The sequence below is a fragment of the Streptomyces sp. NPDC001606 genome, assembly GCF_053596835.1.
On sequence record NZ_JBSFHC010000002.1, the window covers coordinates 455,645 to 683,329 of the forward strand.

Genomic DNA, 227,685 nt, shown 5'->3' on the forward strand with positions numbered 1-227,685 from the left:
CGGAGACCGGTTTCACCAAGGCGGAGCTGGTGCACTACTACGCGACCACCGCCGACGTGCTGCTGCCGCATCTGCGGGACCGCGCCGTGTCCTTCCTGCGGTATCCGGACGGCCCGGACGGGCAGCTGTTCTTCACCAAGAACGTGCCGCCCGGTACGCCCGAGTGGGTCACCACCGCCGAGGTGCCGCGGTCCTCGGCGGACAGCCCGGCCCGGATGGTGGTGATCCAGGATCTGGCCAGTCTGGTCTGGGCGGCGAACCTGGTCACCGAGTTCCACACCCATCAGTGGCGGGTGCAGACCCCGCAGGAGGCCGACCGGCTGGTCTTCGACCTCGACCCGGGCGCGCCCGCGACCGTCGTGCACTGCTGCGAGGTCGCCCTGTGGCTGCGCGAGCGGCTCGCGGCGGACGGGATCGAGGCGTACCCGAAGACGGCCGGGTCGAAGGGGCTGCATCTGCTGGCCGCCGTGCGGGGCTCGTCCTCGGAGCGGGCCAGCGAGTACGCCAAGGCGCTCGCGGTGGAGGCCGAGCGGGCGATGCCGCGGCTGGTGGTGCACCGGATGACCAAGAGCCTGCGGCCGGGGAAGGTGTTCGTGGACTGGAGCCAGAACGCGGCCCGCAAGACCACGGCCACGCCGTACACCCTGCGCGCCCGCCGGGCCCCGCTGGTGTCGGCGCCGGTGACCTGGCAGGAGGTCGCCGAGTGCCGCAGCCCGGGCCGGCTGGAGTTCCGGGCGGAGGACATCGCCCCGCGCCTTCAGGATCTGGGCGATCTGATGTCACCGCTGGCGGAGGGGGCGAACGCGGCCGCCCTGCCCGCCCGGGACGGATAGCAGCCCGGGCACCCGTCACACAGGGCCCCGCCTACACCCTCCCCCACGTCCTGCGGTCCCGCGCCATCGCGTGCAGTGCCTCCACGTCCCCCGGCTTCAGCACCCCGCCGGTCCGCGCCAGCCCCGTCAGCTCCTCGTCGCGGAGGATGCGCACGCCCCTCGGCCGGGCGGTGACCGTGACCTCGGTGGGGCCCACCAGGGCCAGCAGCGGGTGGACCTCGGCGGTCAGGGCGTACGCGGCGCGGTCGGCGTCGGCGCGCAGCCGGCGCAGCAGCGGCTCGGGCTCGCGGCGGCCCAGGGTGACCATGAGGTCGGCGATCAGGACCCGGCTTCTGCGGGCGTACAGGGCGTGTACGGCGTACAGGCCGCCGGGGCCGATGACCAGGTGGTGGATGCGGTCGCCGCCGGGCAGCGGTATCGAGTGCACGGTGTGCCAGCCCGCGCCTTCCAGCCCGTCCAGCGTCTCGCCGACGGTCTGCTCGGCCAGCAGCGCGCGCCGGCGCGGGTCGGGGCGGAGCCTGCGGGCGGGACCGCCATGACCCGGGCCGTGACCGAGACCGTGGCCCAGGCCATGAGCCCGGCCGCGGCCGTGGCCGGATTCGCGGTCGAGGGCGACCAGCAGGGCCTCACCGGGGCGGTTGGGGGCGAGGTCGTCGTCCGGGTGCAGGGTCAGCCGGGCGAGTTCCGCGGGGGTGGGGACCGGGGGCGGGCCGACGGTCACCGGGCCGGTCAGGAACGGCTTCAGTGCCTCGAGCACGTCCTGATGGCCGTCCTCGCCGGGCAGAAGCACGCTGACCCGGCCGGTCTCACGGTCGTACCAGGCGACGCTGGATCCGTCCGGGCGGCAGACGTACAGCCGTTCCCGGCCGTGCCGAAAGGCCGGCACCACGCGCAGTCCGCTCATGCGCCATCACCCCTCGACCATGGGAACAGGCAGGGTGGTCCGGGGGCAAGACCGGTTGGGCCGACTGCGGTTGCCGTGGAGGCCGGCCGGCCGTGTCCCGTCCGGCGGGCCGCACAACGCGCTGTTCGTGGCGCACCCGCGCGTCGGGCCGGCCACCGTACGGCTGCTGGAGGATCCGGCCGAGTAGCCTCTCTCCCAGCACCACCCCGGGTGAACAAAACGGACTTTACGCCTTTACGACTTAGGGTGTGGTGGATTACGACCGCCCCGTCGCCCTCAGGAGCACCGTGTCTGCCCGACGCCCTTTGCGCACCGCCCGTACCGCGGTCGCCGTCGCGCTGCTCTCGGCGACGGCGGCGGCCTGCGGCGACAGCGGCGGGCTCCAGGCCGCCGGTCCGACCCAGACGGCCAACAGCCCCGCCAAGCTCTGGCCCGACCTGCGGCCGGCGTCCAGCCCCGCTTTTCCGTACTCCGTGGCGACCCGGGAGACCGTCAAGGGTGTGACCGTGCCCGGTGACGACATCCGCAGGGTCGATCCGGTGGACGTGGTGGACGCCGAGGTGAAGGCCCATCCGGACGACTACGGGTCGAAGGGGGCGTACCACGCGACGGTGGACCGGCTGAAGGAGTGCCGGCCGGGCGGGCGGCGGGCGCGCTGTCCGCTGCTGCCGGCGTACTACCGGGACCTGACCGGCGACGGCCGGCCCGACATGACGCTCGGCTTCCGGCTGTACCCGACGAACCAGACGGCCGTACGGGTCTACACGGTCGAGAAGCACCGGCTGGTGCAGGTCCTGGCCGACAACGACGCGATCATCGGCGTGGAGCTGGCCGGGCGCGCGCTGATCGAGCGCTCGCCGGCCGACATCTCCGGGTACGAGTACCGCACCACCTGGGTGTGGGACCCGGAGCAGCGCGCGATGGTGTTCTCCCGCGACGAGTATCTGCACACCGGGGACGGCCGCCGCACCCGGAAGCCCTCGCCGAGCCCGGTGCCGTCCGTCTCGCCGTCGGCGGGCGCGTGATGAGGGTCGCGCTGCCCCAGTGGGCCGGGACGCTCGCCGTGAAGGCGGCGCTGTTCATCACGGTGATGTGCTGTGCGCTGGCCGCGCTGCTGGGCGTCCTGGTGCATGTCTCGGTGACCAACCAGACCGTGGGCCAGGCCCGGAAGCTGGCGCTGTCCCGGCTGGCCGACGCGACCCAGGCGTACGAGGCCGGGGACACGCTGCTGCCGGGCGCCGGGGTGGACCCGGAGGGGCTGCCCGCGCCGCTGCGGACGCTGGCGGCGGCCGGTGAGCGCGGCACGATGGTCTCCGCGCACCTGGGCCGGCCCACCATGTGGGCGGCGGGGCCGGTGGCCGGGCACCGGGCGCTCGCCGTGGAGGTCGACTACTCCCAGCAGGCCCGTACGATCGCCGGCCTCGACACCTCGATCCTGTGGTCCTCGGGGCTCGCCATCGGGGCGACCGTGCTGGTCGGGGTGTTCGCGGTGAGCCGGGTGACCCGCCGGCTGCACGGTACCGCCCGGGTGGCCCGGCGGATCAGCGCGGGCGATCTGGACGCGCGGGTGAACGACCCGCGGACCAAGGACGCGAGCCGTCCGCCGGACGAGGTGGCCGCCGTCGCGGCCGCCCTGGACACCATGGCCTCCTCGCTCCAGAGCAAGCTGCTGAGCGAGCAGCGGTTCACCGCGGACGTCGCCCATGAGCTGCGCACCCCGCTGACCGGGCTGCACGCGGCGGCGGAGCTGCTGCCGCCGGGCCGGCCGACGGAGCTGGTGCGGGACCGGGTGGCGGCGCTGCGCACGCTCACCGAGGACCTGCTGGAGATCTCCCGGCTGGACACCGGCCGGGAGAGGCTGGAGGTGGACACCGAGGAGCTGGGGGCGCTGGCGCAGCGGGTGGTCCGCGCCTCGGGCACCCGTACGGAGGTGCGGATCCTCCGGGACGCGCGGGTGGAGACCGACCGGCGGCGGCTGGAGCGGGTGCTGGGGAACCTGGTGGCCAACGCGCACAAGCACGGGGCCGCGCCGGTGGTGCTGACGGTGGACGGGCCGGTGGTGACCGTGCGGGATCACGGGGGCGGCTATCCGGAGTACCTCGTCGCGCACGGGCCGCAGCGGTTCCGTACGGAGGGCGGTGCCACCGGGCACGGGCTGGGGCTGACCATCGCGCTGGGGCAGGCTGAGGTGCTGGGGGCGAGGCTGTCGTTCGCCAACGCGGTGGACGGCGGGGCGGTCGCCACCCTGCGGCTGCCCGACTCCCCGCACCCTTAAGGACCGATGTCCCCGCGCCCCTGAGCCGCCGATGTGCCCGCGCCCCTGAGGGACCGATGCCCGCAGGGCCCGATGTGCCCGGGCCCCTAAGGGACTAATGCGCAGGGCACCCGCAGGCGGCCGATCCTAATGTGGCGGTTAGTCAGGATTCGTCCGCCTCTCGGAGGTGCCCCCATGTCCCTGCGTTCCGTCCTCTCCCGTGGGCTCGCCATAGTCACCGCCGCCGGAACCCTGGCCTGTACCGTCGCGGCCGTGCCCGCCCTCGCGGACGAGGACGACGGCGGCGGGAGGGACCCGCGCTTCTCCCAGGGTGTCGTCACCGCCGAGGAGGGCATGTGGCTGCGGGACCGGCCGGACCGGGGCAGCCGGCGGGTGCGGTTCGTCGACGAGGGCGAGCGGGTGTCGGTCTTCTGCGAGACGCGCGGGCGGCCCGTGCACGGCAACCCGGTGTGGTACCTGCTGACGGACGGCACCTGGGCCTGGGGCACGGCGCGGTACATCGACATCATCGGGCCCCTGCCACGCCGGTGCTGACGCGCCGACGGACACTGCCGGGGGACAACACCCGCCAGACCTCCCCTTTGGGTAGGTTCCGGGCATGACGAACGCCGGAACCACCCTGGCGGCGGCCCAGGCTCCCGCACCCGCCGTACGCCTCCCCCGGCGCCGTGGCATGGAACTCGCCCTGATCGTGCTGGCGGTCCTGCTGTCGGTGTCCGGCTACTGCGCGGTGGGCCTGGCCAGGACCGGTACGGTGCCGCCGGGCGCCGTCGGCTACGGGGCCGGGCTCGGGGTGCTCGCCCTGTTCGCGCATCTCGCCGTCCGGATCCGGGCGCCGTACGCCGACCCGCTGCTGCTGCCGATCGCGGTGCTGCTCAACGGCCTCGGCCTGGTCCTCATCTACCGGCTGGACCTGGAGACGCCGAGCGACCGGGCGGCCCCCGCCCAACTGGTGTGGTCCACGCTGGGAGTCGGCCTGTTCATCCTGGTCGTACTGATGCTGCGCGACCACCGGATGCTCCAGCGGTACGCATACGTGTGCGTGGTCGCCGCGCTGGCGCTGCTCGCGCTGCCGATCCTCTTCCCGGCGGTCAACGGGGCCCGGATCTGGATCCATATCGCCGGGTTCTCCATCCAGCCGGGCGAGTTCGCGAAGGTGCTGCTCGCGGTGTTCTTCGCCGCCTACCTGGCCGCCAACCGCAACGCGCTCGCGTACACCGGCCGCCGGGTGTGGCGGGTGCAGTTCCCGACCGGGCGGGTGCTCGGGCCGATCCTGACGATCTGGCTGATGAGCGTCGGCGTGCTGGTCCTGGAGCGCGACCTCGGCACCTCGCTGCTGTTCTTCGGGCTGTTCGTGGTGCTGCTGTACGTCGCCACCGGGCGCACCGGCTGGATCGCGGTCGGGCTGCTGCTCGCCGTGCTGGGCGCGGTGGCCGTGGGGCGGCTGGAGCCGCATGTGAACCAGCGGATCGAGGACTGGCTGCACCCGTTCGCCACCATCGAGGCGGGGCAGGGGCCGAACCAGCTGTCCCAGTCGCTGTTCGCGTTCGCCGCCGGCGGGGTCCTGGGCACCGGGCTCGGGCTCGGGCACTCGATCCTCATCGGGTTCGCCACCAAGTCGGACTTCATCCTGGCGACGGCCGGGGAGGAGCTGGGCCTCACCGGCCTGGCCGCGATCATCCTGCTCTACGCGCTGCTGGTGGAGCGCGGCTACCGGGCGGGCCTCGCGCTGCGCGAGCCGTTCGGGCGGCTGCTCGCGGTCGGGCTCGCCTCGATCCTGGCGCTCCAGGTGTTCGTGATCGCGGGCGGGGTGACCGGGCTGATCCCGCTCACCGGCATGGCGATGCCGTTCCTCGCCCAGGGCGGCTCCTCGGTGGTGACCAACTGGGCGATCGTGGCGCTGCTGATCCGGGTGAGCCATTCGGCGCGCAGCCAGTACGACGGGCGGGAGGCGCGGTGACCGAGTACGGCGGCCTCGGCGAGGGCGGCCGGCCGATGGGCCGGTACATCCGGCACGCCTGCGCGTTCTGCGCGCTGCTGCTCGCGGCCCTGCTGGTCAACGCGGCCCGGGTGCAGGTCGTCCAGTCCGGCGCCTACGACGACAATCCGGCCAACCGGCGGACCACGATCGCCCGTTACGGCCAGCCGCGCGGGAACATCCTGGTCGACGGCGAGCCGGTCACCGGGTCGGTGGACACCGGCGAGCAGCTGCGCTACGAACGCACCTACCGCGACGGCCCGCTGTACGCACCGGTGACCGGCTTCGCCTCGCAGATGTACGGCACCACATTCCTGGAGCACGCGGCGGACGGGGTGCTGTCGGGCACCGATCCGGTGCTGTCGCCGCTGCCGCTGTGGCGGGACGCGACCCGGCGGCCGAACCCCGGCGGCGACGTGGTGACGACGCTGGACGGGGCGGCCCAGGAGGCGGCGTACCGGGGGCTGGCCGGGCGCAAGGGCGCGGTGGCCGCCATCGAGCCGGCCACCGGCCGCATCCTGGCGCTGGTGACGAGCCCGTCGTACGACCCGGCGCTGCTGTCCGGCAACGGCGAGGCGGTGGCGTCGGCGTGGGCGCGGCTCAACCACGACCCGGAGAAGCCGATGCTCAACCGGGCGGTACGGCAGACCTATCCGCCGGGGTCGACGTTCAAGGTGGTCACCGCGGCCGCGGCGCTGGACTCGGGGGTGGTCACCGACCTGGACGCGCCCACCGACTCCCCCGACCCCTACCGGCTGCCCGGCACCACCACCCGGCTGACCAACGAGGGCGACGGCTGTGCGGACGCCTCGCTGCGGATGGCGTTCGAGTGGTCCTGCAACACGGTGTTCGCCAAGCTCGGCGTGGACGTGGGCGTGCGGGACATGGCGGAGACGGCGCGGGCGTTCGGCTTCAACGACCCCGCGCTGCGCATCCCGTTCGGCGTCTCGCCCAGCACCTTCGACACCCGTGTCGACCGGGCGCAGCTGGCGCTGTCCTCGATCGGGCAGTACAACACCCGGGCCACACCGCTCCAGATGGCGATGGTGGCGGCGGCCGTCGCCGACGGCGGCCGGTTGCGCCGGCCGTACCTGATCGAGCGGACCACCCGCCGGGGCGGTGAGACGGTGGCCGGGAGCGGGGCGCATCCGGCGCGGCAGGTGATGCGGCCGGACACGGCGGCCCGGCTGAAGGAGCTGATGACCGACGTGGTCGAGGAGGGCACCGGCACCCGGGCGGGCATCCCGGGCGCCCTGGTCGGCGGCAAGACCGGCACCGCCCAGCACGGGGTGGGCAACTCCGGTGTGCCGTACGCCTGGTTCGTGTCCTGGGCGCAGTCGGAGGATGCCCTGGAGCCGGAGGTGGCGGTCGCGGTGGTGGTGGAGGACGCGTCGGCGGACCGGGGCGAGATCAGCGGGGGCGGGGACGCGGCGCCGATCGCCCGGGACGTGATGCGGGCGGTCCTCGCCCGGTGAGCGCCTGCCCGAGAGCCCTTCTTCCGAAAGGCTCTCGGGCGGGCGCCCGGAGGTCAGCCGAGCGGCCGGAGCATCTCGGAGCGGACCGTGACGGTGTGCCGTGCGGCGGCGGCGAGATCGACGTCCGCGGCGTGGGTCGTCGCCATGTCGACCTCGGCCACCACGGCCGCGGTGTTGCCGTCCGCCCAGGCACAGACCGGGTAGGTGAGGGTCGCCAGGGCGCCCTTCTGGGTCAGCACCTCACAGCTGATGGGGGTGGCCGCGCCGGGCGGGGTGACGTCCTTCGGCGGCTGGTCCAGGGTCACGCCGTCGGCCTGGGTGGCGCCCTTGAGCATGCGGCTGCGGACGTCGTCCTGGTTCTTGAACCGGCCGTACATGGACGAGACGAGCAGCATGCCCTTGGTGTCGTCGCCGCCCGGGCTGTAGCGGCCGGTGACGGCGTGGATGTCCTTGGCGTCCCAGGCGCCGTCGGCCTCCTCCTCCACCTTCTTGCCCTCGGTGCCGGACAGGTCCTGGGCGAGGGTGTATTTGCCGTCGAGGAGGGTGTGCGGAAGCACCAGCTTGTTCTTCGCCTCGGGGAAGCCGCCCTCGGCCGCCGTCCCGAGCAGTATCAGCCCCACCACACCGGCGGTGACGACACCGCCCACGATCCCGAGCACCAGCCCGACCCGCCGCTTCTTCGGCGGCGGCCCCATGGGCGGCACGCCCCAGCCGGGGTACTGCTGCTGGGGCGGGTAGGGCTGACCCGGATACGGCGGCTGTTGCGGGTAGGGCTGTGCCTGGGGGTAGGGCTGTGCCTGGGGGTAGGGCTGTGCCTGGGGGTACGGGGAGCCGTACGGCCCGGCGGGGCCCTGCGGGGGCTGGGAGCCGTAGGGGTAGGGCTGTTGGGGCTGCTGAGGGCCGTACGGGGAAGGGTGCGACGGCGGAGGCATGGACACGCCAGCACGCTACTGCACGGGGCGGACGGCCCCTCGGCCGCCTCAGCCCTCGTCCGCTCCGGCCTCGATCGCCCCCGTCACCTCGGCCACCCGCTCCTGCTCCTCGGCCGCGAAGCGTTCCGCGTCCAGCCGGTCGGCCAGCTCCTCGTCCTGGGCCATCAGCAGGTCCAGGCTGGAGTCGCCCAGTTCCAGGACGCCCATGTCGACGTAGGCCTGCTGGAGCCGCTTGCCCCACAGGCCGATGTCCTTGACGCAGGGCACGATGCGGCTGAACAGCAGCTTGCGGAAGAGCTGGAGGTACTCGGAGCGCTCGCTCAGCGCCTCGGCCTCCGCCCTGGGTATGCCGAAGTTCTCCAGCACCTCCACCCCGCGCAGCCGGTCCCGCATCAGATAGCAGCCCTCGATGACGAACTCCTCGCGCTCGCGCAGCTCGGCGTCGGTGAGCTGCTGGTAGTAGTCGCGCAGCGCCATCCGCCCGAAGGCCACGTGCCGGGCCTCGTCCTGCATGACGTAGGTGAGGATCTGCTTGGGCAGCGGCTTCTTGGTGGTGTCCCGGATCATGCCGAAGGCGGCGAGGGCGAGGCCCTCGATGAGGACCTGCATACCGAGGTAGGGCATGTCCCAGCGGCTGTCCCGCAGGGTGTCGCCGAGCAGCGACTGGAGGTTGTCGTTGATCGGGTAGACCAGCCCGATCTTCTCGTGCAGGAACCGGCTGTATATCTCGGCGTGCCGGGCCTCGTCCATGGTCTGGGTCGCGGAGTAGAACTTGGCGTCCATGTCGGGCACCGACTCCACGATCCGGGCGGCGCAGATCATCGCGCCCTGCTCGCCGTGCAGGAACTGGCTGAACTGCCAGGAGGCGTAGTGCCGGCGCAGCTCGCCCCTGTCCTTCGCGTTGAGTTTGTCCCAGTACGGCGTCCCGTACAGCGACATCGCCTGCTCGGGCGTGCCGAGCGCGTCGTGCGGGTCGACCTCCAGGTCCCAGTCGATACGGGTCTGCCCGTCCCACTGCTTGTCCTTGCCCTTCTGGTACAGGGCGAGCAGTCGGTCACGGCCGTCGTCGTACTCCCAGCTGAAGCGGGCCGCGCCGGTCGCGGGCACCTGCCAGGGAGAGTCACCGGGCTCGTTGGCGTAGAGGTCATGGGTCGGCATACCTCGCAGGCTCACACGTAGACGCCGAGTCAACAAGTCCGGTGCAGGGGATTGACGGCCTTGCTGACAGGCAGTCTCATAAGAGGCGGACGACGTACCCCCGGGTAACGAGGTGAGGGAGCCATGACGACCCTGACGGAAGCGGACGCGCTGGACGGCCTGCGCGACGCGCTCGGCCTGCTCAAGGACCGGGAGCAGGTGGCCGAGCGACTGCTCGTCTCCTCCGCCAAGCACTCCTTCGACCCGGACAGGGAGCTGGACTGGGAGGCGCCCTTCGAGGAGGGCAAGTGGTTCTGGCCGCCGGAGCTGGTGTCGCTGTACGACACGCCCCTGTGGAAGCGGATGAGCGAGGAGCAGCGCATCCTGCTCTCCCAGCACGAGGCGGCCGCGCTGGCCTCGCTCGGCATCTGGTTCGAGATCATCCTCATGCAGCTGCTCGTCCGGCACATCTACGACAAGGCGGCGACGAGCGCGCACGTCCGCTACGCGCTCACCGAGATCGAGGACGAGTGCCGGCACTCGAAGATGTTCGCGCGGCTGATCTCGCACGGAGGCACCCCCTGGTACCCGGTCAGCAGGGCCCACCAGAACCTCGGCCGCGTCTTCAAGACCATCTCCACCACCCCCGGCTCCTTCACCGCGACGCTGCTCGGCGAGGAGGTGCTGGACTGGATGCAGCGGCTGACCTTCCCCGACGAGCGGGTCCAGCCGCTGATCCGGGGCGTCACCCGCATCCACGTCGTCGAGGAGGCCCGGCACGTCCGGTACGCCCGCGAGGAGCTGCGCCGCCAGATGCTGACCGCGCCGAGGTGGTCGCAGGAGTTCACCCGGGTCACCTCGGGCGAGTTCGCCCGGGTGTTCTCCGTGGCGTTCGTGAACCCGGACGTCTACACGAACGTGGGACTGGACAAGCGGGAGGCGATGGCCCAGGTGAAGGCGAGCGCCCACCGCCGCGAGATCATGCAGACCGGCGCGAAGCGACTGACCGACTTCCTGGACGACATCGGCGTCCTGCGCGGAGTGGGCCGCCGCCTGTGGAGGTCATCGGGGCTGCTGGCATAAGCGCCCCGAAGGGGCGCGGGGCTCTGTCCGATATGCGGCTCCGCCGCGACGGGGGTGCCCCCTGTTCGAGCGAAGCCGAGAACTCGGGGGAGCGACCAGCCCCAACGCACCCGCAGACAAAAACGGCCGAAGCAGCGCAGCGATTAGGCTGCTGAGCATGACCCCGGCCACCCCCGCCTACCGCCGCCTCACCGTCGAAGCCCGGCGCAGCCAACTGCTCGCCTCGGCCCTCGCCCTCTTCGCGCACCGCGCCCCCGAGGACGTGTCGCTGGACGACGTGGCGGAGGCGGCCGGGGTCTCGCGCCCGCTGGTGTACCGGTACTTCCCCGGCGGCAAGCAGCAGCTGTACGAGGCCGCGCTCCGCTCCGCCGCCGAGGAACTCCAGCACTGCTTCGACGAACCCCGCGAGGGCCCGCTGCTGGCCCGGCTGTCCCGCGCCCTGGACCGCTACCTGGCCTTCGTCGACGAGCACGACGCCGGCTTCAGCGCGCTGCTCCAGGGCGGCAGCGTGGTGGAGACCTCGCGGACCACGGCCATCGTGGACGGTGTGCGCCGGGCGGCGGCGGAGCACATCTTCCGCCATCTCGGCGTCACCGCCCCCGGCCCCCGGCTGCGGATGACCGTACGGACCTGGATCACCGCCGTGGAGGCGGCCTCGCTGATCTGGCTGGACGAGGAGAAGCAGCCCCCGGTGCAGGAGCTGCGCGACTGGCTGGTGGAGCAGTTCACCGCCATGCTCGCGGTCACCGCCGGCCGGGACGAGCAGACGGCCGGCCTCGTCGGCGCGCTCGCCGCGGAAGGCTGACACTGGAGCCGTGAAGAGCCAGGACACCCCCTTCGAGGGCGGCCCGATGGACGGGCGCGTGCTGCCCGTGCTGGTCGGCCCGACCGGGCACCCCCCGAAGACGTACCGCATCCCCGTCCCCGACCCGGCGGGCGGCCCGCCCGCCGTGTACGTCTACCGCAGGGTGCCGCGTGGGTACAGCAAGCGGCTGGGGCTGATCCAGGGGTGGAAGTACGCGTACGACCCCGAGGACAGGTCGGGCGGAAGGCTCCGGTGGCCCTGGTCGAAGCCGGAGGGCCCCGAGGGGCGGCCGAACGGGTGACAGGGTTGCGCCGTCCGCGCAGGCTCGGCGCGCGCCCCGCACCGATTCATCCGATAATCGCGGTGCCATGGGAGGCGAACAGCCCGCTCGCCGGGATTCCCTCCCCGCACCCGAGGTGATGTCGTGTCAGGAAGGCTTGTGCGCCTGGCCTGTACGGCCGCGGTGGCGGCCCAGGCCGCCCTCGCCCCCGCGGCGCCGGCCGCGGCCGTACCGGAACCGGAACCCCGACAGCCGTCCGTCTCCCGGCTCCTGACGGATCTTCAGCAGCTCTACCAGCAGGCCGAGCAGGCCACCGAGACCTACAACGGGACCACGGAGAAGCTGGCGGCGCAGCGCGCCGAGGTGTCCCGGCTGGACGGTGAACTGGCCCGCGCCCGGCTCGCCCTGCGGGACAGCCAGGGGGACGCCGGGCGGCTGGCACGTCAGCAGTACCAGTCCGGCGACGGCCTTGGACCGTACGTCCGCCTGCTGCTCGCCCCGGACCCGCAGCACGCGCTGGACGAGGGCCATGTCATCGGCGAACTGGCGCGGGAACGGGCGCGGACGGTGGCCCGGCTGGCCGGGACGGAGAAGCGGCAGGACGTCCTGGCCCGGGCGGCCCGCAAGGCGCTGGACGCCCAGCTCTCGCTCGCCGACCGGCAGCGCAAGCAGCGCGACGAGGTCCGGGGCAGGCTGGCCGACGTGGAACGCATGCTGGCCTCGCTCACCCCGGACCAGCTGGCCGCGGTCGCCCGGCTGGAGCAGCAGGGGGTCACCGAGGCACAGCAGCGGCTGACCACCGCGGGCGCCCTGCCGGCCGACCGCCCCGCCTTCGCGGAGGGCGGCCGCGCGGTCCGCTACGCCATGGACCAGCTGGGCAAGCCCTACGAGTGGGGCGCCGAGGGCCCCGGGGCCTACGACTGCTCGGGCCTGACCTCCGAGGCGTGGTCGCACGCGGGCACCCCGATCCCCCGCACCAGTCAGGAGCAGTGGCAGCGGCTGCGCAGGGTCCCCTTGCGCGAACTGCGCCCGGGTGACCTGGTGGTGTACTTCCCGCAGGCCACCCATGTGGCGCTGTACGTCGGAGGCGGGAAAGTCGTCCAGGCTCCCCGGCCCGGCGCCAGGGTGCAGGTGTCCCCGCTGGCGTCGTACCCGGTCCTGGGAGCCGTGCGTCCGGACGGCGGTCAGGCCACCGACGCCAGGTAGGCGGCCGTCTTCTCCGGGTCGGAGAAGCAAGCCGACGGCCCCGCAAGGCATCTACCAGCGGTTTCCACCGAACTGGTCAGCTTTACGGGGCCGTGGGCCGTCTGTGGGCCGTCAAACAGGACGTTGGGCCTTGGCGTAGACCGTCGCGATCGCCGTCCGGGTTCGTTCCTGGCTGCTCGGCATGAGGTGCGCGTAGATCCGTAGCGTCAATGCGGCGTTGCTGTGCCCGAGGTACTCGCTGACCGCCTTGATGCTCTCCCCGCCGTCAAGGCGGCTCGCTCCGCTCCCCGCGCGCGGCCCGGGCGCTGACCGGGCCTGCGCTCCTGTCTCCGCCCCGCTCCAGCCCGGCCAGTGCCCGTGCCGCGCTCTTGGAGATCAGCCGACCAGCCAAAGAACGTCCGTGTCATGGCTGGGGTGGCCGGCAACAACCCGTCAACTGACCTGGCAAGCCGTCGCGAAGAATCGACGCTAATCGATCATTTGTCACCGCGAATTCAAACCTCCATGATACTCGGCTGTCCGGGTTTAGCACCCAGAGCTAGTCTGAATGGGTGAATCACCAGGTAGGCCTGGACACGCGCACCCAAGACGGCACAGCATGAAAAAGAGTGCCTTCGATTCGTGCACAGGGCTCCAAAATTAGCGCGGCTGGGGATAGCAATGACCGCCATCGTGGCCGCCCTCATAGGGGGCGCAATAGCCTTCCTCTCCTCCTATCTGACGATGTGGAGGACGCAACGACATCAAGAGCGCTTGCAGGGTGCACAATTTGCGAATGATCGCTTCATGTCCATATTGCCCCTACGCCAGCAAGCACTCCAAAAACTGTGGTCAACCCTGGCGCGGGTTAGCGCCGGAGAGAGCCTAAGTGAGACGGAACGAGAATCGTCTCTTGGTCAGACTGTTTGGCTTCCGCGAGACCTGCGCATTGCATGCATTAATTGCCTAGCAGCTTCCCCGAACACCGACGTTCGAACAGTTCAGCGCCAGCTCGCAGAGTACGTAGAAAGAATCGAGGAGGGGTTGAAATGACCGCCAACATGGAAGAACTGGAAGCCGCCCTCTCTGGATATGAGGAAGCGCGAAAGAGCCGAGTAGCGGCAAGCGTAGAAGAGGCCCTGCCTAGCCACATTCGAGGCATCAAGACAACGAGTGTAGTAATCAACATGGATCCCTCCATGCTCCCTCTAAGTCAGGTGGAACCAGAGATTTTCCTTAGGCAGGTAGAAGACAAATTCAAGCTAGGCCTCAAGCCACCCCAGGTTCTCTCAAACCTGCAAGAAGAGTTCGCCGAGGCGGGGAGTCTCCCTAAAGAGAAGGTGCTAGCCATAGCCCTCCGCGAGGAGGCGGTCTCCCTGGAAGCCGGCCGTGTTCCAGTGGGACAAAATGTCATCGTGCCAATCGAGATGGTAAAGATAAACGACGAAAACATATCCGCTCTCGTGAGTGGGCACACAGAAGTGGCCGAATACGTCACTGCCGAGATCTTTGAAATGATGTGGTTTGCCGCAGGCGCTCCAAAAAGGTGGGAAAGCCCGGAGGTCCAAGAAAGCATACAGTTGAAATCTTATGGCACGGTCACGAGGGTTGACCTCGGCTGCTCCCTGAATTCTCTTCTGGCACCCCAGACCCTTCACTATTTGGAGCAAAATCTCGCCACAGGAGGAAGATTTGCTGGCGAAATGATGTCCAAATCAGCCGCTGACAATTTCACGGCTTCGCCAGACATAGTATCCACTTTCGCAGTGGATGAGATTGACATGAAAGTCAATCTCTTCAATACAAGGACCGGAAGGTCCGAAACGGCAAACGTAAAGTTGAGTGTGATGTCGAGGGATGACTTGAACCGAGGTCTCTGTGATGTGCTCACCCAACTTCCCATTGATAAGCACTCTGAACTAGTACGGGGTCTTGCTCAAGCCGTCACGGCATAGTGAGCAGGGCGTCGCAGTGGCTCTGCGGCCTCTGTCGAAACCTGGCCATCGGGTAAGTCAGGAGCTTTTTCCGCTAGGACGGACATGCACCCTTCGCGTTCGCGCCGGATGGTGCGATAACTCACCGGGAACCTGTGAACCAGGGAACGAAACCAAGGCCCTGAGCGGCCAAGCTTCCCGAGCTAGAAGTTTTGAGGAGGCGGTTGTACCCACCCGTCTGGCCGGCGCAGTTCTCTGGTCGACGTCACTGGCAGCGTGGTGGAGGCCGGTGGGGGTCCAGCGAACACACGCGCGCCTGGTCCGTCGACGCACCCGCCGTCGTGGCTGACTGTCGTCGGCTGAGGTTCGTGCCACAACCATGCCAGATGCAGAGGTCAGCCACGGTCAACACCGCCGCCCTGTGGTCGAGTAGCCGCTCACTTGCCCAGTCAGCAAATCCGCAGCTCAGGCGCGAGATTGCTCACCCTCTCTCCTAAAGCGGTGCTGACAGCGCCAGGCCTCCCAGGCTCGACATCTATCGGCCGCTCGACCAAGCCCAGGCTGATGTCACAGGTGGCTGGCATGCTACGAGCAGTAGACAGAGGGGGGCCCATGTCCGTACCGAGTAAGTGGAAAATTGCGCAGCATTGGAACGAAAGCCCGAGAAGAGAAGATTTCGCACCTCACCTGTTGCTTGATGAGCCGTGTTGCTTCGCTTGCGGGTGGTTCTCAGAGCGATGGAAGCGGGCCACTGCCCAAGCCTCATGGCAGCGCGCCAACCTCGAACGAGCTCACATCATCCCCAGCAGCCTCGGGGGATCAGACGACGCGAGCAACCTGCTCCTACTCTGTAAGCCTTGCCATCAAGAATCTCCAGACTGGGTGGACCCAGCCCAGATGGCTCGCTGGATCGCGACCAGAGAAGAGCGCCCCAGCCGGGAACTTGAGACCTTCTTGGCTTGGTTTGCCGCAGCCGAGAAAGCTCCGGAGTTCAAGGACGCCCTAGCCTCTGTCGTCGCGGAGGAGGGGGCAGCTGAGCGAGTGTCGGAGCTCCTTCAGGACCTCCTCGACCGAGCAGGAACACACTTCGGCGTTGGATTCAGCCAAGGCACACGTGTCGCCGTGCTTCAGGCCGCTGCCGATGAGATCAACAGGCGTGCTCAGCAGGCAGGCTGGGAGGCTGATAAATCTCGGTCGGTTGACATCCAAGACTGACATCAACGCCTGCGTACAGCAGCGGTCGTGCGCGATCTCGCTCAGCCACAGCGTCCCGGCAGTCTTACGGTCGAGCTGAGCCTTGATCGAACTCCTAATGCGGCGCTCACGCACGAACACCCTCCCGGGCCGTCCTCGGGTCGTGATGAGCGCCCGGACGGGCATGGACACGCCAGGCATGCCCCTTGTGTGCCCGAAGCGGCGAGCGCTGACGGGGACCAGCGGGGATTAGGGGGCGAAGCGCTGGCAAGCCACAGATCAGCAACTGCCCGGCTCAGCAGCGATCCTCATACGCGATCTTCCAAACTAGAGACGGCCCCCGGTGCAGCCGGGGCCGTCTGTGGGCCGTGCAAGGGTGGCCGACGTCGACCAACAACGACAGACGACGACGGCCGGAGCCCAGGTCAGAGGGCCGTCAGGCTCCGGCGACCGAGGCCAGGTAGGCGGCCGTCTTCTCGGGGTCGGAGAAGCAAGCCGACAGCCCCGCAAGGCTTCTACCAGCGGTGTACACCGACTGGTCAGCCCTCACGGGGCCGTGGGCCGTCTGTGGGCCGTCAGACGGAACGTTGGGCCTTGGCATAGACCGTCTCGATTGCCGTCCGGGTTCGCTCCTGGCTGCTCGGCATGAGGTGCGCGTAGATCCGTAGCGTCAGTGCAGCGTTGCTGTGCCCGAGGTACTCGCTGACCGCCTTGATGCTCTCCCCGCCGTCAAGCCCCGGCTTCGCTCCGCTCCGCCGGGCGCGCTCCCGGCTCCGCCCCGGGCGACGCTCCTGCCTCCGGCCCGCTCCGGCCGCGCTGCGCCGACGCACGCCCACTGGTGGATAGGGCCGGTGGCCGTGAGCCGAGCAGCCGCCGAACGCCAGCCACGGTCAGAACAGTGCCTCCGGCGGGGGATCGGCCGGCACCGGAATGGAGGGGGCGCCGTTCCCGACTGCGGGCCCGTTGTGGCGGATGCTGGGAACTCCCATCCCGCACACCATCGACCCAGGCAGAGCCGAGCAGACGCGGCCGCTCCACGGTGTGTGGGTCGACGGCGTACGGATGGGAGCTTGGGTGAGAGCAGGAGCGTATTCCGGCCAACCTTCGAAACATCCAGCCACGGAGCAAGGCGCTACTAAGGCCCCGCCAACACCCCACCAATGCCCCACCAGGGCAGCACTTCACACCAAGCGCTTCGTTGCTGGAAGTAAGCGGCGCCCGACTCGACCCCATTGGGGGCTGAACAAGCCACTGCTACGGTCACAGACAGCTCAAAGACCGGCCACCACAAGTAGCGCTCAAATCAAGGCTCTTCGGCAGTCGACCGTCAGACTCAGAGGCATCCGGGCTAACAACTACGCTACGATGCCAAGTTAGTTGCACTACAGGCATGCCAAACGCCGCGCAGCACACGAAGTTTCCCGCTCCGCACTGCACGGCCATGGCGTCACACTTGGAGGTCCAACTTGCACGACATCGAACCGTCACAGATTCAAGTTCGTTGTGTCGCTACATCAGACCCCGCCTTTGTAGCTACACGGTACCCGGCTATGCATGGCAATGCAATGCATAGCCGGGTACGACCCAACACCGCAGTCAAGGGCCGGCCGCAGCGCGACACCTCGCGAACCGAGGCGACTACACAGGTCATCCAACTGATCCGGGAGATCGTCACGTTGCTCGCACTGATCGCTCCATGGGTGTCAGCCAGGCTGTAGGCGTGCGCCTTTCCGTGCTCCAACACGCTCCGGTAGCAGAAACCAGGGACGGCCCCGGTGCAGCCGGGGCCGTCCCTGGGCCGTGCGAGGGTGGCCGACGTCGACCGACAACGACAGCCAACGACGGCCGGACGCCAGGTCAGAGAGCCGTCAGGCTCCAGAGACCGAGGCCAGGTAGGCGGCCGTCTTCTCCGGGTCGTAGAAGAAGTCCTCGAAGTCGGCCGGGTCGTCGAAGGCGTTGGCGATGCGGTCGGCGACGGCCGGGAGCGCGCCGGCCGCGCCGAAGAGGTTCAGGACGTGCTCCGGCGGCGGGGCCAGCATCGCGTTCGTCCACTTGGTGACGTGCTGGGCGGTGGCCCAGTAGCGGTCGAAGGCGGCCCGCATCCAGTCCTCGTCGAAGGGCTTGTCGCCGTGTTCCAGGATCGCGGCGAGGTAGGCGGCCGCGCACTTGGCCGCCGAGTTGGAGCCTTGGCCGGTGATCGGGTCGTTCGCCACGACCACGTCGGCCACGCCGAGGACCAGCCCGCCGGAGGGGAGCCGGCCGACGGGGTTGCGGACGGTCGGGGCGTAGCGGCCGGCCAGCGTGCCGCCCGCGTCGGTCAGTTCGACCCTGGTGGCCCGCGCGTACTCCCACGGGGTGAACTTCTCCATGAGTTCCAGGGTCAGGGAGAGGTGCTCCGCGGGGTCCTTGACGCCGGTGAAGACGTCCAGCGGGCCGCCGGGTATGCCCTCCCAGAAGAGGATGTCGGCCGGGCCGGAGGTGGTGAGCGTCGGCATGACGAACAGCTCGCCGACGCCGGGGACCACATTGCAGCGGACCGCGTGGAAATCCGGGTGCTCGGGGCGGGGGCCCAAGCCGTGGACGTAGGCCACCGCCAGCGCGCGCTGCGGCTCGGTGTAGGGGGAGCGCTCCGGGTCGCGGGCGAACATCGACACCAGCTCGCCCTTGCCCGCGGCGACCAGGACGAGGTCGTAGGCGCGGGAGAAGTAGTCGAGGTCGCCGACCGCCGCGCCGTGGATGACCAGCTGGCCGCCGCGCTGCGCGAAGGTCTCCATCCAGCCGGCCATCTTCACCCGCTGGTCGACCGACTGCGCGTACCCGTCGAGCCGGCCCACCCAGTCGATCGCGCGCTGGGTGGGGCCCGGGTCGTGCGAGCCGGGGGCCGCGACCGACACGCCGAGTCCTTCGATCTTCGGGGCCTGGGACTCCCAGAAGTTCAGCTGGAGATCGCGCTCGTGCCCCAGGGCGGTGTCGAACATGCACTGCGTGGACATGACCCGGCCGGAGCGGATCTCGTCCGCGGTCCGGTTCGACATCAGGGTGACCTCGTAGCCGTGCGACTGGAGGCCGAGGGCGAGCTGGAGTCCGGACTGGCCGGCTCCGACGACGAGTATCTTCCGCATACGGGGGAGGGCTCCTTACGGGGATTTCTCGGGGACTGCGCCTGGACTACTCGGGGGTTTCGTCCAGAGCGTGCGCGACCAGGGACAGCAGGGTCTCGATCACCGAGATCCGGCGCCGCGCATCCATGATCATGACGGGGATGTGCGCGGGTATGGTCAGCGCCTCGCGGACGTCCTCCGGGTCGAACCGCTCGCTGCCGTCGAAGTGGTTGACCGCGACGACGTACGGCAGCCCGCAGCTCTCGAAGTAGTCCAGCGCGGGGAAACAGTCCTTCAGCCGGCGGGTGTCGGCCAGCACGACCGCGCCGATCGCGCCGCGCACCAGGTCGTCCCACATGAACCAGAACCGCTGCTGGCCCGGTGTGCCGAACAGATACAGCACCAGGTCGTCGTCGAGCGTGATCCGGCCGTAGTCCATGGCCACGGTGGTGGTCAGCTTGTCCGGCGTGGCGGAGAGGTCGTCGGTGCCCTCGCTCGCCTCGGTCATCAGCGCCTCCGTCTGGAGCGGCGTGATCTCCGAGACGGCCCCGACCAGCGTGGTCTTGCCGACGCCGAAGCCCCCGGCCACCACGATCTTGGTGGCGACGGGGGCCCGGGTACGGTCCTTCTGCCAGGCCTTCAGATCCTCGTCGGGCGCGGTGAAGCCGGCGACGAGCGGGGTGACGCCGGTGGCGTCGGCGACGGTGGCGTCAGAGACGGCGGAGTCCACTCAGCACCCTTTCCAGCAGAGCGCGGTCCGGGCGGCCGGTGCCGTGACCGGTTCCGGTGCCGTACACACGGATCTTTCCCTGGTCCGCGAGATCGCTCAGGAGGACGCGGACCACGCCGAGCGGCATCTTCAGCAGCGCGGCGATCTCGGCCACCGTGCGCATACGGCGGCACAGTTCGACGATGGCCCGCAGTTCCGGCATGACCCGGGTGTTGAGCGAGCCGTTCGTCAGCTCCTTGCGCTCCTCGGGGGCGTCGAGCGCCGCCGTGCTGGCCACGAACGTCTCCACGAGGAGGACGTGGCCGAAGCGGGTACGGCCGCCGGTGAGCGAGTAGGGGCGGACGCGGGCGGGCTTGCGGTCGCCGCCGCGGACGGGGAGCTTCGGCGGGCGGCTCATCGGACGGCCCCGGTGGCGGTGTCGGCCTCCAGTGACTGCCGGAGTTCCGTGCGGAGTTCCGGGGTGAGGACGTGGCCGGCGCGGCCGACGAACAGCGCCATGTGGTAGGCCACCACGCTCATGTCGCACTCGGCGGAGCCGTGCACGCCGAGCAGTGAGCCGTCGCTGATCGACATCACGAACAGGCTGCCCTCGTCCATGGCGACCATCGTGTGCTTGACCCCGCCGAACTCCAGCAGCTTGGCCGCGCCCACGGTGAGGCTGCCGATGCCGGAGACGATCGTGGCGAGGTCGGCGGAGGAGCCGCGGGGGCCCTTCGCCGGGGCGGACCTGCGTTCCTGGAGGGCCTGGCGGGACTGCTCGGTGTGGCCCGGGTCGGAGGAGAGCAGGAGCAGGCCGTCGGAGGAGACGACGGCGACGGACTGGATGCCGGGGACCTCCTCGACCAGGTTGGTCAGCAGCCAGTGCAGGTTGCGGGCTTCACTGCTCAGTCCGTAGGTACTCGGCGCGGTCAACTGGTTGCCTCCTCGGCTGTACCCCCCGTGGTTTCTTCGGCGTGTGCGTCATCGGACGGCCGCCGGTTGTTGGCCGTCTCTTCGGCGATCTGCGCTTCTACGTCGCGATAGCCGGCCTCCGCCCCCCGGCGGAAGCCGCCCAGCCTGCGGCGCAGGGCCTCGGCGTCGACCGAGCGGGTCCGCTGGCGCGGGGCCTCGGCGGGGGTGGTGATCCTGGGTGTGCGTTTGGGCAGGCCCTTGCTGGTGAGCGGCTCCTCGGCCGCGCCGTCCGTACGGCCTTCGTCGTCGGCCGCGGATGACCCGCTCGGGGCGCCTTCGCCGTCGGCGGCCGCGGGCTCGCCGGAGGCCTCCTGCGGCGGGGTGGGATCCGGGAGCAACAGCTCCATCGTGGTCTCGGCATACGCCTCGACCCCCACCTCCGGATGCCCGCCCCCGGCCCAGCCCGCGTCGTCGGCCACGGCCCCGTGCTCATCCTGAGCCCGGTCCTCATCACCGGCCGCGGAGTCAAGCTCTCCCTCGAAGACAGCCTCCTCGGCGTCCACGGCGTCCACGGCATCCGCCGACTCACCCACGGCCTCATCCGCGGCCCCGCCGTCGGCTTCCGCAGCCGGCCCCTCCGCCGAGCCGCCGGAGGCAGCGGGCAGCGGGGTCGGGGGTGTGGGGCGGGTGGGGAGGATGTTGGAGTTGGCTTCGGCGTTGGCGCCCGGGAGGGAGACGGGGGTGCCCTGGGCGGACGGCTGGGGTGGGATCGAGGCCGGGGCGGCCTCCGCGAGCAGGGTGGACGGGAGGATCACCACCGCCGCGGTGCCGCCCTGCTTCTGCTCGCGCAGCCGCACCCGGACGCCATGGCGGTGGGCGAGGCGGGCGACGACGTACAGGCCGAGGCCGAGACCGTCCTCGCCCTCCTGGTCGTAGGGGGACTCGGGGTCGAAGTCGGTGAGGCGGGAGTTCAGGCGGTCGAGGCGGTCCTCGGTGACGCCGATGCCCTCGTCCTGGACGGAGAGCATGATCTCGCCGGACTCCAGCAGCCAGCCGGAGACCTCCACGGGAAGGTCCGGCGGGGAGAACGAGGTCGCGTTCTCCATGAGTTCCGCCAGCAGATGGGAGAGGTCGTCCGCGGCGAAGCCCGCCACATGCGCGTGCGGGGGCAGGGAGGCGATGCGGACCCGCTCGTAGCGTTCGATCTCGCTGACCGCCGCGCGGACCACGTCGACCAGCGGGACCGGCCCGTGGTGCGGCTGCACATGCTCGGTGCCGGCGAGGACCAGGAGGTTCTCGCTGTGCCGGCGCATGACCGTGGCGAAGTGGTCCAGCTTGAAGAGGGTGGCCAGCCGGTCGGGGTCCTGCTCCCGCTCCTCCAGGCCCTCGATCACCCCCAGTTGGCGCTCGACCAGGCCCAGGGTGCGCAGGGCGAGGTTGACGAAGGTGCCGCCGATGCTGGTGCGCAGCCGCTGCAACTGGGCCTCGGCGTCGGCCAGTTCCGCGCGCAGCGACTCCCGGGCGTCGGCCATCTTCTGCCGCTGGCCGACCAGGTGCTTGCGGTCGGTCTCCAGCGTCGTCACCCGCTCCTGGAGGGCGAGCGCGTGCGCGTGCAGGGCGTTGACCGAGCGGACGACCTGGGCGAACTCGTCGTTGCGGCCGGTGAAGGCGATCGGCTCCTCGGCCGTCGGCTGCTCGGACTGCGCCAGCCGGGCCGAGCCGCGGCGCAGCACGGACAGCGGGCGGGTCAGGGTGCGCGCCATGGCCGTGGCGATGCCCACGGCCACCAGCATCAGCACGCCGAGGACCGCGACCCGGACCTCCAGCGCGGTGACGTCGTCGTCGCGGAGCTTTTCGAGGTCCTTGGTGCGGTGGTCGTAGAGCGCGGACTCGGCGCCGCGCATCAGGTCGACGCGGGCGGACAGGGCCGCGTCCAGCTTCTTGGTGCTGGTGGTCAGCTCGCTGTCGGCGAGGGTGGGCTGGTCGGTGAGCGTGGCCAGGTACTTCTCCGCCGAGTTGACCTCGGGGCCGGTGACGGTGGAGGCGTAGGAGTCCACGGCCGCCTTGGGGGCGGTGGCGCGGAAGCCGGCGAGTGCGGCGTCGGCGCGGACGCGGGCCTGCTGGGCGGCGGCGGTGAGCGCGTCGCGCTGCTTGCGGTCCGCCTCGGTGGTGAGGGAGGTGGTGGTGGGCAGGCCGGTGAGGGGGTTGATCACCGTGTGGCTGGTGGAGGGGACGTTCAGCGCGGCCAGCAGCAGCCCCCGGGCGGCGGCGGACTGCTGGACGGCGGTGTCCAGTTCGGCGAGCGCGTGGGCGCCGGAACCGGCCCGCGGGGGCATCCGGTCGGCGAGCTGCTCGGCGAGCCGGTGCAGGTCGGTGATGATCGCCGAGTAGGCCTGGTGGGCCTGGAGGGCGGTGGACTTGCCGGTGAGGGCCGCGTGCCGGTTCGGCTCGATGGCGTCGAGGTCGGTGCGCAGGCTCGCCGGGGTGTCGGGATCGGCGCGCAGGTCCTCGACCTCGCGGTCGACGCGGGCGCTGCGGTCCTCGGAGGGCGCCTTGGAGCGGGGGCGGCCCGCGGCGATGTAGGAGGTGACCTCGTCGCGCTCGTCGGCGAGGGAGTGGGCGAGGGCGAGGGCGTCCTCGGTGCGGGCGGCCAGGGTCACCAGGTCCTGCGAGTCGCTGACGTTCCCGGAGGCGGTGAGCAGTGCGGGCGCGCCGGCTCCGGCGACGGCCGCGGCGACCACCGCGACGGCGATGATCAGCCGGGTGCGCACATGGGTGGGGCGGCCGGTGCCCACGGGGGTCTGCTCGGCGGTCCCCTCGGGGGCCGTCTGCCTGCCTGTGCGCCGAGGCCGCTTCATCTGCACCGGTGCTCGCATTCCGTAACTCGTCTACCCAAGGGCCCGGGTGGCGGCCCGTCATGTCGGCGCCAAGTGGTGCGTACACCCGGTTCGTACGGTTCCCGACCCTCCCAGCGCCGGTGGGCGGTGGTCGTGCATCACCTGACCCGCCACTCGAAGGAGTGAACATCGGAGGGGAGTTGGCGGGCAAGTTCCTCTGGCGCGTGCACGGCCCCTGCACGGTGGGCCGGTTGGACGCGGGCGGCAGGCTTTGGCAGGATTCGCCACCGCGTCTTGCCGGAGTGCCTCATTCCCTCCCAAACCAGACGGCTGACCTGCGAGGTCGTGGTCATTCGGCAACGCTTCGCAGCCTTTGGCGCACGCTGTGAAGAGGTCGTGCAGACTGGCCGAATGCGCACTGATCTGGTCTCGGAACCGGGCGACGCGGTTCGCCTCGACGAGGACTTCGCCGGTGTCGGACTTCCCGCCTCCGGACAGGGGGGTTGTGTGATCGTGCTGGACGGGGTGACACCGCCGCCCAGTGGCGAGACGGGCTGTCTGCATTCCGTCCCCTGGTTCACCGCGCGGCTGGGTGGCGCGCTGACCGAACTGACCGTTTCCGGGCGAGATCTGACGCTGTCGGAGATTCTTTCCCGGGCGATCGCGCGCACCGCACAGGCCCACGCTCAAACCTGTGAGCTTTCTCACCCGCGGACACCGCAGGCGACCGTCGCCCTGGCCCGCTGGTCCGCCGACCTCGTGGAGTATTTGGTGCTGTCCGACGCGGTGCTGCTGCTCCGGTCGCCGCAGGGTGCGGTCACCCCGGTGCTGGACGACCGGCTGGCCCGGCTGCCCCGCTCGGCGCTCGCGAGCGCGGCCGTGGTCGACAGCACGCTGCGCAACAAGGAGGGCGGCTTCTTCACGGCCGCCGCGGATCCCTCGGTGGCCGCCCGTGCGGTGACCGGCGCGGTGCCTCGCGCGCAGGTCCGCGCCCTGGCCGCGCTGACGGACGGCGCGAGCCGCTGGACGGAGCTGTTCCGCGAGGGCGACTGGGCGGCCCTGTTCGACATCCTCGCCAAGGAGGGGGCCCGGTCGCTGGTGGACCGGGTGCGGGAGCTGGAGGCGGCGGACCGCGAGGAGCGGGCGTTCCTCGGCCGCGCCAAGACGCACGACGACGCGACCGCGGTGTACGTCGAGCTGTGAGCCCGGGGGCTACTTCTCCATGACCCGGTTCAACTGGTGCAGCAGCCGGGCGAGTTCCGCCACCTCGGTGCGGTCCCAGTGGGCGAGCTGGCTGACGTAGCGGGCGCGGCGGGCCTCGCGGACCGTGCCGACGCGGCGGCGCCCCTCCTCGGTGAGGGTGACGAGCCAGGCGCGGCCGTCGGCGGGGTCGGGCTCGCGGGCGATCAGGCCCAGCTCCTCCAGGGCGCGCAGCTGGCGGGACATGGTGGCCTTGCCGACGCCGATGTAGGCGGCGAGTTCCGTGGCCCGCTGGCCGCCCTGCTCGTCCAGGCGGATGAGCAGCCCGTACGCGGCGGACTCCAGATCGGGGTGGACCTCCCGGGCCATCTCGCCCTGGTTGGCCCGGGCGCGCCGGAGCAGCACGGTCAACTCGCGCTCCAGCGCCAGGAACTCCTGGTCTGCACCACTGGGCGTCACCTGGCAGGCGCCCAGTGGTTCGTCGCCATTTCCGTCCTCGTGCACGTCAGCACCCCTGATCGGTTTCGCGGTCCTGAAAGTTTCTGTCAAACGCCGCCATTGCCGCAGCTCGGCCAGTATTTCGCAGGCGTAGACCAACGGCGGTGGCCGGACCCCCTTCCGTCGCCCTATCTACGTGCGTAGCTTCTTTATCGAGCAACCAATGGCATGCCCACGCCAGTGGGAGACCCCCCACATTGTGCTCCCCCACCTCACACCCGGAGGCACGTCATGCCCGTGCACAGACCCGGTTCCATCCGCCCCGCCCGCTCCCCGCGCGCCCTCCTTCTCGCAGCCGGGCTGACCGCCCTGCTCACGGCGCTCGCCCTCGCGCTCCCCGGCACCTCCGCCCAGGCCGCGGCCAAGCCCAGCCGCGGCTCCGCCTACATGGGCATGGGCGTCCTCGCCCATGACGGCCGGAAGGGCACGGCCACGCCCGCCTCGGTCACCCAGACAGAAGGCGTGGACGTCTCGGCGTACCAGGGCAACGTCGCCTGGTCCACGCTCTACGGCAGCGGGGTGCGCTGGGCGTACGTCAAGGCCACGGAAGGCACGTACTACACCAACCCGTCCTTCGCCCAGCAGTACAACGGCTCGTACAACGTCGGCATGATCCGCGGCTCCTACCACTTCGCCACCCCGGACACCACGAGCGGCGCCACCCAGGCCAGCTACTTCGTCAGCCACGGCGGGGGCTGGTCCCAGGACGGCAAGACCCTGCCCGGCGCCCTCGACATCGAGTGGAACCCGTACGGGGCGGCCTGCTACGGCAAGACGGCGAGCCAGATGGTCAGCTGGATCGCCGACTTCGTCACTACCTACAAGTCGCTCACCAGCCGCTATCCGGTGATCTACACGGCCTACAGCTGGTGGAGCCAGTGCACCGGCAACTACGGCGGCTTCGCCACGAACGACCCGCTGTGGATCGCCCGCTACGCGACGGACCCGGGGACCCTGCCCGCCGGATGGTCGTACTACACGATGTGGCAGTACACCTCGTCCGGCCCGACCGTCGGTGACCACGACAAGTTCAACGGCGCCCTGGACCGGGTGCAGGCCCTGGCCAACGGATAGCCGGCCCGTGGATCGCTGCGTTGGTGCTCAGCGCCGCCCCGGATCATGCTGGGGGGTGGAGAGCCTGCCGAGCAAGGGCGAGATGAGCGGCGATGGAGCGACAGTCCACGTACACGGCCACGGCCACCATCGATGAGCAGGGGATCCTCACCGGCTGGAGCGAGGGCGCGCGGCGGCTGCTCGGCTACGACTCCTCGGCGGTCGTCGGCCGTCCCGCCACCGCGCTGCTCGCCGCCGACGGTCCGGCGGCCCAGCGCGTCCTGGCCGGCCGGCAGCGCTGGCACGGCACCGTACCGCTGCGCCACCGCGACGGCCGGCTGCTGGAACTGGGTGTGCTCGCCCACCGCCGGGCCGCGGACTGGCTGGTGGTCAGCGCCGTCACCGCCCGGGCCCAGCCGCCCCGCGGCGAACCGCTGGAGGAGTGGACCTTCCTCCAGTCCCCCTTCCCGCTCGCCATCTTCGACGCCGATCTGCTGCTGGTGCGGGCCAACCGCCGGATGGAGCACACCCTCGCCCTGCCCGAGGCGGCGATGCGCGGGCTGCGGCTCGCCCATATCGCGCCCGGCACCGGGAGCGAGGAGACCGAGCGCTCGATGCGGCAGGCGCTGGAGTCCGGCCGGCCCCAGGAGGCGGCGGCCGGACTCGGTCCGGACCTGGGCCGCAGCGCCGTCCTCACCCCGCTGAAGGACGCCGGCGGCCGGGTCCGGGCCGTCTGCCTGTCCGCCCCGGCCACCGGGGAGGCGCCCCCTGCCGACTCCGGCACCCCCGTCGGCACGGTGGCCGACCAGTCCCGGGCCGCGCAGGAGCTGGCCGAGGTCACCGTCCCGCGGCTCGCCGACGTCATCGCCGTCGACCTGCTGGACACCCCGCTCGGCGAGGACGAACCCGCGTCGCCCACCGACCAGGTCGTGCTGCGCCGCGCCGCCCTGCGCGCGGTCCCGGACGAGGACCGGCCCGGCTACGGCACCGGGGTCGGCGAGGCCACCGTCTGCCCGGCGGACTCGCCGCCGGCCCAGTGCCTGGCGGCCGGTACGCCGCTGCTGTACGACACCACGGACCCGGCCGTCGCCGGGTGGGCGGCGCTGGACCCGGGCGCCCTCTGGCTGCGCGCCTCCGGCACCCGCTCGCTGCTGGCCGTACCGCTGCTCGCCGAGGGCAGCACGCTCGGCGTCGCGCTGTTCGGCCGGCGACCGCAGCGGGAGCCGTTCGGCCCGGAGGAGCTGCGGGCCGCCGAGGAGTTCACGGCCCGCGCGGCCGCCGGCATCCACCGGGCCCGCGCCCACACCCGGTCCCGCACCACCACCATGGCCCTCCAGCGCAGCCTGCTCCCGCACACCCTGCCCGACCAGGCCGCCCTGGAGATCGCCACCCGCTATCTGCCGGCCGCCACCCGGGCCGGCGTGGGCGGCGACTGGTTCGATGTGATCCCGCTGTCCGGGGCGCGGGTGGCGCTGGTCGTGGGGGACGTGGTCGGGCACGGCATCCGGGCCTCCGCGACCATGGGCCGGCTGCGTACGGCGGTGCGCACGCTGGCGGACGTCGATCTACCCGCCGACGAGCTGCTCACCCACCTGGACGACCTGGTGCTGCGGCTCGCCGCCGACGAGGGCAGCGCGGACCCGGCCGCCGAGACCGCCGGCGGCATCGGCACCACCTGCCTGTACGCGGTGTACGACCCCGTCTCGCGGCGCTGCACCCTGGCCCGGGCCGGCCATCCGCCGCCCGCCGTGGTCACCCCCGACGGCGCCGTCCGCTTTCTCGACGTACCCGCCGGTCCGCCGCTGGGGCTCGGCGGGCTGCCGTTCGAGGCCGTCGAGACCGAACTGCCCGAGGGCAGTCTGCTCGCCCTCTACACGGACGGCCTGTTCGAGGCCCGCGACCACGACATCGACGAGGCGCTGGACAAGATGTTCGCGGCGCTCGGCCGGCCCGCCCGCACCCTGGACTCGGTCTGCGACCACGTGCTCACCGAGCTGCTGACCCATCGCCCCGACGACGACATCGCCCTGCTGGTGGCGCGCACCCGGGTCCTGCACGAGGACCGGGTCGCCTCCTGGGAGCTGGCGCCCGAGCCGACGGTTGTCTCCCAGGCCCGCCATCTCGCCGACGACCAGCTGGCCGCCTGGGGGCTCAGCGAGGCGGCCTTCACCACCGAGCTGATGGTGAGCGAGCTGGTCACCAACGCCATCCGCTACGGCCGTCCGCCCATCCGGCTCCGGCTGATCCATCAGAACTCCACCCTGATCTGCGAGGTGTACGACGCCAGCGGGACCACCCCGCACATGCGGCGCGCCCGGATCTTCGACGAGGGCGGGCGCGGCCTGCTGCTCGTCGCCCAGCTCGCCGACCGCTGGGGCACCCGGCACGACCGGATCGGCAAGACGGTCTGGGCCGAACAGAACCTCACGGGGCTCCAGGCCCTTTAGGAGACGACCGGTCCGCTGTCGCTGCCCTGGTCCGGGGGCGCGGGGTTGCCGTGGCCGCTGTCGTCCGCGGGTGCCGACGGGGCGGAGCCGTTCTGGGGTGTGTGGTCGCTGCCGCCGTCCGTGCCCGTGGTCGAGGGCGGCTCCGGGCAGGGTGCCCCGCCCCCGCCGCCCCCGCTGCCACTGCTGCCGTTACGGCCGTCCCGGCCGCCGCAGCTGCCCCGGCCGCCGCGCCCGCCCGCGCCACCGGTGCCGGTCTGGCCCGGGGCCGTACACACCGGCGGGCTGCCCGTGCCGTCCCCGCCGTTGCCCCCGTTGCCGCCGTCGCCGCGGCGGCAGTAGCCGTGGTCGTCCCCGTGCCGGTCGTGAGGGGAGTGGTCGTGGTGCCGGTCGTGGTCGCGGTCGTGGTGGGTGTGCGCGGGGCTGCTGTGCCCGAGCGGGGCCGCGAGGGCGGTGCCGGCGGGGACGGCCGCGCCGGTCACGGCGAGGAAGACGATGGCGGCGGCCGCGGTGAGCGAGTTCCTGCGCGTTTCGGTCTTCATGGTGCTTCCTGCTCGTCGGTTGTCGTGGGTGTTCATCGAGGTCATCGGGTTCGTCGGGGGGCGTGGGCGGTTTCTCAGGTGTGGCGCATGAGCACGGACCAGTCGTCGTCGAGGTAGGCCCGTTTCCAGGTCTCGACCTCGTGCGGGGACATCCGGTACTTGTGGGCGATCTGCGCCTCGGTCGCGCCGCCGTTCAGCAGGACCAGCACGACGCGGACCTTGTCGGCGAGGGTGAGGTCGCCCTTCGGCTTGTCGGGCAGGTCGGCGTAGCGGTTGCAGGCGTGGGTGCCGGGGCTGCCGGGCTTGCCGGGCTTGCCGGGCCGGCCGTTCGCGCCGCTGTCGCCGCCCTGGCCGCCGGCGCCGCCGTTGCCGCACTCGGAGGTGACGGGGCGGTCGGCCGCTGCGGGGGCCGTCAGGGCGCGGGCGGCACAGCCGGTGCCCGCGGCGAGGGTGACGGCGGCGGCCAGCAGACGGGCCGCGCGGAGCCGGAGTTTCCTGGTCATGGGGTGTCCTTGGGGGAGGAGGGACACGGCGGCCCGGGCGGGCGCTTGGAGCCCGCCCGGGCCGCCGTACCGTGCGGGTCAGCCGCCGTTGCCGCCGTCGCCGCCGTTGCCGCCCACGACACCACCGGTGCCGCCGTCGCCACCGTTGCCGCCGGTGGTTCCGCCGTTCCCGCCGGTACCGCCGTTGCCGCCCACGACACCACCGGTGCCGCCCGTACCGCCGTTGCCGCCGGTCGTCCCGCCGGTGCCGCCATTGCCGCCGTTGCCGCCCGCGACCCCGCCGGCGCCGCCCGTACCGCCGTTGCCGCCGGTCGTGCCGCCGGTTCCGCCGGTACCGCCGTTGCCGCCCTGGATCCCGCCGGCGCCACCGTTGCCGCCGTTGCCGCCGGTGGTGGTGCCCTTTCCGCCGTTACCGCCGTTGCCGCCCTGGATCCCGCCCGCACCGCCGTTGCCGCCGTTGCCGCCGGTGCCCTTGTGGTCTGCGTTGTCGTGGTGATCCGAGTGGTCGTGGTGGTCCGAGTGGTCGTGGTCGGACCGGTCGTGGTGGTCGAAGAAGTGGTGCCGGTGGTGGTCGTCGCCCCAGTAGAACCAGTAGCAGTCGTACTCGTGGTGCTTGCGGTCCCACTCGCAGATGATGACCTTGTGGTGGTGGTCGTGGGCGACAGCCATCGTCTGCGCCTGGGGCATGGGGGCGGCCGTCGCGGTGACGGCCGGGAGCATCACTCCCCCGGCGGCGGCCATGGCCGCCGCGGCCACCGTGGCGAGGCGCAGACCTCGCTTCGTCCGGTTCTCCGTACGGTTCGCGATCTTGCGGTTCATGGTGTCCTCCTACTTGTTCCGTAAGGCCCTTTTCGGTTTCCGGTTTCTCCGGTGGGGGCCGCACTTCAAGTAGGCGGGACGGGCGCCATGCCGGTCATGTTCCGAGGACTCGGGACTTGACGAGCTGGACAAATGACACTATTGGGGCGCGAGGATCGGACGGGCCCAGGCGGGCGGTGCCGGGACCGCGGGGCGCGGGTCGACCAGCGTGGGGGTACGGCGGGCGGCCCGGACCGGCGGCTCGGCGGGCCCCATGGCGGCGCGCAGGGCCGCGACGAACTCCAGGCAGGAGCCGTAGCGGTCGTCCGGGGTCTTGGCGAGGGCCCGGAACAGCACCTCGTCGGCGGCCGGCGGCAGCTCCGGCCGCTCCTTGCTCAGCCCGGGCGGTGCGTCGTACTGGTGGGCCCAGAGCAGTTCGAGGTGGTCGTCGCGCCGGAAGGGCGGGCCGCCGGCCAGCGTCTCGTGCACCACGCAGGCGAGGCTGTACTGGTCGGCCCGGCCGTCCACCGGGCGCCCCGCGATCCGCTCCGGCGCCACGTAGTCCAGGGTGCCGACGAACTCTCCGGCGCTGGTGAACCCGGTGAGCGACAGGGACTTCTTCGCCAGTCCGAAGTCGGTGAGGTAGACGTGCTCGGGATGGTCGCTGTCCACACCCCTGGCCACCAGGACATTGCCGGGTTTGACGTCCCGGTGGACGAGTTCGCGGGCGTGCGCCGCGTCCAGCGCGGAGGCCAGCTGGGCGGCGATGCGCAGGGCCGCCGGCACCGCGAGCGGGCCCTCGCGGTCGATGAGCGCGCGCAGATCCTGCCCGGCGACGTAGCACATGGCGATGTACAGGACGCCGTCCGTCTCACCGGCCTCGAAGACGGGGACGATGTGCGGGTGGTCGATGGCGGCCGCGACCCGGGACTCCTGGGCGAAGCGGCGGCGGAAGGCGTCGTTGCGCGTGTACTCGGGGGCCAGCAGTTTCAGCGCGACCGTCCGGTCGAGGCGCAGGTCCCGGGCCCGGTAGACGACGGCCATGCCGCCGCGGCCGAGCTCGCGTTCCACGCGGTAGCCGGCGATCTCGGCCCCGATCAGCCCGGAGGGCCGGCTGGGAGGCCAACTCACGCCTGAATTCTACCGAGTGCCCCGGTTGTCCGCGCAGGGCGAAGGCCCGGGTCCCCGCAGGGAACCCGGGCCTCGCCGTGTGCCGGGCGGGGGTCATGCCGCCAGCGGGACCTCCGGTGTCGCGTCCTGTGCGGCGGGCGTGAGCGCCAGCTCCAGGACCTGGCGGACGTCGGTCACGGTGTGCACGTCGAGCCGGTCCAGCACCTCGGCCGGGACGTCGTCCAGGTCCGGTTCGTTGCGCTTGGGGATGATCACGGTGGTCACCCCGGCGCGGTGCGCGGCGAGCAGCTTCTGCTTCACCCCGCCGATCGGCAGCACCCGGCCGGTCAGCGAGACCTCGCCGGTCATCGCCACGTCCGTGCGCACCAGCCGGCCGGACAGCAGGGAGGCGAGGGCCGTGGTCATGGTGATGCCGGCGCTCGGGCCGTCCTTCGGGACCGCACCGGCCGGGAAGTGGATGTGCACGCCCCGGTCCTTCAAGTCGGCTACCGGGAGCTCCAGTTCGGCGCCGTGGCTGCGCAGGAAGCTCAGCGCGATCTGCGCCGACTCCTTCATCACGTCGCCCAGCTGGCCGGTCAGGGTCAGGCCCGCCGCGCCGGTCTCCGGGTCGGCGAGGGACGCCTCCACGAAGAGCACGTCACCGCCCGCGCCGGTGACCGCGAGGCCGGTCGCCACCCCGGGGACGGCGGTACGGCGCTCGGCCGGGTCCTGGGCGGACTCGGGCACATGGCGCGGCCGCCCGATCAGGGCGTGCAGATCGGCGTCCGTCACGGTGAACGGCAGCTCCCGCTCGCCCAGTTCGTGCTGGGCCGCGACCTTGCGGAGCAACCGCGCGATGGACCGCTCCAGGGTGCGCACTCCCGCCTCGCGGGTGTACTCGCCGGCGAGCTTGCGCAGCGCGCTCTCCTCCACGGTGACCTCGTCCCGGTCCAGGCCCGCCCGCTCCAGCTGGCGCGGGAGCAGATGGTCCCGGGCGATGACGATCTTCTCGTCCTCGGTGTAGCCGTCCAGGCGGACGATCTCCATCCGGTCGGCGAGGGCCTCCGGGATCGCCTCCAGGACGTTGGCGGTGGCGAGGAAGACCACGTCGGACAGGTCCAGCTCGACCTCCAGGTAGTGGTCCCGGAAGGTGTGGTTCTGCGCCGGGTCGAGGACCTCCAGGAGGGCCGCGGCGGGGTCTCCGCGGAAGTCGGAGCCGACCTTGTCGATCTCGTCGAGCAGGATCACCGGGTTCATCGACCCGGCCTCCTTGACGGCCCGTACGATCCGCCCGGGCAGCGCGCCGACGTAGGTACGGCGGTGACCGCGGATCTCCGCCTCGTCCCGGACGCCGCCGAGGGCGACCCGGACGAACTTGCGGCCCATGGCGTGCGCGACACTCTCTCCCAAACTGGTCTTTCCGACACCGGGCGGCCCCACCAGGGCGAGGACGGCGCCTCCGCGCCGTCCGCCGATCACGCCGAGGCCGCGCTCGCCGCGCCGCTTGCGCACCGCCAGGTATTCGGTGATGCGCTCCTTCACGTCCTCCAGCCCCGCGTGCTCGGCGTCGAGGATCGCCCGGGCGCCCTGGATGTCGTACGCGGAGGCGCTGTCGTCGGTCCGCACGTTCCACGGCATGTCCAGGACGGTGTCCAGCCAGGTGCGGATCCAGGAGCCCTCGGGTGAGGCGTCGGAGGCCCGCTCCAGCTTGTCGACCTCCTTCAGGGCGGCCTCGCGGACCTTCTCCGGCAGGTCGGCGGCCTCCACGCGGGCGCGGTAGTCGTCGGACTCCTCGGCCGCGCCCTTGGCGTCGCCGTTCAGCTCGCGCAGTTCCTTGCGGACGGCCTCCAGCTGACGGCGCAGCAGGAACTCGCGCTGCTGCTTGTCGACGCCCTCCTGGACGTCCTTGGCGATGGTCTCGGCCACCTCCTGCTCGGCGAGGTGGTCGCGGAGCTGCTGGGTGGCGAGCTTGAGCCGGGCCACCGGGTCGGTGGTCTCCAGCAGTTCGACCTTCTGCTCGGTGGTGAGGAAGGGCGAGTAGCCGGAGTTGTCGGCGAGCGCGGCGACGCCGTCGATGGCCTGGACCCGGTCGACGACCTGCCAGGCGCCGCGCTTCTTCAGCCAGGTGGTGGCGAGCGCCTTGTACTCCTTGACGAGTTCGGTGACCTGACCCGGCAGCGGGTCCGGCACCTCCTCGGCGACCTCGGCGCCCTCCACCCACAGGGCGGCGCCCGGGCCGGTGGTGCCGGCGCCGATGCGGACCCGGCCGCGGCCGCGGATCAGGGCTCCCGGGTCACCGTCGGCCAGCCGACCGACCTGCTCGACCGTGCCCAGCACACCCGTCCTGGCGTAGGTGCCGTCGATGCGCGGCACCAGCAGCACCTTGGGCTTTCCGGGTTCGGAGCGGGCGGCGGCCTGTGCGGCCTCCACCGCGGCCCGTACCTCGGCATCGCTCAGGTCCAGCGGAACCACCATGCCGGGCAGGACGACCTCGTCGTCGAGCGGCAGCACGGGCAGGACGAGAGTGAAAGCCGGTGACTCAGCAGCCATGATCTCCCCTTAGGCCGGTAACTTGAGCTGTACCGACTCAATGTTCTGGCTAGTGGGATTGTTCCCTGGATTGTGTTCGCTCTCAGCGATCACGTTCAGGCATGGGGGTGCCAAGGGGGGCGGTTCGGGGGTGCGAGGGGTGAGCGCCTTCAGGCGCGGTGCTGCCAGCGGCGGACGAGCGGCCAGGCCAGCACGCCGATCGTCAGGGCGATGAGGTGGCCCCAGTCGGTCATCGGATCGGTGAAGGCGGCGAGGTCGTCCAGGAGCAGCCCGGCCACCGAGACGAGCAGCGGCCAGCGCAGCCAGGGGGTGAGCAGGCCGGCCAGGGCGCCGGTACTGGCGGCCACGCCGAAGCTGATGCCGTAGTCGAGGCGGTGCAGCGAGGTGAGGGGGAGGTGGCCGAGGGCGACGGCCAGGCCCACCGGCACCTCGGTCGCCAGGGTGGCCAGGATGTGTCCGGACAGGAACACCGCGGCCGCCCGCGCCCCGCCTATCCGGCGCTCCAGCGCGGTCAGCACCAGCACGAAGGCGAAGGCGTACGGCGAGACCATCCCGCCCGCGATCCACAGCGCGCTGGCCACCAGCACCGTCACCGGGGAGCACGCCAGGTGGAACACGTCCGTGCTGGAGTCCCGGTAGAGGGCGTGCACCAGCGCGGGGTCGGCCACCATGGCGATCACCGAGGTGACGGCCAGCAGCGTCGCATAGCCGAAGGTGAACGGGGTTCCGGCAGGCGTCGGCACCAGTCGCCCAAGCCGCGCCGGAAGGACGGACGGCGGACGCCGTACGACGGGAGCCGCCGCCGCGGGCTGCGCGGTCTCCGTCGTCTCCACGGCCTCCCGCACATCCGCGGCCCCGGCCAGGGCGCCGCGCGGGGCGGGCATGCCGTCCAGCAGGTCCGCGACGACGACTCCGCCGGGCAGGGGCGAGTCCGCCGGGAGCGCGGGCGCCACCGGGCCCGTCGCGGTCCGTTCCACCTGAGGCGCTCCTTCCGTTACGCCCACAGTCAGCGTTGCGGGAGCCGCTGTCTATGACCGACGCCACGCGAGAGCGGATTCACAGCAACCTCTCACCGTCCGATTGCGTCCACGGCCGCGTCATCCGCAATTCCCGTGAAGGAAATGCCCAGTTCGAGCAGGATGGACGCATGACTGCCCTGGACGACTCTCCTGTGGTGCTGGACCGGCGTGACGGGCCGTACGGCGAGGTGGTGCTGCGCAGACACGGCGCGCTGTTGCAGATCATCGCCAACGGCTGCTTCCTGATGGACACCTCCGACGGCCGCTCGGAGCGGCTGCTGGTCGACGCCGCGTACGACGCGCTGGACGGCCGGACGGAGCCGGCGGTGCTGATCGGCGGGCTGGGCGTCGGCTTCTCGCTCGCCCATGCCGCCGCCGACGAGCGCTGGGGACGGATCGTGGTCGTGGAGCGGGAGCCCGCGGTCGTCGGCTGGCACCGCGACGGGCCGCTCGCCCAGATGTCCGCCGAGGCGCTCGCCGATCCCCGGACGGAGATCGTGGAAGCCGATCTCGTTCGTTACGTCAATGAGACATCGGACACGTTCGACGCGCTCTGCCTCGACATCGACAACGGTCCGGGCTGGACCGTCACCGAGGACAACGGCAGTCTGTACTCACCGGCCGGACTCCGGTCCTGCGCCCGGGTGTTGAGGCCGGGCGGGGTGCTCGCGGTGTGGTCGGCCGAGCCCTCTCCGGAATTTGAAGGAAGCTTGCGGAATGCCGGGTTCCGTCAGGTGCGTACCGAAGAGGTCCCCGTTGCCCGGGGCGTTCCCGACGCCGTGCACCTCGGCGTCCGCCCTGGATAGCGACGGCACGGCGAGTCCCCGTAATGTGCTGCCCTGACGCGGATCAGTCAACGGATCTCTCAACAGGTCCCCCGGCCGATCCTCACGCGTCGATCGCAGACATGGGATCACCCCACGGGTTCCGGAAAGCAACAAGCAGGGGCGGGCGATGGAGCAGACACACACCTCCCAGAGCGGTGCGGCGACCAGCACACCGGGCGCGCAGCGCCGGGTGCTGGTCGTCGAGGACGACACCACGATCGTCGACGCCATCGCGGCCCGGCTCCGCGCAGAGGGATTCCTGGTGCAGACCGCGGCCGACGGTCCGGCCGCGGTCGACACCGCCGAGGCCTGGCAGCCCGACCTGCTGATCCTCGACATCATGCTGCCCGGCTTCGACGGCCTGGAGGTCTGCCGCCGGGTGCAGGCGCAGCGGCCGGTGCCGGTACTGATGCTCACCGCGCGGGACGACGAGACGGACATGCTGGTCGGGCTCGGCGTCGGCGCCGACGACTACATGACCAAGCCGTTCTCCATGCGGGAACTCGCGGCCCGCGTGCATGTGCTGCTCCGCCGCGTGGAGCGGGCCGCGCTGGCCGCCGCCACCCCGCGCAGCGGCATCCTGCGCCTCGGCGAGCTGGAGATCGACCACGCCCAGCGCCGGGTGCGGGTGCGGTCGGAGGACGTCCATCTGACGCCGACCGAGTTCGACCTGCTGGTGTGCCTGGCGAACACCCCGCGCGCGGTCCTCTCCCGGGAGCAGCTGCTGGCCGAGGTGTGGGACTGGGCGGACGCCTCCGGCACCCGTACGGTCGACAGCCACATCAAGGCGCTGCGCCGGAAGATCGGCGCCGAGCGGATCCGCACGGTGCACGGGGTCGGGTACGCGCTGGAGACGCCGACGCCATGAGCGGTGCCGGGCGGCAGGCCGCACCCAGGAGCCCCGGGAGTCCCGTGGAGGAGCCCTGGGGCGGCGTACGCCCGTTCTCGATCAAGACCAAGCTGGGCGCGCTGGTCGTCATCTCGGTGCTGATCACCACCGGTCTGTCGATGATCGCGGTGCACACCAAGACCGAGCTGCGCTTCATCACGGTCTTCTCGATGATCGCCACGCTGCTGATCACGCAGTTCGTGGCGCACTCGCTCACCATGCCGCTGGACGAGATGAACACGGTGGCCCGCTCCATCTCGGAGGGTGACTACACCCGCCGGGTGAGCGAGAACCGCCGGGACGAGCTGGGGGACCTGGCCCAGACGATCAATGTCATGGCCGACGAGCTGGAGGCCCAGGACCGGCAGCGCAAGGAACTGGTCGCGAACGTCTCGCACGAGCTGCGCACCCCCATCGCGGGACTGCGCGCCGTGCTGGAGAACATCGTCGACGGGGTCACCGAGCCCGACCAGGAGACCATGCGGACGGCCCTGAAGCAGACCGAGCGGCTCGGCCGGCTGGTGGAGACGCTGCTGGACCTGTCCCGGCTCGACAACGGCGTCGTCCCGCTGAAGATGCGCCGCTTCGAGGTGTGGCCGTATCTCTCGGGCGTGCTGAAGGAGGCCAACATGGCGGCCTCGGCGCGCGCGGGGCTGGCCTCGGACACCGGCCGTCACACGCGTACGGACGTCCATCTGCACCTGGACGTCTCCCCGCCGGAGCTGACCGCGCACGCGGACCCGGAGCGGATCCACCAGGTCGTCGCCAACCTGATCGACAACGCGGTCAAGCACAGCCCGCCGCACGGCCGGGTGACGGTGCGGGCGCGGCGCGGACCGCAGCCGGAGTCGCTGGAGCTGGAGGTCCTGGACGAGGGCCCCGGCATCCCCCGGTCGGAGTGGCACAAGGTGTTCGAGCGGTTCAACCGGGGTGCGGTGACCCGGCCGCACGGCCCGGGCAGCGACGGCGGCACCGGCCTCGGGCTGGCGATCGCCCGCTGGGCGGTGGATCTGCACGGCGGCCGGATCGGTGTGGCCGAATCCGAGCGGGGCTGCCGGATCATCGTCACTCTCCCGGGACTGACTTCCGCACCAAGTTGACGTAAAGTCCGAACCCGGAGGCACAAGATCCACGCCGGTCGCTGCCCTTATGCGCAGCTGGACACGTGTGATCAGGAGCAGGCCCGCGCCACCCTTCGAACGAAGGCGCGCCGGGCCCGGCCCGTGCACCCTCCCACAGTGGAACCACGCTTGTTTCCCGCCATATCAAGCCCCGAAACAAGATTTCCGATGTGACTTACGCGACGATGACCTTGCTCGGCCTGACCTTCCCGCCGATGGAGGCGTAGCCTTTATTCCCGCTGTCCATCACCTTGTGAAGCGGAAGAGGGCGGTTGCCGCCGTGTCGCCACAGTCCCCCAGTAACCCGAGCGTCTCCACCGACGACCAAGCCGGGAAGAACCCCGCTGCCGCGTTCGGTCCGAACGAGTGGCTCGTCGACGAGATCTATCAGCAGTACCTCCAGGACCCGAATTCGGTAGACCGTGCCTGGTGGGACTTCTTCGCCGATTACAAGCCGGGTGCACCCGCCACCCCGGCTGCGGCGGGTACTGCGGCCGCGGGGGCCGCAGAGACCACCACCCCGGCCCCGAAGGCCGCCGCCCCGGCCCCTGCCCCGCAGGCCGCCGCTCCGGCCGCTCCGAAGCCCGCGACCGCGGCTCCGGCTCCCGCCCCGGCCAAGCCGGCGCAGCCCGCACAGGCGCCCGCTCAGCCCAAGGCGGCCAAGCCCGCTCCCGCCGCCGCGGCCCCCGAGGGCCCGGAGCAGATCGTGCTGCGCGGTCCGGCCGCCGCGGTCGCGAAGAACATGGACGCCTCGCTGGAGGTGCCGACCGCCACCTCGGTCCGCGCCGTCCCGGTGAAGCTGCTGTTCGACAACCGCATCGTCATCAACAACCACCTCAAGCGCGCCCGTGGCGGGAAGATCTCCTTCACGCACATCATCGGGTACGCGATGGTGCAGGCCATCAAGGCCATGCCGTCGATGAACTGGTCGTACGGCGTCAAGGACGGCAAGCCGACGCTGATCAAGCCGGCCCACGTCAACCTCGGTCTCGCCATCGACCTGGTCAAGCCGAACGGCGACCGCCAGCTGGTCGTCGCGGCGATCAAGAAGGCCGAGACGCTGAACTTCTTCGAGTTCTGGCAGGCCTACGAGGACATCGTCCGCCGCGCCCGCGAGGGCAAGCTGACGATGGACGACTTCACCGGTGTGACGGTCTCCCTGACCAACCCCGGCGGCCTCGGCACCGTCCACTCGGTCCCGCGTCTGATGCCCGGCCAGTCGGTCATCATGGGCGTCGGCTCCATGGACTACCCGGCCGAGTTCCAGGGCACCAGCCAGGACACCCTGAACAAGCTCGGTGTCTCCAAGGTCATGACGCTCACGTCGACCTACGACCACCGGGTGATCCAGGGCGCCGCCTCCGGCGAGTTCCTGCGCCAGGTCGCCAACCTGCTGCTCGGCGAGAACGGCTTCTTCGACGACATCTTCGAGGCGCTGCGGATCCCCTACGAGCCGGTCCGCTGGCTCCGTGACATCGACGCCTCGCACGACGACGACGTCACCAAGGCCGCCCGCGTCTTCGAGCTGATCCACTCCTACCGGGTCCGCGGCCATGTCATGGCCGACACCGACCCGCTGGAGTACAAGCAGCGCAAGCACCCCGACCTGGACATCGTCGAGCACGGCCTCACCCTGTGGGACCTGGAGCGCGAGTTCGCCGTCGGCGGCTTCGCCGGCAAGTCGATGATGAAGCTGCGCGACATCCTCGGCGTGCTGCGCGACTCGTACTGCCGCACCACCGGCATCGAGTTCATGCACATCCAGGACCCCAAGCAGCGCAAGTGGATCCAGGACCGGGTGGAGCGCCCGCACTCCAAGATGGAGCGCGAGGAGCAGCTGCGCATCCTGCGCCGGCTGAACGCCGCGGAGGCGTTCGAGACGTTCCTCCAGACGAAGTACGTCGGCCAGAAGCGCTTCTCCCTGGAGGGCGGCGAGTCCGTCATCCCGCTGCTCGACGCGGTGATCGACTCCGCGGCCGAGTCCCGCCTGGACGAGGTCGTCATCGGCATGGCCCACCGCGGCCGGCTGAACGTGCTGGCGAACATCGTCGGCAAGTCGTACGCGCAGATCTTCCGCGAGTTCGAGGGCAACCTCGACCCGAAGTCGATGCACGGCTCCGGCGACGTCAAGTACCACCTGGGCGCCGAGGGCACCTTCACCGGCCTCGACGGCGAGCAGATCAGGGTCTCCCTGGTCGCCAACCCCTCCCACCTGGAGGCGGTGGACCCGGTCCTGGAGGGCGTCGCCCGCGCCAAGCAGGACATCATCAACAAGGGCGGCACGGACTTCACCGTCCTGCCGGTGGCGATCCACGGCGACGCGGCCTTCGCGGGCCAGGGCGTGGTGGCCGAGACCCTGAACATGTCGCAGCTGCGCGGCTACCGCACCGGCGGCACGGTCCACATCGTCATCAACAACCAGGTCGGCTTCACCGCGGCCCCCGAGTCCTCGCGTTCGTCGATGTACGCGACGGACGTGGCCCGCATGATCGAGGCCCCGATCTTCCACGTGAACGGCGACGACCCGGAGGCCGTGGTCCGCGTCGCGCGGCTCGCCTTCGAGTTCCGCCAGGCGTTCAACAAGGACGTGGTGATCGACCTCATCTGCTACCGCCGCCGCGGTCACAACGAGTCGGACAACCCGGCCTTCACCCAGCCGCTGATGTACGACCTGATCGACAAGAAGCGCTCGGTGCGCAAGCTCTACACCGAGTCCCTGATCGGTCGCGGCGACATCACCCTGGAAGAGGCCGAGCAGGCGCTCCAGGACTACCAGGGCCAGCTGGAGAAGGTCTTCACCGAGGTCCGCGAGGCCACCGCGCAGCCGGCCGGCGGCGCCGCCGAGGCCCCGCAGGACGGCTTCCCGGTCGCGGTGCCGACCGCGATCTCCGCCGAGGTCGTCAAGCGGATCGCCGAGTCCCAGGTCAGCGTGCCCGAGCACATGACCGTCCACCCCCGTCTCCAGCCGCAGTTGCAGCGGCGTGCGGCGATGGTCGAGGACGGCACCATCGACTGGGGCATGGGCGAGACCCTCGCCATCGGCTCGCTGCTGCTGGAGGGCACCCCGGTCCGCCTGGCGGGCCAGGACTCCCAGCGCGGCACCTTCGGCCAGCGCCACGCGGTGCTGATCGACCGGGAGACCGGCGAGGAGTACACCCCGCTCCAGTACCTCTCCGAGGACCAGGCGCGGCTGAACGTCTACAACTCGCTGCTGTCCGAGTACGCGGCGATGGGCTTCGAGTACGGCTACTCCCTGGCCCGCCCGGACGCGCTGGTGATGTGGGAGGCCCAGTTCGGCGACTTCGTCAACGGCGCCCAGACCGTCGTCGACGAGTTCGTCTCCTCGGCCGAGCAGAAGTGGGGCCAGACCTCCGGTGTGGTCCTGCTGCTGCCGCACGGCTACGAGGGCCAGGGCCCGGACCACTCCTCGGCCCGCCCGGAGCGGTTCCTCCAGCTGTGCGCCCAGAACAACATGACGGTCGCGATGCCGACGCTCCCGTCGAACTACTTCCACCTCCTGCGCTGGCAGGTGCACAACCCGCACCACAAGCCGCTGGTCGTCTTCACCCCGAAGTCGATGCTGCGTCTGAAGGCCGCGGCGTCGAAGGCGGAGGAGTTTACGAGCGGCGAGTTCCGCCCGGTCATCGGCGACAGCACGGTCGACCCGGCCGCGGTCCGCAAGGTCGTCTTCTGCGCGGGCAAGGTCTACTACGACCTGGAGGCCGAGCGGCAGAAGCGAGGCGTCACGGACACCGCGATCATCCGTATCGAGCGGCTGTACCCGCTGCCGGGTGCCGAGCTCCAGGCGGAGATCAAGAAGTACCCGAACGCCGAGAAGTACCTGTGGGCGCAGGAGGAGCCGGCGAACCAGGGTGCGTGGCCGTTCATCGCGCTCAACCTGATCGACCACCTCGACCTGGCGGTCGGCGCGGACATCCCGGCCGGCGAGCGGCTGCGGCGCATCTCGCGTCCGCACGGTTCGTCCCCGGCGGTGGGTTCCGCGAAGCGGCACCAGGCGGAGCAGGAGCAGCTGGTGCGTGAGGTCTTCGAGGCGTAAGCCTCCGGCGGCTTAGCTGCATCAAGGGCCCGGTGCCGAGTTTCGTACTCGGTACCGGGCCCTTCGCCTACCCGGGGGGCGCTTCAGCCGATGTAGGCCTCGAAGTCCCAGTAGGGGCGGATGCGTTGGCGGGAGGAGATGGTGTGGGGGTGCTGGGCGCCCAGGGTGCGGGTGAGGGCCAGCAGGGCGTCCTCCTCCAGCTTGCCCGCCTCCTCCTGCTCGTTCGCGGCGCGCAGGTCCGCGGCGAGCGCCACCTGGCAGGACAGCGTCAGCGGATGCTCGTGTCCCAGCATGTGCCGCACCCGGCGCAGGCTGTCCCGGCTCAGTTCCACCGCCTCCGGGATCCGCCCGTTGAGGTTGCGCGCGCCGGCCGCGTTGAGGGCGCAGCCCAGCACCCAGGGGTGGTCCGGACCGAGCGTCGCGCTGAGCCCGGCGAGCGCGGCCTCGAACATGGCCAGCGCGTCGGCCCGCTCGCCGGCCGCCTGCATCACCAGCCCGGTGTTGGAGAGCATGCCGGTGGCGACGGGGTGCGCGGGGCCGAGCAGCGCCCGGTAGCCCGCCTCCGCCTCGTCGATCAGCTCCCGGGCCTGGCTGAGATCGCCGTGTTCGCGCAGGAAGTTGCCGTAGTTGGTGAGGAAGCCCAGCGTGCGGTGGTGCTCACGGCCGTACAGCTGGATCAGTTCGTCGAGCAGGCCGGCCATGGCCGGGCCGACGTCCGGCGCGTTGCCGCCCTCCCGGCGGCGGCACATGGCCAGCTGGGAGCGGGCTTCGAGGGTCTGCGGGTGCCGGGGGCCGAGCACCTGCACATGGAGCCGTACGACGGGTTCCTGGCGGGCGAGCGCCTCGCGGTAGCGGCCGAGCAGCCGGAGGCTGTGGGTGACCGCGTTGCCCGAGTGCAGGGTGTTGATGTGCCGGGCGCGCAGCACGCTCTCGCCCAGCGCCAGGGTCTCCAGGTCGAGGTCCAGCGCCTCCGCGTACCGGCCGAGCATGCGCAGGCTGACGCCGAGGTTGTGCCGGGCGACCAGGGTCGGCGGCTCGTCCGGGCCGAGCAGCCGCTCGTTGCCCTCCAGGACCTCGCGCTGGAGGTCGTACGCCTCCTGGTAGCGGCCGAGCGAGCGCAGCCCGGAGGCGAGGGCGGCCTTGCTGGCCAGCTCGCCGATCTCGTTGCGCCGGGGCGCGGCCTGGAGCTGCCCCAGCACGCCCCGGTGGAGTTCGTACAGTTCCCGGAACCGGCCGCTGTTGCGGAGCATGTTGCCCTCCTGGGTGGCCAGGTCGAGCATCGGCTGGTCGATCGGCTCCATGAACCGGGACCAGTGCTCGCGCACCTGCTGGGCCAGTTCCAGGCCGCCGCTGTACTCGCCGCTGCGGGAGCAGTAGCGCAGGCAGTTCAGGACGAGTTCCTGCACGCGCGGCTGGCGGCTCTCCAGCGCGCCGGAGGCCGCGAGGTGCGGCAGGAGTTCGGCGTAGCGCGGCCAGTTGCGGCTGTCGGCGGGGTTGCCGGGGTCGGCCTCGGCGAGCAGGGTGCGCACCGCCCGCCGGTGCACCTCCCGGCTGCTGTCGCCGGTCAGCTTGGAGACGATGTCGTGGACGAGCCGGTGCATGTGCACGGACTCCTGGTGCGGGCCCATCTCGGCGGCCAGCGGACCGCGGGTCTCCCGGGTGAGCACCGAGTAGCTGACCAGGGTGTCCAGCGCCCGGGTCCAGGCGGGCAGGTCGGTGGCCATCCAGCGCAGCTCGTCGGGGAGTTCGGCGCGCGGGTAGGCGCGGATCAGGCCCAGCGGGATGCGGCCGGGGGCGAAGGAGGTGCACAGTCCCAGCACGTCGATGGCCTGTGGCTGGGAGCGGCGCAGCCGGTTGAGCAGTATGGCCCAGGAGGTCAGCGAGGACTGCGGGAAGCCCTCGCCGGTGACGGGCTCATCGACGGTGGACAGCCGGCGTTCGCGCACCATGCGCAGGTACTCGGCGACCTCCATCCGGGACTCGCCGAGCCAGGACGCGGCCTGCACCAGCGGCAGCGGTACGTCCCCGAACTCGGCGGCCACCTCGTCGGCGTCGCGGGCGGAGATGTGCGGGGCGCGGCGCATCAGATAGCCGGTGGACTCGGCGCGCAGGAAGGCGGGGATCTCCAGGACGTCGGTGTGCTCGCTCCAGCCCCGGTTCCGGGAGGTGATCAGGACGTGTCCGGTGCCCTGCGGGAGCAGCCCGCTCACGCCCTCGATGTCGTCCCAGCCGTCGAAGACCACCAGCCAGTTCCCGTACGGCTCGCCGCGCCGCAGCGCGTTGCGGACCGCGCGGATGCGTTCGCCGGGCTCGCTGCCGGCGCGCAGGCCGAGTTCGACGGCGAGTTCGCCGAGGCGGTCGCGCTGGATGGTGCGGTCGTCGGAGTTGACCCACCACACCAGGTCGTAGTCGGTGCTGAAGCGGTGCGCGTACTCGGCGGCGAGCTGGGTCTTGCCGATGCCGGACATGCCGACCAGGGTGCAGGCGGCGGCTCCGCGTTCGGCGTCGGCGAGCCGCTGCTGGAGTTCACCGAGCAGGTCGTCGCGGCCGGTGAAGCGCGGGTTGCGGCGGGGCACCTCGCCCCAGATCTCGCAGCGCTCGTCGGGGTAGCGGATGCGGCCCGGCACCGGGCGCGGGCGGGCGAGGGGTTCGATGCCGAGCCGGCGCAGCAGGCGTTCCTCGGCGGCCTCCTCGCTCAGCGCCCACAGGCTGGCCGGTTCCAGTACGGCGGTGGCGGGCAGCAGCGGGCGGTTGGTGAGGTTGACCGCGGCGAACCGGTCGGCGTGCGCGGCGACGAAGCCGCGCAGGGCGTCGTTCCACTCGCCCGGCGGGCGCGGGCCCAGCTCGAAGAACCAGTCGTTGAGGACCAGCAGCACCTGGCCGCTGGCCAGCAGCAGATCGCCGAGCGAGTCCTCCAGCGGCACCTCGCGCGGCGGGTCCCAGCGCTGGAGGGTGGCCCGGCGCCCGTGCCGTTCCAGGCACTGCGCGATCCATGCCGCCCAAGAGCGGTGGTAGCCCGGGAAGACCACGAGCACATGCTCGGGTGCCGCCGCGTCCGTGGCGACCGGTCGCCGCTGTTCCGCCATCGCCGCTCCCTGTTCCGGCGGCTGCCGGCCTCACGGGCAGCCGCGCGCACAACGCATAACGCATAACGTAACGCAATAACCCCTCCACGGAGCGTCATCCGGGCTGTCGGGCGGCGCCCGCGAGGCGCGCGTGGTGACGGCCCATGTGCCGGACGAACTCCCTTCCGTGGGGGGTCAGTTCATCGGACCCGGCGAGCGCCGACAAGGCCTCGGCGACCTGCTCCTGGCAGGCGTCGAACCGTTCGGCGGCGCGCCGACGCCACACCCAGGCGGCTCCGGTGCGCGCCCTGGACCACAGGTCCATCAGCGCCAGGTGCGCATAGGCCCCCTGGAGCACGCCGGGGACGGGCCGCGGGTCGCGCCGCCAGGCCACCCGGTGCAGGCTGCCGCCGGGCCGGCACAGCGGCACCAGCTCGTCCAGGACGGCCAGCTTGGTGTGGTGGGTCTCGTGCACCAGCAGCTCCACCAGCTCGCGCCGGTCGGCCGGCAGCTGGGCCAGGACGGCGCCGGGCGCGGTCCGCAGGGTGGCGCTCATCGGGGGCCCGGCGCCGGTGTGCGGGGCGAGCGGGACGACGGCGCGCAGCAGGGCGGTCGTCTCGGTGGCGCGGGCCGGGTGGGTCGCGGCGAGCAGGGCCTGGGCGTGCCGCCAGCGGGCGGCCCAGCCGGCCGGGTCGGAGTACGGCCGCTCGGCGGCGGGCAGCGCGGCCGGCCCGATGCCGCCGTCCGGCACCCGGTAGGGGTCCAGGTCGTCGAGTACGGCGGTGGAGCCGGGCAGGGTGTGCAGCGCCGACCAGGCGAGGGTGCCGTCGGGGGCCCACCGGGTGCCGGGTCCGGCCGGTACGGCACCGGGCAGCCGCAGCGTCTGGCCCGCGCCGTCGGTGATCCGCAGAGCGCCGCCGCGCCCGCTCAGCCGGGCCGGGCCGCGGGCGCCGCGCAGCAGGCCGAGGCCGGGCAGGCACAGGGTGCCGGCCGGCAGCGCGCGGGTGGTGGTGAACCGGCAGCCGGCGCGGACGGCCGCGGCCACGGCGAGGGCGCCGAGTCCGGCGAGGCGGTCCTCGAAGGGCGGCCCTTCGGGCGCGGCGAGCGCGGCGGCCAGCCAGGCGCCGGTCGTCGGATAGTCGAGCACCGCCCGGACGGCGGCGGGGTCGGCGCGCTCCGCCCGCTCCAGCAGCGCCCAGTCACCCTCGAACCGCCGCCGCACCGCCCCGTCCAGCGCCGAACGGTCCCGTTCGGCCCGGACCAGCAGCGACTTGAGCAGCAGCATCCGCCGGGCGTGCAGGGCCGCCAGCAGGGTTGCGGTGGCCCGGGGCAGCGGCTGGGCCCGGGCCAAGGCGGCGAGGGTGCCGGCCGGCAGGGGGACGGGGGTGAGGCCGGGGACGGCTTCTCCCGGAGCGAGAGCTTCCGCCGGAGCGACGGCTTCCGCCGGACCGGCGAACCCGGCGGGCGCGGCACACCCTGAGGGCCCGGCGAACCCGGCGGGCGCGGCCGGAGCCGGACGTGCCGGTGGGCCGGCGGAGCCGGGTGACCCGGGGGTCATGCCACCGTGTCCGTGCCGGGCAAGGACCGCGTCGGCGCGCGGCGCGTATGACCGGCCGAAAACATATGCCCGGTGACTCCGCCCGGCACGAGGGTGTCGGTGTCGGTCGTGTACCAGACCCGGCCGAGCCCCTCCGGATCGGCCAGCACCCCGGCCACCGCCGCGAGCAGCGCCGGATCGTCCATGGCCCGCAGAGTCCGCAGGTCGACATCGGTGAGGTCGGGCGGGACCACGGGCCGTACGGCGTGCTCGCCGAGCCCGGCCGCCCGTGTCATTGGCTCCCCCACCTCGGCTCCTCCCTGCCCCGCGCCCGCCCCGCGCAGCCGCAGTGGCTGCCGACTTCTTCCCGACAGGCCCGAACCAGAAACCCGGGAGGGCTCAACTCCGGTCAAGTTCCGTCGCGTTGCGCCATTCTTCGGTCCACGGCCACCACGGTGGGGCGACTTCCCGCCACTCCCCCGCCGAGAGCGACCGGGCGTCCGCCGGGGGCGGCTGCCGCTCCGCCCGCCGGGCCCGCTCCACATCGGCCCAGTCCACGTCGTACAGCGCCCCGACCAGCCGCTGCCACTGCCGGCGCGCCGCCCGGAAGGCACCCTGAGCCGCGCCGGGCCGCCCCATCAGGGCGAGCACCGCCCCGCTGCCGTACCGGGCGCGCGCGGCCGTCACCGAGCCCGGATCGGCACCGTGCGCCGCGACGGCCTCCCGCTCGGCGTTCTCGTACGCCTGGAGCGCGTCGGTCAGCAGGGGCGCGCCCGCGTGGTACCAGCCCTCCAGCCGGACCCGCCCCAGCTGGAGCCACACCTCGGCCCGTACGGCGGCGTCGGCCGCCGCGCGCACCGCCTGGCCGAGCAGGTGCCGGCTCTCGAACAGGTCCGGCAGAAAGCCGAGATGGCGGAACCGCTGGGCGAGCGCGCTGGCGACCAGCCCCTGGAGCCGGCCGCGCTGCGCGGAACGGGCGGGCAGTGCGGTGAGCGCCTCCCGCAGCACGTACTCGGCCCGGTCCACGGTGCCCGCGCCGTCCGCCGCCGAGGCCCGTCCGAGCAGCGACTCGCCCCAGGCGGTGAGGAGGCGCAGGCGTGGCTCGCTGTCGGCCGGTGCCAGCAGCACGGCCCGCTCGTACAGCGCGTCGGCCTCCGTGTGCTCGCCGGCCCCGGCGTGGAACGCGGCCAGCTCGGCGAGCGCGGGCACCAGCAGCGCCGGGTCCTCCCCGGCGGCCCGCCGCGCCTGCCGCAGCGCCTGCCGCACCTCCGCGTCCTCGGCCCGGGCCGCGGCGAGCGCCCGCGCGAGATCGAGCAGCACGGGCGCGCGTACGGCGTCGGTGGCGCCCTCCGCCGCCAGCAGCGCGCAGCCCTCGCGCAGCTCGGCGGTGGCGGCACCGGGCCGCCGCAGGTCCATCAGCAACCGGCCGCGCAACACGAGCCGCTCCCGCTCCACCCCGGCCTGCCACGGCACACCGGCCTCCGGCGGCTCACCGGCTCCGGAAGGACGGTCGGCGGTCCGTGCGGCGGCGGGGGTCGGGGCGTCGGCAGCGGGCGGTGCCCCGGCTGCCGGGCGTTCCCCGTCGTCGGGATACGTGTCCCGGAGCCACCGGCGGGCCCGCTCGGTCACCTCGGGCCAGGGCGGGGTGTCCGGGGCCAGGACGTCGAGGGCGGTGGTGAGGTGGGCGTCGTCCGCCGTCAGCTGCCACAGCTCGCGTCGGCAGGCGGCGAGTTCCAGGGCCGCGGCGGCCCGCTCGGGGCCGTCGGCCAGGCTCTCTGCGTGCGCGGCGGCGAGCGCGCCGGCGGCCTCCTGGAGCAGCTGCGGCCGCCGTCCCTCCGTGCGGGCGGCTGCCGTACCCGCCTCCGCGCGCAGCACCCGGCCGAGGACCAGATGGGCCCGGAACCGCCCGCCGGGGTCGGCGACCGGCGCGGAGCCGGTGCCGGCGGTCGCGAGCCGGAGCTGGTCCCGGGCGCGCCGCAGCGCCTCCGGGTCGGCCAGCCGCCGCCACTGGGCGAGCAGCCGCTCGGCCTCGGTCAGCGGGTCCGGCGTGACCAGGTCGGGCAGATAGAAGCGCAGCACACGGGCCGGGATACGGGCGAACAGCTCGGCCTCCACGCCGCCGCCGTCCCCGGTGTCCGCGCCCTCCCCGGTGCCGGCCGCGTCCCCCGTCTCCCCGGCGCCGTCCGCGAGCCGGGCCGCCGCGAGCGCGGCGAAGTTGCGGGTGCCCTTGCCGAAGTGCCGTTCCACATAGGCCGAGCAGTGCTTGAGGACGAGCCCGGCGGCGTCCTGGCCGAGGGAGGACAGGAGCAGGTCCTGCACCCGGGGCGGGTAGGCGAAGCACGGCTGGTGCTCGGTGCCGGGCAGCTGCCGGAGCAGACCGCCGAGCAGCACCTCGGCCAGTTCCATGGGTCCGGTGTCGGGCAGCATGGCGCGCTGGACGAGCTGCATCACCGGCAGGGTGAGCGGCGCCGCGGCGAGGTAGACGGCGAGCCGCAGGGCACCGGGCGAGGCGCTCGCGCGGAAGGCGCGCAGCAGGTCGTCGTCGCTGCGCGGCGGCGCGGCGGCCGGGGCGGTGCCGGCCGCCGCCGGTGCGGTGGCGGGGTGGGCGAAGCCGGCCCAGGCGGGCCCGCTGACCGGCCCGGTCGCGGCGAGCACCCGGGCGAACGCCTCGAAGGCCTCCGGGGTGGGTTGCAGCACGGGCACCGGCCGGGCGCCGGGCGGCGGTTCCTCCCAGGGCTCGTCCTCGGGCACGAAGTCCAGCCGTCCGCCGCTCTCCCCGGCGCGGACCAGCACTCCCGGTTCGGCCGGCAGCGCCGTACGGCCCCACAGGCGGGGCGGCAGCGGCTGGACCACGGCCACGGGGGCGGAGCGCGGCCAGGCGTGCAGCAGCCGCTGGGCGGTGCCGTTCTGCCACAGCGGGCCGACGCAGTCGCTGATGACGAAGGTGAGCCGGCGGCCGCTGGGGTCGTGGAGTTCCTCGGCCGGGCGCAGCCGGGTGTGCCGGCCGGGACCGGCGGTCGTACCGACGAGCGGGCTGCCGGAGTCGTCGGCGTACAGGTGGTGGACGCGGACGGAGGCGAACGCGCCGGACTGCTGGCAGGCCTGCCGCAGCTCCTCCACCATCTGCCCCCATACGGCCATGGCGGGCCCGGTGTCCATCAGCAGCTGGACGTCGCAGCGCCGGCGGCGGCCGGGCCGCAGGACGGGCAGCAGGATGCCGCTGGCGGCGGCGCGCTCGGCGGTGGCCTCCTCGTCGACGCGCTGCTCGTCCCGGCCGGGCCGGACGGCGGTGCGGTAGCGGCCGAGGGAGCGCAGCGCCTTCTCCAGGGCGAGCAGCCCGGGCAGCGCGCCGGCGGCGGGGGCGCGCACGGGGAAGGAGGCGGGGGCGGCGTCGGAGGGCGGACGGCCGGAGAGGCGGGCGGGGGCGGGCCGGGACGGCGGGGCGGGGCTCGGAGCGGCCAGCTGGACGGCGGGTTCGGGGAGGTCCGGGACGGACGGGGGCGGGGGCGGCGGGCTGCCGGGCTCATCATGGGCGCCGAGGGGTGGGTCGGCGGGCGCCCCGCCCTGCGGCGCGGCCGCATCGGATCCGGGTGGTCCGGCCGGCGCGCCCGGCGGGGCGGTGCCGAGCTGCCCGGCGAGCCAGAGCGCGTCCGCGACGTCCTCGGCGGTCGGCTGAAGTCCGCCCCGGCGCAGCTGGTGGATCAGCTCGTCCAGGCGGTCCCGGCGCATCCCCGGCATCGGCCCCTCACCTCGTACGGTCGAGCGGCTGCATGAGCATCTCCGCGATCCGCTCCCTGGTGAGGCCCTGGGCGTGCGGGTCGTGCTGGGTGAGGAACAGGGCGTTGAGGAGCTGGTCGGCGGCGAGCACCTCGCCGGGTTCGCGCTCCAGGAAGCGGCGGATCAGATCGGCGCCCGCGGCGACCCCCGCGGCGCCGAGGTGGGCCTCGACCATGGCGGTGAGCTGTTCCTCGCCGGGCGGGTCCAGCTCCAGCTGGACGCAGCGGCGCAGCAACGGGGCGGGGAAGTCGCGCTCGCCGTTGGAGGTGAGCACGATCACCGGGAAGGCGGAGCAGGCGATGCGGCCGCCGCGCACGGCGACCCGGTCGCCGTCGTGGGTGAGCACCTCGACCACGGGTTCCCGGTCGGCGAGCCGCTCCAGCTCGGGGATGGAGAACTCGCCCTCCTCCAGAGTGTTGAGCAGGTCGTTCGGGAGGTCGAGGTCGCTCTTGTCGAGTTCGTCGATGAGCAGGACGCGCGGCTGCTCGGCGGGGAGCAGCGCGGTGCCGAGCGGGCCGAGCCGGATGTACGAGCCGATGCCGGAGCCGCCTCCGGCCGTCTCCCCGCCGCCCCGGGCGCGCTCCAGCTGGACGTCCTGGAGCCGGGCTATGGCGTCGTACCGGTACAGGCCGTCCTGGAGGGCCGTACGGCTGACGATGGGCCAGCGCAGCACCTTGCCCAGGCCCAGCTCGTGGGCGATGGCGTAGGCGAGGGTGGACTTCCCGGTGCCCGGGTTGCCCGTCACCAGCAGGGGCCGGCGCAGGTACAGGGCCGCGTTGACGGCGTCCACCTCGGCGGGCCGGGGCGCGTAGTTCTCGACGAGGCGGCGGCGCACACCCAGCCGGCGCGCGCTGCTCGGGTCGGTCTCCGCCCCGCCGTCCACCGGGTCCGCCGTGTCCTGCGGGGCCTGCCGGGACGTCGCGAAGTCCCGCCACGGCGGCGGGGCCGGCAACCGCCGCATGCCGTCGTGCGGCTGACCCACTCCGCGGTAGATCCGCCAGTCGTTCACCTTGGGCTCCTCCCGGCTCTGGTGATCATTCAGCGGGCCCGGCCGTCCGACGTACGAGGCTACCGCCCACCGCCGCCGCCCGCCGGGCTTCGGCACGTCCGGTTCCCGTCATCCGGCCCGCCGAACAGGCTTGCGACGCGCGCGAGTTGACGGCGACGCGGGCGGCCGGCGCGGGGTCAGCCACCGGGCGCGGCCAGCGGCGGCGGGCGCATGGCCTCCGCCGCGTACGGGGGCCGGTCCGGCGGGTCCACCAGTACGGCGAGCTTGCCGCGCAAGCCTTGGGCGCGGGCGGTGTCCGGGTCGGACAACCGGATGCGCAGGTCGCGCACCGGGCCGGGCAACCCGTCGGCGTGCCCGGCGAGTTCCAGCAGACCGGTGGCCTGCCGGTGGAAGTCCCGGCACTCGTCGTGGTCGTGCCGGTCCCGGCGCCACAGCACCACCGAGTGCCCGGCCATCAGCGCGTCCTTCATCGCCGCCAGCCCCTCGCCACTGCCGACCGGTCCGCAGTAGACCGGCACGCTCGCGTCACCCATCGCGGACAGCACGCCGTAGTACGGGTACCTGCCCCCGGCCCGCACACCCGGCGGATGCCCCTCCGCCGGGCCCCCGTCGGCCGCGCCCGCGCCGGGCGGCCGCCCGTGCAGCGGCTCGTGCGCCAACGGCCCGCGCTGCGCGCCCTTCCAGCGCCGGCGCCACTCCGGGGAGGGCGGCCGGCTGTTGCGCCGTACGTCCCGTACGACGACGGTCCGCCGCATCCCGAGCGGCATGGCCCGCTCGTCCACGAACGCGTCGTCCATGTCGTCCAGGGCATCCATGTCTTCCATGGCGTCCATGGCGTAGGGGAAGCCCTCGCTCCCGAGGCCGGCGTCCGCACCGGCGTCGTCCGTCCCGCCGGCCGGGCCGGGCAGCAACTGCCACTCGTCCACCGGCAGATCGAACAGCCTGCGCGGGAGGAACACCTCGATCGCGGCCAGGTGCTCCCCGTGGTCCCCCTGGCTCAGCGCCAGCGCCAGCGGCTCCCGCAGCACCCCCGCCAGTTCCTCGGCGCGCACACCGCGGTCGTCGGCGGCGACCGGGGTGACGTCCTGGCCGTCGTAGATCAGCTGCACGCTCCACGGGTACCGGCCGTCGTACATCGGCGCCCCGACCTTGACGAGCACATCGGTACGGGTGGCCGAGGGGGGCACCACGGCGGGCACCGGCGGCCGGCGCCACTCGGTGGCGGGGGCCCGTGGGGCGGGCAGGGCGGCCGGGGTGTCCTGTCGCTCGACCGGCGCGCCCGGCAGCGGTCCGCCCTGCTGGGCCGGCACCTGCGGGTGCGCGAGGCCGGTGTGCGAGGGCGCCTCCGCGCGCTGCCGGCCGAGCCCGCCCGCCGGGTCCGGCTGCCCGCCCCCTGGCTCCGCCGGCCACCGGCCGGTTCCCGGCGCCGGAGGGTCGTCCTCCGCGGTCCCGATGCCCTCCAGCAGGCTGCGGACGGCCTCGCCGACCGCCCAGTTGTGATGGCCGGCGGCCTGGGCGGCGATCCAGTCGGAGAAGGCGCGCAACCGCTCCGGAGGCACCTCCCCGGCCCGCTCCCGCCCGGTCTTCCGCAGGACCTTCGCCGCGTACAACAGCACGGCGTCGAGGTCGACCAGCGTGCCGCCGCCGCCCGGCTCCAGGGTGCGCAGCCCGGAGAGCAGCCCGGCGCCCTCGCGCCAGGTGCGCACGCGGCGCAGCAGCAGCGACCGCAGCCGTTCGCCGCGCACCTGTTCCTTCACGTCCTCCACGAGGTGGACGACCTCGCCGGGACCGGCCGGCGGCGGAAGCTGCGCGAGATGGCCGTAGAGCCGCGTGCGCAGTTCGGCGGTGATTCCGGAGACGGAGGGCGCGTGGCCGGGCAGGGAGCGCTGTACGGCGGTCCAGTCGGGCTGCCAGGCGGGGGCGGGTCCGGCGTCGTCGAGGCGGCCGAGGTGGTGCAGGTCGTGCGCGCGCAGGACGTCGCGCACCACGCGGGCCCCTTCACGCAGGTCCAGTAACTCGTACAGCGCGGTCACGGGCACGGCGACGCCCTCCTCCCTGCGCCGCCCCTTGATCACTCCGGCGACGGAGCCGTACCGCAGGTCCAGCAGGGGGCCGCCGGACAGCCCGCCGACCGGCAGGCTGCCGGCGAGCAGCAGGGCGCGCGCGTCACAGCCGGCGAGTTCCCCGGCGGCATGCCGGATGCCCAGCTCACCGGTCTGCACGGACCAGCCGTACAGCCCGACGGGGGTGCCGGGGCCCGCCTCCCGGTCGCCGAGCCACAGGCAGGGCACGTCCTCGGCGCCGGTGACCCGGACGAGCGCGAGGTCGGGGAAGGGCCAGGGATCACGCGGCACCTGTCCGGGCTCCGGCCGGGGTGCCACGAGGACGGCGCTGCCGCTGCCGGTGCGGTCGGCCCAGGCGTCGGCGGCGGTGCGCTGCTGCCAGGACACGCTCATCGCGCTCTCCCCTCGGCACACCGCGGCTCCCCCCTTCCCCACGACATGAGCGCAGGTCAACAGCCATCCCGGGGCTATGAAGAACCCCGACCCCCAGTACGCGTCACGGTCCGTTGCATACCCGTCACATGGTGCGCCGATGCGTGCGAGGGAGGGGCGCACCATCTCGCCGAAGGCGCTCATCCGGCCGCGGGAGCCGGGGGGCCGGGCGGTACGGCGGGACGGGGGCCGGCGGCGGGGCCGGCACCGCCGCCCGATGCCGGGGGTTCGGTCCAGGTCAGGGACACCGTGAGCGAGGAGGTGCCGCCACCCTCGGCAATGGCGCTCACGATCTTGCCGGACTGCGCCGTCAGTTCGATTCCGAAGCTGACGGAGACCTCGACGGGGGCCGGGGTGTCCAGACCGGCGCGCAGGGAGCGCACGACCCCGCCGACGGTGCCGGCCAGTCCGCCCGCCATGTCGATGATCCGGTCGCCGAGGCCGGTGTCCCAGTAGCCCCCGTCCGGCGCGTCGTCGCCGGTCGCGGCGATCCGGGCCCAGACGACGGTGCCGTCGTCCAGCCGTATGCGTTCGAGCCCTCCAGCCATGACGCCCCCGTTCGCCGATGGAAGGAGAAGGCTAACTCCCGGGGAAGGGGAGGGGGAGGGGGCGAGGGAAAGGAAGGGCGTGTCCGCGGGCCGCCCGGTCGTGCCCCCTGGCCGTACCGCCTACTCGTCGTCCTCGTCGTCGTCCAGGCGGGCGAGCCAGGTGGCGAGCCGCTCGACGGGCACCTCGAAGTCCGGGTTGAGATCCACGAAGGTGCGCAGCTGCTCGGCGAGCCACTCGAAGGTGACCTCCTCCTCGCCGCGCCGCTTCTCCAGCTCCTCGATACCGCGGTCGGTGAAGTACATGGGGTGCGTCTCCTGCGTATCAATCCACGCCAGCGATGGCTTCCTCCACAGCCTATGCAACGCACCGACCCCGGCGGCGCGAGCCCCCATCGGTCCGCCACGCCCCCGGCAGCGCGGGCCTCCGCCGGTCCGGCACACCCCGGCGCACGCGCCGAACCGCGCGGGCGCGTCCCCGCACGCGCCGGCCCCGGGATCCCCTGCGCCAGGCGCCCCGCACCCGGGCGGCGGACTCCTCCCCCGAACGAGTGTCTTGACTTCCCGGCACCGCGATATATCGTGTTTGCAGTGGACGCGATATGGCGCGTCGCGTCGTGAACAGATCGCCCAAGGGGGTCCCCATGTCCGAGTGGTCCATCGCCGAACCGCAGAAACTGACCTTCGACACCGACGTGACCGACCTCAAGGTCCGCGTCGTCAACGGCACGGTGAACGTGGTGGGGACGGACGAAGGCGCCGCCCGCCTGGAGATCTCGGAGATCGAGGGCCCGCCCCTGATCGTCACCCACGAGGCGGGCACCCTGACGGTGGCCTACGAGGACCTGCCCTGGAAGGGCTTCCTCAAGTGGCTCGACCGCAAGGGCTGGCGGCGCAGCGCCGTGGTCTCCCTCGCGGTGCCGGCGGACACCCGCGTGGAGGTGGGCGTCGTCGGCGCCGGCGCCGTCGTCTCCGGCATCCGCGGTTCCGCCGTGGTCAAGGGGGTGACCGGTGACACGACCCTGGTCGGCGTCTCCGGCCCGGTCCGCGCCGAGACCGTCTCCGGAAATCTGGAGGCCCAGGCGGTCACCGGCGAACTGCGGTTCCACTCGGTCTCCGGCGACCTGACCGTGGTCGAGGCCTCCGGCCCCTCCGTGCGGGCGGACTCCGTCAGCGGCTCCATGATCATCGACCTGGACCCGGACGGCCCCACCGACGTCGGCCTCACCAGCGTCTCCGGTGAGATCGCCATCCGGCTGCCGCACCCGGCCGACGCCGAGGTGGAGGCCAACACGGCCAGCGGGAGGATCTCCAACGCCTTCGACGGACTGCGGGTGCAGGGCCAGTGGGGCGCCCACAAGATCACCGGCCGGCTCGGCGCGGGCACCGGCAGGCTCCGGGCCACCACCGTCTCCGGCTCGATCGCCCTGCTGCGCCGCCCGGCCCGGGAGGACGAGGACGCCCCTGCGGCCGGGACGGACCCCACCCCGGGGGACAATTCCGTCCCCGGCCAGGGCACCGATGCCGGCGACGCCCCGGCCGACGGCACGACCGACAAGAAGGTGCTCTGACATGCCTCCCGTCTTCGCCCACGGCCGCCTCCGCCTGTACCTGCTCAAGCTGCTGGACGAGGCTCCCCGCCATGGCTACGAGGTGATCAGACTCCTCGAGGAGCGCTTCCAGGGGCTCTACGCCCCCTCGGCCGGCACGGTCTACCCCCGGCTGGCCAAACTGGAGACGGAGGGGCTGGTGACGCACACCACCGAGGGCGGCCGCAAGGTGTACGCCATCACCGACGCCGGCCGCGCCGAACTGGCCGGCCGCAGCGGCGAACTGGCCGACCTGGAGCTGGAGATCCGCGAGTCGGTCGCGGAACTGGCCGCCGAGATAAAGGCCGATGTGCGCGGCGCGGCCGGGGATCTGCGCCGGGAGATGCGCGCGGCCGCCTCCGAGGCCCGCCGGGACACGAAGGCCGAGGACCGGTCGGACGCGTCCGGTGAGTACCGGGACAAGGAGTCCTGGCAGGCGGCCAGGGAGGAGATGCGCCGGGTCAGGCAGGAGTGGAAGGAGCAGGCCCGGCGGGCGAAGGACGAGAGCCGACGGGCCCGCGAGGAGGCCGAGCGGGCCCGCCGGCAGGCTCAGGAGGCGCAGGCACGGGCGCGGGCCCAGGCCCAGGAGGAGGTGCAGCGCATCGCCCGCCGTGTGCAGGACCGCTTCGCCCGTGGCGACTGGCCGACGGGCGTACGCGAGGGCCTGACCGAACTGGCCAGGGAACTGGGCGACTTCGGCAAGGAGTTCGGCAAGAGCTTCGGCATGGACCGGACCTCCGCCCGCACCGCGCCCCCGGAACCCCGGCCGGAGTACACCCCGGCCTCCGAGGATCTCGCGGTCGCGTACGAACCCTCCTGGGCGCACGAGGAGTTCACCGGTGACCCGGCCCGCGATCTGGACCGCCTGCTGGACCGCTTCCGCGACGACATCCGCGACGCGGCCCGCGACCACGGGGTCACGGCGGACCAGCTCCGCGACACCCGCCACCAGCTGGCGCAGGCGGCGGCCCGCATCGCGGCGGTACTCCGCACCCCGACCGCCTGACGGAACGGAGAGGCGGGCCCGGCACCCCGGGCCCGCCCCCGCGACCCTCACACTCCCTCGTACGACGGCACCTCAGAAGGCACCCGGGGGCACTCAGAAGGCACCCTGGCGGCACTCAGGAGGTGGTGAGCACGATCTTTCCGAACAGCTCCCCGGACTCCATCCGCTCGAAGCCCTCCCGGGCCCGGTCCAGCGGCAGCTCCTCGTCGATGACGGGCCGCACCCCGGTCGCCGCACAGAAGGCGAGCAGATCCTCCAGCTCGTCCTTGGTGCCCATGGTGGAGCCGACGACCTTCAGCTCCAGGAAGAAGATCCGGGTCAGCTCGGCGTGCGAGGGCCGGTCGCCGCTGGTGGCGCCGGAGATGACGATCGTGCCGCCCGGCCGCAGCGACTTCACCGAGTGCGACCAGGTCGCGGCGCCCACGGTCTCGATGACCGCGTCGACCCGCTGCGGCAGCCGCGCGCCCGGCTCCACGGCCTCCACCGCACCGAGTTCCAGGGCCCGCTTCCGCTTGGCCTCGTCCCGGCTGGTGGCGAAGACCCGCAGCCCGGCCGCCTTGCCGAGCACGATCGCGGCCGTGGCGACCCCGCCGCCCGCGCCCTGCACCAGCACCGAGTCCCCGGGCCGTACCCCGGCATTGGTGAACAGCATCCGGTACGCCGTCAGCCACGCGGTGGGCAGACAGGCGGCCTCGGCGAAGGACAGCTCCTTGGGCTTGGGCAGCACGTTCCAGGTCGGCACGGCGACCTGCTCGGCGAAGGTGCCCTGGTAGCGCTCGGTGAGGATGGAACGGGGCTCGTCGGGACCGACCCCGTGACCGGTCTGGCCGATGACCGAGTGCAGGACGACCTCGTTGCCGTCCTCGTCGACGCCGGCGGCGTCACAGCCGAGGATCATCGGCAGCCGGTCCTCCGGGAGGCCGACGCCCCTGAGGGACCACAGGTCGTGATGGTTGAGGGAGGCGGCCCGTACATTGATGGTGCTCCAGCCGGGACGGGCCTCGGGAGCCGGACGCTCTCCCAACTCAAGGCCGTCGAGCGGCTGGTCGCGGTCGATTCGGGCGGCGTAGACAGCGAACATGCAGCCGACGATAGGTGCGCCGGTCAGCCGACGGAACAGGGGGACGCTGTGACACATGCCCTCTTGTGCAGGGACACCCGTCCGGCGCAGGACCGCGCGGCGCGGGAAAGAAAAACGGCCCCGCCCTGAGTGGGCGGGGCCGTTCGGCACGGCGTCAGAGACGGGCGACGCCCTCGGCGCGAGCCGCGGCCGCGACAGCCGCGGTGACCGCGGGAGCGACCCGCTCGTCGAACGGCGACGGGATCACGTAGTCGGCGGCGAGGTCGTCGCCGACCACCGAGGCCAGCGCCTCGGCGGCAGCGATCTTCATGCCCTCGGTGATCCGAGTGGCCCGCACCTGGAGCGCCCCGGCGAAGATGCCCGGGAACGCCAGCACGTTGTTGATCTGGTTCGGGAAGTCCGAGCGCCCGGTCGCGACCACGGCCGCGTACTTGTGGGCGACCTCGGGGTGCACCTCCGGGTTCGGGTTGGCCATCGCGAACACGAAGGCGCCCTTGGCCATGGAAGCCACGGCCTCCTCCGCGACCGTACCGCCGGAGACGCCGATGAAGACGTCCGCGCCCGCGAGCGCGTCCTCCAGCGAGCCGGTGAGGCCGGCCTTGTTGGTGAAGCCCGCCAGCTCGCGCTTGACCGGCGTCAGGTCCTCCCGGTCGGCCGAGACGACGCCCTTGCGGTCCGCCACCGCCACATCCCCGATGCCGGCCTCGACCAGCATCTTGGCGATGGCGACACCGGCCGCGCCGGCGCCGGAGATGACGGCACGCAGCTGCCCGATCTCCCGCCCGCTGAGCCGCGCCGCGTTCCGCAGCGCCGCGAGCGTCACGACGGCCGTACCGTGCTGGTCGTCGTGGAAGACCGGGATGTCGAGCCGCTCCTGGAGCTGCCGCTCGATCTCGAAGCACCGGGGTGCCGAGATGTCCTCCAGGTTCACGCCGCCGAAGGAGGGGGCGAGCCGGACGACGGTCTCCACGATCTCGTCCACGCCCGTGCAGTCGAGCGCGATCGGCACGGCGTCCACGCCGCCGAACTGCTTGAACAGGATGGCCTTGCCCTCCATCACGGGGAGGGAGGCCTGGGGACCGATGTCCCCGAGTCCGAGCACGGCCGTACCGTCGGTGACGACGGCGACCACGGAGGACTTCCATGTGTAGTCGTTGACCAGCTCCGGCTGTTCCGCGATCGCGGTGCACACGCGAGCGACGCCGGGCGTGTACGCGAGGGAAAGGTCGTCCTTGTCACGGATCGGCACGGTGGCCTGCACGGCCATCTTGCCGCCGCGGTGCAGCGCGAACGCCGGATCGAAGGAATCGAGGGGCTCGGCCCCGCCGTCCTGGTCCGTATTGCTGTCGCTGCGAGGATTGACGATCTCCGCTGCCACTTCGTTTTACCCCTTAGGTATGCATGGTTTGAGGGTCGACCACTCCTGGTGAGGGGTGGGCGGGCACCGCGCACGGCCCGATTGCTGATACGTACGAGCGCATACGCGACGGGCGCGCCGCACACGCGCCCTGAGCCCCGGATGAGGGGTGTAAAGAACCTTCTTACCGGACGGACGGCGCCCACGACGAGTCCAATAGGTGCAAGGTCACATCTCGGAACCGGAAAGCCGCTCGGAGCCGACATGAGACGAGGGGGTCCCGGCGTGCCCGGCAGGGCCGTACGGGCCGGCGGCAAGGGCCGTGCGGCGTGGGAAAGCCCACGTATGGACGCGTCCGAATGATGAGACGGGCCGCAGGTTCGCGCACTCGGCGGCACCACGGCGGCACGTAATACCCTGAGATCGCACCCGTCCGTTACGCACCCGCCCGCAGCCACGACGACAGAGCGCCCATAAGGACTACAAGTGGAACTGGCCTATTACTCGGACTACGCCGTACGCCTCGTCAACAGCGAGGAGCCGGCGCGGGGCAAGGACTCCCTGACCTCGGTCGAGGCCGTCCGCGACCTCTTCGGCGCCAACGCGTCGGCGGCCCGCCGCGCCACCGACGCCGACGTCACCCGCTTCCGCTCGGTGCGGGCCCGGCTGCGCGCGGTGTTCGAGGCGGCCGACCAGGGCGACGAGACGCTGGCCGTGGACCTGCTGAACTCGCTGCTCCTGGAGTTCCCGGTGTCGCCGCAGATCTCGGGCCACGACCACCGCGACGAGGACGGCCGCCCGCTGTGGCACATGCACCTCGCCGACCACCCGTCCAACGCCACCGCCGGCTACGCGGCCATCGCGGCGATGGGCCTGGCCTTCCACCTCACCGAGTACGGCGTGGACCGCCTGGGCCTGTGCGAGGCCGCGCCCTGCCGCAACGCCTACCTCGACACCTCCACCAACCGCTCCCGGCGCTACTGCTCCGACCGCTGCGCGACCCGCGCGAACGTCGCCGCCTACCGGGCCCGCAAGCGCCTGGAGGCCGACCGGTCGGGCAGCAGCGGCCGTACGGCCGACAGCGCCCAGCGGGCCAGCGCGGGCGCGGAGCGCTGACCGCTCCCCAGCGGCCGGTACCGCAGCCAGGCCTTCCCCAGGATCAGCTCCTCCGGGACGACCCCGTAGTCGGTGCTGTCCCCGCCCGCGTAAGGGTTGTCCCCGAGCACCCACCAGCCGCCCTCGCGCCGCTCCACGGCACGCTTGACGACCAGCAGGTCCTGCTGGAACGGATGCCGCAGTACGACGATGTCGCCGGCCCGGACCGCACTGCCGTACCGCACGAGGAGCTGGTCGCCGTGGCGGAGCGTGGGCACCATGGACGGACCCGTCACCTCCGCCAGCCCGAAGGGCGCCGCCGCCCTGCCCCGCTCGGTCTCCTGCGACAGTTCCGGCATCCCCGGCACCTCCCCGGTCCGTTCCTCCACCAGTCTCAGTCTGACCCTGGACTTTTGTCCTAAGCCCTAGGGGGCACCCGAGAAATCGCCTTCGTCAGGGAGTAATGTCGCACCTGAGAAGACGATCACGAGGAAGGAATGCTCCATGCTTTCCCGCCTGTTTGCCCCCAAGGTCAAGGTCAGCGCCCACTGCGACCTGCCCTGCGGCGTGTACGACCCGGCCCAGGCCCGCATCGAGGCGGAGTCGGTCAAGGCCGTGCAGGAGAAGATGGCCGGCAACGACGACCCCCACTTCCAGGCTCGCGCCACCGTCATCAAGGAGCAGCGCGCCGAGCTGGCGAAGCACCACGTCTCCGTTCTGTGGAGCGACTACTTCAAGGCTCCGCACTTCGAGAAGTACCCGGAGCTGCACCAGCTGGTGAACGACACCCTGAAGGCCCTCTCGGCCGCCAAGGCGTCCACCGACCCGGCGACGGGCCAGAAGGCTCTGGACTACATCGCCCAGATCGACAAGATCTTCTGGGAGACCAAGAAGGCCTGAGCCCTTCCCTCCCGAAAGGGGCCCGCCCGGTACCACCGGGCGGGCCCCTTGCCTGTCCGCCGACGGCCAGCCCTCACAGGCGGCGGATGAGGATGCCACCCAGGAAGGTGACCTCGAAGGACCCGTGCCGGGCAATGTGATCCACGAGGATCGCCCGAGCCCGCTGAATTGTCGCGTCCGCCGCATGATGACCGCACCAGCCACCAGGAGCGTCCCCGAGCCATGACCGACACCACCGGCCGCGTCCGTGAGCTGAACCTCTACCGCCAGTACTTCGACCTCGTCGCCGCGGGCACCAAGACGATCGAGGTGCGGGTGAAATACCCGCACCTCGCAGACCTCGCCGCCGGCGACACCATCCGCTTCCGCGTCAAGGGCACGGACGAGAGCTGCGAGGTGAGGGTCCTGCGGGTCAGCGAGTACTCCGGTTTCGAGGCCCTTCTCGACGGCGAGGGACCGGCGAACGTCAACCCGACCGCCACCCGCGAGCAGCAGCTCGCCAGCATCCGCGCCATCTACTCTGCCGAGAAGGAAGCGCTCGGCGCCCTCGCCATCGAGATTCAGCTCGCGGCCGCGTGACGCGACCTGGGCCGGAGGGCGGCCGCTGCCCTCCAGCGTCGGCTGCCGCTCAGTGCTGCAAGGTGAGCAGACCCGGTCGGTACGGCAGTTGGGTGTAGGGGACGCCGTCGGAGTTGGGGTTTCTGCCCTGGTAGAGGAGCTGGAGGTTGCAGGGGTCGACGGTCATGGTCTGGTCGGGGTTGTTGCGGACCAGGTCACCGTGGCTGATGTCGTTGGTCCAGGTGGCGCCGCTGTTGGCCTTGCCGGCGAAGGGGTTGCTCTCGGTGGCGGCCTGCGGGGTCCAGGGACCGGTCAGGCTGGTGGCGGTGAAGGAGCGGAAGTAGCGCTGCTCGTTCGCGCCCCGCGCCTCGACGATCATCAGGTACTGGTTCTGGCCCTGCACCTTGTACACCTGCGGCGCCTCGAACAGGTTCTTCACCGTGTCGCTCATGACCGTCGTGTAGGAGGAGCCGAAGCTGCTCGGGAAGTTCCCGAGGGGCATGCTCGCGCGGTAGATGCTGCCGTTGTCACCGGCGAAGAACAGGTACATGTTCTGGCCGTCGGCGATCAGGGTCGGGTCGATCGGGCCGCCGCTGGGGAGGCTGCCGGTGAACAGCGGCTGCGGCGCGGACCAGCCCCTGGGGTTGGTGGGGTCGCTGGACGTGCGGTAGGTGAAGGCCCAGTTGGTACCCCACCCCAGTGAGGCCAGCACCCAGACGTTCTTGGGGGCGAAGTAGAACAGCTGGGGCGCCACCGCGGACTGGGGCAGCGCGGTCTGCCCGGCCGTCGCCATGTCCGACCAGTTCGTGAAGGGGCTGAATCCCATCGTGCCCCACGACGATCCGTCGGAGGTGGTCGCGTAGACCAGGTGCTTGCCGTTGTACGTCACGGTGGTGAAGTCCTTCAGCGCGACCCAGCCGTTCGCCGGCTGCGCCAGCGGACCGGTCGAGGACCACCGGTAGGTCGACGGCAGGGAGCACGTGGCCGACGCCCCGGACAGGCCGCTCCACTTCTGGTTGGCGGCGCCGGTGCACGACCAGAGCTGCACCGCCGTGCCGTTGGCCGTGGCGCCGCCGGACACGTCCAGGCACAGTCCGGACTCCACGCCGACGATCGTGCCGTCGGAGTTCACCCGCCACTGCTGGTTCGCACCGCCGCTACAGGTCCAGATCTGCACCCGGGTACCGGCCGTCGTGGCGTGGCCCGGAACGTCCAGGCACTTGTTGCCGTACACGGTCAGCTGGTTGCCGTCCGTCAGCGTCCACTGCTGGTTGGTCCCGCCCGTGCAGTCCCAGATCTGGAGGAGCGCGCCGTCCGTCTGACTGGCGTTCGGCACATCGAGACACCGGCCGGAACCGACACCTTGGACGGCCCCGCTGGTGGCCGCCTGGGCCGGGATGGCGACGAGCATCGCCGCCAGCGAAACAAGGACCGAGACCGCGGCGGCGAGCACCACGGACAGGCGCCTGCGGCTGAGCCTTCGTCTGAGCATGGGGAACCTCGCATCGTGAGGAGTTCGTTCGATATAACGAACAGAGGTCGAAGTTTCGAGCGAGTGGATGATTGGGGAGGCGGCGAACGGCGTCAATAGCTTTCGCAAAAATCGGCGGACGATCCGAAATTTTCGGGTGGGGAAGGGGAATTGGACCGCTCCCAGCGGACGGTATTGGATCTCGGAACCGGTCCACCCTCGCCGTAGCGTTCCTCCCATGACCGCCCGCGCCACGATCACCGCCCCGGCCCCGGCCGCCTCCCCGCCCCGCCATCTGATCCCGCTGCTGGCCGCCGCCTGCGGACTGATCGCCGCCGGGCTCTACTACTGCCAGCCGCTCCTCCCCCGGATCGCCACGGCGTACGGCGCCTCCCCGGCCGCGGCCGGAGCGCTGGTCACGGCCACCCAGGCCGGCTACACGCTGGGCCTGCTGCTGATCGTGCCGCTCGGCGACATCGTCGCCCGCCGCCGCCTCGTCGGGACCCTGCTGGGCGCGGGCAGCGCAGGGATGCTGCTGTCGGGCGCGGCGCCCCGGCTGTGGGTGCTGACGGCCGCGGGCGTGCTGGTGGGCGCCGGCGCGGTCGTCGTGCAGATCCTCATCCCGTACGCCGCCTCCCTCGTCCCCGCCGGGGAGCGCGGCCGGGCGATGGGCACCATGCTCACCGGGGTCCTGCTCGGCATCCTGTGCTCCCGCACGGCGGCCGGGCTGGTCGGCGGGGCGTTCGGCTGGCGCGCGGTGTTCCTGGCGGCGGCCGGGACGCTCGCGGCGCTGGCCCTGCTGCTCGTCCGGGTGCTCCCGTCGTCCCCACCGGACGTGCCGATCGGCTACGGCGCCCAGCTCGCCGCCACGCTCCGGCTGGCCGCTTCCGAACCGGTGCTGCGCCGCCGTTCCCTGATCGGCGCCTGCTGCTTCGCCGCGTTCAGCGCCTTCTGGGCGACCTCGGCGTTCGTGCTGGCCGGCCCGCCCTACGGCTGGGGCTCGTCCGCGATCGGGCTGTTCGCGCTGGTGGGCGCGGCGGGCGCGATCGCGGCCCGGGCGACCGGGCGGTTCGCCGACCGGGGCCGGCAGCGGACGGCCACCGGAGCGCTGCTCGCGCTGGGCATGGCCGGGTTCGCGGCGCTGTGGCCGGGCGGGCACAGCCTGGTCTGGTTGATGGCCGGGGCCCTGCTGCTGGACGTCGCCGTGCACGGCGTCCACCTGCTGAACATGAGTGTGGTGTACGGCCTGCCGGACGTGCCCCCGGCCCGGATCGCCTCCGTCTACATGACGTCGTACTACCTCGGCGGCGCGGCCGGTTCGATGCTCGGCATCACCGCGTACCGGTTCGGCGGCTGGGCCGCGGTCCCGGCGGCGGGCGGCGCGGTGCTGGCGCTGGGGCTCGCGGTGTGGGCATGGGAACGCGGCTCGGCCGGGGCCCGGCGGCCCTGAGCCCGGGCGCTCACCGGATCCGGCCGCCCGCTGTCAGTGCCGTGTGTCAGGCTGAAGCGTGACCCTGGAGGACCTGGTGCGGCTGCGGCGCGTACGCGACCGGATGGACCGTGAGTACGCCGAGCCGCTCGACATGACCGAGCTGGCCCGGGACGCCCATATGTCCCCGGGCCACTTCCAGCGCAGTTTCCGCAAGGCCTTCGGCGAGACGCCGTACAGCTATCTGATGACCCGGCGCATCGAGCGGGCCAAGGCGCTGCTGCGCCGCGGCGATCTCACGGTGACCGAGGTGTGCCTCGCCGTGGGGTGTAGCTCGCTCGGCTCGTTCAGTTCCCGGTTCACCGAGCTGGTCGGCGAGACACCGAGCGCCTACCGGGCCCGTCCGCACGAGGAGGCGGCGGCGATCCCGTCCTGCGTGGCCCGTACGTTCACCCGGCCGCGCCGCCGACTTTACTGAGCAGCGCGCACCGAGAGCACGACCGGCCTAGCGTGATCCCATGGACGTGAGACTCGCGCAGTGTTTCATCGCCGTGGACGACCACGACAAGGCGCTCGCCTTCTACCGTGACGTGCTCGGCCTGGAGGTCCGCAACGACGTGGGCTACGAGGGGATGCGGTGGGTGACCGTGGGCTCGCCGCTCCAGCCGGACGTGGAGATCGTGCTGGAGCCGCCCGGCGCGAACCCGGACGCCTCCCCGGCCGACCGGCAGGCGCTCGCCGAGCTGCTCGCCAAGGGCATGCTGCGCGGGGTCATCCTGGCCACCGACGACTGCGACGCGCTGTGGGAGCGGCTGCGCGAGTCCGGCGCGGATGTGCTCCAGGAGCCCACGGACCAGCCGTGGGGGGTACGCGACTGCGCCTTCCGCGACCCGGCGGGCAACATGCTGCGCTGCTTCCAGAAGCCCGCGAAGTGAAGAGGCGCGTACCGGCGGGGCTTTCGTGAGTCCGCGCGGTGAACGCCCCATCCCAGCCCGGGGCTTTCGTGAGCCCGCGCCGTGAACGCCCCGCACCCCGGCGCGGCTTCGCGCCTACACTCCCCGCCATGATCATTCGCTGGACGTACGCCTTCATCGACCGCCCCGCCGAGCGCCTTGCCGAGGCGGGCGCCTTCTGGACGGCCGTCACCGGTACCCGGCTGTCCGAACCGCGCGGTCAGGACGGGGAGTTCGCGACCCTGCTGCCGGCCAAGGGCAACGGGGCGGACCCGTGTGTGAAGCTCCAGGGCGTCGCCGAGGGCCCGGGCGGCGCCCATCTCGACCTGTGCGTGGAGGACGTACGGGGGCTGGCCGAGGAGGCCTGCCGGCTCGGCGCGGAGCTGGTGGCGGACCATGACGGGTGGGCCGTACTGCGGTCGCCGGGCGGGCAGTTGTTCTGCGCCGTGCCCTGGCACGCGGAGGCGGTCCGGCCGCCGGTGGTGGCGGGCAGCCGACTGGACCAGGTGTGCCTGGACATCCCGCCCTCCGGGTACGCCGCCGAGGCCGCGTTCTGGGCGGAGCTGACCGGATGGGAGCGGCGGACCGGCTCCCGGCCGGAGTTCGAGGTGCTGGTGCCGCCGGCCGGTCTGCCGGTGCGGATCCTGCTCCAGCGGCTGGACGACGAGCACGCCACCACCACGACCGCCCACCTCGACCTGGCCTGCGCCGACATCACGGCGGCGCGCTCCCGGCACGAGGAGCTGGGTGCCGCCCTGGTCCGCCCGGGCGCGCACTGGACGGTGATGCGGGATCCGGCGGGCGGCCTCTACTGCCTCACCGGACGCGACCCGGAGACGGGCGGGCTGCCGGCCGGCCCCCAGGACTGATCGCAGTCAGGGCTGATCAGACCCAGGGCTGGACATCCACCACCGCTTCGACCGGCACCGGTCCGTACACGTGCGGGAACTCCTCGCCGCCCGGTGCCACGGCCTCGTATCGCAGCGGCGCTCCCAGCCGCGCCGGGTCCACGACCAGGACCACCAGGTCGTCGGGGCCCTCGTAGTCGTCGTAGAGGAGCGCGGCGATGCGCGGGAGCTGCTCATGGGTGGAGAAGTGGATGAAGCCCTCCTCCTGGAGGGTGCGGCCGCGCGTCGACACCTCGTAGGTGCCGCGCTCCCGGGCCGCTTCCCACAGTGCGCGTTCGGTCACATGGAAGATGCGGGGCGATATCGGCATAGGACCACGCTACGTCCCCGGTACGACAGCGGCGGACCCCGCACACCGTGGGGATGTGCGGGGCCCGCCTGGCCGGAGCCTCGGTGTCCGAGCGGGGTCAGGAGCCGCGCGGACCCGGGGCTCCGGGTTCCGTGGCGCCGCCGGGGGCGACGGCGCTCAGCTGGTGCGCCGGGTGACGAACTCGGCGAGGGCCAGCAGCCCGCCCGCCGACTCCGGGTCGGGGACCGCGCGGGCCAGTTCCTGCATGGCGCGGGCCATCCGGTCGGCCGCCTCGGCCTGCGCCCAGTCCCGGCCGCCGGCCTGCTCCACGGCGAGGGCCGTGCGGGCGATCTCCTCGGCGTCCACCGGCTCGCCCTTGGCGTACGGCTTGCCGTACAGCGCGGCGAGTTCGGCCGCCGCCGGGGTGCCGGAGACGAGCGCCGCCACCACCGGCAGTGACTTCTTGCGGGCGACCAGGTCCGCGCCGGCCGGCTTGCCGGTGCGCTGGGGATCGCCCCATATCCCGATGACATCGTCGATCAGCTGGAACGCGAGCCCGGCCTGACGGCCGAAGCCGTCCAGCGCGGCCACCACCTCGTCGTCCGCGCCCGCGTACAGACCGCCGAGGGCGCAGGCGCAGCCGAGCAGCGCACCGGTCTTCGCCTCGGCCATGGCCAGCACCTCGTCCAGGGTGACCGTGTCCGGGGCGCGGTCCTCCAGGTCGGTGTCGGTGTGCTGGCCGGCGCACAGCTCCATGACACAGGCCGCGAGGTGGGCCCCGGCCGGGCCGGCGGCCGGGTGCGGGTCCTCGGCGAGCAGCCGCAGGGCCAGCGCCTGGAGGGCGTCACCGGCGAGGATCGCGTCGGGGATCCCGAACACGGTCCACACCGTGGGCCGGTGCCTGCGGCTGGTGTCCCGGTCCATCACGTCGTCGTGCAACAGCGTGAAGTTGTGGACGAGTTCGACGGCGGCCGCCGCCCGGACGGCCGCCGCGCGGGCCGCCGGGCCGCCGAGCGCGCCGGCCGCGGCGAGCACCAGCGCGGGCCTGATCGCCTTGCCGGCGTTGCCCGCGGCCGGTGTGCCGTCGGCCTGCTCCCAGCCGAAGTGGTAGCGCGTGACCCGGCGCATGGAGTCGGGCAGCGAACCGACCGCCAGCCGCAGCTCCGGGTCGACCATCGCCCGGGTCGCCTCCAGCAGGGCCGCCGCCTCCAGCCCGTCGAGCGGGCCGGTGCCGCCGCCGTCGCCCGTCCTGCCCGGCGCTTTCGGCTCGGCGCCCGGACGGGGCACGGCGGGCGAACGCCGTTCGGTCTCCGTCATGAACTCGGCCATGTCTCCCCCTCGCCAGGTCCGCGGACACCGGCGGTACCGGGCCGGCCGGACGCATACCCCGGAGACATACCCGGGCCGGTGTGCGGAGACACGGCCACGACGTGCAGAAACGTCACCTCCACCGGCCGATCTCGACGTTCTCCAGCACCCCGAGCGCGTCGGGCACCAGGACGGCGGCCGAGTAGTACGCCGTGACCAGGTACTTGATGATGGCCTGCTCGTTGATGCCCATGAAGCGCACGGACAGGCTCGGCTCGATCTCGTCCGGGATGCCGGACTGCCTCAGGCCGATGACACCCTGGTCGGCCTCGCCGGTCCGCATGGCGATGATCGAGGTCGTGCGCTCCGGGGTGACGGGGATCTTGTTGCACGGGTAGATCGGCACCCCGCGCCAGGTGGGGATGCGGTTGCCGCCGATCTCGATGGTCTCCGGGACCAGCCCCCGCTTGTTCAGCTCGCGTCCGAACGCGGCGATCGCGCGCGGGTGGGCGAGGAACAGCTTGGTGCTGCGGCGGCGGCTGAGCAGCTCGTCCATGTCGTCCGGGCTGGGCACGCCGTCGTGCGGCTGGATCCGCTGGTCGTACTCGCAGTTGTGCAGCAGGCCGAACTCGCGGTTGTTGACGAGTTCGTGCTCCTGGCGCTCCTTGAGCGCCTCGACCGTGAGCCGCAGCTGCTGCTCGGTCTGGTTCATCGGCTGGTTGTACAGGTCGGCCACGCGCGAGTGGATGCGCAGCACGGTCTGGGCGATGCTCAGCTCGTACTCGCGGGGGCGGGGCTCGTAGTCCACGAAGGTGTGCGGGATGTCCGGCTCGCCGGAGTGGCCGGCCGCCAGGTCGACCTCCTTCTCGCCGTACTTGTTGGTCCGCTGCTGCGGGACCGAGCGCACCTGCTGAAGGTGCTCGCGCAGCGAGTCGGAGCGCTCCGCGACCTGCTCGAAGTCCTGGCGGCCGAGGATCAGCACCGTGGTCGGGGTGGCCGCGCGGACGGTGTACTCCCAGATGGCGTCCGGGTCGAGCAGCGCCTCGTCGCCGAAGTAGGCGCCGTCGGCGAGGACCTTGAGGACGGCGTCGTCGCCGTAGGGGCCGGTGCCGACCTTCTCCACGCGGCCGTGGGCGAGCAGGTACACCTCGTCGGTCCGGTTGCCGAAGTCGGCGATCACCTCCCCGGCGGCGAAGTCACGCTGGCGGCAGCGGCGCGCCAGCTCCGTCAGCACTTCGTCGTCCTCGTACGCCCGCAGTGCCGGCAGCTCGGCCAGCTCGGCCGGGATGACCTCGACCTGGTCACCGGTCTTCACAAAGGTGATACGGCCGTCACCGACGGCGTACGTCAGCCGCCTGTTCACCCGGTACGTGCCGCCCTGGACGTCGACCCAGGGGAGCGTGCGCAGCAGCCAGCGGGAGCTGATCTCCTGCATCTGCGGTACGGACTTGGTCGTGGTGGCCAGGTTCCGCGCGGCCGCCGTCCCGAGGGACTGCTGCGGCTTGCCCTGCTCCGAGCGGACCTCTTCGCCTACCGACATAAAAAGGTTTCCTCCCATGTGTACCCAGCGCCGGATCGCAGCGGGCACTGGTCTCGGAACCGAGCCTCCCAGCACGGAACGTGGCCGCGCCATTACCCGAAAGAGCGGGAATGGATCATCGGATTAGTGGGCATGGTGGGGGATTCCGCGCCCGTTTTCGATAGAAGTGCGGGGACAGCAGGGCCGCCCCGCGCGGCCACCGGCACGGGACGAAGGAGTCGGTCATGGCCCCACCCATGTCCGCGAGCAGCTTTCTGGACGCTCTTCGCACAGAGGGCCTGGAGGTCGCCGAGGTCGGTGACTGGCGCCACCACCACCGCAACCACAAGGGGCCCTGGGGGCCCGTGCACGGCGTGATGATCCACCACACCGTGACCCGGGGCAGCGCGCACACGGTGGGCGTCTGCCGGGACGGGTACGCGGGGCTGCCGGGCCCGCTGTGCCACGGAGTGATCACCAAGGACGGCACGGTCCACCTGGTCGGCTACGGCCGCGCCAACCACGCGGGGCTCGGCGACGACGACGTGCTGCGCGCGGTGATCGCCGAGAAGGCGCTGCCGCCGGCCCACGCGTCCGACACCGACGGCAACCGGCACTTCTACGGCTTCGAGTGCGAGAACCTGGGCGACGGGACGGACCCCTGGCCGACGCGGCAGCTGGACGCGATCGAACGGGCCGCGGCGGCGGTGTGCCGGCGGCACGGCTGGACGGAACGCTCGGTCATCGGGCACCGGGAGTGGCAGCCGGGAAAGGTGGACCCGCGAGGCTTCGGCATGGCGTGGCTGAGGGAGCGGGTCGGAGCGCGGCTGAAGGAGTAGCGCCACGGGCGCGGGCGGGTTGCCGCCCCGGGGCACCGACGCTCCCCGGCGCCGGAGGCGGCGTGGCCGAGGCAGCGGTTGAAGGGGTTGGCAGCCGCGACCCCGCGCGGCCGCCACCCAGGGCAACAACGGCCCCCGACGCCATCGCCGCCCCGGGCGAGCCGGGCCCGGCTCCTCCCCCTGTGCTTCACCCCACAGCACTGTGTAGCTGCTGGGATCCAACCGCCCCCACGGGCCCGCGCCGCGGGCGACAATGGAGCGGTGACCAGCGTCGATGTTCTCGCCCCTCGGATCCCCTCCCCGCTCCAGGAGGTCCGGGACGAACGCTTCGGCCGGCAGGGGGTCACCCTGCTGCTGAAGCGCGACGACCTGATCCATCCCGAACTCATCGGCAACAAGTGGCGCAAGCTGGTGCCGAACATCGCGGCGGCGGCCGGCCGACCGCTGCTCACCTTCGGCGGCGCCTACTCCAACCATCTGCGGGCCACCGCCGCCGCCGGCCGGCTACTGGGCCTGGCGACCACCGGCGTGGTGCGCGGCGAGGAGCTGGCCGGCCGGCCGCTCAACCCGTCCCTGGCGCAGTGCGCCGCCGACGGCATGCGGCTGCACTTCGTCGACAGGTCGACGTACCGGCGCAAGGCCGAGCCGGAGACGCTGGCCGCCGTGCTGCGCGCGGCCGGTGCCGAGGGGGCGTATGTCGTCCCCGAGGGCGGCAGCAACCCGGAGGCGGTGCACGGCTGCCGCGCGCTGGGCGAGGAACTGCGCGGGCGCGCGGACGTCGTCGCGGTCGCCTGCGGCACCGGCGGCACCCTGGCCGGCCTCGCCGCCGGGCTGGCCGCGGGGCAGCGCGCGCTGGGCATACCGGTGCTCAAGGGCGGCTTTCTGGAGAGCGAGGTCAGCGCCTTGCAGGAACGTGCCTTCGGCGCCCGTACCGGCTCCTGGTCGCTGGACGACCGCTTCCACTGCGGCGGCTACGCCCGTACGACACCAGGGCTGGAGGCGTTCGCGCGGAACTTCGAGGACCGCCACGGCCTGCCCGTCGAACGTCTCTATGTCGCCAAGTTGCTCCTCGGGCTCACCACCCTCGCCGAGGAGGGCGCCTTCCCGCGCGGGACGGCCATCGCGGCGGTCGTGACGGGCCGCCCCTTCCCGCCGGCCTGACCGGCTCAGCCGTCCTGACCGGGGTCAGCCGGCCTCCCGGTAGGCGGCCGCCTCCTCCAGGTCCAGCCGGCGGAGCAGGACGCGCAGCATCTCGTCGTCCAGATAGCGGTGGTCGCGGAGCTTGACGAAGACCTCCCGCTCGGCGCTGATCATCTCGCGGGACAGCCGGCGGTAGGTGTCGTCGACGGACTCGCCCGTGACGGGGTTGGTCTGCCCGAGGCGTTCCCAGACGGAGTTGCGGCGGCGCTCCAGGACCTGGCGGAGGCGGTCGGCGAGCGGAGGCGGCAGGGCGTTGCGGTCGTCGGCGAGGAGGTCGTCCAGGCGGCTCTCGGCGGCCCGGGAGGCCTGCGCCTGGGCGTTGGCCTCGGCGAGCGTCTCGGCCTGCCGGTCCCGGCCGGGGAACCGCATCAGGCGGATCAGCGGCGCGAGGGTCAGGCCCTGGACGACCAGGGTGCCGATGACCGTGGCGAACGTCAGGAAGAGGATCAGGTTCCGCTGCGGGAAGGGGCCGCCGTCGTGCACCGTGAGCGGGATCGAGAAGGCGATGGCGAGCGACACCACCCCGCGCATCGCGGCCCATGAGGTGACGATCGGCGCCCGCCAGGTGGGGTTCTCCTCGCGTTCCCGGATCCGGGGGAAGAGCAGACGCGGCAGAAAGGTGGCGGGGTAGACCCACACGAACCGGGCCGCGACGACGACCAGGAAGACGACGACCGCGTAACCGAGGGCGTCGGCGCCCCGGTACGCGCCAAGGCCCTTGAGGACCAGGGGCAGTTGCAGGCCGATCAGGGCGAAGACCGCCGACTCCAGCAGGAAGGCGACCATCCGCCACACGGCGTCCTCCTGGAGCCGGGTGGCGAAGTCGACCTCCCACGCGCGGTGCCCGAGGTAGACGGCGACCACCACGACCGCGAGCACACCGGAGCCGTGGAACTGCTCGGCCACCCCGTAGGCGACGAACGGGATGAGCAGCGAGAGGGTGTTCTGGAGCAGCGCCTCCTTCAGCCGCGTGCGCAGCCAGTGGATCGGCACCATGAGCACGAGTCCCACGGCGACCCCGCCGACCGCCGCCAGCAGGAACTCGCGGATGCCGCCCGCCCAGGTGGCGCCCTCGCCGAGCGCGGCGCCGAGAGCCACCTTGTAGGCGGTGATCGCGGTGGCGTCGTTGAGCAGCGACTCGCCCTGGAGGATGGTGGTGATCCGGGACGGCAGGCCGACCCGGCGCGCGATCGCCGCGGCCGCGACCGCGTCCGTCGGCGCCACCACCGCGCCCAGCACCAGCGCGGCGGGCAGCGGCAGCCCCGGTACGACGACATAGGCGGCCCAGCCGACGGCGAGGGTCGCGAAGAGGACGTACCCGATCGACAGCAGCGCCACCGGCCGCAGCTGGGCCCGCAGGTCGAGGTACGAACTCTCGGTGCCCTCCTTGTACAGCAGCGGCGGCAGCACCAGCGGGAGGACGATCTCGGGGTCCAGGGTGTAGTCCGGGACCCCGGGGAGGTAGGACACCAGCAACCCGGCCGCCACCAGCAGCAGCGGCGCCGGCAGCGGTGTGCGCCGAGCCGCCCCGGCGACCGCCGCACTGCCCGCCACCAGCAACAGCAGCGGCATCACGTCCATGATCCTCGCCCGCCCTCTTTTTCCGCGCGGTCACCCGCACGCCCGTCGTAATCTGGCAATCATGAAACAGTGCACGCACGTCGACGCGCTGCCGCACCCGGAGCCGGAGCCGCTGCACCCGACCTGTCCGGAGTGCGCGCGCAACGGCACGCACCCGGTGCAGCTGCGGCTCTGCCTGACCTGCGGCCACGTCGGCTGCTGCGACTCCTCCCCGGGACGGCACGCCACGGATCACCACGAGACGTCCGGTCACCCGGTGATGCGGACCTTCGAACCCGGCGAGGACTGGCGGTGGTGCTTCGTGGACCACGTTCTCGTCTGAGGCCTGCTCGTGTGACACTTCAGAAGGCGGCGACCGGCCGACGGTTCGAGCGTGTGACGCCTGGGTACGTCAACCCGGCGCGCGCTCTTCCCATTTGGGCCCGCATACCCTCTAGACACGGAGCGTATCCACAGCTTTACTGTGAGTGACGCCAGGGGGTTGGGGTCCCGGGGACAGGGACGTCCGGAGCGCGATAGCGTGCCGCGCGACCACGTACGCGGTTTCCCGGGGGATGACCCTCGGCCCCGTAAAGCTTGTACCACCATGGAGGTGAGGGTGTCCCAGATCGCAGGCGAGCCCGCGGCGAACCAGGACTTCGTGGAAGTCCGGCTGCCGGCTGCGGGTGCCTACCTGTCGGTGCTGCGGACGGCCACGGCCGGTCTCGCGGCCCGCTTGGACTTCACCCTGGACGAGATCGAGGATCTGCGCATCGCCGTCGACGAGGCGTGCGCGATCCTGCTGCAACAGGCCGTGCCCGGCTCGGTGCTCAGCTGTGTCTTCCGGCTGGTGGACGACTCGCTGGAGGTGACCGTGTCGGCGCCGACCACGGACGGCCACGCCCCCTCGCGGGACACCTTCGCCTGGACCGTCCTCTCGGCCCTCGCGGGCAAGGTCTCGTCCGCCGTGGACGAGGACAAGACCGTGTCGATCAGCCTCTACAAACAGCGCGGCGCGGGCCCCGGCCCGGCGTGAGGAACGGGGACGGTCCGGTGCGGGACGAAGAGCGCGGCACGCGGGAGCTGCCGACCGGGGACGGGGGTGCCCCCCGGTCCGCCGAGACCCCCGGGGCGAGCCCCCGGGACGGTTCCCGGCGTATGGCGGACGGCATCGACGGCATCCCCGAGCAGGCCAGACCGCACCCGGAGGAGCACTCCGCGCGGCCCGGCGACGACGGTTCCGTGCAGGGCACACCCGCGGAGGGACCCCGCGCGGGGGCGAGGGCTCGGGGAAGGGCTACGGGCGGGACGATGAGCGAGCACGAGCGGTACGCCGAGGACGAGGCGCTGGGCGCGGAGGCGGTGCAGGCGGTACAGCACGCCGTGCACCACGACCCCCACGACCGCACCGGGGCGCGGGCCATGTTCGTCGAGCTGCGCAAGCTGAGGGACGGCAGCCCGGAGTACGCCGAGCTGCGCAACCAGCTCGTCCGTATGCACCTGCCGCTGGTGGAGCACCTGGCGCGCCGCTTCCGCAACCGCGGCGAGCCGCTGGACGACCTCACCCAGGTCGCCACGATCGGTCTGATCAAGTCCGTCGACCGGTTCGACCCGGAGCGCGGTGTGGAGTTCTCCACCTACGCCACCCCGACCGTCGTCGGCGAGATCAAGCGGCACTTCCGCGACAAGGGCTGGGCGGTGCGGGTGCCGCGCCGGCTCCAGGAGCTGCGGCTGTCGCTGACCACGGCCACGGCCGAGCTGTCCCAGCTGCACGGCCGCTCCCCCACTGTGCACGAGCTGGCCGAGAAGCTGGCCATCTCCGAGGAGGAGGTCCTGGAGGGCCTGGAGTCCGCCAACGCGTACTCCACCCTGTCCCTGGACGTCCCCGACACCGACGACGAGTCCCCGGCGGTCGCCGACACCCTGGGCGCCGAGGACGAGGCGCTGGAGGGGGTGGAGTACCGGGAGTCGCTCAAGCCGCTCCTGGAGGACCTCCCGCCCCGGGAGAAGCGGATCCTGCTGCTGCGCTTCTTCGGCAACATGACGCAGTCGCAGATCGCGCAGGAGGTCGGCATCTCCCAGATGCACGTCTCCCGGCTGCTGGCCCGGACCCTGGCCCAGCTGCGGGAGAAGCTGCTCGTGGAGGAGTAGGCGCTACGGAGTAGGCGCTACTCGGCGCGGCCCGGTCCCTTGATGCCCAGGGCCCGGGTCGTCTCGCCGTTGACCAGGAGCACCAGCGCCGTCACGGCGACCGCGGCGAGGACGATGCCGACCGGGATGGTCACACCGTCGGTCTGGAGCAGGTTGTAGGCGAGCGGCAGCGCCATGATCTGGGTGATCACCGCGGGGCCGCGGCTCCAGCCGCGGCGCAGCAGCAGCCCGCGCGCGGCGAGCAGCGGCAGCAGGGCGAGCACGACCAGCGTGACCCCCAGGGTGACGGCCTGCTGACGGTCGTCGGGGGCGCCGGTGAACCCGCGGACGAGCACCCACAGACCGCCCGCGACCAGCGCGATCCCCTCCAGGGCGGCCAGCAGGGCGGCATAGGTCAGCCGGCGCGGACGGGGTTCGGCGGCGGACTCTGCGGCGGGGTTCTGCTCACTGCTCACCCCAGCAGGGTAACGGGGCGGGTTCACCCCCCTCTGTCCCACCGCCCCTCTTACCTGTTCCCTACCTCGATATGGGCCCGGTACCCCCCAGTAGGTACGCTGCCCTCCATGCGTGCACTTCTCGTGGTCAATCCGGCGGCTACCACCACAAGCGCACGCAGGCGTGACGTGTTGATCCACGCCCTGGCCAGCGAGGTGAAGCTGGAGGTCGTCACCACCGAGTACCGCGGCCATGCGCGCGACGTGGGCCGGCAGGCGGCGGAGAGCGACGACATCGACATGGTGGTGGCCCTCGGCGGGGACGGCACGGTCAACGAGGTCGTCAACGGTCTGCTGCACGCCGGTCCCGCCCCGGAGCGCCTGCCCGGCCTCGCGGTGGTCCCCGGCGGCTCCACCAACGTCTTCGCCCGCGCCCTGGGCCTGCCCAACGACCCCGTCGAGGCCACCGGCGCCCTGCTGGACGCGCTGCGCGAGGGCCGGGAGCGGCTCGTCGGGCTCGGCCTGACCTCGGGCACGCCCGGCACCGAGGACGAGGCGGTCCCGGACCGCTGGTTCACCTTCAACGCCGGGCTGGGCTTCGACGCCGGGGTGGTGGGCCGGGTCGAGCAGCAGCGCGAGCGCGGGAAGAAGTCCACCCACGCGCTGTACGTGCGCCAGGTGATCCGGCAGTTCCTCGGCGAGCCGAATCGCCGGCACGGCGCGATCACCCTGGAGCAGCCCGGCGAGGACCCGGTCACCGATCTTGTGGTGGCCATAGTCTCGAACACGTCCCCCTGGACGTATTTCGGCAATCGCCCTATGTACACATCGCCTAAGGCTTCGTTCGACACGGGCATCGATGTGCTCGGTCTGCGCCGCCTGTCGACGGCCGCGGTTGCCCGGTATGGCACCCAGTTGCTCACTTCGTCCCCCGAGCGCGGACCCCAGGGCAGGCATGCGGTGTCCCTGCACGATCTGGACCGGTTCACCTTGCATTCGAAGGTGCCCCTGCCCCTTCAGATGGACGGCGACCACCTCGGCCTGCGTACGAGCGTGACGTTCACAGGCGTACGCCGTGCACTGCGTGTGATTGTGTGAGCGGAAGGGGCCAAAGTCCTTTCACTCGAACGTTTAGGCCAGGATCCACCCCATGGAAGTACGGCTGTGACCTAGTCGACACCGAGGAATCAAAAAAAATCTTTCGGAAGGGGTTGTATCCGCCGCTGAGGTTTGCGAGTCTCTACGTGGCGATCGGGACGGCCCGCAAGACCGGCCTCCACTGATCACCAGAACCCCTCTTCAAACCAAGGACCACGCCGGGGACGACTCGGCGGTAGGCCCTTCACTTGTTGAGGGATTCGTGAAAGCGTTCACATTCACAAGCAACCTGTGCGTAACCTCTTACGCTCAGAGAAATCAAGGAGAGGTAGCAGCCATGGACTGGCGTCACAACGCCGTTTGCCGCGAGGAAGACCCCGAGCTCTTCTTCCCCATCGGCAACACCGGTCCTGCGCTGCTGCAGATCGAGGAAGCCAAGGCCGTCTGCCGTCGCTGCCCGGTGATCGAGCAGTGTCTGCAGTGGGCGCTCGAGTCCGGTCAGGACTCCGGCGTCTGGGGTGGTCTCAGCGAGGACGAGCGCCGCGCCATGAAGCGCCGTGCCGCCCGCAACCGGGCCCGTCAGGCCTCCGCCTGACATACCCACCCCTGCTGACAGCCTGAGCTTGGCGGCGCGTGCAGCACGCACGCATCTCCCGCCCCCGAGCCGCAGCGCGCAGTATCCCCCGATGCGCTCACAGCAGAGCAGCAACGAGCACGAGCCCCGAACCCATGGCGGTCCGGGGCTTTTTGCTGTCCGCGCACACCCGCTGCCGTACGCGAGCCGGCTCCGCGTCTACTTCTGTGCCCGCACCGGGATGTCCAGGATCACCCTGGTGCCGCGCTCCGGCCCCGGGACCATGTCGAAGGCGCCGCCCAGCTCCCCCTCGACCAGGGTCCGGACGATCTGGAGGCCCAGGTTGCCCGAGCTGTGCGGGTCGAAGCCCTCGGGCAGGCCGACCCCGTCGTCCTGGACCGTGACCAGGAGGCGGGCCTCCTTCGTCGTACCGCCGCGCACCGCGGAGACCTCGACCGTGCCGGTGTCGCCCTCGCGGAAGCCGTGCTCCAGCGCGTTCTGGAGGATCTCGGTGAGCACCATCGACAGCGGAGTGGCGACCTCGGCGTCGAGTATCCCGAACCGGCCGGTGCGCCGGCCGGCCACCTTGCCCGGGGAGATCTCGGCGACCATCGCGAGCACCCGGTCGGCGATGTCGTCGAACTCCACCCGCTCGTCAAGGTTCTGGGACAGCGTCTCATGCACGATCGCGATCGAGCCGACCCGGCGGACGGCCTCCTCCAGGGCCTCCCGGCCGCGCTCGGAGTCGATCCGGCGGGCCTGGAGCCGCAGCAGCGCGGCGACCGTCTGGAGGTTGTTCTTCACCCGGTGGTGGATCTCCCGGATGGTGGCGTCCTTGGTGATCAACTCGCGTTCGCGGCGCCGCAGTTCGGTGACGTCCCGGCACAGCACCAGCGAACCGATGCGTACGCCCTTGGGCTTGAGCGGGATCGCCCGGAACTGGATGACCCCGTCGTTGGCCTCGATCTCGAACTCGCGCGGGGCCCAGCCGCTGGCCACCTTGGCGAGCGCCTCGTCCACCGGGCCCCGGGTCGGGGCGAGTTCCGCGGTGGTCCGCCCCAGGTGGTGGCCGACCAGGTCGGCGGCGAGACCGAGGCGGTGGTAGGCGGAGAGCGCGTTCGGGGAGGCGTACTGGACGATGCCGTCCGCGTCGAGCCGGATCAGGCCGTCGCCGACGCGCGGCGAGGCGTCCATGTCGACCTGCTGGTCGGGGAAGGGGAAGGAGCCGGCCGCGATCATCTGCGCGAGATCGCTGGCGCTCTGGAGATAGGTCAGCTCCAGCCGGCTCGGGGTGCGGACGGTGAGCAGGTTGGTGTTGCGGGCGATCACGCCGAGGACGCGGCCGTCCCGCCGTACGGGGATGGACTCGACCCGTACGGGGACCTCCTCGCGCCACTCCGGGTCGCCCTCGCGCACGATCCGGCCCTCGTCCAGCGCCGCGTCCAGCATGGGCCGGCGGCCGCGCGGGACGAGGTGGCCGACCATGTCGTCCTGGTAGGAGGTGGGGCCGGTGTTGGGCCGCATCTGGGCGACCGAGACGTACCGGGTGCCGTCCCGGGTCGGCACCCACAGCACCAGGTCGGCGAAGGAGAGGTCGGAGAGGAGCTGCCACTCCGAGACCAGCAGATGCAGCCACTCGAGGTCGGAGTCGTCGAGGGCGGTGTGCTGGCGGACCAGTTCGTTCATGGAGGGCACGCTGCGAGCGTACCCGGGGGGTCGCCGGTGTCCGAAAAACACCCGCGGGCCGCGGCGCCTGGAAGGGACCCTCAACCCTCCCGGCACCGCAGCCCGGAGCATCATCGGCCGTGGGGTGTGCGGTCCCGGTCGGCCGAAGGCCGAGGAGCCGGGGCAGTCAGGGCAGAGAGCGCCGGTTCCTCGATCCGCCTTCCTGTGCGGGGAGGGCGGAGGCTTGTGCGTGGTCGATCGTGCGTGGGGCGACGATCTTGTATGTGACCGATGCGCTCGGCATCGGACGGTCTGCGCTGGATGTGTCTTCGATTGTGGACTGGACCAATGGGGCGTGTCCATGCCCGTACAGGCTCCGTCGCCCGTGCGGGCACCGCTCCGCGCGGCATGCGGCGCGGCAGCTGGCACTCGATGCCACGAAGCCTACCCGGCAAAGTCAACTATGGGGCCATACAGTCATGGCAAATTCCGCGAGTGCTTCCAGTTCCGCCCGGCTCGCCCCGTCGCGCGCCTGCTGGGACATGCCCTGGAGCACCGCACCGGAGTGCCGCGCGAGGGCGGTGGCGTCGGTGCCGGCGGGGAGCAGCCCGGCCGTGATGTCCGCGCGGATCCGGGAGGCGAGGGCGGCGATGCCGGCGTTGCGCCGGTCCCGCAGCAGCCGCGCCACCTCGGGGCTGGTGCAGTTGGTGGCCGCGTGCGCGACGAGGCAGCCGTACGGGTGGGCCGGGTCGGTGTATGCGGCGGCGGCCTCGCGCAGGATGCGGGCGAGGGCCGCCCGGGCGGTGGGTTCCTCGGCGAGGGCGCGGCGGCCGAAGGCGCCGTAGGTCTCGCAGTAGACGCGGACCACCTCTTCGAACAGGGTGCGCTTGTCCCCGAAGGCCGCGTAGAGGCTGGGGGTGCCGATGCCCATGATCCGGGTGAGGTCGGAGACGGAGGTCGCCTCGTAGCCGTGCCGCCAGAAGGCCATGAGCGCCTTGTCCAGGGCTTCGGCCCGGTCGAAGGAGCGCGGGCGGCCGCGCCTGCCGGACCCCGTTCCGGTCCGCGCCGTCGTGTCCTGGCCCTGCATCATGGGCAGATTTTATAGCGCCCGCTAGAGAAATGTGCGAGACCGCCCGGACCCAAGCGGCACACGGGATCGCGGGCAGCGGGAAGAAGCTCCGTAGGGCACGCCCGGCGACGCCGACTCTGTTAGATTGGTCTAAACCACATAGACGCACGAGCCCACTTCAGAACGGCAGGCCCAGCGTGGAAGTTGTCATCGTTCCGGACGCCGCGGCGGGCGGCGAACTGATCGCCGAGGCCATGGCGCAGCTGCTGCGACGCAAGCCGGACGCCCTGCTCGGGGTGGCCACCGGCTCCACCCCGCTGCCCGTCTACCAGGCCCTGACCGCGAAGGTGCGGGCCGGCGCCGTGGACACCGCGCAGGCCCGGATCGCCCAGCTCGACGAGTACGTCGGGCTGCCCGCCGACCACCCCGAGTCCTACCGCTCGGTGCTCCGCCGCGAGGTGCTGGAACCGCTCGGCATAGGCATGGACGCCTTCCTCGGGCCGGACGGCACGGCGGAGGACGTCCAGGCGGCGTGCGAGGCGTACGACCGGGCGCTGGCCGAGGCCGGCGGGGTGGACCTCCAGCTGCTCGGCATCGGCACCGACGGGCACATCGGCTTCAACGAGCCCTGCTCCTCGCTCGCCTCGCGGACCCGGATCAAGACGCTGACCGAGCAGACCCGGGTGGACAACGCCCGCTTCTTCGAGGGCGACATCACGCAGGTCCCGCACCATGTGATCACCCAGGGCATCGGCACCATCCTGGAGGCCCGGCACCTGGTGCTGCTGGCGACCGGCGAGGGCAAGGCGGACGCGGTCGCGGCGACGGTCGAGGGGCCGGTGGCCGCGGTGTGCCCGGCGTCGGCGCTCCAGCTGCACCCGCACGCCACGGTGGTCGTGGACGAGGCCGCGGCGGGCAAGCTGAAGCTGGCGGACTACTTCCGCCACACGTACGCGAACAAGCCGGAGTGGCAGGGCATCTAGAACTGCGGGGCGCACGGCTCCCTCCTCTGTGGCCTAGACCAGCCCGGGTCCGGGCGGTATATAGAGGGGATCACTGGGCGGCCGGGTGGAGTCGTGTGACAGTAAGCCGTGCCACGATGTGAGCGGGGCCGATGGGATGTCGGTCGCTTTCGGCATTCGGAGCCGGGAAGGCAGAGCATGAGCACCGACGTCAGCAGTGCGGAGAACGAGGCCGGGACAACCGTCCGTACCGCGCGCGTGCCCAAGTACTACCGCTTGAAGAAGCACCTCCTCGACATGACGGAGACGCAGGCACCGGGCACCCCGGTGCCGCCCGAGCGCACGCTGGCGGCCGAGTTCGACACCTCCCGCACCACCGTCCGGCAGGCCCTTCAGGAGCTGGTGGTGGAGGGCCGGCTGGAGCGGATCCAGGGCAAGGGCACCTTCGTCGCCAAGCCCAAGGTCTCCCAGGCGCTCCAGCTCACCTCCTACACCGAGGACATGCGCGCCCAGGGCCTGGAGCCGACCTCGCAGCTGCTGGACATCGGGTACATCACGGCCGACGACCGGCTCGCCGAGCTGCTCGACATCACCGCCGGCGGGCGCGTCCTGCGCATCGAGCGGCTGCGCATGGCCAACGGCGAGCCGATGGCCATCGAGACCACCCATCTGAGCGCCAAGCGCTTCCCCGCCCTGCGCCGCTCGCTGGTGAAGTACACCTCGCTGTACACCGCGCTCGCCGAGGTCTACGACGTCCACCTCGCCGAGGCCGAGGAGACCATCGAGACCTCGCTGGCCACCCCGCGCGAGGCGGGCCTGCTCGGCACCGACGTGGGGCTGCCGATGCTGCTGCTCTCCCGGCACTCGCGCGACCGCGAGGGCCAGCCGGTGGAGTGGGTGCGGTCCGTGTACCGGGGCGATCGGTACAAGTTCGTCGCACGGCTCAAGCGCCCGGCGGAATAGGGGCCGAACAGGAGGGGAAGCCTCCGGAGGCCGCCGCCGAAGTCGGTGTGCCGATATGCGGACGAGGTCTTCCACTGACGTGATCCCGTCACCTAGATTGCCGCGCATCACGCGGTGATCAACGAGGGGACGGAGCACATGCCAGAAACACCAGAAGTGAGTCCACCGGTCGTCACACCGGTCCGGGTGGTCATCGGCCTGTGTCTCGTCGCGCCCTTCGTGGCGATGCTGTGGGTCGGCTCGTACGCCAAGACGGACCCCACGCTCATCGGGATCCCGTTCTTCTACTGGTACCAGATGCTCTGGGTGCCGATCGCCTCGGTGCTCACCATCGCGGCGTACAAGCTGTGGCAGCGTGACCAGCGCGCCCGTGCCGCCCAGAAGGGGGGTGCAGCGAAGTGAAGGACGGCGTCAACGGCGTCGCGCTCGGCGTCTTCATCTTCTTCTTCCTGGCCGTCACGGTCATGGGCTTCCTGGCCTCGCGCTGGCGGCGGGCCGAGAACGAGCAGTCCCTGGACGAGTGGGGCCTCGGCGGCCGGTCGTTCGGCACCTGGATCACCTGGTTCCTGCTCGGCGGTGACATCTACACCGCGTACACCTTCGTCGCCGTACCGGCGGCGGTCTACGCGGCGGGCGCGTCCGGCTTCTTCGCGGTGCCGTACACGGTCATCGTCTACCCGCTGATCTTCACCTTCCTGCCGCGCCTGTGGTCGGTCTCGCACCGCCACGGCTATGTCACCACCTCCGACTTCGTGCGCGGCCGGTTCGGTTCCAAGGGCCTGTCGCTCGCGGTGGCGGTCACCGGCATCCTCGCGACCATGCCGTACATCGCGCTCCAGCTGGTGGGCATCCAGGCGGTGCTGGACGTGATGGGCATCGGCGGCGGCGAGAACACCAACTGGTTCGTGAAGGACCTGCCGCTGCTGATCGCCTTCGGTGTGCTGGCGGCCTACACCTACTCCTCCGGTCTGCGGGCGCCCGCGCTGATCTCGTTCGTCAAGGACACGCTGATCTACATCGTCATCGCGGTGGCGATCATCTACATCCCGATCAAGCTGGGCGGGTTCGACGACGTCTTCGCCAAGGCGACCCACGCGCTCAGCCAGGTCAACCCGGCCACCGGCAAGCCGCGCGGCGCCATCGCCCCGCCGGAGGCGGGCCAGTGGACGTACGCCACGCTGGCGTTCGGCTCCGCCCTCGCCCTGTTCATGTATCCGCACTCGGTCACCGCGACGCTCTCCTCCAAGAGCCGTGACGTGATCCGCCGCAACACCGCGATCCTGCCGCTGTACTCCCTGATGCTGGCCTTCCTGGCACTGCTGGGCTTCATGGCGATCGCGGCCGGGGTGAAGGTCACCAACGGGCAGCTGGCGATCCCGCAGCTGTTCGAGGACATGTTCCCGGACTGGTTCACGGGCGTCGCCTTCGCGGCGATCGGCATCGGCGCGCTGGTCCCGGCGGCGATCATGTCCATCGCGGCCGCCAACCTCTTCACCCGCAACATCTACAAGGACTTCATCAAGCCGGACGCCACGCCGGCGCAGGAGACCCGGGTCTCCAAGCTGGTGTCCCTGCTGGTGAAGGTGGGCGCGCTGGTCTTCGTCCTGACCATGGACAAGACGGTCGCCATCAACTTCCAGCTGCTGGGCGGCATCTGGATCGTGCAGACCTTCCCGGCGATGGTCGGCGGCCTGTTCACCCGCTGGTTCCACCGCTGGGCGCTGCTGGCCGGCTGGGCGGTCGGCATGGTGTACGGCACGGTCGCCGCGTACGGTGTCGCCTCGCCGACCCAGGCGCACTTCGGCGGCTCGGCCAAGGAGATCCCCGGCATCGGCCAGATCGGCTACATCGGCCTCACGGCGTTCCTGCTCAACGCCGCGGTCACCGTGGTCCTGACCCTCGTCCTGAAGGCCCTGAAGGCCCCCGAGGGCGTCGACGAGACCAGTCCCGAGGACTACACGGCCGACGCCGGCGACCCGGGCGTCCAGGCGGAACTCCCGCCGGCCACCGCGGGCGCCGGTCACTGAGCGCGCCGTACGACGGGCCGCCGGAGCGCATCCGGCGGCCCGTTGCCGTACCCGGGACCGGAATCCGCCGCCGGAGCGGCCCGACATCGCCCTGTCGGCCCATGAGTTGACGCTCCGGGACCGGTGCGACACAACATCTGGGGGTGACACCGCACCCCGGCACTAGATGTATGCTCATGCTCGCTGTCGCCGCAGGGGAATCCGGTGCGAATCCGGAACTGTCCCGCAACGGTGTACTTGCGTGTATCCGCACGCCTGTTCCAGTCCGAGGACCTGCCGACAGCGCGCCCGGCCGTCCGGTCCGGGTGCCCTGAGACGTCCGGGCCTCGTGGAGTGGGCCGGTGGACGCGACGCCGTGCGCGCTCGTGGCTGCCCCCTGCCCTCCGCCGGGCCCCCGTGCCGAGCGAGGGAGAGCCCCACGTGACCATCGCGCCAGCAGATCCGGCTTCAGCGAGCGGACCGGAGACCGACGGTCCCGGCACCGCGCTGCTGCGGACCCTGACCGAGCTGACCGCCGACCTCCCCGACGCCGACCCGGGCCGGGTCGCCGCCGCCGCGCTGCGCGGCCGCTCCGCGCGGGCCGACGAGGCGGAGCTGCGCGAGCTGGCCACGGAGGCGGCCGCCGGCCTCATCTCCGAGGACCCCGCCTACTCCAGGCTGGCCGCCCGGCTGCTCACCCTCACCATCCGGGACGAGGCCGCCTCGCAGGGCGTGACCTCGTTCACCGAGTCGGTCGCCGTCGGCCACCGCGAGGGCCTCGTCGCCGACCGCACCGCCGCGTTCGTCGCGCAGCACGCCGAGCGGCTGGACGCGCTGGTCGACCGGGACGCCGACGACCGCTTCGGCTACTTCGGTCTGCGCACCCTGCACAGCCGCTATCTGCTGCGGCACCCGATCACCCGCAAGGTGATCGAGACGCCCCAGTTCTTCATGCTGCGGGTGGCGAGCGGGCTGGCCGAGGACGACACCGTCCGCTCGGTGGACGAGGTCGCCGCGCTCTACAAGCTCATGAGCCGCCTCGACTACCTGCCCTCCTCCCCCACCCTGTTCAACTCCGGCACCCGGCACCCGCAGATGTCGTCCTGCTATCTGCTGGACTCCCCGCTGGACGAGCTGGACTCCATCTACGACCGCTACCACCAGGTCGCCCGGCTCTCGAAGCACGCCGGCGGCATCGGTCTGTCGTACTCCCGGATCCGGTCCCGCGGCTCGCTGATCCGGGGCACCAACGGGCACTCCAACGGCATCGTGCCGTTCCTGAAGACCCTGGACGCCTCGGTCGCCGCGGTGAACCAGGGCGGCCGGCGCAAGGGCGCCGCCGCCGTCTACCTGGAGACCTGGCACTCCGACATCGAGGAGTTCCTGGAGCTGCGGGACAACACCGGTGAGGACGCCCGCCGTACGCACAACCTGAACCTCGCGCACTGGATCCCGGACGAGTTCATGCGCCGGGTCAACGCCGACGAGCAGTGGTCGCTGTTCTCCCCGGCGGACGTGCCCGAGCTGGTCGACCTGTGGGGCGCGGAGTTCGACGCCGCCTACCGCAAGGCCGAGCAGGCGGGCCTGGCGAAGAAGACCATCCCGGCCCGTGAGCTGTACGGCCGGATGATGCGCACCCTCGCGCAGACCGGCAACGGCTGGATGACCTTCAAGGACGCCGCCAACCGCACCGCCAACCAGACCGCCCTGCCGGGCCATGTCGTGCACTCCTCCAACCTCTGCACGGAGATCCTGGAGGTCACCGACGACGGCGAGACGGCGGTCTGCAACCTGGGGTCGGTCAACCTCGGCGCCTTCGTGCGCGACGGGGACATCGACTGGGAGCGGCTGGACGAGACGGTCCGCACGGCCGTCACCTTCCTCGACCGGGTCGTGGACATCAACTTCTACCCGACCGAGCAGGCGGGGCGGTCGAACGCCAAGTGGCGTCCGGTCGGCCTGGGCGCGATGGGCCTCCAGGACGTCTTCTTCAAGCTGCGGCTGCCCTTCGACTCGCCCGAGGCCAAGGCGCTCTCCACCCGGATCGCCGAGCGCATCATGCTCGCCGCGTACGAGGCCTCCGCCGACCTCGCCGAGCGCAACGGCCCGCTGCCGGCCTGGGAGAAGACCCGTACCGCGCAGGGCGTGCTGCACCCGGACCACTACGACGTGGAGCTGACCTGGCCGGAGCGCTGGGCGGCGCTGCGGGCCCGCATCGCCGCCGTCGGCATGCGCAACTCGCTGCTCCTCGCGATCGCGCCGACCGCCACCATCGCCTCCATCGCGGGCGTCTACGAGTGCATCGAGCCGCAGGTGTCCAACCTGTTCAAGCGCGAGACGCTGTCCGGTGAGTTCCTCCAGGTCAACTCCTACCTGGTGCAGGACCTGAAGGACCTGGGCGTATGGGACGCGCGCACCCGGGAGGCGCTGCGGGACAGCAACGGCTCGGTGCAGGACTTCGTGTGGATCCCGGAGGAGGTGCGCCGGCTGTACCGCACGGCCTGGGAGATCCCGCAGCGCGGCCTGATCGACATGGCCGCCGCCCGCACCCCGTTCCTGGACCAGGCGCAGTCCCTGAACCTGTTCATGGAGACGCCGACCATCGGCAAGCTCTCCTCGATGTACGCCTACGCCTGGAAGTCCGGGCTGAAGACCACGTACTACCTGCGCTCGCGTCCGGCGACCCGGATCGCCCGCGCGGCCCAGGCACAGACCGCCATCCCCGTGCAGCAGGCGGCCGACCCCGACGCCGTCGCCTGCTCCCTTGAGAACCCCGAGTCCTGCGAGGCCTGCCAGTAATGACCACCCGAAACACGAACCTGCTCGACCCGGGCTTCGAACTGACCCTGCGTCCCATGCGCTACCCGGACTTCTACGAGCGCTACCGGGACGCCATCAAGAACACCTGGACCGTCGAGGAGGTCGACCTCCACTCGGACGTGGCCGACCTGGCGAAGCTGACGCCGGAGGAGCAGCACCTCATCGGCCGGCTGGTCGCCTTCTTCGCGACGGGCGACTCGATCGTCGCGAACAACCTGGTCCTGACGCTGTACAAGCACATCAACTCCCCGGAGGCGCGCCTGTACCTGTCGCGCCAGCTGTTCGAGGAGGCCGTGCACGTCCAGTTCTATCTGACGCTGCTCGACACCTATCTGCCCGACCCGGACGACCGGGCCGCAGCCTTCGCGGCCGTGGAGAACATCCCGTCGATCCGTGAGAAGGCGCAGTTCTGCTTCCGGTGGATGGACTCGGTCGACAACCTGGACCGGCTGGAGACCAAGGCCGACCGCCGGCGCTTCCTGCTGAACCTGATCTGCTTCGCCGCGTGCATCGAGGGCCTGTTCTTCTACGGCGCCTTCGCGTACGTCTACTGGTTCCGCAGCCGGGGTCTGCTGCACGGTCTGGCCACCGGCACCAACTGGGTGTTCCGCGACGAGACGATGCACATGTCCTTCGCCTTCGACGTGGTCGACACCGTCCGCAAGGAGGAGCCCGAGCTCTTCGACGACCAGCTCCAGCAGCAGGTGACGGACATGCTGCGCGAGGCCGTCGAGGCGGAGCTCCAGTTCGCCCGCGACCTGTGCGGTGACGGGCTGCCCGGGATGAACACCGACTCGATGCGGCAGTACCTCGAGTGCGTCGCCGACCAGCGGCTGTCCCGGCTCGGCTTCGCCCCGGTGTACGGCTCCGAGAACCCCTTCTCCTTCATGGAGCTCCAGGGCGTCCAGGAGCTGACCAACTTCTTCGAGCGCCGTCCCTCGGCGTACCAGGTGGCGGTGGAGGGCACCGTCGACCTGGACGAGGACTTCTAGCCGGCGCTCCGGCGCACCCTGCCGGCGCGTGGTCCAGGCTCCCCAGGCGGCCCGGACCCGCGCCGGTGTCAGGTGTGCTCGCCGCGGCCTACCAGGGGAGGGGCCGCAGGCGCAGGTCGTGCGGGCGCAGGGTGATGCCCACCCGGGTGGTGTCGTTCGACCCGGGGGCCTGCTCGAAGCGGTACTTCGCCGAGACGGCCGCGGTGATCAGGCTCAGCTGGGTCATCGAGAAGTGGTCGCTCGGGCACTTGCGGTTGCCCACGCTGAACGGGCTCATCGCGTACTTCGGCACCTCCCCTGCCCGCTCCGGCAGCCAGCGGTCGGGGTCGAAGTCGAGGGTGCGGTCGTAGGAGCGGGGGTCGCGCTGGATGGCGTACGGGCTGTAGACGATGTCCGCCCCGGCCGGAATGCGATAGTCCCCGAGCACGGTGTCGCGCACCGCGCGGCGCGTCAGAATCCATACGGCCGGCCTGAGCCGCATGGCCTCGACGACGACATTGTTGGTGTGGGTGAGTGAGCGGACGTGCTCGAATCCGACCGGTCGGCCACCGGTCACGGATTCGACCTCGGTCCGTACCTTCTCGGCGTGTTCCGGGTGTTCCGCGAGGACCTGGAGCAGCCACATGATCGTGGACGCCACGGTTTCGCTGCCGGGGGTGAGTATCGCGACGACCTGATCGTGGATCTCCTGTTCCCCGATGGGGTCGCCATTGTCGTCCTTCGCCTCCAGCAATGCCGTCAGCAAATCGTCCGGCTTTTGACCAGATGCCCTCCGCTCGGCGACGATCTCGTCCACGAGGAGATGCAAATCGGCCAGCGCCCGGTTGAATTCACGGTTGGCCGGGAACGGCAGCCGGTAGAGGGGTCCGAGGGGGATCACCATCCTGCGGTACATACCGCGGAAGACGGTGGCGAGGTCGATGCTCAGCCGCTCGGCGCGCTCGTCCATGTACTCGCCGCGCAGCAGACAGCGGGCGGCGATCCGGACGGCCACCCGGAAGGACTCCGAGGTGCAGTCGATGGTCTCGCCGGGCCGCCAGCGCTCGGTGAGGCCGTGCGCCTCCTCCTCCATGATCGGCCCGTAGCCGGGGATCGCGTCCAGCCGGAAGGCGGGCTGGATGGTGCGGCGCTGACGGCGGTGCCGGGGGCCGTTGGCGGTGGCCACGCCCTCCTTGCCGAGCAGCCCCTCCAGGGACTCCCACAGCGGCCCGTCGATCTTGAAGTCGGGGCTGAGGGCGAGGGCGCCGGTGAGCTCCGGCGTGGTGACGGCGTACACCGTCTTGGGGCCCAGCTTGAGGCGTACGACGTCGCCGTGGCCGCGCAGCGCGGACATGAAGGCGAGCGGGTCGCGGACCAGTTTCAGCCCGTGTCCGAGGCCCGGTACGGTGCCTTGGGCCAGGGGCGGTTCGCGCAGCTCGCCGGCCGCGGGGGCCACGGGCCGCGGGGAAGACTCGACGGTCATTTCTCACCTGCCGCTTCGTTGCTGACGTACGGGGGTGTGGCGCGGTCGTCCCAGCTGTCGACCATGTACCGGCCGGACTCGTGGTGGAACCAGTAGACGGTGCTGAACCAGTTCCGCATATAGCCGAGGCAACGGTGGACCGCGGCGCTCAGTTCCTTTCCGCGGGCGGTTCCGTCGGCGAGACCGTCGGCGAATCGCAGGGCGTCCTGTTCGACGTCCAGGAATTCCTGGATGCATCCCTCGACGCGCCGCCTGATTTCGTCGATCGATTCCTCGAGACTCAGCCCCTCATGGGTGATGAGGCAGATTCCGAGATTGTGGACCTCGTCGCCCGCTATTTCCTTGGGCAGTGAGCACAGGTCGTTGTACCAGGCGGCGAATTCCTGGCTCAGCAGTGCGGCCCGGCGATAGGCGGGGTGGTGCCTTATCGCGTCCGGCAGTTCGCACCCGGCGCTCGGTTCGAGCAGATCGGTCCATATCCAGTGCGCGAAGGTGTGCCGGCGCAGGGCGAGGTATTCCTCGACGCCGGGTATGTGTCCCTGGGTGCGGTTGCGGAACTCGCGGTCGTAGGCCTCGATGACCGCGTGGAAGTGCCGGGCGAACCGCTGGTTCCAGGTGCGCGGCAGGAAGCCGTACAGCCGGAGCACACTGTCGGCGAACCCCGAGACCAGCGGGTCCGGATGGTGCAGATGGTGCCTGGGGGCGTCGAGGGCCGCGTGCAGCCGGTGCCTGAGGCGCCGCCAGTCGCCGGCCCGGCCGTGCACGACGTCCCGGTCGTGGCGGTCGTCCCAGACGAAGAACCATGCGCTGTAGTCGGCTATGGCCTGCAAGACCTCGTCGCGGGCGCCGGTGTAGTAGCCGGCCATGAGGTCCGTGTAGCACAGTCCGTCGGCATATTCCTGCACCTTGTCCGCCGGCATGAGCCGCTTTTCGAGCAGCCACAGCCGGGTGTTCTCCTGGAGCCGGGGCCAATACGGGTGCAGTTGCCGAGGAAACGCGGATTCGATCACCGGGAGTGCCAGCGAGGGCGGTACGACGACCGCCGTCGGTGTCGCTGTGGTGCTGTGTGGGAAAGCTTGCACGAACAAACCCCTCTCAGCCGCCAGGAGCACACGCCCCTCCGGTTGTGCCGGGCGTGCGCCGTTGCGTATCCCCGCACTCCCCATTCAGCACCACAACTGACCGCCGTGGGAACGGATTTGCTTCACTCACTACCCCAACATGCCGAGAATCCCCCCTTGCGTGACTGGTTGACTGTCACTAGACGTACCGAACGGATCGGTTGTACGACGCACGGACGAGCGATCCGGAACGCACGAAGGGCGCCCGACCAGGGTGTGATCCCCGGTCGGACGCCCCGACCCCGGCGCGGCCGCTAGTCGTTGGCGACCACGGGGTAGCGTGGCTCGTTCTCGGCCATCTGCCGCAGCGCGTCCTTGCGGTCCCGCTTGGACAGCCGGTCGATGTACAGGTAGCCGTAGAGGTGGTCCGTCTCGTGCTGCAAACACCGTGCGAAGTAGCCGGTGCCACGGACCTTGATCGGGTTGCCCCGCTCGTCCTGGCCGGTCACCTCGGCGTAGTCGGGGCGCGCGAGCGGCGCATAGGCGCCCGGCACGGACAGGCAGCCCTCGTTGCTGTCGTCCAGGACCCGCTTCCCGGCGGGCAGGTCCACCAGCTTCGGGTTGCACACCACGCCGACGTGCCGCTTGCCCTCGTCGTCCTGGCAGTCGTAGACGAAGACCTTCAGGTCCACCCCGATCTGGTTGGCGGCCAGGCCCACGCCCTCGGCGGTGCGCTGGCTGGCGAACATGTCGGCGACCAGCTGCTGGAGCTCCTCGCCGAACTCGGTGACGTCCTTGCACTCCTTGTGCAGGACCGGGTTGCCGACGACCGTGACGGGCCGCGAGGTCCCGCGCTCCCGCCAGGCCGTCTCGCGCTCCTCGCAGTCCTCCGTGTCGACGACATAGCCCTCGTCGTCGACGGGGAGCACGCCCGCGTGCTGCTGATCGGTGTCCTGCTGAGCCATGACCGACGTACGCCTTCCTGCAAGCCTGAAAGTTCTGCGACTACAGCCTAAAGGGGGCCGGTCGCCGTCGGCTCAGCAAACCTCTTCGAGATCCCGCCAGTCCCTGGAGTCCGGGCTGTCCGCGACCCACCCGTCCAGCAGGCCCCGGACCAGCGAGGCCGGCGCGGCCACCCCGCACTCCCGCTCCGGCACCCACAGCTGCCCGTCCGTCCGGTGCCCCAGCGGCCCCGGATGACCCGGCTCGCTGTGGTCGTGCGGGTCGAGATGGATCCCCTCCCCCTCGTCGGAGGGCATCCGGGACTCGGAACACATCCGGCACAGCAGCCGCACCGACGAGGACCAGTCCTCCGCGGCGAACCCGGCGTCGGCCGCCAGCTGCTCCAGCGCGTCCCGGTCCGCCTCCGTGGCCGCCTCCAGCAGCACCACCCAGGTGGGGACGGGCGACGGCGCCCACAGCTCGATCTCGTCGAAGACCGGGTAGGCGTGCCCGGCCGACGTGGTGCGCTCGCCGTGCGGGACGCCGTCGTGCAGCACCACCTCGCCCCAGCGCCGCCCGGACGAGGGCAACGGGATGGAGAGGACCTCCATCCGGGCCGGGTCCAGCCTGCGGCCCCACACCACCTCGGCCTCGCCCTCCGGGGAGAGCCGTACCGCCGCGCTGCCGAGCGCCATGCCGAGCGGCTCGCCGGAGGCGGTGGCACCGCCGGGCACCTTCAGGCCGTACGCCTGCCAGGCGCGGCGGGCCAGCGGCCAGTCCTGGAGCGCGGTCGCGGCGATGCCGACGTTCCACCAGTCGGGCGCCCCGCTCTCCCGCTCGAGCAGGGCGACGGCGCGCAGCCCGGCGGCGCGGGCCTGCTCCCAGTCGTGCCGGAACTTGTGCAGCAGGGCGAGGTTGAACCAGGACTCCGACAGCCAGGGTTCCAGGTCGGCAGCGCGTGTCAGCAGCTCGCCCGCGTCCTCGTACCGGCCGTCGCCGATGAGTGTGAACGCGCGGTCCGTGGCCTGCCGCCAGGAGGCGGAGGGCCGGTGCCGTCCCTTTCCGAAGATCCTCACGATTCCCGCCTGCCAGTTCCAGATCACACAGTGGGCTGGCTTCTGCCCCCGGACACCCTCTCCCTCGCATCCAACCACGTACGGTGGGAAAGGCGCTCATTACCCATGGGTTACCCAGCCGGGGGCCGGGTCAGACAGTGCCGTACGTCTCCCCGCGGCCCCCTCCGGGCCGCTTCCCGAGCGGCCGCGCGGCTGGGCCAGCACCCGGGCGAGCGACTCCACGACCTCGGGCGCGTACTGCCCGGCGGTGCCGAGCCGCAGCTCCTCCAGCGCCCGCAGCGGCCCCTGCGGACCGGCGTCCCAGGTCTTCTCCTCGTAGGCGTTCACGGCCCGCACGATCCGGGCGGCGAGCGGCTGCTCGGCGCAGGGGTCGGCCTGCCGCTCCACCACGACGGCGACGGCCGGGTCCACCCCGGTCTGCCGTACGACGGCCCCGCCGAGCAGGGCGATCCGCCGCTGCTCGGCCACGGGCAGCCCGGCGGTGGCCCCGGCCGGGACCGGGTCGACCAGGCTGAGCTGGCCGATGTCGTGCATCAGGGCCGCGTACTCCAGCACGGTCAGTTCCGGCCCGGTCAGCCCCAGGTCCCGCCCCACGGCGAGGCTCAGCGCGGCCACCCGGCGGGCGTGCCCGGCCGGGGTGTATCCGGCGACCTCGGTGGCCCGGGCCAGCGAGGCGATGGTCTGCCGGTAGGTGGCACGGACGGCCGCGTACCGGCGCAGGGACAGCTGGGTGAGCAGCAGGGGCAGGCAGAACACCGGCAGCGCCCACAGGCCGACGACGGCGACCGCGAGCGCGATGACGGCACCGGTCGCGCACACGGCGGAGCCGATGCCGAGCAGCCCGCGCAGCTCCTCGCGCAACAGCGGGGCGAACGGCCAGCCGGTGCGGCAGTGGGCGAGGGCGGCGGCGAGCACGGCGTCGCACAGCGCGGTCAGGCCGAGCACGGCGATCAGGAGCAGCGCGTAGGCGGGGCCGCTCCAGGAGGTGAACACCCCCCGGTTGTAGAGGGGTTGGAAGCAGACGGCGGCGAAGCCGACGGTGAGGATCCGGCGGGCCAGATGGTCCGGGGCGTCGCCGCGGCCGCGCCACACGTGCGGGACGGCACCGATCAGGGCGGCGGCGAGCACGACACTGACGACCTGGGCGGGGCCGTGGTGGGTGGGGTGTCCGGCGTCGGCGCCGAGCAGGGCGTACGACAGCGAGCCGGCGGTGCCGAGCGGTGCGGCCTGACGCGCCTCGACGCCGCTGGCGGGGGTCCCGCCCGCGCGGACGTAGGGGAGCGCCTGCGGGAGGGCCAGCTCGCCGACGGCTATGAGCACGCCGAAGGTGAGCGCGACGCCGGGCTCCGCCAGGCCGCCCCACAGGGTGACGGCGAGGGCGCTGCCCGCGGCGAGGGCGGCGGCGCCGTGGACGAGCCGCAGCGCGGTCACCGGGAGGCCCCGGTGACGGGCCGGCCGCCCGGCCCCGGGTACGCCGGTTCGTCGGCGGTGACGGCGGGGTGCCAGCCGTGGCAGTCGAGCGCCCGGACCAGCGCGCGGACCATGCGCGGGTCGAACTGGGTGCCCGCGCAGCGCTCCAGTTCGGCGAGGGCCGCCTCGACCGGGCGGGCCCTGCTGTAGGTGCGGGTGGAGGTCATGGCGTCGAAGGCGTCGGCGACGGCGACGACCCGGGCGCACTCGGGGATCTGGCCGCCGGCCAGGCCGTAGGGGTAGCCGCTGCCGTCGAGGCGCTCGTGGTGGTGCAGGATCGCGGCGCGGGCCTCGCCGAGGAAGGAGATCCCGCGGACCATCTCATGGCCGTACTCGGGATGCAGTTCGATGACCCGCCGCTCCTCGGGGGTGAGCGGGCCGTCCTTGCGCAGCAGCCGGGTGGGCACCCCGAGCTTGCCGACGTCGTGCAGGATGCCGGCGAAGCGCAGCACCTCGACGCGGTCGTCGTCCATGCCGAGTTCGCGGGCGATCAGCACGGAGGCCCGGCCGACGCGTTCGCTGTGGCCGCGCGTGTAGCCGTCCTTGATGTCGACGGCCTGCACCAGGGCGCGGATGGTGGCCTGGTGGGCGGCGCGTTCCCGGTGGTACTGGGCGAACACCCACCAGGAGACGCACATCGGCAGCAGCACCAGGAGCGCGGCGACCGGGCCGTACCGGCTGCGCCACAGCACGGCCATCATCAGCCCGGCGAGTCCGTGCACCGCGACCGGGGCGAGCGAGCGGGAGAGCAGTCCGCGCCAGGCCCGGCGCGGCGGCACATGCCCGGCCGAGGCGCGCAGCGCGCCGTCGAGGACGGTGAGCACCAGGCAGAAGGCGAGCACGGCGGCGCCCGCGGGCAGCAGCACATACGGGAAGTCGGGGGTGACCACAGCATGCCGGCCGCCGAGGGACCAGTGCACCCGGGCCGCGGCCCACACGGCGAGCGCGGACCGTGCGGCCCGCCAGCCGCGCCGGGCCCACGCGGGGTGGCCGCCCGGGGCGAGCAGTGCGGCCGGCAGCGGGACGAGCGCGGCGGCCGGCGGGGGCAGCAGAAACGCCCCCGCGAGCAGCACGGGATAGAAGGTCGCGTCGAAGCGGCGGTGTACGGCGTGCTCACAGCCGGCGTAGAGCGCGGCGAGCAGACCGAGCGCCCACCAGGGGGTGCGGGTCTGCGGCAGCGGCAGCACGCAGAGCGCGGCGAGCAGGACGGTGCAGGCCACACAGGCGCGTGCCCTCGCCGGTACCGCCTCCATCACGCCCCTCCCCGACCGTGCCTTCCCGGCTGGGAGCCTAGGGCGGAATGCGGGGGTGCGGGGCTTATGACCTGAGGATTAGCACGTTCGGGTGATGCGGGCCGGTGGTCCGGCGGGGCGGCTCAGCCCTCTGCGGCCGGGGCGGTGACGTCGTGGTCGGGCACGGGCCGCCCGGCGCGGAGCAGTTCGAGCCGACTCATGACCTTGGCGCGCAGATCGGCGGGCACGTCGTCATGGCCGCAGCACCGCTTCACGAGCTTCTTCACGGCCTGTTCCAGGCCGTACTTCTCCAGGCACGGCGAGCATTCCTCGATGTGGTGCCGGAACTTGTCGCGATCGACTTCCGGCATCTCGCTGTCGAGGAACTCGTACAGATGGTCGAGGACCTCACTGCAGTCCGTCTCGTGCGGATCTCCGCAGCTCATGAGCCCGAACCTTTCGCTTCGTTCGACTCCCCGGCGCCCGCCGGCACCAGCCCGCGCTCACGGGCGTAGTCCTCCAGCATGCCGCGCAGCTGCCGGCGGCCCCGGTGCAGCCGGGACATCACCGTACCGATGGGTGTCCCCATGATGTCCGCGATCTCCTTGTACGCAAAGCCCTCTACGTCCGCGAGATAGACGGCGATGCGGAACTCCTCGGGGATCGCCTGGAGCGCCTCCTTCACGTCCGAGTCGGGCAGGTGGTCGAGCGCCTGCGACTCGGCGGAGCGCAGCCCCGTCGACATGTGCGACTCGGCGCGGGCGAGCTGCCAGTCCTCGATCTCCTCCGCGGCGGAGCGCTGCGGCTCACGCTGCTTCTTGCGGTAGGAGTTGATGAAGGTGTTGGTGAGGATGCGGTACAGCCACGCCTTGAGGTTGGTGCCCTCACGGAACTGGTGGAAGGACGCGTACGCCTTGGCGTACGTCTCCTGCACCAGGTCCTCGGCATCGGCCGGGTTGCGCGTCATGCGCAGCGCCGCCGAGTACATCTGGTCGAGGAATTCGAGCGCGTCCCGCTCGAAGCGCGCACTGCGCTCCGCGGACGACTCGGCGGCCGCCCCCGCGCTCATGCCCTGGCCCTCGGGCAGCTCCGCCTGGCCGTTGTCGGTCCCTGCGTCGGTCCCAGTGACCGGACCCACCTCCTCAAGATCCCGGGCAGGACCGAAACCGGTCCCACTCGATTCGGAGGATAGAACACGACCCGTGCCCGCCGCCGCTCGAATTGGCGCGGTCTTCGCCGCGTGCAGCACCGTCCAGTCCAGGTCAGTGCGGCTGCTGCGGCTCGGGCAGATGGTCGAACCCATGCGGCGGACTTCCTCTCAGACGACGTTCGGTGCCGAGGCCTCAGCACGTCTGTCCGCCACAACAGCGGGCCGCCCCGCGGCATTCCCGGCCGTCACCCGAGTGACGCGACCCACGCGACGACACCGTCGGTGATGACCGCGAGGGCCTCCTCCTGGGTGATCCCCGCCCGTTTGGGGACGGCGAAGCCGTGATCGCCGTACGGCACCTCGATCAGCTCGTGGCCGCCCTCCGGGAACTCCTCCGGCTTCCCGAACGGATCGTTCCCGCCCTGGACGACCAGTGTCGGCACCCCGGCACCCAGCAGCTCCTCGGCACGGGACTTCTCCGGCTTGCCCGGCGGGTGCAGCGGGAAGCTCAGCGCGAGCACGGCGTGCGCGCCCAGCTCGGCCGCCGTACGGCAGGCGACCCGGGCCCCGGCGCTGCGGCCGCCGGAGATCACCGGCAGCGCCATCCCGGACAGCGCGGGCCACACCCCGCGCCACCCGGCGTCCAGCGTCTTCGGGGCGGGGGCGACCTTCTTCCCGGCGACCCGCCACGGCTGCTCGACCAGGGCGACGGTCACCCCGTGGCCGGGCAGCACCCGCGCGAGCGCCTGGAGGTCGCGCGCCTCGACGCCGCCGCCGGCGCCATGGCTCACGGCCAGCACCAGCCGGGCCCGCTGCGCCTTGTGCCAGGTGATGCGGGCGGTCCCGGTCTCGGTCTCGACAATCTCGATCACGCTAGAAAAGTGTGCCCTCTTCCGGCGCCTCCAGCTCCTTCAGCAGCTCCGGACCGTTGTTGCGGACGTTGCTGACGGCGGTGGAGACCGGGTAGGCGCGCATCAGGCCGGGCGGGGGCGGGGCGAGCAGCTCGCGCAGGGCGTCGGGGTCGGTGCGGGCGGGGTCGAGCCAGGCGTCCCAGCGGTCCGGGGTGAGCATCAGCGGCATCCGGGGGTGGATGTCGGCGAGGGAGGACGGGCCCTCGGCCGGGGCCACGGCCAGCGGGGTCCGCTCCGCCTCCGTGGTGATCACCGAGCAGGTCACCCACCAGGCCTGCGGATGGTCGTCGGGCAGGGTCCGGTCCCGCCAGAACTCGTACAGCCCGGCCATCGCGAACACCGAGCCGTCGGCGGGCAGCACGAAGTACGGCTGCTTGCGCGGCCGCTTCCGCCTGCCCTCGACCTCCAGCTCGCGCTCCTGGCTGCCGGTGACCCACTCGTAGTAGCCGTCGGCGGGCAGGATGCAGCGGCGGGCGGCGAAGGCGCGCCGGTAGGCGGGCTTCTCGTGCACGGTCTCGGCGCGCGCGTTGATCATCCGGGCGCCGCCCTCGGGCGTCTTGGCCCAGGACGGCACCAGTCCCCACTTCAGCCTGCGCAGCTGGCGAACCGGACGCGGGGAGTCCGCGTCTTTCAGAGGGCGGTCGAGAACGGCGTAGACCTCCTTGGTCGGCGCCACGTTGTAGTCCGGCTCCAGGGTCTCCTCAGGCTCCCACTTCTCGACGTCAAAGACTCCTGCGAGATCCTCGGGCCTACGACTCGATGCATACCGTCCGCACATAAGTGCCACACTGCCAGACCTCGTACGACGACAGGGAGCCACTCGGACCATGGACAGCCTCGCCGCCCTCGCGCTGCCCGACCTCTGGGACCGGCTCACCGGAACCCAGCCGGCTCCCGACCAGTGGGTCGTCCTGGCCACGCTGGCGGCGGCGTTCGCCGTGGTGGCCCCGCAGCCGGTGTGGCGGATATCCCGCAACGCGATCACCATCGCGCACGAGGGCGGGCACGGCCTGGTCGCCCTGGTCACCGGCCGGCAGCTCACCGGCATCCGGCTGCACTCCGACACCAGCGGCCTCACGGTCAGCCGGGGCAAGCCGTACGGGCTCGGCATGATCCTCACCGCCGCGGCCGGCTACACCGCGCCCTCGCTCCTGGGCCTCGGCGGGGCGGCCCTGCTGGCCGCCGGCCGCATCACCCTGCTGCTGTGGGTGGCCACGGCCCTGCTGCTGGTGATGCTGGTCATGATCCGCAACGCGTACGGCGTGCTGACCATGCTGCTGACCGGCGGCGCCTTCGTGCTGGTGTCGTGGCTCGCGGGGCCCCAGGTGCAGGCCGCGTTCGCGTACGCGGTGGTGTGGTTCCTGCTGCTGGGCGGGGTACGGCCGCCGTTCGAGCTCCAGCTGAAGCGGTCCCGGGGAGGGGCCGGGGACTCGGACGCCGACCAGCTGTCCCGGCTCACCCACGTCCCGGCGGGCCTGTGGCTGTTCCTCTTCCACGCGGTGTCGCTGTCGTCGCTGATCGGCGGCGGGCGGTGGCTGACGGGGTGGTGAGACCGGGGCGGGGCGCCGGAGGGGGCCGGGATCGGCGAAGGGCACCGGCTGCTGCCGGGGGGTTGCCGCCCCGCCCTCCTTATAAAGTGGCCCCATGGCCCCGAACACCGCCTCCACCGCACTCTGGCCCGCCCCGCACGCGAGCGGAGCCGTCGACGCGACGGTCCACGTGCCGGGGTCCAAGTCGGTCACCAACCGCGCCCTGATCCTCGCCGCCCTGGCCTCCGAGCCCGGCTGGCTGCGCCGCCCGCTGCGCTCCCGCGACACCCTGCTGATGGCCGGTGCCCTGCGCGCGATGGGCATCGAGATCGAGGAGGGCGTCGGCCCGGACGGCACCGGCGAGGCCTGGCGGGTGCTGCCGGCCGGCCTGCGCGGCCCGGCCACGATCGACGTCGGCAACGCGGGCACGGTGATGCGCTTCGTGCCGCCGGTGGCTGCGCTGGCCGACGGCCCGGTCCGGTTCGACGGCGACCCCCGGTCGTACGAGCGTCCCCTGCACGGCGTGATCGACGCGCTGCGGGCGCTCGGCGCCCGGATCGACGACGACGGCCGGGGCGCGCTGCCGCTGACGGTGCACGGCGGCGGGGCCCTGGAGGGCGGCCCGGTGTCGATCGACGCCTCGTCCTCGTCCCAGTTCGTGTCCGCCCTGCTGCTGTCCGGCCCCCGCTTCAACCAGGGGGTCGAGGTCCGCCACACCGGGGCGACCCTGCCCTCCCTGCCGCACATCCGGATGACCGTGGACATGCTGCGCGCGGTCGGCGCCCAGGTGGACACCCCGGAGTCCGGCGGCGAGCCGAACGTGTGGCGGGTGACGCCGGGCGCGCTGCTCGGCCGGGACCTGACGATCGAGCCGGACCTGTCCAACGCGCAGCCGTTCCTCGCGGCGGCCCTGGTGACGGGCGGCAAGGTGCTGATCCCGGACTGGCCGGCCCGTACCACCCAGCCGGGTGACCGGCTGCGGGAGATCTTCACCGAGATGGGTGGCTCCTGCGAACTCACCGACTACGGGCTGGAGTTCACCGGCTCGGGTGCCATCCACGGCATCGATGTGGACCTGGGTGACGTGGGCGAGCTGACCCCGGGCATCGCCGCGGTCGCCGCCCTCGCCGACTCCCCCTCCACCCTGCGGGGCGTGGCCCATCTGCGGCTGCACGAGACCGACCGGCTGGCCGCGCTCACCAAGGAGATCAACGAACTCGGCGGCGATGTCACCGAGACCGCCGACGGTCTGCACATCCGCCCGCGCCCGCTGCACGGCGGTGTGTTCCACACCTACGAGGACCACCGCATGGCGACGGCCGGCGCGGTGATCGGTCTCGCCGTGGAGGGCGTGCGGATCGAGAACGTGGCGACGACGGCGAAGACCCTGCCGGACTTCCCCGAGCTGTGGACCGGGATGCTCGGGCAGTAGGGACGACGTACGCCATGCGCCGCTACGGCAAGCACACCGACGAGGACGACATCCGCAGCCGCCCCAACCGCAAGGGCAACCGGCCGCGCACCAACATCCGGCCCAAGCATGAGGACGCGGCCGAGGGCATGGTCCTCACCGTCGACCGGGGCCGGCTGACCTGCCTGGTCGAGGACCGGCCGGTGATGGCCATGAAGGCCCGCGAACTGGGCCGCAAGGCCGCGGTCGTCGGTGACCGGGTGGCCCTGGTGGGCGACCTGTCCGGCAAGAAGGACACCCTCGCCCGCATCGTCCGCATCGAACCGCGCGCGTCGGTCCTGCGCCGCACGGCCGACGACGACGACCCGTACGAGCGCGTGGTCGTCGCCAACGCCGACCAGCTGGCCATCGTCACGGCCCTCGCCGACCCCGAGCCCCGCCCGCGGCTGATCGACCGCTGCCTGGTCGCCGCCTACGACGGCGGCCTGGAGCCGCTGCTGGTGATGACCAAGTCGGACCTGGCGCCGCCGGACAAGCTGTTGGAGCTGTACGGCGCGCTGGACATCCCCTATGTCGTCACCAGCCGCGAGGAGCTGGAGAACGGCGGCGCGGCGGACCGGGTGCGGGAGTACCTGGACGGCAGGATCACCGCGTTCGTCGGCCACTCCGGCGTCGGCAAGACGACTCTGGTCAACGCGCTGGTTCCGGAGGACCGCCGGCGTATGACGGGCCATGTGAACGCGGTGACCGGCCGCGGCCGCCACACCACCACCTCGGCGCTGGCGCTGCCGCTGTCCGCCGCGGAGGGCTGGGTGATCGACACCCCGGGCGTACGGTCCTTCGGCCTGGCGCACATCGATCCGTCCCGGGTCATCCACGCCTTCCCGGACCTCGAACCCGGCACCGCGGGCTGCCCGCGCGCGTGCAGCCACGACGAGCCGGACTGCGCCCTGGACGCGTGGGTCGAGGAGGGCCACGCGGACCAGGCGCGGCTGTACTCCCTGCGCCGGCTGCTGGCCACGCGCGAAGCCCGGGAAGGCGACTGAGCCCCGCGTTGTTTGACGGGCCGTGAGTCAGGCAAGTGCATAATCGCACCGAGCCGGAGATCCGGACCAACGGGAGGACAGCACATGGCGTGGCTGCTGGTCATCGTCGCCGGGATCCTGGAGACCGGTTTCGCCGTGTGCCTGAAGCTCTCGCACGGCTTCACCCGCCTGTGGCCGACGATCGCCTTCGCGTCCTTCGCCCTCGGCAGCTTCGGCCTGCTCACCCTGTCCCTCAAGAAGCTGGACGTCGGCCCGGCGTACGCGGTCTGGACCGGCATCGGCGCGACGGGCACCGCGATCTACGGCATGGTCTTCCTCGGTGACCTGGTCTCCACCCTGAAGATCGTCTCCATCACCCTGGTCATCATGGGCATCATCGGCCTCCAACTCTCGGGCTCGGCGCACTAGTCGAGACATACGGCCGCAGCTGCGGGCAGTCGTGCCGCCAAGGGCGATGGGGGTACCCCCTGCTCGAGCGAAGCCGAGAGCTTGGGGGAGGGTGGGCGCAGCGGCACCTCACAGCGAGCAGCGCCTCGACCCACCCCCACACCGACACCGACACCTCATCCAACACCGGTCACACCTGCCACCGCCCGCACCAACTCCCCCACACCCCCCTCCCCCACCGGCGCCGCAATACAGGACACCGCAACCCGCACAGCCAGCTCACACGCCCGCCCAACCCCCTCCGCATCCCCATCCCACTCCCCCGCCCCCACCACCCGCTCCCGCACCATCCGCACAAAATCCCCCGGCGACGGCAACGCCCCATCCGCCCTCCGCTGCGCCGGCACCCCGGAGGCGGACGGCACCGCGGCCAGCCGCGGCCTGGGCAACCGCTCGCTCCAGCAGCCGGTCAGCATGGCCCGTACCAGCACGTCGTCCCGCGCCGCGGCGACCGTCCACTCCCCGACGGCGACCAGCCGCTCCCCCACCTCCGCCCCGGCCCGCTCCCGCAGCACCCGTTCGACCCCGGCGAGATAGCCGTCCGCCGCCCGCCGCACGAGCGCCCGGGCCAGCCCGTCCTTGCTGCCGAACTCGTTGTAGAGCGTCTGCCGGGACACCCCGGCCGCCGCCGCCACGTCGACCATCCGCACCGCGGACCACGGCCGGTGCGCGAGGGCCCGGTAGGCGGCGTCCAGGAGCGACTCCCGAGCTGGCATCATCGCCTCCCCAGCGGGCAACCGGCTCTGCGCCCAGGTTTGACGCGCCCGGATGCACTGTCAAGGCTTCCCGTCACCGCCGCCCGACGGGCCGGCGCGCGGACACGCCGCCCCCGGTGGCCCGGTGCGGACGACCACCGATACCGTTCCTTGCATGCCGGACTACCTCGACGACCTGCGCCTCGCCCACGTTCTCGCGGACGCGGCCGACGCCGCCACCATGGACCGCTTCAAGGCCCTCGACCTGAAGGTGGAGACGAAGCCGGACATGACCCCGGTGAGCGAAGCGGACAAGGCGGCGGAAGAACTGATCCGCGGCCAGCTCCAGCGCGCCCGCCCGAGGGACGCGGTCCTCGGCGAGGAGTACGGCATCGAGGGCTCCGGCCCCCGCCGCTGGGTGATCGACCCGATCGACGGCACCAAGAACTACGTCCGCGGTGTTCCCGTCTGGGCCACCCTCATCGCGCTCATGGAAGCGGGCGAGGGCGGCTACCACCCCGTCGTCGGCCTCGTCTCCGCCCCCGCCCTCGGCCGCCGCTGGTGGGCCGCGAAGGGCCACGGCGCCTTCACCGGCCGCAACCTGACCTCCGCGACCCGCATCCACGTCTCCCGCGTCGGCACGCTCGCCGACGCGTCCTTCGCGTACTCCTCGCTCTCCGGCTGGGAGGAGCAGGGCCGGCTGGACGGCTTCCTGGACCTGACCCGCCAGGTGTGGCGCACGCGCGCGTACGGCGACTTCTGGCCGTACATGATGGTCGCGGAGGGCTCGGTGGACATCTGCGCGGAGCCGGAGCTGTCGCTGTGGGACATGGCCGCCAACGCGATCATCGTCACCGAGGCGGGCGGCACCTTCACCGGCCTCGACGGCCGCCCCGGCCCGCACAGCGGCAACGCGGCCGCGTCCAACGGTCTGCTCCACGACGAGCTGCTGGGCTACCTCGGCCGGCGCTGACCCGCACGGGATCCCCCGCCCGGAGAAGTCGTAGGAACAGAACGGGCCGGACCCCGAGCACCAGGGGATCCGGCCCGCCTGGGGGCAACCCCAGGTCTGCACGCCAGCCGCGTGCCGGCGGCTCAGCCGCGCAGCGCCCGCACCGCCGTCTCCAGCCGCTTGCCGAAGTCGGCGTCGGCGTTCGCGAAGTTGCCGATCGCCCGCTCGACGATGTCCTCGCGCGAGACCTGGGAGATGGCGCCCGCGAGGTTGGCGACGAGCCGCTCCTTCTCCTCCTCCGACATCAGCCGGTAGAGGTTGCCCGCCTGCACGAAGTCGTCGTCCTCGGCGTGCACCGGGGTCGGGTGGGAGCCGGTGCCCGCGGTGAAGCCGTCGAACGGCTGCCACAGCGCTCGGCCCGTCTGCTGCGGCCCGCCGAAGCTGTTCGGCTCGTAGTTCTTCGCCCCGCCGTGCCGGCCGTCGTAGAGGAAGCCGTCCCGGGAGTTGGTGCGCGCCTCGGTGGCGTGCGGGCGGTTCACCGGCAGGTGGTCGGCGTTGATGCCGACGCGGTAGCGGTGCGCGTCGCCGTAGGCGAAGAGCCGGCCCTGGAGCATCTTGTCGGGCGAGGGGCCGATGCCCGGCACGAAGTGCGCCGGGGAGAAGATCGACTGCTCGACCTCGGCGAAGACGTTCCGCGGGTTGCGGTTCAGCTCCAGCCGGCCGATCTCGACGACCGGGTAGTCCGCGTGCGGCCACACCTTGGTCAGGTCGAACGGGTTGAAGCGGTACGTCGCCGCGTCGGCCGCCGGCATGATCTGCACGCCCACGGTCCAGGACGGGAACTCGCCGCGCTCGATGGCTTCCCGCAGATCGCGCTGGTGCGAGTCGGGGTCCTTGCCCGCGAGGATCTCGGCCTCCTCGGCGGTGAGGTTCTTGATCCCCTGGTCGGTCTTGAAGTGGTACTTGACCCAGAAGACCTCGCCCGCCTCGTTGTTCCACTGGAAGGTGTGCGAGCCGAAGCCGTCCATGTGGCGGTACGACGCCGGGATGCCGCGGTCGCCGAACAGCCAGGTGACCTGGTGGGTGCTCTCCGGGCTCAGGCTCCAGAAGTCCCAGACGTTGTCCGGCTCCGTGCTGCCCGTGTACGGGTCCCGCTTCTGGGTGTGGATGAAGTCGGGGAACTTGATCGCGTCCCGGATGAAGAAGACCGGGGTGTTGTTGCCGACGAGGTCGTAGTTGCCCTCTTCGGTGTAGAACTTCACGGCGAAGCCGCGCGGGTCGCGGACGGCGTCCGCCGCGCCGAGGTTGCCGGCCACGGTCGAGAAGCGCAGGAAGACCTCGGTCTCCTTGCCGACCTCGGAGAGGAAGGCGGCCCGGGTGTACGGCGTGACGTCGGCGGTCACGGTGAAGGTGCCGTAGGCGCCCGCGCCCCGGGCGTGCACGACCCGCTCCGGGATGCGCTCGCGGTTGAAGTGCGCCAGCTTCTCCAGCAGGAGCTGGTCCTGGACCAGGACCGGTCCGCCGACGCCCGCCGTCTCGCTGTTCTGGTTGTCGGCTACCGGAGCACCGGCCTCCGTGGTGAGCGGTCCCTGCGTCACGTGCGCCTCCTGCGTCCTTGCTGACTAGTCCTGTCCCATAGCCAAAGCCGTTCTCGATCCTACATTGGACAAGGTCTAAGTCAAACAGTCTTCTAATCACATACCTATTCCCGACCTGGTCCCCCTTCCTGTTAGGCTGGTGGCCATGAGCGACCTTCTGGAACGGCTGCGTGGACGCGGATGGCGGATGACCGCGCAGCGGCGCGTGGTGGCCGAGGTCCTGAACGGCGAGCACGTTCATCTGACGGCCGACGAGGTCCATGCGCGCGCTGTCGCGAAGCTGCCCGAGATCTCCCGGGCGACCGTCTACAACACCTTGGGCGAGCTGGTCTCCCTCGGCGAGGTGCTGGAAGTCTCGACGGACAAGCGCGCCAAGCGGTACGACCCCAACGCCCACCGCCCGCACCACCACCTGGTGTGCGCCCGGTGCGGCGCGATCCGCGACGTCCACCCGACGGGCAACCCGCTCGCCGACCTCCCCGACTCCGAGCGCTTCGGCTTCACGGTGTCGGACGTCGAGGTCACCTACCGGGGCCTGTGCCCGAACTGCGCGACGGCGTAACCACCGCTTCCCTGGAGCCCCGGCGACCACCGGGGCTCTTCGCATGTCCAGACACACGAAGAACCGAGGACGCGCACACAAAAGCCGAGGGCCGGAATCCATCTCTGGATTCCGGCCCTCGGCCTTCAGTAGCGGGGACAGGATTTGAACCTGCGACCTCTGGGTTATGAGCCCAGCGAGCTACCGAGCTGCTCCACCCCGCGTCGGTGAACACGACACTACGGGAGAGCAGCACCAAGAAGCAAATCGGTTGGCTCACCGCCGCGAGCAGCGCCTTCGCCCGCCCCCGCCGGGGCCCGGCGCGGCCTCACGCCGACAGCTCCTCACGCAGCGCGTCCCGCAGCCGGCCCGCCCGCTCCGCCACCTCCGCCGGTCCCAGCTCCACCGCCCGGTCGGCCCACCGCTGCCCCTCCGCCAGCTCGCCGCGACGCGCGTAGACCAGAGCCAGCCGAAGCGCCGCCCGGCCATGCCCGGCATCGGCGGCCCGGGTCCACCACACCGCCGCCTCGGGCTCGCTGCCCTCCCGGGCCAGCAGCAGCCCGAGGTTGAAGGCGCCGTTGCGCGAGCCGGCCTCCGCCGCCGCCCGGTACCACCGCGCCGCCTCGACCACATCGCCCCGGGCCGCCGCCAGCATGCCGACCCGCACCTGGGCCCGCCGATGGCCCTGGGTCGCGGCCCGCTCGTACCACTCCTCGCACTCGGTCTTCTCGTGCACGACCTCGCCCAGCTCGTGCGCGGGCTCCGGCGGCCGGCGCGCGTCGAGCAGCGTGGCCAGCCGGTACGCCCCCTCCGCGCTGCCTCCGCCCGCCGCGCACCGCAGGTGCCGTTCGGCCTCCTGCTCGTCGCCCTCGCGCAGCCGGGCGATCCCGACCTGGAGCGCGGCCTCGGCGTGCCCGGCCGCGGCCGCCCGCTCGTACCAGCGCAGCGCCATCTCGTCCTCGCCGCGCCCGGCGTACAGGATGCCGAGGTTGAACGCGGCGTCCACGCTCCCGGCCTCGGCGGCCTTGGAGAACCACGGCTCGGCGCCGGTCGGGTCGCTGCCCTGGAGCAGCAGGATGGCCAGCGCGTTCGCGGCCTCCCGGTGCCCGGCGTACGCGGCCCGGCGGTACCACTGCTCGGCCTGTGCGGTCCGCCCCTGCTCGGCGCAGAGCAGTCCGAGGTTGTAGGCGCCGTTGTCGTCACCGGCGTCCAGGGCCGCCCGGTACCAGCGTTCGGCGGTCTGGGTCTCGCCGCGCTCGGCGTGCAGCGCGCCGAGGGCGTTGGCCGCGTTGCCGTCGCCCTCCTGGGCGGCGCGCAGCCACCACACGGCCGCGCTCTCGCTGTCCCCGGCGTCGCGCAGCAGGAAGCCGAGCGCGCAGGCGGCCCGCGGCTCGCCGTCCTTGGCGGATGTCAGGTACCAGCGCCCGGCCTCCTTCAGCTCGCCGCGCCGCTCCAGGATCGCGCCGAGGTGCAGCGCGGCCCGCCGGTGGCCCCGCGCGGCGGCCTGCCGGTACCATTGCTCGGCCTCCGCGACAGCGTTGTCACCCCCGGTTCCGTCCTCGTGGCCCGCCTGCCGGTCGAGCGCGCGGGCCAGCCGGTAGGCGGCCTCGCGGTGGCCGCGCTCGGCGGCGGCCCGCATCCAGCGCTCGGCCGTGACGTCCCCGCGGTGGTCCAGCAGATCCGCGAGCGCGTAGGCGCCGAGGACATGACCCTGCTCGGCGGACTGGCGCAGCCAGTACTCGGCGGCCGGCTCGTCCCCGCGTTCGCGGTGGTAGCGGCCGAGCGCGTGCGCGGCCGGGGCGGAGCCGGCGACGGCGGCGATCCGCCACCAGCCGGCCGCCTCGTCGGCATAGCCGCGCTGGTGCAGAAGGACCCCCAGGTTGTTGGCTGCGGCCCGGTCACCGGCCGCGGTGGCGGCCCGCAGATGGGTCTCGGCCGCATCGAGGTCCCCGCGGCGCAGCAGCATCGCGCCGAGGACACTGGCCGCCTCGGCGTCACCGCTCTGCGCGGCGAGTCCGAGACGAACCTCCTCGGCGGCTTCCCCCATGTCCCCCAATTCGTCCCGGGCCGGCTCCGCTTCGGAAGGCTGTACAAATCGCCCTGACTCGAACAGAGTTGCCTTGTCCCCCATAACGTCCATCGTCGCACCACCTGCAACCTGGGTACACCCGGTATACCGCAGCCCGTGAGGTCACTTCAGCGTTTTGTCGACATGCCCACAGGGAGACAAGTCAAACACAGAGCGGTCAACTCCCCACGGCGGCGCGGCCGCTCCTCCCCTCCGGATATGAGTTCGCACACCACGAAGGCCCGGATCCCTTGGGATCCGGGCCTTCGACTTCAGTAGCGGGGACAGGATTTGAACCTGCGACCTCTGGGTTATGAGCCCAGCGAGCTACCGAGCTGCTCCACCCCGCGCCGTTGCCTGATAACGGTACCACGGCGCGCGGGCGGCTTGATCATCTCCCCTTTCCGGCCTTGGCCTCCGCGTCCTGGGCCCGCTGGAGCGCGTTCTTCAGGTCCTTCTGCGCCTTGGCGTACGCGGTCCAGTCCGGCCCGTCCGGCTGCTTCAGGGCGTCCTGCCCGGCGTCGTACGCCTTCTGCGCGTCCTTCAGGGCCTGCTGGACGGTGGGGTCGGCGGAGGACGGCGGGTTGCCGGTGCCGGTGTCCGGCGGTGTGCTGGTCGGGCCCTTGACCCCGAACACCTTGTCCAGCGCCTCGCCCAGGGTGTCCTCGAAGGCCGTGGTGCCGTTGTAGGTGACCAGCACCTTGCGCAGCAGCGGGTATCTCAGCTCGCCGCCGCGGACGTAGACGGGTTCCGCGTAGAGCAGTCCGCCGTCGAGCGGGACCGCGAGCAGATTGCCGTACTCGACCTTCGAATGCCCGCGGCTCAGCAGGCTGATGGTCTCCGCGATGTCCTGTTGCGAGTTGAACTGGCTCTGCACCTGTTTGGGGCCGTCGACGGTGGTGCTCGTCGGCAGCTTCAGGATGCGGATCTTTCCGTAGTCGCGCGCGCGGGGATCCGAGTCGACGGCCATGAAGGCGCTCAGGTTGTCGCGGCCGTTCGGGGTGAAGGTCGTCGTCAGCGAGAACGCCTGCCGGTCCTGGTCCGGCATCTTGAGGCTCAGGTAGTACGGCGGCACCGCGCTGCCCGAGTCGTTGGTCGGGTCGTCCGGCACCTGCCACACCTCGCTGCCGGTGAGGAAGGTCTGGGCGTCCGTCACGTGGTAGCGGCTGAGCAGTTCGCGCTGGACCTTGAACAGGTCCTGGGGGTAGCGCAGATGGGCCATGAGGTCCTGGGAGATCGCGCTCCTCGGCTGCACCGTGCCGGGGAAGGCCCGCATCCAGGTCTTCAGCACCGGGTCCTCGGTGTCCCACTGGTAGAGCCTGACCTCACCGGTGTACGCGTCGACCGTCGCCTTCACCGAGTTGCGGATGTAGTTGACCTGGTTCTGCTGGGCCACCACTTCGCGGTTGGTGTTGGTCGCGGTCAGCGAGTCGGCCGTCGTGTCCCCGAGGGTCGTACGGGACGAGTACGGGTAGCCGTTCGACGTCGTGTAGGCGTCGACGATCCACTGGATGCGGCCGCCCACGACCGCGGGGTAGGCGTCCCCGTCGATGGTCAGCCAGGGGGCGACCGCCTCGACGCGCTCCTTGGGCGTGCGGTTGTACAGGATGCGCGAGCCCTTGCCGATGGCGCCCGAGTAGAGGATCTGCGGCTCGTTGAAGGCCACCGCGTACGCGGCCCGGTTGAGCGGGTTGTCGAGGTTGACCCCGCTCTTGGCCGTGTAGCTGGTGGTCCGCTCGCCGCCGTCGTCCGCGGAGTAGTCGATCTCCTTCTGCGGACCGCCCACGATCGAGTAGGTGGTGGTCTTCTCGCCGTAGTAGATCCGCTGCTGGTAGGTGCCGAGGTCGCCCTTGGACGGCAGGTCGTACTCGGTGAAGACCGGCTGGCCCTGGGAGTCGGCCTCGGTGCCCTTGGCGGCGACCACGCCGTAGCCGTGGGTGTAGCGGAAGTGGTCGTTGATCCAGTTGTTCTTCGGGATGCCGGCCAGGTTCAGCTCACGCAGGCCGAGGACGGTGTCCTGCTCCTTGCCGTCCTTGGTGCGGTACCGGTCCACGTCCAGGTTGGTCGGGAACCCGTAGTAGTTCTTCATCTGCTGAAGCTGCTGGAACGTCGGCGAGACGACGTTCGGGTCCATGATCCGGATGCTCGCCGCGGCGTCCGCGTCGGCGCGCAGCCTGGACTTGTCCGTGGCGGTGGACTTGCCCGCGTACTCGGTGACCTTGGTGTCGTCGATGCCGTACGCCTCGCGGGTCGCCTTGAGGTTCTTCTGGACGTACGGCGCTTCCTTGGCCTGCTCGTTCGGCTGGACCTGGAACTTCTGCACGATCGCCGGATACAGGCCGCCGATCAGGATCGCCGACAGCACCATCAGGCCGAAGCCGATGACGGGCAGCTGCCAGGTGCGCCGCCACAGGGTCGCGAAGAACAGCAGGGCGCAGATGACGGCGATGCAGAACAGGATCGTCTTGGCCGGCAGATAGGCGTTGGCGTCGACATAGCGCAGACCGGTCCAGTTGCCGGTCGCCTTGAAGTCGCTGGACTTCACCGCGAGGCCGTACCGGTCGAGCCAGTAGGCGACCGCCTTGAGGGCCACGAAGATGCCGAGCAGCACCGACAGGTGCCCGGTCGCGGCGGCGGTGGCCCGGGTGCCGGGGCTGGTGACGCGCAGCCCGCCGTACAGATAGTGGGTGAGCCCGGCGGCGAGCAGGCACAGGATCGCGGCGGCGAAGCCGAAGCCCAGCAGGAACCGGTACCAGGGCAGGTCGAAGGCGTAGAAGGAGACGTCGAGGTGGAACTGCGGGTCCTTCTGGTGGAAGGGCACGCCGTTGACCCACATCAGCCAGGTCCGCCACTGGCCGGCCGCCGAGGCGCCCGCGATCAGGCCGACGAGCGCGGTGACGGCGAGCAGCAGCCACCTCTTGTACGGCGCGATGCCCATCCGGTAGCGGTCCAGGCTCTGCTGCTCCATGGACATGGCACTCAGCGGGGGCCGCAGCCGGTGGGCGATCCAGATGTTGAGGCCGACCGCGACCGCCATCAGCAGACCGAAGACGAAGAACAGGCCGATCTTGGTCCACAGGACGGTGGTGAACACGGACGAGTAGTGCACCGACCGGTACCACAGCCAGTCCGTCCAGAAGCCGGCGAACATGGTGAACGCCATGCCGAGGACGGCAAGGACGCCCAGCGTCATGAGCAGGGTCCGGGCGCGCCGGGACGGACGGCTCGCTCTGATCCGTGGCCCCGTCGGGCCTCCGCCGCGGTCCGGCATCTGGAAAGCCAAGGTGTGCACCTCGAAGTTCGCTGTCGATACGTCAGCCCGCCGTGTTCGACGGCCCGCCGTGGCCCCCCGTGATCGCGGGCCTACTCCTATGCAACTTACTCACGCCGTGCTCGGTTCCCGATTCCGGCCGGGAACGAGGCAGGATTGTGACCATGTCCAACACTCCCATGGCGGCGAGCCCGCTCACCCGGGCCGTACTCGAGATCGACGAGTACGCCTCCGGCCTCGGCTGGGACCAGCCCGCTCGCCTCTTCGCCCTCGTCGACACCGCCCGGCTGCGGTCCCAGGAACCCGCGCTCGCGGCTCAGCTCGGCCTCGACGCGGACGAGTCCCAGACCACCGGTTTCACCCCGATCGAGCAGGACGAGATCCCGTCCGGCAAGCCGCTCGACGACTTCCTCGGCACCATCGCCTGGCCCGACGCGGTCATCGGCTGCGCGCTCACGGTGGAGCGGCTGATGCTGCCGCCGTCCGCCGAGGCGCAGGTCCCGCACAACCTGAGCGAGGCCAAGCTGGCGAAGTGGGTCGCCGAGCACCCCGAGCGCCAGGAGGTCCGGATGACGGTCGCGGTGCTGCGCGACGGCAGCCGTGAGTCGGCGCTGCGGCTGCGCGAGAAGGACTCCCCGACCGAGGTCCTGACCGGCCCCGACCTGGTGCCGGGCCTCGCCGAGGCGCTGGCGGCGACCTTCGCGGACTGACGTCTTCGGGTACGGCGATGGGGGCGCCCGCTGTCTTCAGGGGCGCCCCCAGCCGTGTCCTGCTCCGCTCAGCCCTTGGTGGTGCACCTGGGCAGCGCGGCGGTGTCGCCGGTGCGGATGTCCTTGAGGGCGCCGAGCGCGTCGTCGATCGTCCTGACCTTGACCAGGGTGAGTCCGCTCGGGGTGTCCTTGGCGGCGGCCGCGCAGTTCTCGGCGGGCGTCAGGAAGTACTGGGCGCCCTTGTCGCGCGCGCCGACCGTCTTCATCTCGACACCGCCGATCGGTCCGACCGTGCCGTTGTCGTCGATGGTGCCGGTGCCGGCGACGAACGTGCCGCCGGTGAGACTGCCCGGGGTGAGCTTGTCGTAGATGCCGAGGGCGAACATCAGACCGGCGCTCGGGCCGCCGACGTCGGCGAGCTTGATGTCGATGGTGAACGGGAAGGTGTGGTCGGTCCCGGCGGAGATCCCGACGATGGCCCGCTTCGCCCCGGTGTCGTCGGAGGCCGCCGTGGTGAGGGTGACGTCCCGGGTGGCGGTGGCCGTCTTGTGGGCCTTCTCGGCGGCGGCCTGCTCCTTGGCGGGCACCACGGTGAAGACCACCTTCTGCCCCGGCTTGTGCTTGGTCACCAGCTTGGCGACATCGGAGGGCTGCTTGACCGCGGTGCCGTCCACCGCCTTGATCACGTCACCGGCGTGCAGCCGGCCCTCGGCCGGGGAGCCCTTGACGACCGTGGAGACGATCACCCAGGACTTCACCGGGATGTGCAGCTCCTTCAGGGCGGCGACCTTGGCGCTCTCCTGGGACTGGCTGAACTCCTCGGCGTTCTGCTGGGTGGACTGCTCCTCGGTGGTGCCGTCCGGGTAGAGCGTGTCGTGCGGGACGACCTTGGTGTCGTGCGCCAGCCAGCCGTAGACGGCCTCCACCAGGTTCATCCGGTAGTCCGCGCTGGTCACCCGGACGGTCGTCATGTTCAGATGGCCGTCGGTCGGGTAGGTCTTGTGGTCGGGGAACTGCAGCACCGGCTCGCCGTCGTGGTCCCCGAGCGTGTTCACCGTCGGGCCGGGGGACATCTCCGAGTACGGCACGGGGATGAGCACTCCCGCGCACAGGAGCGCGATCAGCATCAGGGTGGAGGCGAGCAGCGTCGCGGTGCGGCGTGGCATGCCACGACAGTACGGGACGCCTCTGTCAGCGCACCGTCAGGGCACCCCTGTCACACGCGGCGCGCACCCGGGCCGGACTTCTCCATGGCCGCGCGGAAACGGGCGTATCCGTCCAGCTCGGGGCCGTCGCTGCGGGCCTTGCGCGTCCGGTTGGCCCAACTGCCCCACAGTCCGCCGCCGATCCCGGCCAAGAACGGAATCAGCAGCCAGACAAGCGCCCCCATGCCGACCTCCCAATGCCCAGAGCGTCCGCAACTGACTGATCAGCAGATTAACCATCCGCACTGACAACGCTCACGCGCGGGGGGCGGTTACGCAACCGGTGTGTCGCGAGTGGCCGGTGAGTGGCCTGTGAGTCGCTTGGGCGGCGACGGTCAGCAGGCGCCGACCCACTCCTCGGTGCCGTCCGAGAACCGCTGGTGCTTCCAGATCGGCACCTCGTGCTTGAGGTCGTCGATCAGCTTGCGGCAGGCCTCGAAGGCCTCCGCGCGGTGCGGGCACGCCACGGCGACGACCACGGCGAGATCACCCACCTGGAGATCGCCCACCCGGTGGACGGCGGCCAGCGCCCGCACCGGATAGTCCGCCACGACCTTCTCGGCGATCCGCCGCATCTCGTCCTCGGCGCTGGGATGGCACGAGTACCCGAGCGCGTCCACGTCGGCGCCGCCGTCGTGGTTCCGCACGGTCCCGACGAACAGCGCGATGCCGCCGGCCGCGGCGTCCCCGACGGCCCGGAACACCTCGTCCACGGAGAGGGCGGTCTCCCGGACGCCGATCAGCTTGATGGGTGCCTCGGCCGCCTGCTCACCGGGATGGTCGATCGTCTGTGCCATACCCCCATCGTGCCGCACACCCCGGACCACAGGGAATGCGATGTTCGCCCGTCCCGCGCGCGGGAGGCTTTGGATGCTCCTACAGCGGGGCCTGCGGGGGTCCTGCCACGGAGCGCCCCGGTGCCGGAGAGGCGCTCACACGCGCCGGCGGGCCTTGCGGGCGCGGCGGACCACCGCGGCGGCGCCCAGCAGGGCCACCGTCGCGCCCGCGGCGCCCGCGGCCGTGGCGTCCTTGCGGCCCAGCCGCCGGCCGGCCACCGTGTGCCGCCCGGACACCTCCTCCAGCAGCTCCGCCAGCACCTCCTCGTTGGTCCACCGCGGCCGCCACCCGGCGTCGTGCAGCCGGCTCCCGCTGATCACCCACGGGTACATCGTGTACGCCAGGTCTCCCGCCGGGGACGGGGTGAGCCCGATCCGGTGCAGCCGCGCCGCCGCGCCCAGCGCGACCGCCGACGGCAGCTCCATCCGCCGGATCCCGCTCAGCTCCTCGACCTCCTCCTGCTCCAGCCAGCCGTCGCAGCCGACGGCCAGCTCCCCGTCGACCTTCTCCAGCACGGCGTACTCCAGCGCACTGCACAGGTCCTCGACGTGGCAGAACTGCCACGCGGGCCGGGAACCGGCGACGACGAGCAGCCGCGGCGACTCGAAGTACCGGGTCAGCGCGGTGTCCGTCCCGCCGACCAGGACGGCCGGCCGTACGACGGTGACGTTCAGCCCGGGATGCGCGCGCGGCGCGCGCCGCGCCAGCCGCTCGATCTCCAGCAGGTCGCCCACCCCGGTGGCCTCGGCGGTCGCCCGCAGCTCGGCGTCCTCCGACAGGGGCAGCTCGTTGTCCGGCAGCGCGCCGTAGACCATCGCCGAGGTGCACAGCACCACCCGGTGCACGCCGGCCGCCGCCGCGGCCGTCAGCACGGTCTGGGTCCCCCGGACGTTGTAAGCGGTCCGGGCGGCCGGATCGCTGCCGAGGTCGAGGTCGAGGGCCAGGTGCACCACGACATCGGCGCCCCGCAGCTTGTCCGCGATCGCGGGGTCGCGGACGTCCAGGATGTGCCACTGCGCGCCGGCGCACTCCCCGCGCCGCTCGTCGATCGCCACGACCTGTTTGATCTCCTCCGAGGCGGCGAGCCGCTCGGTGAGCAGGGCGCCGACCCCGGTGGCTGCGCCGGTGACCGCGACGACGGGCCCGCGCACGGCGGGAGAGGTTGAGAGGTTTCGCGCTGCGCGAACCTGCGGATCTGGGGAACTCACCGGGCGTCTCCGTCGGTTGTCTTCCATACGAGCGCGAGTGACGCGTGCGTACCAGGTGCATCCATCCTGCCGCAGGCCTTCCGCGGGCGAAGCACCGAGGCCCGATCGGGCCCAGGTGTCTACGCTGGGTGGTGTTGTCGGGCAGCCGCGCCGCCGGAGAGAGACCGGTGGCCTTACCAGCCGAGGAATCCCGTGAGTGACACCCCATTCGGTTTCGGCCTTCCGCCGGAGGAGCCGGAGGACGGCGACGAGGGCAAGAAGAAGGACCAGCAGAGCGGTGGTGGTCAGGGACCGGCCAACCCGTTCGGTTTCGGGACGCCCGGAGCCGGCGGCTTTGGCGGCCCCGGCGCCGACAACCCGCTCGCCGCGATGTTCGGCTCGCTGAACCCCACCGACCTGGGCGCCGCGTTCCAGCAGCTGGGCCAGATGCTCTCCTACGAGGGCGGCCCGGTGAACTGGGACATGGCCAAGCAGATCGCCCGCCAGACGGTCGCCCAGGGCACCCAGGACGGCACCAAGGACTCCAGCGTGGGTCCGGCCGAGCGCAGGGCGGTCGAGGAGGCCGTCCGCCTGGCCGACCTGTGGCTGGACGACGCGACGTCCCTGCCGTCCGGCTCCGCCTCGGCGGTGGCCTGGTCCCGCGCGGAGTGGGTCGAGGCGACCCTGCCGGCCTGGCAGGAGCTGGTCGACCCGGTGGCCGAGCGGGTCGGCGCGGCCATGGGCGACGTCCTGCCGGAGGAGATGCAGGCCATGGCCGGCCCGCTGATCGGCATGATGCGCTCGATGGGCGGCGCCATGTTCGGCACGCAGATCGGGCAGGCCGTGGGCGTGCTCGCGGGCGAGGTCGTCGGTTCCACCGACATCGGCCTGCCGCTGGGCCCGGCCGGCAAGGCCGCGCTGCTCCCGGTCAACGTGGAGACCTTCGGCAAGGACCTCGGCGTCCCGCAGGACGAGGTCAGGCTCTATCTGGCCCTGCGCGAGGCCGCCCACCAGCGGCTCTTCGCGCATGTGCCGTGGCTGCGCTCGCACCTGTTCGGCGCGGTCGACGGCTACGCGCGCGGGATCAAGGTCGACACCGCCAAGCTGGAGGACGTGGTCGGCCAGTTCGACCCGCAGAACCCCGAGCAGCTCCAGGACGCACTCCAGCAGGGCATGTTCCAGCCGGAGGACACCCCCGAGCAGAAGGCGGCCCTGGCCCGTCTGGAGACCGCTCTGGCGCTCGTCGAGGGCTGGGTGGACGCGGTGGTCCACACGGCCGCCAAGCCGCGCCTGTCCTCCGCGGACGCCCTGCGCGAGACCCTGCGCCGGCGCCGCGCCTCGGGCGGCCCCGCGGAGCAGACGTTCGCCACGCTGATCGGCCTGGAGCTGCGCCCGCGCCGGCTGCGGGACGCCTCCCGCCTGTGGGCGTCGCTCACGGACGCGCGCGGGGTGGACGGCCGGGACGGCCTGTGGGCCCACCCGGACATGCTGCCGACGGCGACCGACCTGGACGACCCGGACGGCTTCGTCCACCGCGAGCAGCTGGACTTCTCCGAGCTGGACCGGATGCTCGGCGAGGCGGCCGGCAAGCCCGACCTGCACAAGAAGGACACGGACCGGGACACCGGCAAGGACGCGGACAAGGGCGACGACACCGAGTGAGCCTGTACGACGACACGGTCCGCGTCCTCAAGGAGTACGCGGGCCAGGACGAGCTGCGCCAGTCCTACCTCGACCATCTGGCGGCCCACCCGGACGGCGTGTGGAAGGCCTGTGAGGCCGGCCATGTGACGGCGAGCGCCCTGGTGATCGACCCGGAGTCCGGCCGGGTGCTGCTGACGCTGCACCGCAAGCTGCGGATGTGGCTCCAGATGGGCGGCCACTGCGAGCCGGAAGACGCGTCCCTGGCGGCGGCTGCCCTGCGCGAGGCCACCGAGGAGTCCGGCATCCCCGGGCTGACGCTGCTGCCCGGCGGTCCGGTCCGGCTGGACCGGCACCCGATCCCGGCGCCGTGCCACTGGCACTTCGACGTCCAGTACGCCGCGCTGGCCCCGCGCGGCGCCGCCCACGCGATCAGCGACGAGTCGCTGGACCTGCGCTGGTTCGGCTACGACGAGGTGCCGGACGTGGCGGACGCGTCGGTCGTGGCGCTGCTGAAGGCCACCCGCGCCCGGCTGTGAACGGGTGAGAAACAGGTGAGGGGTGACCGCCCCGGCGGTCACCCCTCACCCCTCACTTCACGGTCAGCTCCAGACGTTGCCCTGGTTCTGCGCGTGCGCCCCGTGCTGGCCCATGCCGAACTGGGCGGCGAGGCCCTGGCCGATCACCGCGTTCTGCGGCGGCAGCAGCTCGCTGGGCTGGACCAGCGCGTACCCGGTGCCCATGAAGCTCAGCTCCCAGCCCTCACCGGTGTTGCCACGGCGCCGCCACACCCCGGAGGAGTGCGTCTGCGCCTGCATCTGCACCCGCAGCCCGGTGGACCAGGCGACGATCGCGTCGGCATCGCAGTTGACGTACCGGTCCGGTGTGACCTGCATCAGCAGCGGCGCGCCGGACGTCATCAGGGCGACCCGGCCGCGCCCGGTGATGTTCAGCTGGTACTTCCCGGAGCCGGAGATGCCGTAGAGGCTGTCGACGGCGATGACCTCGTAGTGCAGCGAGGAGTCCATGGCGAGGACGTAGGAGCTGTCCACGGTCAGCCCGTCCTGCTCGACGTCCATGATGTGCACGTGCTGGGCGAGGTTGGCGAGGTAGACGGTGCCCTGGCCGTGGCAGCGCATCAGGTCCAGACCCTCGCCGGTGCGGGCACGCGCGCGTGCCTGCCCGTTGCTGCGGTACTCGGCGTCGAACTCGATCAGCCCCTGGTAGGCGACCATGGTGCCCTTGCGGGCCAGGATGTCGTCGTGGCCCTCCAGGGCGACCCGGAGCAGCTGCGCGTTCTGAAGGCTCCAGCGCTCCTGGGTCTGGACCTCGTTGTGCGCGAAAAGCGGACTCTGCATGGTGTTCTGGCTCCCCCTCAGCCCCGGAACCGGAGGCGGTCGGTGCTGTCCTCGCTGGGCTGGACGACGACGATGCCCTGACCGGAGAAGGCCATCTGGAAGGCCTCGCCGCTGCCCCGGCCGATCAGCGACTGCGCCTTGAAGCTGCGCTTGCCCTTCACCTTGAGGTTCGGCGACCAGGCGACGAGCGCGTCCGGGTCGACGTACGTCTCGTCCTCGCCGCCGCCGCAGTCGACGACGATGGGCGTGCCCCGGGAGGTCAGCGCGACCCAGCCCTGCCCGGAGATCTTCGTGTTCCACAGGCCCTGGCCGGCGAACTTGGCGAGCCCCTTCACCCGCTCCACGCCCCAGCTGAGGTGCGCGTCGAAGGCGAGCAGGTTGGTGGCGTTGACGGAGATGCCGTCGCCGTTGAGGTTGAGGACGACGACGTTCGCGCCGTAGTCGGCGAGGTAGAGCAGTCCGTCGCCGGAGCACTTCATCAGCGGTGCGCCCTCGCCGGTGATCCAGTCCCGGGCGATCTGGCGGACCGCCGGCGGGTTGGGCTCGTACTGGATGAAGCCTTCGTAGGCGACCATCGAGCCCACGCGCGCGAGGAGGTCGTTTCCGGTCTGCATGGCGACCTTCAGCATGTGGCTGCCGTGGTTCTCCATGCGGGCGGTGACGGGTGCGGGAGCGAAGCCCGCGAGCGGCTGGTTCATGACGGGCTCCCTCAGACCTCGTACGGCTGGACGACGATGAAGTTGCCGGGCGCGCCCCGGAACTGGAGGTTGACGCTCTCCCCGGTGTCGCCCGGGTAGGCGTTGCGGCGCATCCGGACCTGGCTGGAGACGATCACCTGGGCGGCGGCCGACCAGGCGACGACGGCGTTGCAGTCGGCGAAGGTGGTCGGCGTGACCGGCAGCACCACGGGCGTGCCGTGGGTCTTGACGACGATCGTGCCGGTGCCCTGGAACTGCATGGTGAACAGCGCGCCGCCGGGGATGCCGTGCCCCTCGATGCGCCGGACCTCGTGGTGCAGGCCCTCGTCGAAGGCGAGGACGTTCTCGGCGGAGACGCAGATGGCGTCGCCCTGGAGTTCGATGGGGTGCAGATGGGTGGCGTTCTCGGCGAGGAACACCTGGCCCTGGCCGGTGCAGCGCATCAGCTGCATCTCCTGGCCGGTGGCTCCACCGACGATCCGCCCGGCGAACCCGGCGCCCTTGTAGCTGAAGTCGACCTTGCCCTGGTAGAGCACCATGCTGCCCTGCTTGGCGAGCACGGGCTGGCCGCCGACGCCCAGGTCGACGCGGATGAGCTTCTTGTTCTGCGGCGTCCAGCGCTGTCCGGTCGGCGTCTCCTTGAACGCCTGGAGCGCGGCCGTCACTCCGGCACCGCCCTGCGGGGCGCCCTGCGGCACGCCGTAGGGGGCCGTGGGCTGGCCGGGGACCTGGCCGTACCCCGGTGGCATGGGCGGGGCCGGCTGGCCGCCGTACGCGGGCGGCTGCTGGCCGTAGCCCGGGGGCATCGGCGCGCCCGGCTGACCGCCGTACGAGGGCTGCTGGCCGCCGTAGGGGGGCTGCTGCGGCGGCTGGCCGTACGGCGCCGGCGCGGGGGCCGGGGGCGGGACGGTGCCGCCCGCGGGCGGGGCCAGGGGTGCGATGACGGTGGGCGCGCCGTGCACGTTGGGCGCCGGGGCGGGCGGCGGGGTGTGGCCGGGCTGCGGGGTGAAGCCCTGCGGGCCGGGCTGGAACGCCGGCGCGGGCTCGGCCGGGGCGCCGAACGCGGGGGGTGCCGTGGCCTGCGCGGGCGGGGCGAAGCCGGGCGTGGCGCCGGGCTGCGGCTGCTGCGGGGCGGCCGGGGCCTCCTCCTCCAGCACCTCGCCGCCGAAGTTCTTCAGCAGCGCCTCCAGACCGCCGTCGAAGCCCTGGCCGACCGCGGCGAACCGCCAGCCGTCCTTGAAGTAGATGTCACCGAGCATCACGGCGCGCTCGGTGGAGAACTCCGAGCCGCTGAACGCGTACCGGGCGACCTCCTCGCCGCCGGCCACGATCCGCAGGTAGCCGGGGGCGATCTGGGACATCTGCCCGGCGCCGTCCAGGGTCGCCGTGAAGGACAGCTTGCGGATGTGCGAGGGGATCCGGTCGAGCGTGACCCGGAAGGACTCCGTGTCGCCCGCCTGGGCGCCCAGCAGCTGGATGGACTCCTCCGGGGTCTTCGGCTGGTTGAAGAAGACGAAGTACCGGTCGTCCGAGAGGCGCTCCTCGGCGTCCAGTCCGAAGCAGCTGATGTCGAAGGTCAGTCCCGGCGCGGAGATCTGTACGCCTACGTACAGATCCGTGCCCGCCGTGAGATCACTGATCCTGGCCTTGTGGCCGCGTTGGAAGTCCCTGGCCATGCGATACGACCGTCCCCCATCCCGAGTGCGAGTGCGTCGCGCCAGGCTAACGGCAAAGGCCCGCGACGGCCGTAGCCGGTACAGACCCGGTACACAACCGCGCCCGGGCACTCACACGGATCGTTCACACGTGCGGGTCAGCCGTCCCGGCCGGCCGGTCCCTCGCCCCGGGCGCCGGGCACGTGCGGGAGCCGTTCGGCGGCGACCACGCCCTCGAGGTAGCCGCGCGCCCGCTCGGTGCGCGGATAGGCCTCCAGCAGCCGCCAGAAGTCGGGGCCGTGCCCGGGGACCAGCAGATGCGCCAGCTCGTGGCAGAGCACGTAGTCGACGACGTAGTCCGGCATGCCCTGGAGCCGGTGCGAGAGCCGGATGCTGCCCTCGGCGGGGGTGCACGAGCCCCAGCGGGTGTTCTGGTTGGTGACCCAGCGCACGGACGCGGGCCGGGCGCGGCCGTCGAAGTACTGGGCGGACAGCCGCTCGGCCCGCTCGGCCAGCTCGGCGTCGCCCAGCACGCGCCGGCTCTCCTGTGCGGCGAGCTTGTCGAGCATGACAGTCACCCAGCGCTGCTCCTCCGCCTTGGACATCCGGGCGGGGATCAGCACGACGGTGCGATCGCCCTCGCGGTACGCGGAGACCGTCCGGCGGCGCCGGGCGCTCCTGCGGACCTCGATCGCGCTCGCCCCCGAGCCGCCGGGCGGCTGGCTCGTCGTGCTGCGCTGTGGCTTTCCGGCGCGGTGCAGTGGGTCGGCGGGCACGCCCCGACGTTACCCGCTGGGCAGGGGCGAAGTCCCGGCTCCGGGGTGGTTGCGTGGGGGTTCTTACGGCTGGATCGTTCCGCCGGGATCCCTGTGCCGGATCGGTGCCGGATCACTTTGTACGACGAATCACCCCGCCTGTGGATAACCCGGGGCATCCGGTGCCGGAGGCCGGGCATGCTGGGTGGCGTCGACGGGACATGACCGGTGCCGTCGGCGGACGGGGACGTCGGTCGTCCTGGATCACGGGGGGCTGTCATGCATCCGATGGTGAAACCCGCGCTGCGGCGCGGCTGGCGCGATCTGAACACCGTGCAGTTCGGGATGACCCCGGCGCACGCCCTGACACTGGGGCCCATGGACCCGGCGACGGGCAGCTTCCTGGAGCTGCTCGACGGCACCCGCGGGCTGCCGCTGCTGCGGGCGGAGGGCCGCCGGATGGCGCTGTCCGAGCGCCACGTGGACGCGCTCGTGGACGGGCTGGCCCGCGCGGGGCTCGTCGACGACGCCCGCGGCGGCGGACCGGCCGCGGATGCGCTGCGGGAGCGGAAGGACGTCCTTCAGCGGCTGCGCCCCGATCTCGCCTCGCTCTCCCTGACCACGCGGGAACCGGGGGGCGCGCTGGCCCGGCTCGCCGCGCGGCGCGCGCTGCGGGTGCAGGTGCGGGGCGCGGGGCGGGTGGGCGCGGTGCTGGCGTCGGCGCTGGCGGCCGTCGGGGTCGGTGAGGTGGATGTGCGGGACGTGGGCCGCGTGGAGCCGTGGGACGTGGCACCGGGCGGGCTGTCCGCCGAGTCGCTGCGCGAGCGCCGGGACACCGCCGCCCGGGCCGCGGTCCGCCGGGCGGCCGTGGACCGGCCGCCGCGGCATGCCCACTCCCCCGGATCCGGCGCCGGGGAGCCCGGGTTCTCCCTGGTGATCCTCGCGCCCCGGGACGACGTGGCCGTGCATGCGCCCGACCCGGTCACCGCCGAGCCGCTGATGGCCGCGGGCATCCCGCATCTGTATGCGGGGGTGGTGGAGGGCACGGGCGTCGTCGGTCCGCTGGTGCTGCCCGGTGAGTCGAGCTGCGCCCTCTGTCTGCACGAGGGCCGCACGGACCGGGACCCGGTCTGGCCCCGGCTGATCGCCCAGTGGCGCTCGGGGCGGGCCCGCCAGGTCGGGGCCTGTGATGTGACGCTGGCCACGACCGTCGCCGGCCTGGCCGCGGCGCACGCCCTGGCCTTCCTCGACGGGGCGTCCCCGTCCAGTACCGGAGCCCGCTGGGAGGTGTCCCTGCCCGGCCTGACCTGGCGTGCCCGCGCGATCGCGCCGCACCCGGCATGCGGCTGCGGCGCGGCGGAGAAAGGCAAGGCGGAAAAGGGTGAGAAAGGTAAAAGGGAGCACTCCTCAACCAAGGGGGAAGCGCGCGCGACAATGGCGGTGCAACGGCCGGTGACGGAGCGAGGACGTGACGCGGGCGCGGCACGGCCGACTGGGACTTGGAGGGCGCATGTCTGATCTTCCCCGGAAGGCGGTCACCCGGACCGCCAAGCTCGCCGCGCTCCCGCTCGGCATCGCCGGCCGGGCGACCTGGGGGCTGGGCAAGCGCATCGTGGGCGAGTCCGCGGAGATCGTCGGCCGGGAGCTGCAACAGCGGACGGCGGAGCAGCTCTTCAAGGTGCTCGGCGAGCTGAAGGGCGGCGCGATGAAGTTCGGGCAGGCGCTGTCCGTCTTCGAGTCCGCGCTGCCCGAGGAGGTCGCCGGTCCCTACCGTGCGGCGCTGACCAAGCTCCAGGAGGCGGCGCCGCCGATGCCGACCCGCACGGTGCACGCCGTGCTGGCGGAGCGGCTGGGAGCGGACTGGCGCGACCTCTTCGAGGAGTTCGACGAGAAGCCGGCGGCCGCGGCCTCCATCGGCCAGGTGCACCGGGCGGTGTGGCATGACGGCCGTGCGGTGGCGGTCAAGGTGCAGTATCCGGGCGCCGGTGAGGCACTCCTGTCCGATCTGAACCAACTCAGCCGCTTCGCCCGGCTGTTGGGGCCGCTCATCCCGGGCATGGACATCAAGCCGCTGATCGCGGAGCTGAAGGACCGTGTCGCCGAGGAGCTGGACTACGGGCTGGAGGCGCAGGCGCAGGCGGCGCACGCGGAAGAGTTCGCGGACGACCCGGACGTGGTGGTCCCCGCGGTGGTGCACCAGTGCGAGCAGGTGCTGGTCACCGAGTGGATCGACGGTGTCCCGCTGTCCGAGGTGATCTCGGGCGGCACCGAGGAGCAGCGGGACCGGGCCGGTCAGCTGCTGGCCCGCTTCCTGTTCTCGGGCCCGGCCCGCACCGGGCTGCTGCACGCCGATCCGCATCCGGGCAATTTCCGGCTGCTGCCCGGCGGTCCGGCCGGCGCGGAGGACTGGCGCCTCGGTGTCCTGGACTTCGGCACGGTCGACCGTCTCCCCGGCGGGCTGCCCGCGCCGATCGGCGTCTCCCTGCGGATGAGCCTGGACGGGGACGCCAACACGGTCTACGAGCTGCTGTGCGAGGAGGGCTTCGTCAAGGAGTCCATCGAGCTGGACCCGGACGCGGTCCTGGACTATCTGCTGCCGATCATCGAGCCGGCCCAGGTGGAGCAGTTCACCTTCACCCGTTCCTGGATGCGCAGCCAGGCGGCCCGCATCGCGGACCCGCGCTCCCCCGCCTACCAGCTCGGCAAGCAGCTCAACCTGCCGCCCGCCTACCTGCTGATACACCGGGTGACGCTGAGCACCATCGGTGTCCTGTGCCAGCTGGGGGCGACGGTCCGGCTCCGGGAGGAACTGGAGGAGTGGCTGCCGGGCTTCGTACCGGCGCACGAGCCGAGCGAGGCCGAGCTGCCGCGCCGACTGCCCGAGGAGGAGCAGGCACCCGAGCTGCCCGAGGAGGAGCAGGCGGCGGAGGCCTGAGCCGTCGCACCGGCTGTCACCACCAGGCCGAGTCCAGCCGCCCCTCGATGGCCCGCAGGTTCTCGCGGGAGCATCTGTCGCAGAAGTACCGGCGGGCGCCGTTCTCCACGGAGCAGGTCCAGGTGACCGGCGGGCCGGCCGCGGAGGTGCCGCAGCGGGCGCACACCACGGGCGCCCGGGGCTCCTCGGTGGAGCCGCCCTGATCACTGCCGGGAAGACTCGTCACCCAGTGACGATATCGCCGCGCCCGCGTGTTCGCGCGCACAACGCACCGCGGGGGCCGGTCCGTTCGGCCGGACCGGCCCCCGCGAGGAGGCTGCACCCCCCGGTACCGGGGGTCACTGCTTCAGGTGTGCGAATTACTGCATGACGGCCATGGCCAGCGCCCGGCGGGCGCGCAGCGAGGCGCGCTCGGCCCGGCGCTGCATCCGCTGGGCGACGACCAGGCTCATGGCCCGGCCCTCCCTGCGGGCGTCATGGAGTCGCTCGTGCATATGCGCACGGGCCAGGGCTTCTTGCATGAGTTGCATCTCTCGGGTCCTGTTCTGGCGCGCCTCGGTGGCGCCGGTGGTGGTGAAGTCTGGGGTCGCGGAGCCTGCGGGCTCGCTGGTGGACGGCTTCATCGGGGCCTGCTTCTTGGGGTCGTGCGTGAGGGGGCGATCGATCGTTCCTGCGGTGTTCATGCCGTGACCGGGTTCTTCCGCGGGCGACCACGCGGCCGCTTCCGGGCGACGACGACACCCTGGACGAACAGCTCGCCGCCCCAGACGCCCCAGGGCTCACGCCGCTCCTTGGCGCCGGCGAGGCAGGCCTCCATCAGCGGGCAGGTGCGGCACAGGGACTTGGCGTACTCGACGTCCGCGGGCGACTCGGCGAAGAAGACCTCCGGGTCGTAGGAGCGGCACGGGACGGGTACGCCGAGGTTCTCGATGGCGTCGTCGAGCGCGGTGAGCGCGGTGAGGGGGGTCAAGGTGGAGTCCTCCGTGAGGCCGGGCGGGGGGATCGTTTGCGAAGGCGGTACGGACGGGGCGTGCGCTTCGAGTTGCACGGTTCGTCTTCCTCGTCTGTCGGTCCGGCCGGTTGACCGGGTGGCTTGGTACCGGGTTCTTTCGTTGTCCCGAGGCCCCTTCGTCCCGTCGTCCCCGTTCGGGGAAAACAGAAGGGCCGCGGATCCCGGATGGGGTTCCGCGGCCCTGAAGGCGCCGGCCTGATCGGCGATCAGGCTGGATCACTCCAGGGTTCTGGCCCACGGAAGGCCCACATCAGGTGGTGCTGCGTCGTCTGCTTGCGGAATCCGGCACCGGCCGCCGCAAAGGCATAGGCATGTGCCTGTGCCTCTACCGTTTCCAGTGCCTTGGTCGGTCGCTCGTTCCGCTCATTCCGCTCGCGGACGGGAAGACCCGCGAGGGACAGGGAGGACGCCGGACGGACGGCACGAATGCCGGACAGACCGGTGCCCTGGTACGAGACGCCGAGCATGGACAGGGAGACGGCCGAGCGATCGGTCATTTTGGCCGTGCTGATGGTGCTGGTGTTGATGCTGATCACTGGACTCGCCTCCTCTCGGCGTCTCATGGGACTGGGGTGAACCAGCCCGTGCGGATATGCAAGTACAACACGGAGTCCGGCCCTTCGAGAAGGCCGTTGCTTCCGTGCCTAGAACCTATGGGGATTGCTGGGGCATGCGCAAACTATTTTTTCGACGAGTTCGTATCACTCGCTCACGTCGGCGTCCCCAACTGTCTGGCCTGCACAGATGGCCAGAACGTCGGCGCCGTAGCTGCGCAGCTTACGGCTGAGGACGCCGGGGATGCGGGAGAGTTCGGCGGTGTTCTCGGGCCGCGCCTCGGCGATGGCGATCAGGGTGCGGTCGGTGAACACGCAGAAGTCGGGCTGGCCGCTGCGCTCCGCCTGGACCGCCCGCCACTCCCGCAGCCGCTCGTAGAGCCCCTCGTCCATGTCGGAGGGGCAGTCCTCACAGCGCATCAGTTTCATCTCACCGGCGTCGGTGAGGGTGCGGCCGCAGACCCGGCAGCGGGCCGGGGTGCGCTGGGTGCGGCGGGGTGCGGCGCCGGCGACCGGGGTGGTCCCGCGCTCGACGCTGCCGGCGGCACCGGCGCCGGAGCGGCCGACGGTGGCGGTGGTGCCGGGGCGCAGGCCGTCCAGGAAGCGGCTGGGTCTGCGGTTCGGCCGGCCGCCGGGGGACCGGGACAGCGCCCAGGAGACATGGAGCCGCTCACGGGCGCGGGTGACGCCGACATAGAGGAGCCGGCGTTCCTCCTCGATCTGCTCGTCGGTCTTGGCATAGGTGATGGGGAGCATGCCCTCGGCGACGCCGACCAGGAAGACGACGTCCCACTCCAGTCCCTTGGCGGCGTGCAGGGAGGCGAGGGTGACGCCCTGGACGGTCGGGGCGTGCTGGGCGTTGCTCCGTTCGTCCAGCTCGGCCACGAAGTCGGCGAGGGTGGCGGCCGGCCTGGCGGCGGCGAGGTCCTGGGCGAGGCTGAACAGGGCGGCGAGGGACTCCCAGCGCTCCCTGACGGCTCCGGAGCCGGCCGGCGGCTGGTCGGTCCAGCCTTCGCCGGACAGCACGGCCCGCACCTGTGAGGGCAGGTCGACGACGTCGTCCAGCAGGGAGTCGTTGCCTCCGAAGCGGGCGGCGGCGCGCAGCGCCGCGCCCGCCTTGCGCACCTCCGGCCGGTCGAAGAAGCGCTCGGCGCCGCGCAGCTGGTAGGGGACGCCGGCGTCGGCGAGTGCCTGTTCGTAGGTCTCGGACTGGGCGTTCGTACGGAACAGGACGGCGATCTCGGAGGCGGGGACGCCGGCGTCGATCAGTTCGCGGATGCGGCGGGCGGCGCCTTCGGCCTCGGCGGGCTCGTCGACGTACTCGGTGTAGCCGGGTTCGGGGCCCGCGGCGCGCTGGGAGACCAGTTCCAGCCGGTGGTCGGCGGCCCGGCCGCGGGCCTGGGCGAGCAGGCCGTTGGCGAGGCGCACCACCTGGGGGGTGGAGCGGTAGTCGCGGACCAGCTTGACGACGGTGGCGTGCGGGTGGCGGACGCGGAAGTCGAGGAGGTGGTCGGGGGTTGCGCCCGTGAACGAGTAGATCGTCTGGCTGGCGTCACCGACCACGCACAGGTTGTCGCGGTCGCCGAGCCACAGTTCGAGCAGCCGCTGCTGGAGCGGGCTGACGTCCTGGTACTCGTCCACCACGAAGTGCTGGTACTGGGCGCGGACCTGTTCGGCGATGTCCTGCCGGTCCTGGAGGATGGCGACGGTCAGCAGCAGGACGTCCTCGAAGTCGATCACCGCGCGGTCGCGTTTGACGTCCTCGTAGGCCGCGTAGAGATGGGCGATCTCGGCCGGGTCGCGGGGGGCCTCGCGGCCGGCCTTCGCAGCCGCGTACGGGTAGTCCGTGGGGACGGTCTGGGTGACCTTGGACCATTCGATCTCTGCGGTGACATCGCGCAGCTCGCCCCGGTCGAGCCGGGTTCCGCAGGCGGCGGCCGCGTCCGCGACGAGCTGGAGCTTGCGTTCGGCGATCCGGGGCATGCTGCCACCGATCGCTTTCGGCCAGAAGTACTGGAGCTGTCGGAGGGCGGCGGAGTGGAAGGTGCGGGCCTGGACGCCCTGGGCGCCGAGCTGACGGAGCCGGCCGCGCATCTCTCCGGCGGCGCGGTTGGTGAAGGTGACGGCGAGCACGCTGGACGGCTGGAGGATCCCGGCGCGCACGCCGTAGGCGATGCGGTGGGTGATCGCCCGGGTCTTGCCGGTGCCGGCTCCGGCCAGCACGCACACCGGTCCGTGCAGGGCGGTGGCCACCTCGCGCTGCTCGGGGTCGAGCCCTTCGAGCACCGCGTCGGCCGAGGCCGGTACCTGCGGGAAGAGAGGGGAGTGCGTTGCTGCTGTCACACCGCCATGCTGCCAGGTCGCCCGGGGCTGCCGCGTCGGTTGTCCACAGGCGGGAGGGTTTCGTCGTATTAATGCGGCAGGTGTCACACGGGTCGGTCATACCCCGGGCGGGAATGGCGGGCCGGTGGCTTACGTTCTCCCCCTGGACGATTTTTCCCCAGTCCCGAGGAGCGCGAGACACATGCAGGGCACTGTGACGATGTACAGCACGACGTGGTGCGGCTACTGCCGGCGGCTGAAGAGCCAGCTGGACCGGGAGGGCATCGCCTACACCGAGATCAACATCGAGCAGGACCCCGCGTCCGCCGCCTTCGTGGAGAAGGCGAACGGCGGGAACCAGACGGTTCCGACCGTGCTCTTCGCGGACGGCTCGACGCTGACGAACCCGTCGCTGGCCCAGGTGAAGCAGAAGCTGGCCGCGTGACCCCCTGAGCGGCTTCGCGGCAGCGGGGCGGTCCCTGAACCATCAGGGGCCGCCCCGCTCCGCTTTGTGCCACACCAGGCCGCCGCAGCCGGCGTGCGGGTGCCTCAGAAGGAGCCGCGGGTCGGCAGCGGCTTGCCGTACCACATCTCGATCAGCCGGGCGGCGATGGAGATGCCGTAGGGCGGCAGCACCTCGCCGGACTCGAAGGCGTCGTGCAGCTCCTCGCGGGAGAACCAGCGGGCCTCGTGGATCTCGTCACCGTCGACGTCGATCTCCGTGGTGGTCGCGCGGGCCATGAAGCCGAGCATCAGGCTGGACGGGAAGGGCCAGGGCTGGCTGGCGACGTACTCGACCGGGCCGACGGTGACGCCGACCTCCTCCGACACCTCGCGGCGCACCGCCTGCTCGATGGACTCGCCCGGCTCCACGAACCCGGCGAGCGTGGAGAAGCGGCCCTCGGGCCAGTGCACCTGCCGGCCGAGCAGGATGCGGTCGTCCGCGTCGGTCACGGCCATGATCACGGCCGGGTCGGTGCGCGGGTAGTGCTCGGCTCCGCAGGCCGAGCAGCGGCGGATGTGCCCGGCGGCGGCGATGACCGTGCGCTCGCCGCAGCGGGAGCAGAAGCGGTGGGTGCGCTGCCAGTTCTCCAGGCCGACCGCATGCACCATGAGCCCGGCGTCGCGCGGCGACAGCAGCAGGCCCGCCTCGCGCAGGCCCGCCGGTCTCGCCGACTGGTCGATCCGGCCGGGCAGCGAGTCCTTCTGGAGCGCGAAGTAGCTCACGCCCTCCTCGTCGATGCCGAGGAAGTAGCGGTGCGCCTCGGTGAGCGGGGCCTCGAACGACGGCGTCATGACCAGCTCGGTCCGGCCGTCCGGTGTCTCGTCGATGAGCACCTGGCCGCCGGAGACCACGAAGCAGCGGGTCGTGGGGTGGCTCCACGCCGCCGCGAGCCAGGCCTCGTCCAGCCGGTGGTGCGCGGCACGGTCGATGCCGCTCGGAGCGGTCAGCGAGATGGGTCGGTCGGCGGTGTCGTCGGTCCAGGTGGTCACGGGTGCTTCCAACTCCCCCAGTGGCGGCGGTTCGGTTCGGCGGGCGGTTCGGCGGGACACGAGGCGGGCGGCACCGGGCCGGGCGCGGGCGGGGCGGGCGGGGCGTCCCTCCAGTGTGCCCCGCGCGCGATGCCGTCCGTACGGCGCCGTCCGGTCAGGATGCGGGACGCCAGTTCTCGGCCAGGTCGCCCCACAGGTACGCGCTGGTCTCGACGCCCTTGAGGAGCAGGTCCAGCTCGACCTTCTCGTTCGGGGCGTGCCAGCCGTCGGAGGGGACGGAGATGCCCAGGAAGAGCACGGGGGCTCCGAGGACTTCCTGGAGGTCGGCGGCGGGGCCGGAGCCGCCCTCGCGGGTGTAGCGGACGGGGCTCTGGAAGGCGCGGCCCATCGCGCGGGCCACGGACTCCAGTGCGGGGTGGCCGAGCGGGGTCAGACAGGGGCGCGTGGCGGAGCCGAAGTCGATCTCGCAGCGGATGCCGGCGGGTATCCGGTCGGCGACCCAGGCGCGGACGGCCTTCTCGATGTGGTCCGGGTCCTGGCCCGCGACCAGCCGGAAGGACAGCTTGACCAGCGCCGTGGACGGGATGATCGTCTTGCTGCCGGCGCCCTGGTAGCCGCCGCCGATGCCGTTGACCTCGGCCGTCGGGCGGGCCCAGATGCGCTCCAGCGTGGTGTGTCCGGCCTCGCCCTGGGCGGCGTAGGACTTGGCGGTGCGCAGCCAGCGCTCCTCGTCGAAGGGCAGCTCGGCGAAGAGTTGGCGCTCGCGGTCGGTCAGCTCGACGATGCCGTCGTAGAAGCCGGGGACCGCCACGCGCGCGTGCTCGTCGTGCAGGGCGGCGACCAGGCGGGCGACGGCGGTGGCCGGGTTGGGCACGGCGCCGCCGAAGGATCCGGAGTGGATGTCCTGGTCGGGGCCGTACAGCCGGATCTCGCACTCGGCGAGGCCGCGCATGCCGGTGCACACGGTGGGGGTGTCCTCGGCCCACATGCCGGTGTCGGAGACGATCACGGCGTCGGCGGCGAGCCGCTCGGCCCGCTGCTCCACCAGGGCCCGGAAGTGCGGGGAGCCGGACTCCTCCTCGCCCTCGACGAGCAGCTTCAGGTTGACGGCGGGGGCGGTGCGGCCGATGGCGGCGAGGTGGGCGCGGACGCCCAGTGTGTGGAAGAACACCTGGCCCTTGTCGTCGGCCGCACCGCGCGCGTAGAGGCGGTTGTCGCGGACGACCGGCTCGAAGGGCTCGCTGTCCCAGCCGTCCTCGCGGGCTGCGGGCTGCACGTCGTGGTGGCCGTAGACCAGGACGGTCGGCGCGTCCGGGTCGCCCGAGGGCCACTCGGCGAACACGGCCGGTGCGCCGTCGGTCGGCCAGATCTCGGCGGTCGGGAAGCCGGTCTCGCGCAGCTTGGCGGCGAGCCATTCGGCGCTGCGCCGTACGTCGGGCGCGTGCTCGGGCTGAGCCGACACGGAAGGGATGCGCAGCCATGCGGCGAGGTCGTCGAGGAAGGCGGCGCGGTGCTGCTCGATGTACGTGCGGACGGCGCTGTCCGGGGTCTGGCTCATGCTCACGAGCCTATCGGCCCGCACCGACATCCTCGGCGGGCGGTTCGTCACACCTAGGTTCAGTCCCGTGTCACTTCGGTGACACCGGGTCCCGGTTCCGGTTCGCCGTCGAGCAGCCGCTCCAGCGCGGGCCGGTCCGGGAGGTGCGCGGGGCGTACGACCTCACCGGTGCGCACGTACACGAAGGCGGCCGTGACCGAGGCGAGCGGCACGCCCTGCTGCTCGGCCCAGGCCACGCGGTACACCGCGAGCTGGAGCGGGTCGGCAGTGCGGTGGTGGCCGGTCTTCCAGTCCACGATCTCGTACGTCGCCGCCGCCCCGTCTCCGTTCCGGTAGACGGCGTCGATGCGGCCGCGGACGACACGGCCGGCCAGCGTGAGCTGGAAGGGCGCCTCCACCCGGTACGGGGTGCGCCGGGCGTACTCGGTGCGCTCGAAGGCCTCCTTCAGGGCTTCCAGGTCGCGCTCGTCGCTGATCTCGGCGTCGCTGCCCGGCAGCTCGTCCGGTTCCAGCAGGGGCAGCGTCAGCTCCTCGAAGCGGGCCTCAACCCAGGCGTGGAAGCGGATGCCCCGGCGCGCGGCCGGTTGCGGGGGGCGCGGCATGGGGCGTGCGAGTTCCTGTGCGAGCCCGTCCGGGTCGGCGGCGAGAAGCAGCAGCTGGGACGCGGTCAGGCTGGCGGGCAGCGGAACCTCCGTGACCGCCCTGCGGGCGCGCAGCAGCTCGCCGGTGAGGGCGTCCAGGTCGCGGTCCCAGGAGGCGACGGTGCGGGCCTCCTCGGGGGTCAGCTCCTCCTCGGGGGTGCGCTCGTCCCGGGTGGGGCGGGGTTCCGGCTCGGCGGGGGCGGTCGCCTGGTGCGGGACCGTCGGCCGGTCCGCACCCCAGGAGTCCCAGTCGTCGGGATCGTCGTACGGGGGTTCGTCGCCGTAGGCGTCCGGGCCGTACGGATCCTCGTCGTCCGGGGGCGGGGGCCAGTCGGGATCCTCGAAGGCGGCGGGGTCGTGGGCCGCGGGCGGGGGGCCGTCCGGCTGGGCGGCCAGGGTGTCCAGGTGGGCGAGGACGGTCTCGGCGGCCGCGCGGCGGCGGGCCAGCGCCGCGGCGTCCAGGGGCAGCGGCCACACCTGGTCGGCCGTGGGCGTGCCAAGGGCCGGGTTCTCCTCGTCCTCGGCGGGTTCCTCGGCCCAGGCCTCGATCTCGCCGTGTCCGGCCGCGCAGTGGTCGTACAGGGCCTTGAGGAAGTCGGAGGGGCCGCGCGGCTTCTTCTGGCTCGGGCCCCACCAGTGGCCGGAGCCGAGCAGCAGGGACCGCGGGCGGGTGAAGGTGACGTAGCCGAGGCGCAGCTCCTCGGTGTGCTGGTGCTCCTTCATGGCCTCGTGGAACGCCTTCATGCCGCGCGCGTCCCAGGATCCGGCGTCGGGCAGGGTGTCGGCATCGCCGCGCAGGGCGTGCGGGACCACCTTGGCCTGCGCGGTCCACTTCTCGCGGCCCTGGGCGCTGGGGAAGGTGCCGCTGACCAGGCCGGGCACGGCCACGACATCCCACTCCAGACCCTTGGACTTGTGCGCGGTGAGCACCTTGACGGTGTTCTCGCCGCCGGGCAGCGCGTTGTCGAGGCCCTTCTCGTACTGGGCGGCGGTGCGCAGGAAGCCGAGGAAGGCCAGCAGGGTGGCCTCGCCGTCGCTCGCCGCGAAGGAGGCGGCGACGTCGAGGAAGTTGGACAGGGTCTCGCGGCGGCGGGCGGCCAGGGCGTGCGGGGACGCCGACAGCTCCACCTCCAGGCCGGTGACGGCCAGGACCCGGTGCAGCACGTCCATCAGCGGGTCGGCCAGCGAGCGGCGCAGTTCGCGCAGCTCGGTGGCCAGGCGGGCGAAGCGCACGCGCGCGTCCGGCGAGAACGGCAGCCCGTCGTCGTCCGCGGCGGTCTCCCCGGGCGCGTCGACGAAGGTGTCGAGGGCGTCGGCGAGCGATATCACCTCGGACGGGTCGACCCCTTCCACGGCCGCGGCGAGCCGGCGGTCCGGGTCGTCGGTGTCCGCCACGCGCGCGTGGGCGACCAGCAGCCGGGCCCGGCGGCCCAGCAGGGCGAGATCGCGCGGGCCGATGCGCCAGCGCGGGCCGGTCAGCAGCCGCACCAGGGAGGCGTTGGCGCCCGGGTCCTGGAGCACCTCGCAGACGGCGACGAGGTCGGCGACCTCGGGCAGATGGAGCAGCCCGGACAGGCCGACCACCTCGACGGGGATGTCCCGGGTGACGAGGGCGCCCTGGATCTCGGCGAAGTCGGTGGCCGTACGGCACAGCACGGCGATCTCGCCGGGTGGCGTGCCGGTGTGCACGAGGTGGGCGACGGAGTCGGCGATCCAGTCGATCTCCTCGGCGTGGGTGCGCAGCAGCGCGCAGCGGACCGTGCCGTCGTACTCGGCGCCGGGGGCCGGGCGCAGCGCCTGGACGCCCGCGTGCATGGCGCGCAGCGGCTCGGCGAGGCCGTTGGCGAGGTCGAGGAGGCGGCCGCCGCTGCGGCGGTTCTCGCTGAGCGCCTGCCGGGTGGCGGGGCGGCCGTCGGCGTGGGCGAAGTGCGTGGGGAAGTCGTCGAGGTTGGCGACGGAGGCGCCGCGCCAGCCGTAGATGGCCTGGCAGGGGTCGCCGACGGCGGTCACCGGGTGGCCGGTGCCCGCACCGAACAGCCCGGCCAGCAGGACGCGCTGGGCGACGGAGGTGTCCTGGTACTCGTCCAGGAGGACGACGCGGAACTCCTCGCGCAGCAGCCGGCCCACCTCGGGGATGCGGGCGAGACGGGCGGACAGGGCGATCTGGTCGCCGAAGTCGAGCAGGTCCCGCTCACGCTTGGCGGCCCGGTAGCGCTGGACGAGATCGGCGAGTTCCCGGCGCGCGGCGGCGGTCTCCGGCACCTTGCGCAGGTCGGCGTTGGTGAGCTTGGCGCCGTGCAGGGTGTCCAGCAGGTCGGCGTCCCAGGCGCGCAGCTCCTCGGGGCTGACGAGGTGTTCGGACAGTTCGGCGTCGAGCGCGAGCAGGTCGCTGACCAGGTCGGCGAAGGAGCGGGTCAGCGCCGGGTAGGGGCCGGGCGCCTCGCGCAGCACACGGGCGGCGAGCTGATAGCGGGTGGCGTCGGCGAGCAGCCGGGAGGTGGGCTCCAGGCCGAGGCGCAGACCGTGGTCGGTGAGCAGCCGTCCGGCGAAGGCGTGGTACGTGGAGATCACCGGCTCGCCCGGCGGATTGTCCGGGTCGATGACGTCGGGGTCGGTGACGCCGGCCTTGACCAGTGCCTTGCGGACGCGTTCGGCCAGCTCGCCCGCGGCCTTGTTGGTGAACGTCAGGCCGAGGACCTGTTCCGGCGCGACCTGCCCGGTGCCGACCAGCCAGACCACGCGGGCCGCCATCACGGTCGTCTTGCCCGATCCGGCTCCGGCCACGATGACCTGCGGGGCGGGCGGCGCGGTGATGCAGGCCGTCTGCTCCGGGGTGAACGGGATGCCGAGAAGCTCCTTGAGCTGCTCGGGGTCGGTGATACGGGCGGGCATGTCGGAAAAGGCTAGCGGCGGGCACTGACAGCCGAGCACACATCCACCGGTCCGGGCGGAGAAGACGCAGGTCAGCGGCGGTCGTGCCGTGCGTCACTCCCCCCGCGGCCGTGCGTCACTCCCCCCGCGGCCGTGCGTCCCGCCCCCGGCGGCCATGCGTCACTCCCGGTGTCGGGTCACTCGACCACGTGCCGGCCCTCGGGCCGGGCGCTGCACGAGGCGCGGAAGGCGCAGTGGGTGCAGTGCTGGCCGGTGCTGGGGGTGAACCGCTCGTCCAGGACCTTCCCGGCGGCGGTGGCCAGCAGGTCGCCGACCCACTCCCCCGACAGCGGCTCCTGCGCCTGCGTCCTGGGCAGTGTCTCGCCGCCGTCGCGCTTGGCGGCGCCCTGTCTGAGGTGGACCAGTTCGGCGCCGCCCGGATCGGGACGGGCGCCGGCGAAGGCGGTGTCGACGGCGCCCTCGCGGACGGCGAGCTGGTAGACGGCCAGCTGGGGGTGGCGGGCCACCTCGGCGGCGCTGGGCGCCTGCTTGCCGGTCTTGAAGTCGACCACATAGGCCCGGCCGTCGCCGTCGGTCTCCACGCGGTCCATCTGGCCCCGGATGCGGACCTGGTAGCCGCCCGCTTCGAGGGTGACGTCGAAGTCGTGCTCGCTGGCCACCGGGGTGCGCCCGGCACGGTCCAGGACATGCCAGTTCAGGAAGCGCTCGAGCGCCACGCGCGCGTTGTCCTTCTCCTGCCGGGACTTCCAGGGCGCGTCGAAGGCGAGGGCGTTCCACACCGAGTCGAGGCGCTCCATGAGCACGTCGAGGTCGGCCGGGGTACGGCCGGAGGCGACCTCGTCGGCGAGGACGTGGACGACGTTGCCGAAGCCCTGCGCGGTCGTCGCGGGCGCGTCCGCCTTGACCTCGCGGCCGAGGAACCATTGCAGCGCGCAGGTGTTGGCGAGCTGGTCGAGCGCGCTGCCGGAGAGGACGACGGGCTCGTCGGGGCGGCGCAGCGGCACCCTGCTCTCGGTGGGCTCGAACATCCCCCACCAGCGGTAGGGGTGCGCGGACGGCACCAGCGGGCGGCCGTCCTCGTCGGCGAGCGCGGCCAGCCGGGCCAGTCGGCGGGCGGCCGCCTCGCGCAGCGTGGCGGACACGCGCGGATCGACCGTGGTCGCGCGCAGCTCGGCGACGAGTGCGGCGACCGACAACGGACGGCGCGGACGGCCGGTGACGTCCTTCGGCTCGACGCCGAGTTCGGTCAGGAACCGGGAGGGCTGGTCGCCGTCGTCGGCCGGTGCCTTCACGGCGGTGACGACGAGCCGTTCACGCGCACGCGTGGCGGCGACGTAGAACAGGCGGCGTTCCTCGGCGAGCAGCGCGCCCGGGGTCAGCGGTTCGGCGAGTCCGTCCCGGCCGATCCGGTCGGCCTCCAGCAGCGAGCCGCGCCGGCGCAGGTCGGGCCAGAGCCCCTCCTGGACGCCGGCCACGACGACCAGCCGCCACTCCAGGCCCTTGGCGCGGTGCGCGGTCATCAGGCGGACGGCTTCGGGCCGCACCACGCGGCGGGTGAGGGTGTCGGCCGCGATGTCCTCGGCCTCGATCTCCTCCAGGAAGTTCAGGGCGCCCCGGCCTCCGGTGCGCTCCTCCGCGCGCGCGGCGGTGGCGAACAGCGCGCAGACGGCGTCCAGGTCGCGGTCGGCGTTGCGGCCCGCCGCGCCGCCGCGCCGGGCGGCCCGCTCCAGCCGCCCGGGCCAGGGTGTGCCGTCCCAGAGGTCCCACAGCGCCTCCTCGGCCGTGCCACCGGCCGCGAGGCGTTCCCGTGCGGTGCGCAGCAGCGCGCCGAGGCGCTGCGCACCGCGCGCGTAGGCCGGGTCGTGCACCGCCAGGCGCTCGGGCTCCGCGAGCGCCCGCGTGAGCAGCTCGTCGGACGGCGGCGGCAGCGGGTTCCCGGCGGCCCGCTCCTCCTCGCGCAGAGCCCGCCCGAGACGACGCAGATCGGCGGCGTCCATACCGGCGAGGGGCGAGGCGAGCAGGGTGAGCGCGGTCTCGGTGTCCAGCCAGCAGTCGCCGGGGGCGGAGGTGCCGGCACCGTCGGCGGAGGGTGCTCCGTCAGCCTGGTCGGAGGCTTCGCTGGACGAGGTTGCTCCGTCAGCCTGGTCCGCGGCTTCGCCGGGCGAGGTTGCCGCGCCGGGAGCCACCTCACCGGAGCCCGCCCCATCGGAGCCCGCCCCGCCGGATGCCGTCTCCGTGTCGGTCGCCGAGATCGTCGGCCGCGTGCCTTCCTGGCGTCGCGCTTCCGCGGTGGCGACCGCGCGGAGGGCTGTCAGCAGGGGGGCCACGGCCGGTTCGTGGCGCAGCGGGAGATCGTCGCCGTCGATGTCCAGGGGGACACCGGCCGCGGTGAGGGCGCGGCGGAGGGTGGGCAGGCTGCGGGAGCCGGCCCGTACCAGGACGGCCATCTCGCGCCAGGGGACGCCGTCCTCCAGGTGCGCCCGGCGCAGGATGTCCGCGATGTTGTCCATCTCCGTACCGAGCGTCGGGTACGTGTAGACCTCGACGCGGCCGCCGTCCCGTACGGCCGTCGGCTCGCGGTGGGTGCGGACCGTGTCGGCGGGCAGCCTGGGCAGCGGCATGCGCTGGGTGATCAGCCGGGTCGCGGCCAGCAGGGCGGCACCGGAGCGCCGCGAGGTGCGCAGCACCTGCACGGGCGCGGGACGTCCGTCCGGGCGCGGGAAGGCCGCGGGGAAGTCGAGGATGCCGTTCACGTCGGCACCCCGGAAGGTGTAGATCGACTGGTCGGGATCGCCGAAGGCCACCAGGGTGCGGCCGCCGCCGGCCAGCGCGTGCAGGAGCCGCACCTGGGCGGGGTCCGTGTCCTGGTACTCGTCCACGTACACGGCGTCGTACTGGCCGGCGAGCCGGGCGGCGACCTCGGGGCGCCGGGCGAGCAGCACCGCGCGGTGGACGAGTTCCGCGTAGTCGATCACGCCCTGGAGGTCGAGCACGTCGAGGTACTCGGCGAGGAACGCCGCGGCCGCCCGCCAGTCGGGGCGGCCGGTACGGCGGGCGAAGGCGTCCAGCGCGGCGGGCGCGAGCCCCAGCTCACGGGTGCGGGCGAGCACCGCGCGGACCTCGTCGGCGAACCCGCGTGTGGTGAGGCAGGCGCGCAGCTCGTCCGGCCAGCGCACATGGTTCAGGCCGAGCCGCTCGAGCTCGGGCTGGCCGGCGAGCAGCTCACGGACGGTGACGTCCTGCTCGGGGCCGGAGAGCAGACGCAGCGGCTCGGCGAACAGGCCGCTGTCCTGGTGGGCGCGGAGCAGGGCGTAGGCGTACGAGTGGAAGGTGGTCGCCCGGGGCGCGCGGGCGGCCCCGATGCGCAGGGCCATGCGGTCGCGCAGGTCGACGGCGGCCTTGCGGCTGAAGGTGAGGACCAGGATCCGCTCGGGGTCGGCGCCCCGCGCGATGCGTCCGGCGACGGACTCGACCAGGGTGGTGGTCTTGCCGGTGCCGGGGCCCGCAAGGACGAGCAGCGGGCCCGCGCCGTGGTCGACCACGGCCTGCTGGGCCGCGTCCAGGCGAGGGGAGTCCACGCGGTCCGGCGGGGTACGAACCAGTCGGTAAGCGCCACGGCTCCCCGGCCGCACCTGGGGGTGCGGCTGGTGCCTGGTGGAGGAAGAGGAGCTCACGTGGTCGGCCGGTCCTGGTGGTTGTGCTGGCGGGCGGGCGGTCACGCGCGCGAGGCGGCGGCCGCGGGGTGAAGGGGACACGCGCAGCCGACGCTACGCCGCACCTCAGGACGGAAGGAGGACTTCCGTTTCTTCCCTCGCGGCGCCCGCGTCACGCGAGTCCCGTACCTATCGAACGTACGTCATGCCCCGGGTGTCCCCGCCGTCACCCGTTCGGACCACGGCTCGTCCCCGGCGGCCGCCGATGGCGGAAGCTGTCAGGTGTGAGCCTCAGCACCTGCGCCGCCGTCCCAGCGGGCGCGCCGCATGTCGAGCCGCGGCAGATGACCCTCCGCGGCCCGGCCCGCCTGCTTCAGCGGCGTGCCCTCCGCGCGGTAGTGGGCGAGCGCCCGCAGCTCGTGCCCGGGCAGCAGCACGCCGTCGGCCCGTACGACCCGCCACCACGGCACCGCGCCGCCGTAGAGGGACATCACCCGGCCGACCTGGCGGGGACCTCCCTCCTCGAGCCACTCGGCGACGTCCCCGTAGGTCATCACCCGGCCGGGCGGGATCAGCTCGGCGACCTGGAGGACCCGCTCCGCGTACTCCGGCAGCGCGTCGCCGTGTGCCTCCGGGGTGTCCCCGGCGGGGTTCTGCTCGCTCATTCGGCCCATCCTGCCGCACCCCTCCGACAGCGCGGCCCACTCGCTCCACGGCTGCGCTTCCGGCAGACTGTGCGCCCGCGCATCCGCACCCTGATGCCCGCGCGTGTCGGCGGGGCATGCCACCATCGTGCGGGCGGTGACCGGTGATACGAGACCAAGAAGAGACCATGAATCAGCAGGGTGTGCACCCCGAAGGCGCGGCGGGCACCCCTGGCGCCGCCGCGCGCCCCGGCCCCGCCCCCGCGGGCGATGACGCCCAGGAGGCGCACGGGGCCGACACCAGCAGACCCACGGACGACGCCACGCGCGCGCGTGGCGACGACCCCGCGGCCGAGGGGGAGCACATCCCCCAGGATCCGCCGCCCGACCGGGGCACCGACGCCGGCGACGACGCGCACGCCGAGGCGGTGGAGGGCGACGAACCTCTGCTCCCCGCGCGCGTGCACCGCCCCTCCGACCTGATGCGGCTCCTGGTCGGCGTGCTCGCCATCGTCGTGGTGCTGGCGATCGCCGGATTCGCGCACGGCACCACCTCGGGCCTCGAACAGGACATCAACAAGGGCACCGGCCAGGCCCCCGACCTGCTGATCAGATTCGCCGGGCTGGCGTCCAGCATCGCGATCCTGCTGGTCCCGGTCGCCTTCGCGATCGAGCGGCTGATCAAACGCGACGGGCTGCGCATTGCCGACGGCGTCCTGGCGGCCGTCCTCGCCCACGGTGTGACCCTGGCCACCGACCTGTGGGTCGCCCGGGCCGCCCCGGACTCGATCCAGGAGGCGCTGACCCAGCCCGCGCCGGGCGACCTGCACGCGCTCACCGACCCGGTGCACGGCTATCTGGCGCCCGTCATCGCCTATATGACGGCCGTCGGCATGTCCCGCAGACCCCGCTGGCGCGCGGTGCTGTGGATCGTGCTGCTGCTCGACGCGTTCTCGATGCTGGTCACCGGCTACACGACACCGTTCTCGATCATCCTGACGGTGCTGATCGGCTGGACCATCGCCTACGGCACCCTGTACGCGGTCGGCTCGCCCAATGTGCGTCCCACCGGGCAGACCCTGATGGCGGGCCTCAGGCACGTCGGTTTCCGCCCGCTCAGCGCGGCCCGCGAGGAGACCTCCGAGACGGAGAACGGCGACCGCGGCCGGCGCTACTTCGTCACCCTGGAGGACGGTCCGCCGCTGGACGTCACGGTGGTCGACCGGGAGCAGCAGGCGCAGGGCTTCTTCTACCGGGCCTGGCGCAATCTGACCCTGCGCGGCTTCGCCACCCGCTCCAGCCTGCAATCCCTGCGTCAGGCCCTGGAGCAGGAGGCGCTGCTGGCGTACGCGGCGATCGCGGCAGGCGCCAACGCCCCCAAGCTGATCGCCACCTCCGAGCTGGGCCCCGACGCGGTGATGCTCGTCTACGAGCACACCGGCGGGCGCACCCTGGACTCGCTGGCCGACGAGGAGATCACCGACGAGCTGCTGCGGAACACCTGGCAGCAGGTGCGGGCGTTGCAGTCCCGGCGCATCGCGCACCGCAGGCTGGCCGGTGACGCGGTTCTGGTGGATCGTTCCGGCACGGTGATCCTCACGGAGCTGCGCGGCGGCGAGATCGCGGCCGGCGATCTGCTGCTGCGCATGGACGTGGCCCAGCTGCTCACCACGCTCGGACTGCGCGTGGGTGCCGAGCGGGCGGTGGCCTCGGCGGTCCGGGTGCTCGGGCCGGACGCGGTCGCCGACTGTCTGCCGCTGCTCCAGCCGATCGCGCTGACCCGCTCCACGCGCGCGACGCTGCGCAGACTGGCCCGGGAGCGGGCCCAGCGCGAGCGTGAGGCGGTCCTGGAGGCCTCCCGGCAGGCCAAGCAGGCCCGGCTGGAGGAAGCAGCGCAGGACGACGGCGCGGGCGTCTCCGCCAAGGCCGGCAGGAAGGCCGACAAGAAGGCCGTACGCGCCGAGGCGCGGGCCGAGAAGCGGGCCATCGACGAAGCCATCGAGGAAGCGCGCGAGGAGGATCTGCTCACCCAGATCCGCCACGAGGTACTGCGGATCAGGCCGCAGGCACCGGTGGAGCCGGCCCGGCTGGAGCGGGTGCGGCCGCGCACCCTGATCAGTTTCATCGCCGGTGCCATCGGCGCGTACTTCCTGCTGACGCAGCTCACGCACATCGAGTTCGGTCCGCTGGTCGCCCACGCGCAGTGGGGCTGGGTCGTGGCGGCCGTGCTGTTCTCGGCGCTCAGCTATGTCGCGGCGGCGATGCAGCTGCTCGGGTTCGTGCCCGAGCGGGTGCCGTTCCTGCGCGCGGCGGCGGCCCAGGTCGCCGGCTCGTTCGTGAAGATCGTGGCACCGGCCGCGGTGGGCGGTGTGGCCCTCAACACGCGGTACCTCCAGCGCGCGGGGGTCCGGCCGGGGCTCGCGGTGGCGAGCGTGGGCGCGTCACAGCTGGCCGGGCTCGGCTGCCACATCCTGATGCTGCTGTCCTTCGGCTATCTCACCGGCACCGAGAAGACGCCGTCCCTGTCGCCGTCCCGGACGGTCATCGCGGGTCTGCTCACGGTCGCGGTGCTGGTGCTCGTGGTGACCTCGGTGCCGTTCCTGCGGAAATTCGTCGTCACGCGCGTGAGGTCGCTGTTCGCGGGCGTGGTGCCCCGCATGCTCGACGTGCTCCAGCGGCCGCAGAAGCTCATCACCGGCATCGGCGGCATCCTGCTGCTGACCTTCTGCTTCGTGATGTGCCTGGACGCCTCCATCCGGGCGTTCGGCGACGGCTCGACCTCGCTGAGCATCGCCAGCGTCGCGGTGGTCTTCCTCGCCGGCAACGCGCTGGGGTCCGCGGCGCCCACCCCGGGCGGCGTGGGCGCGGTGGAGGCGACCCTCACGGTCGGTCTGATCGCCGTCGGCCTGCCCAAGGAGGTCGCCGCCCCGGCCGTGCTGCTGTACCGGCTGCTGACCCTGTGGCTCCCGGTGCTGCCGGGCTGGCTGGCCTTCAATCACCTGAGCCGCAAGGGAGCCCTGTAGCGGTCCCGGCGCGGGCCCACGGCGTACCTCGTACGGCCCGCGCCCCGAGCGCCCCGGCGTGCGCGCCCCCAGGATGGGAGCATGGCGAACCCCTCCCGCTGCCGCGCCACCGTCCTGACCACCGCAGCCGTGCTGCTCTGCGCTCTGCTGGCCGGATGCGGTGACGGCAAGAAGGACGGGGATCTCACGGCGCAGAAGCTGGACTGGAAGGACTGCCCCGCGCCCTCCGAGGCGGAGGGCGGCGGCAGCGCCCCGTCACCGCTGCCGAACGGCGGCACCTGGCAGTGCGCCACCATGCAGGCGCCCCTGGACTGGAGCAAGCCCAAGGGCGACACCATCGGCATCGCCCTCATCCGTGCCAGGGCGAGCGGTCCGGCGAACAGGAGGATCGGCTCGCTCGTGTTCAACTTCGGCGGCCCGGGCGGCAGCGGGGTCAGCACACTGCCCGCGTTCGGCACCGACTACGCCGCCCTGCGCACCCGTTACGACCTGGTCAGCTTCGACCCGCGCGGGGTCGGCCGCAGCGCACCGGTGAAGTGCGAGAGCGACTCCCAGCTGGACGTCTACTTCCAGCAGGACGCGACCCCCGACGACAGCGCCGAGCGCACCCAACTCCTGGATCGCACCAAGCAGTTCAATGCAGCCTGCAAGAAGAACTCCCAGCGCGTCCTGCCGTACGTGCGCACCACGGACGCGGCCCGCGACATGGACCTGATGCGCCAGGTTCTCGGCGACGCCAAACTCCACTACTTCGGCATCTCCTACGGCACCGAACTCGGCGGGGTCTACGCCCACCTGTTCCCGAAGAACGTCGGCCGCGCCGTCCTCGACGCCGTCGTCGACCCCACCCAGAACCCGGAGCAGAGCGCGCTCGGGCAGGCCGAGGGGTTCCAGCTCGCGCTCGACAACTTCGCCGCGGACTGCACCTCGAAGAGCACGGAATGCCCGATCGGGAACACCGCCCAGGACGTCAAGGACCGCATCGCGAAACTGCTGAACGACCTGGAGAAGAAGCCGATCCCGGGGATCTTCCCGCGCCAGCTCACCCAGACCGCCGCCACCAACGGCATCGCGCAGTCGCTGTACTCCAAGGACTTCTGGGAGTACCTCACCGAAGGCCTGGAGCAGGCGTACGAGGGCGACGGCAAGGTGCTCATGCTGCTGTCGGACTCGATGAACGGCCGCAGCGAGAACGGCGAGTACAGCAACATCACCGCGGCGAACATCGCCATCAACTGCGCCGACGAGAAGCCGCGGTACACCGCCGACGACGTCCAGCGGAAGCTGCCCGAGTTCCGCGCCGCCTCCCCGCTGTTCGGCGACTACCTGGCCTGGTCCATGATCAGCTGCACCGACTGGCCGGTGCCGGGCGCGGCCGACCATCCCGATGTCAGCGCGTCCGGGTCGGCGCCCATCCTCGTCGTCGGCAACACCGGCGACCCGGCCACGCCGTACGAGGGCGCGAAGAAGATGGTGGACGCGCTCGGCAAGGGCGTCGCCGTCGAGCTGACGTACAAGGGCCAGGGGCACGGCGCGTACGACAGCAAGAACAAGTGCGTGCAGAGCGCGGTGAACGGCTACCTGCTCGACGGCACGGAGCCCAAGCCCGGCACGGTCTGCTCCTGACGCCCTGCGCACCACGCCCGAGTCCGGACGCGACCGACCCAAGAACCTCCGTAAACGAGCAGGTCAGCGAGTTATCCACAGGCCCGCACGGGCTGGCCCGGGGCGCCTACCATGGCCTGAACGCCCGGCGCGGCACGACGCGCAGGGCCTGTCAGGGGGGTGCGCATGGTGCGAGTCTCGCGGTGGGCGGCCGCCGTGGCCGCCGCATTGCTGGTGGCCGGCTGCGGCGGTGGCGCGTCGGACGAGGGGAAGAACAGGGGCGAGGGCACGGGCACGGGCTCGGCGCCTCCCCCGTCCCAGGCGCACACCTCGGCGGCCCTGCCGGCCTCCCTGACCTCCCAGCACCTCGACTGGCACGGCTGCGAGGGCACCGATGGCTCGCCCGCGCCGAGCGCCGACTGGCAGTGCGCGACCCTCAAGGCGCCGCTCGACTGGTCCCGGCCGGGCGGTACGACGATCGGGCTCGCCCTGATCCGCGCGCGGGCGACCGGCGGCGACCGCATCGGCTCGCTGCTGTTCAACTTCGGCGGCCCCGGCGGCTCGGGCGTGTCGACGCTGCCGTACTACGCGGCCACCGCCGCGGCCCTGCGCGAGCACTACGACCTGGTGAGCTGGGATCCGCGCGGGGTCGGCGGGAGCGAGGGCGTGCGCTGCCGCAGCGACCGGCAGCTCGAGGCCGCCGAGGACGTGGACGCCACACCGGACACCCCGGCCGAGGAGAAGGCGTATCTGGCGGACGCCGCCGACTTCGGCAAGGGCTGCCAGAAGGCCGCCGGCCGGCTGCTGTCCCATGTGTCCACCACGGACACCGCCCGCGACATGGACCTGATGCGCCAGGTCCTCGGCGACACCCGGATGCACTACGTCGGCATCTCCTACGGCACCGAACTCGGCGGCGTCTACGCCCACCTGTTCCCGGCCCACGTGGGGCGACTGGTCCTGGACGCGGTGGTGGACCCCACGGCGGACACGGTGGGGCAGGCCGAGAACCAGGCCCGCGGCTTCCAGCGGGCGCTGGACGACTATCTGAAGTCCACCGGCCAAAACCCCGCTCAGGGCTCGCAGAAGATCGCCGGCCTGCTGAAGCGGCTCGACGCCGAGCCGCTGCCCACGTCCTCCGGGCGGAAGCTCACCCAGACGCTCGCGGTCACCGGGATCGTGCTGCCGCTGTACAGCCAGTCCAGCTGGCCGAGGCTGACCCACGCCCTGGACGCGGCGGAGCGGGGCGACGGTTCGCAGCTGCTGGCCCTCGCGGACGACTACAACGAGCGGGATGCGACGGGCCACTACGGCACGGTGTCCCATTCCCAGCGGGTCATATCGTGCCTGGACGAACGGCAGCGGCCGACGCCCGCCGAGACGAGGAAGCGGCTCGCCCGGTTCGAGCGGATCTCCCCGGTGTTCGGGGACTTCCTGGGCTGGGACACGGCCGGCTGGTGCCACGACTGGCCGGTACCGGGCCAGTTCGAGCACCCCGAGGTGAGCGCACCGGGCGCGGCCCCCGTCCTGGTGGTCGGCAACACGGGCGACCCGGCAACCCCCTACGAGGGCGCGCGCCGGATGGCCGACGGGCTGGGCAAGGGGGTCGGCGTCGAGCTGACCTGGAAGGGCGAGGGACACGGCGCCTACGGCAACGGCAACGACTGCGTCGACTCGACGGTGAACGCCTATCTGCTGCACGGAACCGTCCCGAAGGACGGCACGGTCTGCTCATGACATCCGGCAGTCCGGCTCGACGTGCGCGGCCATCTGAGCGTGCCTACGCTTGAGTTGCATCCGGCTGCTGCGCAGGGGGGTCCCGCTTGAACGGGTGGCAACTCAACTCCCTACATCGCAAGAAGGCGGGCCAACCATGGCTGCTGCACCTGAAACTCCGGTACTCGACACGATCGCCGCCATGACGATCGACTCCATCGAGCACTGCCACATGGACGAGCGCACGCTGATCCTGTCCCGCATCGCCGCACTCGTGGCCATGGACGCACCAGCGATCTCCTACCTGGCCCACATCAACCCCGCGATCAAGGCCGAGTTCACGGTCGAACAGCTCCAGGACCTGCTCGTCGCCATCGCTCCCGTCGTCGGGACAGCACGCGTCATGTCGGCCGCAGGCCACATAGCCCAGGCGTTCGGTGTCGCACTCGCCCTGGCCGACAGCGAGGCCGAAGCCATCGCCCAGGCCGAAGCCGACAGCCGTCCCACCTCCTAGACACCCACACTGCCGGAAGCCCACGGCATCTGAGCAGCTCAGAGCCGTGGGCTTCGTCAGTCCCGCTGGCCGGCGGAACCGGTGATCAGTAGACCGGCAAGTCAGGCGGCGTGCCCTGTGACCTGCCACTTTCCCCTATGCACCCTCCTTGTGGGCCGTCGTGGGGCCGTCATCGGTGTCCGGGCCGTCGGCGAAGACCCGGTTCACGGCCTCGCGGGTCCGCTTCTCGCTGCTGGGCATCAGGTGCGTGTACGTCCGGAGCGTGAAGCCCGGATCGTGGTGGCCCAGGTACTCGGACAGGGCCTTGATGCTTTCGCCGGCGTCGAGGAGGACGGAGGCGTAGAAGTGCCTGAGGGCGTGCATTCCGTTCGCCCGGCCGAGAGGAACGCCCGCTGCTTCGAGGGCTGGGCGCCAGGCCCCGCGGTTGAAGTCGTTGCGGTTGAGGGGACGGCCCTGGTCCCGGTGGAAGATCAAGAAGGAAGTCACTGGCGGCCCGTCGACAGCGCGCCAAGGCAGTGTCACGGGGGCCGGCGGGTGCTGGCTGATGTGCTCCTCGATCGAACGAGCAACGCTCTCGGGCAGCGGGACCGTCCGTTCCTTGCCCCCTTTGGGCGGCGCGAACACTGGCCTATTGCGGATGAGCTTGACCTGCCGCACTACGTGGATCACGCCCTCGATGAAGTCCATGTCTTCCACCGCCAGGCCCAGGACTTCGCCCTGGCGTAGGCCGCATCCACCAGCGAGGTCCACCATGGGCTGGTACTGCTCGGACAGCGCCGAGCGGACCGCGAGAACACGCTCGCGCGGCCAGGGAACGATCCGACGAGGGTCGAGCTTCGGGGCGCGTACGGACGATGACCGGCAGGGGTTTTCGGGGATCAGACGATCGTCCACGGCCGCTGTCAGCATGGTGGAGAGGTTGGCGAAGATCACCCGCTGATAGGAGGGCGCCACTCCACCGTCGTGCAGCTTTCGCAGCCACTCTCGGATGTGCGTGGGCCGCAGCGACCCCAGCGTGCGGCTGCCCAGATACGGCAGGACGTGCAGGCGAATGCGCTGCTCGGTGCCCACGAAGGTGCCGGGGTCCATGGTGAGCGATGCCAACCACCGTTCGGCATGCTGTCGAACAGTGAGTCGCCCGGCCTGCGGATCGATGTATTGCCCACGCGCCATGTCCGCCTCGACCTGGGAGAGCCAATGCTCGGCCAGCCGCTTCTGACGGTCGGGGAAGCTCTTGGACTTCTCGGTGCCGTCCGGGCCCACGTAGCGGGCGCGGTAGCGCATGCCCGTACCGTAGCGCTCGGCCCTGACCTTGCGGGGCTTGCCGTCCTGCCCGACCTCCGTCTTGTACCAGCGATCTTGGATGTGTCCAGCCATCAGGCAGCGGCCCCCTCGATCTGCGACTCCACCCAGGCGCGTACGTCGTCCGGGTCGAAGCGGAGATACCGGCCGACCCGGAATCCGCGCGGACCGGTGCGCTTACGGCGCCACTGGTAGACCGTCTCGACGCTGGGCAGCTCGAACATCTCCACCAGGTCGTCAGGGGTCAGGAACCGCGTGGGCAGGACGCGCGGTGCGGCGACCACTTCCACCGAGACGCGGCGTCGATCAGCCATGCGTGGTGTCTCCTTCCGTGCTGGGCGCGGGTTCGCGGGAGGGCGCGAGCCAGGCTTCGGCATCGGTGAGGCCAGTGCCGGCGAAGCGCCAGTGGGAGATGACCAGGACGGTGTCCGGGTCGGGCAGCGGGTGGCCCGCTTCGGCCGCTCGGGCGCGGACGAGGGCTTCGTTGTGGTCGGCGCGCTCTTGGCGGAGGGCGCCGAGCGTGACGGAGTAGGCGCGGGACTTTGTGGAGAAGTGGCCCCGGAAGCCGAGCATGTGGGCCCACTTGCGCAGGCGGAGGGGTTCGAGTTCGGGGAGCGCGCCCAGGTGCCAGCAGGTGAGGATCAGCCGCCGGGCGTGGTCGGTGACGCCGGAGCCGATCAGGTCCGTGACCGGGTTACGGACAGGACGATCCAGGGTGCCGGCGGTCTCGGCGCCCTTGGTGGCGTACTTGGCGATGTACGCGGCCACGGCCCGGCTGGACAGCTCGGAGCTACCCGCGAAGTCGGCCGAGCGGATGGGGCGGACGTCGAGCTGCGTGCCGAAGCGGAAGGCGTACTCCCGGCCGTCGAGGACCGGGCCCGGTGTCTCGGCAAGGCGGGCCGCGGAGCGGATCGCATCGGTGAGGAGTTCGGTGGTGGCCCAGGCAGGCGGAGCGGACTCGGCGCCGTCCGGGCCGTCGAGGCGGATGACGGCGTGGAAGTGGACGGCGCCGCGCCGCTGGTACTCGGCCACTTTGGCGTACGAGACCTTGAGGCAGTCGCGCAGCGCGGAGCGGGTGATGCCCGCGCGGGCGGCGAGCTGTTGGCGCAGGTAGGTGGTGAAGCGCCCCCAGAGAGCCCCGGCGTGGGCGTTCCAGAGGACGGCCGCGCGGTAGTCGTAGCGCTCCGGGTCGAGCGGGGTGCCGAGGGCGGGGTCTTCCTGGGGGTGGGAGCGTCCGCAGCGGCAGCGCCCGGCGGCGGGGCGGTTGTGGACCGGGCCGAAGGACGGGGCGGTGAAGGTGGCGAAGACCCGGGGGTGCCGGGCGACGGTCGGGCCGATGCCCTTGCCTCCGCTCAGGCCGGCTGTGACGAGGTGGAAGGTGTCCTTGCGGTAGACCTCTGCGCAGGCGGCGCAGCGGCTGGCCCGGCGGTTGTTGCAGCGGATGAGGAGCTGCCCGGCGGGAAGGTCGCGGTCGGTGATCTCCCGGACGATCTCGCCGGTGGCGGCGTGGACGTCCAGCCGGTGGCCTTCCATTCGTACGGGCCGCTCGCAGCCGCCGAGGCGCTGGATCTGCCGGGCGTAGGCGCCGAGGTCGCCGTATCTGGTGAGCGTGGCGAGATGGCGGATGGCCCCGAGCGGAGCCGGGTGGGGCATGTGCGGCTTCCTCCTCACGGAATCGGGTGGGGGCCGCCCGCCCGGCGCCTACCTGTCGAGGGGGCTAGACAGCATGGGGTGGCCGGGCGGGTAGGGCTGGGCGCGGGATCAGCGGCGGGTCAGCAGGGAGCGGACGACGACGGCGCACACGGCGACCGAGACGGCGGTGACGGCGACCGCCAGGAGCATCGAGACGAGGACGGCGCCGACGACCAGGACCACGGCGGTGCCGCCGCCGACGAGGGTGAGGGCGGTGGAGGGGGTGAGCTGGACCGCCGGGCGGGACTGTGCCGGGACGACGGGGGCCGGCGGGGCGGCCGGGGTGATGGTGCTCGGCTCCACGACGGCGGGCGGGGTGATCAGGCCGGTCGGCTGAGGCATGGTCGGGATCTTCGGCCGGAGCATGGGCGTTCCCCTTTCGCGGGTTACTTGACCAGGGAGTTGATGGCGGGGGCGAGCAGGCTGTGCGCGAGGAGGTAGCCGCCGAGGAGCAGTACGGCGACGAGCCACCCGGGCGGGCGGATGAGCTTGACGCCCAGGACCCCGACGCAGAGAAGGGCGAACCAGAGAGGGACCTGCATGCGGTGGACTCCTGTCAGGCGGAGCAGCGGTGGGTCCGGGCGGCCAGCTCGGCGGCGGCGCGGGAGTCGTACTCGGCGGAGAAGTCGCAGCGGGGCGCGGTGCAGGCGGCCAGGTGCCGGTGCTTGCCCCGGTCGATGTACGAGGCGACGTTCACGGGGCCGATGCGGCGGACGTTGCGGAAATTGCGAGGCACGGTGGTGCTCCTCTCTCAGAGGTGGGCCGCGACGGCGGCGGTCATGGACGGGGGCAGGCCGAGCCGGGCGCGTACGGCGTCGGGGTCGGCGGGGCGGCCGGTGGTCGAGCGGTGTTCGTCGGCCAGGGCGCGGACGCGGTCGATGAGGGCGGGCGGGAGCGCGGCGACGGGAGCGGGCACCGAGACCTCGGGAGTCTCCGGTTCCGGGACAGGGTGGGCGGATGTGGCGGGCGCCCAGTCCGGCTCGGGGGCGGAGACGACGAGCTGTTCCTCGTACGGCTCGGCCGGGACCGCCGTGGGCGTTTCCTGGTTGCGCGGCGCATGGGCAAGGAGGGTGCCGCCGAAGAACGCGATGGCCGGCCAGCCCGCGACGACCACGCGGAGCGCGGCCGGGACGTGGTCGAGGTCGAGGAGCCCGGCGGTGGCGACGTTGGCGCCAAGGGAAGCGGTCAGGGCAACGAGGAACCACAGCCGCGGACTCCTCGCCGCCTGTCCACCTCCCTCCACCTGCCGCAGCCGACGCCAGGCAGCGACCAGGAGCAGGTCGACGCTGACGGGGTAGGCCCACGCCTTCCAGCCGCCCTGTCCGGCCGCCTCAGCTAGGTCGTGCAGGTGGGAGAAGGAAAGGGCCCCCGCGATGACGGCCTGGACGATCACGGCGTCCACGCGGACCAGGTGGGCACGCATCGGCTCCGGTTCCTTCCTGTTTCGGGCATGGGAGGGGTAGGGACGTGGCGCGGGACGCCCGCGCCGACCGGGAAAGAAGGGGGATCGGCTACTCGGCCAGCTGGTGAGCAGCGGTCGCGGAGGACAGTTCGACGGAGGGTCCGGCGAGGATCGGCCGGAAGGCGTCGAGCCGGGGCAGATCCGGGACCAGGGCGGAGGTGTCGCGGCAGACGGCCGCCGCCTCGACGAGGGTGAGATGGGGCGAGCGGACGCGGCACCAGCCGCCGGTGGTGTCACCGACGACCGCGATGCCGGGCCGCTCGGCCGCAATGGACGTGGCAGCCAGCGCCGCCTCAGGGGAGATGTCGGCCAGCGCCATGTTGGCCGAGGCTTCGTCGTTGACCCGGTGGCAGACGCGGCCGGACAGCTGAGCGCGCAGCATGGTGGCGCCCTTACCGAGTTCGGCGCCGAAGCGCTGTCCGCACACCTCCAGGTAGATGCCGGCCGCGCGACCGAGCTGGGCGAGGCGCACGAGCTTGGTGACCATGGCGTCCCGCCGCTTCTCGTCGTCCTTGTTGGCCGCGAGGAAGAGTTCCGCGACCTCGTCCACGACGACCACGACCGGCACCGGCCGCACTGCCTCCGGCAGCCCCCACACGTCCGAGGTGAGGACGGCGTCCGGGCCGGGGAGCCCGCTGCACCCGATGAGCCGGAACCGCTCCTCCATCTCCTTCAGCAACACGTCGAGGAGTTCGTTGGCCCGGTCCGGGGTGTCGGCGAGCGCGGACAACCGGGGTGCGAAGGGCGCCAGTTCGACGCCCCACTTGCAGTCGATGCCAACGAGGACGACCGGTTGCCGGGCCAGGCCGCAGAGCAGATTGCGCAGGTATACGGACTTGCCGGACTGCGTCGCACCGAGGATCAGCTCGTGCGGCATGGCGCGGAAGTCCCGGACGTGCCACTTGCCGTCCTCCCGCAGCGCCAACCGCAGACGAAGTAGACCGGCGTCGAAGCGGCGCCGGGAGGGCCGTACGTCGGCGAGCACGTCCCAGCCGACCAGCCGCAGTTCGAGCCACCCCGGCTTCATGGGACGGACGTAGACGGCGTGGGCTCCCCAGGCGTGCCGAAGCCGATCGGCCGAGGCGGCGAAGTCCTCGGGCGCCTGCCCGGCCGCCATTCGCAGCCGCATCACGAGACCGGACCCGGTCGGCAGCGGAAAGGTGCGCCGAGGAGGTACGGGGGCCGCCTGCCGACCGACCATGCGGGCGGTGGCCCGGCGGATGGCCGAGGCCGGCACCGTCAGGCCGCACGCGTCCATCGTCGCCCGGTACGAGACGAGCACCCGCAGCGCGACCGCCGGATACCCGATGAGCCACCAGAAGACCACCGGTACACGACGGCGCACCACCAGCAGCACGACCACGGTCAGCAGGACCGGCAGCATCACGCGGACGACTTCGGTCATGGCGATCAACCCTGCGCCGCGACCGGCGCGTTGACCATGACGGCGTCGGCCCGGTAGGCGATGCCGTGACGGGTGCGCCCGCCGAACTCGTTCTCCCAGGGACGGGCCACCAGGCCCGACATGATGACCGGGGCGCCCATGACCAGCCCCTCACCGATGCCCTGTTCCGGGACGGTGACCTTGATCATGTCCGAGCCGCCAGCCGCGATGAACACCAACTCCAGCGTCATCAGCCGCTGGTTGGTCACGGGGTCCACGGCGATCTCACCGGTCTGCCGGTCCTTCACCTTGACCTCGGGCAGCTTGGTGACGAGAAGCGTTGCGGCCGAGGTGTCGACGGGGATGACTCGCATTTCGGTACCTCACAGAGTTGGCGAGTGCCGTTCGGCGATCAGCGGCGCTCGGAGACTGGATACCCCCCTAGACAGCACAGGGAGGCGACCGCCCCAACTGTCTAGGGGGGTCGACAGTAAAGTAGCCGACGCCCCATCAACTGTCTAGGGGGGTATACGAGATGGCCGACCGCCGCGCGGAGACGCTAAGGCAGCGTCCAGTGAAGGACGGTGGCGTCGTCCTGCGCCTTCCCGCGCGGCCACCGCCGACCGTCGGGGTCACCGGCCTCGGCTTCACGCACCCGCCGGACCAGTTCCTCGGGCCCCGAGGCACGAAGGACAGCCAACGCCTCGTCCCAGTCAGCGAGTTGGAAGCGGTCGACCATGCGCGTTGCCCCATCGCTCAGCAGCGTCACGGAGGCGAGCGAATGCAGCGGCACCGTCCCCGTCACGGCGTGTTCGGCCGCCTGCGGATCGGGCCCCGCGATCCAGAACCCGCCCGGCCGGTTACGAAGCCCCGTCAGGGCGTCCCGGTACGCGGCGAGCGCGGCGGAGTGCTCCGGGGAGCCGGTGGGAAGCGCGTCGACCGGCCCGCGCAGCCGATTGCCGACCTCGTCCAGGCGCCGGTCGGTGACGACGGTCGTACCGCCGCCCTTGTCCGCCAGGAGCAGCGAGGAGTCCCCGAGGACCAGGTACTCCAGGTCTCCCCCACCGCCCTCGGCCCGTACGGCGACGACCGTACTGGTCGGACTGGCCCGATACGCGAGGTCGCAGCTGTCTTCGTGCAGGGACCGGACGAGGTTGATCGAGTCGGCGAGGCAGTCGGCCAGCGGCCGGGCGGGGTGCGTGGTGATGCTGCGCAGCAGCAGGGCGCCCAGTGTTCCGGAGAACCAGGCGACCCCGTGTGTGCACCCGGTCTCGGCGCCACCGACGCCGGCACCGTCGAGGAGCACGGCGGCGCCGGGAGCAGCGACGGCCGCGAAGTCCTCGTTCTCGCAGTCGGGATGAGCAGGCAGCGTGGCGAGGCTTACCCTCACGCCGCCGACTCCTCGTCGTGCCGGTAGAGGGGGCAGAGGAGTTCGGCGGACTGCGGTTCGCTGGTCTCCGGGTCGTACGCGACACCCACGAGCGTGGAGAACCGGCGGTCGCCGACCTGGCCCCAGAGGGCATTCAGGTCGTTGGCGAGCAGATGCACGACGCCGAGCGAGCCTTGTGTGTGGATGCCGGCGATTGCGAGGAGCGAGCCGTTGCCGTCCGGGCGGGACAGCCTGCCGAGGTATCCGACGTCGTACGGCCGGGCCGGGTCGCTGTCCTGTCCGGAGCGATAGACGGTGCCAGTCCGCCGATCCGCCACGGTCCAGGGCCCGTCTTCCGCGCGCTCCCAGTGCAGGACCGGGTCCTGCGCGTACGTGTCCCACATCGCCTGCGACATGCGCGGACCGCAGACGACGACCAGGCCGTCGCGGTTGAGGTCGATCTCGCCGGTCACCGGGACGTGCTCTGAGGTGACGTCGAGGCCGTACGACCGTGCCAGGTCCTCCAGCCGCTTGCCGGAGCTAACGTCGTCCACGGCAACGACCGTCCGCCCGCGCTCGTCGTCCCGCCGCAACGGGGTGGCGACGGTGACGGCACCCCGACCGAGGAAGGCGCCCTCGGGCGCCGGGCCGGTGTGGCGGATCTGGTGGATGCGCCCGCGGCTCAGGCCGGCCTTCGCGGCGATCTGCGCGTACGACAACCCTTGCGCATGCAGGTCCTGCACCACGCGTCGGCGAAGGCGAGCAAGCTCGGTCACCTCCTGCTGCGCGTCCGCCAACCTGGTCGTGACCTCGCGCAGGAGCCGGTACGGATCCTCGATCGCCGCGATCCGCTGTAGCTCGTCCGACATGCCCTCACCTCCTGGTAACCAGGAGTCTAGGGCCCTAGACGGAATGGGCGGCAGGCGCTGCCCCGTACGAACGCCGATCACGTAGAACTGGGACAGCCTTCCTGGCACACCCCGAGGGCTCACCTGTCACCGCCCACTCGTCGGCGTGCCGCAAGCAGCCGCCGGTGCCGACGGGGTCACGCACCCTCCCGCACCAGCTCGGCCCAGACGGAACGACCGTCCGGCCACTGCTTCACACCCCAGTTCTTCGCGCAGCCCGCGATCAGCAGCAGACCACGGCCGCCTTCTTCCTGCTCGGCCGCATCGCACAGGTGCGGTTCGCCTTCGCCGCCCTGGTCCACGACCTCGATGCGGATGAGGTCGCTCCTGAAGCCGACGATCACGTAGAAGCAGCCGCCGGCCGCTCCGCTCCTTGTGTGTCGTACGGCATTGGTGGCCAGCTCACTGACCACCAGGACGGCGTCCTCGGCCGAGCCCTGCTCGTGGAGGAGGGACGCGACGAAGTGACGGGCATGAGCCACCTCCTCGGCAAGACCTCGGAAGGCACGGCACCACTTGGTCTGCATGGAACGCTCCCGATCTATGTCTAGGGGGCTAGACAGCACAGCGGCGAGAGTATTGCCAGAGAAGCCAAGAGGCTAGGCATCTTTAGGAATTATTCCTCTAAGGGGTGAGGCTGTCGCCCAAGTCCCGGAACTCCTTCATCACCTGCATCAGCAGGTCCCGCACCTCGGCGCCGAAGACGGCAGCTGACTCGAAGCGGGCGAACGTCGCCTCGTAGGCGGCCAGTTCGGCGGGGTCGTCGGACATCCGCTCACTGTCGAAGGTCTCCACGACCACCGCCCGCTGGTCGCACAAGGTGAAGCCGTGGCGCGGGAGGACGGGGACCGGCCGCTGCCAGGGGATGACGCCGAGCCAGACCGTGCTCAGACTTTCGACGGCCAGGAGCCGGTCGAGCTGTGCCAGCATCAGCGCCGGGCTTCCGGGCCAGGTCCGCAACACGGCTTCCGTGAGGACGAACACCGACTCCCGGTCCGGTTCGTAGAGCACGCTCTGCCGGTCCACCCGGGCAGCGACAGCTCGACCGATCGCATCGGAGGTCGAGTTGGGGACGCTGCTGAAGACGTGCCGGGCGTACTCCGCAGTCTGGAGCATGGCCGGCAGGACCACGCACTGGAACGAACGCACCAGCCGAGCGGACCGCACCTCCTCATCGACTGCCGCACCCACTTCGACAGCGGACGAGCGGTCGGCGGCGAGCACCGCAACGAAGAGGTCATGCACCTCACGAGCGGTGACTTCATCGAGGCCGAGCGCCAGCACGATCCGGTCGAGCACATCCCGGCTCGGCACCATCCGCCCGGTCTCAACCTTGGACACCGTCGGCTGCCCCACGTTGGCACGCTCAGCCAGCACAGCACCCGTCAGTCCGGCCTCACCCCGCAGCACACGAAGACGCGCTCCCAACGCCTTCATCCGCTGCTGCCGTTCACTCCCCATGCCCAGGGTTCTACACCACGGGCCAGCCACGGCATGATTCAAACTTTCTCTACTGGTTCAAGGGCTCGCTTCGCTCGCCGTTGCTCCCGGCCTCCTCAGCTGCAAGCAGTCCGATCACAGATCGGAGGTGCCGCGCACAGCGCGGCGGCGCCGGCCGGTCGCCGGCGCGCCGCCCCTCCTTGCCTTCGTCACCGGGGCCGCGCGCCGTCGCCCGTCCGCGCCCACAAAGGGGCGAAGACCAGGCCGGGGTAAGGGTGAGACGGCATAGCTGAGGTCAAAACCATGCCTCCGGCGGGGGATCGGCCGGCACCGGGATGGAGGGGGCACCGTCGCCGACTGCGGGTCCGTGGATGGCGTGAGTGGGGAGCTCCCATCCCGTCCACCGTCGACCCAGGCGAAGCCGAGCAGACGCGGCCCATGGCGTCCAGGTCGTTCGTACAGTGGCGCGCTCCACCTGGACGCCATGGACCCCGCCCGCTCCACGGTGTGTGGGTCGACGGCGGACGGGATGGAAGCTGGGGAGGTGGTGGGTTTGGGTTGTAGCAATGGGAGCCGCCGGTGCGGCACAAAGATGCCGGCGGTCACTTCTGCCGGTGGTAGCCTGATCGCGCGCCGGGTGACAGTTCCACCCGAAGCCGACAAGCTAACCAGCTAAGCGTCTGGCCCAGTGGCCAGGAGCGCTGAAGGTGCAAGCACCTGCACCGGCTGGGACCCGAGGTAGTTGCCAGCAGTGGGTTGCTGGCTCGGGCTGAAGCGCACAGCCCCGGACCGTCAGTTCCGGGAGCCTGTGCATGCTTCTCCCGGAAGAGGCCCAGGCTCTCGGAGGATCACCTCAGGAGCCCTTGTGGATCTTCTCCAGACCGTCGTCCAACTAGTCACCCTTGCCTCAGCGCTGCTCGAATTTGGGCGGAGGGTCGAAGCTTGGCGCCGTCGGCGCGGCGACCGAGAGGGCGAGGAGTAGAGAGCGTGCCTTTGTCAAGGTCGCCGGTTGGGGCTGACATCAACGCCTGACACCTACAGGGACGAACGGCGTCGGTCGGCCACGGATGGCAGCGGACATCGGGGCAAGGTGTGCAGCGGGTTGACCGACGCCCCAGACGCTGTGTGATCGACCTGACAAGGATGCGCGTCAACCTCAAAGCCGCGTCATGAACATCGCAGCTGGCCTCCGTTGCAACGCACGGGACGCCCGCCGACCCCTCGCACTCCTCGGCCTTGCGTGATCACAAAACGGGGGTCCAGCGACTACGCCGAAGCCTTGGCCGCGGGCCCGTCTCGCTGTGTGCCTCTTTCAAGCCCGCCGGGTTGCGAGTACCTTCTACGCAAGTGCTGGTGAACGGGGGGTTCGTCGTGAGCGTCGACAGCTTGATCTCTCGACTAGTAGATCTGATTAATGGGTTAGGCGACCTGATCTACCGGTTCGCTTCTCAAATCGACACCCTTGTCAACAGGGGAATTCGGCGTCGCCCGCGTGTCGTAAACCCTCCTTCGGAAGATATCCCGCCGGCGATATATACGGAGGATGACCTGCTCGCCGCTTCAATGGCGGGCGCAAAGATCCCCCTAAAACCAAGCGCTAGTAGTACGGTCGAGCGCATGGTTCTGTATCTTCTCGATACAGAACCTGAAGCCGTGGTACGGATTCTCCGTAACGTTGCCGCTCTCGTGGTCCAGATTAAAAGCCCGGCGACATACGCTGCCAATGCTGGTTCACGGCGCCCGGTTAGGCAACCTTCGATCTCAGATGTTGAGGGGTCGTTGTCTACCGCCGATCTACTCAACGATCGTGAACTGATTCAACTTTTGGGAGTTTTTCACAGGTACGATAAAGGCCTTGGGCAGCCTTCTGGTCACCTGTACGCAAAAGTTCGGAAATTGCGTGTCAAGCTCCTAGAAAACGGCTACACGGCTAGTCGAACCTCTCCGCACGGGTTTGGGACCCTCCCGCAGGGATCGAGTCTTCCAACTGATGAAACCTCGCCCGAAGGTGTCCTCACGGAGGAGCAGAGTGCAGCTGTAGCTTCCTCCTCCGAGCAGACCATCGACCATGCCTTGGCTCGGCTCTTCATACGTCTCGGCCCCCCACCGCAAGCGAGTGACTCCGAATATGCACCAACGGCAACGGGTGATGGGGGAGCCGCACAGTGACCGCAGAAGAGGGAGGCACCCTGCCACTGCCGTCCCAAAATGCATCCTTCCGCCCTGAAGTCGACCCAGTGCTATCGGCTGGCATGAATATTGCCATGCAGTGGGGGTCCGCCCTAGGTCCTGAAAAGCTAGAGATTGCATTGAAAGCGCTGGAGCCGCAGCTAAGGCGCGAGCATCAAGCTTTGATGGCACGTCTGGAAATGCAGCGAGCCGCTGCTGAGCGGGCTGATGTAGCCGCCGCTGCTGCTGAAGCTCGTACGGCTCAGGACAAGCAGCTAGCGCGTAAGCATGTCCAGCATATGAGTGGCCTCATTGTAGGTGCTTTAATTGCCGTTTCGATGCTTTTCGCCGGCGTTTATGCTGCTAAAGATGCGTGGTGGTTGTCGGCATTTCTTTGCGGCCCCAGCGTTTATGCCTTGGTGAAGGTTTTCGTCCTTCGCCGTAGCGATCCCGATGACATGAAAATTCTTGCCAAGGCGGCTGGCGGGGTTAACAGCACCGGGGGCCAATCGGTGCCGCCTGGCCCATGAGCGCTGCGTGAGTCGGGGAGTGTTCATCTTCATGCAGTGTCCGCTGGGCCTTCTCTGGGCCCTCCGAGGTCGACTGCCGAACTTGTTGGTTTACAAGGGCCCTACGGTGCTGGCGCCGGGGTTCGTCTCAGTTTCCGTCGCGTTCAGCCAAGTTCACGGCCGTTCAGAGGGAGCTCGAGATCTGCCCGGTGCGCTTTGGGAAGGCGACGGGCATGACGACCGCGACGCGGAACGAGTTCGGGCGCGCCAACGGCCGACTGAGCCTCACGGAAGCACGGAGGAACTCCCACGCGATGGGTGCTTGCGACGAGCGATGTACCCAGTTCATACGCGCCCCACTGCCGAACGAACACCCCACGGTCTGACATCACCAGCTGACATCAACGTCGCCGAACGACAACGGATCACAGCGATTGAAGCTGGACCACGGACCGCCCAGCAAGCACGAGTCCGAGCTGGCCGCACGGGTGCGGGATCGAACTCCTTAAAGCGGGTGTCGGTAGCCGCCTCAGGACCTTCCGGTGCCCTCCCGGCACGAGGCCGCGCGGAGCCGGCGCTCCGTGGTTGCCCCACAAGCGCACCAGATCGAACGGGGAACAGCGGGGAATCACAGTGAAGGCCAGCGGCTCCGGCGACAGTGCAGATCAGCCATCAGCGCAGGTCAGGGCCTGCACCAACCGCAAATGATCTCGGCTTCCCAAGCTGAGGTCCCACCGCAGTCGAGGGCCAGTCAGTCCAGCCAGACGAGCATCGCGTCGTCCGCCCTGGCAGCAGCCTCGAAGAACTGTATGAGGTCGTCGTACCAGGGGCGCCCCCATTCCAGTGAGCCGGGCTCACTCCATCCGAGGGGATAGACCTGGGCGCTGGTCAGTTCAGCAGGATCCACGCCACTGACGAGCTGGTCATAGCTGGTAGTCCGCAGAGCTTCCGCGCCGAGCCGGACCTGCTCAGGCCGCAGGTACCTCGGAGGCCCGTAGCCCCAGTCCTCGTCCTCGGCGAACGACTCCTCGCCGTGGATCACGTTCACGGGGAACTCTGCGCGCGCCAGCAGGAAGCGGAGCAGGTCCCAGGTCTTGTACGTACTGAAGTGACGCGCCTCGGCCGGCGCAGGCTCCGTCTCCTCCTCGGCGTCCTGGACCTCTTCGACGAAGTCCAGGGCCCAGTCGGGATCTTGGATCGCTCGATCAAGCTCAGCAGCCGTGACACGCAGGTACTCACCGATCATGCTCATGGTCGGAGACTAGGCGTGGGCACTGACAACGACCGCCGGACGGGCCGTCTCAGTTTCCGTCTCATTCAGCCCGGTTCAACGGCGGCCAGCCGAGACTTGGAGCCGATCCCAGCTCGGCACCGACCCGCCAAGGAACGCAGGTGAAAGCCCTGCACGTCCCGCGCTACCCCACCAACACAGTTGGAAAGTGTGTTGGTGGATCTGCGGAATGCCAGACACAACGACCAGCAGCACGCCGCTTGACGCTGTGGAGGACTGCCGCCAACGTCGACGAAGAAGCCCGCCACAGCCGCTTGCTCTGCTAGAAGTCTTCCGTGCGTAGTCTCCTGCAAAGGCTTTTCCAGAGCCGCGCGTGGCGGGTTGCTCGGGTGATGGCCTACTCCGTGGCCGGCCTTATCGGCGTAGGGATCTTCATTGTCCTCCCGATCACAGCCCAACTCAGTGGGTGGAACGATGATGATGAGGATCCGCCGGTCAGCTCTGGAGCTCCATCCGCCCCGTACACGCCGGTTCGCTGGACGTATCAGGGCTACGAGTGCTCAGACGGGTGGCCGTCAGACTCCATCGGCCGCCAAGGAGCCTGTAGCCATCACGGAGGCGTTGTCTCCGTGTTTGAAGGAGACGACGGAACAGTCCTCAGATGTGGAGACGACGAGCACGCACCTGGTCCCGACGAACAGCAGCAGCAGATCGAAGACTATGGGCGCGTCGTCTGCGTGTTCAGGTGACATCGGGTTCTAACGCGGATGATCACGGCTGCACCACATGCGCACCAGATCGAGCGGGGAACCACGGTGAACGCAGCCGAGGCCGACAGGCAGCTCTCAGACCGTTCACCCAGGTAAGCAGGCGAATGGGCCGCTCATGCTCGCAGCTCCCAAGGTGAGGTGCTCCGCACGGTCCTCGCACTGGTGTCTCTGCCCTCACTGTGGAGGAGAGATCGTCAGCGTGGCGTCGCACTAGCCCGGGTCTATGGCGGCACTCTGGCAGCCCATCAAAGGCCGGCTGAGGAGATAGGCCTGTGACCCGGTTCGACCAAACGCAGACATCAAAGCCGCCAACGGGCTTCGCCCAGTTGGTGCTACACCCTGAACACCTTCTCGACGCCCCTCTGTCCGAGCTTCTCGCGGAGCTGGACGTCAAACTGGATGAGTCTTCGATCACCGACCCAAACTTCACGGGTGCTGCCGTGGTCACCCGGGAACGTGTGATCCTTTCGATGAGGGCAGGCCAACCGGACTGGGAGCGCGACGCCGTTGCACGAGCGCTGTTGGGACGCGTGCTCGACGTGCCGTTGCCGCCCTTGCCTGAGCCGTACCGCATGAGTGAGGTCTGAGCCGGTCGGTTGTCTGGGCCGTCTCTGGGCCGTGCGAGGCCAGCTAACGCCGACCAACAACGACAGAAGCCCACGGCATCCGACGAGGTCAGAGCCGTGGGCTTCTTCTGTCCCGCTGGTCAGCGGAACCGGTGATTAATAGACCGGCTTATGCGGTTCGATCTGGTTGACCCAGCCGATGACGCCGCCGCCGACGTGGACCGCGTCGGCGAAGCCCGCGGACTTCAGGACCGCCAGGACTTCCGCACTGCGGACGCCCGTCTTGCAGTGCAAGACGATCTTCCGGTCCTGCGGGAGGCTCTCCAGAGCCGTGCCCATCAGGAACTCGTTCTTGGGGATCAGCTTGGCGCCCGGGATGGAGACGATCTCGTACTCGTTCGGCTCGCGGAGGTCGATGATCTCGATGCTCTCGCCGTCGTCGATCCACTCCTTGAGCTGCTTGGGAGTGATCGTCGAGCCGGCGGCCGCCTCCTGGGCCTCCTCGGAGACGACGCCGCAGAAGGCCTCGTAGTCGATGAGCTCGGTGACGGTCGGGTTGTCGCCGCAGACCGCGCAGTTGGGGTCCTTGCGGACCTTGACCTGGCGGTAGGTCATCTCCAGGGCGTCGTAGATCATCAGGCGGCCGACCAGCGGCTCGCCGATGCCCGCGAGGAGCTTGATGGCCTCGTTGACCTGGATGGAGCCGATGGACGCGCACAGCACGCCCAGGACGCCGCCCTCGGCGCAGGAGGGGACCATGCCCGGCGGCGGGGGCTCCGGGTAGAGGCAGCGGTAGCAGGGGCCGTGCTCCGACCAGAAGACCGAGGCCTGGCCGTCGAAGCGGTAGATCGAACCCCAGACGTACGGCTTGTTCAGCAGCACGCACGCGTCGTTGACCAGGTAGCGGGTCGCGAAGTTGTCCGTGCCGTCGATGATCAGGTCGTACTGGCTGAACAGGTCCATCACGTTGTCGGCCTCGAGCCGCTCCTCGTGCAGGACCACGTTGACGTACGGGTTGATGCCCTGGACGGTGTCACGCGCGGACGCGGCCTTGGAGCGGCCGATGTCGGACTGACTGTGGATGATCTGGCGCTGCAGGTTCGACTCGTCGACCTCGTCGAACTCCACGATGCCCAGCGTGCCCACGCCCGCGGCGGCCAGGTACATCAGCGCCGGCGAGCCCAGGCCGCCGGCGCCCACACAGAGCACCTTGGCGTTCTTCAGCCGCTTCTGCCCGTCCATGCCCACATCGGGGATGATCAGGTGGCGGGAGTACCTGCGGACCTCGTCTACGGTGAGCTCATCAGCTGGCTCGACCAGGGGTGGCAGCGACACGGGAACTCCGTTGGTCGGTCAATCACTACAGATGTTCTCCCCGTAACACTGCCACGGCCATCTTCATTCCGAGACACCTGTTCCGATACGCGAGACGATGTCGTCCCAGTAGCCGGGCATGGTCTCCCAGGGGCCGGTGTGGCCGTCCCGGTCGGTGTGGTCCGTGAAGTAGATCGTCGCCGCGCCCTGCCAGCGCGCGATGCGCAGCGCCTCCTCCAGATGGCACCGGGGCACCCCGTGCACGAAGTGGCAGAAGCGGTCGGACGGGTAGTCGGCGGTCCACTCGGCCGCCTGCGACCAGCGGTACTCGCTCCAGGGGCCGGCGAAGGTCACCAGCTGGTCGGCCTGCTCGGCGTAGCCCGGGTACGGGTGGCTGCCGTGCCCGAGGACGATGTGAGCGGTGTCACTGATCGCCCGGAGGGTGGTGACCGCGCGCCGGACCTCGAAGAGGGCGGCGCGCCCGCCGGGGCAGCGGTCCAGCAGGAAGCCGTCGACCCGGTACCAGTCCAGATAGCGGTGCACGTCGGCGAGCAGGTCGCCGAAGACACGGGCGCCGTAGGTGAGGTCCAGGTGGCCGAGGACCCGGACGCCGGCGCCGCGCAGCCGTCCGCTGGCCTCCAGGCAGTGCGGGTCGGGGCGGCTACCGGGGCCCGCGGCCACATCGAGGACGACCCAGTCCACCGGCACTCCGGGGCGGGCGAGTTCGGCCCACTGGGCCGGGGCGACGAGCGGATGGGCGTAGCCGGGGATGCCGAGGGCGGTGCGCAGGCCGGTGCCGGTGGCGGCGAGCGCACCGCCGGTCAGATGCGGCATGCCGCCTCCATCCAGATGTCGGCCAGGGACTCCTCGAGGTTGATCCGGGGCCGCCAGCCGAGCCGGTCGCGGGCGGTGCGCACATCGGCCTGCTGCCAGCTGCCGCAGCCGTCCGGGTACGGGTACGCGACCGGGACCCCGTCGTGATCGGCGCGGGGGTGACCGATGGCCGCGCGCAGCGGTCCGGGCGGGGTGTCGAGTTCGTGCAGGGCGCCGCCGTAACCGGCCACGCGCGCGAGGACGGCGGCGGCGTCTCTGAGGCGGACGGCGCGGCCGGAGCCGATGTTGATGACGCCCTGCGCGGCGGAGAGCGAGGCGGCGTGCACGGCGCGCGCGACGTCGCGGACGTCGACGAAGTCGCGCTGGACGCCGAGGCCGCCGAGCTTGAGTTCGCCGTCGCCGGACTGCATCGCGCGCCGCATGGCCTCGGCGAGCCGGCCGAGCGGGGAGCCGGCCGGGGTGCCGGGGCCGGCGGGCGAGAAGACGCGCAGGACGACCGCGTCGAGGCCGGAGCCGAGGACCAGTTCGGTCGCGGCGAGCTTGCTCACGCCGTACGGGCCGCCGGGGCGCGGTACGGCGTCCTCGGCCGTGGAGGAGCCGGGCTGGCTGGGGCCGTACTCGGAACTGCACCCGATCTGCACCAGGCGGGCGCCGCAGCCGCTGCGGCGCAGCGCCTCGCAGACGGTGGCGACGGCGACCGTGTTGTGCCGGGTCAGTTCGCGGGCGCCGCCCCGGGTGGCACCGGCGCAGTTGATCACGACTCCGGGGTGGACCGCGTCGAGGAAGCGGGTGAGTGCGCCGGGGCTGCCGGTGGCGAGGTCGAAGCGGACGTCGGCGTCGTCGCCGCGGCCGAGCGCGGTGAGCTGGACGGCGGGGTCGGCGAGCAGGCGGTCGGCGACGAAGCGGCCGAGGTAGCCGTTGGCTCCGATCAGCAGAACCCTCATCGCGCGCCTCCCCGGGTGTGCGCGCCGGTGGTACGGACCGGCGTGAGAGCCCCAGCGGGGGCCGGCGCGAGGGGCCCGGCGGGGGTCCCGGTGGATCCGGGGGCTCCGGCCGGTCCGGGTGTGCGGAGGGCTCCGGTGGCTGCGGACGCTCGGGGGCGGGCGGTGGTCATCTGGTGTTCTCCTTCAGGGGGGGTGGTGCGAGGTGCCTCCGGTGGCCTGCCGGTCCGGCGGCGCACGATTCACTCGGGGCACTCCGGGACGGCTCGGCCGCTCCGGTGGTCGTTCAGGTGCGCAGGTCGTCGCTCGGGAGCGCCCGTGCTCACTCAGGTGCTCCCGTGGTCGCTCGGTACTCCCTGGTTCACTCGGATGCTCCTGTGGGCGCGTGGGCCGAGGCCTGGGTGAGGGTGCGGCCGGCGTGCAGCAGCAGGGCCAGGGCGGCGGTGCCGCAGGCGAGGACCGGTACGGCGGTGGCGCCCCAGGCGGTGATCAGGGTGCGGGCGGGCGTCGCGAGGACCGCGCAGCCGGGCAGCCGGCCGGCCAGGAGAAGGGCGAGGGTCACGGCCTCGGTGGCCGCGGCGGCGCCCAGGGCGAGGGCGGGGGCGTGCCGGTGGTGGTGCACGGCGAGCAGCCGGGCGAGCAGCAGGAGCGCGCCCAGCGCGAGGGGCTGTCCGTAGGCCACCGGCTCGTGCAGGGCGGTGCCGCACAGCGGGAGCAGCGCGGCGAGCGCGCCCAGGAACAGGGCGAAGGTGCCGAACAGCAGCGGTCTCGCCGCGTCCCGGAACTCCTCCAGGCCCCGGCTGCCGGCGAGCCTGCGGCGGGCGCCGGCGGTGAGCAGGTGCGCGCACCAGGCGGCCGGGGCGCAGGCCAGCAGGAGCGCCAGGACCGGCGCGGCGGCGGTGGGCCAGGGGCCGTCCGGGGCGCCGGTGGGCAGGGCGTCGGGCCCGCCGCCGGCGACGGCCCGCAGCAGTCCGTCGCCGAAGAGGGCGTAGGCCAGCAGCCACAGCGTCCACACGCGCGTGCCGCTCGCCGTTCGCCAGGTGGGCGTGCCGGACGGTGCGGCGAGGGGACCCTGGCGCAGTGCGGCGCGCAGGGCGAGCGCGACGGCGAGCATGCCGCCGAGGCCGACCAGCAGGCGCGGTTGGCCGGCGGTGAGGCGGAGTCCCGCCACGGTGGCCGTGCCGAGCGCCCCGGGCAGCAGGGTGAGCAGGACCCAGCCGACGCGGACCCGGGGCACGGGCGGCGGCTCGGGCCCGGGCCGCGGTTCGCCGGTGCGCGGCACGCGCGCGTACAGCTCTTCGGCGAGCGAGAAGACGTCCCGGTGCCGGAAGCGCACGGCGGTCCGGTCGGTGACGCCGTGCGCCTCCAGGCCGGCCGCGATCTCCAGTGGGTCCACGGCCCGCTCGCACAGCTCGCGGTGCCGGTGCAGCAGGGCCTTCACGGGGTCGGCGCCGGCCCGCCGGGGTGCGGGGCCGCGCCCTGCGACCGGTTGCGGACCGGCGACGACACCCACCCGGCCCGGGCCGGACGGCGGGGCGGGCTCGGCCTGGGCCCGGGGCCCGGCCGGGGCGGGCGCGCTGGCGCCGGCCGACGGCGCCACGGCCCGCGATCGCGCGTCCCACGGATCCGCACCGCTCGGCATCCCGGGGCCGTCCGTGCCCCTCCCCGGGCGGGGCACCGCCGTTTCCTCCGCCTCGTTCACCGCGCCCCCTCCACTGCCGCCAGCGAGGTCGCCCGTACCGGTGCACCCGTGGCCCAGGCCGGGACGGACCGGGGAAGGACGCGGGCCGTGGGGCCGGTCCATTCACCGGGGACGCGGGACTCGGCGGGGGCGGCGAACGGCAGGGGCTCCCCGGTCTGGCCCAGGACCACCCGGCGCACCGGGCAGTGCGAGACGATCTCCAGGTAAATGCCGTGAAATGCCGCGATGTTCTGCTCGACGGTGAACAGTTCGAGCGCCCGGGCGCGCGCGGCGGCACCGAGGCGCGCACGGCGCTCGGGGTCGCGCAGCAGTGCCACGCACGCCTCGGCGAGCGCCCGGGGGTTGCGCGGGGGTACGACGAGACCGGTGCCGCCGATGACCTCCACCACGGCTCCGGCGTCCGTGGACACCGTGGCCCGGCCGCAGAACATGGCCTCGACCAGGCTGATCGGGAAGCCCTCCACCACGCTGGAGAGCACCACGACGGCGCCCGCGGCGTACGCGTCCGGCAGGGTGGGTGCCTCGGGGCCGCCGATCTCCTCGAAGGAGACGGGGTTGTCCCCGACGGCGTGCGCGCCCTCCGCCTCGTCCGGGAAGAGCTGGGCGGCGAGTCCCCGGCAGTGGCCCAGGTAGGCCTCGCCCTCGGGGCCGGCCGGCGCGCCGACGATCCGCAGCCGGGCCTTGGGCTCCTCCTTGCGGACCTCGGCGAAGGCGTGCAGCAGGGAGATCAGGTCCTTGGCGGGCTCGATCCGGCCGACCCAGACCAGGGTGTCCGGGTCGGCGCGGTCCGGGGACTCGCCGGCCTCCGTGAAGCGCGCGGCGTCCATGCCCGGGTGGACGGTGCGGATCCGGGCCCGGTCGGCACCGCAGCGTTCCTGCCAGCGGCGGGCGTGTGCGTTGCCGGGGGTGAGGATCTCGGCCCGGCGGTAGACCTCCGCGGCGAGCCGGCCGTGGAAGGCGGCCAGGAGGGCGCGTACGGCGGGGGCGGCGGCGTCGGGGCCGAGGGCCAGGTAGTGCGAGCGGAGCTGCACGCCGTACTCGGTGACCAGCAGCGGCACGCCGCAGAAGTGCCGGGCGAGCAGGCCGGGAAGCGCGGCCGGGCCGCCGGCGGTGGCGTGGCACAGATCGGCCGCGCCGAGGTCGGCGTCGCTGTACCAGTCGAGGGAGAGGGGGCGCAGGGCGCGTTCGAGGTGCGCGGCGACGGCGAGCAGTTCGGGGACCCGCGCCTCGCGCGCCGTGCGCAGCGCGCCGGGGGCGCGGCAGGCGCGTTCCAAGGTGCGTACGGCGGTGTCGGAGCGCAGGGCGCCGACCAGTCCGCCGTGCTCGCGGGCGAGTTCGGCGAGTCCGTACAGCGCTGTGCCGAAACGGTCCGCCACACCATCGGACGAGCCGCCCGCGACGGTTTCGGTCCCGGCGCAGACCGCGCCGACCAGCTCGCCGTAGCACTCGGTGAAGCGCCGGCGCGCGCGCCGCCCGTACCCGACCCCGTCGTCCTCGGCCGTCCACAGCGGTGCCGTTCGCACCCGGCCGACCTGCGGTGGGAGCGGGACCCAGCCCTCGTCCTCCTGGCGCCTACTGCGACTGAGCGCGTAGATGTCGAACTCGTGCTGATCGAGCCCGCGCACGAGCCGGTCGCACCAGAGTCCGGCGTCACCGCTCACATACGGGTAGCCACCCTCCGTCAGCAGTCCGATGCGCACGTGTGCACCCCCGATCTCCCGTTCGGTGAGCCGCCGTCGTCCGGCGGCTCGCAGCGGGACGAACGTAAGCGGACAAGGCGGTGGCGCGACGGACGGTTGTCCATCGCGCCACCAAAAGGGGTGAACGGACGTAACTTTCGCGTGCAGGTCGCGTTTCCCGGCGCTAAGGCGGCACAGTGCTATCGCACGTGCACGAAACGTTACGCCACGGCGGGTGTGCGGCGGGCCGCGCGGCGCCGCGCGGCCAGTTCCGGGTCGAGCGCGGGTACGGCGGCCAGAAGTCGACGGGTGTACGCCTCGCGCGGGCTGTCGTACACCTCGTCGGCCGGGCCGTACTCGACCAGCCGGCCCCTGTGCATGACCGCCACCCGGTCGCTGACCTGGCGGACGACGGCGAGGTCGTGCGCGATGAAGACCAGCGCCAGGCCCAGTTCTCGCTGGAGTTCGCCGAGCAGGGCGACCACCTGGGCCTGGGTGGTGACGTCCAGCGCGGAGACCGGCTCGTCGCAGACGATGACGCGCGGCTCGGCGGCGAGCGCGCGGGCGATGCCGATGCGCTGGCGCTGGCCACCGCTGAACTCGTGCGGGTAGCGGTCGTAGTGCGCCCCTTCGAGCCCCACGCGCTCCAGCAGTTCTGTCACGCGCTGCCTGATGAGCCGCTCGTCGCGCTCGCCCCGCGCGCGCAGCGGGTCGGCGACGGACTCGCCCACGCTGCGGCGCGGGTTGAGGGAGGAGACGGGGTCCTGGAAGACCATCTGTACGGCGGGATGCACGCCGGTGTGCGGACGGCCCGCGTAGCGGATCGCACCGGCCGTCGGCTCCAGCAGCCCGACCAGCATGCGGCCGAGCGTGGTCTTGCCGCTGCCGCTCTCGCCGACGACGCCGAGGGTCTCGCCCCGCCGCAGGGTCAGCGAGACGTCGTCCACGGCGGCGAACGCCCGTCTGCCGCGCCCGAACTCGCGCCGCACCCCGGTGGCCTCCAGCACGACCTCGTCGACGGCCCGGGAGCCGGTGCGGCGCGCGTCCACGCGCGGGACGGCGTCGAGGAGTTCGCGGGTGTACGACTGCGCGGGCGCCGCGAGGACCTCGCCGACGGGGCCGTGCTCGACGGCCCTGCCGTGCCGCATGACGAGCACCTCGTCGACGCTCTCGGCGGCCACGCCCACGTCGTGGGTGACGAGCAGCAGGCCCATGCCGGTCTCCTCGCGCAGCGTGTGCAGCAGATCGAGGATCTGGGCCTGGACGGTGACGTCGAGCGCGGTGGTCGGCTCGTCGGCGATCAGCAGCTCGGGCTCGCAGGCGAGCGCCATGGCGATGAGCGCGCGCTGGCGCATGCCGCCGCTGAACTCGTGCGGGCGCGACCGGGAGCGCCGTACCGCGTCCGGGATGCCGACCCGGTCGAGCACCTCCACGGCACGCGCGCGTGCGGCGCGGCGCGACACGCGCGTGTGCACGCGGTATACCTCGGCGATCTGGTCACCGACCGCGTAGTAGGGGTCGAGCGAGGACAACGGGTCCTGGAAGACCATGGCGGCGCGGGCGCCGCGCAGCCGTCGCAGCTCCTCGTCGGTGGCCGTCTGCACGTCGGTGCCGGCCACCCGGACCGTGCCCCCGACCCGCGCGCCGGTGCCCCGGTGCAGGCCCAGCAGGGCACCCGCGACCGTGGACTTGCCGGAGCCGGACTCGCCGACGAGGGCCAGCGCGCCGCCCTTCGCCAGGCTGAAGGAGAGCCCGTCCACGGCCCGCAGCGCGCCGAACTCGACGGTCAGGTCCGTCACTTCCACCAGGCTCATACGAGCACCACCCGTCGGTCGGCCACCGCGTACAGCACGTCCGCGACGGCGTTGGCGATGACCACGAAGAAGCCGATGACCAGGACCATCCCGACGACCACCGGCAGATCGACGACCTTCACCGCGCGCACCAGCTCCTGACCGATGCCGGGCAGGCCGAACAGGGTCTCGGTGAGCACGGCACCGCCGACGGCCGAGCCGAAGGTGACGGCGTTGAGCGCGATGACGGACGCCGTCGCCCCGCGCAGCGCGTGCCGCACGATCAGCGCACGCTCGCCGACGCCATAGGCGCGGAACGTGCGGATGTGGTCCTCGGCCAGCGTCTCCAGCATCGACGCCCGGGTCAGGCGGGCGAAGTTGGCCGCCTCGATGAGGGCGAGCGAGAGCCAGGGCAGCAGCAGGTTCCACGCCCACTGTTCGGGGTCGTCGGTGAAGTTCACGTACTCCGGGAAGGGCAGCAGCCCCAGTTCGCCGCAGACGACGATCATCAGGACGAGACCGATGACGAAGACGGGCGTGGCGACGCCCGCCAGGGTGACCGTGGTCAGGATCCGCTCGGTGAGCCGGCCGCGCCGCCATGCGGACAGCACGCCGGTGCCGATGCCGAGCAGCAGCCAGATCACCATCGCCCCGAGCACCAGCGAGAAGCTCACCGGCAGCTTGGTGAGGATGATGTCGGTGACCTGCCGGCCGCTCTGGTACGACTCGCCGAGGCAGGGTGCCGCGCAGTGCTCGACGCCGGTGCCGGTCGAGAAGTCCTGGCCGGCGAAGACGCCCTGCACGAAGTGCCCGAAGCGGACGTACAGCGGGTCGTCCAGGTGCAGTTGCTGCGCGACCTGGTGGACCTGTTCCGGGGAGCAGCGGGGGCCGCAGGTGATCTGGGCGACGTTGCCGGGGGTGACGTAGAAGACGACGTAGATGATCACCGAGAGCGCGAACAGGGTGATCACGGCGCCGATCAGGCGGCGCAGTACGAAACCGGTGAGGCCGCTCATGCCCGGTCCTCCTTCCGCACGGTCGCCCGGGCCTCGCGCTTGCGGCCGGTGCCGATGCGCAGCCGCGAGGCCGCGCGCGGGTCCAGGGCGACGCGGACGCCGTCGCCGAGGACGGTGAGCGCGAACACGGTCACGAACAGGGCGGCGGCGGGCAGCAGCAGATACTGCGGGGCCGCCTGGTACCAGACGTCGGCGGAGGTGAGCATCTGTCCCCACGAGGGCGTGGGCGGCTTGACGCCGACGCCGAGGAAGGACAGGGCCGCCTCGGCGCTGATGTTCGAGGGGATCAGCAGGGCCGCGTAGGTGATGACCGGCGCGGCGAGCCCCGGGAGCAGCTCCCGCACGGCGATCCGGCCGGTGCTCCAGCCGCTGAGCCGGGCCGCGGCGACATGGTCGAGGTTCTTCAGGGTGAGGGTCTGCGCCCGCACCATCTTCGCGGTGGTGCTCCAGCCGCTGACCAGGGCGATGACGAGGGCGACGAGCACCGGCCGGGGGAAGCCGTCCGGTACGACGGCCAGCAGCGCCAGCGCCATGATCATCAGCGGCATCGAGACGAAGATGTCGGTGACGCGGCTCAGGACCAGGTCGACCCAGCGGTTGCCGAGGCCGGCGGCGACGCCCATGGCGAGGCCGAGGACCACCTGCACCACCGTGGCACCCAGCGCGACGCCCAGGGACACCCGCGCCCCGTACACCAGCCGGGCGAACAGGTCACGGCCGGTCTGCGGTTCGACGCCGAGCCAGTGGTCGGCGCCGATGCCGCCGAGGGAGCCGACGGGCACGCCGCCGCGCGCGGAGTCGATCAGCGCCGGGTGGTAGCTGGTGGGGTCCTGGCCCTCCAGAGCGGTGAGCAGCGGCGCGGCGAGCGCGACCAGGACGAGCAGCGCGACGACGGCCGCGGCGACCAGGGCGGCGCGCTGCGCCCGCAGCCGCCGCCAGAACTGACGGGCCCCCGAGGCCGCAGGGGCGGCGGTGTCCGCCCCCGCGGTCTCGACGGCGACAAGTGCCTCGCTCACGGCGCTACTTCACCGCGACCTGGGAGATGTCCAGTACGCCGGTCCAGTCGCTGATGACGATGTTCTTGACGTCCTTGCCGTACAGACGCTTGTAGACCGGGTGGAACAGCGGCACGACGAGGGCCTTCTCGCCGATCTTCTTGTCCAGTGCACCCCATCGCTTGGCGGCCGCGTCAAGGTCGGTCAACTTGTTGATCGCGTCAATCTCGTCATTGACCGACTTGTCGTTGAGCAGACCCGTGTTGAAGTTCGCTCCGTCCTTGACGATCTGCCGGCCGTCGAAGATGGGCGCGAGGAACGGGCCGCCGGAGGGCCAGTCGGCACCCCAGTGGGCGAGGAAGAAGCCCGGCTCGGTCTTCACCGCGTGGATGGTGTCCCGGTAGGCGTTGTCCTCCAGGCCCTGGAGCCTGACCGTGATGCCGGCCTTCTTGAGCGCGTCCTGGACGGCGGTCGCGATCTCCGGGCTGGTCTCGAAGTCCTTGGCGTTGGAATGGGTCAGCGTCACCGTGAGCCCGTTCTTGTAGCCGGCCTGGGCGAGCAGCTCCCTGGCCTTGGCCGGGTTGCCGGAGGCACCCGCCGGGAACGGGTCGTACGGCGTGTAGCCGAAGGACTTCTGGTCGGGCAGGAAGGTGGTCGCGGGCTCGGCGAGCGCGGAGCCGCCGGCCGCGTTGACCACGGAGGAGCGGTCGACCGCGTAGGCGATCGCCTCCCGGACCTTGGGGTTGTCGAACGGCTTCACGGTCGGGTTGAACGCGAGGTAGTTCGTGTAGCCGAAGTGGCCGGTGCCCACGCGCGCGGCCAGCTCCTTGTCGCCGCTCACCTTGGCCAGCTCGGCGGGGCCGAGGTTGGTGTCCGTGGTGACGGCCGCGGCGTCCGCTCCCTGAGACGCGGACAGCCGCTGGTCGATCACCGAGGAGTCGAGGCCGGAGCGGACGTCGACGGTGTCCGGGTAGGCCTTGCGCTGGTCGTCGACGGCCGGGGACCAGTACGGGTTGCGCTGGAGCAGCAGGTGCTCGCCGTCGTTCTCGTTCTTGACGACCTTGTAGGGCCCGGAGGAGACCGGGTGCTCCTCGTACTTGGTGCCCGTGTCCTTGCTCTTCGGGACCGGGGCGAACTGCGTCTGCGTGGCCAGGTAGGGGAACTCGCCCTCGGGCTTGACCAGATGGAAGACGATGGTCCGGCTGTCCGGCGTCTCGATCGCCGTCAGCCCCTTCTTGTCCTTGTACGGCCCCTGGTAGTCGGCGGCACCGACCAGCCAGTCCCGCAGGTAGGGCGCTCCGCCGGAGAGTTCGGGGGCGAAGGAGCGCTCGATGCCGTACTTGACGTCGGCCGAGGTGATCGGCGTGCCGTCCTCGTACTTCAGCCCCTTCTTCAGGGTGTACGTCCACACGGTCGCGTCCTTGCTGGGACGCCCGGTGTCGGTGGCGAGGTCCGGGACCACCTTCGCGCCGGCCGCGCCGTTCGCCCGGTTGCGGGTGGTGAGGGTGCGGAACACCAGCGACGGAACGTTTCCGCCGCCGGAGGTGTAGAGGCGCGCGGGGTCGAAGTCGGTCTGCGGCTCGGCGTTCAGGACCGTGAGCGTGCCGCCCTTGTGGGGCGTGGAGTCGCCACCGGAGCCCTTGGCATCGCTGTCCTTCGGGCCACAGGCGGCGGCGCCCGCTGCCACGACCAGGGCAAGCGAAACAGTCGCCGCGCGGGCTCTCTTCACGGACGGTTGACGCATGGGAATGACGACCTCTCGGGGACATGTCGAGGCTTTCTCGACCATGAGTGTCTCGGAATGCGAGACGGTGAGACGAGGGATGAGACGCCTGCGGGCAGACGTCGGCCCCGGCGCCGGGTCGTCGAAAAGGGGTCCGTGAAGTGACGGACGGAAGGGTGGAGAGAAGTCGCGACGCGAACGCCAGGGAGGCGGCGTCAGCGACAGTGGATGTCGGACACGCAGAGCGGGGTCACGCCGATGAGCGCCAGCTCGATGGCGGCGCTGTCGAGAACAGCATGACTAGACCACATGCGCAAGAATATGCAACGACCATCCGGCTCATGTCAATGTGACATCAGTGGATCCTGTCAACTCCCTGGATACGGCCATGGATTGGGTAGACAGTGGATTCCGTCGTGGTTGAGGAACTTGGTCTGCTGCTGCATGACCGGGGCCAGCTCGCCGTCCTTCTGACACGACACATGGCCGTGGCCGAGCCGGTGGCCGACCTCGTGGTTGATGAGCATCTGCCGGTACGCGTGGATCTTGTTCCCGTACGTCTTGCTGCCCTGCGCCCACCGGTAGGCGTTGATCATCACGCGTTCGGTGGCGGCGGAGTCGCAGGAGACGTTGTCCTCCGTGGTGTCCAGTCCCGACTTGGCGCACCACTCGGCGGTGGTGCCCGGGCTCGCCAGGGTGATGACGAAGTCGGGCTTGCCGGAGGAGATCCGCTCGAAGGTCTTCGCGCCGCCGTGGGCCCAGCTGCGGTCGTCGTTCAGCGTCTTCTGCACGGCCTCCGCGAACAGCGCGCCGTCCAGCCCGAGGCCCTGCTCGACGTCGATCCGGTAGCGGTACTTCTGCCCGGTGCCGGGCGCCTTGTCGAAACCGGGGACGGCGTCGAACTTCCCGGAGCCCTTCAGCTTCGCGCTCAGCGGGTACGTACGGTCCATCTTCTGCTCGTACGTCAGCGTCGCCCCGCCCGGTGCGGCGGAGGGCGTCGCGCCGCCGGTGGCCCGGGTGTCCCGCGCCCGGTCCGCGGCCGACGGCGAGGCGCCGCCGCTCCGCGCTCCGGCCACCTGCCCGGCGACCACCACCGCGAGCACGGTGGTGACGGCGGCCGCGGCGATCCCGGTGTAGGTCCGGCCCCGGCCGCTGCCCCGCTGCGCCGGCACGTCGGCCTGCGGCGCCTCGGCCGGCCGGGTTCCGGTGGGGGGTACGGCGCCGGGAGGGGCCGCCTGCTCGTCGGTTCCCTCGGCGCTCCGGGCGCCGGCGCGTCCGGCTTCGAAGGCGTCGAGGTAGTCCTGCCGGGGACCGGGCGTCCGTCCCGGCGCCCGGCGCTGCCGGGGCAGCGTCACCCCGGGCCCGCCGGACCCTGCCGCCTTCGTGAACTCGCCCCAGCCTCCGCCTGCCTCACGCTGTTCCGGGTGCCCACCACGGGCACCCGCCTCACCGGGCAGACGGGGAACACCGCGCGCGGGGGTGCCGTCGGGCAACCGCGGGATCCCCTGCGCGGGCGTGCCCGGAGGGAAGCCGGGCACGCCCTGCGCGGACGCACCGGGACGGAAGCCGGGCGTACCCGAAGGGAAACCGGCCGCACCCTGCCCAGTTGCACCCGCAGGAAAGGACTGCCCACCCGGCGGAAACGGCGCCCCACCCTGCGCAGGCGCACCCTGCGGAAACGGCCGCGCACCTTGCCCCGGCGCACCGCCGCCGAAGCCGGAAACGCCACGCGCACGCGTGCCCCCGCCGAAGCCGGGCGTGTCGTCGTCCGGGCGGGGCAGGTCTCCCCGGGGGCCGGGATCGCCGCCACGGGCGCCCGGAGTGGTCCCTCGGGGTCCCGGCGCCGCGGCCGGACGCTCCTTGCGCCGAGCGGCGGGTATGTCGCCGGAGTCGCTCTTGGGTGCCGGTCCGCGGCGGCTGTGACGTCCCACGCCGGCCTCAGCTCCCCGTACCCGCTGCGGTGACGCCGTCGCCGCGCCCGGCGTCCACGCGCCCCTCGCCCGGATCCTCCTCGCCCGCCGCCGCCAGCAGCTCGCGGAACGCCCCGGCCACCAGCTCCGGGTACTCCATCATCGCCACGTGTCCGGCGTCCGGGAGGGACAGCAGGCGGGAGTGGCGGAAGGCGCGGGCGGCCTTGTGGGCCATGCGGAAGCCGACCAGCTGGTCGCGGCCGCCGTAGACCAGCAGGGTCGGGGCGAGCACGCGCTCGGCCTGGCGCCACAGCCCGTGCTGCCCGCCGAGCGTGTAGGCGTCGACGATCCCGCGCGCGGAGCGGGCCATCGCGTCCCAGAAGTAGGGCAGCCGCTGCCGCCGCTCCAGCTCCTCCACGGCGTACCGGAACGCCTCCGGCGACACCCGCGACGGATCGCCGTAGCAGAGCGCCATGACCCCGCGCACCCGCTGCTCGGCCGTCCACTGCCGAGTGAGCCGGGTGAACAGCGCGGCGATGCCCGGCACGCCGAGCAGCCCGGTCGGCACCGCGCTGCGCTGGATCCGCAGCTCCGGCAGGGCCGGGGAGACGAGCGTGAGCGTCCGCACGAGATCCGGGCGTACGGCGGCCACGCGCGTGGCGACGGCGCCGCCGAGGGAGTTCCCGAAGAGGTGCACCGGGCCGCGGCCGGCGGCGTCGAGATAGCGGATCACCGCGCGCGCGTGCCCGGTGACGGAGTAGTTGCCGTCGTCCGGCGGCGGGGAGTCGCCGAAGCCCGGCAGGTCGACCGCCTCGCTGTCGACGACTCCGTCCAGCTCGGCCATCAGCTGCGACCAGTTCTGCGATGAGCCGCCGAGGCCGTGGACGAACAGCGCGGGCGGCAGCCCCTCGCGCGCGGGGCGCCGGGAACGGACCGACAGGGTCACGCCGGGCAGGCTCACCGAGCGCAGCCGCTCGCCCTCGCCGACCCGGACGGGCGCCACTCTCGGAAGCGCGCTGGCGGCCGGAACGGACGGCGACTCGGTCGAAGACATGCGGCAATGTTACGAGGTGATCACGCCCGGGTCCGTGTGTCGGCCGTCACAGGCGGACGGCGTACGCATGACACGCGCGCGGCTGGGGAACCGGAGGGCGGACGGGCGCGATGGCATGGCGTCCGGATCAGCTGTCTCCTAGGCTCGTACAGAGGGCACCCGCGTGTGGCCCCTGCTGCATCCAGGGACGTTCGTAGGAAGGGAGCCCACCATGGCCTATGACCCCACCGAGCCGGACACGATCGAGGAGCTGGCGGACGAGGCGGCCCCGGAGTTCGGCGTCGAGGCGCCCGAGGTGGACGCCGCAGAGCAGCACACCGACATCACACCGGAACGCGACGACCCCCTGACCGGAGTGGAACCGGACCGCGCGAACGAGGCCGATCTCGTCGAACAGGCGCGCGTCGTCTCGCTCGACGAGGACGACTACCGCTGACCTCGCCGGACTCCCGCGGCCGGCAGGGCGCCCTCTCGCGGCCGGCAAGCGCCGTCGCACGGCCGAGAAGGGCCGTCTCGCGCTTTCGCCGCCGTCCGGTACGTGAAATTCTGCGCTCGCACCGCGCACACCACGGTTACCGAAAAGTACGATGGCCGCGCGGTGACACCGCATGTGGACGACTTTGGGAGGCGGCGTGACAGCCATCGAGCAAACAGAGGCGGCACGCCCGCGTGGCACCCGTCTGCCGCGCCGCGCCCGACGGAACCAGTTGCTGGGCGCCGCCCAGGAGGTTTTCGTCGCACAGGGCTACCACGCGGCGGCGATGGACGACATCGCCGAGCGGGCAGGCGTGAGCAAGCCGGTGCTCTACCAGCACTTCCCGGGCAAGCTCGACCTCTATCTCGCACTGCTGGACCAGCACTGCGAGTCGCTGATCCAGGCTGTGCGCCACGCGCTCGCGTCGACGACGGACAACAAGCAGCGCGTCCGGGCGACGATGGACGCCTACTTCGCCTATGTCGAGGACGACGGCGGCGCCTTCCGGCTGGTGTTCGAGTCGGACCTGACGAACGAGCCCGCGGTGCGCGAACGCGTCGACAAGGTCACCAACGAATGCGCCGAGGCGATCTGCGACGTCATCGCCGAGGACACCGGCCTCTCGCGCGCGGAGTCGATGCTGCTCGCCTCCGGCCTCGGCGGACTCGCCCAGGTGGTCGCCCGCTCCTGGCTGCACAGCGACCGCAGCGTCCCGCGCGACCAGGCGGTGCAGCTGCTCACCTCGCTGGCCTGGCGCGGTATCGCCGGTTTCCCCATGCACGGCACCGAGGGCCACTGACACCGGTCCGCCGCGGCGCTGTTCGCTGACGGCGTTCCGGCCCGCAGCGTGCTGGTCCCCTCACCGGGCTAATGTGTGCGGGGTACGGCGCGGAAGATCGCGCACATCACTGACCGTCGGAGGGACATAGCCGTGGAGGTCAAGATCGGCGTGCAGCACGCGCCCCGCGAGATCGTTCTGGAGAGCGGTCAGAGCGTCGAGGAGGTCGAGCGCGCGGTGAGCGAGGCGCTGGCCGGGAAGACGCAGTTCCTGAGCCTCCAGGACGAGAAGGGCCGCAAGGTCCTGGTGCCGGCCGACCGCCTGGCGTACGTGGAGATCGGCCAGCCGACCGTGCGCAAGGTGGGGTTCGGCGCGCTGTAGCCGACATCGCCCAAAAGGGCCCGGTGGCCGTGTGCCGCCGGGCCCTTCGGCGTTGATCCCTCCGCAGGAGCCAGTTGAGCCCTCCGCATGAGACACGCCCACGGATGGAGCACAACCTCTCCACAGGGGAGGATTGTCCTTCGCAGGTCACGGGTATGACGGGCTACGACCGTCAACGCAGACCGGCCGTGGGAGGGACCCAGAGATGATCCTGGAAGCACTCGGATCCGTGGTGCTCGGTCTCGTCCTCGCCTGGGCGGCCGCCCACCGCCTGGCCCACCGGCTGCCGGCCCGCCCGCTGGTGTACTCGACGGGGGCCGCCGGAGCCCTCTTCGGCGACTTCGTCACCCACAGCGCGCTGGGCCTCGGCAGTGCCTACCTCAGCCTGCTCGGTGCCGCCGCCGTCTCGGCGGCGTCCCTGTCGTTGCTGCTGCGCCCGTCAGGGAGCCTGCGCCGCCGATCAGCGGCGGCGTAGCGAAGGGGCGCGCGACCGCGCGCCCCCACGCAGGCTTACGCGGCCAGGCCCAGCGCGGCCATCCGCTTGGTGTGCGCCTCGGTGATCCGCGAGAACATCTTTCCGACCTCCGCGAGGTCGAACCCGTCGGCGACGCCGCCCACGAGCATGGTGGACAGCGCGTCCCGGTCGGCGACCACGCGCTGCGACTGCGACAGGGCCTCGCCCATCAGCCGCCGCGCCCACAGCGCCAGCCGGCCGCCCACCCGGGGGTCGGCGTCGATGGCGGCCCGCACCTTCTCCACCGCGAACTCGGCGTGTCCGGTGTCGTCGAGCACGGCGAGGACCAGCTCGCGCGTGTCGGAGTCGAGACGGGCCGCGACCTCCCGGTAGAAGTCGCTCGCGATGGAGTCACCGACATACGCCTTGACCAGGCCCTCCAGCCAGTCCGACGGAGCGGTCTGCCGGTGGAAGCCGTCCAGGGCCGCGACGAACGGGTCCATGGCGGCCGTGGGCTCCTCGCCGATCTCGGTCAGCCGGCCCCGCAGCCGCTCGAAGTGGTGGAACTCCGCCGAGGCCATCTTCGCCAGCTCCGCCTTGTCCGCGAGGGTCGGCGCCAGCTTGGCGTCCTCCGCGAGTCGCTCGAACGCCGCCATCTCCCCGTAGGCGAGCGCGCCGAGCAGGTCCACCACGGCGGCGCGGTACTGCGGGTCGGCGGCCGCCTGGGCCCAGTCCTGGGCCGCGACGCCCGTGGGTGCGGTGGAGTTCTCAGGCTTGTCAGAGCTAGTCATGAGGCGCACAATAGCCCGCTCGGCAGCCTCCGGCAGCGGTCCCTCGGCCACTGTGACCACGACTACGTGACCAAATCGGCCATCGCATGTGCGCGATTCCGGGGTATGGTGGTAATGCGCCTGCTGAGTGCGTCGACGATGTTCGACGCGTCCCGACAGGCTGCACGCATGAGGATGCCCGGTCGGTGGCCCGATCGGCTCCGACCCGACAGCCCTCCCTGGCCGTACGGCGCAGTAATCCGTACGACGACCGGAGGGACACCCTCAGCGGTTCGAGCGCTAGAGCGTCGGCAGAGGTCCCGTGTCATACGGCTTGCCCGAGTGGTTCGTCCGTACGGCAGCCGACGTCCCCCGGCACGGTCGCACATGACCCCCGCGCTCGCCTCGCGCCGCACACACAGAAGAGGCATGACCCTGACTACGACGTTTCGAGAACTCGGAATCCTCCCCGAGACCGCCGAGGCCCTGGAGGCCGTCGGCATCATCACCCCCTTCCCCATCCAGGAGATGACGCTTCCCGTCGCCCTGTCCGGCACGGATGTCATCGGCCAGGCCAAGACCGGTACCGGCAAGACGCTGGGCTTCGGTCTTCCGCTCCTGGAGCGGGTCACCGTCCCCGCCGACGTCGAGGCCGGCCGCGCCGCCCCGGAGGCGCTCACCGACGCCCCGCAGGCCCTGGTCGTCGTCCCCACGCGCGAGCTGTGCACGCAGGTCACCAACGACCTGCTGACCGCCGGCAAGGTGCGTAACGTGCGGGTGACGGCCATCTACGGCGGCCGCGCCTACGAGCCGCAGGTCGAGGCCCTGAAGAAGGGCGTCGACGTGGTCGTCGGCACCCCGGGCCGGCTGCTGGACCTGGCCGGCCAGAAGAAGCTGGACCTGAAGCACGTCAAGTGCCTGGTCCTCGACGAGGCCGACGAGATGCTCGACCTGGGCTTCCTGCCCGACGTCGAGAAGATCATCAACATGCTGCCGGCCAAGCGGCAGACCATGCTGTTCTCGGCGACCATGCCGGGCGCGGTCATCGGTCTCGCCCGCCGCTACATGTCCCGGCCCACCCACATCCGCGCCACCGCGCCGGACGACGAGGGCGTGACGGTCGCGAACATCAAGCAGTTCGTCTACCGCGCGCACAACATGGACAAGCCGGAGATGGTCGCGCGCATCCTTCAGGCCGAGGGCCGCGGGCTGGCGATGATCTTCTGCCGTACCAAGCGCACGGCGGCCGACATCGCCGAGCAGCTGGAGCGCCGCGGTTTCGCCTCCGGCGCGGTCCACGGCGACCTCGGCCAGGGCGCCCGCGAGCAGGCGCTGCGCGCCTTCCGCAACGGCAAGGTCGACGTCCTGGTCTGCACCGACGTCGCCGCGCGCGGTATCGACGTCGAGGGTGTCACCCACGTCATCAACTACCAGTCGCCCGAGGACGAGAAGACGTACCTGCACCGTGTCGGCCGTACCGGCCGCGCGGGCGCCAAGGGTACGGCGATCACGTTCGTCGACTGGGACGACATCCCGCGCTGGCAGCTGATCAACAAGGCGCTGGAGCTGGACTTCAACGACCCGGTGGAGACGTACTCGTCGTCCCCGCACCTGTTCTCCGACCTCGGTATCCCCGAGGGCACCAAGGGCACCCTGCCGCGTTCCGAGCGCACCCGCGCGGGGCTCGACGCGGAGGTGCTGGAGGACCTGGGCGAGACCGGCGGCCGTGGTGGCCGCGGTGGCCGTGGCCGCGGGGACCGGGGTGGTCGCACCGACCGCACCGAGACCGTCGCCGCCGAACGCGAGCGCCCGTCCCGCACCCCGCGCCGCCGTCGCCGTACGCGCGGCGGAACCCCGCTGGACGCCGCCGCCCCGGCCGCTCCCGTCGCCGAGTCCGGCTCCGCCGAGGCCACCGGTGCGGAGGAGCCCCGCGCGTCCCGCACCCCGCGCCGCCGACGTCGTACCCGCGGCGGAGCCACCGCAGAGCCGCTGACGGCCGCCGCGACTGCCGAGGCCACCGTCGAGGCGGTGGAAGAGGCGCCGGCCCCGGCCGCGCCGGAGACGCCGGAGAAGCCGCGTCGCCGCCGCACCCGCAGGACGGCGGAGCGCACCGAGGCGGCCGTGGCACCGGCCACCACGGCGACCGAGCCGACGGCGACCGAGCCGACGGCACCGGAGTCCGCCGCCCCGGTCGCGGTCGCGGAGCCCGCAGCCGCCCCGGTCGCGGAGCCCACCCCGCGTCGCCGTACCCGCAAGACGGCCGCGCCGGCCGCCGAGACGGAGACGGCACCGGCCGCGGACACGGCAACGGACACCGCCGAGACCAAGCCGCGCCGCACGCGCAAGACGGCCGCAGCCGCGCCGACCGCCGAAGCCCCCGCGGCCGAAGCCGAGACCAAGCCGCGCCGCACCCGGAAGACCGCGGCCCCCGCCGAGACCACCGACGCCCCCGCGGCCGAGGTCGAAGCCGAGGCCAAGCCCAAGCGGACCCGCAAGACCACCGCAGCCACCAAGGCCGCCACGGACACCGCGGACACCCCGGCCGACGAGGCAGCCCCCGCCGCCAAGCCGCGCCGCACCCGCAAGACCGCCGCAGCCGCGCCGACCGCCGACGCCCCCGAGGCCGAGGCCAAGCCCAAGCGCACCCGGAAGACCGCGGCCCCCGCCGAGACCACCGACGCCCCCGCGGCCGAGGTCGAAGCCGAGGCCAAGCCCAAGCGGACCCGCAAGACCACCGCAGCCACCAAGGCCGCCACGGACACCGCGGACACCCCGGCCGACGAGGCAGCCCCCGCCGCCAAGCCGCGCCGCACCCGCAAGACCGCCGCAGCCGCGCCGACCGCCGACGCCCCCGAGGCCGAGGCCAAGCCCAAGCGCACCCGGAAGACGGCGGCTCCCGCCGAGACCACGGATGCGCCCGCGGCCGAGGCCAAGCCGAGGCGTACGCGCAAGACCGCGGCCCCCGCGGAGGCCGCCGACGCCCCCGAGGCCGAGGCCAAGCCCAAGCGGACCCGCAAGACGGCGGCCTCCGCCGAGACGGTGGCGGACGCCGCGGAGGCCAAGCCGCGCCGTACCCGCAAGACGGCCGCTGCCGCGGTCGAGGCGGTCGACGGGGCCGAGGCGGTCACGCCGAAGCCGCGGCGGACCCGTAAGGCGGTCGCCGAGGCGGCCGTCGCGGAGATCCCGGCGCAGGCCACCGAGGAGCCGGAGGTCAAGCCGCGTCGCCGTACGCGCAAGGCGACGGCGGCCGTGGAGGCCCCCGAGGCCTGATCGGGCGCCGCTCGGACGGCGGTACACCCTGCGGGCGATGGCCCGGTCCACTTCGGTGGGCCGGGCCATCGCCCGTTTCCCGTACGGCCCCTGGTGGCCCCGCCCCCGCCCGGTCCGCTCGGCCACCGTGCCCGATAACCTCTTCGCATGAGCAGGCCCGACACCTTCGTCCCGCCCCCGGGTGCCCGTGCGTACTCCTTGCGGACCGCGCGCGGCGAGTTCGCCGTCGTCGACGCTCCCGTGGCCGCCGGGGTCGAGCCCAGGGGTGTCGCGCTGCTGCTGCCGGGTTTCACCGGCAGCAAGGAGGACTTCAACCCGCTGCATGTGCCGCTGGCCGAGCGCGGGTACCGGACCGTGGCCGTCGACGGCCGTGGACAGTACGAGTCCGACGGCCCCGAGCACGACGAATCCGCCTACGCCCAGGCCGAGTTGGCGCGGGACGTGCTCGCGCTGGCGGAGGTGCTCGGGCAGCCGGTGCATCTGCTGGGGCACTCCCTCGGCGGACAGATCTCGCGTGCGGCCGTCCTGCTCGACCACACGCCGTTCCTCTCGCTGACCCTGATGTCCTCCGGTCCGGCGCAGATCTCCGAGCCTCAGCAGGAGCGGGTGAAGCTGCTCCAGGACGCGCTCGCGGTGATGACGATGACGGAGGTCTGGGACGCGCTCCAGGCGATGGAGACGCCCGAGGAGACGGAGACCCGCGAGATCGAGGGCGGGCTGGAGGACCGGGAGGATCTGCGGCGCCGCTGGCTGGGCACCCGGCCCGCGCAACTCCTCGCCACCGGCCGGCAGTTGTGCACGGAGCCGGACCGGGTCACGGAACTGGCCGCGGTGCCGCTGCCGTTCCATGTGCTGTCGGGCGCGCAGGACGACACCTGGCCGCTGCCGCTGCTGGACGACATGGCGGTACGGCTCTCCGCGCGGCGGACGGTCGTCGCGGGCGCCGAGCACTCCCCCAACACCGACCGCCCGCTCGCCACGGCCCGGGCCCTCGCCGACTTCTGGGACGGCTGCGGCACCCGCCCCTGAGCCGGGCCCAGCAGCGCGCCCTAGTACTGCGCCTGGAGGTGCGCCCAGAAGCCGTCGCGCAGGGCGCGGCGCAGGTCCGCCTGGCCGCGCAGGGAGTACTGGAGCAGGCTCTCGGCCTCGACCAGCAGGTCCTGGTCGACGGAGCCGGGCAGATAGGGGTGGCCGGGGAGCAGTTCGACCAGCGCCTCGCGGCCCCGGGAGGCGAGCCACTTGGCCGCGATCTGGGCGCCGACGAAGCGGACGTCGTCGCGGGTGGGGCGGGCCCCGGCGGTGGCCTCGTACGCGGCGGCGGTACGACGGGAGACGTACGGCTTGAAGAAGTCGAGGTCGAAGGTGCGCTGGCTGTCGACCTCCCAGAGCAGCGGTTCCGCCTGGTTGCGTCCCTCGGGGGCCTCGATGCCCCAGAGGTGGACACGGGCGCCGTAGCCCTGGGCGGCCTCGACCGCCGAGACGAGGTCCTCGTCGCCGCCGAGCAGGGCCGCGTCGCTGATGGCGCGGTGGCGGGCCAGCGACTCCAGGTCCGTGCGGATCAGGGAGTCCACGCCCTTCTGCTGGTTGTTGGCGTTGAGGTTGCCGAGGCGGACCTTGACGTCGGGCAGTTCGGCGATGGACTGCTGCTCGGAGGTGTGGATGCGGCGGCGGGCGCCGTCGTACCAGTAGACGCGCAGCAGCCGGCTGTCCGCGAAGATCGTGCGGGCCTTGTCGATCAGGGCGTCGATCAGGCCCTCGGCGTCGAGGTCGAAGGCCCGGCGGTCCTCGGTTCCGGCGACGAGGCGGCCCGCGGCCGCGTACAGATAGCCCGCGTCCACGAAGATCGCGTGGGTGGAGGGTGTCTTCGCCACCTCGGCGAGCATGCGTTCCAGTAGCTCGTTCGTGTGGTCGATGCGGGCGCGGAGGACCGCGAGGTCGTCGTTCATCGCCACTATTGTCCAGTTGGTCACACTGCGAACACAACCGGTCCCGATCGGTCCCGTCGGGGTACCTGGAGATCTTTTACCGGTCAGTAATTAGCCGTTCGAAAAATTTATTTAGCGTAGGGAATGTTTGTAACATGCGGCGCGTTGACTCACTACGAAGCCGGGCATCCACCCGGCACACCCAGTAGTTCTCCGCGTAGTTCTCCGCAGGAGGATGACCAGACGAAGGGAGAAGCCATGCGCTTCGAGATCATGCGACTCGACGAGGTCGACGGTTCCACCGTGGACACCACCGTCGTGGACGCCGCCTCCGTCAACCGGATCGTGCAGCAGGCCGCCGCCATCGGACAGCGCCTGTGGATCCGCCCGGCCGACTCCCCGGCCTCGTAACGGATCAGCCGGGGCCTTCCCCACTCAAGCTTTCCGGGGGAGCCGAGCGGACGCCGCTCAGCTCCCCCGGATCACCTGAGTGATCCCGTTGATGATCTGCTGCACCGCGATCGCGGAGAGCATCATGCCCGCGAGCCGCGTCACCAGGACGACGCCCCCGTCCTTGATGACCCGGATGATCAGCAGCGAGTAACGCATCACCAGCCACAGCACGACATGGATCGCGAGGATCGCGGTCCACACCGAGACCTGCGTGGCCACACTGTCGGCCTTCTGCACGGCCAGGATCACCGACACGATCGCCCCCGGCCCCGCCAGCAGCGGCATGCCCAGCGGCACCAGCGCGACGTTCACGTCCTTGGTCGCCTTCGGCTCGTCGTTCTTGCCGGTGAGCAGGTCCAGCGCGATCAGCAGAAGCAGCAGCCCGCCCGCGATCATCAGCGCGGGCACGGACACATGCAGGTAGTCCAGGATCTGATGGCCCAGGACACCGAAGACGGCGATGACCCCGCCCGCCACGCAGACGGCCTGGAACGCCATCCGCTTCTGCACCTTGGCCGGACGCCCGGCGGTGAGGGCGAGGAAGATCGGGGTGATCCCCGGGGGATCCATGATGACAAAAAGGGTCAGAAACAGAGAGCCGAAGACGGCGAGGTCGAACATGAGGAAGTACAGGCCTTGCTGGAGGAAGAAACGACGGGCATGAACCGGCCAGGGGCCGGCTGTCAGGGGGACGCCCGGTGACACACAGGTGCCCCGGGCAGACGTACGGCGGGACTACGGGCCGAGCGGCCCGGGCAGGTCAGGCTCCGCCGGTGCCGGGGACGGGGAAGGCCCCGGTCGCGCGCCGCGTGATCTCGCCGTACACCTCGGGGTCGGTGGTGTACTCGCCGAGCGACACGGTCTTGCGGCTGCCGTGGTAGTCGGAGGAGCCGGTGACCAGCAGGCCCAGTTCCTTCGCGAGACCCCGCAGCCGGGCGCGGTCGTCCGGGTCGTGGTCCATGTGGTCGACCTCGATGCCGTCGAGACCGGCGGCAGCCATCTCGGCGATCGCCGACTCGGGGACCGTGCGACCGCGCTTGGCGGCGGCCGGGTGCGCGAAGACGGTCACGCCGCCCGCGCCCTTGACCAGCCGGATCGCCTCGAAGGGATCCGTCTCGTGCTTCGCCACGTAGGCCCGTCCGCCGTCGGCCAGCCACTCCTGGGTGAACGCGTCGCTCACGGTCGGCACCACCCCCAGCTCGACCAGCGCGCTCGCGACATGCGGGCGGCCCACCGAGCCGCCGGCCGCGATGCGCTCCACCTGCTCCCAGGTGACCGGGACGCCCAGCGCGTTCAGCTTGGCGACCATGCCCTTCGCGCGCGGCACCCGGTCGTCCCGGACCAGCTCGCGCTCGGCGAGGAGAGCGGGCTCCTCGGGGTCGAAGAGGTAGGCCAGCAGGTGCATCGAGATGCCGTCGATCCGGCAGGACAGCTCGGCACCGGTGACCAGGGTGAGCCCCTCGGGCAGCGCGGCGATCGCCTCGGCGTACCCACGGGTGGTGTCGTGGTCGGTCAGCGCGACCACGTCCAGCCCGGCCGCGGCGGCACCCCGCACCAGCTCGGCCGGGGTGTCCGTGCCGTCGGAAGCCGTGGAGTGACAGTGCAGATCGATACGCACGCAAGCTCCAGACGGGTGACGGCACAGCAGGGGGACACCTAAGGATAACGGCCGGCCGGGGGACGCCGGGCCGCAGCCGCCGCCCCGCCGCCCTCGGCTCCCCGGGCGTTACGGCTTGAGCAGCCGCGGTGACAGTGCCCCGCACGGCACCAGGTCCAGCTCCGCTCCCGCATCCCGCAGATCGGTCAGCACCAGCTCGTCGTACATGAGCATGGCGGACTGCTCGGGCCACAGCACCGCCCACAGCCACAGCCCGCACGCCTCGCCGGCGAACACCGCGCGGTCGTCGGGGGTGGCCGAGACATGCCAGAGCGGGGTGGGCCGGCCGGCGGCCAGCACCTTGGCCTGGGGCGGCTTCTCGACACTGATGTACGGCCCCGGGTCCGGGCCGTCGATGCCCGCGTACCGCGAGCCGAGTCCGACGCCCAGCTCCTCGGCCACCAGGATCAGCTCACCGGGACCGCCCAGCGGGCCGGGTCCCGTGCAGGCCACGGCGGTCGCACGGCCGCCGCTGCGGTCGTCGCCCGCGTACGCCACCCCGGTGAAGAGCCAGCCGACCGGCAGCGGCCAAGGCATCCACACGGGTGCATGCGTGCGGTGCACGACGGCTGCGAGGGCCTCGACGCTGGGCGGGATCACGGGCTGTAGCGGATACACCGGCCCGTGCACATCGCACTGCCACGCATCGGCGAAGAGACCGGGCGCCCTGACCCGGCCACCGCACCTCGGGCAACTGGGTTCGCCCCTCATAGGGCTCCACGGTCCTACCCCCGCACGCCCACGTCAAGGACGATCACCCGTCCGGGCGGAAGACATCACCCGCCCAGGGCTCTCTTACGGATCTTGCCGACGCCAACTGACCGGTGCGGTGCGCCTCTTGGTGAGCTTGCTCACTCGGTGTCAGTCCAGTGGAACGGACCGGCGGACGGGGTCCCGCAGATCCGTGCCGTTCGCGAGCCAGCGCTCCTGGAGGGCCTGGGCGCCGTGCACCCGCTTCCAGGCGGCCTCGTTCGGGGTCATCGGCAGCAGCGGCAGGAACCGTACGGGATCCAGCGGAGCGTCCAGCTCCAGGTCCTCCACCAGACCGCCCGGCTCACCCACCAGGACCGAGGTGAAGGGCGCCCCCGGCCACAGCGGCTCGCCGGTGTCCAGGGAGGCCCCCGGGGTCACCACCAACCCCTCCACCTGCGGGGACGCGGCAAGCACGGCGAGCGGACGGAGCACCTTGTCGGTGTCGGCGGCGCCGGCGCGGACGGAGAGGACCAGTTCGGCGCGCGGGCCCTTGACCGGGTCGGCGAGCATCGCGGTCGGGTCCGCCATGGGCTGTGCGGACATGCCGAGGGTGGCGTAACGGACCACGTCCCCCTCGTGGAACCGGAGCACCTCGATGCGGTCCGTACCGAGGAAGGTGACGGCGGCGCGCGCGTCCGGTTCGCCCAGCGCGGTCGTCAACCGTGCCTCGACCAGAGGAAGAACATCAACCATGCGGTGAGCATAGAACTCGTCAGTAGCAAGCAAAGGGGCGCCTTGACAGTTCAGGCGGCTGATACTCTGAGCCGGTAGTTCGGGGCAGCACGCAGAAGCGTCGCTATCGAGTCCCGACGCCGAGGACACTCCCTTACGAGGGACCGGCCGGAGGAGGTGGGGCTGTCATGGATCGAAGTCGACCTGGTAGTACCACTCGCTCTTCCGCCCGCTGATGTAGTTCCTGTCTGCTGTCGGCTGGTTGCCGCCTTCCCGTGCGCGTGGTCGTCCGGAAGAGCACTCGTTTCGCTTTGCCTGATCTGTCTGCTGATCTGAATCAGTTCTGCATCAGTGGCGAAGTCGCCACCGTGACGGTGCGGTGCTCCCCGCTTTGTGGACGTGCCAAACATCCGCAGTCGAGGACGTCCCCATTCCGGGTAGTTCCACCCGTCGCCGCGCGCTTTCGCCGCCTGCCCGCGAAGGAGCCTGCCCATGTCGATGATCCGCGACCTGCGCGCCGTGGTCCGTCCGTCCCGCGTCTCGCTGCGCAAGGCGATGAACGCCGCCCCGAGCCCCAGCCCGTCGTACGACACCACGCGCGACCCGGCCACGCCCTCGGCCGTCGTCGACTGCGCCGTCTACCGCGACGGGGTGCGGGTGCAGCACGCCAAGCCGCTCACCCCGCAGGAGGCCATGCGCCTGGTGCGCCGTGACGGCGGCTTCGTCTGGATCGGGCTGCACGAGCCCACCGAGGCGGAATTCGCCGGTATCGCGGCCGAGTTCGGGCTGCACCCGCTGGCCGTCGAGGACGCGGTGCAGGCGCACCAGCGGCCGAAGCTGGAGCGGTACGACGACTCGCTCTTCACCGTGTTCAAGACCATCCACTACGTCGAGCACGACCAGCTGACCGACAGCAGCGAGGTGGTGGAGACCGGCGAGGTCATGTGCTTCACCGGCCGGGACTTCTTCATCACCGTCCGGCACGGCGGCCAGGGCTCGCTCAGGGCGCTGCGGCACCGGCTCCAGGACGAGCCGGAGCTGCTGGCCAAGGGACCCTCGGCGGTGCTGCACGCGATCGCCGACCATGTCGTGGACGGCTATATCGCGGTCGCCGACGCGGTGCAGGACGACATCGACGAGGTGGAGACCGAGGTCTTCTCGCCGGGCCCGCGCGGCGGGGCCTCGCGCGGTGTGGACTCGACGCGGATCTACCAACTCAAGCGTGAGGTGCTGGAGTTCAAGCGTGCGGTGGCGCCGCTGCTGCGGCCGATGCAGCTGCTGAGCGAGCGGCCGATGCGGCTGATCGACCCGGACATCCAGAAGTACTTCCGGGACGTCGCCGACCACCTCGCCCGGGTCCAGGAGCAGGTGCTGGGCTTCGACGAGCTCCTCAACTCCATCCTCCAGGCCAACCTCGCCCAGGCCTCGGTGGCGCAGAACGAGGACATGCGGAAGATCACCTCGTGGGCGGCGATCTTCGCGGTGCCGACGATGGTCGCCGGCGTGTACGGCATGAACTTCACATACATGCCCGAGCTGCACTGGAAGTACGGCTACCCGGTGATCATGGGCCTCACGGTCGCCCTGTGTCTCGGTATCCACCGCACGCTGAAGCGCAACGGCTGGCTGTGAGCGGCTCCGCCGGGCCTGGATAGGGTGAGCCCCATGACAAGCGAGCTGCTCGACCGGGCCCTCATCGAGGAGGCCACGAAGAAGTCCGGCCTCATCTGGGTCAGGGCCACCGGCGCTCCGGCGGCGCGTGCGCTGTGGCACGTGTGGCACGAGGGCGCGGTGTGTCTGGTGGGCGGCGGCCCCGGCGAGCAGCCGCTGGAGGGGCTGACCGACGGGGGCACCGCCGAGGTGAGCGTGCGCAGCAAGGACAAGGGCGGCCGGCTGGTGACCTTCCCGGTGACCGTGTCCGAGGTGGCGGCCGGCTCGCCGGAGTGGGAGGCGGCGGTCGCCGAGCTGAAGGGCAAGCGGCTGAACGCCCCCGACGGCGAGGAGATGCCGGCCCGCTGGGCCCGCGAGTGCAGGGTGCTGAGGCTGACCCCGGCCGGGGCCGTCGCGCCGTTGCCCGAGGGCAGCCTGGCCGAGGCGCCGGTGCCGACGCCGGCGACAACCCGGCGACCGATTCCGGCGGCCCTGCCGAGGCTGCTGGCCAAGCGGCGGAAGTAGCGGCCGGCCGGAGCCCCCGGGGCGTCAGGACGTCGGGAGCTGCTTGCCGTAGTCCACCGTGTCCGAGGAGGCCGGCTCGGTGACGGTGAAGTCCTGGCCCCAGTCCGAGAAGCGGAGCGTGCCCGCCGCGCCGGCGCGGACCAGACGCAGCGGGTACGGCTTGCCCTGGAGGGAGACGTCCAGGGTGCCGCCGGAGCCGTCGTCGCCGGTGATGCGGATCGTCGGGGTACCCGCCTGGTCGTGATGACCTTCCTTCGCCAGCCTGCCGTGCAGCGGCAGCAGACCGTCGAGGAGCACGGACTTGTACGTGAAGCCGCTGAACTTCTTGTACGCCGGGTCCCCCTGCGGGACCTTCACGTACTTCCCGCCCAGCTTGGCGGCGACCGCGTCACCGCTGCTGCCGCCGTCCTGCCCCTCGGCCTGGTTCCAGAAGCCGGCGTCGGCCTTCAGGTACAGCTGCTGTCCGACCCGCAGCAGCTGGAGGGTGGAGCCCTGGGAGGTCACCGAGCCGGTGCCGCCGTCGGCCTTGAGCCGCATGTCCAGGGTGTACGTACGGCCGCCGGCGAGCACGGTCCCGGACAGCCGTACGGTCTCGGCCGCGTCCGCCGCCGACCGGGTCCTGGACTGGATCTGCCCGGCGGACAGCTTGCCCACCCCGTTCGTCCCCGCGTCCGGATCGCCACCGCCGCCGCACCCGGTCAGCACCACCGCACCGGTCACGGCCAGCGCGCATGTCGCGGTCAGCAGAGCGGCCCGGCGAGGGCGGCCGGGGGGAATCGCAGTCACGGGTGGGGGGCCTTTCCGACGGCTCCTGAACGGCGTACCGCAGCGTACCGGTGTGCCGGCCGCCCGGCGGAGCCAGTCCGTCCGGACCGCCCACCAGGGCGTATCCGACCGGTACGGGCTAGCCTGAAGCGCACCCGAGCGGGCAAATCCGAGCAAATCTCGCCCCGTACTTCACACCGAGCAAGGCACCCGTACAGCAGCGGCACCCGTACAGCAGCCATCCGTACAGCAAGGCATCCGCACAGCAAGGCAAAGGAAGCAGAGCCATGGCAGCCGGCGCCCCCCGGATCTTCGTCTCGCATCTCGCCGGGGTCCCCGTCTTCGATCCGAACGGCGACCAGGTGGGCCGCGTCCGCGATCTGGTCGTCATGCTGCGGGTGGGCCGCAGGCCCCCGCGGGTGCTCGGCCTGGTCGTGGAGCTGGCCACCCGGCGCCGTATCTTCCTGCCGATGACCCGGGTCACCGGCGTCGAGTCCGGGCAGGTCATCATCACCGGCGTGATGAACGTCCGCCGCTTCGAGCAGCGGCCCACCGAGCGGCTGGTCTTCGGCGAGCTGCTGGACCGCCGCGTGACGCTGGTGGAGACCGGCGAGGAGGTCACCGTCCTCGATATGTCCGTGCAGCAGCTGCCCGCCCGCCGGGACTGGGAGGTCGACCGGGTCTTCGTGCGCAAGGGCCGGAAGGCCGGCGCCTTCCGGCGGGCCAAGGGCGAGACGCTGACCGCCGAGTGGTCGGCCGTGACCGGGTTCTCGCTGGAGGAGCACGGACAGGGCGCGGAGAACCTGCTCGCCACCTTCGAACAGCTGCGCCCCGCCGACCTGGCCAACGTGCTGCACCACCTCTCCCCCAAGCGGCGCGCGGAGGTCGCCGCCGCCCTCGACGACGACCGGCTGGCCGACGTCCTGGAGGAGCTGCCGGAGGACGACCAGATCGAGATCCTCGGCAAGCTCGCGGAGGAGCGCGCGGCGGACGTGCTGGAGGCCATGGACCCGGACGACGCGGCCGACCTGCTCGCCGAGCTGCCGGAGGCGGACAAGGAGCGGCTGCTCAGCCTGATGCAGCCCGGCGACGCGGCCGACATGCGGCGCCTGATGTCGTACGAGGAGCACACGGCCGGCGGACTGATGACCACCGAGCCGATCGTGCTGCGTCCGGACGCCACCGTCGCCGACGCGCTCGCCCGGGTGCGCAACCCGGACCTGTCCCCCGCCCTCGCCGCCCAGGTCTATGTCTGCCGCCCGCCGGACGAGACGCCGACCGGGAAGTACCTGGGCACCGTGCACTTCCAGCGGCTGCTGCGCGACCCCCCGTACACCCTGGTCAGCTCGCTGGTGGACGACGATCTGCAACCGCTCGCCCCGGACGCCACGCTGCCGGTGATCGCCGGGTTCTTCGCCACGTACGACATGGTCGCCGCGCCCGTGGTGGACGACTCCGGCTCGCTGCTCGGCGCGGTGACCGTGGACGACGTACTGGACCACATGCTGCCCGAGGACTGGCGGGAGACGGAGTTCCACCTGGACGAGGGCGCGGGCGACGGGGTGGTCAGCCATGGCTCCTGAACGTGACAGCGGCCGTACGGCGGCCCGCTCCGAGCACGGCCGGGAACGCAACCCCTCGGGCGCCACCGCCGCGACCCGGCCCCGCATGCCCCGGCTGGACCTGCCGCGCCCGCCCCGGCACCGGTTCCTGCCCGAGTGGGACCCGGAGGCCTTCGGCCGGCTGTCGGAGCGGATCGCCCGGTTCCTGGGCACCGGACGCTTCATCGTCTGGATGACGGTCGTCATCGTCGTCTGGGTGCTGTGGAACATCACCGCGCCCCGGCAACTGCGCTTCGACGAATACCCGTTCATCTTCCTGACCCTGGTGCTGTCCCTCCAGGCCTCCTACGCGGCCCCGCTGATCCTGCTCGCGCAGAACCGGCAGGACGACCGGGACCGGGTCAACCTGGAGCAGGACCGCAAGCAGAACGAGCGGTCCATCGCCGACACCGAGTACCTGACCCGGGAGGTCGCCGCGCTGCGGATGGGCCTCGGCGAGGTGGCCACCCGCGACTGGATCCGCTCGGAGCTCCAGGACCTGCTCAAGGAGCTGGAGGAGCGCCAGGGCCGCAGCGACCGCGTCGTATTCCCGGCGGAACGGTCAGAACGGTCACCGGGACGTGACGCAGACGACCGCTGAGGGGCTACCCGGGGGCCCCTCACAGCGCCGTACCATCGTCCTTATGGCTACGGAAGACGCGGTGCGCGAGGCACTGGCGACGGTGAACGACCCCGAGATCAACCGCCCCATCACCGAGCTGGGGATGGTCAAGTCGGTGGAGATCGGAGCGGACGGGGCGGTCGCGGTCACCGTGTACCTCACGGTCTCCGGCTGCCCGATGCGCGACACGATCACCCAGCGCGTCACCGAGGCGGTCTCCCGGGTCGAAGGCGTCACCCGGGTCGATGTCACGCTCGACGTGATGAGCGACGAGCAGCGCAAGGAGCTGGCGGCGGCCCTGCGCGGCGGCCAGACCGAGCGCGAGGTGCCCTTCGCCAAGCCGGGCAGCCTCACCCGGGTCTACGCGGTCGCCTCCGGCAAGGGCGGCGTCGGCAAGTCCTCGGTCACGGTCAACCTGGCGGCCGCGATGGCGGCCGACGGCCTCAAGGTCGGTGTCGTCGACGCCGACATCTACGGCCACTCGGTGCCGCGCATGCTGGGAGCGGACGGCCGTCCCACCCAGGTCGAGAACATGATCATGCCGCCGTCCGCGAACGGCGTGAAGGTCATCTCCATCGGCATGTTCACGCCGGGCAACGCCCCGGTGGTCTGGCGCGGCCCCATGCTGCACCGCGCCCTCCAGCAGTTCCTCGCCGACGTCTACTGGGGTGACCTGGACGTCCTGCTCCTGGACCTGCCGCCCGGCACCGGCGACATCGCGATCTCGGTCGCGCAGCTGGTCCCGAACGCCGAGATCCTGGTCGTGACGACCCCGCAGCAGGCGGCAGCCGAGGTGGCCGAGCGCGCCGGTTCCATCGCCGTACAGACCCACCAGAAGATCGTCGGCGTGGTCGAGAACATGTCCGGGCTGCCCTGCCCGCACTGCGACGAGATGGTCGACGTGTTCGGTACCGGCGGCGGCCAGCTGGTCGCCGACGGTCTGACCCGCACCACCGGTGCGACCGTCCCGGTGCTCGGCTCCATCCCGATCGACGTCCGCCTGCGCGAGGGCGGCGACGAGGGCAAGCCGGTGGTCCTGACCGACCCGGACTCCCCGGCGGGCTCGGCCCTGCGCGCGATCGCGGGCAAGCTCGGCGGGCGGCAGCGCGGGCTGTCGGGTCTGTCGCTGGGGATCACCCCGAAGAACAAGTTCTAGAAGCTGCTGCCGCCACGACGGGCGACAGCAGCTACGGCTACGCCGAAGGGGCGCCGTCCTTCACGGACGGTGCCCCTCTTCACGCACGCGCTCCTGCTCGCGCCCCGGGCACAGGTCCTGCGTGGTGCACAGCATGACCTCCTGGCAGGAGCCGGCCGGGGTCTGACCGTCCGGGCCTCGTTCGGTGTGTGGTACGAACCGCCATTGCGATGCCTTGACGTGCCGCGTCCGGTCCGCCTTCTCCACATGAACGTGCAGCGTGCGGTCCTTCGGGTCGTTCGTCTCCACCAGCACCTCGTCCGCGGCGAGCGGGAAGTGGTCGTGCAGCAGGCACAGACCGAAACGGTTCAGGTTTCCGTGCTTGGCCAGCACCTCCACCAGATCCCGGACGAACTCCGCGTCCCGAGGCCCCAGCCCCTCGGCTTCCGCGAAGCCGGGCAGCGGAACCCTCGGAGCGGAAACGTTTATGTCCGTCATGGTTCCTCCGTCAAGTAGTTGACGGTCATCCGATTCCATTATCAGCCACTGACCTATTTCCTGCAATTCGGCAGAGAACGGCTGATGGGGTGGGTCTTCGAAATTTCTTCCGCGCGCCGGAGGCCGCGACATATGACACGGTCCTAAATTCCTCGCAGAGGAGGCTTCGGGGCGATGCAGGGTATCCGGTGGCGGCGCTTTTTACTGTTGATGATCCTGGCCGCGATGTGGTGGGTGGCTCCCTCGGCGGAGGCGCGACAGAACAACAGTGACGCCTGCTGGGCCCATCAGCTCGACGCCAGTACGGTGGACGCCAGAATCCAATTCGACCAGCACAGCAAGAACTACCTGAAGATCTATTCCTACATGACGGTCCGGGTTCCCCTGAACAAGTGGCCTGCCGCGCGGCAGCTGACCTTCAGTGAGGACTCCGCGGAATACCACAAGGCGATGCACTGTCTGCTGCGTGGGACGGACAATGGTCCGCGTCAGGAATGGCGATCGCATGATCCGGTGGTGACGGCCGACACCCGAAACGTCACGGTACAGTATGATTCTTTCGCCTGGATCAAGGACTACAAACTCATCCGGCTCGGTCCCTGGCAGATCACCAGGGACAGCCACAGAATGTGGCAGATCCGCCTCCTTCCGCCGACGCTACTGAATGCGCACTGGCAGACCGTCAAGGCGGAGATGGGCGGCATGCATTTCAATGACAGCTCCAAGCTGGCATCGTCCTCCAACGAGAAGACCCTGCTCTGGGAAAATCAGAAGCCCACGCGCATCACGTTCAAAATCGATCTCCCGTGGCAGCGCTACTGGCCCTTGAGTTATGGCCAGTCGATCTGGAGCAAGGTGGGAGTCGCGGCTTGGTGGGTGAGCGCTTCCTTCGTGATCGCACTGGCCGCACGGCGCACCCGGCGGACGCATTCCGCCGCCGCGGCCGGGGCGTCGGCCCCCACGGCGCAGGCCGTGGCCGCCGACACCGGAAAGGACGACGACAGCGCCGCGGGGGCCGTGCTGCAATGGTCCCTGCTCAGCGGCGCATTCGCCCTCATACTGCTGCTGCTCATCTCCCAGCCGCCGATCAGCCCCCGGTGGCGCGCTCTCGTCTGCGTCGCCGCCGGCCTGGCCCTGATTCTCGTCGCCCGCCCCTGGTACAGCGGCACGCCCGTCCCCGCCCCGGACGGCGCGACCGGTGACACCGGCACCGCCAACAGCCATCACCCTCGCCAGAGGTACGCCGTCGTCGGCGTGGCGTCGGCGGTGGCGGCCATCGCTCTGCTGGTGATCCTGGCGCCGGCGATGTTCGGCCTGCCGGACGCCCTCGTGTCAAAGGCGGTGCCGAGTGTCTCCGACGATGTCGGCTATGTGCTCATGGGCCTGGCGATCGTGTGGTTGTGGCTGGCCGCCATGGCGGCGTGGGCGTGGCGGTTCGCCCGCGAGGGCGCGCTGCTCCCCGGCTCCTGGTACCGGACGTGGAACAACGCTCCCGTGCGCTGCGTCCTCGTCGTCTCCACGCTGCTCGCTGCGGTCGCCGGGAGTCTGCTCGGCTGCTTCTGGTGGGTGGCCGAAAACCAATGGAAGAGGGTCTACTGGCTCACCGACCAGAACGCTGTGCACGGGTACGGAACATACGCCAGTTCATACCGGGCAAATTTCTCGTTCACCGACCTGGCCTGGATTTTCAGTTATAGTTGGATCTTGACGGGTGTCGCACTTCTCGCCTTGTTGCACTTTCGCTTCGGAGCGCAAAGGACACCGGCAGACCATAAACATGAGAAGCCGATCCTGGGCCCGGCAGCCCCCGACCTGCTGCTCGTCGCGGCGGTGTTCGTCTTCACGGTGGGACTGCGGGGCGCCATCTTCGCCGGAATCAATTTCCAGTACGGCGCCTGGATCATCCTGAACATGGGCTCGCTGTTCGCGGTTCTCGCCGTGGGGCGAAAGTGGGCGGTACTGAACCAGCTGGGCAACACGTTTTGCGTGAAGAGACTGAGAAGCATGAAGCGTCGCGGTGACCTGATGGCCAAGGCCCACGAATACCGCAACATCAACCACCAGTTGCAGCTGCTGGACCAGGGACGCGCGGGGAACGTCACACGCGAGGAACTGGAGGGAAGACTTCGGGCACTGCGCCGGTGGTTGGTGGACGGATGCGGCGAAAGGAAACCACCCGCCTATCTTTCCGTCCTGGACGCCGCCCTGGCCTGGGGGCCGAGAGGCCACTGGTGGAACAATGGCGTGCACGCCGGGTGCGTGGCCTTCTGCTTCGGGATCCCCGCAAGCGGAGCCCTGCTCTATCTGGACACCGAGGACTCCTGGAGCTGGATCCAGCTCACTTCCGAGCCCACCGCGATCCCGGGAGTCGTCGCGAACTTCCTGGCCTACCAGGTGGCGTGGGCGGGCGCCGGTTTCGTCCTGGGTGCGCTGTGGCGTGTGCTCCCCGGCCGCCACAGCCCCGCTCGCGCATGGAGCCTGACCTTCGCCTACGCCGTGCCGGCCTGCCTGTTCCTGCTGCTCAACAAGTTCACCGGTGTGGACTTCCGTGACCTGCTCTTCTACTCGGTGCTCATGCTCCTCATCCTGACGCTCACCAGCATCTGGATGGACACATCGACCTTCGGGGATGAACGGCAGTACTGGCCCCGTCGTTTCGCGCTGCTCTTGTCGATCTACCAGCTTCGCGGGCTCTCGACACAGGGCGCCTCGATCCTGGCCCAGATCGGGGTGGCCGTAGCCATCTGGCGTCAGTTGACGAACCACTAGCCGGACACGTCCGGGACCGCCGACGGCTACGGCGGTCCCCCTGACGGATCCGGCTACGCGTACGCGGCGATGTCCTTGACCACCGAGAACCCGAGCCCGTACGCGCTCATGCCCCGCCCGTACGCCCCCAGATGCACGCCTGCCTCCGTCGTACCGGCCAGTACCCAGCCGAACTCGGACTCCCGGTAGTAGAAAGAGGCGGCCGCCCCGTCCACCGGCAGGGACAGCCTGGACCACTCCGACCCGTCCAGGTCGTCGGCCAGGGCCCAGGCGGTCTCCGTCTGCTGCTCCAGCCAGTCGTCACGCAGGCTGTGGTCCATCTGCCCGGGCCAGGTGAAGGAGAGCAGCCCCACCCCCGCCAGCCACGCGGCCGAGGAGACCGAGGTGGCCTCCAGCAGGCCCGTACCGTCGGCGCTGCGCCGGGACGGATGCGCGGCGACGGTGACCACGACCGCGAACTTCTCCCGCGGCTCACCGGGGGAGCCGGTCTCGCCGCGGACGGAGGGCTCGTCACCGTGCCCGATCGACCCGTGTTCGACGGCGCCGTCGGAAGCCATACCGACCTGCATCAGCCAACGCGGCCCCGTGAACGCCTCGTCCAGGGCGTACCACGGGAAGGGCGCCTCCAGGTAGCCGTCGACCGTACGCCGGACGGAGGGAAGCTGCTGTCCCTCCGCGACCGGCGCCTGCGCGCCCACCCGACTCGTCGTCTCCATCTGCCCGGACGCCTCCTCGCTCTCGTCGGACCGGGGCGGCCCGCCCCCCTTCGGGCGTACTCCTCCGGTCCGCACAACAACTCGGCAGCATATCCACACCCGTGAGAGCGGCAGGGCAGGCGTTGGTTGCGTGGGTCGCGCGAACGGCCTGTTCAGGCCGTGCGAGCCGGGTGTCCGTTATGAAACGCGTCACGTGCACGGCGCGTGCGCCGGTGCGCGTGTCGCCATCTGGCGTGCCGCTATGTGGGGTGTCGCTATGTGCCGTGGAGCTATGTGGCGTCGGCGTCGAAGAGCGGCCGGTCGTCCGTGCCGGGCTCCTCGGGCTTCTTGGTCATGTCGACCCGGCCGCCGGAGGACGAGGAAGCGGAGGACGAGGAGGAGGCGGGGGCGGACGGCTCGGTGTCGTAGCCGTTGACCGCGTCCGTGACCTCGGCCACCTCCTTCTTCAGGTCGAAGCCGTTGCGGATCTCCTTCAGCCCCAGATCGTCGTTGTCCAGCTGCTTGCGGATGAACGTCTTGGGGTTGAGGTCCTCGAACTCGAAGTCCTTGAACTCAGGACCCAGTTCGTTGCGGATGTCCTGCTTGGCGCTCTCCGAGAACTCGCGGATCTTCTTGATCGTCCGTGTGACGTCCTGAATGACCTTGGGGAGCTTGTCCGGGCCGAAGACGAGCACGGCGATAACGATGATCGTCACCAGCTCCAGTGGCCCTATGTCATTGAACACCTGACGCTCCTTGCGATGTCCTCGGTCGCTCAACGGTACCCGGCGTTCCTGTCCGACCGGTACCGTCCCGAGGTGAGACTTCTGTCAGTTCTGCTCGGAAGCGCCCAGCACGAGTGAGACCTCGCGCTCACCGCCGCCGCGTTCGACCGTCAGCCGCAGCCGGTCGCCGGGGCGATGGGCGCGGATCTTCACGATCAGCTCCTGGGCGGTGTGCACGCGCTGTCCGTCCACGTCGGTGATGACGTCGCCCGACCGCAGGCCCGCCCGCTCCCCCGGGCCGTCCTTGAGGACGGCGGGGCCGCCGTCCGCGCTCCGGCGGTCGATCCGGGCGCCGTCGCCGGTGTAGCCCATGTCGAGGGTCACGCCGATCACCGGGTGGCTGGCACGGCCGTCGTTGATCAGTTCCTCGGCGACGCGTTTGGCCTGGTTGACGGGGATGGCGAAGCCGAGCCCGATGGAGCCGGCCTGGCCGTCCGCGGAGTCGGAGCCGCTGTCGGCGGAGCGGATGGCCGAATTGATGCCGATGACCTGGGCCTGCCGGTCCAGCAGAGGCCCGCCGGAGTTGCCCGGGTTGATGGGCGCGTCGGTCTGCAACGCGTCGACGTACGAGACGTCGCTGCCGTCGTCCTTCTCGCCGCCGGACGTGATGGGCCGCTCCTTGGCGCTGATGATGCCGGAGGTGACGGTGTTGGCCAGGTCGAAGGGGGCGCCGATGGCCACGACGGGGTCGCCGACCCGGACCTCGTCGGAGTTGCCGAGGGGCAGCGGGGTGAGTCCGTGGACGCCCTGGACCTGGACGACGGCGAGGTCGTAGCCGCTGTCCCGGCCGACGATCCGCGCCTTGACGGTGTCGCCGCTGCTGAAGGTCACGGATATCCGGCCGCCCGACGCGGCGGGCGCGACGACGTGGTTGTTGGTCAGGATGTGGCCCCGGGTGTCGAGCACGAAGCCGGTGCCGGTGCCGGCCTCGTCGGAACCGCTGACATGGATCGTGACCACGCTCGGCAGCGCCCGGGCGGCGATCCCCGCCACGCTGTCCGGCGCCCGCCCGGCGGGCACGTGCCCGGCCTGCGGCAGGCTCACGTCGCCGTCCAGTCGCTGGCGCTCGACATAGGCGCCCGCGATCCCGCCGATCCCGGCGGAGAGGACCGCGACGACCATGGTCCACCCGAGCAGAAGCCGCCTGGCCCGGCGGCGCCGCTGCTCCTTCGACGGCACGGCGGCACCGCTCTGCTGCAACGGACCGTGCACCAGGATCCGCCCCTCGCCGGAGCCGCCGGCCCAGGGGTCGTACCGCTGCCATGGATCCCCGGCAACCTGCGGCTCGGGCGCCGCCCCGGCCGGGGTGGCGGGAACGGGTGCGGCCGGCGCGGGCGCCTGTGCATGCGGTACGGCCGCAGCGGGTGCCGGGTGCCCCGGAGCCGACGGCACGACCGCTGCCGGTGCCGGTGTGTGCCCGGGGGCAGGCTGGCTCTGCACCGGTACGGCCGCTCCGTGGGGCAGGGTGGCCGTCGCCGGGTGCTGGACCGGGGGTGCGGGGGCCCAGGGCCCCGGCTCGCCGTACGGCGGGGTGCTGTACGGGTCGGGGTCGTGCAGAGGCTTGGGCCGCTCGCCGGGAGCCGGCCACCCCGCCTGCCCGCCCTCGACCACCCGGCCGGCGTCGGCGGCCCCCTCGACGACGGTCCGCGCTACGTCAGCACCCTGGACGACAAGGCCCTCGACGGCGGCCCCCGCTACGGCAGGCCCTCCTCCGGCAGCAGGCCCCTGCACCGCAACAGCCTCGTCCGCAGACCCGAGCGCCGCAGGCATCCCGACGGCAGAACCATCCATGGCAGCGCCCTCGGCGGCAGGCCCCTCAACCGCAGTGCCCTGCGCCGCAGCCGCCTTCACGGCAGAACCCTCGGCCACACCCTCGCGCGCAGACCCCTGGCGCGCAGACCCCTCGGCCACACCTCCAGCCGCAGCACCCTGCACCGGCTCTCCCCCTGCCCCCTCTTCCGCGGCAGCGGCCGGCTTGGGCAGTTCGAAGTCGCCGTCGGGGGGTGTCTCGGCGGGGCGGGCCAGTTCGAAGTCGCCGGTCACGGACCGGGATTCCGCGGACTCCCCCGCCGCTCCCTCCGAGTCGTCGCCCGGCGGGACACGGTTCCCCTCGTTCATGCTCTCCCCACGGCTGGCCGCGACCGCACGCTTCGGTGGCGGCCGCGGAACGTCGACTGCGCGCCCGGGTCCTCGCCACGGGCACGGCCCTCACAGGATTCAACCAGGTTCGCGGGCCGGGGAGCAGGGGCCGGTCTCAGCGGGCCTGGTGGGGTGGGTCGAGCAGGGAGGGGGACGCCGAGGGAGCGGAGGTGGGGTGGGGGGCGGGGGCGGACAGCAGCCCGTGTCCGGACAGCAGGCCGGGACCGGTGGCATCGGGCGTCGGCGACCAGGCGGGGAGCGGTGGAAGCACCGTCTCGTCCAGCGGGCGTATCAGCGGGGACGCGACGGCAGCGCCCGCCGTCGCCGGGGCGGTCAGCGGGCGTACGGCGCCCTGGGGGCCGGTGTCCTGCTGCCCGGTGCCCGGCGAGGGGATGCCGGGCACCATCGGCGCGGCGATGGAGGTCGGTGCGACCGAGGTCTCGGCGAGCAGCGCGCTGCCGCCCTGGGCGAGCAGCGGGCCGACCGGCCGGCGGCGCTGGGTGTCGGGCGTCGCCGCGCCCGCACCGCTGCCCGCCGGACGGGACGGGACGACTCCGGTGCCGGAGCCGCCGCGGGCGTCCGCGCTGAAGTCCCCGGGGACGGCGGTGGTGACCCCGCCGAGGGCGATCGCGGCCAGCGACACCGCACCGGCCGCGGCGAACGCGAACCGCAGCCCGCGCGAGGCCGGGCGGGCGTCGTCCGGGCGGCCGACGGGATGGATGCGGAAGCCGCGCTGCTCCGCCGCGGAACCGGGTGCGGCCGGGGAGTGCGGGGCGTCGGGGACGTATCCGAAGGTGAAGCGCTCGCCGCGCCGCGCCCCGAAGACGCCGAGGGCGGCGGAGGTGCCGGTGGGGCCGGGGGCGATGCCGCGTCCGAAGAGGCCGCCGCCGGGCGTCGTGCCGTCCCCGTCCAGGTCGCCGCCGGGCAGGCCCTGGAGGCGGGCCAGCAGGCTCGCCGAGGGCGGGGGCGGGGCGGCCTCCGCGAAGACGCTCTTCAGTGCGCGCTGGGCGTCCGCCTCCGCCTTGCACCGGGCGCAGGTGGCCAGGTGGGCGAGGACCCGCTCGCGCGTCTCATGACCGAGCTCCCCGTCCACCAGGGCGGAGAGTCGGTCTCCCAGGTGCTGCTCTGCGAGGTGTCCTTCCTCGACAGGTTTCGGCCGTGATCCACTCACGCGGTCGCGCCCCCTCCCCCCAGAGCGGGCACACGGGGCCTGAAGGAGCGGCGCTCGGCCGCGCGGGCCTCCGGGGAGCGGTGCGCGAGCGCCTTGCGGAGCTGGGAGCGGCCGCGGTGGATACGGGAGCGGACCGTGCCGAGCTTGACGCCGAGGGTGGCGGCGATCTCCTCGTACGACAGTCCTTCGATGTCGCACAGGACGACGGCGGCGCGGAACTCGGGCGCGAGGGTGTCGAGGGCCTGCTGGACGTCGGCGTCGAAGTGGGCGTCGCTGAAGACCTGGTGCGGGGTCGGCTCGCGGCTGGCCAGGCGCTCGGCCGCGTCCTCGCCGAGGGCGTCGAAGCGGATGCGCTGCTTGCGCCGGACCATGTCCAGGAAGAGGTTGGTGGTGATGCGGTGCAGCCAGCCCTCGAAAGTGCCCGGCGAGTATGTCGACAGCGAGCGGAAGACCCGGACGAAGACCTCCTGGGTGAGGTCCTCGGCGTCGTGCTGGTTGCCCGTCAGGCGGTAGGCGAGGCGGTAGACGCGAGCACTGTGGGTGCTGACGATCTCGTCCCAGGTGGGCGGAGTCCACGCCTGCCCGTCCGCGTCGGTGGAGAAGGTCGCGGTCTGGGCGTCGCCTGCGGCGAAACCGGTGGCGTGGCTGTCAGCAGCGGTGTCGGTCACGGATTTCGGCCTGCCCGCCGACCCGAGGAAGCGCCGCAGCACTCCGCCCCGATCCCCGGGCGCAGCCGCACCTCCCCTGTCGGCTCTGGTGGTGTCCAGTGGAGCCCCTACCATAGCCACCTCGCCCGTTAGCTCCGGATAAGCGGTTTTACGAGAATTTGATACGCGCTGACACGCCTCACCCGGCTGTGTCGGCAGTTGCTCGGTGTCCTGTTCCACCTCTTACCCCCCGCCGCCTCCCCGGCCACCGTCTCATCCCTATAAACGCCCGGTCCCATCTGCGGGTTCCCGTCGCCAACGGATACAGTCACGCCCAGGCATCCACGGGGACAGGAGAGGGTCATTACCGGCAACCGGCAGACGAGCTGGGCGTTCGCCGACGCCTTTGTCGCCGAGGAAGAAGCGCTGCTCTGGGCCCGTGACCGCGCCCGGGAGGCAGGGCTGCGTTCGGTGTCCCCCAGCACGGGCGCCGCGCTGCGACTGCTCGCCGCCTCCGTGGACGCGAAGGCGGTCGCGGAGATCGGCACGGGCTGCGGGGTGTCCGGAATCCATCTGCTGCACGGGATGCGGCCGGACGGGGTGCTCACCACGGTCGACCCGGAGCCGGAGCACCAGCAGTTCGCCCGGCAGGCCTTCCGCGCCGGGGGCTTCGCCAGCAACCGGGCCCGCTTCATCCCGGGCCGCGCCCTCGACGTCCTGCCCCGGCTCGCGGACGCCGGCTACGACCTGGTCTTCTGCGACGGGGACCGGCTGGAGTACTCGGACTATCTCGCCGAATCGTTGCGCCTGCTGCGGCCTGGCGGTCTGGTGGTGTTCGAGGGGGTCTTCGCCAACGGCCGCACGGTCGACTCCGGGCCGCAGCCCACGGAGGTGCTGCGGCTGCGGGAGCTGCTGCGCACCGTGCGCGAGAGCCAGGAGCTGGTGCCGTCGCTGCTGCCGGTGGGCGACGGGCTGCTGTGCGCGGTCAGACGCTGAGCGGAACCTGTTCACCGCCTGCCGAGGCAGGCGGTAGAGCGCGGGTTCCGAAGACGCGGCTGCCCCGGCACCGCGTACGATGCCGGGGCAGCCGGGAGGACTGACTCGTTCGCTCAGACGACGACGTTCTTCAGCGCGTCGCCGAGCGCCGCGGCCTCGTCAGGGGTCAGCTCGACGACAAGCCGACCGCCGCCTTCGAGCGGAACGCGCATGACGATGCCCCGCCCCTCCTTGGTCACCTCGAGCGGGCCATCGCCCGTCCGCGGCTTCATGGCCGCCATGCTCGTTCCCCTTCCTGAAACCAGCTCATCGTCTGCCGACAGCCCCGAGGGGCGCACCCGCGGTCCGGCTCGGACACACGACACCGGCATCGAACACATTGCTTCCAGGCCATTATCCCGCATCTCAGGACCCGATGACCAACATCAGTCGGCATCGCTTGGGCAACGCGCGCGAGCAAAACCACTCAATTCGGCGATGTGGCTGTGATACTGCTCCCCCGCGCGAACCCGCACCGCACGGCGCCGCTCCGCTTTTCTTTGACACAGGTCACACGTCCGTTCCGGCCCTTGGACGGCGATCTCCGCCATGCTGTCCTTCGGACAGGGACGTACTGAGCGGTACGTCAGCCGCGAGGACAACGGAGGGGACGCCATGACCGACACCGTGCTCTACGAGGTGAGCGACGGGCTCGCGACGATCACGCTGAACCGCCCCGAGGCGATGAACGCGCTGAACATCGCGACCAAGGTCGCCCTGCGGGAGGCGGCGGAATCCGCGGCCGGGGACACGGCCGTACGGGCGATCCTGCTGACCGCCGCCGGGGACCGGGCGTTCTGCGTGGGCCAGGACCTCAAGGAGCACATCGGACTGCTCGCCGCCGACCGGGAGACCGGCTCCGGGCACACCATGAGCACGGTCAAGGAGCACTACAACCCGATCGTCCGGGCGCTCGCCGGGGCGGCCAAGCCGGTGGTCGCCGCGGTGAACGGCGTCGCGGCCGGGGCGGGCTTCGGCTTCGCGCTCGCCGCGGACTACCGGATCGTGGCCGACACCGCCTCCTTCAACACGTCGTTCGCGGGGGTGGCGCTCACCGCCGACTCCGGCATCTCCTGGACCCTGCCGCGGGTGATCGGCCCCGGCCGCGCCGCCGACCTGCTGCTCTTCCCGCGCAGCATCAGTGCCCAGGACGCGCTGGAGCTGGGTGTCGCCAACCGGGTCGTGCCGTCCGCTCAGCTGCGCGCCGAGGCCGAGAAGGTGGCGCGGGCGCTGGCCGAGGGGCCGACGGTCGCCTACGCGGCGATCAAGGAGGCGGTGGCCTACGGGCTGACGCACTCCCTCGACGAGACGCTGGAGAAGGAGGACGAGCTCCAGACGCGGGCGGGGCAGTCCGAGGACCACGCGATCGCGGTGCAGGCGTTCGTGAACAAGGAGAAGCCGAAGTACCTGGGGCGGTAAGTCCTGGTCTTCTTGCCGGGCTCGTCCTCAGGGCGCGCTGCGGGCCACGCAGGTCGCCAGGTGGTCGTTGACGAGCCCGCACGCCTGCATCAGGGCGTAGGCCGTCGTCGGGCCGACGAATCTGAGACCCCGCTTCTTCAGGGCCTTGGACAGGGCCGTCGACTCCGGGGTGACCGCGGGGACGTCGGCCAGGGTCCGCGGGACCGGGCGGGCGGCCGGGTCCGGGGCGTGGGACCAGATCAGCTCGTCCAGCTCGCCCTCGGCCCAGCCGGCGAGCACGCGCGCGTTGGCGAGCGTGGCGTCGATCTTGGCGCGGTTGCGGATGATGCCGGGGTCGGCCAGCAGCCGGTCGCGGTCCTCCTCGGTGAAGGACGCGACCTTCTCGATGTGGAAGCCGGCGAAGGCCGTACGGAAGCCGGGGCGGCGGCGCAGGATGGTGATCCAGGACAGGCCGGACTGGAAGGCCTCCAGGCTGATCCGCTCGAAGAGGGCGTCGTCGCCGTGGACCGGGCGGCCCCATTCCTCGTCGTGGTACGACACATAGTCCTCGGTGGACAGGGCCCACGGGCAGCGCAGCGCGCCGTCGGCCCCGGCGAGGGCACCTCCGTCGCTCATCGCTGCTCCTCCGGGCGCTCGCCCCGCTCCGGCTGGTGCGCCTCTCCATGCGCGTGTACGTGCGCGGCGGCGGCGCGGGCGCCGGCCAGGGCGGACTCCAGGTCGGCGATGTGGGCGTCCCGCTCGGCGAGTTCCGCGGCCAGCCGGCCGAGGGCGTCGTCGACGTCCGCCATGCGGTAGCCGCGCGGTGCGACGGGGAAGCGCAGGCCCTCCACGTCCGCGCTGTCGACCGGGCGGTCGGCGGGCAGCGGATCGCGCAGCCGCTCGGGCGCCGCCTCGGGCAGCGGGCCGCTCTCGCCGCCGCCCACCACGGCGAGTGTCACCGCGGCGACCACGACGGCCAGCGCGACGACCAGGAACAAGAACATCACCATCGCCAGGGGGTCCCCACGCTCTCAGCCGGACACGGTGCCGGAAGCCGAACTGTATGGGTCCGATCGTGCCATGCGAGTCCGACAGTTAGGGTCACAGACGGCTGTACAGCGGGACGTACTAGGAGAGGTCACAGCGGATGCTCAGGCTGGGCAGGCGGGAATTCGGCCCGCACGAGCCGGTGATCATGGCGATCGTGAACCGGACCCCGGACTCCTTCTACGACCAGGGGGCCACCTTCCGCGACGAGCCCGCCCTCGCGCGCGTGGAGCAGGCGGTGGCCGAGGGCGCCGCGATCATCGACATCGGCGGGGTGAAGGCCGGGCCCGGCGAGGAGGTCTCCGCGGCGGAGGAGGCCCGGCGCACGGTGGGCTTCGTGGCGGAGGTGCGGCGCCGCTTCCCGGACGTGGTCATCAGCGTGGACACCTGGCGGGCCGAGGTCGGCGAGGCGGTCTGCGCGGCCGGGGCGGATCTGCTGAACGACGCCTGGGGCGGTGTGGACCCCGGCCTGGCCGAGGTCGCGGCGCGCCACAAGGTGGGGCTGGTGTGCACGCACGCGGGTGGGGTGCAGCCGCGGACGCGTCCGCACCGGGTGGCGTACGACGATGTGATGGCCGATGTCCTGGAGGTGACCGTGGGGCTGGCGGAGCGGGCGGTCGCGCTGGGTGTGCCGCGCGAGTCGGTGCTCATCGATCCCGGGCACGACTTCGGGAAGAACACCCGGCACAGCCTGGAGGCCACGCGGCGGCTGGACGAGATGGTCGCGACGGGCTGGCCGGTGCTGGTGTCGCTGTCCAACAAGGACTTCGTCGGCGAGACGCTGGACCGGCCGGTGAAGGAGCGGTTGATCGGCACGCTGGCGACGACCGCGGTGTCGGCGTGGCTCGGGGCGCAGGTGTACCGGGTGCACGAGGTGGCCGAGACCCGTCAGGTGCTGGACATGGTGGCCTCCATCGCCGGGCACCGCCCCCCTGCGGTGGCCCGGCGAGGCCTGGCCTGACGAAGGCCTAGCGGGCCGCCTCCTTGGAGACCAGGGCCACCGCTTCCGACACGTCGTCCGTGACGTGGAAGAGGAGGAGGTCCTTCTCGGCCGCCTTGCCCTGGGCCACCAGGGTGTTCTTCAGCCAGTCCACCAGGCCGCCCCAGTACGCGCTGCCGAAGAGGACGATCGGGAAGCGGGTGACCTTCTGGGTCTGCACCAGGGTGAGGGCCTCGAAGAGTTCGTCGAGGGTGCCGAGGCCGCCGGGCAGGACCACGAACCCCTGGGCATACTTCACGAACATCATTTTCCTGACGAAGAAGTAGCGGAAGTTCAGCCCGATGTCGACGTAGGGGTTGAGCCCCTGCTCGAAGGGCAGCTCGATGCCGAGGCCGACCGAGATGCCGCCCGCCTCGCACGCGCCCCGGTTGGCCGCCTCCATCGCCCCGGGGCCGCCGCCCGTGATCACCGCCCAGCCGGCCTCCACCAGCCCCCGGCCGAGCCGCACTCCCGCGTCGTACTCCGGCGAGTCCTCCGGCGTGCGCGCCGAGCCGAACACGCTGATGGCGGGCGGGAGTTCGGCGAGCGTGCCGAAGCCCTCGATGAATTCCGACTGGATGCGCAGCACCCGCCAGGGGTCGGTGTGCACCCAGTCCGAGGGACCGCCCGCGTCCAGCAGCCGCTGGTCGGTCGTACTGGCGGTCACCTGGCCGCGCCGTCGGAGGACCGGTCCGAGCCGCTGCTCGTCCGGCGGCTGCTTCTTCCCCTCGGGGTTTCCGGTAGCCATGTGCGCTCCCTCCGCTTGCCGGTAGTTCGATCTCAGACTAGATCCACCCGGGTTACGGAGGGGGTACGTCGGCGTGTCCGGGGACGAAGAGCCGCGCGGCGGCCCTGCGGTGCCCGCTACGCGGTGAGCCAGTTCCGCAGGCGCTCCTCGCCCGCGATGATCTTCGCCGTCTCCACCCGCTCGTCGCGCTTGTGGGCCAGGTGCGGGTTGCCGGGGCCGTAGTTGACCGCCGGGATGCCGAGCGCGGAGAACCGGGAGACGTCCGTCCAGCCGTACTTGGGGCGCGGGGTGCCGCCCACCGCCTCGACGAAGGCGGCCGCGGCCGGCTGGGAGAGGCCGGGGAGGGCGCCGGGGCTGTGGTCGTCGACCACGAACTCCTCGACACCGCAGTCCGCGAACACCTCGCGGACGTGCGCGAGCGCCTCCTCCTCGGTGCGGTCGGGGGCGTAGCGGAAGTTGACGGTGACGACGCACTCGTCGGGGATGACGTTGCCCGCCACTCCCCCGGCGATGCGCACCGCGTTCAGGCCCTCGCGGTACTCGAGGCCGTCGATCAGCGGCCGGCGCGGCTCGTAGGAGGCCAGCCGGGCCAGGATGGGCGCCGCGGCGTGGATGGCGTTGGAGCCCATCCAGCCGCGCGCGGAGTGGGCCCGCTCGCCCTTGGTCCTCAGCAGCACCCGGAGCGTGCCCTGGCAGCCGCCCTCCACCTCGCCGTCGGAGGGCTCCAGCAGGACCGCGAAGTCGCCCGCCAGCCACTCCGGGTGGGCCGCGGCGATGTGCTTGAGGCCGTTCAGCTCCGCGGCGACCTCCTCGTTGTCGTAGAAGACGAAGGTCAGGTCGCGGTTGGGGGCGGGGACCGTGGCCGCGATGCGCAGCTGCACGGCGACCCCGGACTTCATGTCGCAGGTGCCGCAGCCCCACAGCACGCCGTCCTCGTCCAGCCGGGAGGGGACGTTGTCCGCGATCGGGACGGTGTCGATGTGGCCGGCCAGGATCACCCGCTCGGCCCGGCCGAGGTCGGTGCGGGCCACCACGTTGTTGCCGTACCGGTCCACCGTCAGGTGCGGCAGGGCGCGCAGGGCGGTCTCGATGGCGTCCGCGAGGGGCTTCTCGGTGCCGCTCTCGGAGGGGAAGTCCACGAGCCGCGCGGTGAGCGCGGCGGCGTCCAGCGTGAGGTCAAGCGAGGTGTCGGCCATGCTCACGACCCTAGCGCGCCCCCGTCGGGGCCCCCTCGCTCCCGCTGTACGGAACCCCTCGTGAGGGCCGTCGGGGGCTCCAGTACCTTGTACGCGTGCCAGAGCCGTCCCCCACCCGTCCCAAGCGCCGCGGCCGCCTCTTCCGTTTCGCGGCGGCCCTGTTGGTCCTGTGCGGTGTCGCCGCCTATCTCGTGGTGCAGTACATCACCGGCGGCGGCGGAGCGCGCGGCTGCACGGTGGTCTCCGCCGACGGGAGCGGGACGTCGTTCGAGTTCACGCCGGAGCAGGCGGCGAACGCGGCGACGATCGCCGCCGTCGGCACCGGGCGCGGGATGCCCGAGCGGGCCGTGACCATCGCGCTCGCGACCGCCCTCCAGGAGTCGGGGCTGCGCAACATCGAGCACGGCGACCGGGACTCGCTGGGCCTGTTCCAGCAGCGCCCCTCGCAGGGCTGGGGCACCGAGCGGCAGATCATGGACCCGGACTACGCGGCCGGCATCTTCTACGCTCACCTGGCCAAGGTGCCCGACTACATGGACCTGCCGCTGACGGTGGCCGCCCAGCGGGTGCAGCGCAGCGGCTATCCGGAGGCGTACGCCAAGCACGAGGCGGACGCCGGGCTGCTGGCGGCGGCGCTGACCGGGCGGGCGGCGGCCACCCTGACCTGCGACGGACGCCGGGACACCACGGCCACGGCGACCGGTCCGGACGCGGTACGGGCCGCGCTGGTCCGGGACTTCGGGCGGGACGCGTTGCAGGAGACCGGCGCGGAGGTGGGCGGGGTGCCCGTGCCGTCGCCGTCCCCGGCGCCGAGCGTGGCCGCGACCGCGCAGGGCTCGACGGTGACGGTGGCGGTGCCCGAGGGCGCGCGGACCGACGCGCGGGGGCGTACGGAACGGGAGCGCGGCTGGCAGCTGGCGCACTGGGCCGTCGCCAACTCCTCGGCGCTGCACATCCAGCGGGTGGCCTACGCGGGCCGGGAGTGGACCGTCGGCAGCACCAGCAACACCTGGCGGACGGTCGCCTCGGACGGCTCCGCGGGGGCCGGCGGGGGCAGGCAGGCCGGGGAGCGGTCGACGGGGGTCGTCCGGATCGTGACCGGACAGTAGTACGGGGGATCACTCCGGGGGGTTGCGCGGCGCCGGACCGGACCGCCGCCCCGGCGAGAGTGGCCGCCGTACCGGAATTCCCGGGAATTCAAGGGCCGGAAGGATTCTGCACGCGGTCGCGCAGACGTTCTTTGCCCGTTTTTATCCACACCTGATAATGCGATGCGTTATCCATTCTTTACCTGGGGCGTCCGCAACCTTCACGGGGGTTCGAGCGGTAGTCACGGCGTCCGAGCCGGAACCGGACCGGACACCACCACCGTTTTCTTCCGTCGAATGGAGCATCATGTCCCTCCCTCTGACCCGCCGGATCGCCCGTGCCGCGCTGCTCGTCGCAGCGGGAGCGGCTGCCGGGGTCGGTGCGGCCGGCTCCGCCAATGCGGCCGCGAACCTGCCGGCGGCCACGCCGAACCTCGGTGGTCTGACCGCCGTGGACGGGGCGCACGTCGGCAACACGGTCGACGGTGCCACGCAGAACGTCACCTCGCTCGCGGGCCACGCGGGCGGCAAGGCCGTCGAGCAGACGGTGCCGGCCGCGGGCAAGACCGGTGGCAGCGCCGTGAAGAAGACGACGCCCGTGGCGCAGAAGGCCGCGGGGGACGCGGCCGGTGCCGCGGGGGGTGTGCTCGGCGACACCGCGTCCACCGCGACGAAGGGCGGCCTGCCGAACCTGCCGGTGCAGGGCGGACTGCCGCTGGGCGGCTGAGCGCGCCGCTCGACCGCTGACGGCCGCTGACGGGGCCCGGGGAGTTCCCCGGGCCCCGTTCCCGTACCGCCCCGGGTTGCCGGGCCGTCAGGCGGTGCCAGGGCCCGCGACGCCGGCAAGATCCGAAAGACAGGCCCTACGCCGTCAGACGCTGCGCCGCGGCCCGTACGCGCTCGTCGGAGGCCGTCAGGGCCACGCGGACGAAGTTCCGGCCCGCCTCGCCGTAGAAGTCGCCGGGAGCGACCAGGATGCCGCGCTCGGCCAGGTGGGCGACGGTGGTCCAGCAGGACTCGTCGCGGGTGGCCCAGAGGTACAGGCTCGCCTCGCTGTGCTCGATGCGGAAGCCGTGGGCCAGCAGCGCCGCCCGCAGGATCTCGCGGCGGGCCGCGTAGCGCTCGCGCTGTTCATGGACGTGCGTGTCGTCGGACAGCGCGGCCACGACCGCCGCCTGGGTCGGCGCCGAGGTCATCATGCCGCCGTGCTTGCGGATCTCCAGCAGCGGGCCCAGCACCGCCGGGTCGCCGGCGATGAAGGCCGCCCGGTAGCCGGCCAGGTTGGACCGCTTGGACAGGGAGTGGACGGCCACGATGCCGTCGTAGGAGCCGCCGTTCACGTCCGGGTGCAGCACCGAGACCGGGTCGGCCTCCCAGCCCAGCTCCAGGTAGCACTCGTCGGAGACCAGCAGGACGCCGTGTGCGCGGGCCCAGGCGACGATGTCCGCCAGGTCCTGCTTCGGCACGACCCTGCCGGTCGGGTTGGACGGGGAGTTCAGCCAGAGCAGCTTCAGGCCCTCGGGGTCCAGCTCGCGCGGGTCGTCGTAGACCTCGTACGCGGCGCGGGCCAGGCGGGCGCCGACCTCGTAGGTGGGGTAGGCCAGGCGCGGGTAGGCGACCCGGTCGCCGGGGCCGAGGCCGAGCTGGGTCGGCAGCCAGGCCACCAGCTCCTTGGAGCCGACCACCGGCAGGACATGGCGGTGGGTCACCGCGCGGGCGCCCAGGCGGCGCTCCAGCCAGCCGGTGATCGCGTCGCGCAGCGCCGGGGTGCCCCAGACCGTCGGGTAGCCCGGCGAGTCCGCGGCGGCGACCAGCGCCTTCTGGACCAGCTCGGGAACCGGGTCGACGGGGGTGCCGACGGAGAGGTCGACGATGCCGTCGGGGTGCGCGGCGGCCGTCTTCTTGTACGGGTCCAGCTTGTCCCAGGGGAAGGTGGGGAGCCGGTCGGAGACTGCGGACACGGTCGGTGGCTCGCTTTCGTCTGGTACGGCGGAACGCCCGGCGGCGTGGGAAAACGCCTCGGTCCCGTGCGGCGGCGATCAGGGCGATCTGGCCGTACGGGACCGAGGCGGCGCGGCGCGGTGGGCGGGCCGCTTGGTGCTTAAACGGTCACTCGCCCTGCGGCGGCAGCGCGGCGACGAAGGGGTGGTCGCGCTCGATCAGCCCCAGCTTGCTGGCCCCGCCGGGCGAGCCCAGCTCGTCGAAGAACTCGACGTTGGCCTTGTAGTAGTCCTTCCACTCCTCCGGGACGTCGTCCTCGTAGAAGATCGCCTCGACCGGGCAGACCGGCTCACAGGCACCACAGTCGACGCATTCGTCCGGGTGGATGTACAAGGACCGGGAGCCCTCGTAAATGCAGTCGACCGGGCACTCCTCGATGCACGCCTTGTCCTTGACGTCGACACAAGGCTGCGCGATGACGTAGGTCACGCTGTCGTTCCTCCTCGATAGGGCGCTGGCGGGCCTCCTCAGGCTCCGCCGCCTGGCGCGCGGGAGCGCGGCGTAGTCGATGCCCGCCCCTAGTATCTCCGTTCCGGAGCATGATCCGAGCAGGAGGGGTGATCTGACCAGTGGGAATCTCGGCGGCAGGACGTCTGGAAGTCCGTGTTACCCCTTCTGACGTGGGAAAACGTATCTCGGTACGATGCTTGGCCGGAACCGGTCAGGGACCACAGAAGTTCACTGACACGGTCGGTGTTCTCACATCATGGGATGCTGGCGTGCTCATGATCACACGACGGGATGGTCAGCGCGTCCGGATTCCGGAAAACTCCCTGGTCGCGGGGAAGGTCGTGCCGGCCGCCCCGGCACGCCGGCCGGGCCCCGCGGCCTCCTATGCCGAGCTGGCCCGGATCGCCGCGCGCGCGTGGCAGCCGGTGGAGAGCGAGCGGCTGGGCGAGTGGGAGCTGCGGGCCGCGGTCCAGGAGGTGCCGCGCGAAGCGCGTCCATGGGGGGCGGTGGTCGGGCGACGGGTGGGCTTCACGCGGCGGGCCAACAGCGTGCTGCCGCTCGGCGACCCGGGCCGCCCGCTCGACGCCGCCCTGGAGGCCGTACGACGCTGGTACGGCGAGCGCGGCCTGCCCGCCTACGTCCAGACCGCCAGCGGGGCCGAGGGCACCGAGGAGCTGCTCGGCGCGGAGCTGGAGCGGCGCGGCTGGGTGCGGGAGGTGACCGCCGAGCTGTGGACCGGTGCGCTGGCGCCGGTCGCGGACCGGGCCGAGGGCGCCGGGGTGGTGCTGTCCCGGGAGGCGGACGAGGCGTGGCTCGCGCGGTACCGGCGCAAGGGGGTGAGCGAGGTGGCCCTGCGGGTGCTGCACAGCGGGCCCTCGACGTGGTTCGCGACGGTTCCCGGTGGGCAGGCTCCCGCCGCGATCGGGCGGTGTGTCGTGGACGGGAGGTGGGCCGGGTTCGCCGCGGTCGAGGTGGACCCCGAGCGGCGCCGTCAGGGGCTCGCCACCGAGGTGATGGCCGCGCTGGCCCGGCACGCCCTGGACGAGGGCGCCTCGGCGGCCTGGCTCCAGGTGGAGCGGGACAACGAGGCCGCGCGGGGCCTGTACGCGGCTCTGGGCTTCGCCCCGCACCACGCCTACCACTACTACCGGGCGCCGGACCGGCCTCGGGACGGCTCGGCGACCGCGTCGGCACGGTCGTAGAACCCGTCGGGAGAGGGCAGGAGCCAGTCATGCACCACCCGTATCTGCCGCCGCCGTATCCGCCCCCGCCGGAACGTTCCGCCGAGCTGCGCGAGCGGTTCGCGCAGGAGACCCGGTCCGAACGGCCCGACCTCGCCGCGCTGTGCCTGCTGATCGGCGCGGAGGCGGACGGCACGCTGGACGAGGCCGGCATCGACGCCGCCCAGCTGGAGCTGGACCGGCTGGCCGGTGAGCTGCCGTACCGGCCGGGCGGGCCGCGCGCCTGGGCCGAGGCGGTACGACGGCTGCTCGGCGGGGCGTACGACTTCCACGGCACCCCGGGCGACTACCAGCGGCTGGAGTCCTCGCTGCTGCACGAGGTGCTGCGGCGGCGGCGCGGGCTGCCGATCCTGCTGTCGGTGGTGTGGCTGGAGGTCGCCCGGCGGGCGGGTGCCCCGGTGTACGGGGTCGCGCTGCCCGGGCACTTCGTGGTCGGCTTCGGTACGGCCAAGGAGCAGGTGCTGGCCGATCCGTTCGACGGCGGCCGGGTGCTGACCGGCACCGACGCCGAGCTGCTGGTGGCCGGCGCGACGGGCGCGCCGCTGGACCCCGGGATGCTGGAGCCCGCGCCGCCGCTGGAGGTCGTCCAGCGGATCCTGAACAACATGCGCGCGTGGGCCGCCGCCCGGCCCGAGCGGTCGGACGTCGGGCTGCTGGCCGTGGAGCTGGCGCTGCTGATCCCCTCGCATCCGGCCCGGCTGCGCTACGAGCGCGGGCAGCTGCTGGTGCAGCGGGGGCAGTTCACCGCGGGGGCGGCGGAACTGGACGCCTACGCCCACCTGATCGAGGTGGTCGACGAGAGCGCCGCCCACCAGGTCCGCCAGGAGGCGAACACGGCGCGGGCCAAGCTCAACTGACGGTCCGGGGCAGTCAGAGCCAGCCCTTCTCCCGGGCTATGCGGACCGCCTCCGCCCGGTTGCGGACCGCCAGCTTCTGGATGGCCGTGGAGAGGTAGTTGCGGACCGTGCCCTGGGAGAGGTGGAGGGCCTTGGCCAGTTCGGCGTTGGTGGAGCCGTCGGCCGCCGCGCGGAGCACCTCGCGCTCGCGGTCGGTGAGCGGATTGGCGCCCTCGGCGAGCGCGGCGGCGGCCAGGGTGGGGTCGATGACCCGCTCCCCGGCCAGCACCTTGCGCACGGCCGCCGCGAGCTGGGCGGCGGGCGCGTCCTTGACCAGGAAGGCGTCGGCGCCCGCCTCCATGGCGCTGCGCAGATATCCGGGCCGCCCGAAGGTGGTCAGGACGACCAGCTTGACCTGGGGAAACTCCTGGTGCACCCGGGCCGCCGCCTCGATGCCGGTGCAGCCCGGCATCTCGATGTCGAGCAGCGCCACGTCCACACCGTGGGCGCCGACGGCGGCGAGCACCTCGTCGCCGCGCGCGACCTGGGCGACGACCTCGATGTCGTCCTCGAGGCCGAGCAGTGCGGCCAGCGCCTCACGGACCATCGACTGGTCCTCGGCCAACAGGACCTTGATCGTGCTCGTCATGCCCCGGATCCTATGTCCGCGCCGGCCTCCGTGGGGACGCGGGCGACCAGCCGGAAGCCGTGCCTGACCCGGCCCGCCTCCAGAGCGCCGCCGGCCTTCTCCAGCCGCTCGGCCAGACCCGTCAGCCCGTTGCCGGGGCCGCCGCCGGGAACGCTGCCGGTCGCGCCGGACCCGTTGTCCTCGACGGAGAGTTCGAGGACCGGCCCGTCCAGCGTCTGGCGGCGCAGCAGCCGCACGGCACAGGTGTCGGCGCCGCTGTGCCGGACCACGTTGGTGACCGCCTCGCGCAGCGCCCAGGCGAGCGCCGCCTCGGCCTCCTCGGCCACGCCGGTGAGGTCGGGCTCGGCGGGGATCTCGGCGGTGACCCCGGCGGCGGTCAGGGCCACTTCGGCACCGGCGAGTTCGGCGGCGAGGCGGGGCCGCCGGTAGCCGGTGACGGCCTCCCGGACGTCGACCAGGGCCTGCCGGCTGACCTGTTCGATGTCGGCGACCTGCTGGGCCGCCTTGTCGGGGTGGTCGGGCAGCATCCGGCCGGCCAGCTCGCTCTTCAGCGTGATCAGGGAGAGGGAGTGACCGAGCAGGTCGTGCAGGTCGCGGGCGAGGCGCAGGCGCTCCTCGTTGGCGGCGAGCTGGGCGACGGTGGCCCGTGCCTTGCGCAACTCGATCGTCGTCCGCACCAGTTGGCCGACGCCGGTCATCGCGAACCCGATGAGGAGGACGAGCAGCAGGTCCCAGTCCGGCCGCTGCCCGTCGTACAGCCCGACGAGGAGGGACACGGCGGCCGTGGCCGGGATCGCCCAGTAGGCGGCCCGGACCGGCAGGGTCGCCCCGCAGGCCACCGAGACGTAGACGAAGAGCCCGAGCCACGGACGGCCGAGGGTGGAGGCGAGCAGGGGGGCCAGGACGCCGAGGACCGCGAGCAGACCGACCACGGTCCGCCGGGCGAACGGCCGGCCCATGTTCCGGAAGACCAGCGTCAGATAGGCCGCGACGAAGACGGCGAGGCCGAGCGCGCCGGCCGCGGTGGCCGCGCCCGTGTGCCGGCCGCCGGCCAGGTCGCCGACCGGCGGGGCGAGGAAGACCAGCCAGACCCCGATCCACAGCGCCTTGACCCGCAGCTCGCGCCACGTTCGCGGGCCGTGGCCGATCATCACCAAGCGCTCGGGCCGCCGTTCGCGGGTCCGGGTGTCTTCCGTCATGGCGCTCACGCCTTCAGCGTGTCCTTCCGGTACAGCCAGGCCGCGCCGCCCGCGAACAGCAGGAAGTAGACGGCGAGGACGGCGATGTCGGTGGCGTGCGGTGCCTGGCTCTGCTCGATCGCCCGTCCGAGGGCAGCGTACGCGTGGGTGGGCAGCCACTTCGCGATGTCCTGGAGGAACTGCGGGAAGGTCGTGGTCGGCATCCACAGGCCGCCGAGGATCGACAGACCGAAGTAGACGATCATCGTGATGGGGCGGACCGCGTCCCCGGAGGCGACATAGCCGATGGCGACGCCGAGCGCGGCGAAGACGAGGCTGCCGGCCCAGATGACCCCGGTCAGCGCGAGCCACTGCCAGGGGTCGAGGCGTACGTGCTTGACGGCGGCGGCGACCGCGAAGACCACGACGATGGACGGCAGGCTCACCACGGCCGCGCTGGCGGTCTTGGCGAGGACGTAGCCGTGCCCGGGCAGCGGGGTCAGCCGCAGCTGCCGTACCCAGCCGCTCTCGCGCTCCTTGGCGATGCGCTCGCTGTTGCCCATCAGCACGGCGGTCAGGGCGCCGAAGGAGGCCATGGACACCATCAGATAGGTCGCGACGGTCAGGCCGGTGCCGTCGACCTTCTGGTTCGAGCCGGCGCTGCTGGAGAAGATCAGGTAGATGAAGGAGGGATAGAGCACCGAGAAGAACAGGAACTTCTTGTTCCGCATGACGCGGGCGAGTTCCAGCTTGATCAGCGAGTTCATGACTGCTTGGCCTCCTCGGCCTCCGTGATGGCGACGAAGGCCTGCTCCAGGCCGAGCCCGGCGACTTCGAGGTTGCGGGGGTAGACACCGAGGCCGTACAGGGCGTGGACGGTGGCGTCGGCGTCGGACGACTGGAGCCGGACGGTCTGCCCGGACACGTCGACGGACGTCAGGAAGGGCAGCGCGCGCAGCGCGTCCTCGTCGATCGGGCCCTCCAGGTCGAAGGAGACCCGTCGGGCGCCCGCCCTGGCCTTGATCTCGGCGGCGGTGCCGTCGGCGAGGAGCCGGCCGCGGTGCAGCACGAGCACCCGGTCGGCGATGGCGTCGGCCTCTTCGAGGTAGTGGGTGGCGAACAGGACCGTACGGCCCTGGTCGGCCTGTTCTCGCATGGTGGCCCAGAAGGCCTGGCGGGCGGAGACGTCCATGCCGGTGGTCGGCTCGTCCAGCAGGATGAGGTCGCTGTCCCCGGCGGTGGCGAGCGCGAACCGGACGCGCTGGACCTGGCCGCCGGAGAGCTTGTTGACCTTGCGGTCGGCGATCTGGGTGATGCCCGCGCGGGCCATCACGTCGGCCGGCTTGTGCGGCCTCGGGTGCAGCGAGCAGCCGAGCTTGACGAGTTCGGCGACGGTGACCTCGTCCATCAGGCCGCCGCTCTGGAGCATGGCCCCGACCCGGCCGGCCACGATCGCCTCGCGCGGGGTGCCGCCGAACAGGCTCACCGAGCCGCTGTCGGGCTGCTTGAGGCCGAGGAGCAGGTCGAGGGTGGTGGACTTGCCGGCGCCGTTCGGGCCGAGCAGGGCCACGGTCTCGCCGGGGTGGAGGCGGAGCGAGAGGCCGTCGACGGCCCGCACGTCCCCGTAGGTCTTGGTCACCTGGTCGAACCCGACCACCGGGGCGGCGGTGGCCGGTGCCGCTGTCGTTGTCATGACACCCATGCTCGCCGAGCGGACCGGGAGGCGGGCAGTGTCGCCGGTCCTGAGTGCTGCATGACAGATGTCATACGACAGCGCGGCGGGCCCGTGGACAGCCACGGGCCCGCCGCGCCGGTGTCAGCTGGGGTTGGTGGAGATGACCCCGACCCGGTTGGTCTTGCTCAGCAGCGCCGGACGCAGCGCGGCGTACACGTCCTCCGGGGTGACCGGCGTCTTCTTGCCGTTGCCGCGGGTGATGAGCACCCCGTCGAAGGCCTGGCCGTACAGCTGCTTCAGGGCGACCAGGTCGGGCTTGTCGACCAGCTTGCCGTTGACGGCCGTCACCTTGAGGAACTTCCACAGCGACTTCTGCGGGCTCATCAGGACCGAGTGCGCCGCGTCCACCCGTACGGTCACGAGCCCCGACATCGCCGGCTCCCCGAACTCCTTCAGCTCGCGGTCTACCTCGGCGTTCGAGACCGTCGGCTGCCGGGTGGTCGTCGGTACCGCGACCGCGGCCGCGCTGTCCGTCTCCACCATGGTGCGGTAGGCCTGCTCGATGGCCGCGGTGGAGCGGCCCGCGTCGATGCCCTTGCCCGTCTTGCCGTAGACGGCGACGGCCTTGCCCGCCACGAACTTCACGGTGCCGTCGGTGACCGAGCCGGAGCCGCCGCCGGCCTGCTGGAGGGCGGCCTGGAGCTTCTCCTCGTCCACCGGCATGACCGGGTCGATCACGCGCTTCTGGCCGAAGAGGGAGCCGACCACGGACACCGGGTTGTAGTCGCTCTTCGCGGCCTTGCTCACGGTGGCCTGGAAGTCGAACTGGAGCCCCGCGTTGGCCGGGGTGAGGGTGACCGTGCGGCCGTCGACGGACAGCTTCAGCGGCTTGTTCACCCGGCTGCCGAAGGTGTCGTCGAGCTTCTTGACGGCGTCGTCGCGGGTGCCGCTGATGTCCACGCCGAGCACGGTGGTGCCGTTGGGCACGTCGGTGTGGTTCATCAGCAGTCCGGCGCCGTACACACCGCCCGCGACGACGACCAGGCCGACGGCGAGCAGCATCAGCTTGCTGCGGCCCTTCTTCTTCGGCTTGGCCTGCGCCTTGTTCTGCGCCTTGGGCGCGGGGGCCGGCGCGGGCTTCGGCGCGGTGTGCGGCACCGGGCCGTCGGAGTGCGCGCCGAAGGGGGCACCCGACGGGCTGCCGGCGCCCGGGACGACCGGGATGCCGCTGGTGACGGTGTGCCCGGAGACGTTGTCGTCGGCCGGGGAGCGGTAGCCGGGGGTGCCGGGTTCCGGGGCCGGTTTCTGCGGGGTGAGGATCGCGGTGTCGTCGCTGATCCCGCCGCCGGGACCGCGGCCGACGGGAGCGCCGGCGGCCTCCGGGCCGGCGAGGTCGGCGATGGCGCTGCGCTGGGCCGTGCCCTGCGGGCCGCCGAAGGGCTCGCCGCGGCCGAGGTCGGCGCCGGACGTGAGGAAGGGGCTGTCGCCGGTGACCGGGCCGCCGGTGGGTCCGGCCGGACCCTGCGGGCCGCCCGGACCGCCGGAACCGAGCGGCCCGTCGAAGCCGCCGGAACCGCCGGCCGCGGCACCGCCGCCGAAGCCGTCGGCCGCGCCGGTGTCGGCGCCGTCCGAGAAGTACGGCAGCTCGTCCCGGCGGGAGTCACCCGTGCCGGACGGGCGGGAGCCGCCGCCCAGCGGGCCCGCGGCCAGCGCCTCGGTCACGTCGAAGGAGCCGGTGCCACCGCCGTGGCCCGGGGCGACCGGACCGCCGGTGGCGCCGGGCAGACCGCCCTTGCCGCCCGTACCGCCGGGCCGGGAGCCGCCGGACATGCTCATGGAGCCGACCACACCACCGGGGCGGCCACCGCCGGAGCGTGCGCCACCCGGGCGTGCGCCGGTGCTGCCAGTCGTACCGGATGCACCCGGACCACCCGGGCGGGCGGCCGACGCGCCGGTTGCGGTGCCGGAACCGCCGGGCGTCCCGGCCCCGTTCGTGCCGCCGCCGCCCGGAGCGCCCTTGGGCGCCGAGGACTTGCGGGGCGCGAACCAGTCGCTGGCCTTCTCCTCGGCCTGCGCGGCCGGTTCGGCGGCGGCCCGGTCGGGCTCGGCCGGAGCGGCGGGCGCCTGCTCGGCGGGCGCCTCGTCCGCGGCGGGGCCCTCGCCCTCCCCGACGGGCTTGCGCACGACGACGGGCGGGATGGGCCGGGAACCGGGGATGTTGATCCGGATCCGGGTGGTCAGCGTGGTCTCGGTCTTCTTCTCCTCCGGACGCGCGCCCGAACGGCCCGCGTCCGTACCGTCGTCGGAAGCCAAGGGGGTCCCGTACGGCGGCGTGCCGGAGGGGTATGCGGCTCCGCCGCGCCCGTCGGGCCCGGAGGACGGAGTGTCAGTTTCACGACTCAAGGCAGGTTCTCCCAGTTGGCTCCACCGCCCGTCACGACCTCATTTGCTCGGGCAGCTCGGCGGCGCGCACCACCATACTGGCCACTTCTGGCGTGTATCCCATGACCGCTGAGGAAACCCACACCGGACTCGCACGCACACCGTACGGCGAAGTGGTACGTCACTTGCCAAGTCGGACGGGGCCGCCGCCGGGTTGCCGCACCGCCCCAAGGGTGGCGCAGATCACAGCCAGGGCCATGCCGCCGAGCAGGAAGAGATAGGAGCCTCCGCCCGCGCCGAAGAGGAAGTCGCCTTCGGGGCGCGAGGCGGTGAGCAGGATGACGCAGACCATCCAGCCGGCCGCCGGGGCGACCGCCCCGCCGCGCCCGCCGGTGGCGTACGCCCCGCCGAGGAACACCCCGGTGGCGCCCGCGAGGGCGAGCAGCAGCCCGCCGGGGAACCAGGCGGCCTGCACCAGGGCGCCGGCCAGACCGACGACCGCGCCGAGCAGGAACAGTCCGACATGGGCGGCGGCGCGCCCGGCGGAGGGCGGCCGCAGCGGCTGCGTGAGCAACGAGCCGTTTCCGTTGCCGCTCACGACGCCTCCCCGTCCTCGATGCCGGCGAACAGGTCGGTCTCGCCGGCCTGCCCCTGGCCGCGCACCAACTCGTAGTACTCGGTGGTGAACAGCGGCTGGGCGAGTTCGTTCGAGAGTGCGAAGTACGGTTCGGCGACCTCGATCTGGGTGACGTGGGCGCGCATCGCGGCGGCCTTTGCGGTGGCGAACGCGGTGCCGTCGACGGTGGTGGTGACGCGCCCGTCGTCCACCACACCCGGTACGTCGTCCACGGCGGCGCTCTTGTCGAACGGCAGCGCGGTCAGCTCGTCCTGGAGGCGGGCGAAGGCGGCCTCCACGACGGAGCGCGGGGCGCGGTTCCAGTAGACCTTGGCGACGCGGTGCCCGCGCTCGTCGGCCAGCTCGACGGCGCGCATGGCGACGCGGTGGGCCTGGATGTGGTCGGGGTGGCCGTAGCCGCCGTCGGGGTCGTAGGTGACCAGCACCTGCGGCCGGACCTCCAGGATCACGTCCGCCAGCAGCCCCGCGGCCTCGTCGACGTCGGCCTGCCAGAAGCAGCCGGGGTCGTCGTTGTCGGCGGTGCCCATCATCCCGGAGTCCCCGTACCGGCCCGCCCCGCCGAGCAGCCGGGCGTCGGTCACCCCCAGCTCGCGCACGGCGGCGGCCAGCTCACCGCGCCGGTGGGCGCCCAGCGCGGGGCCCGTCAGATGCCGCAGCTCCGGGGGGATGACCTCCCCCCGCTCACCGAGAGTGCAGGTGACGAGGGTCACATGGGCACCTTCGGCCGCGTACCTGGCCATGGTCGCGCCGTTGTTGATCGACTCGTCGTCCGGGTGCGCGTGCACCAGCAGCAGACGCCGGGAGGGCAGTTCCGTCATGGGGCCACCCTACGAGGCGGCGGCCGCCCGGGGTGAGCTGATCAGCGTGGCGGGGAGGGCCGCCAGCAGCAGCGCGGCCGCCGACCAGCCGAACGTCACGGCGTAGGAGCCCCCCGAGGCCGACATGAGCAGCCCCCAGCCGAGCGCCTCGCCCAGCTGCTGTGCCGTGCCGGCGTTCGCCGCGGCCGCACCGGCGTGTTCCGGGGCGATGTCCGCGGTGGCCATCGCATAGAGCGGCATGCCGGCGAAGCCGATGCCGAAACCGGCCGTCAGCGTGCCCACCAGGAGCAGTGGACCCCCCTCCAGCGACAGGCCGGCCAGCAACGCCGCCCCGAGCGCCGCCACCAGCAGGCCCGCCGCGATCAGGGCGCGGGGCGCGGCCCGGCCCAGCAGGCGGGCGGATACCTGGGTGGCGCCGACGGCCACCGCCAGGGCCGGCGGCAGGAGGCTTGTCCCGACCTGCACGTAGTCGTTGCCCCGTTCGAACAGGAAGAGGGTCACGGCGTGCCAGAGGCCCATGGCGCCCGTGCCGAACAGGATCAGGGTGAGGTGGCTGCCGAGGCGGCGGCGGTCTCGCAGGACGTACGGCTCCTTCCTGCGCTGCCGCCACACGCGGCCCGCGAACAGGGCCGCACCTCCCAGGAGCAGCACGAGGACCTGCGGGTCGGCCCACCCGAAGTCCCGGACCCGGTTGAAGCAGTAGGCGAGCGCCACCATGCCCAGGGAGCCGGAGAGCACACCGGGCAGGTCGGATCCGGCACCGGTGCGGCGCGGGCCGTCCTGGACCAGGGGGCCGACGCCGGCCAGGGCGAGCACGGCCAGCGGGACGACGACGTACAGGCAGATCCGCCAGGAGAGGTACTCCAGCATCGGTCCGGACAGGGCCAGCCCGAGGGCCGTACCGCCGGCGGTCACCAGGGCGTAGATCCCGAAGGCCCTGCGGCGCTCGCTGGGCTCGGGGAAGCCGGTGCTCACCAGGGCGAGCACGGACGGGGTGACCAGGGCGGCGAAGACGCCCTGGAGGGCGCGGGCGAGGGTCAGCACCGCGGCGGTCTCGGCGGAGCCGCCGAGCGCGGAGGCCACCGCGAACCCGATCAGGCCGATGACCAGGGCCGGTTTGCGCCCGATCCGGTCCCCGAGATACCCGCCGGGCAGCAGCAGGCCGCCGAAGGCGATGGCGTAGACGGCGGGCAGGGTGAACGGGCCGGCGTAGGACGCGTGCAGATCGATCTGGACGGGTTGCATCCCCAGCACGAACGCCGCCGTTTCCAGCGGGACCGTCAGCTGCGCCAGCATCAGCGCCACCAGACCCCACCAGCGCCGTGGGTTCGGCGGGGCGGGGGCGGTGGGGACCGTCGGCGAGTAGGCGGGCGGCGGGGGCGGGGACGCGGGCGGGGTCTGCGGCACCGGGGCGTCGGCGCGGGACCGGGCCAGCGCGACCCGCGGGTCCGGCTGGGGTTCGGCGCCGGGGCCGGGCACCGGTGCCTCCCCCGAGGATCCCGGCGCGGGCGACCCCGGTTGAGGATCCGCTGCCGGCTCCTCCGCCCGCGGCGCCGGGGCGAAGTCCAGCAACTGGGCGGCATGCCGACCGAGTTGTGCCAGGACGGGCCCCGGCAGCCATTCCCCGGCCCGCTCCGGTGCCGTGCGCTCGGCCACCTGCCGCGGGGTCGGCCGTTGGGCCGGGTCCTTGTGCAGGCAGGCGGCGACCAGGTCGGCCAGCGGCTCGGGTACGCCGGTCAGGTCCGCCTCCTCCTCGGCGATCCGGAAGAGGTGGGCGTTCAGACCGGTTTCCGTGGCGCCGAACAGAAGGCGGCCGGTGGCGGCGTAGACGAGGACCGCGCCGAGGCAGAACACATCGCTGGCGGGGGTGAGTTCGAGGCCGCGGACCTGTTCCGGCGACATGAAGCCGGGTGAGCCGATGAGCATGCCGGTGCGGGTGAGCAGGCTGTGCCCGGAGAGGCTGTCCATGGCGCGGGCGATGCCGAAGTCGATGACGCGGGGGCCGTCGACGGTGACGAGGACGTTGGAGGGCTTGAGGTCGCGGTGGATCAGGCCCGCCTCGTGCACGGCGCCGAGGGCGAGGGCGAGCCGGTTGGCCAGGGCGTGCACCGAGTACTCGGGCAGCGGCCCGAAGTCCTTGGCGACCACGGTGTGCAGGTCGGGCCCCGGGATGTACTGGGTGGCGACCCAGGGGACGGCGGCCTCGGGATCGGCGTCGAGCACGGCCGCCGTCCAACTGCCGCCCACCCGCCGGGCGGCGGCCACCTCACGGGCGAACCGCCGGCGGAACTCCTGATGCCCGGCGTACTCGGCCTGCACGACTTTCACGGCCACGGTGCGGCCGCCCTCGGAGCGCCCGAGATAGACCAGCCCCATGCCGCCCTCGCCCAGCCGGGCGATCAGACGGTACGGGCCGATGCGGGTCGGGTCGTCAGCGGTCAACTGGTCCACGCCGGAAAGGTAGTGCAACTATCCAAGCGTGGCGAGGGCGATCGGCGAAGTCGGTGCCGGAGCCGGCCGCGACCGGGCCGGCTCAGAACTTGATGCTGCCGATCATGCTGGCCACGTTGGTCGTCAGCTCGCTGATCGTCGGAGCGATCGTCGAGGAGGCGAGATAGAACCCCAGCAGGACGCAGACAGCTGCGTGACCGCCCTTCAGCCCGGACTTCTTGATCAGCAAGAAGACGATGATCGCCAGCAGCACCACCGCCGAAATCGAGAGTGCCACGGCGGCTCACCTCCAAAGATCGCCAGTCACAAAGATCGCCAGATCTAGATCAGTTGAGCAAATCCATGCAGACGCCAGCAGGTTCATACCCACACAGCGGTAGTGATCATAACTATCCGTATGCGCGCATCGCTCGGCGCACGGCCGCACAAGGGGGCGCATGGCCAATATGGTCGGGGTATGACGACCGAGGCTGACTCCTTCCCCCGTCGGCACGCCCGGACGCTGCGGTTCACGCTCGGCGCGCCGCGTGCGTTCACCGTGGCGCCCGACGGCTCGCGTGTCGCGTTCCTGCGTTCCGGTTCCGGCACGGACCGCGCCCACTCCCTGTGGGTGCTGGATCTCCCGCAGGGCACCGAGCGCCTCGCGGCGGACCCGGCCGCACTGCTTGCGGGGGCCGGGGAAGAACTCTCCGCCGAGGAGCGGGCGCGCCGGGAGCGGAGCCGCGAGGGCGGCGCCGGGATCGTCGGGTATGCCACCGACGCGGCCGTGGAGTTGGCGGCTTTCACCTTGTCAGGGCGGCTTTTCGCGGCCGAGCTGCGGGTCGGCACGGCACGCGAACTGGGCGTGCCCGGGCCGGTGATCGACCCGCGCCCGGCGCCCGACGGGCGGCACATCGCGTATGTCGCGCGGGGCGCGCTGCGGGTGGTGGACGCGGAGGGCGGTGCCGACCGGGCGCTCGCCGAGCCGGAGGCGGAGGGGGTTTCCTACGGGCTCGCGGAGTTCATCGCGGCCGAGGAGATGCACCGTTCGCGCGGTTTCTGGTGGGCGCCGGACGGGCGCCGGCTGCTCGTGGCGCGCGTGGACGACACGCCGGTGCAGCGGTGGTGGATCGCCGACCCGGCCCACCCGGAGCGTGAGCCAAATAACGTCGCGTACCCCGCCGCCGGTACTCCTAACGCGGAGGTGCGGCTGTTCGTGCTCGGCCTGGACGGGGAGCGCACGGAGGTCGCGTGGGACCGGTCCCGCTATCCGTATCTGGCACGAGTGCACTGGTCAGAGGCAGGTGCCCCGCTGGTACTCGTGCAGGCGCGGGACCAGCAGAGCCAGTTGATCCTCGCGGTGGACCCGGACACCGGGGCCACCCGGATGGTGCACGCCGATGAAGATCCAAGTTGGCTGGAACTGTTCGCTGGAGTGCCCTGCTGGAGCCCCTCCGGGCAGCTTGTCCGTATCGCGGACGAGGGCGGGGCACGCGTGCTGGCGGTCGGCGAAAGGCCGCTGACCAGCGGTCAGTTGCACATCCGGGCGGTGCTGGACGTCGGTCGGGAGGACGTACTGGTTTCCGCCTCCGCGGGCGCGGAGGCGGAGGACCCGGAAATCGGCGAAATCCATGTGTACCGGGTGAACGAGCTGGGCGTGGAGCGCCTGTCCCAGGAGCCGGGTGTGCACTCGGCGGTGCGCTGCGGAGGGGTGACGGTCCTGGCGTCCGCGGCGCTGGACCGGCCGGGCACCCGGGCGCAGGTACTGCGTGACGGAAAACCGGTGGCCGCTGTCCGGTCGTACGCCGAAGATCCCGGTATGTCCCCCCGGGTGACGCTCACCCAGGGGGGCGCACGCAAAATTCCATGCGCCGTGCTTATGCCACGGGACTACCACGGTGACACGCCCCTGCCGGTGCTGCTGGACCCCTACGGCGGTCCGCACGGCCAGCGGGTGGTCGCCGCGCACAACGCCCACCTCACCTCCCAGTGGTTCGCCGACCAGGGCTTCGCGGTGGTCGTCGCCGACGGGCGGGGCACCCCGGGCCACTCCCCCGGCTGGGAGAAGGCGATCCGGGACGACAAGGCCGCCGTCGTGGTCCAGGACCAGGTGGACGCGCTGCACGCGCTCGCCGGACGGTTCCCGCTGGACCTGGACCGGGTGGCCATCCGGGGCTGGTCCTTCGGCGGCTATCTGGCGGCCCTCGCGGTGCTGCGCCGCCCGGACGTCTTCCACGCGGCGGTGGTCGGCGCGCCCGTCACCGACCTGCGGCTCTACGACACCCACTACGAGGAGCGCTATCTGGGCCACCCGGACGAGCAGCCGGAGGTCTACCGCCGCAACTCGGTGATCGACGACGCGGGCCTGGTCGACGCCGCCGAGCCGCACCGGCCGATGATGATCGTCCACGGGCTGGCGGACGACAACGTGGTCGTCGCGCACTCCCTGCGGCTCTCCTCCGCGCTGCTCGCCGCCGGCCGCCCGCACGAGGTGCTGCCGCTGTCCGGGGTGACCCATATGACCCCGCAGGAGACCGTCGCGGAGAACCTGCTGCGGCTCCAGCTGGACTTCCTGCGGCGGTCGCTGGCCCGTCCCGCAAAATGAACGTGAACCGCGTTAACACACAGGCAACTTCACGGAAGCGGCACCGATATACGGACGCGCGAGGCTGATCCATGTACGGCCGTGCGGGTGCCGTGAACGGGCCGGGGTGCGTCATGTCACCCCGGCCCGTTGCCGTTCTCCAGGGCGTCCTCCGGCGGTACGACCTGCTTCTCCTCGGCGAAGTGGCAGGCCGAGTCGTGCGCGGCGGGCCCGGCGGCGCCTCGCAGATGGGCCGGCACGGCCAGCGCCGGCACCTCCAGGGCGCAGCGCTCTTGTGCCTTCCAGCAGCGGGTGCGGAAGCGGCAGCCGGACGGGATGTCGGTCGGGGACGGCACATCGCCGAAGAGGATGATCCGCTCCCGGTGTTCACGGGCCTCGGGGTCCGGGACCGGGACGGCGGAGAGCAGCGCCTGGGTGTACGGGTGCGTGGGATGGTCGTAGATCTCGGCGTCCCGGCCGATCTCCACGATCCGGCCCAGGTACATCACCCCGACCCGGTCCGAGATGTGCCGGACGATGGACAGATCGTGCGCGATGAAGACGTAGGAGAGGTCGAAATCCGACTGGAGCCGGTGCAGCAGGTTGATCACCTGGGCCTGCACCGAGACGTCGAGGGCGGAGACCGGCTCGTCGGCGACGATCACCTCCGGGCGCAGCGCCAGACCCCGGGCGATGCCGATGCGCTGGCGCTGGCCGCCGGAGAACTGGTGCGGATAGCGGTTGATGTACTCCGGGTTGAGGCCGACCACGTCCAGCAGCTCCTGCACCCGGCGGCGCCGGTCGCCCTTGGGGGCCGCCTCGGGGTGGATCTCGTACGGCTCCCCGATGATGTCCCCCACCGTCATCCGGGGGTTGAGGGAGGTGTACGGGTCCTGGAAGACCATCTGGATGTTGCGGCGTACCGCCTTCAGCGCGCGGCCGGACAGACGGGTGATGTCCTCGCCCTTGAAGCGGATGGAGCCGGCCGTGGGGCGTTCCAGGTTGCACAGCAGCTTCGCGACCGTCGACTTGCCGCAGCCGGACTCGCCGACGATGCCGAGGGTCTCGCCCCTGCCCAGG

203 protein-coding genes, 2 tRNA genes, 2 pseudogenes and 1 riboswitch (2 of these 208 only partly in view) are annotated in these 227,685 nt (G+C 71.9%); of the genes and pseudogenes, 81 read left to right on the forward strand and 126 right to left on the reverse strand.

The annotated features are described in order from the left end of the window. Positions 1–833, forward strand: the 3' portion of a protein-coding gene (gene ligD, locus ACWCV9_RS06445; protein ID WP_450784542.1) for a non-homologous end-joining DNA ligase. The gene continues 67 nt to the left of window position 1, outside the view; only the last 833 of its 900 coding nucleotides appear in the window; the start codon falls outside the window, past its left edge; the stop codon is at positions 831–833. Between the two features lie 31 nt (positions 834–864). Here ligD and ACWCV9_RS06450 read toward each other — a convergent pair whose 3' ends face one another. Beyond that, complete coding sequence (locus tag ACWCV9_RS06450; RefSeq protein ID WP_450784543.1) at positions 865–1,737, reverse strand: nuclease-related domain-containing protein; 873 nt, start codon at positions 1,735–1,737, stop codon at positions 865–867. Positions 1,738–2,024: 287 nt separating this feature from the next. On the opposite strand from ACWCV9_RS06450, the gene ACWCV9_RS06455 reads away from it, so the two are divergent. From ACWCV9_RS06455 to ACWCV9_RS06475, 5 genes are all read left to right on the forward strand, one after another. After that, positions 2,025–2,762, forward strand: a complete 738-nt coding sequence (locus tag ACWCV9_RS06455; protein ID WP_450784544.1) for a hypothetical protein — start codon at positions 2,025–2,027, stop codon at positions 2,760–2,762. Further along, positions 2,762–4,012 carry an ATP-binding protein gene (locus ACWCV9_RS06460; RefSeq protein ID WP_450784545.1) on the forward strand — a complete coding sequence of 417 codons (1,251 nt, stop codon included), beginning with the start codon at positions 2,762–2,764 and terminating at the stop codon, positions 4,010–4,012. Before ACWCV9_RS06455 ends, ACWCV9_RS06460 begins: the two co-directional genes overlap by 1 nt. Positions 4,013–4,186: 174 nt before the next feature. Next, a complete protein-coding gene (locus ACWCV9_RS06465) occupies positions 4,187–4,546 on the forward strand; it encodes an SH3 domain-containing protein (protein WP_385839984.1) in 360 nt (119 codons plus the stop codon). Between the two features lie 64 nt (positions 4,547–4,610). After that, entirely contained in the window at positions 4,611–5,972 is a 1,362-nt protein-coding gene (locus ACWCV9_RS06470; RefSeq protein ID WP_450784546.1) for an FtsW/RodA/SpoVE family cell cycle protein, read from the forward strand. A 35-nt stretch (positions 5,973–6,007) separates the two neighbouring features. After that, positions 6,008–7,465 (forward strand): penicillin-binding transpeptidase domain-containing protein, encoded by a 1,458-nt coding sequence (locus ACWCV9_RS06475; RefSeq protein WP_450784708.1) that lies wholly within the window; start codon positions 6,008–6,010, stop codon positions 7,463–7,465. 53 nt (positions 7,466–7,518) lie between these two features. On the opposite strand, the gene ACWCV9_RS06480 is transcribed toward ACWCV9_RS06475, so the two are convergent. Both ACWCV9_RS06480 and ACWCV9_RS06485 read right to left on the reverse strand, forming a co-directional pair. Then, on the reverse strand, positions 7,519–8,397 hold the full coding sequence (locus ACWCV9_RS06480) for a hypothetical protein (RefSeq protein WP_450784709.1): 879 nt from the start codon (positions 8,395–8,397) through the stop codon (positions 7,519–7,521). Positions 8,398–8,445: 48 nt separating this feature from the next. Further along, positions 8,446–9,555 (reverse strand): ferritin-like domain-containing protein, encoded by a 1,110-nt coding sequence (locus ACWCV9_RS06485; RefSeq protein ID WP_450784547.1) that lies wholly within the window; start codon positions 9,553–9,555, stop codon positions 8,446–8,448. 123 nt (positions 9,556–9,678) lie between these two features. Here ACWCV9_RS06485 and ACWCV9_RS06490 point away from each other — a divergent pair, with 123 nt between their 5' ends. The 4 genes from ACWCV9_RS06490 (at position 9,679) to ACWCV9_RS06505 (ending at position 12,908) form a co-directional block, all read left to right on the forward strand. Continuing rightward, the gene (locus ACWCV9_RS06490; RefSeq protein WP_450784548.1) at positions 9,679–10,617 is read left to right on the forward strand and encodes an AurF N-oxygenase family protein; all 939 of its coding nucleotides are present in this window, start codon (positions 9,679–9,681) and stop codon (positions 10,615–10,617) included. A 157-nt stretch (positions 10,618–10,774) separates the two neighbouring features. Beyond that, complete coding sequence (locus ACWCV9_RS06495) at positions 10,775–11,422, forward strand: TetR/AcrR family transcriptional regulator (protein WP_450784549.1); 648 nt, start codon at positions 10,775–10,777, stop codon at positions 11,420–11,422. A 10-nt stretch (positions 11,423–11,432) separates the two neighbouring features. Further along, positions 11,433–11,723 (forward strand): hypothetical protein, encoded by a 291-nt coding sequence (locus ACWCV9_RS06500; RefSeq protein WP_450784550.1) that lies wholly within the window; start codon positions 11,433–11,435, stop codon positions 11,721–11,723. A gap of 123 nt (positions 11,724–11,846) precedes the next feature. Next, positions 11,847–12,908 (forward strand): NlpC/P60 family protein, encoded by a 1,062-nt coding sequence (locus tag ACWCV9_RS06505; RefSeq protein ID WP_450784551.1) that lies wholly within the window; start codon positions 11,847–11,849, stop codon positions 12,906–12,908. Between the two features lie 111 nt (positions 12,909–13,019). Here ACWCV9_RS06505 and ACWCV9_RS06510 read toward each other — a convergent pair. Next, positions 13,020–13,178: pseudogene (locus ACWCV9_RS06510) on the reverse strand (site-specific integrase); the annotation flags it as partial. Positions 13,179–13,936: 758 nt separating this feature from the next. Between ACWCV9_RS06510 and ACWCV9_RS06515 the strand changes: the two are divergent. Together ACWCV9_RS06515 and ACWCV9_RS06520 are read left to right on the forward strand one after the other, a co-directional pair. Then, positions 13,937–14,842, forward strand: coding sequence for a hypothetical protein (locus tag ACWCV9_RS06515; protein WP_450784552.1), 906 nt, complete (start codon positions 13,937–13,939; stop codon positions 14,840–14,842). Positions 14,843–15,433: 591 nt separating this feature from the next. Further along, positions 15,434–15,703, forward strand: a pseudogene (locus ACWCV9_RS06520) (HNH endonuclease); the annotation flags it as partial. Between the two features lie 120 nt (positions 15,704–15,823). On the opposite strand, the gene ACWCV9_RS06525 reads toward ACWCV9_RS06520, so the two are convergent. The 6 genes from ACWCV9_RS06525 to ACWCV9_RS06550 all read right to left on the reverse strand — a co-directional run bounded on the left by ACWCV9_RS06525 (position 15,824) and on the right by ACWCV9_RS06550 (position 23,613). Beyond that, positions 15,824–16,207 (reverse strand): hypothetical protein, encoded by a 384-nt coding sequence (locus tag ACWCV9_RS06525; RefSeq protein WP_450784715.1) that lies wholly within the window; start codon positions 16,205–16,207, stop codon positions 15,824–15,826. Between the two features lie 1,676 nt (positions 16,208–17,883). Continuing rightward, positions 17,884–19,137 carry a styrene monooxygenase/indole monooxygenase family protein gene (locus ACWCV9_RS06530; protein WP_450784553.1) on the reverse strand — a complete coding sequence of 418 codons (1,254 nt, stop codon included), beginning with the start codon at positions 19,135–19,137 and terminating at the stop codon, positions 17,884–17,886. Positions 19,138–19,183: 46 nt separating this feature from the next. Further along, positions 19,184–19,846: a GTP-binding protein gene (locus ACWCV9_RS06535; RefSeq protein ID WP_450784554.1), complete on the reverse strand. Its 663-nt coding sequence runs from the start codon at positions 19,844–19,846 to the stop codon at positions 19,184–19,186. Further along, entirely contained in the window at positions 19,827–20,243 is a 417-nt protein-coding gene (locus tag ACWCV9_RS06540; RefSeq protein WP_450784555.1) for a DUF742 domain-containing protein, read from the reverse strand. Before ACWCV9_RS06540 ends, ACWCV9_RS06535 begins: the two co-directional genes overlap by 20 nt. Then, complete coding sequence (locus tag ACWCV9_RS06545) at positions 20,240–20,758, reverse strand: roadblock/LC7 domain-containing protein (RefSeq protein WP_450784556.1); 519 nt, start codon at positions 20,756–20,758, stop codon at positions 20,240–20,242. Before ACWCV9_RS06545 ends, ACWCV9_RS06540 begins: the two co-directional genes overlap by 4 nt. Then, entirely contained in the window at positions 20,755–23,613 is a 2,859-nt protein-coding gene (locus tag ACWCV9_RS06550) for a nitrate- and nitrite sensing domain-containing protein (RefSeq protein ID WP_450784557.1), read from the reverse strand. Before ACWCV9_RS06550 ends, ACWCV9_RS06545 begins: the two co-directional genes overlap by 4 nt. A 372-nt stretch (positions 23,614–23,985) precedes the next feature. On the opposite strand from ACWCV9_RS06550, the gene ACWCV9_RS06555 reads away from it, so the two are divergent. Then, the gene (locus ACWCV9_RS06555; protein ID WP_450784558.1) at positions 23,986–24,777 is read left to right on the forward strand and encodes a protein phosphatase 2C domain-containing protein; all 792 of its coding nucleotides are present in this window, start codon (positions 23,986–23,988) and stop codon (positions 24,775–24,777) included. Positions 24,778–24,786: 9 nt separating this feature from the next. Here ACWCV9_RS06555 and ACWCV9_RS06560 read toward each other — a convergent pair whose 3' ends face one another. Continuing rightward, a complete protein-coding gene (locus tag ACWCV9_RS06560) occupies positions 24,787–25,278 on the reverse strand; it encodes a MarR family winged helix-turn-helix transcriptional regulator (RefSeq protein ID WP_450784559.1) in 492 nt (163 codons plus the stop codon). Positions 25,279–25,503: 225 nt separating this feature from the next. On the opposite strand from ACWCV9_RS06560, the gene ACWCV9_RS06565 reads away from it, so the two are divergent. Both ACWCV9_RS06565 and ACWCV9_RS06570 read left to right on the forward strand, forming a co-directional pair. Continuing rightward, entirely contained in the window at positions 25,504–26,346 is an 843-nt protein-coding gene (locus ACWCV9_RS06565) for a lysozyme (protein WP_450784560.1), read from the forward strand. Between the two features lie 92 nt (positions 26,347–26,438). Next, positions 26,439–28,772 (forward strand): SpoIIE family protein phosphatase, encoded by a 2,334-nt coding sequence (locus ACWCV9_RS06570; protein WP_450784561.1) that lies wholly within the window; start codon positions 26,439–26,441, stop codon positions 28,770–28,772. On the opposite strand, the gene ACWCV9_RS06575 is transcribed toward ACWCV9_RS06570, so the two are convergent. From ACWCV9_RS06575 to ACWCV9_RS06600, 6 genes are all read right to left on the reverse strand, one after another. Further along, positions 28,769–29,311, reverse strand: a complete 543-nt coding sequence (locus tag ACWCV9_RS06575; protein ID WP_450784562.1) for a hypothetical protein — start codon at positions 29,309–29,311, stop codon at positions 28,769–28,771. The genes ACWCV9_RS06570 and ACWCV9_RS06575 overlap by 4 nt on opposite strands. 74 nt (positions 29,312–29,385) lie before the next feature. Then, entirely contained in the window at positions 29,386–29,814 is a 429-nt protein-coding gene (locus ACWCV9_RS06580; protein WP_450784563.1) for a hypothetical protein, read from the reverse strand. A 78-nt stretch (positions 29,815–29,892) separates the two neighbouring features. Further along, positions 29,893–30,633 (reverse strand): hypothetical protein, encoded by a 741-nt coding sequence (locus ACWCV9_RS06585; RefSeq protein ID WP_450784564.1) that lies wholly within the window; start codon positions 30,631–30,633, stop codon positions 29,893–29,895. A 138-nt stretch (positions 30,634–30,771) separates the two neighbouring features. Then, positions 30,772–31,743: a serine/threonine-protein kinase gene (locus tag ACWCV9_RS06590; RefSeq protein ID WP_450784565.1), complete on the reverse strand. Its 972-nt coding sequence runs from the start codon at positions 31,741–31,743 to the stop codon at positions 30,772–30,774. 93 nt (positions 31,744–31,836) lie between these two features. Beyond that, positions 31,837–34,272 carry an endopeptidase La gene (gene lon / locus ACWCV9_RS06595; protein ID WP_450784566.1) on the reverse strand — a complete coding sequence of 812 codons (2,436 nt, stop codon included), beginning with the start codon at positions 34,270–34,272 and terminating at the stop codon, positions 31,837–31,839. A 149-nt stretch (positions 34,273–34,421) separates the two neighbouring features. Then, positions 34,422–35,249 carry a rhomboid-like protein gene (locus tag ACWCV9_RS06600; protein ID WP_450784567.1) on the reverse strand — a complete coding sequence of 276 codons (828 nt, stop codon included), beginning with the start codon at positions 35,247–35,249 and terminating at the stop codon, positions 34,422–34,424. A gap of 170 nt (positions 35,250–35,419) precedes the next feature. On the opposite strand from ACWCV9_RS06600, the gene ACWCV9_RS06605 reads away from it, so the two are divergent. The 4 genes from ACWCV9_RS06605 (at position 35,420) to ACWCV9_RS06620 (ending at position 42,185) form a co-directional block, all read left to right on the forward strand. Beyond that, entirely contained in the window at positions 35,420–36,097 is a 678-nt protein-coding gene (locus tag ACWCV9_RS06605; protein ID WP_450784568.1) for a spermidine synthase, read from the forward strand. A 148-nt stretch (positions 36,098–36,245) separates the two neighbouring features. After that, positions 36,246–36,986, forward strand: a complete 741-nt coding sequence (locus ACWCV9_RS06610; RefSeq protein WP_385840026.1) for a response regulator transcription factor — start codon at positions 36,246–36,248, stop codon at positions 36,984–36,986. Beyond that, positions 36,983–38,107: a HAMP domain-containing sensor histidine kinase gene (locus ACWCV9_RS06615; protein WP_385840027.1), complete on the forward strand. Its 1,125-nt coding sequence runs from the start codon at positions 36,983–36,985 to the stop codon at positions 38,105–38,107. The genes ACWCV9_RS06610 and ACWCV9_RS06615 overlap by 4 nt, the downstream gene beginning before the upstream one ends. A 301-nt stretch (positions 38,108–38,408) precedes the next feature. Beyond that, positions 38,409–42,185: a multifunctional oxoglutarate decarboxylase/oxoglutarate dehydrogenase thiamine pyrophosphate-binding subunit/dihydrolipoyllysine-residue succinyltransferase subunit gene (locus tag ACWCV9_RS06620; RefSeq protein ID WP_450784569.1), complete on the forward strand. Its 3,777-nt coding sequence runs from the start codon at positions 38,409–38,411 to the stop codon at positions 42,183–42,185. Positions 42,186–42,268: 83 nt separating this feature from the next. On the opposite strand, the gene fxsT is transcribed toward ACWCV9_RS06620, so the two are convergent. The 8 genes from fxsT to ACWCV9_RS06660 all read right to left on the reverse strand — a co-directional run bounded on the left by fxsT (position 42,269) and on the right by ACWCV9_RS06660 (position 54,919). Continuing rightward, entirely contained in the window at positions 42,269–45,271 is a 3,003-nt protein-coding gene (gene fxsT, locus ACWCV9_RS06625; RefSeq protein ID WP_450784570.1) for an FxSxx-COOH system tetratricopeptide repeat protein, read from the reverse strand. 94 nt (positions 45,272–45,365) lie between these two features. Beyond that, complete coding sequence (locus ACWCV9_RS06630; protein WP_450784571.1) at positions 45,366–46,601, reverse strand: aKG-HExxH-type peptide beta-hydroxylase; 1,236 nt, start codon at positions 46,599–46,601, stop codon at positions 45,366–45,368. Positions 46,602–46,804: 203 nt separating this feature from the next. Beyond that, complete coding sequence (gene fxsA, locus ACWCV9_RS06635; RefSeq protein WP_450784572.1) at positions 46,805–47,083, reverse strand: FxSxx-COOH cyclophane-containing RiPP peptide; 279 nt, start codon at positions 47,081–47,083, stop codon at positions 46,805–46,807. A gap of 103 nt (positions 47,084–47,186) precedes the next feature. Next, the gene (locus ACWCV9_RS06640; RefSeq protein WP_450784573.1) at positions 47,187–50,525 is read right to left on the reverse strand and encodes an SAV_2336 N-terminal domain-related protein; all 3,339 of its coding nucleotides are present in this window, start codon (positions 50,523–50,525) and stop codon (positions 47,187–47,189) included. A gap of 7 nt (positions 50,526–50,532) precedes the next feature. Next, positions 50,533–51,573: an AAA family ATPase gene (locus ACWCV9_RS06645; RefSeq protein WP_450784574.1), complete on the reverse strand. Its 1,041-nt coding sequence runs from the start codon at positions 51,571–51,573 to the stop codon at positions 50,533–50,535. A gap of 176 nt (positions 51,574–51,749) precedes the next feature. Further along, positions 51,750–54,212 carry a VMAP-C domain-containing protein gene (locus ACWCV9_RS06650; RefSeq protein ID WP_450784575.1) on the reverse strand — a complete coding sequence of 821 codons (2,463 nt, stop codon included), beginning with the start codon at positions 54,210–54,212 and terminating at the stop codon, positions 51,750–51,752. Next, on the reverse strand, positions 54,209–54,616 hold the full coding sequence (locus tag ACWCV9_RS06655; protein WP_450784576.1) for a CU044_2847 family protein: 408 nt from the start codon (positions 54,614–54,616) through the stop codon (positions 54,209–54,211). The genes ACWCV9_RS06650 and ACWCV9_RS06655 overlap by 4 nt, the downstream gene beginning before the upstream one ends. Positions 54,617–54,736: 120 nt before the next feature. Beyond that, a complete protein-coding gene (locus ACWCV9_RS06660; protein WP_019058231.1) occupies positions 54,737–54,919 on the reverse strand; it encodes a DUF6104 family protein in 183 nt (60 codons plus the stop codon). Between the two features lie 338 nt (positions 54,920–55,257). On the opposite strand from ACWCV9_RS06660, the gene ACWCV9_RS06665 reads away from it, so the two are divergent. Together ACWCV9_RS06665 and ACWCV9_RS06670 are read left to right on the forward strand one after the other, a co-directional pair. Next, a complete protein-coding gene (locus tag ACWCV9_RS06665; RefSeq protein ID WP_450784577.1) occupies positions 55,258–56,184 on the forward strand; it encodes a DUF4097 family beta strand repeat-containing protein in 927 nt (308 codons plus the stop codon). A 1-nt stretch (position 56,185) separates the two neighbouring features. After that, entirely contained in the window at positions 56,186–57,208 is a 1,023-nt protein-coding gene (locus tag ACWCV9_RS06670) for a helix-turn-helix transcriptional regulator (protein WP_450784578.1), read from the forward strand. A 115-nt stretch (positions 57,209–57,323) separates the two neighbouring features. Here the strand turns inward: ACWCV9_RS06670 and ACWCV9_RS06675 are convergent, their stop codons facing one another. Then, a complete protein-coding gene (locus tag ACWCV9_RS06675) occupies positions 57,324–58,289 on the reverse strand; it encodes a zinc-binding dehydrogenase (protein WP_450784579.1) in 966 nt (321 codons plus the stop codon). A gap of 154 nt (positions 58,290–58,443) precedes the next feature. After that, positions 58,444–59,667, reverse strand: a complete 1,224-nt coding sequence (locus ACWCV9_RS06680) for an NAD(P)-dependent malic enzyme (protein ID WP_450784580.1) — start codon at positions 59,665–59,667, stop codon at positions 58,444–58,446. Between the two features lie 465 nt (positions 59,668–60,132). On the opposite strand from ACWCV9_RS06680, the gene ACWCV9_RS06685 reads away from it, so the two are divergent. Further along, positions 60,133–60,762, forward strand: coding sequence for a CGNR zinc finger domain-containing protein (locus tag ACWCV9_RS06685; RefSeq protein ID WP_450784581.1), 630 nt, complete (start codon positions 60,133–60,135; stop codon positions 60,760–60,762). Here the strand turns inward: ACWCV9_RS06685 and sodX are convergent. Beyond that, positions 60,666–61,100 (reverse strand): nickel-type superoxide dismutase maturation protease, encoded by a 435-nt coding sequence (gene sodX / locus ACWCV9_RS06690; protein WP_385840321.1) that lies wholly within the window; start codon positions 61,098–61,100, stop codon positions 60,666–60,668. The genes ACWCV9_RS06685 and sodX overlap by 97 nt on opposite strands. 145 nt (positions 61,101–61,245) lie before the next feature. On the opposite strand from sodX, the gene sodN reads away from it, so the two are divergent. Further along, entirely contained in the window at positions 61,246–61,641 is a 396-nt protein-coding gene (gene sodN / locus ACWCV9_RS06695) for a superoxide dismutase, Ni (RefSeq protein ID WP_014674929.1), read from the forward strand. Positions 61,642–61,863: 222 nt separating this feature from the next. After that, the gene (locus ACWCV9_RS06700; RefSeq protein ID WP_450784582.1) at positions 61,864–62,220 is read left to right on the forward strand and encodes an ASCH domain-containing protein; all 357 of its coding nucleotides are present in this window, start codon (positions 61,864–61,866) and stop codon (positions 62,218–62,220) included. Between the two features lie 49 nt (positions 62,221–62,269). Here ACWCV9_RS06700 and ACWCV9_RS06705 read toward each other — a convergent pair whose 3' ends face one another. Then, on the reverse strand, positions 62,270–63,691 hold the full coding sequence (locus ACWCV9_RS06705) for a non-reducing end alpha-L-arabinofuranosidase family hydrolase (RefSeq protein ID WP_450784583.1): 1,422 nt from the start codon (positions 63,689–63,691) through the stop codon (positions 62,270–62,272). 217 nt (positions 63,692–63,908) lie between these two features. On the opposite strand from ACWCV9_RS06705, the gene ACWCV9_RS06710 reads away from it, so the two are divergent. From ACWCV9_RS06710 to ACWCV9_RS06725, 4 genes are all read left to right on the forward strand, one after another. Further along, positions 63,909–65,120: an MFS transporter gene (locus tag ACWCV9_RS06710; RefSeq protein WP_450784584.1), complete on the forward strand. Its 1,212-nt coding sequence runs from the start codon at positions 63,909–63,911 to the stop codon at positions 65,118–65,120. 58 nt (positions 65,121–65,178) lie between these two features. After that, the gene (locus ACWCV9_RS06715) at positions 65,179–65,577 is read left to right on the forward strand and encodes a helix-turn-helix transcriptional regulator (RefSeq protein ID WP_385840051.1); all 399 of its coding nucleotides are present in this window, start codon (positions 65,179–65,181) and stop codon (positions 65,575–65,577) included. A 40-nt stretch (positions 65,578–65,617) separates the two neighbouring features. Next, positions 65,618–66,034: a VOC family protein gene (locus ACWCV9_RS06720; protein ID WP_450784585.1), complete on the forward strand. Its 417-nt coding sequence runs from the start codon at positions 65,618–65,620 to the stop codon at positions 66,032–66,034. Between the two features lie 128 nt (positions 66,035–66,162). Then, a complete protein-coding gene (locus ACWCV9_RS06725; RefSeq protein WP_450784586.1) occupies positions 66,163–66,921 on the forward strand; it encodes a VOC family protein in 759 nt (252 codons plus the stop codon). Between the two features lie 16 nt (positions 66,922–66,937). On the opposite strand, the gene ACWCV9_RS06730 is transcribed toward ACWCV9_RS06725, so the two are convergent. The 3 genes from ACWCV9_RS06730 to ACWCV9_RS06740 form a co-directional block, all read right to left on the reverse strand. After that, positions 66,938–67,270: a DUF952 domain-containing protein gene (locus ACWCV9_RS06730; protein WP_385840055.1), complete on the reverse strand. Its 333-nt coding sequence runs from the start codon at positions 67,268–67,270 to the stop codon at positions 66,938–66,940. A gap of 156 nt (positions 67,271–67,426) precedes the next feature. Continuing rightward, a complete protein-coding gene (locus ACWCV9_RS06735) occupies positions 67,427–68,578 on the reverse strand; it encodes a family 2 encapsulin nanocompartment cargo protein polyprenyl transferase (RefSeq protein WP_450784587.1) in 1,152 nt (383 codons plus the stop codon). 112 nt (positions 68,579–68,690) lie between these two features. After that, positions 68,691–70,097 (reverse strand): family 2B encapsulin nanocompartment shell protein, encoded by a 1,407-nt coding sequence (locus tag ACWCV9_RS06740; protein WP_450784588.1) that lies wholly within the window; start codon positions 70,095–70,097, stop codon positions 68,691–68,693. Between the two features lie 224 nt (positions 70,098–70,321). Between ACWCV9_RS06740 and ACWCV9_RS06745 the strand changes: the two genes are divergently transcribed. Beyond that, the gene (locus ACWCV9_RS06745; RefSeq protein WP_450784589.1) at positions 70,322–70,915 is read left to right on the forward strand and encodes an N-acetylmuramoyl-L-alanine amidase; all 594 of its coding nucleotides are present in this window, start codon (positions 70,322–70,324) and stop codon (positions 70,913–70,915) included. A 261-nt stretch (positions 70,916–71,176) separates the two neighbouring features. After that, on the forward strand, positions 71,177–72,076 hold the full coding sequence (locus ACWCV9_RS06750; protein WP_450784590.1) for a 1-aminocyclopropane-1-carboxylate deaminase/D-cysteine desulfhydrase: 900 nt from the start codon (positions 71,177–71,179) through the stop codon (positions 72,074–72,076). 24 nt (positions 72,077–72,100) lie between these two features. On the opposite strand, the gene ACWCV9_RS06755 is transcribed toward ACWCV9_RS06750, so the two are convergent. Continuing rightward, positions 72,101–73,696: a Na+/H+ antiporter gene (locus tag ACWCV9_RS06755; RefSeq protein ID WP_450784591.1), complete on the reverse strand. Its 1,596-nt coding sequence runs from the start codon at positions 73,694–73,696 to the stop codon at positions 72,101–72,103. Between the two features lie 61 nt (positions 73,697–73,757). Here ACWCV9_RS06755 and ACWCV9_RS06760 point away from each other — a divergent pair, with 61 nt between their 5' ends. From ACWCV9_RS06760 to ACWCV9_RS06770, 3 genes are all read left to right on the forward strand, one after another. Next, positions 73,758–74,018 carry a UBP-type zinc finger domain-containing protein gene (locus tag ACWCV9_RS06760; protein ID WP_385840062.1) on the forward strand — a complete coding sequence of 87 codons (261 nt, stop codon included), beginning with the start codon at positions 73,758–73,760 and terminating at the stop codon, positions 74,016–74,018. A gap of 276 nt (positions 74,019–74,294) precedes the next feature. After that, on the forward strand, positions 74,295–74,711 hold the full coding sequence (locus ACWCV9_RS06765; protein ID WP_009190566.1) for an ATP-binding protein: 417 nt from the start codon (positions 74,295–74,297) through the stop codon (positions 74,709–74,711). Positions 74,712–74,728: 17 nt separating this feature from the next. Beyond that, positions 74,729–75,826, forward strand: coding sequence for an RNA polymerase sigma factor SigF (locus ACWCV9_RS06770; protein ID WP_450784592.1), 1,098 nt, complete (start codon positions 74,729–74,731; stop codon positions 75,824–75,826). Between the two features lie 17 nt (positions 75,827–75,843). Here the strand turns inward: ACWCV9_RS06770 and ACWCV9_RS06775 are convergent, their stop codons facing one another. Then, entirely contained in the window at positions 75,844–76,281 is a 438-nt protein-coding gene (locus tag ACWCV9_RS06775) for a hypothetical protein (RefSeq protein WP_450784593.1), read from the reverse strand. Between the two features lie 108 nt (positions 76,282–76,389). On the opposite strand from ACWCV9_RS06775, the gene ACWCV9_RS06780 reads away from it, so the two are divergent. Both ACWCV9_RS06780 and ACWCV9_RS06785 read left to right on the forward strand, forming a co-directional pair. Next, entirely contained in the window at positions 76,390–77,358 is a 969-nt protein-coding gene (locus ACWCV9_RS06780; RefSeq protein ID WP_450784594.1) for a diacylglycerol/lipid kinase family protein, read from the forward strand. Between the two features lie 337 nt (positions 77,359–77,695). Further along, positions 77,696–77,953 (forward strand): WhiB family transcriptional regulator, encoded by a 258-nt coding sequence (locus ACWCV9_RS06785; protein ID WP_003992873.1) that lies wholly within the window; start codon positions 77,696–77,698, stop codon positions 77,951–77,953. 198 nt (positions 77,954–78,151) lie between these two features. Here the strand turns inward: ACWCV9_RS06785 and ACWCV9_RS06790 are convergent, their stop codons facing one another. Next, positions 78,152–79,627, reverse strand: coding sequence for a sensor histidine kinase (locus ACWCV9_RS06790; protein WP_450784595.1), 1,476 nt, complete (start codon positions 79,625–79,627; stop codon positions 78,152–78,154). A gap of 427 nt (positions 79,628–80,054) precedes the next feature. Then, a complete protein-coding gene (locus ACWCV9_RS06795) occupies positions 80,055–80,687 on the reverse strand; it encodes a TetR/AcrR family transcriptional regulator (protein WP_450784596.1) in 633 nt (210 codons plus the stop codon). A gap of 176 nt (positions 80,688–80,863) precedes the next feature. Between ACWCV9_RS06795 and nagB the strand changes: the two genes are divergently transcribed. The 6 genes from nagB to ACWCV9_RS06825 all read left to right on the forward strand — a co-directional run bounded on the left by nagB (position 80,864) and on the right by ACWCV9_RS06825 (position 88,409). After that, entirely contained in the window at positions 80,864–81,649 is a 786-nt protein-coding gene (gene nagB / locus ACWCV9_RS06800) for a glucosamine-6-phosphate deaminase (protein ID WP_385840069.1), read from the forward strand. Positions 81,650–81,826: 177 nt separating this feature from the next. Further along, positions 81,827–82,591, forward strand: a complete 765-nt coding sequence (locus ACWCV9_RS06805) for a GntR family transcriptional regulator (protein WP_385840070.1) — start codon at positions 81,827–81,829, stop codon at positions 82,589–82,591. A gap of 138 nt (positions 82,592–82,729) precedes the next feature. Next, positions 82,730–82,993: a DUF3311 domain-containing protein gene (locus tag ACWCV9_RS06810; protein WP_385840071.1), complete on the forward strand. Its 264-nt coding sequence runs from the start codon at positions 82,730–82,732 to the stop codon at positions 82,991–82,993. Continuing rightward, complete coding sequence (gene mctP, locus ACWCV9_RS06815) at positions 82,990–84,618, forward strand: monocarboxylate uptake permease MctP (RefSeq protein WP_385840073.1); 1,629 nt, start codon at positions 82,990–82,992, stop codon at positions 84,616–84,618. The genes ACWCV9_RS06810 and mctP overlap by 4 nt, the downstream gene beginning before the upstream one ends. A gap of 170 nt (positions 84,619–84,788) precedes the next feature. After that, a riboswitch (cobalamin riboswitch) is annotated at positions 84,789–84,913 on the forward strand. A gap of 125 nt (positions 84,914–85,038) precedes the next feature. After that, a complete protein-coding gene (locus ACWCV9_RS06820) occupies positions 85,039–87,396 on the forward strand; it encodes a ribonucleoside-diphosphate reductase subunit alpha (protein ID WP_450784597.1) in 2,358 nt (785 codons plus the stop codon). Beyond that, the gene (locus ACWCV9_RS06825) at positions 87,396–88,409 is read left to right on the forward strand and encodes a ribonucleotide-diphosphate reductase subunit beta (RefSeq protein ID WP_385840075.1); all 1,014 of its coding nucleotides are present in this window, start codon (positions 87,396–87,398) and stop codon (positions 88,407–88,409) included. Before ACWCV9_RS06820 ends, ACWCV9_RS06825 begins: the two co-directional genes overlap by 1 nt. An 88-nt stretch (positions 88,410–88,497) precedes the next feature. Here ACWCV9_RS06825 and ACWCV9_RS06830 read toward each other — a convergent pair whose 3' ends face one another. The 10 genes from ACWCV9_RS06830 to ACWCV9_RS06875 form a co-directional block, all read right to left on the reverse strand. After that, a complete protein-coding gene (locus tag ACWCV9_RS06830; protein WP_450784598.1) occupies positions 88,498–89,871 on the reverse strand; it encodes a bifunctional albaflavenone monooxygenase/terpene synthase in 1,374 nt (457 codons plus the stop codon). Continuing rightward, on the reverse strand, positions 89,868–90,953 hold the full coding sequence (cyc1, locus tag ACWCV9_RS06835; protein ID WP_450784599.1) for an epi-isozizaene synthase: 1,086 nt from the start codon (positions 90,951–90,953) through the stop codon (positions 89,868–89,870). The genes ACWCV9_RS06830 and cyc1 overlap by 4 nt, the downstream gene beginning before the upstream one ends. Before the next feature lie 293 nt (positions 90,954–91,246). Then, the gene (gene def, locus ACWCV9_RS06840) at positions 91,247–91,897 is read right to left on the reverse strand and encodes a peptide deformylase (RefSeq protein WP_450784600.1); all 651 of its coding nucleotides are present in this window, start codon (positions 91,895–91,897) and stop codon (positions 91,247–91,249) included. A 72-nt stretch (positions 91,898–91,969) separates the two neighbouring features. Then, on the reverse strand, positions 91,970–92,950 hold the full coding sequence (locus ACWCV9_RS06845) for a tetratricopeptide repeat protein (protein ID WP_385840080.1): 981 nt from the start codon (positions 92,948–92,950) through the stop codon (positions 91,970–91,972). 99 nt (positions 92,951–93,049) lie between these two features. Beyond that, the gene (locus tag ACWCV9_RS06850) at positions 93,050–94,381 is read right to left on the reverse strand and encodes an HD-GYP domain-containing protein (protein ID WP_450784601.1); all 1,332 of its coding nucleotides are present in this window, start codon (positions 94,379–94,381) and stop codon (positions 93,050–93,052) included. Next, positions 94,378–95,673: an HD-GYP domain-containing protein gene (locus ACWCV9_RS06855; protein WP_450784602.1), complete on the reverse strand. Its 1,296-nt coding sequence runs from the start codon at positions 95,671–95,673 to the stop codon at positions 94,378–94,380. The genes ACWCV9_RS06850 and ACWCV9_RS06855 overlap by 4 nt, the downstream gene beginning before the upstream one ends. Positions 95,674–95,795: 122 nt before the next feature. Further along, complete coding sequence (gene rsrA / locus ACWCV9_RS06860) at positions 95,796–96,098, reverse strand: mycothiol system anti-sigma-R factor (RefSeq protein WP_450784603.1); 303 nt, start codon at positions 96,096–96,098, stop codon at positions 95,796–95,798. Further along, a complete protein-coding gene (sigR, locus tag ACWCV9_RS06865) occupies positions 96,095–96,790 on the reverse strand; it encodes an RNA polymerase sigma factor SigR (protein WP_450784604.1) in 696 nt (231 codons plus the stop codon). Before sigR ends, rsrA begins: the two co-directional genes overlap by 4 nt. A 257-nt stretch (positions 96,791–97,047) precedes the next feature. Next, on the reverse strand, positions 97,048–97,674 hold the full coding sequence (locus ACWCV9_RS06870; RefSeq protein ID WP_450784605.1) for an alpha/beta hydrolase family protein: 627 nt from the start codon (positions 97,672–97,674) through the stop codon (positions 97,048–97,050). Position 97,675: 1 nt separating this feature from the next. Next, positions 97,676–98,491: an SOS response-associated peptidase gene (locus ACWCV9_RS06875; protein ID WP_450784606.1), complete on the reverse strand. Its 816-nt coding sequence runs from the start codon at positions 98,489–98,491 to the stop codon at positions 97,676–97,678. Positions 98,492–98,540: 49 nt separating this feature from the next. Between ACWCV9_RS06875 and ACWCV9_RS06880 the strand changes: the two genes are divergently transcribed. From ACWCV9_RS06880 to ACWCV9_RS06895, 4 genes are all read left to right on the forward strand, one after another. Continuing rightward, the gene (locus ACWCV9_RS06880; protein ID WP_385840089.1) at positions 98,541–99,263 is read left to right on the forward strand and encodes a M50 family metallopeptidase; all 723 of its coding nucleotides are present in this window, start codon (positions 98,541–98,543) and stop codon (positions 99,261–99,263) included. Positions 99,264–99,357: 94 nt separating this feature from the next. Then, a complete protein-coding gene (aroA, locus tag ACWCV9_RS06885; RefSeq protein WP_450784607.1) occupies positions 99,358–100,674 on the forward strand; it encodes a 3-phosphoshikimate 1-carboxyvinyltransferase in 1,317 nt (438 codons plus the stop codon). Positions 100,675–100,688: 14 nt separating this feature from the next. Continuing rightward, complete coding sequence (gene rsgA, locus ACWCV9_RS06890) at positions 100,689–101,699, forward strand: ribosome small subunit-dependent GTPase A (RefSeq protein ID WP_450784608.1); 1,011 nt, start codon at positions 100,689–100,691, stop codon at positions 101,697–101,699. 84 nt (positions 101,700–101,783) lie between these two features. Further along, positions 101,784–102,107, forward strand: a complete 324-nt coding sequence (locus ACWCV9_RS06895; RefSeq protein ID WP_450784609.1) for a DMT family transporter — start codon at positions 101,784–101,786, stop codon at positions 102,105–102,107. A gap of 155 nt (positions 102,108–102,262) precedes the next feature. On the opposite strand, the gene ACWCV9_RS06900 is transcribed toward ACWCV9_RS06895, so the two are convergent. Next, on the reverse strand, positions 102,263–102,865 hold the full coding sequence (locus ACWCV9_RS06900) for a TetR/AcrR family transcriptional regulator (protein WP_450784610.1): 603 nt from the start codon (positions 102,863–102,865) through the stop codon (positions 102,263–102,265). A 151-nt stretch (positions 102,866–103,016) separates the two neighbouring features. Between ACWCV9_RS06900 and hisN the strand changes: the two genes are divergently transcribed. Beyond that, a complete protein-coding gene (gene hisN / locus ACWCV9_RS06905; protein WP_450784611.1) occupies positions 103,017–103,814 on the forward strand; it encodes a histidinol-phosphatase in 798 nt (265 codons plus the stop codon). Positions 103,815–103,936: 122 nt separating this feature from the next. Here the strand turns inward: hisN and ACWCV9_RS06910 are convergent, their stop codons facing one another. Next, positions 103,937–105,391: a catalase gene (locus ACWCV9_RS06910; protein WP_450784612.1), complete on the reverse strand. Its 1,455-nt coding sequence runs from the start codon at positions 105,389–105,391 to the stop codon at positions 103,937–103,939. A gap of 145 nt (positions 105,392–105,536) precedes the next feature. Between ACWCV9_RS06910 and ACWCV9_RS06915 the strand changes: the two genes are divergently transcribed. After that, a complete protein-coding gene (locus ACWCV9_RS06915; RefSeq protein ID WP_385840098.1) occupies positions 105,537–105,953 on the forward strand; it encodes a Fur family transcriptional regulator in 417 nt (138 codons plus the stop codon). A 129-nt stretch (positions 105,954–106,082) separates the two neighbouring features. Here ACWCV9_RS06915 and ACWCV9_RS06920 read toward each other — a convergent pair. The 4 genes from ACWCV9_RS06920 to ACWCV9_RS06935 all read right to left on the reverse strand — a co-directional run bounded on the left by ACWCV9_RS06920 (position 106,083) and on the right by ACWCV9_RS06935 (position 111,271). Beyond that, positions 106,083–106,156 (reverse strand) — tRNA-Met (locus tag ACWCV9_RS06920). Between the two features lie 104 nt (positions 106,157–106,260). Then, the gene (locus ACWCV9_RS06925; protein ID WP_450784613.1) at positions 106,261–108,072 is read right to left on the reverse strand and encodes a tetratricopeptide repeat protein; all 1,812 of its coding nucleotides are present in this window, start codon (positions 108,070–108,072) and stop codon (positions 106,261–106,263) included. Positions 108,073–108,276: 204 nt separating this feature from the next. Then, positions 108,277–108,350 (reverse strand) — tRNA-Met (locus ACWCV9_RS06930). A 41-nt stretch (positions 108,351–108,391) separates the two neighbouring features. Continuing rightward, entirely contained in the window at positions 108,392–111,271 is a 2,880-nt protein-coding gene (locus tag ACWCV9_RS06935; protein WP_450784710.1) for a UPF0182 family membrane protein, read from the reverse strand. 164 nt (positions 111,272–111,435) lie between these two features. Here ACWCV9_RS06935 and ACWCV9_RS06940 point away from each other — a divergent pair, with 164 nt between their 5' ends. Then, positions 111,436–111,981, forward strand: coding sequence for a PPA1309 family protein (locus tag ACWCV9_RS06940; RefSeq protein WP_450784614.1), 546 nt, complete (start codon positions 111,436–111,438; stop codon positions 111,979–111,981). A gap of 68 nt (positions 111,982–112,049) precedes the next feature. On the opposite strand, the gene ACWCV9_RS06945 is transcribed toward ACWCV9_RS06940, so the two are convergent. From ACWCV9_RS06945 to ACWCV9_RS06960, 4 genes are all read right to left on the reverse strand, one after another. Beyond that, positions 112,050–113,147, reverse strand: a complete 1,098-nt coding sequence (locus tag ACWCV9_RS06945) for a YlbL family protein (RefSeq protein WP_450784615.1) — start codon at positions 113,145–113,147, stop codon at positions 112,050–112,052. 50 nt (positions 113,148–113,197) lie between these two features. Then, positions 113,198–113,371 carry a hypothetical protein gene (locus tag ACWCV9_RS06950; RefSeq protein WP_385840103.1) on the reverse strand — a complete coding sequence of 58 codons (174 nt, stop codon included), beginning with the start codon at positions 113,369–113,371 and terminating at the stop codon, positions 113,198–113,200. 150 nt (positions 113,372–113,521) lie between these two features. Then, positions 113,522–113,983, reverse strand: a complete 462-nt coding sequence (locus ACWCV9_RS06955) for a molybdenum cofactor biosynthesis protein MoaE (protein WP_450784616.1) — start codon at positions 113,981–113,983, stop codon at positions 113,522–113,524. 135 nt (positions 113,984–114,118) lie between these two features. Next, positions 114,119–115,231 carry an SDR family oxidoreductase gene (locus ACWCV9_RS06960; protein WP_385840106.1) on the reverse strand — a complete coding sequence of 371 codons (1,113 nt, stop codon included), beginning with the start codon at positions 115,229–115,231 and terminating at the stop codon, positions 114,119–114,121. A 192-nt stretch (positions 115,232–115,423) separates the two neighbouring features. Between ACWCV9_RS06960 and ACWCV9_RS06965 the strand changes: the two genes are divergently transcribed. Together ACWCV9_RS06965 and ACWCV9_RS06970 are read left to right on the forward strand one after the other, a co-directional pair. After that, entirely contained in the window at positions 115,424–116,872 is a 1,449-nt protein-coding gene (locus ACWCV9_RS06965; protein ID WP_385840107.1) for a zinc-dependent metalloprotease, read from the forward strand. Beyond that, on the forward strand, positions 116,869–117,390 hold the full coding sequence (locus ACWCV9_RS06970) for an NUDIX hydrolase (protein WP_450784617.1): 522 nt from the start codon (positions 116,869–116,871) through the stop codon (positions 117,388–117,390). The genes ACWCV9_RS06965 and ACWCV9_RS06970 overlap by 4 nt, the downstream gene beginning before the upstream one ends. Before the next feature lie 63 nt (positions 117,391–117,453). Here the strand turns inward: ACWCV9_RS06970 and ACWCV9_RS06975 are convergent, their stop codons facing one another. The 4 genes from ACWCV9_RS06975 to ACWCV9_RS06990 form a co-directional block, all read right to left on the reverse strand. Next, entirely contained in the window at positions 117,454–118,209 is a 756-nt protein-coding gene (locus tag ACWCV9_RS06975; RefSeq protein ID WP_450784618.1) for an AIM24 family protein, read from the reverse strand. Positions 118,210–118,226: 17 nt separating this feature from the next. Next, complete coding sequence (locus ACWCV9_RS06980) at positions 118,227–118,907, reverse strand: AIM24 family protein (protein WP_385840112.1); 681 nt, start codon at positions 118,905–118,907, stop codon at positions 118,227–118,229. A gap of 11 nt (positions 118,908–118,918) precedes the next feature. Next, complete coding sequence (locus ACWCV9_RS06985; protein WP_450784619.1) at positions 118,919–120,583, reverse strand: TerD family protein; 1,665 nt, start codon at positions 120,581–120,583, stop codon at positions 118,919–118,921. A 137-nt stretch (positions 120,584–120,720) separates the two neighbouring features. Further along, positions 120,721–121,338 carry a M48 metallopeptidase family protein gene (locus ACWCV9_RS06990; protein ID WP_385840114.1) on the reverse strand — a complete coding sequence of 206 codons (618 nt, stop codon included), beginning with the start codon at positions 121,336–121,338 and terminating at the stop codon, positions 120,721–120,723. A 258-nt stretch (positions 121,339–121,596) separates the two neighbouring features. Here ACWCV9_RS06990 and ACWCV9_RS06995 point away from each other — a divergent pair, with 258 nt between their 5' ends. Beyond that, positions 121,597–122,835, forward strand: coding sequence for a TOMM precursor leader peptide-binding protein (locus tag ACWCV9_RS06995; RefSeq protein ID WP_450784620.1), 1,239 nt, complete (start codon positions 121,597–121,599; stop codon positions 122,833–122,835). After that, a complete protein-coding gene (locus tag ACWCV9_RS07000; protein WP_450784621.1) occupies positions 122,828–124,252 on the forward strand; it encodes an ABC1 kinase family protein in 1,425 nt (474 codons plus the stop codon). The genes ACWCV9_RS06995 and ACWCV9_RS07000 overlap by 8 nt, the downstream gene beginning before the upstream one ends. Before the next feature lie 16 nt (positions 124,253–124,268). On the opposite strand, the gene ACWCV9_RS07005 is transcribed toward ACWCV9_RS07000, so the two are convergent. The 5 genes from ACWCV9_RS07005 to ACWCV9_RS07025 form a co-directional block, all read right to left on the reverse strand. Beyond that, entirely contained in the window at positions 124,269–124,478 is a 210-nt protein-coding gene (locus ACWCV9_RS07005; RefSeq protein ID WP_450784622.1) for a hypothetical protein, read from the reverse strand. Positions 124,479–124,611: 133 nt separating this feature from the next. Continuing rightward, complete coding sequence (locus tag ACWCV9_RS07010) at positions 124,612–124,935, reverse strand: hypothetical protein (protein ID WP_385840118.1); 324 nt, start codon at positions 124,933–124,935, stop codon at positions 124,612–124,614. Further along, entirely contained in the window at positions 124,932–125,300 is a 369-nt protein-coding gene (locus tag ACWCV9_RS07015) for a WhiB family transcriptional regulator (protein WP_103817702.1), read from the reverse strand. The genes ACWCV9_RS07010 and ACWCV9_RS07015 overlap by 4 nt, the downstream gene beginning before the upstream one ends. 170 nt (positions 125,301–125,470) lie before the next feature. Continuing rightward, positions 125,471–125,800, reverse strand: coding sequence for a hypothetical protein (locus tag ACWCV9_RS07020; protein ID WP_450784623.1), 330 nt, complete (start codon positions 125,798–125,800; stop codon positions 125,471–125,473). Between the two features lie 165 nt (positions 125,801–125,965). Beyond that, entirely contained in the window at positions 125,966–128,161 is a 2,196-nt protein-coding gene (locus ACWCV9_RS07025) for an ATP-dependent DNA helicase UvrD2 (RefSeq protein ID WP_450784624.1), read from the reverse strand. 181 nt (positions 128,162–128,342) lie between these two features. On the opposite strand from ACWCV9_RS07025, the gene ACWCV9_RS07030 reads away from it, so the two are divergent. Continuing rightward, the gene (locus ACWCV9_RS07030; protein ID WP_385840122.1) at positions 128,343–128,585 is read left to right on the forward strand and encodes a mycoredoxin; all 243 of its coding nucleotides are present in this window, start codon (positions 128,343–128,345) and stop codon (positions 128,583–128,585) included. 104 nt (positions 128,586–128,689) lie between these two features. Here the strand turns inward: ACWCV9_RS07030 and nudC are convergent, their stop codons facing one another. The 5 genes from nudC to ACWCV9_RS07055 form a co-directional block, all read right to left on the reverse strand. Next, complete coding sequence (nudC, locus tag ACWCV9_RS07035; RefSeq protein ID WP_450784625.1) at positions 128,690–129,634, reverse strand: NAD(+) diphosphatase; 945 nt, start codon at positions 129,632–129,634, stop codon at positions 128,690–128,692. A gap of 154 nt (positions 129,635–129,788) precedes the next feature. Beyond that, complete coding sequence (locus tag ACWCV9_RS07040; RefSeq protein ID WP_450784626.1) at positions 129,789–131,192, reverse strand: dipeptidase; 1,404 nt, start codon at positions 131,190–131,192, stop codon at positions 129,789–129,791. A 59-nt stretch (positions 131,193–131,251) separates the two neighbouring features. Then, on the reverse strand, positions 131,252–134,725 hold the full coding sequence (locus tag ACWCV9_RS07045) for a UvrD-helicase domain-containing protein (RefSeq protein WP_450784627.1): 3,474 nt from the start codon (positions 134,723–134,725) through the stop codon (positions 131,252–131,254). A gap of 176 nt (positions 134,726–134,901) precedes the next feature. After that, on the reverse strand, positions 134,902–138,399 hold the full coding sequence (locus tag ACWCV9_RS07050) for an ATP-dependent helicase (RefSeq protein WP_450784628.1): 3,498 nt from the start codon (positions 138,397–138,399) through the stop codon (positions 134,902–134,904). Between the two features lie 257 nt (positions 138,400–138,656). Continuing rightward, a complete protein-coding gene (locus ACWCV9_RS07055) occupies positions 138,657–139,043 on the reverse strand; it encodes an MGMT family protein (protein WP_450784629.1) in 387 nt (128 codons plus the stop codon). Between the two features lie 167 nt (positions 139,044–139,210). Between ACWCV9_RS07055 and ACWCV9_RS07060 the strand changes: the two genes are divergently transcribed. From ACWCV9_RS07060 to ACWCV9_RS07075, 4 genes are all read left to right on the forward strand, one after another. Then, a complete protein-coding gene (locus ACWCV9_RS07060) occupies positions 139,211–142,045 on the forward strand; it encodes a lysylphosphatidylglycerol synthase domain-containing protein (protein WP_450784630.1) in 2,835 nt (944 codons plus the stop codon). An 81-nt stretch (positions 142,046–142,126) separates the two neighbouring features. After that, on the forward strand, positions 142,127–143,671 hold the full coding sequence (locus tag ACWCV9_RS07065) for an alpha/beta hydrolase (protein ID WP_450784631.1): 1,545 nt from the start codon (positions 142,127–142,129) through the stop codon (positions 143,669–143,671). 165 nt (positions 143,672–143,836) lie between these two features. Further along, positions 143,837–145,387: an alpha/beta fold hydrolase gene (locus ACWCV9_RS07070; RefSeq protein ID WP_450784632.1), complete on the forward strand. Its 1,551-nt coding sequence runs from the start codon at positions 143,837–143,839 to the stop codon at positions 145,385–145,387. A 136-nt stretch (positions 145,388–145,523) separates the two neighbouring features. Then, a complete protein-coding gene (locus ACWCV9_RS07075; protein ID WP_450784633.1) occupies positions 145,524–145,880 on the forward strand; it encodes a carboxymuconolactone decarboxylase in 357 nt (118 codons plus the stop codon). A 135-nt stretch (positions 145,881–146,015) separates the two neighbouring features. Here the strand turns inward: ACWCV9_RS07075 and ACWCV9_RS07080 are convergent, their stop codons facing one another. The 13 genes from ACWCV9_RS07080 to ACWCV9_RS07140 form a co-directional block, all read right to left on the reverse strand. Next, positions 146,016–147,257: a tyrosine-type recombinase/integrase gene (locus ACWCV9_RS07080; RefSeq protein WP_450784634.1), complete on the reverse strand. Its 1,242-nt coding sequence runs from the start codon at positions 147,255–147,257 to the stop codon at positions 146,016–146,018. Next, positions 147,257–147,496 carry a helix-turn-helix transcriptional regulator gene (locus ACWCV9_RS07085; protein ID WP_450784635.1) on the reverse strand — a complete coding sequence of 80 codons (240 nt, stop codon included), beginning with the start codon at positions 147,494–147,496 and terminating at the stop codon, positions 147,257–147,259. Before ACWCV9_RS07085 ends, ACWCV9_RS07080 begins: the two co-directional genes overlap by 1 nt. After that, positions 147,489–148,835, reverse strand: coding sequence for a replication initiator (locus ACWCV9_RS07090; protein WP_450784636.1), 1,347 nt, complete (start codon positions 148,833–148,835; stop codon positions 147,489–147,491). Before ACWCV9_RS07090 ends, ACWCV9_RS07085 begins: the two co-directional genes overlap by 8 nt. 108 nt (positions 148,836–148,943) lie before the next feature. Next, complete coding sequence (locus ACWCV9_RS07095) at positions 148,944–149,240, reverse strand: SpdD-like protein (protein WP_450784637.1); 297 nt, start codon at positions 149,238–149,240, stop codon at positions 148,944–148,946. A 20-nt stretch (positions 149,241–149,260) separates the two neighbouring features. Next, positions 149,261–149,416, reverse strand: coding sequence for a hypothetical protein (locus ACWCV9_RS07100; protein WP_385839997.1), 156 nt, complete (start codon positions 149,414–149,416; stop codon positions 149,261–149,263). Positions 149,417–149,430: 14 nt separating this feature from the next. Then, positions 149,431–149,610: a mobile element transfer protein gene (locus ACWCV9_RS07105; protein WP_450784638.1), complete on the reverse strand. Its 180-nt coding sequence runs from the start codon at positions 149,608–149,610 to the stop codon at positions 149,431–149,433. Positions 149,611–149,625: 15 nt separating this feature from the next. Further along, positions 149,626–150,297, reverse strand: coding sequence for a DUF2637 domain-containing protein (locus tag ACWCV9_RS07110; RefSeq protein WP_450784639.1), 672 nt, complete (start codon positions 150,295–150,297; stop codon positions 149,626–149,628). An 88-nt stretch (positions 150,298–150,385) separates the two neighbouring features. After that, complete coding sequence (locus ACWCV9_RS07115; RefSeq protein ID WP_450784640.1) at positions 150,386–151,741, reverse strand: FtsK/SpoIIIE domain-containing protein; 1,356 nt, start codon at positions 151,739–151,741, stop codon at positions 150,386–150,388. 5 nt (positions 151,742–151,746) lie between these two features. Then, positions 151,747–152,094: an SCO3933 family regulatory protein gene (locus tag ACWCV9_RS07120; RefSeq protein ID WP_385840003.1), complete on the reverse strand. Its 348-nt coding sequence runs from the start codon at positions 152,092–152,094 to the stop codon at positions 151,747–151,749. Between the two features lie 185 nt (positions 152,095–152,279). Beyond that, complete coding sequence (locus tag ACWCV9_RS07125; RefSeq protein WP_450784641.1) at positions 152,280–153,110, reverse strand: integrase; 831 nt, start codon at positions 153,108–153,110, stop codon at positions 152,280–152,282. Then, positions 153,107–153,958 carry a sigma-70 family RNA polymerase sigma factor gene (locus tag ACWCV9_RS07130; RefSeq protein ID WP_450784642.1) on the reverse strand — a complete coding sequence of 284 codons (852 nt, stop codon included), beginning with the start codon at positions 153,956–153,958 and terminating at the stop codon, positions 153,107–153,109. Before ACWCV9_RS07130 ends, ACWCV9_RS07125 begins: the two co-directional genes overlap by 4 nt. Before the next feature lie 176 nt (positions 153,959–154,134). Further along, entirely contained in the window at positions 154,135–154,524 is a 390-nt protein-coding gene (locus tag ACWCV9_RS07135) for an ATP-binding protein (RefSeq protein WP_450784643.1), read from the reverse strand. A 97-nt stretch (positions 154,525–154,621) separates the two neighbouring features. Then, positions 154,622–155,458: a helix-turn-helix domain-containing protein gene (locus ACWCV9_RS07140; RefSeq protein WP_450784711.1), complete on the reverse strand. Its 837-nt coding sequence runs from the start codon at positions 155,456–155,458 to the stop codon at positions 154,622–154,624. Positions 155,459–157,602: 2,144 nt separating this feature from the next. Between ACWCV9_RS07140 and ACWCV9_RS07145 the strand changes: the two genes are divergently transcribed. Both ACWCV9_RS07145 and ACWCV9_RS07150 read left to right on the forward strand, forming a co-directional pair. Beyond that, a complete protein-coding gene (locus ACWCV9_RS07145; protein WP_450784644.1) occupies positions 157,603–158,136 on the forward strand; it encodes a hypothetical protein in 534 nt (177 codons plus the stop codon). Between the two features lie 179 nt (positions 158,137–158,315). Continuing rightward, positions 158,316–158,501 carry a CPCC family cysteine-rich protein gene (locus tag ACWCV9_RS07150; RefSeq protein WP_450784712.1) on the forward strand — a complete coding sequence of 62 codons (186 nt, stop codon included), beginning with the start codon at positions 158,316–158,318 and terminating at the stop codon, positions 158,499–158,501. Between the two features lie 365 nt (positions 158,502–158,866). Here the strand turns inward: ACWCV9_RS07150 and ACWCV9_RS07155 are convergent, their stop codons facing one another. After that, the gene (locus ACWCV9_RS07155; RefSeq protein WP_450784645.1) at positions 158,867–159,367 is read right to left on the reverse strand and encodes a YfbM family protein; all 501 of its coding nucleotides are present in this window, start codon (positions 159,365–159,367) and stop codon (positions 158,867–158,869) included. Positions 159,368–160,388: 1,021 nt separating this feature from the next. Between ACWCV9_RS07155 and ACWCV9_RS07160 the strand changes: the two genes are divergently transcribed. Then, the gene (locus ACWCV9_RS07160) at positions 160,389–160,703 is read left to right on the forward strand and encodes a hypothetical protein (RefSeq protein WP_450784646.1); all 315 of its coding nucleotides are present in this window, start codon (positions 160,389–160,391) and stop codon (positions 160,701–160,703) included. Between the two features lie 135 nt (positions 160,704–160,838). Here ACWCV9_RS07160 and moeZ read toward each other — a convergent pair whose 3' ends face one another. The 12 genes from moeZ to ACWCV9_RS07220 form a co-directional block, all read right to left on the reverse strand. Next, entirely contained in the window at positions 160,839–162,017 is a 1,179-nt protein-coding gene (moeZ, locus tag ACWCV9_RS07165; RefSeq protein ID WP_450784647.1) for an adenylyltransferase/sulfurtransferase MoeZ, read from the reverse strand. Between the two features lie 63 nt (positions 162,018–162,080). Beyond that, positions 162,081–162,830, reverse strand: coding sequence for a spherulation-specific family 4 protein (locus ACWCV9_RS07170; RefSeq protein ID WP_450784648.1), 750 nt, complete (start codon positions 162,828–162,830; stop codon positions 162,081–162,083). Continuing rightward, on the reverse strand, positions 162,818–163,774 hold the full coding sequence (locus ACWCV9_RS07175) for an NAD-dependent epimerase/dehydratase family protein (RefSeq protein WP_385840138.1): 957 nt from the start codon (positions 163,772–163,774) through the stop codon (positions 162,818–162,820). The genes ACWCV9_RS07170 and ACWCV9_RS07175 overlap by 13 nt, the downstream gene beginning before the upstream one ends. A 358-nt stretch (positions 163,775–164,132) precedes the next feature. After that, positions 164,133–165,212 (reverse strand): hypothetical protein, encoded by a 1,080-nt coding sequence (locus ACWCV9_RS07180; RefSeq protein WP_450784713.1) that lies wholly within the window; start codon positions 165,210–165,212, stop codon positions 164,133–164,135. Positions 165,213–165,469: 257 nt separating this feature from the next. Further along, positions 165,470–167,173: a DUF3492 domain-containing protein gene (locus ACWCV9_RS07185; RefSeq protein WP_450784649.1), complete on the reverse strand. Its 1,704-nt coding sequence runs from the start codon at positions 167,171–167,173 to the stop codon at positions 165,470–165,472. Positions 167,174–167,373: 200 nt separating this feature from the next. Further along, on the reverse strand, positions 167,374–168,966 hold the full coding sequence (locus ACWCV9_RS07190; protein ID WP_450784650.1) for a dipeptide ABC transporter ATP-binding protein: 1,593 nt from the start codon (positions 168,964–168,966) through the stop codon (positions 167,374–167,376). Continuing rightward, positions 168,963–169,961, reverse strand: a complete 999-nt coding sequence (locus ACWCV9_RS07195; RefSeq protein ID WP_450784651.1) for an ABC transporter permease — start codon at positions 169,959–169,961, stop codon at positions 168,963–168,965. Before ACWCV9_RS07195 ends, ACWCV9_RS07190 begins: the two co-directional genes overlap by 4 nt. Further along, positions 169,958–170,977, reverse strand: a complete 1,020-nt coding sequence (locus tag ACWCV9_RS07200; RefSeq protein WP_450784652.1) for an ABC transporter permease — start codon at positions 170,975–170,977, stop codon at positions 169,958–169,960. Before ACWCV9_RS07200 ends, ACWCV9_RS07195 begins: the two co-directional genes overlap by 4 nt. Positions 170,978–170,981: 4 nt before the next feature. Beyond that, the gene (locus ACWCV9_RS07205; RefSeq protein ID WP_450784653.1) at positions 170,982–172,700 is read right to left on the reverse strand and encodes an ABC transporter substrate-binding protein; all 1,719 of its coding nucleotides are present in this window, start codon (positions 172,698–172,700) and stop codon (positions 170,982–170,984) included. Between the two features lie 194 nt (positions 172,701–172,894). Next, positions 172,895–172,990 (reverse strand): Ms4533A family Cys-rich leader peptide, encoded by a 96-nt coding sequence (locus ACWCV9_RS07210; RefSeq protein WP_385840145.1) that lies wholly within the window; start codon positions 172,988–172,990, stop codon positions 172,895–172,897. A gap of 57 nt (positions 172,991–173,047) precedes the next feature. Beyond that, a complete protein-coding gene (locus ACWCV9_RS07215; RefSeq protein ID WP_450784654.1) occupies positions 173,048–174,610 on the reverse strand; it encodes a DUF3152 domain-containing protein in 1,563 nt (520 codons plus the stop codon). Positions 174,611–174,617: 7 nt separating this feature from the next. Further along, the gene (locus tag ACWCV9_RS07220; RefSeq protein WP_450784655.1) at positions 174,618–175,643 is read right to left on the reverse strand and encodes an alpha/beta fold hydrolase; all 1,026 of its coding nucleotides are present in this window, start codon (positions 175,641–175,643) and stop codon (positions 174,618–174,620) included. Positions 175,644–175,854: 211 nt separating this feature from the next. Here ACWCV9_RS07220 and ACWCV9_RS07225 point away from each other — a divergent pair, with 211 nt between their 5' ends. From ACWCV9_RS07225 to ACWCV9_RS07240, 4 genes are all read left to right on the forward strand, one after another. After that, positions 175,855–176,079, forward strand: coding sequence for a hypothetical protein (locus tag ACWCV9_RS07225; protein WP_385840149.1), 225 nt, complete (start codon positions 175,855–175,857; stop codon positions 176,077–176,079). A gap of 196 nt (positions 176,080–176,275) precedes the next feature. Continuing rightward, complete coding sequence (locus tag ACWCV9_RS07230) at positions 176,276–176,917, forward strand: TetR/AcrR family transcriptional regulator (RefSeq protein WP_385840150.1); 642 nt, start codon at positions 176,276–176,278, stop codon at positions 176,915–176,917. Between the two features lie 132 nt (positions 176,918–177,049). Beyond that, a complete protein-coding gene (locus ACWCV9_RS07235) occupies positions 177,050–177,277 on the forward strand; it encodes a DUF3107 domain-containing protein (protein ID WP_385840151.1) in 228 nt (75 codons plus the stop codon). Positions 177,278–177,482: 205 nt separating this feature from the next. After that, positions 177,483–177,752 (forward strand): hypothetical protein, encoded by a 270-nt coding sequence (locus tag ACWCV9_RS07240; protein ID WP_450784656.1) that lies wholly within the window; start codon positions 177,483–177,485, stop codon positions 177,750–177,752. A 35-nt stretch (positions 177,753–177,787) separates the two neighbouring features. Here the strand turns inward: ACWCV9_RS07240 and ACWCV9_RS07245 are convergent, their stop codons facing one another. After that, entirely contained in the window at positions 177,788–178,531 is a 744-nt protein-coding gene (locus ACWCV9_RS07245; protein ID WP_450784657.1) for a ferritin-like fold-containing protein, read from the reverse strand. Positions 178,532–179,029: 498 nt separating this feature from the next. Between ACWCV9_RS07245 and ACWCV9_RS07250 the strand changes: the two genes are divergently transcribed. Together ACWCV9_RS07250 and ACWCV9_RS07255 are read left to right on the forward strand one after the other, a co-directional pair. Next, entirely contained in the window at positions 179,030–181,771 is a 2,742-nt protein-coding gene (locus tag ACWCV9_RS07250) for a DEAD/DEAH box helicase (protein ID WP_450784714.1), read from the forward strand. Between the two features lie 147 nt (positions 181,772–181,918). Then, entirely contained in the window at positions 181,919–182,800 is an 882-nt protein-coding gene (locus tag ACWCV9_RS07255) for an alpha/beta fold hydrolase (RefSeq protein ID WP_450784658.1), read from the forward strand. A gap of 20 nt (positions 182,801–182,820) precedes the next feature. On the opposite strand, the gene ACWCV9_RS07260 is transcribed toward ACWCV9_RS07255, so the two are convergent. Then, positions 182,821–183,717, reverse strand: a complete 897-nt coding sequence (locus tag ACWCV9_RS07260) for an NYN domain-containing protein (RefSeq protein ID WP_450784659.1) — start codon at positions 183,715–183,717, stop codon at positions 182,821–182,823. A 237-nt stretch (positions 183,718–183,954) separates the two neighbouring features. Between ACWCV9_RS07260 and ACWCV9_RS07265 the strand changes: the two genes are divergently transcribed. After that, the gene (locus tag ACWCV9_RS07265) at positions 183,955–184,107 is read left to right on the forward strand and encodes a hypothetical protein (protein WP_385840156.1); all 153 of its coding nucleotides are present in this window, start codon (positions 183,955–183,957) and stop codon (positions 184,105–184,107) included. A gap of 57 nt (positions 184,108–184,164) precedes the next feature. On the opposite strand, the gene ACWCV9_RS07270 is transcribed toward ACWCV9_RS07265, so the two are convergent. From ACWCV9_RS07270 to ACWCV9_RS07285, 4 genes are all read right to left on the reverse strand, one after another. Beyond that, positions 184,165–184,770 (reverse strand): MarC family protein, encoded by a 606-nt coding sequence (locus ACWCV9_RS07270; protein WP_450784660.1) that lies wholly within the window; start codon positions 184,768–184,770, stop codon positions 184,165–184,167. 139 nt (positions 184,771–184,909) lie between these two features. Then, on the reverse strand, positions 184,910–185,767 hold the full coding sequence (locus tag ACWCV9_RS07275; protein WP_450784661.1) for a PHP domain-containing protein: 858 nt from the start codon (positions 185,765–185,767) through the stop codon (positions 184,910–184,912). Between the two features lie 108 nt (positions 185,768–185,875). Beyond that, on the reverse strand, positions 185,876–186,517 hold the full coding sequence (locus ACWCV9_RS07280) for a DUF6758 family protein (RefSeq protein WP_450784662.1): 642 nt from the start codon (positions 186,515–186,517) through the stop codon (positions 185,876–185,878). A 150-nt stretch (positions 186,518–186,667) separates the two neighbouring features. Then, the gene (locus ACWCV9_RS07285) at positions 186,668–187,252 is read right to left on the reverse strand and encodes a suppressor of fused domain protein (RefSeq protein WP_385840160.1); all 585 of its coding nucleotides are present in this window, start codon (positions 187,250–187,252) and stop codon (positions 186,668–186,670) included. A 471-nt stretch (positions 187,253–187,723) separates the two neighbouring features. Between ACWCV9_RS07285 and ACWCV9_RS07290 the strand changes: the two genes are divergently transcribed. Further along, positions 187,724–188,863 (forward strand): magnesium and cobalt transport protein CorA, encoded by a 1,140-nt coding sequence (locus ACWCV9_RS07290; RefSeq protein WP_450784663.1) that lies wholly within the window; start codon positions 187,724–187,726, stop codon positions 188,861–188,863. A gap of 33 nt (positions 188,864–188,896) precedes the next feature. After that, complete coding sequence (locus ACWCV9_RS07295; protein ID WP_450784664.1) at positions 188,897–189,406, forward strand: hypothetical protein; 510 nt, start codon at positions 188,897–188,899, stop codon at positions 189,404–189,406. A gap of 24 nt (positions 189,407–189,430) precedes the next feature. Here ACWCV9_RS07295 and ACWCV9_RS07300 read toward each other — a convergent pair whose 3' ends face one another. Next, positions 189,431–190,192 (reverse strand): hypothetical protein, encoded by a 762-nt coding sequence (locus tag ACWCV9_RS07300; RefSeq protein ID WP_450784665.1) that lies wholly within the window; start codon positions 190,190–190,192, stop codon positions 189,431–189,433. Positions 190,193–190,458: 266 nt separating this feature from the next. Here ACWCV9_RS07300 and ACWCV9_RS07305 point away from each other — a divergent pair, with 266 nt between their 5' ends. The 3 genes from ACWCV9_RS07305 to ACWCV9_RS07315 are packed head-to-tail and all read left to right on the forward strand — an operon-like array spanning position 190,459 to position 193,550. Further along, a complete protein-coding gene (locus ACWCV9_RS07305; RefSeq protein ID WP_450784666.1) occupies positions 190,459–191,754 on the forward strand; it encodes a magnesium transporter MgtE N-terminal domain-containing protein in 1,296 nt (431 codons plus the stop codon). After that, the gene (locus ACWCV9_RS07310) at positions 191,744–192,373 is read left to right on the forward strand and encodes a DUF1003 domain-containing protein (RefSeq protein WP_450784667.1); all 630 of its coding nucleotides are present in this window, start codon (positions 191,744–191,746) and stop codon (positions 192,371–192,373) included. Before ACWCV9_RS07305 ends, ACWCV9_RS07310 begins: the two co-directional genes overlap by 11 nt. A 43-nt stretch (positions 192,374–192,416) precedes the next feature. Then, positions 192,417–193,550 (forward strand): Mrp/NBP35 family ATP-binding protein, encoded by a 1,134-nt coding sequence (locus ACWCV9_RS07315; protein WP_385840167.1) that lies wholly within the window; start codon positions 192,417–192,419, stop codon positions 193,548–193,550. Positions 193,551–193,610: 60 nt separating this feature from the next. Here ACWCV9_RS07315 and ACWCV9_RS07320 read toward each other — a convergent pair whose 3' ends face one another. Continuing rightward, positions 193,611–194,027 (reverse strand): hypothetical protein, encoded by a 417-nt coding sequence (locus ACWCV9_RS07320; protein ID WP_450784668.1) that lies wholly within the window; start codon positions 194,025–194,027, stop codon positions 193,611–193,613. Between the two features lie 174 nt (positions 194,028–194,201). On the opposite strand from ACWCV9_RS07320, the gene ACWCV9_RS07325 reads away from it, so the two are divergent. Further along, positions 194,202–196,796, forward strand: a complete 2,595-nt coding sequence (locus ACWCV9_RS07325) for a DUF6185 family protein (protein WP_450784669.1) — start codon at positions 194,202–194,204, stop codon at positions 196,794–196,796. A 53-nt stretch (positions 196,797–196,849) separates the two neighbouring features. Here the strand turns inward: ACWCV9_RS07325 and ACWCV9_RS07330 are convergent, their stop codons facing one another. From ACWCV9_RS07330 to sigE, 5 genes are all read right to left on the reverse strand, one after another. Continuing rightward, positions 196,850–197,512, reverse strand: coding sequence for a hypothetical protein (locus ACWCV9_RS07330; RefSeq protein ID WP_450784670.1), 663 nt, complete (start codon positions 197,510–197,512; stop codon positions 196,850–196,852). A gap of 269 nt (positions 197,513–197,781) precedes the next feature. Then, positions 197,782–198,237, reverse strand: coding sequence for a sec-independent translocase (locus tag ACWCV9_RS07335; RefSeq protein WP_385840172.1), 456 nt, complete (start codon positions 198,235–198,237; stop codon positions 197,782–197,784). A gap of 84 nt (positions 198,238–198,321) precedes the next feature. Continuing rightward, positions 198,322–200,007, reverse strand: a complete 1,686-nt coding sequence (locus ACWCV9_RS07340) for a trypsin-like peptidase domain-containing protein (protein ID WP_450784671.1) — start codon at positions 200,005–200,007, stop codon at positions 198,322–198,324. Positions 200,008–200,530: 523 nt separating this feature from the next. Further along, on the reverse strand, positions 200,531–201,586 hold the full coding sequence (locus tag ACWCV9_RS07345; protein ID WP_450784672.1) for a zf-HC2 domain-containing protein: 1,056 nt from the start codon (positions 201,584–201,586) through the stop codon (positions 200,531–200,533). After that, positions 201,583–202,296 (reverse strand): RNA polymerase sigma factor SigE, encoded by a 714-nt coding sequence (gene sigE / locus ACWCV9_RS07350; RefSeq protein ID WP_450784673.1) that lies wholly within the window; start codon positions 202,294–202,296, stop codon positions 201,583–201,585. The genes ACWCV9_RS07345 and sigE overlap by 4 nt, the downstream gene beginning before the upstream one ends. Positions 202,297–202,530: 234 nt before the next feature. Here sigE and ACWCV9_RS07355 point away from each other — a divergent pair, with 234 nt between their 5' ends. Next, positions 202,531–203,229 carry an O-methyltransferase gene (locus ACWCV9_RS07355; RefSeq protein WP_385840330.1) on the forward strand — a complete coding sequence of 233 codons (699 nt, stop codon included), beginning with the start codon at positions 202,531–202,533 and terminating at the stop codon, positions 203,227–203,229. A 113-nt stretch (positions 203,230–203,342) separates the two neighbouring features. Here ACWCV9_RS07355 and ACWCV9_RS07360 read toward each other — a convergent pair whose 3' ends face one another. Beyond that, the gene (locus ACWCV9_RS07360; RefSeq protein ID WP_385840176.1) at positions 203,343–203,510 is read right to left on the reverse strand and encodes a DUF3117 domain-containing protein; all 168 of its coding nucleotides are present in this window, start codon (positions 203,508–203,510) and stop codon (positions 203,343–203,345) included. A gap of 373 nt (positions 203,511–203,883) precedes the next feature. Here ACWCV9_RS07360 and chcB point away from each other — a divergent pair, with 373 nt between their 5' ends. Further along, on the forward strand, positions 203,884–204,687 hold the full coding sequence (gene chcB, locus ACWCV9_RS07365) for a 2-cyclohexenylcarbonyl CoA isomerase (protein ID WP_450784674.1): 804 nt from the start codon (positions 203,884–203,886) through the stop codon (positions 204,685–204,687). A 27-nt stretch (positions 204,688–204,714) separates the two neighbouring features. Here the strand turns inward: chcB and ACWCV9_RS07370 are convergent, their stop codons facing one another. Both ACWCV9_RS07370 and ACWCV9_RS07375 read right to left on the reverse strand, forming a co-directional pair. Beyond that, positions 204,715–205,302, reverse strand: a complete 588-nt coding sequence (locus ACWCV9_RS07370) for a DNA-3-methyladenine glycosylase I (RefSeq protein ID WP_450784675.1) — start codon at positions 205,300–205,302, stop codon at positions 204,715–204,717. Continuing rightward, positions 205,299–205,676, reverse strand: coding sequence for a DivIVA domain-containing protein (locus ACWCV9_RS07375; protein WP_450784676.1), 378 nt, complete (start codon positions 205,674–205,676; stop codon positions 205,299–205,301). Before ACWCV9_RS07375 ends, ACWCV9_RS07370 begins: the two co-directional genes overlap by 4 nt. Positions 205,677–205,813: 137 nt before the next feature. Between ACWCV9_RS07375 and folP the strand changes: the two genes are divergently transcribed. Next, positions 205,814–206,674, forward strand: a complete 861-nt coding sequence (folP, locus tag ACWCV9_RS07380) for a dihydropteroate synthase (protein ID WP_385840181.1) — start codon at positions 205,814–205,816, stop codon at positions 206,672–206,674. Positions 206,675–206,681: 7 nt separating this feature from the next. Here folP and ACWCV9_RS07385 read toward each other — a convergent pair whose 3' ends face one another. Continuing rightward, complete coding sequence (locus ACWCV9_RS07385) at positions 206,682–207,440, reverse strand: LOG family protein (RefSeq protein ID WP_450784677.1); 759 nt, start codon at positions 207,438–207,440, stop codon at positions 206,682–206,684. A gap of 116 nt (positions 207,441–207,556) precedes the next feature. Next, a complete protein-coding gene (gene dapE, locus ACWCV9_RS07390) occupies positions 207,557–208,636 on the reverse strand; it encodes a succinyl-diaminopimelate desuccinylase (RefSeq protein ID WP_450784678.1) in 1,080 nt (359 codons plus the stop codon). Between the two features lie 95 nt (positions 208,637–208,731). Here dapE and ACWCV9_RS07395 point away from each other — a divergent pair, with 95 nt between their 5' ends. After that, the gene (locus ACWCV9_RS07395) at positions 208,732–209,745 is read left to right on the forward strand and encodes a heavy metal transporter (RefSeq protein WP_450784679.1); all 1,014 of its coding nucleotides are present in this window, start codon (positions 208,732–208,734) and stop codon (positions 209,743–209,745) included. A 286-nt stretch (positions 209,746–210,031) separates the two neighbouring features. Further along, positions 210,032–210,451 (forward strand): ATP-binding protein, encoded by a 420-nt coding sequence (locus tag ACWCV9_RS07400; RefSeq protein WP_385840187.1) that lies wholly within the window; start codon positions 210,032–210,034, stop codon positions 210,449–210,451. 136 nt (positions 210,452–210,587) lie between these two features. Here the strand turns inward: ACWCV9_RS07400 and ACWCV9_RS07405 are convergent, their stop codons facing one another. Together ACWCV9_RS07405 and fdxA are read right to left on the reverse strand one after the other, a co-directional pair. After that, complete coding sequence (locus tag ACWCV9_RS07405) at positions 210,588–211,685, reverse strand: bifunctional succinyldiaminopimelate transaminase/glutamate-prephenate aminotransferase (protein WP_450784680.1); 1,098 nt, start codon at positions 211,683–211,685, stop codon at positions 210,588–210,590. Positions 211,686–211,833: 148 nt separating this feature from the next. Beyond that, positions 211,834–212,154, reverse strand: coding sequence for a ferredoxin (gene fdxA, locus ACWCV9_RS07410; protein WP_023546973.1), 321 nt, complete (start codon positions 212,152–212,154; stop codon positions 211,834–211,836). 140 nt (positions 212,155–212,294) lie between these two features. On the opposite strand from fdxA, the gene ACWCV9_RS07415 reads away from it, so the two are divergent. Then, positions 212,295–213,377: a GNAT family N-acetyltransferase gene (locus ACWCV9_RS07415; protein ID WP_450784681.1), complete on the forward strand. Its 1,083-nt coding sequence runs from the start codon at positions 212,295–212,297 to the stop codon at positions 213,375–213,377. 29 nt (positions 213,378–213,406) lie between these two features. Then, entirely contained in the window at positions 213,407–214,273 is an 867-nt protein-coding gene (locus ACWCV9_RS07420) for a transglutaminase family protein (protein WP_450784682.1), read from the forward strand. Positions 214,274–214,286: 13 nt separating this feature from the next. Here the strand turns inward: ACWCV9_RS07420 and ACWCV9_RS07425 are convergent, their stop codons facing one another. From ACWCV9_RS07425 to ACWCV9_RS07465, 9 genes are all read right to left on the reverse strand, one after another. Further along, complete coding sequence (locus ACWCV9_RS07425) at positions 214,287–214,901, reverse strand: response regulator transcription factor (protein WP_385840191.1); 615 nt, start codon at positions 214,899–214,901, stop codon at positions 214,287–214,289. Beyond that, complete coding sequence (locus ACWCV9_RS07430; protein ID WP_450784683.1) at positions 214,898–216,100, reverse strand: sensor histidine kinase; 1,203 nt, start codon at positions 216,098–216,100, stop codon at positions 214,898–214,900. Before ACWCV9_RS07430 ends, ACWCV9_RS07425 begins: the two co-directional genes overlap by 4 nt. 5 nt (positions 216,101–216,105) lie before the next feature. Then, the gene (locus tag ACWCV9_RS07435) at positions 216,106–216,846 is read right to left on the reverse strand and encodes an ABC transporter permease (protein ID WP_450784684.1); all 741 of its coding nucleotides are present in this window, start codon (positions 216,844–216,846) and stop codon (positions 216,106–216,108) included. Beyond that, positions 216,843–217,772 carry an ABC transporter ATP-binding protein gene (locus tag ACWCV9_RS07440; RefSeq protein ID WP_450784685.1) on the reverse strand — a complete coding sequence of 310 codons (930 nt, stop codon included), beginning with the start codon at positions 217,770–217,772 and terminating at the stop codon, positions 216,843–216,845. The genes ACWCV9_RS07435 and ACWCV9_RS07440 overlap by 4 nt, the downstream gene beginning before the upstream one ends. A 123-nt stretch (positions 217,773–217,895) precedes the next feature. Beyond that, complete coding sequence (locus ACWCV9_RS07445) at positions 217,896–220,157, reverse strand: hypothetical protein (RefSeq protein ID WP_450784686.1); 2,262 nt, start codon at positions 220,155–220,157, stop codon at positions 217,896–217,898. Between the two features lie 160 nt (positions 220,158–220,317). Continuing rightward, entirely contained in the window at positions 220,318–220,734 is a 417-nt protein-coding gene (locus ACWCV9_RS07450) for a DUF6113 family protein (protein ID WP_450784687.1), read from the reverse strand. After that, a complete protein-coding gene (gene mshB / locus ACWCV9_RS07455) occupies positions 220,731–221,591 on the reverse strand; it encodes an N-acetyl-1-D-myo-inositol-2-amino-2-deoxy-alpha-D-glucopyranoside deacetylase (RefSeq protein ID WP_450784688.1) in 861 nt (286 codons plus the stop codon). The genes ACWCV9_RS07450 and mshB overlap by 4 nt, the downstream gene beginning before the upstream one ends. 9 nt (positions 221,592–221,600) lie before the next feature. Next, positions 221,601–224,042: an MFS transporter gene (locus tag ACWCV9_RS07460; RefSeq protein ID WP_450784689.1), complete on the reverse strand. Its 2,442-nt coding sequence runs from the start codon at positions 224,040–224,042 to the stop codon at positions 221,601–221,603. 82 nt (positions 224,043–224,124) lie between these two features. Beyond that, positions 224,125–224,319 carry a hypothetical protein gene (locus ACWCV9_RS07465; RefSeq protein ID WP_385840203.1) on the reverse strand — a complete coding sequence of 65 codons (195 nt, stop codon included), beginning with the start codon at positions 224,317–224,319 and terminating at the stop codon, positions 224,125–224,127. A 180-nt stretch (positions 224,320–224,499) separates the two neighbouring features. Between ACWCV9_RS07465 and ACWCV9_RS07470 the strand changes: the two genes are divergently transcribed. After that, positions 224,500–226,626, forward strand: a complete 2,127-nt coding sequence (locus ACWCV9_RS07470; RefSeq protein ID WP_450784690.1) for a prolyl oligopeptidase family serine peptidase — start codon at positions 224,500–224,502, stop codon at positions 226,624–226,626. A gap of 116 nt (positions 226,627–226,742) precedes the next feature. Here the strand turns inward: ACWCV9_RS07470 and ACWCV9_RS07475 are convergent, their stop codons facing one another. Further along, a protein-coding gene (locus ACWCV9_RS07475; protein WP_450784691.1) for an ABC transporter ATP-binding protein crosses the window boundary here: on the reverse strand, positions 226,743–227,685 show its 3' portion. 125 nt of this gene lie beyond the right edge of the window; only the last 943 of its 1,068 coding nucleotides appear in the window; its start codon lies off the right edge, out of view — the gene reads right to left on this strand; the stop codon is at positions 226,743–226,745.

Bases quoted from the DNA above. Each gene is read 5' to 3' on its own strand.
- ACWCV9_RS06450 (WP_450784543.1), bottom strand. From the start codon at position 1,737: ATGAGCGGACTGCGCGTGGTGCCGGCCTTTCGGCACGGCCGGGAACGG.
- ACWCV9_RS06460 (WP_450784545.1), top strand. From the start codon at position 2,762: ATGAGGGTCGCGCTGCCCCAGTGGGCCGGGACGCTCGCCGTGAAGGCG.
- ACWCV9_RS06465 (WP_385839984.1), top strand. From the start codon at position 4,187: ATGTCCCTGCGTTCCGTCCTCTCCCGTGGGCTCGCCATAGTCACCGCC.
- ACWCV9_RS06470 (WP_450784546.1), top strand. From the start codon at position 4,611: ATGACGAACGCCGGAACCACCCTGGCGGCGGCCCAGGCTCCCGCACCC.
- ACWCV9_RS06475 (WP_450784708.1), top strand. From the start codon at position 6,008: ATGGGCCGGTACATCCGGCACGCCTGCGCGTTCTGCGCGCTGCTGCTC.
- ACWCV9_RS06480 (WP_450784709.1), bottom strand. From the start codon at position 8,397: ATGCCTCCGCCGTCGCACCCTTCCCCGTACGGCCCTCAGCAGCCCCAA.
- ACWCV9_RS06485 (WP_450784547.1), bottom strand. From the start codon at position 9,555: ATGCCGACCCATGACCTCTACGCCAACGAGCCCGGTGACTCTCCCTGG.
- ACWCV9_RS06490 (WP_450784548.1), top strand. From the start codon at position 9,679: ATGACGACCCTGACGGAAGCGGACGCGCTGGACGGCCTGCGCGACGCG.
- ACWCV9_RS06495 (WP_450784549.1), top strand. From the start codon at position 10,775: ATGACCCCGGCCACCCCCGCCTACCGCCGCCTCACCGTCGAAGCCCGG.
- ACWCV9_RS06515 (WP_450784552.1), top strand. From the start codon at position 13,937: ATGACCGCCAACATGGAAGAACTGGAAGCCGCCCTCTCTGGATATGAG.
- ACWCV9_RS06530 (WP_450784553.1), bottom strand. From the start codon at position 19,137: ATGCGGAAGATACTCGTCGTCGGAGCCGGCCAGTCCGGACTCCAGCTC.
- ACWCV9_RS06540 (WP_450784555.1), bottom strand. From the start codon at position 20,243: ATGAGCCGCCCGCCGAAGCTCCCCGTCCGCGGCGGCGACCGCAAGCCC.
- ACWCV9_RS06550 (WP_450784557.1), bottom strand. From the start codon at position 23,613: ATGCGAGCACCGGTGCAGATGAAGCGGCCTCGGCGCACAGGCAGGCAG.
- ACWCV9_RS06555 (WP_450784558.1), top strand. From the start codon at position 23,986: ATGCGCACTGATCTGGTCTCGGAACCGGGCGACGCGGTTCGCCTCGAC.
- ACWCV9_RS06565 (WP_450784560.1), top strand. From the start codon at position 25,504: ATGCCCGTGCACAGACCCGGTTCCATCCGCCCCGCCCGCTCCCCGCGC.
- ACWCV9_RS06570 (WP_450784561.1), top strand. From the start codon at position 26,439: ATGGAGCGACAGTCCACGTACACGGCCACGGCCACCATCGATGAGCAG.
- ACWCV9_RS06575 (WP_450784562.1), bottom strand. From the start codon at position 29,311: ATGAAGACCGAAACGCGCAGGAACTCGCTCACCGCGGCCGCCGCCATC.
- ACWCV9_RS06580 (WP_450784563.1), bottom strand. From the start codon at position 29,814: ATGACCAGGAAACTCCGGCTCCGCGCGGCCCGTCTGCTGGCCGCCGCC.
- ACWCV9_RS06585 (WP_450784564.1), bottom strand. From the start codon at position 30,633: ATGAACCGCAAGATCGCGAACCGTACGGAGAACCGGACGAAGCGAGGT.
- lon (WP_450784566.1), bottom strand. From the start codon at position 34,272: ATGGCTGCTGAGTCACCGGCTTTCACTCTCGTCCTGCCCGTGCTGCCG.
- ACWCV9_RS06605 (WP_450784568.1), top strand. From the start codon at position 35,420: ATGACTGCCCTGGACGACTCTCCTGTGGTGCTGGACCGGCGTGACGGG.
- ACWCV9_RS06610 (WP_385840026.1), top strand. From the start codon at position 36,246: ATGGAGCAGACACACACCTCCCAGAGCGGTGCGGCGACCAGCACACCG.
- ACWCV9_RS06615 (WP_385840027.1), top strand. From the start codon at position 36,983: ATGAGCGGTGCCGGGCGGCAGGCCGCACCCAGGAGCCCCGGGAGTCCC.
- fxsT (WP_450784570.1), bottom strand. From the start codon at position 45,271: ATGGCGGAACAGCGGCGACCGGTCGCCACGGACGCGGCGGCACCCGAG.
- fxsA (WP_450784572.1), bottom strand. From the start codon at position 47,083: ATGACACGGGCGGCCGGGCTCGGCGAGCACGCCGTACGGCCCGTGGTC.
- ACWCV9_RS06640 (WP_450784573.1), bottom strand. From the start codon at position 50,525: ATGCCGGGGATGCGCCGGGACCGCCTGGACGAGCTGATCCACCAGCTG.
- ACWCV9_RS06650 (WP_450784575.1), bottom strand. From the start codon at position 54,212: ATGAGCGCCTTCGGCGAGATGGTGCGCCCCTCCCTCGCACGCATCGGC.
- ACWCV9_RS06655 (WP_450784576.1), bottom strand. From the start codon at position 54,616: ATGGCTGGAGGGCTCGAACGCATACGGCTGGACGACGGCACCGTCGTC.
- ACWCV9_RS06660 (WP_019058231.1), bottom strand. From the start codon at position 54,919: ATGTACTTCACCGACCGCGGTATCGAGGAGCTGGAGAAGCGGCGCGGC.
- ACWCV9_RS06665 (WP_450784577.1), top strand. From the start codon at position 55,258: ATGTCCGAGTGGTCCATCGCCGAACCGCAGAAACTGACCTTCGACACC.
- ACWCV9_RS06670 (WP_450784578.1), top strand. From the start codon at position 56,186: ATGCCTCCCGTCTTCGCCCACGGCCGCCTCCGCCTGTACCTGCTCAAG.
- ACWCV9_RS06675 (WP_450784579.1), bottom strand. From the start codon at position 58,289: ATGTTCGCTGTCTACGCCGCCCGAATCGACCGCGACCAGCCGCTCGAC.
- sodX (WP_385840321.1), bottom strand. From the start codon at position 61,100: ATGCCGGAACTGTCGCAGGAGACCGAGCGGGGCAGGGCGGCGGCGCCC.
- sodN (WP_014674929.1), top strand. From the start codon at position 61,246: ATGCTTTCCCGCCTGTTTGCCCCCAAGGTCAAGGTCAGCGCCCACTGC.
- ACWCV9_RS06700 (WP_450784582.1), top strand. From the start codon at position 61,864: ATGACCGACACCACCGGCCGCGTCCGTGAGCTGAACCTCTACCGCCAG.
- ACWCV9_RS06705 (WP_450784583.1), bottom strand. From the start codon at position 63,691: ATGCTCAGACGAAGGCTCAGCCGCAGGCGCCTGTCCGTGGTGCTCGCC.
- ACWCV9_RS06710 (WP_450784584.1), top strand. From the start codon at position 63,909: ATGACCGCCCGCGCCACGATCACCGCCCCGGCCCCGGCCGCCTCCCCG.
- ACWCV9_RS06720 (WP_450784585.1), top strand. From the start codon at position 65,618: ATGGACGTGAGACTCGCGCAGTGTTTCATCGCCGTGGACGACCACGAC.
- ACWCV9_RS06725 (WP_450784586.1), top strand. From the start codon at position 66,163: ATGATCATTCGCTGGACGTACGCCTTCATCGACCGCCCCGCCGAGCGC.
- ACWCV9_RS06730 (WP_385840055.1), bottom strand. From the start codon at position 67,270: ATGCCGATATCGCCCCGCATCTTCCATGTGACCGAACGCGCACTGTGG.
- ACWCV9_RS06735 (WP_450784587.1), bottom strand. From the start codon at position 68,578: ATGGCCGAGTTCATGACGGAGACCGAACGGCGTTCGCCCGCCGTGCCC.
- ACWCV9_RS06740 (WP_450784588.1), bottom strand. From the start codon at position 70,097: ATGTCGGTAGGCGAAGAGGTCCGCTCGGAGCAGGGCAAGCCGCAGCAG.
- ACWCV9_RS06745 (WP_450784589.1), top strand. From the start codon at position 70,322: ATGGCCCCACCCATGTCCGCGAGCAGCTTTCTGGACGCTCTTCGCACA.
- ACWCV9_RS06755 (WP_450784591.1), bottom strand. From the start codon at position 73,696: ATGGACGTGATGCCGCTGCTGTTGCTGGTGGCGGGCAGTGCGGCGGTC.
- ACWCV9_RS06760 (WP_385840062.1), top strand. From the start codon at position 73,758: ATGAAACAGTGCACGCACGTCGACGCGCTGCCGCACCCGGAGCCGGAG.
- ACWCV9_RS06780 (WP_450784594.1), top strand. From the start codon at position 76,390: ATGCGTGCACTTCTCGTGGTCAATCCGGCGGCTACCACCACAAGCGCA.
- ACWCV9_RS06785 (WP_003992873.1), top strand. From the start codon at position 77,696: ATGGACTGGCGTCACAACGCCGTTTGCCGCGAGGAAGACCCCGAGCTC.
- ACWCV9_RS06795 (WP_450784596.1), bottom strand. From the start codon at position 80,687: ATGATGCAGGGCCAGGACACGACGGCGCGGACCGGAACGGGGTCCGGC.
- ACWCV9_RS06805 (WP_385840070.1), top strand. From the start codon at position 81,827: ATGAGCACCGACGTCAGCAGTGCGGAGAACGAGGCCGGGACAACCGTC.
- ACWCV9_RS06810 (WP_385840071.1), top strand. From the start codon at position 82,730: ATGCCAGAAACACCAGAAGTGAGTCCACCGGTCGTCACACCGGTCCGG.
- ACWCV9_RS06825 (WP_385840075.1), top strand. From the start codon at position 87,396: ATGACCACCCGAAACACGAACCTGCTCGACCCGGGCTTCGAACTGACC.
- ACWCV9_RS06830 (WP_450784598.1), bottom strand. From the start codon at position 89,871: ATGACCGTCGAGTCTTCCCCGCGGCCCGTGGCCCCCGCGGCCGGCGAG.
- def (WP_450784600.1), bottom strand. From the start codon at position 91,897: ATGGCTCAGCAGGACACCGATCAGCAGCACGCGGGCGTGCTCCCCGTC.
- ACWCV9_RS06855 (WP_450784602.1), bottom strand. From the start codon at position 95,673: ATGGAGGCGGTACCGGCGAGGGCACGCGCCTGTGTGGCCTGCACCGTC.
- rsrA (WP_450784603.1), bottom strand. From the start codon at position 96,098: ATGAGCTGCGGAGATCCGCACGAGACGGACTGCAGTGAGGTCCTCGAC.
- ACWCV9_RS06875 (WP_450784606.1), bottom strand. From the start codon at position 98,491: ATGTGCGGACGGTATGCATCGAGTCGTAGGCCCGAGGATCTCGCAGGA.
- ACWCV9_RS06880 (WP_385840089.1), top strand. From the start codon at position 98,541: ATGGACAGCCTCGCCGCCCTCGCGCTGCCCGACCTCTGGGACCGGCTC.
- aroA (WP_450784607.1), top strand. From the start codon at position 99,358: ATGGCCCCGAACACCGCCTCCACCGCACTCTGGCCCGCCCCGCACGCG.
- rsgA (WP_450784608.1), top strand. From the start codon at position 100,689: ATGCGCCGCTACGGCAAGCACACCGACGAGGACGACATCCGCAGCCGC.
- ACWCV9_RS06895 (WP_450784609.1), top strand. From the start codon at position 101,784: ATGGCGTGGCTGCTGGTCATCGTCGCCGGGATCCTGGAGACCGGTTTC.
- ACWCV9_RS06900 (WP_450784610.1), bottom strand. From the start codon at position 102,865: ATGATGCCAGCTCGGGAGTCGCTCCTGGACGCCGCCTACCGGGCCCTC.
- hisN (WP_450784611.1), top strand. From the start codon at position 103,017: ATGCCGGACTACCTCGACGACCTGCGCCTCGCCCACGTTCTCGCGGAC.
- ACWCV9_RS06915 (WP_385840098.1), top strand. From the start codon at position 105,537: ATGAGCGACCTTCTGGAACGGCTGCGTGGACGCGGATGGCGGATGACC.
- ACWCV9_RS06925 (WP_450784613.1), bottom strand. From the start codon at position 108,072: ATGGACGTTATGGGGGACAAGGCAACTCTGTTCGAGTCAGGGCGATTT.
- ACWCV9_RS06935 (WP_450784710.1), bottom strand. From the start codon at position 111,271: ATGCCGGACCGCGGCGGAGGCCCGACGGGGCCACGGATCAGAGCGAGC.
- ACWCV9_RS06940 (WP_450784614.1), top strand. From the start codon at position 111,436: ATGTCCAACACTCCCATGGCGGCGAGCCCGCTCACCCGGGCCGTACTC.
- ACWCV9_RS06945 (WP_450784615.1), bottom strand. From the start codon at position 113,147: ATGCCACGCCGCACCGCGACGCTGCTCGCCTCCACCCTGATGCTGATC.
- ACWCV9_RS06950 (WP_385840103.1), bottom strand. From the start codon at position 113,371: ATGGGGGCGCTTGTCTGGCTGCTGATTCCGTTCTTGGCCGGGATCGGC.
- ACWCV9_RS06955 (WP_450784616.1), bottom strand. From the start codon at position 113,983: ATGGCACAGACGATCGACCATCCCGGTGAGCAGGCGGCCGAGGCACCC.
- ACWCV9_RS06975 (WP_450784618.1), bottom strand. From the start codon at position 118,209: ATGCAGAGTCCGCTTTTCGCGCACAACGAGGTCCAGACCCAGGAGCGC.
- ACWCV9_RS06980 (WP_385840112.1), bottom strand. From the start codon at position 118,907: ATGAACCAGCCGCTCGCGGGCTTCGCTCCCGCACCCGTCACCGCCCGC.
- ACWCV9_RS06985 (WP_450784619.1), bottom strand. From the start codon at position 120,583: ATGGCCAGGGACTTCCAACGCGGCCACAAGGCCAGGATCAGTGATCTC.
- ACWCV9_RS06995 (WP_450784620.1), top strand. From the start codon at position 121,597: ATGCATCCGATGGTGAAACCCGCGCTGCGGCGCGGCTGGCGCGATCTG.
- ACWCV9_RS07000 (WP_450784621.1), top strand. From the start codon at position 122,828: ATGTCTGATCTTCCCCGGAAGGCGGTCACCCGGACCGCCAAGCTCGCC.
- ACWCV9_RS07010 (WP_385840118.1), bottom strand. From the start codon at position 124,935: ATGAACACCGCAGGAACGATCGATCGCCCCCTCACGCACGACCCCAAG.
- ACWCV9_RS07030 (WP_385840122.1), top strand. From the start codon at position 128,343: ATGCAGGGCACTGTGACGATGTACAGCACGACGTGGTGCGGCTACTGC.
- ACWCV9_RS07040 (WP_450784626.1), bottom strand. From the start codon at position 131,192: ATGAGCCAGACCCCGGACAGCGCCGTCCGCACGTACATCGAGCAGCAC.
- ACWCV9_RS07045 (WP_450784627.1), bottom strand. From the start codon at position 134,725: ATGCCCGCCCGTATCACCGACCCCGAGCAGCTCAAGGAGCTTCTCGGC.
- ACWCV9_RS07055 (WP_450784629.1), bottom strand. From the start codon at position 139,043: ATGAGCGAGCAGAACCCCGCCGGGGACACCCCGGAGGCACACGGCGAC.
- ACWCV9_RS07060 (WP_450784630.1), top strand. From the start codon at position 139,211: ATGAATCAGCAGGGTGTGCACCCCGAAGGCGCGGCGGGCACCCCTGGC.
- ACWCV9_RS07065 (WP_450784631.1), top strand. From the start codon at position 142,127: ATGGCGAACCCCTCCCGCTGCCGCGCCACCGTCCTGACCACCGCAGCC.
- ACWCV9_RS07070 (WP_450784632.1), top strand. From the start codon at position 143,837: ATGGTGCGAGTCTCGCGGTGGGCGGCCGCCGTGGCCGCCGCATTGCTG.
- ACWCV9_RS07075 (WP_450784633.1), top strand. From the start codon at position 145,524: ATGGCTGCTGCACCTGAAACTCCGGTACTCGACACGATCGCCGCCATG.
- ACWCV9_RS07080 (WP_450784634.1), bottom strand. From the start codon at position 147,257: ATGGCTGGACACATCCAAGATCGCTGGTACAAGACGGAGGTCGGGCAG.
- ACWCV9_RS07085 (WP_450784635.1), bottom strand. From the start codon at position 147,496: ATGGCTGATCGACGCCGCGTCTCGGTGGAAGTGGTCGCCGCACCGCGC.
- ACWCV9_RS07090 (WP_450784636.1), bottom strand. From the start codon at position 148,835: ATGCCCCACCCGGCTCCGCTCGGGGCCATCCGCCATCTCGCCACGCTC.
- ACWCV9_RS07095 (WP_450784637.1), bottom strand. From the start codon at position 149,240: ATGCTCCGGCCGAAGATCCCGACCATGCCTCAGCCGACCGGCCTGATC.
- ACWCV9_RS07100 (WP_385839997.1), bottom strand. From the start codon at position 149,416: ATGCAGGTCCCTCTCTGGTTCGCCCTTCTCTGCGTCGGGGTCCTGGGC.
- ACWCV9_RS07110 (WP_450784639.1), bottom strand. From the start codon at position 150,297: ATGCGTGCCCACCTGGTCCGCGTGGACGCCGTGATCGTCCAGGCCGTC.
- ACWCV9_RS07115 (WP_450784640.1), bottom strand. From the start codon at position 151,741: ATGACCGAAGTCGTCCGCGTGATGCTGCCGGTCCTGCTGACCGTGGTC.
- ACWCV9_RS07120 (WP_385840003.1), bottom strand. From the start codon at position 152,094: ATGCGAGTCATCCCCGTCGACACCTCGGCCGCAACGCTTCTCGTCACC.
- ACWCV9_RS07130 (WP_450784642.1), bottom strand. From the start codon at position 153,958: ATGTCGGACGAGCTACAGCGGATCGCGGCGATCGAGGATCCGTACCGG.
- ACWCV9_RS07135 (WP_450784643.1), bottom strand. From the start codon at position 154,524: ATGCAGACCAAGTGGTGCCGTGCCTTCCGAGGTCTTGCCGAGGAGGTG.
- ACWCV9_RS07140 (WP_450784711.1), bottom strand. From the start codon at position 155,458: ATGGGGAGTGAACGGCAGCAGCGGATGAAGGCGTTGGGAGCGCGTCTT.
- ACWCV9_RS07155 (WP_450784645.1), bottom strand. From the start codon at position 159,367: ATGAGCATGATCGGTGAGTACCTGCGTGTCACGGCTGCTGAGCTTGAT.
- ACWCV9_RS07170 (WP_450784648.1), bottom strand. From the start codon at position 162,830: ATGCCGCATCTGACCGGCGGTGCGCTCGCCGCCACCGGCACCGGCCTG.
- ACWCV9_RS07175 (WP_385840138.1), bottom strand. From the start codon at position 163,774: ATGAGGGTTCTGCTGATCGGAGCCAACGGCTACCTCGGCCGCTTCGTC.
- ACWCV9_RS07190 (WP_450784650.1), bottom strand. From the start codon at position 168,966: ATGAGCCTGGTGGAAGTGACGGACCTGACCGTCGAGTTCGGCGCGCTG.
- ACWCV9_RS07195 (WP_450784651.1), bottom strand. From the start codon at position 169,961: ATGAGCGGCCTCACCGGTTTCGTACTGCGCCGCCTGATCGGCGCCGTG.
- ACWCV9_RS07205 (WP_450784653.1), bottom strand. From the start codon at position 172,700: ATGCGTCAACCGTCCGTGAAGAGAGCCCGCGCGGCGACTGTTTCGCTT.
- ACWCV9_RS07210 (WP_385840145.1), bottom strand. From the start codon at position 172,990: ATGTGGTCTAGTCATGCTGTTCTCGACAGCGCCGCCATCGAGCTGGCG.
- ACWCV9_RS07220 (WP_450784655.1), bottom strand. From the start codon at position 175,643: ATGTCTTCGACCGAGTCGCCGTCCGTTCCGGCCGCCAGCGCGCTTCCG.
- ACWCV9_RS07225 (WP_385840149.1), top strand. From the start codon at position 175,855: ATGGCCTATGACCCCACCGAGCCGGACACGATCGAGGAGCTGGCGGAC.
- ACWCV9_RS07240 (WP_450784656.1), top strand. From the start codon at position 177,483: ATGATCCTGGAAGCACTCGGATCCGTGGTGCTCGGTCTCGTCCTCGCC.
- ACWCV9_RS07250 (WP_450784714.1), top strand. From the start codon at position 179,030: ATGACGCTTCCCGTCGCCCTGTCCGGCACGGATGTCATCGGCCAGGCC.
- ACWCV9_RS07255 (WP_450784658.1), top strand. From the start codon at position 181,919: ATGAGCAGGCCCGACACCTTCGTCCCGCCCCCGGGTGCCCGTGCGTAC.
- ACWCV9_RS07260 (WP_450784659.1), bottom strand. From the start codon at position 183,717: ATGAACGACGACCTCGCGGTCCTCCGCGCCCGCATCGACCACACGAAC.
- ACWCV9_RS07265 (WP_385840156.1), top strand. From the start codon at position 183,955: ATGCGCTTCGAGATCATGCGACTCGACGAGGTCGACGGTTCCACCGTG.
- ACWCV9_RS07270 (WP_450784660.1), bottom strand. From the start codon at position 184,770: ATGTTCGACCTCGCCGTCTTCGGCTCTCTGTTTCTGACCCTTTTTGTC.
- ACWCV9_RS07280 (WP_450784662.1), bottom strand. From the start codon at position 186,517: ATGAGGGGCGAACCCAGTTGCCCGAGGTGCGGTGGCCGGGTCAGGGCG.
- ACWCV9_RS07285 (WP_385840160.1), bottom strand. From the start codon at position 187,252: ATGGTTGATGTTCTTCCTCTGGTCGAGGCACGGTTGACGACCGCGCTG.
- ACWCV9_RS07290 (WP_450784663.1), top strand. From the start codon at position 187,724: ATGTCGATGATCCGCGACCTGCGCGCCGTGGTCCGTCCGTCCCGCGTC.
- ACWCV9_RS07295 (WP_450784664.1), top strand. From the start codon at position 188,897: ATGACAAGCGAGCTGCTCGACCGGGCCCTCATCGAGGAGGCCACGAAG.
- ACWCV9_RS07305 (WP_450784666.1), top strand. From the start codon at position 190,459: ATGGCAGCCGGCGCCCCCCGGATCTTCGTCTCGCATCTCGCCGGGGTC.
- ACWCV9_RS07310 (WP_450784667.1), top strand. From the start codon at position 191,744: ATGGCTCCTGAACGTGACAGCGGCCGTACGGCGGCCCGCTCCGAGCAC.
- ACWCV9_RS07315 (WP_385840167.1), top strand. From the start codon at position 192,417: ATGGCTACGGAAGACGCGGTGCGCGAGGCACTGGCGACGGTGAACGAC.
- ACWCV9_RS07320 (WP_450784668.1), bottom strand. From the start codon at position 194,027: ATGACGGACATAAACGTTTCCGCTCCGAGGGTTCCGCTGCCCGGCTTC.
- ACWCV9_RS07325 (WP_450784669.1), top strand. From the start codon at position 194,202: ATGCAGGGTATCCGGTGGCGGCGCTTTTTACTGTTGATGATCCTGGCC.
- ACWCV9_RS07330 (WP_450784670.1), bottom strand. From the start codon at position 197,512: ATGGAGACGACGAGTCGGGTGGGCGCGCAGGCGCCGGTCGCGGAGGGA.
- ACWCV9_RS07360 (WP_385840176.1), bottom strand. From the start codon at position 203,510: ATGGCGGCCATGAAGCCGCGGACGGGCGATGGCCCGCTCGAGGTGACC.
- chcB (WP_450784674.1), top strand. From the start codon at position 203,884: ATGACCGACACCGTGCTCTACGAGGTGAGCGACGGGCTCGCGACGATC.
- ACWCV9_RS07370 (WP_450784675.1), bottom strand. From the start codon at position 205,302: ATGAGCGACGGAGGTGCCCTCGCCGGGGCCGACGGCGCGCTGCGCTGC.
- ACWCV9_RS07375 (WP_450784676.1), bottom strand. From the start codon at position 205,676: ATGGTGATGTTCTTGTTCCTGGTCGTCGCGCTGGCCGTCGTGGTCGCC.
- folP (WP_385840181.1), top strand. From the start codon at position 205,814: ATGCTCAGGCTGGGCAGGCGGGAATTCGGCCCGCACGAGCCGGTGATC.
- ACWCV9_RS07385 (WP_450784677.1), bottom strand. From the start codon at position 207,440: ATGGCTACCGGAAACCCCGAGGGGAAGAAGCAGCCGCCGGACGAGCAG.
- dapE (WP_450784678.1), bottom strand. From the start codon at position 208,636: ATGGCCGACACCTCGCTTGACCTCACGCTGGACGCCGCCGCGCTCACC.
- ACWCV9_RS07400 (WP_385840187.1), top strand. From the start codon at position 210,032: ATGTCCCTCCCTCTGACCCGCCGGATCGCCCGTGCCGCGCTGCTCGTC.
- ACWCV9_RS07420 (WP_450784682.1), top strand. From the start codon at position 213,407: ATGCACCACCCGTATCTGCCGCCGCCGTATCCGCCCCCGCCGGAACGT.
- ACWCV9_RS07425 (WP_385840191.1), bottom strand. From the start codon at position 214,901: ATGACGAGCACGATCAAGGTCCTGTTGGCCGAGGACCAGTCGATGGTC.
- ACWCV9_RS07430 (WP_450784683.1), bottom strand. From the start codon at position 216,100: ATGACGGAAGACACCCGGACCCGCGAACGGCGGCCCGAGCGCTTGGTG.
- ACWCV9_RS07435 (WP_450784684.1), bottom strand. From the start codon at position 216,846: ATGAACTCGCTGATCAAGCTGGAACTCGCCCGCGTCATGCGGAACAAG.
- ACWCV9_RS07440 (WP_450784685.1), bottom strand. From the start codon at position 217,772: ATGACAACGACAGCGGCACCGGCCACCGCCGCCCCGGTGGTCGGGTTC.
- mshB (WP_450784688.1), bottom strand. From the start codon at position 221,591: ATGACGGAACTGCCCTCCCGGCGTCTGCTGCTGGTGCACGCGCACCCG.
- ACWCV9_RS07470 (WP_450784690.1), top strand. From the start codon at position 224,500: ATGACGACCGAGGCTGACTCCTTCCCCCGTCGGCACGCCCGGACGCTG.